Annotated in this window: 160 protein-coding genes, 1 tRNA gene and 5 pseudogenes; 80 read left to right on the top strand and 86 right to left on the bottom strand. The window is 68.7% G+C overall.

Going from position 1 to position 175,978, the window contains the following annotated elements; genetic code table 11:
- Positions 1-154 (bottom strand): annotated as a pseudogene (locus tag LDL49_RS59815) (IS256 family transposase); the annotation flags it as partial.
- 172 nt (positions 155-326) lie between these two features.
- On the opposite strand from LDL49_RS59815, the gene LDL49_RS42565 reads away from it, so the two are divergent.
- Positions 327-491: a hypothetical protein gene (locus LDL49_RS42565; protein WP_225300518.1), complete on the top strand. Its 165-nt coding sequence runs from the start codon at positions 327-329 to the stop codon at positions 489-491.
- A gap of 154 nt (positions 492-645) precedes the next feature.
- Here LDL49_RS42565 and LDL49_RS42560 read toward each other — a convergent pair whose 3' ends face one another.
- Positions 646-1,017 (bottom strand): hypothetical protein, encoded by a 372-nt coding sequence (locus LDL49_RS42560; RefSeq protein ID WP_225300517.1) that lies wholly within the window; start codon positions 1,015-1,017, stop codon positions 646-648.
- A gap of 550 nt (positions 1,018-1,567) precedes the next feature.
- Here LDL49_RS42560 and LDL49_RS42555 point away from each other — a divergent pair.
- On the top strand, positions 1,568-2,047 hold the full coding sequence (locus LDL49_RS42555; RefSeq protein ID WP_225300515.1) for a ribbon-helix-helix domain-containing protein: 480 nt from the start codon (positions 1,568-1,570) through the stop codon (positions 2,045-2,047).
- Positions 2,048-3,205: 1,158 nt separating this feature from the next.
- On the opposite strand, the gene LDL49_RS42550 is transcribed toward LDL49_RS42555, so the two are convergent.
- Positions 3,206-3,562, bottom strand: coding sequence for a hypothetical protein (locus LDL49_RS42550; RefSeq protein WP_225300513.1), 357 nt, complete (start codon positions 3,560-3,562; stop codon positions 3,206-3,208).
- Positions 3,563-4,190: 628 nt separating this feature from the next.
- On the opposite strand from LDL49_RS42550, the gene LDL49_RS42545 reads away from it, so the two are divergent.
- Entirely contained in the window at positions 4,191-4,469 is a 279-nt protein-coding gene (locus LDL49_RS42545) for a ribbon-helix-helix domain-containing protein (protein WP_225300511.1), read from the top strand.
- Between the two features lie 146 nt (positions 4,470-4,615).
- On the opposite strand, the pseudogene LDL49_RS42540 reads toward LDL49_RS42545, so the two are convergent.
- Positions 4,616-4,940, bottom strand: a pseudogene (locus LDL49_RS42540) (integrase core domain-containing protein); the annotation flags it as partial.
- Positions 4,941-5,699: 759 nt separating this feature from the next.
- On the opposite strand from LDL49_RS42540, the gene LDL49_RS42535 reads away from it, so the two are divergent.
- The 3 genes and pseudogenes from LDL49_RS42535 to LDL49_RS42525 all read left to right on the top strand — a co-directional run bounded on the left by LDL49_RS42535 (position 5,700) and on the right by LDL49_RS42525 (position 8,935).
- Positions 5,700-6,653, top strand: a complete 954-nt coding sequence (locus LDL49_RS42535) for a sensor histidine kinase (RefSeq protein WP_225300509.1) — start codon at positions 5,700-5,702, stop codon at positions 6,651-6,653.
- A pseudogene (locus tag LDL49_RS42530) lies at positions 6,650-6,922 on the top strand (response regulator); the annotation flags it as partial. The gene LDL49_RS42535 and the pseudogene LDL49_RS42530, both read left to right, overlap by 4 nt.
- Positions 6,923-7,060: 138 nt before the next feature.
- The gene (locus LDL49_RS42525; RefSeq protein WP_225300529.1) at positions 7,061-8,935 is read left to right on the top strand and encodes a glycosyltransferase family 39 protein; all 1,875 of its coding nucleotides are present in this window, start codon (positions 7,061-7,063) and stop codon (positions 8,933-8,935) included.
- Between the two features lie 75 nt (positions 8,936-9,010).
- On the opposite strand, the gene LDL49_RS42520 is transcribed toward LDL49_RS42525, so the two are convergent.
- Together LDL49_RS42520 and LDL49_RS42515 are read right to left on the bottom strand one after the other, a co-directional pair.
- On the bottom strand, positions 9,011-9,610 hold the full coding sequence (locus LDL49_RS42520) for a TMEM175 family protein (protein ID WP_225300507.1): 600 nt from the start codon (positions 9,608-9,610) through the stop codon (positions 9,011-9,013).
- A 133-nt stretch (positions 9,611-9,743) separates the two neighbouring features.
- Positions 9,744-10,691, bottom strand: a complete 948-nt coding sequence (locus LDL49_RS42515; protein ID WP_225300504.1) for a helix-turn-helix domain-containing protein — start codon at positions 10,689-10,691, stop codon at positions 9,744-9,746.
- Between the two features lie 101 nt (positions 10,692-10,792).
- On the opposite strand from LDL49_RS42515, the gene LDL49_RS42510 reads away from it, so the two are divergent.
- Positions 10,793-11,836, top strand: a complete 1,044-nt coding sequence (locus tag LDL49_RS42510; protein ID WP_225300502.1) for a saccharopine dehydrogenase family protein — start codon at positions 10,793-10,795, stop codon at positions 11,834-11,836.
- A 29-nt stretch (positions 11,837-11,865) separates the two neighbouring features.
- On the opposite strand, the gene LDL49_RS42505 is transcribed toward LDL49_RS42510, so the two are convergent.
- Positions 11,866-12,189: a hypothetical protein gene (locus tag LDL49_RS42505; protein ID WP_225300500.1), complete on the bottom strand. Its 324-nt coding sequence runs from the start codon at positions 12,187-12,189 to the stop codon at positions 11,866-11,868.
- 92 nt (positions 12,190-12,281) lie between these two features.
- Entirely contained in the window at positions 12,282-13,067 is a 786-nt protein-coding gene (locus LDL49_RS42500) for a S1C family serine protease (RefSeq protein ID WP_225300526.1), read from the bottom strand.
- 261 nt (positions 13,068-13,328) lie between these two features.
- Here LDL49_RS42500 and LDL49_RS42495 point away from each other — a divergent pair, with 261 nt between their 5' ends.
- Positions 13,329-13,757, top strand: a complete 429-nt coding sequence (locus tag LDL49_RS42495; protein WP_225300498.1) for a hypothetical protein — start codon at positions 13,329-13,331, stop codon at positions 13,755-13,757.
- On the opposite strand, the gene LDL49_RS42490 is transcribed toward LDL49_RS42495, so the two are convergent.
- Positions 13,735-14,922 carry an MFS transporter gene (locus tag LDL49_RS42490; RefSeq protein ID WP_225300496.1) on the bottom strand — a complete coding sequence of 396 codons (1,188 nt, stop codon included), beginning with the start codon at positions 14,920-14,922 and terminating at the stop codon, positions 13,735-13,737. The two genes, LDL49_RS42495 and LDL49_RS42490, sit on opposite strands and share 23 nt — an antisense overlap.
- An 87-nt stretch (positions 14,923-15,009) precedes the next feature.
- On the opposite strand from LDL49_RS42490, the gene LDL49_RS42485 reads away from it, so the two are divergent.
- Positions 15,010-15,456: a winged helix-turn-helix transcriptional regulator gene (locus tag LDL49_RS42485; RefSeq protein WP_225300495.1), complete on the top strand. Its 447-nt coding sequence runs from the start codon at positions 15,010-15,012 to the stop codon at positions 15,454-15,456.
- Between the two features lie 28 nt (positions 15,457-15,484).
- On the opposite strand, the gene LDL49_RS42480 is transcribed toward LDL49_RS42485, so the two are convergent.
- A complete protein-coding gene (locus LDL49_RS42480; protein WP_225300493.1) occupies positions 15,485-17,071 on the bottom strand; it encodes a serine/threonine-protein kinase in 1,587 nt (528 codons plus the stop codon).
- Positions 17,068-18,855 (bottom strand): serine/threonine-protein kinase, encoded by a 1,788-nt coding sequence (locus LDL49_RS42475; protein ID WP_225300492.1) that lies wholly within the window; start codon positions 18,853-18,855, stop codon positions 17,068-17,070. The genes LDL49_RS42480 and LDL49_RS42475 overlap by 4 nt, the downstream gene beginning before the upstream one ends.
- Before the next feature lie 226 nt (positions 18,856-19,081).
- Between LDL49_RS42475 and LDL49_RS42470 the strand changes: the two genes are divergently transcribed.
- Positions 19,082-20,548, top strand: coding sequence for an MDR family MFS transporter (locus LDL49_RS42470; protein WP_225300489.1), 1,467 nt, complete (start codon positions 19,082-19,084; stop codon positions 20,546-20,548).
- Positions 20,549-20,585: 37 nt separating this feature from the next.
- Here LDL49_RS42470 and LDL49_RS42465 read toward each other — a convergent pair whose 3' ends face one another.
- Complete coding sequence (locus tag LDL49_RS42465; protein ID WP_225300488.1) at positions 20,586-20,873, bottom strand: phosphopantetheine-binding protein; 288 nt, start codon at positions 20,871-20,873, stop codon at positions 20,586-20,588.
- A 167-nt stretch (positions 20,874-21,040) separates the two neighbouring features.
- On the opposite strand from LDL49_RS42465, the gene LDL49_RS42460 reads away from it, so the two are divergent.
- The gene (locus LDL49_RS42460) at positions 21,041-23,257 is read left to right on the top strand and encodes a lantibiotic dehydratase (RefSeq protein WP_225300486.1); all 2,217 of its coding nucleotides are present in this window, start codon (positions 21,041-21,043) and stop codon (positions 23,255-23,257) included.
- 44 nt (positions 23,258-23,301) lie between these two features.
- Here the strand turns inward: LDL49_RS42460 and LDL49_RS42455 are convergent, their stop codons facing one another.
- The 8 genes from LDL49_RS42455 to LDL49_RS42420 are packed head-to-tail and all read right to left on the bottom strand — an operon-like array spanning position 23,302 to position 40,832.
- Entirely contained in the window at positions 23,302-25,599 is a 2,298-nt protein-coding gene (locus tag LDL49_RS42455; protein WP_225300484.1) for a lantibiotic dehydratase, read from the bottom strand.
- A 19-nt stretch (positions 25,600-25,618) separates the two neighbouring features.
- Positions 25,619-30,532, bottom strand: coding sequence for a non-ribosomal peptide synthetase (locus LDL49_RS42450; RefSeq protein ID WP_225300482.1), 4,914 nt, complete (start codon positions 30,530-30,532; stop codon positions 25,619-25,621).
- A 2-nt stretch (positions 30,533-30,534) separates the two neighbouring features.
- Positions 30,535-31,860, bottom strand: a complete 1,326-nt coding sequence (locus tag LDL49_RS42445) for a condensation domain-containing protein (RefSeq protein ID WP_225300480.1) — start codon at positions 31,858-31,860, stop codon at positions 30,535-30,537.
- A 47-nt stretch (positions 31,861-31,907) separates the two neighbouring features.
- Positions 31,908-32,726, bottom strand: a complete 819-nt coding sequence (locus tag LDL49_RS42440) for an ABC transporter permease (protein ID WP_225300478.1) — start codon at positions 32,724-32,726, stop codon at positions 31,908-31,910.
- Positions 32,726-33,565 (bottom strand): ABC transporter permease, encoded by an 840-nt coding sequence (locus LDL49_RS42435; RefSeq protein ID WP_225300476.1) that lies wholly within the window; start codon positions 33,563-33,565, stop codon positions 32,726-32,728. The genes LDL49_RS42440 and LDL49_RS42435 overlap by 1 nt, the downstream gene beginning before the upstream one ends.
- The gene (locus tag LDL49_RS42430) at positions 33,546-34,604 is read right to left on the bottom strand and encodes an ABC transporter ATP-binding protein (protein ID WP_225300474.1); all 1,059 of its coding nucleotides are present in this window, start codon (positions 34,602-34,604) and stop codon (positions 33,546-33,548) included. The genes LDL49_RS42435 and LDL49_RS42430 overlap by 20 nt, the downstream gene beginning before the upstream one ends.
- Positions 34,591-35,358 (bottom strand): thioesterase II family protein, encoded by a 768-nt coding sequence (locus LDL49_RS42425; RefSeq protein WP_225300472.1) that lies wholly within the window; start codon positions 35,356-35,358, stop codon positions 34,591-34,593. Before LDL49_RS42425 ends, LDL49_RS42430 begins: the two co-directional genes overlap by 14 nt.
- Positions 35,355-40,832, bottom strand: coding sequence for a type I polyketide synthase (locus tag LDL49_RS42420; protein ID WP_225300470.1), 5,478 nt, complete (start codon positions 40,830-40,832; stop codon positions 35,355-35,357). Before LDL49_RS42420 ends, LDL49_RS42425 begins: the two co-directional genes overlap by 4 nt.
- 219 nt (positions 40,833-41,051) lie before the next feature.
- Between LDL49_RS42420 and LDL49_RS42415 the strand changes: the two genes are divergently transcribed.
- Positions 41,052-46,472 (top strand): type I polyketide synthase, encoded by a 5,421-nt coding sequence (locus LDL49_RS42415; RefSeq protein ID WP_225300468.1) that lies wholly within the window; start codon positions 41,052-41,054, stop codon positions 46,470-46,472.
- A gap of 14 nt (positions 46,473-46,486) precedes the next feature.
- A complete protein-coding gene (locus tag LDL49_RS42410; protein WP_225300467.1) occupies positions 46,487-47,476 on the top strand; it encodes a helix-turn-helix transcriptional regulator in 990 nt (329 codons plus the stop codon).
- Positions 47,477-47,497: 21 nt separating this feature from the next.
- Here the strand turns inward: LDL49_RS42410 and LDL49_RS42405 are convergent, their stop codons facing one another.
- Positions 47,498-51,304 carry an SDR family NAD(P)-dependent oxidoreductase gene (locus LDL49_RS42405; RefSeq protein WP_225300465.1) on the bottom strand — a complete coding sequence of 1,269 codons (3,807 nt, stop codon included), beginning with the start codon at positions 51,302-51,304 and terminating at the stop codon, positions 47,498-47,500.
- Positions 51,297-56,039: a type I polyketide synthase gene (locus tag LDL49_RS42400; protein WP_225300463.1), complete on the bottom strand. Its 4,743-nt coding sequence runs from the start codon at positions 56,037-56,039 to the stop codon at positions 51,297-51,299. Before LDL49_RS42400 ends, LDL49_RS42405 begins: the two co-directional genes overlap by 8 nt.
- A 250-nt stretch (positions 56,040-56,289) precedes the next feature.
- On the opposite strand from LDL49_RS42400, the gene LDL49_RS42395 reads away from it, so the two are divergent.
- Genes LDL49_RS42395 through LDL49_RS42375 form a run of 5 tightly spaced genes read left to right on the top strand, consistent with a single transcriptional unit; the run spans position 56,290 to position 60,540 of the window.
- Positions 56,290-57,150, top strand: coding sequence for a 3-hydroxyacyl-CoA dehydrogenase family protein (locus LDL49_RS42395; protein WP_225300460.1), 861 nt, complete (start codon positions 56,290-56,292; stop codon positions 57,148-57,150).
- A 2-nt stretch (positions 57,151-57,152) separates the two neighbouring features.
- Positions 57,153-57,407 (top strand): acyl carrier protein, encoded by a 255-nt coding sequence (locus tag LDL49_RS42390; protein WP_225300458.1) that lies wholly within the window; start codon positions 57,153-57,155, stop codon positions 57,405-57,407.
- Between the two features lie 32 nt (positions 57,408-57,439).
- Entirely contained in the window at positions 57,440-58,552 is a 1,113-nt protein-coding gene (locus tag LDL49_RS42385) for an acyl-CoA dehydrogenase family protein (protein ID WP_225300456.1), read from the top strand.
- Positions 58,549-59,622: an HAD-IIIC family phosphatase gene (locus tag LDL49_RS42380; protein WP_225300454.1), complete on the top strand. Its 1,074-nt coding sequence runs from the start codon at positions 58,549-58,551 to the stop codon at positions 59,620-59,622. The genes LDL49_RS42385 and LDL49_RS42380 overlap by 4 nt, the downstream gene beginning before the upstream one ends.
- A 30-nt stretch (positions 59,623-59,652) precedes the next feature.
- Positions 59,653-60,540 (top strand): LLM class flavin-dependent oxidoreductase, encoded by an 888-nt coding sequence (locus LDL49_RS42375; protein WP_263656197.1) that lies wholly within the window; start codon positions 59,653-59,655, stop codon positions 60,538-60,540.
- A 1-nt stretch (position 60,541) separates the two neighbouring features.
- On the opposite strand, the gene LDL49_RS42370 is transcribed toward LDL49_RS42375, so the two are convergent.
- The gene (locus LDL49_RS42370) at positions 60,542-61,246 is read right to left on the bottom strand and encodes a response regulator transcription factor (protein ID WP_225300450.1); all 705 of its coding nucleotides are present in this window, start codon (positions 61,244-61,246) and stop codon (positions 60,542-60,544) included.
- 301 nt (positions 61,247-61,547) lie between these two features.
- On the opposite strand from LDL49_RS42370, the gene LDL49_RS42365 reads away from it, so the two are divergent.
- Positions 61,548-64,412 carry an AfsR/SARP family transcriptional regulator gene (locus LDL49_RS42365; protein WP_225300448.1) on the top strand — a complete coding sequence of 955 codons (2,865 nt, stop codon included), beginning with the start codon at positions 61,548-61,550 and terminating at the stop codon, positions 64,410-64,412.
- Here the strand turns inward: LDL49_RS42365 and LDL49_RS42360 are convergent.
- A complete protein-coding gene (locus tag LDL49_RS42360) occupies positions 64,399-64,626 on the bottom strand; it encodes a hypothetical protein (RefSeq protein ID WP_225300446.1) in 228 nt (75 codons plus the stop codon). The genes LDL49_RS42365 and LDL49_RS42360 overlap by 14 nt on opposite strands.
- A gap of 204 nt (positions 64,627-64,830) precedes the next feature.
- Complete coding sequence (locus LDL49_RS42355) at positions 64,831-66,828, bottom strand: GxGYxYP domain-containing protein (protein WP_225300444.1); 1,998 nt, start codon at positions 66,826-66,828, stop codon at positions 64,831-64,833.
- Positions 66,829-66,964: 136 nt separating this feature from the next.
- On the opposite strand from LDL49_RS42355, the gene LDL49_RS42350 reads away from it, so the two are divergent.
- The gene (locus tag LDL49_RS42350; protein ID WP_225300442.1) at positions 66,965-67,741 is read left to right on the top strand and encodes an SDR family oxidoreductase; all 777 of its coding nucleotides are present in this window, start codon (positions 66,965-66,967) and stop codon (positions 67,739-67,741) included.
- An 81-nt stretch (positions 67,742-67,822) separates the two neighbouring features.
- The gene (locus LDL49_RS42345; RefSeq protein WP_225300441.1) at positions 67,823-68,491 is read left to right on the top strand and encodes an expansin EXLX1 family cellulose-binding protein; all 669 of its coding nucleotides are present in this window, start codon (positions 67,823-67,825) and stop codon (positions 68,489-68,491) included.
- A 25-nt stretch (positions 68,492-68,516) separates the two neighbouring features.
- On the opposite strand, the gene LDL49_RS42340 is transcribed toward LDL49_RS42345, so the two are convergent.
- Both LDL49_RS42340 and LDL49_RS42335 read right to left on the bottom strand, forming a co-directional pair.
- Positions 68,517-69,473, bottom strand: coding sequence for an LLM class F420-dependent oxidoreductase (locus LDL49_RS42340; RefSeq protein ID WP_225300439.1), 957 nt, complete (start codon positions 69,471-69,473; stop codon positions 68,517-68,519).
- Positions 69,470-70,909 (bottom strand): carotenoid oxygenase family protein, encoded by a 1,440-nt coding sequence (locus LDL49_RS42335; protein WP_225300437.1) that lies wholly within the window; start codon positions 70,907-70,909, stop codon positions 69,470-69,472. The genes LDL49_RS42340 and LDL49_RS42335 overlap by 4 nt, the downstream gene beginning before the upstream one ends.
- A gap of 101 nt (positions 70,910-71,010) precedes the next feature.
- Between LDL49_RS42335 and LDL49_RS42330 the strand changes: the two genes are divergently transcribed.
- On the top strand, positions 71,011-72,576 hold the full coding sequence (locus LDL49_RS42330; protein WP_225300434.1) for a class I adenylate-forming enzyme family protein: 1,566 nt from the start codon (positions 71,011-71,013) through the stop codon (positions 72,574-72,576).
- A gap of 63 nt (positions 72,577-72,639) precedes the next feature.
- Here LDL49_RS42330 and LDL49_RS42325 read toward each other — a convergent pair whose 3' ends face one another.
- The 5 genes from LDL49_RS42325 to LDL49_RS42305 all read right to left on the bottom strand — a co-directional run bounded on the left by LDL49_RS42325 (position 72,640) and on the right by LDL49_RS42305 (position 77,791).
- Entirely contained in the window at positions 72,640-72,996 is a 357-nt protein-coding gene (locus LDL49_RS42325; RefSeq protein WP_225300432.1) for a hypothetical protein, read from the bottom strand.
- Positions 72,997-73,035: 39 nt separating this feature from the next.
- Positions 73,036-73,599: a TetR/AcrR family transcriptional regulator gene (locus LDL49_RS42320; RefSeq protein ID WP_225300430.1), complete on the bottom strand. Its 564-nt coding sequence runs from the start codon at positions 73,597-73,599 to the stop codon at positions 73,036-73,038.
- A 74-nt stretch (positions 73,600-73,673) separates the two neighbouring features.
- Entirely contained in the window at positions 73,674-76,169 is a 2,496-nt protein-coding gene (locus LDL49_RS42315) for a polysaccharide lyase family 8 super-sandwich domain-containing protein (protein WP_225300428.1), read from the bottom strand.
- Positions 76,170-76,296: 127 nt separating this feature from the next.
- Positions 76,297-77,517 (bottom strand): cytochrome P450 family protein, encoded by a 1,221-nt coding sequence (locus LDL49_RS42310; protein ID WP_225300426.1) that lies wholly within the window; start codon positions 77,515-77,517, stop codon positions 76,297-76,299.
- A gap of 103 nt (positions 77,518-77,620) precedes the next feature.
- The gene (locus LDL49_RS42305; protein WP_225300424.1) at positions 77,621-77,791 is read right to left on the bottom strand and encodes a hypothetical protein; all 171 of its coding nucleotides are present in this window, start codon (positions 77,789-77,791) and stop codon (positions 77,621-77,623) included.
- A 168-nt stretch (positions 77,792-77,959) separates the two neighbouring features.
- Between LDL49_RS42305 and LDL49_RS58755 the strand changes: the two genes are divergently transcribed.
- On the top strand, positions 77,960-79,063 hold the full coding sequence (locus LDL49_RS58755; RefSeq protein WP_225300422.1) for a glycosyltransferase family 4 protein: 1,104 nt from the start codon (positions 77,960-77,962) through the stop codon (positions 79,061-79,063).
- Positions 79,064-79,163: 100 nt separating this feature from the next.
- Positions 79,164-79,718, top strand: a complete 555-nt coding sequence (locus LDL49_RS42295; protein ID WP_225300420.1) for an isochorismatase family protein — start codon at positions 79,164-79,166, stop codon at positions 79,716-79,718.
- 32 nt (positions 79,719-79,750) lie between these two features.
- Here LDL49_RS42295 and LDL49_RS42290 read toward each other — a convergent pair whose 3' ends face one another.
- The 3 genes from LDL49_RS42290 to LDL49_RS42280 form a co-directional block, all read right to left on the bottom strand.
- On the bottom strand, positions 79,751-80,281 hold the full coding sequence (locus tag LDL49_RS42290; protein ID WP_225300418.1) for a phospholipase: 531 nt from the start codon (positions 80,279-80,281) through the stop codon (positions 79,751-79,753).
- Positions 80,282-80,426: 145 nt separating this feature from the next.
- Positions 80,427-81,518 carry a Gfo/Idh/MocA family protein gene (locus LDL49_RS42285; protein ID WP_225300416.1) on the bottom strand — a complete coding sequence of 364 codons (1,092 nt, stop codon included), beginning with the start codon at positions 81,516-81,518 and terminating at the stop codon, positions 80,427-80,429.
- Complete coding sequence (locus tag LDL49_RS42280) at positions 81,503-82,207, bottom strand: ThuA domain-containing protein (RefSeq protein WP_225300414.1); 705 nt, start codon at positions 82,205-82,207, stop codon at positions 81,503-81,505. Before LDL49_RS42280 ends, LDL49_RS42285 begins: the two co-directional genes overlap by 16 nt.
- A gap of 357 nt (positions 82,208-82,564) precedes the next feature.
- Here LDL49_RS42280 and LDL49_RS42275 point away from each other — a divergent pair, with 357 nt between their 5' ends.
- The gene (locus tag LDL49_RS42275; protein WP_225300413.1) at positions 82,565-83,941 is read left to right on the top strand and encodes a serine hydrolase domain-containing protein; all 1,377 of its coding nucleotides are present in this window, start codon (positions 82,565-82,567) and stop codon (positions 83,939-83,941) included.
- A 109-nt stretch (positions 83,942-84,050) separates the two neighbouring features.
- On the opposite strand, the gene fdhA is transcribed toward LDL49_RS42275, so the two are convergent.
- The 5 genes from fdhA to LDL49_RS42245 form a co-directional block, all read right to left on the bottom strand.
- The gene (fdhA, locus tag LDL49_RS42270) at positions 84,051-85,277 is read right to left on the bottom strand and encodes a formaldehyde dehydrogenase, glutathione-independent (RefSeq protein WP_225300411.1); all 1,227 of its coding nucleotides are present in this window, start codon (positions 85,275-85,277) and stop codon (positions 84,051-84,053) included.
- 54 nt (positions 85,278-85,331) lie between these two features.
- Positions 85,332-86,240 carry an MIP/aquaporin family protein gene (locus LDL49_RS42265; protein WP_225300409.1) on the bottom strand — a complete coding sequence of 303 codons (909 nt, stop codon included), beginning with the start codon at positions 86,238-86,240 and terminating at the stop codon, positions 85,332-85,334.
- Between the two features lie 107 nt (positions 86,241-86,347).
- Entirely contained in the window at positions 86,348-88,210 is a 1,863-nt protein-coding gene (gene selB, locus LDL49_RS57580) for a selenocysteine-specific translation elongation factor (RefSeq protein ID WP_263656196.1), read from the bottom strand.
- A 96-nt stretch (positions 88,211-88,306) separates the two neighbouring features.
- Complete coding sequence (selA, locus tag LDL49_RS42250) at positions 88,307-89,632, bottom strand: L-seryl-tRNA(Sec) selenium transferase (RefSeq protein ID WP_225300407.1); 1,326 nt, start codon at positions 89,630-89,632, stop codon at positions 88,307-88,309.
- A gap of 15 nt (positions 89,633-89,647) precedes the next feature.
- A tRNA-Sec gene (locus tag LDL49_RS42245) sits at positions 89,648-89,740 on the bottom strand.
- A gap of 72 nt (positions 89,741-89,812) precedes the next feature.
- Between LDL49_RS42245 and selD the strand changes: the two genes are divergently transcribed.
- Entirely contained in the window at positions 89,813-90,811 is a 999-nt protein-coding gene (selD, locus tag LDL49_RS42240) for a selenide, water dikinase SelD (RefSeq protein WP_225300405.1), read from the top strand.
- A gap of 82 nt (positions 90,812-90,893) precedes the next feature.
- Here selD and LDL49_RS42235 read toward each other — a convergent pair whose 3' ends face one another.
- Entirely contained in the window at positions 90,894-91,550 is a 657-nt protein-coding gene (locus LDL49_RS42235; RefSeq protein WP_225300403.1) for an SDR family NAD(P)-dependent oxidoreductase, read from the bottom strand.
- An 87-nt stretch (positions 91,551-91,637) separates the two neighbouring features.
- On the opposite strand from LDL49_RS42235, the gene LDL49_RS42230 reads away from it, so the two are divergent.
- On the top strand, positions 91,638-92,009 hold the full coding sequence (locus LDL49_RS42230) for a MerR family transcriptional regulator (RefSeq protein ID WP_225300401.1): 372 nt from the start codon (positions 91,638-91,640) through the stop codon (positions 92,007-92,009).
- On the opposite strand, the gene nrfD is transcribed toward LDL49_RS42230, so the two are convergent.
- From nrfD to fdh, 3 genes are read right to left on the bottom strand one after another with little or no spacing between them, the layout of a single operon-like run.
- Entirely contained in the window at positions 92,006-92,911 is a 906-nt protein-coding gene (gene nrfD / locus LDL49_RS42225; RefSeq protein WP_225300400.1) for an NrfD/PsrC family molybdoenzyme membrane anchor subunit, read from the bottom strand. The genes LDL49_RS42230 and nrfD overlap by 4 nt on opposite strands.
- Positions 92,908-93,708 carry a 4Fe-4S dicluster domain-containing protein gene (locus LDL49_RS42220; protein WP_225300398.1) on the bottom strand — a complete coding sequence of 267 codons (801 nt, stop codon included), beginning with the start codon at positions 93,706-93,708 and terminating at the stop codon, positions 92,908-92,910. The genes nrfD and LDL49_RS42220 overlap by 4 nt, the downstream gene beginning before the upstream one ends.
- Positions 93,701-96,910, bottom strand: coding sequence for a formate dehydrogenase (gene fdh, locus LDL49_RS42215; RefSeq protein WP_225300522.1), 3,210 nt, complete (start codon positions 96,908-96,910; stop codon positions 93,701-93,703). Before fdh ends, LDL49_RS42220 begins: the two co-directional genes overlap by 8 nt.
- A 392-nt stretch (positions 96,911-97,302) precedes the next feature.
- Here fdh and LDL49_RS42210 point away from each other — a divergent pair, with 392 nt between their 5' ends.
- Both LDL49_RS42210 and LDL49_RS42205 read left to right on the top strand, forming a co-directional pair.
- Positions 97,303-97,737, top strand: coding sequence for a hypothetical protein (locus tag LDL49_RS42210; RefSeq protein WP_225300397.1), 435 nt, complete (start codon positions 97,303-97,305; stop codon positions 97,735-97,737).
- Complete coding sequence (locus LDL49_RS42205; protein WP_225300395.1) at positions 97,737-98,096, top strand: cupin domain-containing protein; 360 nt, start codon at positions 97,737-97,739, stop codon at positions 98,094-98,096. Before LDL49_RS42210 ends, LDL49_RS42205 begins: the two co-directional genes overlap by 1 nt.
- A 20-nt stretch (positions 98,097-98,116) precedes the next feature.
- On the opposite strand, the gene LDL49_RS42200 is transcribed toward LDL49_RS42205, so the two are convergent.
- The gene (locus LDL49_RS42200) at positions 98,117-99,664 is read right to left on the bottom strand and encodes a WD40 repeat domain-containing protein (protein ID WP_225300393.1); all 1,548 of its coding nucleotides are present in this window, start codon (positions 99,662-99,664) and stop codon (positions 98,117-98,119) included.
- Positions 99,665-99,760: 96 nt separating this feature from the next.
- Between LDL49_RS42200 and LDL49_RS42195 the strand changes: the two genes are divergently transcribed.
- From LDL49_RS42195 to LDL49_RS42185, 3 genes are read left to right on the top strand one after another with little or no spacing between them, the layout of a single operon-like run.
- Complete coding sequence (locus LDL49_RS42195) at positions 99,761-100,321, top strand: TetR/AcrR family transcriptional regulator (RefSeq protein ID WP_308016261.1); 561 nt, start codon at positions 99,761-99,763, stop codon at positions 100,319-100,321.
- Between the two features lie 56 nt (positions 100,322-100,377).
- Entirely contained in the window at positions 100,378-101,619 is a 1,242-nt protein-coding gene (locus LDL49_RS42190) for an AAA family ATPase (protein ID WP_225300389.1), read from the top strand.
- On the top strand, positions 101,619-102,527 hold the full coding sequence (locus LDL49_RS42185; RefSeq protein WP_225300387.1) for a hypothetical protein: 909 nt from the start codon (positions 101,619-101,621) through the stop codon (positions 102,525-102,527). Before LDL49_RS42190 ends, LDL49_RS42185 begins: the two co-directional genes overlap by 1 nt.
- Positions 102,528-102,540: 13 nt before the next feature.
- Here LDL49_RS42185 and LDL49_RS58750 read toward each other — a convergent pair whose 3' ends face one another.
- From LDL49_RS58750 to LDL49_RS42170, 3 genes are all read right to left on the bottom strand, one after another.
- A complete protein-coding gene (locus LDL49_RS58750; protein ID WP_225300385.1) occupies positions 102,541-102,750 on the bottom strand; it encodes a DUF1737 domain-containing protein in 210 nt (69 codons plus the stop codon).
- Between the two features lie 149 nt (positions 102,751-102,899).
- Positions 102,900-103,247 carry an HAD family hydrolase gene (locus tag LDL49_RS42175; protein WP_225300383.1) on the bottom strand — a complete coding sequence of 116 codons (348 nt, stop codon included), beginning with the start codon at positions 103,245-103,247 and terminating at the stop codon, positions 102,900-102,902.
- A gap of 81 nt (positions 103,248-103,328) precedes the next feature.
- Positions 103,329-103,874 (bottom strand): RBBP9/YdeN family alpha/beta hydrolase, encoded by a 546-nt coding sequence (locus LDL49_RS42170; RefSeq protein WP_225300381.1) that lies wholly within the window; start codon positions 103,872-103,874, stop codon positions 103,329-103,331.
- 104 nt (positions 103,875-103,978) lie between these two features.
- Here LDL49_RS42170 and LDL49_RS42165 point away from each other — a divergent pair, with 104 nt between their 5' ends.
- A complete protein-coding gene (locus LDL49_RS42165) occupies positions 103,979-104,509 on the top strand; it encodes an Lrp/AsnC family transcriptional regulator (protein ID WP_225300379.1) in 531 nt (176 codons plus the stop codon).
- Positions 104,510-104,995: 486 nt separating this feature from the next.
- Positions 104,996-105,208 (top strand): hypothetical protein, encoded by a 213-nt coding sequence (locus LDL49_RS42160; protein WP_225300376.1) that lies wholly within the window; start codon positions 104,996-104,998, stop codon positions 105,206-105,208.
- Positions 105,209-105,430: 222 nt separating this feature from the next.
- Here the strand turns inward: LDL49_RS42160 and LDL49_RS42155 are convergent, their stop codons facing one another.
- Genes LDL49_RS42155 through LDL49_RS42145 form a run of 3 tightly spaced genes read right to left on the bottom strand, consistent with a single transcriptional unit; the run spans position 105,431 to position 109,262 of the window.
- Positions 105,431-106,495, bottom strand: a complete 1,065-nt coding sequence (locus LDL49_RS42155) for a Leu/Phe/Val dehydrogenase (protein WP_225300375.1) — start codon at positions 106,493-106,495, stop codon at positions 105,431-105,433.
- A gap of 29 nt (positions 106,496-106,524) precedes the next feature.
- Positions 106,525-108,150: an APC family permease gene (locus LDL49_RS42150; RefSeq protein WP_225300372.1), complete on the bottom strand. Its 1,626-nt coding sequence runs from the start codon at positions 108,148-108,150 to the stop codon at positions 106,525-106,527.
- Entirely contained in the window at positions 108,147-109,262 is a 1,116-nt protein-coding gene (locus LDL49_RS42145; protein ID WP_225300370.1) for an aminotransferase class V-fold PLP-dependent enzyme, read from the bottom strand. Before LDL49_RS42145 ends, LDL49_RS42150 begins: the two co-directional genes overlap by 4 nt.
- A gap of 77 nt (positions 109,263-109,339) precedes the next feature.
- On the opposite strand from LDL49_RS42145, the gene LDL49_RS42140 reads away from it, so the two are divergent.
- The 3 genes from LDL49_RS42140 to LDL49_RS42130 all read left to right on the top strand — a co-directional run bounded on the left by LDL49_RS42140 (position 109,340) and on the right by LDL49_RS42130 (position 111,304).
- Positions 109,340-110,242, top strand: a complete 903-nt coding sequence (locus LDL49_RS42140; RefSeq protein ID WP_225300368.1) for a LysR family transcriptional regulator — start codon at positions 109,340-109,342, stop codon at positions 110,240-110,242.
- A 412-nt stretch (positions 110,243-110,654) separates the two neighbouring features.
- The gene (locus LDL49_RS42135; protein ID WP_225300366.1) at positions 110,655-111,044 is read left to right on the top strand and encodes a PPOX class F420-dependent oxidoreductase; all 390 of its coding nucleotides are present in this window, start codon (positions 110,655-110,657) and stop codon (positions 111,042-111,044) included.
- Between the two features lie 119 nt (positions 111,045-111,163).
- The gene (locus LDL49_RS42130) at positions 111,164-111,304 is read left to right on the top strand and encodes a hypothetical protein (protein ID WP_225300364.1); all 141 of its coding nucleotides are present in this window, start codon (positions 111,164-111,166) and stop codon (positions 111,302-111,304) included.
- 46 nt (positions 111,305-111,350) lie between these two features.
- On the opposite strand, the gene LDL49_RS42125 is transcribed toward LDL49_RS42130, so the two are convergent.
- Positions 111,351-112,226, bottom strand: a complete 876-nt coding sequence (locus tag LDL49_RS42125) for a hypothetical protein (RefSeq protein WP_225300362.1) — start codon at positions 112,224-112,226, stop codon at positions 111,351-111,353.
- Positions 112,223-112,729 (bottom strand): SigE family RNA polymerase sigma factor, encoded by a 507-nt coding sequence (locus LDL49_RS42120; protein WP_225300360.1) that lies wholly within the window; start codon positions 112,727-112,729, stop codon positions 112,223-112,225. Before LDL49_RS42120 ends, LDL49_RS42125 begins: the two co-directional genes overlap by 4 nt.
- A gap of 264 nt (positions 112,730-112,993) precedes the next feature.
- On the opposite strand from LDL49_RS42120, the gene LDL49_RS42115 reads away from it, so the two are divergent.
- A complete protein-coding gene (locus LDL49_RS42115) occupies positions 112,994-113,212 on the top strand; it encodes a hypothetical protein (protein ID WP_225300358.1) in 219 nt (72 codons plus the stop codon).
- 313 nt (positions 113,213-113,525) lie between these two features.
- Here the strand turns inward: LDL49_RS42115 and LDL49_RS42110 are convergent, their stop codons facing one another.
- On the bottom strand, positions 113,526-113,849 hold the full coding sequence (locus LDL49_RS42110) for a hypothetical protein (protein ID WP_225300356.1): 324 nt from the start codon (positions 113,847-113,849) through the stop codon (positions 113,526-113,528).
- A gap of 99 nt (positions 113,850-113,948) precedes the next feature.
- Between LDL49_RS42110 and LDL49_RS58745 the strand changes: the two genes are divergently transcribed.
- The 4 genes and pseudogenes from LDL49_RS58745 to LDL49_RS42090 all read left to right on the top strand — a co-directional run bounded on the left by LDL49_RS58745 (position 113,949) and on the right by LDL49_RS42090 (position 116,105).
- On the top strand, positions 113,949-114,290 hold the full coding sequence (locus LDL49_RS58745) for an RNA-dependent RNA polymerase family protein (protein ID WP_225300531.1): 342 nt from the start codon (positions 113,949-113,951) through the stop codon (positions 114,288-114,290).
- A gap of 211 nt (positions 114,291-114,501) precedes the next feature.
- A pseudogene (locus tag LDL49_RS59440) lies at positions 114,502-114,558 on the top strand (hypothetical protein); the annotation flags it as partial.
- Between the two features lie 22 nt (positions 114,559-114,580).
- Positions 114,581-114,751, top strand: coding sequence for an SDR family oxidoreductase (locus tag LDL49_RS59435; RefSeq protein ID WP_372470618.1), 171 nt, complete (start codon positions 114,581-114,583; stop codon positions 114,749-114,751).
- 208 nt (positions 114,752-114,959) lie between these two features.
- Positions 114,960-116,105, top strand: a complete 1,146-nt coding sequence (locus LDL49_RS42090) for an RICIN domain-containing protein (protein WP_225300352.1) — start codon at positions 114,960-114,962, stop codon at positions 116,103-116,105.
- Between the two features lie 60 nt (positions 116,106-116,165).
- Here LDL49_RS42090 and LDL49_RS42085 read toward each other — a convergent pair whose 3' ends face one another.
- Together LDL49_RS42085 and LDL49_RS42080 are read right to left on the bottom strand one after the other, a co-directional pair.
- Positions 116,166-117,029 (bottom strand): WD40 repeat domain-containing protein, encoded by an 864-nt coding sequence (locus tag LDL49_RS42085; protein ID WP_225300350.1) that lies wholly within the window; start codon positions 117,027-117,029, stop codon positions 116,166-116,168.
- On the bottom strand, positions 117,007-118,875 hold the full coding sequence (locus LDL49_RS42080; protein ID WP_225300349.1) for a serine/threonine-protein kinase: 1,869 nt from the start codon (positions 118,873-118,875) through the stop codon (positions 117,007-117,009). Before LDL49_RS42080 ends, LDL49_RS42085 begins: the two co-directional genes overlap by 23 nt.
- Before the next feature lie 293 nt (positions 118,876-119,168).
- Between LDL49_RS42080 and LDL49_RS42075 the strand changes: the two genes are divergently transcribed.
- Both LDL49_RS42075 and LDL49_RS42070 read left to right on the top strand, forming a co-directional pair.
- Positions 119,169-120,386 carry an esterase/lipase family protein gene (locus LDL49_RS42075; RefSeq protein WP_225300347.1) on the top strand — a complete coding sequence of 406 codons (1,218 nt, stop codon included), beginning with the start codon at positions 119,169-119,171 and terminating at the stop codon, positions 120,384-120,386.
- A 151-nt stretch (positions 120,387-120,537) separates the two neighbouring features.
- The gene (locus tag LDL49_RS42070) at positions 120,538-121,515 is read left to right on the top strand and encodes an NAD(P)H-dependent flavin oxidoreductase (RefSeq protein WP_225300345.1); all 978 of its coding nucleotides are present in this window, start codon (positions 120,538-120,540) and stop codon (positions 121,513-121,515) included.
- A gap of 96 nt (positions 121,516-121,611) precedes the next feature.
- On the opposite strand, the gene LDL49_RS42065 is transcribed toward LDL49_RS42070, so the two are convergent.
- Positions 121,612-123,147, bottom strand: a complete 1,536-nt coding sequence (locus LDL49_RS42065) for an alpha/beta fold hydrolase (RefSeq protein WP_225300343.1) — start codon at positions 123,145-123,147, stop codon at positions 121,612-121,614.
- Between the two features lie 119 nt (positions 123,148-123,266).
- Entirely contained in the window at positions 123,267-123,896 is a 630-nt protein-coding gene (locus tag LDL49_RS42060) for a TetR/AcrR family transcriptional regulator (protein ID WP_225300342.1), read from the bottom strand.
- A 76-nt stretch (positions 123,897-123,972) separates the two neighbouring features.
- On the opposite strand from LDL49_RS42060, the gene LDL49_RS42055 reads away from it, so the two are divergent.
- On the top strand, positions 123,973-124,386 hold the full coding sequence (locus LDL49_RS42055; protein ID WP_225300340.1) for a DUF4345 domain-containing protein: 414 nt from the start codon (positions 123,973-123,975) through the stop codon (positions 124,384-124,386).
- Between the two features lie 33 nt (positions 124,387-124,419).
- Here the strand turns inward: LDL49_RS42055 and LDL49_RS42050 are convergent, their stop codons facing one another.
- Entirely contained in the window at positions 124,420-124,809 is a 390-nt protein-coding gene (locus LDL49_RS42050; protein ID WP_225300338.1) for a PPOX class F420-dependent oxidoreductase, read from the bottom strand.
- 142 nt (positions 124,810-124,951) lie between these two features.
- Here LDL49_RS42050 and LDL49_RS57570 point away from each other — a divergent pair, with 142 nt between their 5' ends.
- On the top strand, positions 124,952-125,077 hold the full coding sequence (locus tag LDL49_RS57570; RefSeq protein ID WP_263656194.1) for a hypothetical protein: 126 nt from the start codon (positions 124,952-124,954) through the stop codon (positions 125,075-125,077).
- An 84-nt stretch (positions 125,078-125,161) separates the two neighbouring features.
- Positions 125,162-126,616, top strand: a complete 1,455-nt coding sequence (locus tag LDL49_RS42045) for an aKG-HExxH-type peptide beta-hydroxylase (RefSeq protein WP_225300336.1) — start codon at positions 125,162-125,164, stop codon at positions 126,614-126,616.
- Here the strand turns inward: LDL49_RS42045 and LDL49_RS42040 are convergent.
- The gene (locus tag LDL49_RS42040) at positions 126,600-129,503 is read right to left on the bottom strand and encodes an AfsR/SARP family transcriptional regulator (RefSeq protein WP_225300334.1); all 2,904 of its coding nucleotides are present in this window, start codon (positions 129,501-129,503) and stop codon (positions 126,600-126,602) included. The two genes, LDL49_RS42045 and LDL49_RS42040, sit on opposite strands and share 17 nt — an antisense overlap.
- Before the next feature lie 147 nt (positions 129,504-129,650).
- On the opposite strand from LDL49_RS42040, the gene LDL49_RS42035 reads away from it, so the two are divergent.
- Positions 129,651-130,418, top strand: coding sequence for an AfsR/SARP family transcriptional regulator (locus LDL49_RS42035; protein WP_225300332.1), 768 nt, complete (start codon positions 129,651-129,653; stop codon positions 130,416-130,418).
- 53 nt (positions 130,419-130,471) lie between these two features.
- Here LDL49_RS42035 and LDL49_RS42030 read toward each other — a convergent pair whose 3' ends face one another.
- Together LDL49_RS42030 and LDL49_RS42025 are read right to left on the bottom strand one after the other, a co-directional pair.
- Positions 130,472-130,933: a DUF1772 domain-containing protein gene (locus LDL49_RS42030; RefSeq protein ID WP_225300330.1), complete on the bottom strand. Its 462-nt coding sequence runs from the start codon at positions 130,931-130,933 to the stop codon at positions 130,472-130,474.
- Positions 130,934-130,970: 37 nt separating this feature from the next.
- Positions 130,971-131,327, bottom strand: a complete 357-nt coding sequence (locus tag LDL49_RS42025; RefSeq protein WP_225300328.1) for an antibiotic biosynthesis monooxygenase family protein — start codon at positions 131,325-131,327, stop codon at positions 130,971-130,973.
- Between the two features lie 139 nt (positions 131,328-131,466).
- On the opposite strand from LDL49_RS42025, the gene LDL49_RS42020 reads away from it, so the two are divergent.
- A complete protein-coding gene (locus tag LDL49_RS42020; protein ID WP_225300326.1) occupies positions 131,467-132,171 on the top strand; it encodes a TetR/AcrR family transcriptional regulator in 705 nt (234 codons plus the stop codon).
- A gap of 38 nt (positions 132,172-132,209) precedes the next feature.
- On the opposite strand, the gene LDL49_RS42015 is transcribed toward LDL49_RS42020, so the two are convergent.
- From LDL49_RS42015 to LDL49_RS42005, 3 genes are all read right to left on the bottom strand, one after another.
- The gene (locus LDL49_RS42015; RefSeq protein ID WP_225300324.1) at positions 132,210-132,353 is read right to left on the bottom strand and encodes a hypothetical protein; all 144 of its coding nucleotides are present in this window, start codon (positions 132,351-132,353) and stop codon (positions 132,210-132,212) included.
- Complete coding sequence (locus tag LDL49_RS42010; RefSeq protein ID WP_225300322.1) at positions 132,350-132,613, bottom strand: protein kinase family protein; 264 nt, start codon at positions 132,611-132,613, stop codon at positions 132,350-132,352. The genes LDL49_RS42015 and LDL49_RS42010 overlap by 4 nt, the downstream gene beginning before the upstream one ends.
- 284 nt (positions 132,614-132,897) lie before the next feature.
- Complete coding sequence (locus tag LDL49_RS42005; protein ID WP_225300320.1) at positions 132,898-133,809, bottom strand: LysR family transcriptional regulator; 912 nt, start codon at positions 133,807-133,809, stop codon at positions 132,898-132,900.
- A gap of 119 nt (positions 133,810-133,928) precedes the next feature.
- Here LDL49_RS42005 and LDL49_RS42000 point away from each other — a divergent pair, with 119 nt between their 5' ends.
- The 3 genes from LDL49_RS42000 to LDL49_RS41990 all read left to right on the top strand — a co-directional run bounded on the left by LDL49_RS42000 (position 133,929) and on the right by LDL49_RS41990 (position 136,088).
- Entirely contained in the window at positions 133,929-134,576 is a 648-nt protein-coding gene (locus LDL49_RS42000; protein ID WP_225300318.1) for a dihydrofolate reductase family protein, read from the top strand.
- The gene (locus LDL49_RS41995) at positions 134,573-135,136 is read left to right on the top strand and encodes a cysteine dioxygenase family protein (RefSeq protein WP_225300316.1); all 564 of its coding nucleotides are present in this window, start codon (positions 134,573-134,575) and stop codon (positions 135,134-135,136) included. The genes LDL49_RS42000 and LDL49_RS41995 overlap by 4 nt, the downstream gene beginning before the upstream one ends.
- Before the next feature lie 295 nt (positions 135,137-135,431).
- A complete protein-coding gene (locus LDL49_RS41990) occupies positions 135,432-136,088 on the top strand; it encodes a transposase (RefSeq protein ID WP_225300314.1) in 657 nt (218 codons plus the stop codon).
- A gap of 15 nt (positions 136,089-136,103) precedes the next feature.
- Here LDL49_RS41990 and LDL49_RS41985 read toward each other — a convergent pair whose 3' ends face one another.
- Positions 136,104-136,607, bottom strand: coding sequence for a MerR family transcriptional regulator (locus LDL49_RS41985; protein WP_225300312.1), 504 nt, complete (start codon positions 136,605-136,607; stop codon positions 136,104-136,106).
- Positions 136,608-136,716: 109 nt separating this feature from the next.
- Here LDL49_RS41985 and LDL49_RS41980 point away from each other — a divergent pair, with 109 nt between their 5' ends.
- The 3 genes from LDL49_RS41980 (at position 136,717) to LDL49_RS41970 (ending at position 139,370) form a co-directional block, all read left to right on the top strand.
- On the top strand, positions 136,717-137,544 hold the full coding sequence (locus LDL49_RS41980) for an oxidoreductase (protein WP_225300310.1): 828 nt from the start codon (positions 136,717-136,719) through the stop codon (positions 137,542-137,544).
- 256 nt (positions 137,545-137,800) lie between these two features.
- Positions 137,801-138,436 carry a dihydrofolate reductase family protein gene (locus tag LDL49_RS41975; RefSeq protein ID WP_225300309.1) on the top strand — a complete coding sequence of 212 codons (636 nt, stop codon included), beginning with the start codon at positions 137,801-137,803 and terminating at the stop codon, positions 138,434-138,436.
- A gap of 202 nt (positions 138,437-138,638) precedes the next feature.
- Positions 138,639-139,370, top strand: a complete 732-nt coding sequence (locus tag LDL49_RS41970) for a hypothetical protein (RefSeq protein WP_225300308.1) — start codon at positions 138,639-138,641, stop codon at positions 139,368-139,370.
- Between the two features lie 669 nt (positions 139,371-140,039).
- Here the strand turns inward: LDL49_RS41970 and LDL49_RS41965 are convergent.
- Positions 140,040-140,753 (bottom strand): hypothetical protein, encoded by a 714-nt coding sequence (locus tag LDL49_RS41965; protein WP_225300306.1) that lies wholly within the window; start codon positions 140,751-140,753, stop codon positions 140,040-140,042.
- 166 nt (positions 140,754-140,919) lie between these two features.
- Here LDL49_RS41965 and LDL49_RS41960 point away from each other — a divergent pair, with 166 nt between their 5' ends.
- The 3 genes from LDL49_RS41960 (at position 140,920) to LDL49_RS41950 (ending at position 145,097) form a co-directional block, all read left to right on the top strand.
- A complete protein-coding gene (locus LDL49_RS41960; protein ID WP_225300304.1) occupies positions 140,920-142,905 on the top strand; it encodes a histidine kinase in 1,986 nt (661 codons plus the stop codon).
- Positions 142,902-143,540 carry a response regulator gene (locus LDL49_RS41955; protein ID WP_225300302.1) on the top strand — a complete coding sequence of 213 codons (639 nt, stop codon included), beginning with the start codon at positions 142,902-142,904 and terminating at the stop codon, positions 143,538-143,540. The genes LDL49_RS41960 and LDL49_RS41955 overlap by 4 nt, the downstream gene beginning before the upstream one ends.
- A gap of 531 nt (positions 143,541-144,071) precedes the next feature.
- A complete protein-coding gene (locus tag LDL49_RS41950) occupies positions 144,072-145,097 on the top strand; it encodes a hypothetical protein (protein WP_225300300.1) in 1,026 nt (341 codons plus the stop codon).
- A gap of 112 nt (positions 145,098-145,209) precedes the next feature.
- Here the strand turns inward: LDL49_RS41950 and LDL49_RS41945 are convergent, their stop codons facing one another.
- Positions 145,210-145,473 carry a hypothetical protein gene (locus LDL49_RS41945; RefSeq protein WP_225300297.1) on the bottom strand — a complete coding sequence of 88 codons (264 nt, stop codon included), beginning with the start codon at positions 145,471-145,473 and terminating at the stop codon, positions 145,210-145,212.
- A 599-nt stretch (positions 145,474-146,072) separates the two neighbouring features.
- Between LDL49_RS41945 and LDL49_RS41940 the strand changes: the two genes are divergently transcribed.
- Entirely contained in the window at positions 146,073-146,264 is a 192-nt protein-coding gene (locus tag LDL49_RS41940; protein WP_225300296.1) for a hypothetical protein, read from the top strand.
- On the top strand, positions 146,261-147,193 hold the full coding sequence (locus tag LDL49_RS41935; RefSeq protein WP_225300294.1) for a pyridoxamine 5'-phosphate oxidase family protein: 933 nt from the start codon (positions 146,261-146,263) through the stop codon (positions 147,191-147,193). Before LDL49_RS41940 ends, LDL49_RS41935 begins: the two co-directional genes overlap by 4 nt.
- Before the next feature lie 123 nt (positions 147,194-147,316).
- Here LDL49_RS41935 and LDL49_RS41930 read toward each other — a convergent pair whose 3' ends face one another.
- Entirely contained in the window at positions 147,317-148,480 is a 1,164-nt protein-coding gene (locus tag LDL49_RS41930; protein ID WP_225300292.1) for a CU044_5270 family protein, read from the bottom strand.
- Positions 148,477-149,031: an RNA polymerase sigma factor gene (locus LDL49_RS41925; RefSeq protein ID WP_225300290.1), complete on the bottom strand. Its 555-nt coding sequence runs from the start codon at positions 149,029-149,031 to the stop codon at positions 148,477-148,479. The genes LDL49_RS41930 and LDL49_RS41925 overlap by 4 nt, the downstream gene beginning before the upstream one ends.
- Positions 149,032-149,600: 569 nt before the next feature.
- On the opposite strand from LDL49_RS41925, the gene LDL49_RS41920 reads away from it, so the two are divergent.
- From LDL49_RS41920 to LDL49_RS41905, 4 genes are all read left to right on the top strand, one after another.
- Positions 149,601-149,942, top strand: coding sequence for a PadR family transcriptional regulator (locus LDL49_RS41920; RefSeq protein WP_225300288.1), 342 nt, complete (start codon positions 149,601-149,603; stop codon positions 149,940-149,942).
- A complete protein-coding gene (locus LDL49_RS41915) occupies positions 149,939-150,805 on the top strand; it encodes a hypothetical protein (protein WP_225300286.1) in 867 nt (288 codons plus the stop codon). Before LDL49_RS41920 ends, LDL49_RS41915 begins: the two co-directional genes overlap by 4 nt.
- Positions 150,806-150,859: 54 nt before the next feature.
- On the top strand, positions 150,860-151,528 hold the full coding sequence (locus LDL49_RS41910; RefSeq protein ID WP_225300285.1) for an LmeA family phospholipid-binding protein: 669 nt from the start codon (positions 150,860-150,862) through the stop codon (positions 151,526-151,528).
- A 372-nt stretch (positions 151,529-151,900) separates the two neighbouring features.
- Positions 151,901-152,332 (top strand): DUF3592 domain-containing protein, encoded by a 432-nt coding sequence (locus LDL49_RS41905; RefSeq protein ID WP_225300283.1) that lies wholly within the window; start codon positions 151,901-151,903, stop codon positions 152,330-152,332.
- 174 nt (positions 152,333-152,506) lie between these two features.
- Here the strand turns inward: LDL49_RS41905 and LDL49_RS41900 are convergent, their stop codons facing one another.
- The 5 genes from LDL49_RS41900 to LDL49_RS41880 all read right to left on the bottom strand — a co-directional run bounded on the left by LDL49_RS41900 (position 152,507) and on the right by LDL49_RS41880 (position 155,618).
- On the bottom strand, positions 152,507-153,100 hold the full coding sequence (locus LDL49_RS41900; protein ID WP_225300280.1) for a class I SAM-dependent methyltransferase: 594 nt from the start codon (positions 153,098-153,100) through the stop codon (positions 152,507-152,509).
- Positions 153,066-153,554, bottom strand: a complete 489-nt coding sequence (locus LDL49_RS41895) for a hypothetical protein (RefSeq protein WP_225300278.1) — start codon at positions 153,552-153,554, stop codon at positions 153,066-153,068. Before LDL49_RS41895 ends, LDL49_RS41900 begins: the two co-directional genes overlap by 35 nt.
- A gap of 225 nt (positions 153,555-153,779) precedes the next feature.
- Entirely contained in the window at positions 153,780-154,166 is a 387-nt protein-coding gene (locus LDL49_RS41890; RefSeq protein WP_225300276.1) for a VOC family protein, read from the bottom strand.
- Positions 154,167-154,529, bottom strand: a complete 363-nt coding sequence (locus tag LDL49_RS41885) for an MFS transporter (RefSeq protein ID WP_225300274.1) — start codon at positions 154,527-154,529, stop codon at positions 154,167-154,169.
- A 21-nt stretch (positions 154,530-154,550) separates the two neighbouring features.
- The gene (locus LDL49_RS41880) at positions 154,551-155,618 is read right to left on the bottom strand and encodes a glycerophosphodiester phosphodiesterase family protein (protein WP_225300272.1); all 1,068 of its coding nucleotides are present in this window, start codon (positions 155,616-155,618) and stop codon (positions 154,551-154,553) included.
- A 466-nt stretch (positions 155,619-156,084) separates the two neighbouring features.
- Here LDL49_RS41880 and LDL49_RS41875 point away from each other — a divergent pair, with 466 nt between their 5' ends.
- Genes LDL49_RS41875 through LDL49_RS41870 form a run of 3 tightly spaced genes read left to right on the top strand, consistent with a single transcriptional unit; the run spans position 156,085 to position 156,964 of the window.
- Entirely contained in the window at positions 156,085-156,330 is a 246-nt protein-coding gene (locus tag LDL49_RS41875; RefSeq protein ID WP_225300270.1) for an SRPBCC family protein, read from the top strand.
- Positions 156,327-156,458, top strand: coding sequence for a hypothetical protein (locus LDL49_RS57565; RefSeq protein ID WP_263656192.1), 132 nt, complete (start codon positions 156,327-156,329; stop codon positions 156,456-156,458). The genes LDL49_RS41875 and LDL49_RS57565 overlap by 4 nt, the downstream gene beginning before the upstream one ends.
- Positions 156,455-156,964: a DinB family protein gene (locus LDL49_RS41870; protein WP_225300268.1), complete on the top strand. Its 510-nt coding sequence runs from the start codon at positions 156,455-156,457 to the stop codon at positions 156,962-156,964. Before LDL49_RS57565 ends, LDL49_RS41870 begins: the two co-directional genes overlap by 4 nt.
- An 86-nt stretch (positions 156,965-157,050) precedes the next feature.
- On the opposite strand, the gene LDL49_RS41865 is transcribed toward LDL49_RS41870, so the two are convergent.
- Positions 157,051-157,608 (bottom strand): GNAT family N-acetyltransferase, encoded by a 558-nt coding sequence (locus LDL49_RS41865; protein WP_225300266.1) that lies wholly within the window; start codon positions 157,606-157,608, stop codon positions 157,051-157,053.
- Positions 157,609-157,850: 242 nt separating this feature from the next.
- Here LDL49_RS41865 and LDL49_RS41860 point away from each other — a divergent pair, with 242 nt between their 5' ends.
- Together LDL49_RS41860 and LDL49_RS59430 are read left to right on the top strand one after the other, a co-directional pair.
- Entirely contained in the window at positions 157,851-158,057 is a 207-nt protein-coding gene (locus tag LDL49_RS41860) for a hypothetical protein (protein WP_225300263.1), read from the top strand.
- A 22-nt stretch (positions 158,058-158,079) separates the two neighbouring features.
- Entirely contained in the window at positions 158,080-158,277 is a 198-nt protein-coding gene (locus tag LDL49_RS59430; protein ID WP_225300261.1) for a VOC family protein, read from the top strand.
- A gap of 32 nt (positions 158,278-158,309) precedes the next feature.
- Here LDL49_RS59430 and LDL49_RS41850 read toward each other — a convergent pair whose 3' ends face one another.
- Positions 158,310-158,483 (bottom strand): hypothetical protein, encoded by a 174-nt coding sequence (locus tag LDL49_RS41850; protein WP_225300259.1) that lies wholly within the window; start codon positions 158,481-158,483, stop codon positions 158,310-158,312.
- Positions 158,484-158,635: 152 nt separating this feature from the next.
- Entirely contained in the window at positions 158,636-159,004 is a 369-nt protein-coding gene (locus LDL49_RS41845; protein WP_225300257.1) for a VOC family protein, read from the bottom strand.
- Between the two features lie 63 nt (positions 159,005-159,067).
- Here LDL49_RS41845 and LDL49_RS41840 point away from each other — a divergent pair, with 63 nt between their 5' ends.
- Complete coding sequence (locus LDL49_RS41840; protein ID WP_138720978.1) at positions 159,068-159,526, top strand: MarR family winged helix-turn-helix transcriptional regulator; 459 nt, start codon at positions 159,068-159,070, stop codon at positions 159,524-159,526.
- Positions 159,527-159,777: 251 nt separating this feature from the next.
- Positions 159,778-160,188 (top strand): hypothetical protein, encoded by a 411-nt coding sequence (locus tag LDL49_RS41835; RefSeq protein ID WP_225300255.1) that lies wholly within the window; start codon positions 159,778-159,780, stop codon positions 160,186-160,188.
- A gap of 182 nt (positions 160,189-160,370) precedes the next feature.
- On the opposite strand, the gene LDL49_RS41830 is transcribed toward LDL49_RS41835, so the two are convergent.
- Positions 160,371-162,887, bottom strand: coding sequence for a DUF262 domain-containing protein (locus LDL49_RS41830; protein ID WP_225300253.1), 2,517 nt, complete (start codon positions 162,885-162,887; stop codon positions 160,371-160,373).
- A gap of 352 nt (positions 162,888-163,239) precedes the next feature.
- Here LDL49_RS41830 and LDL49_RS41825 point away from each other — a divergent pair, with 352 nt between their 5' ends.
- Complete coding sequence (locus LDL49_RS41825) at positions 163,240-163,659, top strand: DUF3592 domain-containing protein (RefSeq protein WP_225300251.1); 420 nt, start codon at positions 163,240-163,242, stop codon at positions 163,657-163,659.
- Between the two features lie 139 nt (positions 163,660-163,798).
- Here the strand turns inward: LDL49_RS41825 and LDL49_RS41820 are convergent.
- Together LDL49_RS41820 and LDL49_RS41815 are read right to left on the bottom strand one after the other, a co-directional pair.
- Positions 163,799-164,251 (bottom strand): annotated as a pseudogene (locus LDL49_RS41820) (YceI family protein).
- 84 nt (positions 164,252-164,335) lie between these two features.
- Positions 164,336-164,764: a VOC family protein gene (locus LDL49_RS41815; protein WP_225300248.1), complete on the bottom strand. Its 429-nt coding sequence runs from the start codon at positions 164,762-164,764 to the stop codon at positions 164,336-164,338.
- A gap of 323 nt (positions 164,765-165,087) precedes the next feature.
- On the opposite strand from LDL49_RS41815, the gene LDL49_RS41810 reads away from it, so the two are divergent.
- The 3 genes from LDL49_RS41810 to LDL49_RS41800 all read left to right on the top strand — a co-directional run bounded on the left by LDL49_RS41810 (position 165,088) and on the right by LDL49_RS41800 (position 166,946).
- Positions 165,088-165,636, top strand: coding sequence for a hypothetical protein (locus LDL49_RS41810; RefSeq protein WP_225300246.1), 549 nt, complete (start codon positions 165,088-165,090; stop codon positions 165,634-165,636).
- A complete protein-coding gene (locus LDL49_RS58735) occupies positions 165,633-165,893 on the top strand; it encodes a helix-turn-helix domain-containing protein (protein ID WP_225300244.1) in 261 nt (86 codons plus the stop codon). Before LDL49_RS41810 ends, LDL49_RS58735 begins: the two co-directional genes overlap by 4 nt.
- A gap of 237 nt (positions 165,894-166,130) precedes the next feature.
- The gene (locus tag LDL49_RS41800; RefSeq protein WP_225300242.1) at positions 166,131-166,946 is read left to right on the top strand and encodes a CPBP family intramembrane glutamic endopeptidase; all 816 of its coding nucleotides are present in this window, start codon (positions 166,131-166,133) and stop codon (positions 166,944-166,946) included.
- 141 nt (positions 166,947-167,087) lie between these two features.
- Here LDL49_RS41800 and LDL49_RS41795 read toward each other — a convergent pair whose 3' ends face one another.
- Positions 167,088-167,369 (bottom strand): hypothetical protein, encoded by a 282-nt coding sequence (locus tag LDL49_RS41795; protein WP_225300240.1) that lies wholly within the window; start codon positions 167,367-167,369, stop codon positions 167,088-167,090.
- Position 167,370: 1 nt separating this feature from the next.
- Entirely contained in the window at positions 167,371-167,553 is a 183-nt protein-coding gene (locus LDL49_RS41790) for a hypothetical protein (protein WP_225300238.1), read from the bottom strand.
- A 165-nt stretch (positions 167,554-167,718) separates the two neighbouring features.
- Here LDL49_RS41790 and LDL49_RS41785 point away from each other — a divergent pair, with 165 nt between their 5' ends.
- From LDL49_RS41785 to LDL49_RS41770, 4 genes are all read left to right on the top strand, one after another.
- Positions 167,719-167,973, top strand: a complete 255-nt coding sequence (locus LDL49_RS41785; protein ID WP_225300236.1) for a GntR family transcriptional regulator — start codon at positions 167,719-167,721, stop codon at positions 167,971-167,973.
- Positions 167,974-168,321: 348 nt separating this feature from the next.
- Positions 168,322-169,272, top strand: a complete 951-nt coding sequence (locus LDL49_RS41780; protein WP_225300234.1) for a YDG/SRA domain-containing protein — start codon at positions 168,322-168,324, stop codon at positions 169,270-169,272.
- A gap of 121 nt (positions 169,273-169,393) precedes the next feature.
- Positions 169,394-172,459, top strand: a complete 3,066-nt coding sequence (locus LDL49_RS41775; RefSeq protein WP_225300232.1) for a DEAD/DEAH box helicase — start codon at positions 169,394-169,396, stop codon at positions 172,457-172,459.
- Positions 172,460-173,024: 565 nt separating this feature from the next.
- A complete protein-coding gene (locus tag LDL49_RS41770; protein WP_225300231.1) occupies positions 173,025-173,294 on the top strand; it encodes a hypothetical protein in 270 nt (89 codons plus the stop codon).
- A gap of 60 nt (positions 173,295-173,354) precedes the next feature.
- Here LDL49_RS41770 and LDL49_RS41765 read toward each other — a convergent pair whose 3' ends face one another.
- From LDL49_RS41765 to LDL49_RS41755, 3 genes are all read right to left on the bottom strand, one after another.
- Complete coding sequence (locus LDL49_RS41765; RefSeq protein WP_372470617.1) at positions 173,355-173,882, bottom strand: transposase; 528 nt, start codon at positions 173,880-173,882, stop codon at positions 173,355-173,357.
- Positions 173,879-174,400, bottom strand: a complete 522-nt coding sequence (locus LDL49_RS41760; RefSeq protein WP_225300229.1) for a helix-turn-helix domain-containing protein — start codon at positions 174,398-174,400, stop codon at positions 173,879-173,881. The genes LDL49_RS41765 and LDL49_RS41760 overlap by 4 nt, the downstream gene beginning before the upstream one ends.
- Before the next feature lie 377 nt (positions 174,401-174,777).
- Positions 174,778-174,924: a hypothetical protein gene (locus LDL49_RS41755; RefSeq protein WP_225300227.1), complete on the bottom strand. Its 147-nt coding sequence runs from the start codon at positions 174,922-174,924 to the stop codon at positions 174,778-174,780.
- Positions 174,925-175,367: 443 nt separating this feature from the next.
- Between LDL49_RS41755 and LDL49_RS41750 the strand changes: the two genes are divergently transcribed.
- Positions 175,368-175,700, top strand: coding sequence for a hypothetical protein (locus LDL49_RS41750; protein ID WP_225300225.1), 333 nt, complete (start codon positions 175,368-175,370; stop codon positions 175,698-175,700).
- Positions 175,701-175,978: the final 278 nt, after the last annotated feature.

Genomic DNA, 175,978 nt, shown 5'->3' with positions numbered 1-175,978 from the left:
AGGCGTCCACCTCGGCCTCCACAGCGGTCTGGATGATCAGGCGGGCACCGAGACGGGCGACGTCTTCGATGACCTCCACCAGGTCACGGCCTTCGGTGAACAAGGCGTCGATCTCGGCGCGAATGGCCTGAACGGGCGGTAGTGTGCGTGCCACGAGCGTAGGTCCTTGCGTAGTGCGAACTTTGGTCGGTTCAGCACGGCAACCTACGCTCGTTCACTTTTACACCGCATCTCGGACGCGACCGTGCCGCCTGGCGTGGACGCCCTGCTCGAGCCCTTGCTGGATGAGTGGCCCCACCGACACTACGCTGTTCGACCGTTGGCGGATGGCCACTGCACTGCTGGATGCCGATGTGCCGCTGACTGATGTCCAGGAGTTGCTCGGGCACGCCGTCCCGATGCCCACGCACCGCTACCGCCGCGGCTCCAAAATGCTCGACGCGCACGCGGCGTACCGGATGATGGCCACCCTTCTCGCCGAACTGGCCTGACCACCACTCCCGACCCAGTCGAGACCCACCCTGCCCAAGCTGCCCGGGCTCGTGAGGCGGGCGACGTCGGCCCGGTGGTCGGTGGCCGGGCACGGTAAAGCCCGTCCTGGCCATCCGGGGCTGGGGGAGGCCGGATGACCAGGACGGGCTTCACTTAGCGAGTGGGCGTCCCTCCCGCTCCGCGCCCGTGATCGCACGATCGCTTCGCCGGCAGGTCGGCGAAGCGGTTGATGATCCACATCCCGCAACCGAGGACCATGCAGAACGTGATCACCGCAGCCATGACAGTGATCCAGCCAGGGGCCGAAACAGCGATCCCCAGGGCCGCGTAGGCCCCGGGGATCGTCAGGCCGGGGACAGTGATCATGACCATCGCCGGGGCGATCCCGCTCGGGGACCACGCTGGCGCGGACGCGTCGATCTGCTTACCGGCGAGGGTGACCTTGAAGTTGACCTTTTCCCGGCCCTCCAGGAGGTCGGCGTGGGAGCTGGGGTCGCCTTCGGTTTTCGTCAGGTCGGTGACCACGGGTTTCTTCACGTAGGTAGACGCTTTCTCGCTTCGAGCCATGAGGCGGGGAGTCTGGGGCGTGCATGCCCTCGGCGAGCCGGGGGTGGTGCGTGACCCGGGCGAAGAGCCGGGGTGTTCCAAGAGCGTCAGCTTGCTATGCGTCAACCTACCACCATGCTCACACCCCATCCAGTCAAGGTATGAGTGAAGCGCGTATAACACGCTGACGGCGGGCATATAGTAACAGGTAGATAGTCTATAAAGAGCTTGACTATGGCTGGTGAAGTGTCATACGGTCAACCCGCTGCACACGCCAACCAGCTGAGGGGGTGATCAGAATCTTGAGAGAGCCGATCGACTCGATGGTCTCGATGTGGAGACGCTTATCGCTCTTACGCCGGGGGCGTCCCTGCCCCCTCGAATGTGCGCGGCCGCTGCCACTTGTCCTGTGCGAGTCCGATCTCCATCAGGAGGGGGGCGGGGAACGACTACCCCGTCCCCCGCCAGTTGAGTCCCGGCATCGCTATCGGAAGGAGGTCAGGGTCGCCCCGCTTGACGCTGCCCCTGCGTGACCATTGGGGACTTCGCCAGTTCGGAGCGGATTCCTGAACACGAAGGATGTTTTGCCCAATCGCCGCCATGGCTGGCGCAGCCCCGCGACTGGCACGGGGCTTTGGAAGGGACATCGAAAAGCTCGGGTCGGGACAGCCATCCCAGGCCCGTTTTAGCCATGTCTCCCGTGTCTTCGACGTTGCGTGAGGAATCCCAAGATATGCCTGGTAAATCGCCTGGAATCGGCACCGCGAACATCAACCCCCCGGCCGCCATCCGGGGTAACGGTCCACTTGAGCGCGTCACCGTCAACCTCAACGAACGATCCTCGCGAGCCCTGGAAGAGGTTGTAACCCTACGCGGTGACACCAAGACCGACGCCATCAACCGGGCCCTGCAGATGTACAGCCTCATCGAGCACATCCTTCACGGCGGAGGGAAGATTTACGTGCAGGAGGCCGACCAGACTGAACTGGAACAAGTGAGGTTCTTCTAGGAGAAGGGTCTCAACAGAAACACCCATGCGCGTGGCTTACCCGTCTCCAGTCGTCTAGGCCCAGGTTGCCTAGCCTGGGGGCCACGTAAGTCGACATTGAGCACTTGGCCGGCCTGGCGGCCAGCTCAACTCGTGCAGCTGTTCTCCGCCGAGGTCGCTCAATCTGGAAGCGACATCGGCTTCCAGGCCGAGTGAGCGAGCGCGTGCCTCGTGTCTGCTGGGCCAGCGAGTTGTCCTCGAGTCCCGCACCCCGAAAGAGCGTCGACGCTGACACCCAACTCGAGGTCGTCAGACCGAACGCACCTATGCCGCTGGCGGGGACGCTGATCACCACCACCGTGGCTGGCGCGCCACCCACGCGACGACATCGCCGCCAGCCGCGTCGAAACCCTGCAACCCGGGTTATCACCTGCACCAACGCGACCTGCCGCAGGTGTTTGGGAACTCGCCGCGGACCCCGCTGCAGCCCACCAGGGCGTACGCAGAAACTCCATTGCTCTTGACCATGCCAGCCCCCGTGGACGCAACCATCCCCCATCATTGCGGCGTCCTGCTGGCGGACGAGCCTCCCCCTTTTCGTGAGCAAGAGCTTCGGGACATCGGGCCGTCTCTTCCTTAGCCAACAGCGCCACCAAGGCCGTGCACGTACCTAATGATCTTGGGCAGCCATTTGGCCCCCAACCATAGACTGCTGTAGACATCGGCAGCGGCTGTAGATAGTTACAACGCGCACACCGGGGGTCCACGCCGTACACCTACCATCCGGTAGCGAACAGTTTGCGGACCGACCACCCATCCCCCGACCTTCCTTTCGTCGACGATCAGCACGTCCCCTGTGACCCACGCCGCAGCGATCGAAAACATCGGCCGCCGCAAGGGCAAGGTTATGTGGGGATGCGAAGACCGCTGCCGACGACGGCGTCCCCCAAGCAACTGAGCGTGAAGCGCCCAGGCCAGGACGGGGAACCAGTCCGGATAGCGAAGAGGGACTGGCCCTCTTCGACAATTCGTGATGCCGGCCAGAAAGGGGTATGGAGGTGGCTGCGGACCTTTGGCTTGGTAAGTCTCCGACCATGGCTAAACCTCGTCCTGGCCAGCCGAGCTCAAGGGACCGGCTGGCCAGGACGAGGCTCACCCCGCGCGCGGATCTTCGGGACGTCATGAGTCGCGGGAATTCTTCTTGAGGGCGTCGGCGAGGCGGTTGATGATCCACATTCCCGACCCGACAATCACGCAGAATGAGATGAGGGCCGCAGTCACGGTGACCCATCCCGGCGCGAGCACAAGAACTCCCAGGCCGGCGAAGGCGCTGGGGATCATGACGCTGGACAGAACAATCCTGGTGATCACGGGGGCGATTCCGCTCGGCAACCAGGTCGGGGCGGTGGCGTTGATCCGCTTGCCGTCCGAGAGGATGACCTCAAAGGTGACGTCCTCCCGCTCCTCAAGCAGGTCAGCCTTAGAGGTGGGATTGCCTTCGATCTTGGTCAGGTCGGTAACCACTGGCTTCTTCACGTGGCTGAACACTTTCTCGCTCGGCCTAGATGTAGGAAACCCGCCGGGCCGGGCCCGGCGGGATGGTGCGTGCCCCAGCCTGATGTCCGGGGGTAGTCCAGTGGCCCCGGACGAGCCGGGGGTCTTACGGCGTTTGAGTGCTATGGGCCAAAGTATCACCCGCTACGGTTCAAGGACACACACCGTATGGTCGATACGCTGATTATGCGCGTATACTAACAGGTACATGTTCTGCAAGCAGCTTGACTCCAGGCAGCTCACTATCGTACGGTCAACCCTGCAGAACAGATATCCGCAGGTCACATGCATAGGGGGATGGAGATGGACAGGCATCGCCTACCAATCACCCTTCCCTGTGGTCCACTACCTGTCAGGCTTACCGTGCCGACGTTGCTCTTGCCGCAGCGCAGCAAAACCTGCCGACAGCAAAGGGGGCGATTAGCACGCCCTCCGCCGACATCGCTATGGCACCGCCGTCCCCCTCGACGCTGTGGACCGACCATAGCCGTCACCTCTGATAGTGCCTCGCTTGCTTGCGAGGCAAGGAAAGACATCGACGAGTACGGGCAGGGATTGCATCCCTTGGCCCGTTTTAGCCATGTCTCGTGCGGGAGGATCCCGGAAGACTATGTCCGCGAAAGTGCGTGGAATTGAAGCAGCCAGCCCCACGAAGAGCCCACCCACCGGTCGAGGCAGTGGGCCCCTTGAGCGCGTCACCGTCAACCTCAACGAACGGTCCTCGCGAGCCCTGGAAGAGGTTGTAAACCTACGCGGTGACACCAAGACCGACGCCATCAACCGGGCCCTGCAGATGTACAGCCTGATCGAACATATCCTCCAAAGCGGAGGAAAGGTATATGTGCAGGAAGCCGGTCAAACCGAACTCGAACGTGTGAGGTTCTTCTAAGGGGCATGCCCCTTAGAAGAACCATGCAGCACGTCCTGCTCCCCCAGAGCCAGGCTCCAGGTGGCCTGATCTGGAGGACTGCAGGATCTCCTTGAACGCCCTGGCCGACCTGGCGGCTATGTTCAAGATCTCCCCGCTGTACATCCTCAGCCCCGCATTGGGGCGTCGAACCCCGGTCTCCTTGCTCCCTGGCCGCAATTACCTGGCGGAACTGGTTGAGCTGGCGGGACTGTGAGGTTGGCTGGATGCCCTTCGGACAAGTGCCGTCTGACCATGTTGTATCGGGTGATCCAGCGGAACACGGCCTGGCTGGCAGTTCGGGCGTCGGGCCAGCGGTGCGCGCTCTGAAGCATCTCGCGTTTGAGGGCCGCATTAGACGGCTCGGCCGCTGCGTTGTCGGCGCTGGTGCCGACCGCGCGAGCGGGTAACTCCGAGGCGGCGGCACGCCCGTACGAAGTATCGCGAGCAGTACAGGTGTCGTTGTAACACTGCCTGTCAGGAGCATAGATACTCGTTGGAGTCCCTCGGCGGAGTTCGCCAGATGCGGCGCGGATGGACTCGATCAACTGACGGGCTAACTCGGCGTCGCGACGTCGCCGGTACGGCAGAAGAACAGCAGGCTGGGCGCGTGATCGGCGAAAGGGGAGGCCCACGCGGAGCGGCCCAGCTCGGCCAGCATCAGCCCCGTTGAACAGGCCGAAGCCGTCGACCGGACAATCCAGGACGGTAGCACCGGTCAGGTAACTCGGAAGGTGTAAGTACTCCTGCGGCCCGAAAGCGCCGCCGCGGTCACCGATCTGCGCCAGCACACCGCGCCGCCGGGCGGAGTCGACGTTCCGGGACCTTGGTCGCAGGCCAGCATCGTCTGCCCTCGTCGAACCCCGACCCGGCCGTACTGCGGTCGCAGTAGAGCCGATGGGTACCACGGGATGAGGGAATTCGCCCAGGTCAGACCTACTGTTTAGGGGTGCGTACCGTGACCTGGCTGCGACGGGAGCTCCTTTCCCTCCCCTATGTGGCCGACACGATCCTGGCCGTGTGCGTGTATGCGATAACGCTGCTGGCGCCCGGCCCGCCCCCGCCGTCTGGGGCGGAGTGGCGCGGCCAAATGCAGCCCCTCACTGCTTACGACATAGCGCTAGCTTCGGTCGTCTGTGCGCTCTGGTCTTCCGGCAGCGGTTGCCCCGGGCCGTTCTCGCCGTCACGGTCGCCGGGTTCGTCGTCTACGCCGTGATCGACGGCGGGCGGAGTCTGTTGAACCTGAGGTCGGCGATCGCGGTGTACACGGTGGCCTCGCGAGTCCCGCGCCGGCACGCGTGGGCCTACGGAGGGCTTGCCGCGCTCGTGGTTACCGTGGCCAGGGTGGTGTTCAGCGGAAGTGCGTGGCTGACGCCCGAAATGCTGGCGCCGATCGCGTCGATCGGTATGGCCACCGCCGTCGGGGATTCGCTGCGTAGCCGCCGGGCCTATGTGGCAGCCATCGAGGAGCGGGCGCGCAGGGCCGAGGAGACGCGTGAGGAGGAGGCCGAGCGGCGGGTGATGGAGGAACGGCTGTACATCGCTCGCGAATTGCATGACGTTCTCGCTCACCACATCGCGCTGATCAACGTACAGGCGCAGGTTGCCGCGCATTTGCTGGCGACCGAACCTGAGCAGGCCCGTACGGCGCTGGGCCATGTCCGTGAAGCGGGCAAGGAGGCGCTGGACGAGTTGCGGACGACAGTGGGGCTGCTGCGGCGGCCGGGTAGCCGCGAGGAGCTGCTGACCGAGCCCGCGCCGGGGCTGGATCGGCTGCCGGAGCTGGTCGACTCCTTCACTGCGGCCGGGCTGGAGCTGGGTTGGCTCATCTACGGAGATCCGAGGCCGTTGCCCGCTCCTGTGGACCTTGCCGCGTTTCGGATCGTTCAGGAGGCGCTGACCAACGTGAGCAAGCACGCGCCGCGGGCGACCGCGACCGTGCGGATCGACTATGCCGCCGACGGTGTGATCGTCGATGTGGCCGACGACGGTCGGAGTGAAGCGGGTGGGGTCTCGTCCGGGAACGGGACCGGGACCGGTCACGGGCTGATTGGTATGCGGGAGCGGGCCCTGTCGGTCGATGGGACCTTCCTCGCTGGACCCGTGGACGGCGGTGGGTTTCGGGTGCACGCCGTGCTCCCCGTCTCAAGGAAGAACAGGCCATGACCGTCAAAGTGCTGTTGGCCGACGACCAGGCGCTGGTCCGTGCCGGGTTTCGGGTGCTGATCGACTCGGCTCCCGACCTGACGGTGGTCGGCGAGGCCGCCAACGGTCATGACGCCGTACGGCTGGCGCGGGAGACCTTGGCCGACGTGGTGCTGATGGACGTTCGCATGCCTGGAATGGATGGTCTGGCTGCTACGAGGGAGATCACCTGTGATGAGGCCACGGCAGGGGTCCGGGTGCTGGTCCTGACTACGTTCGAGATCGACGAGACTCCGCCATCCACCCCCCGCGCGCTCCCCAGACGGGCGGCGCTCGCGGTGATCCTGCTCCTGGCCGCCGGACTGTACGGCTGGGCGCTGGGTTCCCTCGGCTGGGGCAACAGCTATTACTCCGCCGCCGTGAAGTCGATGGGCCAGAGCTGGACGAACTTCCTGTTCGGCGCGTACGACCCGGCGGGTGTGATCACCGTCGACAAGCCGCCGGCGGCGCTGTGGCCGCAGGTGCTCAGCACCAAGATGTTCGGCCTGCACGGCTGGGCGATGATTCTGCCCCAGGTGCTGGAGGGCGTCGCCACGGTGTTCCTCCTGCACCGGACCGTACGCCTGTGGGCAGGTGAGGCGGCGGGGCTGCTGGCCGCGCTGGTTCTGACGTTGACGCCGATCACCGTGGCGATCAACCGCGACAACAACCCTGACACCCTGCTGGTGCTGACGCTGGTGGCGGCTGCGTACGCGCTGACCCGCGCCATGCGGACAACCTCCGGACTGAGGTGGTTCGGTGGGGCCGGGTTCCTGATCGGCCTCGGCTTCATGACCAAGATGCTGGCCGCCTGGATGGTGATCCCGGCGTTCGCGGCGGCCTGGCTGGTCGGCGCGCGCGGCCCGTGGCTCGGGCGGCTTGGCAAGCTGCTGATCGGCGGCGTCGTTCTCGTGGTGTCCTCTCTGTGGTGGGTCGCGATGGTCGCGCTCTGGCCGGGGAGCCGTCCGTACATCGGCGGCAGCGCCGACGGTAGCGCCTGGGACCTGGTGATCGGCTACAACGGCCTCGGCCGGATCTTCGGTGGTGAGGGCGGGTTCAGCATCTCCTTCGGTGGAGCGGCCGGCCTGGGACGGCTCTTCAACGATCAGGTCGGCGGGCAGGTCAGCTGGCTGCTGCCGTTGTGCGGGGTGGCGCTGGTGCTGGTCCTGGCCGTCGCCGTACTGCGCTGGCGCGGCATCACAATGCCCGGTGAGCCGCTCGCCGCGGCCGGGTGGGTGCTGTGGGGAACCTGGCTGGTGCTCTGCGGTCTGGTGTTCGCCACTCAGAAGGGGATTTTCCACCCGTACTACACGACTCAGCTGGCCCCTGCGGTCGCCGCCGTCACCGCCGGCTTCGCCACGACGCTGGCCCGCGCCCACCGGGCGGGGGCTCGCTGGGCACTCCCGCTGGGAGCCGGGGCCGTCGCGGTGACCACGGCCTGGGCCTATGTCGTGATCGCGCGGGTCCCGTCCTGGAACGGTTGGGTGGCGTGGCTTGTAGGCGCGGCCGGAATGGCGGCGATCGTCCTGCTGCTGCCCGCAGGTCGGCGACGACGGCTGCCCGCCGCCTTCGGTGTCGCGGTCCTGGCGGTGCTTTCGGCGCCTGCGGCCTGGGCGATCAGCGTCCCCGGCTCCACGTCGATGATGGGCGGCGCCAACCCCACCGCGGGGCCCCCGACCATGCCCTTCGGGCGCGGGGCAGGCGGAGGCGGCCCGGCTCCGGGCGGCTTCGAACTCCCAGAAGGAATGCAACTCCCACCAGGCATGAAGCTCCCGGAAGGCATGGAACTCCCCGAAGGATTTCCTGGGGGACTTCCCGGCGGGAACAGTGGCATGCCACCCGGGCTCTTCGGAGGCGGCGCCGAGCTCGCCCCCGACCAGCGCAAGATCCTGGACTATGCCGTCAAGCAGTCCGGCTCCGCCCGGATCAAACTCGCCGCCGAGGGCGGCGCCATGTTCGCCTCCTCGTTCATCCTTAACAGTGACGCCACCGTCATCGGCATGGGCGGCTTCATCGGCATCGACGACGCCCCGACCCTCCAGCAGCTGAAGGAGTGGACGAGTTCGGGACAACTACGCTTCGTCCTGGGCTCCGGTCGGGGCGGCTTTGGCGCCATGATGGGCGGGGCGAGCACGCAGCGCTCGCAATGGCTGAAAGAGAATTGCACCGAAGTCCCCGGCGCCGCGTATGGGGGAAGTCTCACCGCGAGCAGTCCAATGACGGGAGGCGGCACTACCCTCTACGACTGCGCCGCGAAGCACTGACGCCCGGCGCCGCCCGTACAGCAAGGGCTCAGGGGGGCGGGCTGGCGCAGCGCGGCGACCAGGCGAAACGTGGTGCTACACGGCCTTTCGCCTGGGACGCATGTCGAACATGTAGATGACGAGCAGCAACACGTAGAACACGAGCGCGCCTATCGCGCTGAACGCGCCGATGACGGTCGCGACGAGATAGAGCACCGGCCCCATGCCCCAGCGAAATCGCAACGAGCGAGCCTCCGCCGGGGTGATGTGCCCGCCGAGGTGGCGGTGTCCTAACGAGGCGTACCACCACAGGGCGTTGTAGAAAATGCCGCCGATCACCAGCACGATTCCATAGAAGACGGCGGCCGTCTGAGTGCCGTGTTCGCTGCGCAACGCCTCGGCCATCACGTGCGTGGGGAACGGCAGAAAGGCGACATCCATCAGGAGGAGCACATTGAGGGCCAGCAGCATGCCGTCAGTCCTGTGGATGAAGTGGAACATCCGATGGTGGTTCATCCAGATCATCCCCACCAGCAGGAACGTCACCACGTAGGCGAGGTAGGACGGCCACAGGCCTAGCAGCGCGCCGCCGAGGTCCTCTTCCCAGCCTTCGGGCAGCCGGATCTCGAGCACCAGCAGGGTGATCGCGATGGCGAACACGCCGTCGCTGAACGCCTCCAGGCGCCCGGTGCTCATCACAGAAGAGTCATCACTCACGCCGGGCATAGTAGCGAGGGGACCGAGTTCACGCTGATGAGGATGCTGCCGCCGGCGGCGAAGGCGGCTGCGTCGACTCGTTGGGCGGATGGTCTTGGCAATCTGCTTCGCCTCACGCCCGGAACGTTCGGCGGTAGGCATCCGGCGGTACGCCGATCGCGCGGTGGAAGTGGCGGCGCAGTGTCGTCGCCGTGCCCATGCCCGCCGCCGAGGCGATGGTGTCGACGCTGTCGTCCGTAATCTCCAGCAGCTCCTGCGCGCGGCGGATCCGCTGCGTCAGCAGCCACTGCAGCGGAGTGGTTCCGGTTACCGAGCGGAAGTGGCGGGCCAGGTGGCGCGAGCTCATGTTCGCCTGGCGAGCCAGGTCCTCCACAGTAAGCGGCTGGTCCAGCCGCTGCATCACCCAGGTGAGCAGCTCGGCCAGGGGATGGCCGTCCTGGGCGGGCACCGGTGTGGTGACGAACTGGGCCTGGCCACCGGCCCGGTGGGGCGGCACGACCAGGCGGCGGGCTACCACGTTGGCGATCACCGAGCCGTGGTCGCGGCGGACCAGATGCAGGCACAGGTCCATCGCCGCGGCCTTGCCCGCGGACGTGAGCACGCTGCCGTTGTCGACGTAGAGCACGTCGGGGTCGACCTCCACTCGGGGATAGCGGGCCGCCAGTACGTCGGTGTGGGCCCAGTGGGTGGTCGCGCGCAGCCCGTCCAGCAGGCCGGCGGCGGCGAGCACGAACACGCCCGTACACAGGGAGACCACCCGCGCGCCCGCCTCGTGGGCCGCGCGTACCGCCTCGACCAGATCGGCCGGCGGGTCCTCGTCGACGTTCGCCAAAGCGGGGACGATCACGGTGTCGGCGTGCGCCAGCCGGTCGAGCCCGCAGTCCGGCTCCACCGAGAATCGGCCGACCCGGACGGCGTGCGTGCCGCACACCCGGACGTCGTACCAGGGACCTGGCACGGCGTCCGGGGCGGAGCCGAAGACCTCGTAGGCCAGGGCCAGCTCGAAGTGCAGCATCCCGTCGGTAGCGGCGACCGCGACGGAGCGCGGGAAAGGACTCATGTCGGGAATTGTACGGGTCATGTCGTTTCGGACGCTGGCACCGATGGGGCGATCGAGACAGGATTTCCGCAGCGGATCACTTCGAGTACGAGGGAGCAGACATGGGATCGGGTCGGAACGTGGCGGTGTTCGGCGCTTACGGACACACCGGGCGGTTCGTGGTCGCGGAGTTGCGCGAGCGCGGATACGTACCCCTGCTCCTCGGTCGCGACCAGGACAAGCTGCTGGCGCTGGTGGAGACCCACCCCGGGCTTGAGACGCGGCAGGCGTCGGTCGACGATCCGGCCTCGCTCGACCGCGCGCTGCACGGCGCGGCCGCCGTGATCAACTGCGCCGGGCCGTTCGCCACGACCGCCGCCCCGCTGGTCGAAGCGGCGCTGCGCGCCGGCATCCCGTATGTCGACGTGGCGGCCGAGATCGAGGCGAACGTCGACACGTTCGCGCACTTCGCGGACCGCGCCCGTGAGGCGGGCGCCGTGGTGGTCCCGGCGATGGCCTTCTACGGCGGCCTCGGCGACCTGTTGGTCACCACCGCGATGGGCGACTGGACGGCGGCGGACGAGGCGCACGTCGCCTACGGGCTGAGCAGTTGGCACCCCACAGCCGGAACGCTCGCCGCGGGCGTGGTCTCGGGGCAGCGACGGAGTGGGCGCCGTGTCCGCTACACCGGCGGACAGCTCGAGTACCACGATGACGCTCTGCCGACCCTGGAGTGGCCCTTCCCGGCTCCGCTCGGCCCCCAGAGCGTCATCGGAGAGTTCACCATGGCCGACGTCGTCACCGTTCCCAGCCACCTGGCCGTCCCGGAGGTGCGTACCTACATGACCGCCAAGGCGGCCGCGGACCTGTCCGCTCCCGACGCCTCGGCACCGACCGCCGTCGACGAGCGCGGTCGCTCCGCGCAGACCTTCATTGTCGACGTTCTCGTCTGCTCCGGCGGCGCGGAACGCCGCGTGGTCGCCTCCGGTCAGGACATCTACGCCATCACCGCGCCACTCGCGGTGGAGGCCGTCGAACGCATCCTCACCGGCCGGACGAGGACCACCGGCGTCGTCTCCGCGGGCGCGGTCTTCGACGCCCCGGACTTCCTCCGCGCCCTGTCGGCGCATCTCTCGCTCCATGTCCCGCTCGACGTACGCGGCTGACCCTGCTGGGATCCGGGCCCAGGGTGCCGTCAGCGGGTCGGGGTACGGGGGCGGTTCCACCAGAGGGAGAGAGACAGGGCCGCCGTGATGAAAATGGCGCCGCCAGCGGCGAAGGCGGCGGCTGTGTCGACTCGTTGGTGGATGACGGTGAAGTTACCGGGGAGGGCGTCGAGGGCGTTCTGGAGCTGGTCGGCGTTCTCGGCGCGGTGGTAGGAGCCGCCGGTGGTCTGGGCTATCTGTTTGAGTGCGGGCTCGTCGATGGTGCGGGGGTTGCGGCCCCTGTCGAATCCGCCGCGGCCACCGAAGCCGCTGCCCCAGCCGCCGCCGTCGAACTGGGTGTTGTCGCAGACCATCGGGGTCGGGTTCGTGGTGCCGAAGCCGATGGTGAAGACGCGGACGCGGCGCAGGGCCGCTTCCCGGGCGGCGGTCTGCGGTCGTCTTCCTTCTAGATTTGCGGCCCGTCGCCCGGCGGGCCGTCGCCTTCGGTGCCCAGGGCCAGGCCGATCGGCACCGCGAACGCGATACCGGCGAACGCCTCGTCGCCTCCCGGGTCGGCCATCGAGACGACGATCCCGATGACCAGGCCGCGAGCGTCGAGGAGTGGGCCGCCGGAGCTGCCCGGGTTCACGGAGGCGTCGAACTGGATGAGCCCGCTCAGATCGCCTTTTTCAGCGCTCCGGTTCAGGCCCGACACCACACCGGTGGAGACGCTGTAGGTCAGGCCCAGCGGATTGCCGATCGCCGTGACGGGCGCGCCCACGGCCACGGCGCCGCCGAGTGTCGCCGGGACGACGATCTCCGGCAGTTTCGCGGGTTTGAGGGTCGCGACGTCGCGCTTGGGGTTCGACGAGACGACAGCGGCCTTCGTCTTGGTGCCGTCAGCGAAGGTCACGGTGACGTCCTTATTACTGCCTTTGACGACGTGGTACGCCGTCACAATCGTCCCGTCCTCGGCCGCGATCACCCCGGTTCCGAGCGACTTCCCGGTCTCGATGGCCGCCACCGACGGCCCGACCCTCTTGAAGACCTCGGATGCCGCGAGCGTCGCAGTGGGCGTCGGCGTCGGGCTCGGCACGGGCCTTTCGCTGTTGTTCCCACCGCTGCTTCCCAGCCAGTACGCGAGCAGCGCCACGACGACAAGCGCGCCACCCGCGACGACGAACCGCCGAGCCCTCCCGGCCCCGGCTCCCCGAGTTTCGACCGCATCAGCCTCCTGCGGCGCGCGCTCCATCACCCCATATTCATAAAAATAAGTCGAAAGAGCTATAAAGCCCGCCTTAGAACTCCCTGAGAAACGGTCCTGGTTGGACACCCGGCGATCTTGGATACTTGGCGCATGTCGATGATTTCCAGAGCCTTATTAGGGGTGACGCTCCTCGGTGGCCTGCTCACAGGGTGCGGTGGTAACAGCCCTGCCGCTCCCTCAGAGTCCTCCACACCGACCGGACCGGCCACACCGAGCGCACCGACCACACCGAGCGCACCGACCACATTGACCGCGACGACCGCACTGGCGCGGCCGTTCGCGCTGCCGAAGAGCTGTGACGATCCCCGGATGGTCGCCGCCATGGGCGCGTTGATCAAAGGGAAGAAGTTCAGCAAGCGGTACGACGCCAGCGGCGCGCTGACCTGCTCGTGGGGAAAGAAGATTCCCACGGCCTCGGTGACGGTCGCCCTTCCGTCGGCGCCGCCCAAGTACAAGGACTTCCCTCAGGTCGAGGTCCCCGAACTGACCACTCTCGGGGTCGAAGCGCAATCCGGTGGCACCGAGATCGCCCTTGGCGGCCGGTCCCTGTACAACCAGGCGTTCGTGGTCACGGCCCCGCAGTTCCGGCTCACGGTCGACCAGCTGAGCGAGAAGCGCCGCGACGACGACCTACGCGAGGCCGCCGTCGCCCTCACCACGTGGTTGATGTCGTAGCTACTGTTCGTTTGAGGCGTGCCCGCCTGCTGGTCGCCCAGACGGCCAGCGCGCAGGCCGCGAATCCGGCCCCGAGGAGACTGGAGCCTGCCCAGCCGTGGGCGGTGAAGACGGCGGTGGTCGCGGCCGCACCGAGGGCGGAGCCGAGCGAGTAGAAGACCATGTAGCCGCCGATGACGCTGCTGGTGCGATCCGGATGCGCGGCGGTGAGCAGGTGCTGGTTGCTCACATGCACGGCCTGGACCGCGAAGTCGAGAACCACGATCCCGACGATGAGGAGCCACAGTGACCACGGCAGCTGCGCGATCGCTGCCCACGAGAGAATGAGCAGGGTGAGCGCGAGTCCGGCGACCGGGACCGCCCGTCCTGCGTCCGCCCACCGTCCCGCGCGTGCCGCGCCGAGTGCGCCGGCGAGTCCGGCGATGCCGAACAGTCCGATCTGGCTCTCGCTCAGCCGCCACGGCGTGTCCGCCAGCGGCAGGGCCACCCCGCTCCACAGGGTTCCGAACGATGCGAACAAGAAGAACGCGATGAGCCCGCGTGCCAGGAAGATGCGCTGCCCGAACAGTCCGCCGAGTGAGACGACGGCCCGCCCGTACCCCGTAGGTCGGTTGGGACGCTCCTCTGACGGCAGTACGACGAGGACGAGGGCCGCGAGCCCGAGCGACAGCGCCGCGAGCACGGCATAGACACTCCGCCAGCCCCACACCTCGGCGAGCGTGCCGGTGACGACCCGCGCGCCCAGGATGCCGACCACAACGCCCGAGGTCACGACGCCGATGTTCCGTCCGCGTTCGGCGGGCACCGAGATCGACGCGGCGTAGGCCACCGTGATCTGCACCACGACCGCGAACACCCCAGCCACCGCGAGCCCCACGAACGCCACCCACGCGGCTGACGCCGAGGCCGTCAGGATCATGCCCGCTGCGGTGAGCGCCAGGTGTACGGCGATGAGTCGGCGCCTGTCGACCACATCGCCAAGCGGCACCAGCAGCACCAGCCCCGCCAGATAGCCCAACTGGCTGATGGCGACGATCCACCCCGTGAGCTCTGCCGACAAACCGAGATCGCGTCCCATCGGCTCCAGAACCGGCTGCGCGGCATAGATGCTCGCCACCGCGACACCACACACCACCGCGAGCAGCGACCGCCGCCACACGTCCATCGCACTCCAAACCCAATCAGTAGCAGATTGCAACCAATTTGACCGTACGGCATAATGGTTTCAATCCGCAACCGATCGGGAGGTGTCATGCCGAGCATCACCGACCCCGACTGGACCGACCCCGAGTGCCCCGTCGCCCGCACGCTCGACCTCGTCGGCGACAAGTGGAGCCTGCTCGTCATCCGCGACGCGATGGACGGGGCACGATCGTTCACCGAGTTCCAGCGACGGACCGGCATCGCCCGCAACATCCTCACCGACCGCCTACGGAAGCTCACCGCTCACGGGCTCCTGGCCCAGCGCACCGCGCCATCGGGGCGCCGCCAGGAATACGTGCTCACCGACGTCGGCCGCGACCTCTTCCCGGTCATCCTCACCCTGCGGCAGTGGGGAGAACGCCACGCCTTCGCCCCCGGCGAGACCCACTCCACCCTTGTCGACCAGCACGGCGCCCCTGTGCCGGAAATCGCGCCGACCAGCGCCGACGGCACCCTCCTCGGCACCGACACCACCCACGTGCGGAAGTCCCGATAAAGGCAGACCCTCGGCGTAACATCCCGGCTCAGGATGCGCCAAGCTCCCGGCTGCTCTCGACCCGGAAGGAGCTGCCGTCAGGAACCACGTTGAGCCTGCTCACCGTCCCGTCCGCGTCGAGGCGGAACACCCGGGCGCCCGTCGAGGTGAGCGCTTCCAAAGCGATGGCGCGCGTACCGTTGCCCGACGCCGCCGACAGCAGCGTCGTCGTCCGGCCGGACGGCCACTCCCCTGTCGTCATCTCGGCCGAGTTCGGTTGCGGGTTCTGCGGCCAGACGTGGTCCAGCTTCCACACGGTTCCGACACTGCGCATCTCCATGACCACGCCGCCGAGATGGTAGTCGGAGGTGGAACCCTTGGTCGTGTTGATCTGGCCCCAGACCAGTACGACGACCCGATCAGCCCGTGCGGCGACGATTCCGCTCTCGGATGCCACCGCACGCTGCACGATCTTCTCGTCGCGGATGTGCCGTGCCTGGTCCTGGAGGTGGCCGGTGTACTCCACGCCCGCACGGCCGGTGGTCGCGTCATCCACTGCCCGGAGGTCCTTTGCGAGCGTCTTGTAGCCGTAGCTGTTGATGGTCGCGTAGGCGGTCCGGGCCGTTGCCCCGGCCTCCAGGGCATAGAGCGGCGGCGGCGCAAGGACACCACTACTACCCTTCCCAGGGCTCGCCGGTCTGCCTCCATCGCTGGGCCAGCCTCTCCACATCGCCGTACCGAGTCCGCCCGCGATCAGTACGACCGCCGCCACCGCGACGATCCAGCCCCGCCGCCAGCCACGCGCCGGCGTCGGCGCCTCGGCAGGCTGCAGCGGGGTGCGGTCCACAAGGTGATAGAGGAGGTCCTGGGCGGACGGGCGGAGGGCTGGGTCCTTGGCCAGGCAGGTCTTGAGGATCGCGCGCAGGAAGCCGCCCAGTTCGGTGTCCGTGCCCAGGTCGGGTTCCTGATGGAGGACGCGGTAGACGACGGTCGGCACCGCGTCGTCACCGAAAGGAGGACGGCCTGTCGCGGCGTAGGCGAGCGTCGCGGCCCACGAGAAGACGTCGGCGCTGGGAGCCGGTGGATGTCCGGCCAGCTGCTCGGGCGCGATGAACGCGGGAGTGCCGGTGATGAGGGGATCCGTGGTGGGGCCGCCGACGGCGCGGGCAAGGCCGAAGTCGACGACGCGGGGGCCGTCCGAGCCGATGATCACATTGCGGGGGGACAGGTCGAGGTGGGCGATGCCCGCGCGATGGATCGCGGTCAGCGCGGTGGCGGTGGCGACGGCCAGCCGTTCCAGTGCCCCACCGCGCAGGGGACCCTCGTGCCGGACAAGCTCGGCCAGAGATGGACCGGCGACGTACTCGGTGACGATGTGGGGCGGGTCGGCGGTCAGATCGGCGTCGAGCACCTGCGCCGTACAGAAGCCGGAGACCCTGCGTAGCAGGTCCAGCTCGGCCGCCATGCGATGCCGCGCAGCCTCGTCGGAGATCCGGGGGAGCGCTTTCACGGCGACCTGCCGTCCGTCGTGCCTCGTGGCGAGAAAGACGACGCCCTGGCCGCCCGCGCCGAGCCGGCCGAGCACCCGGTAGCGTCCGATCCTTTCCGGATCGCCCGGGCGGAGGGGCAGGCTCATTTGGTACGCCGCTCGAACATGGATCGATTGTCCTTCGGCGAAGTGACGTCCTCCAGCTTCCATCGCCCGTCGACCCGGCGCAGGTGCAGCCGGTACGCCACGACCTCGTGGTCAGGGGCCTTGGCCGAGTCGCCGAGGTGGATCAAGGTCGCGACATCGGGGCCGTCGAACCGTTCGAAGGCCGTACCGATCTCCCGGTATTGCCAGGTCCACCAGGCGGGAACCTGAGCATCGGGGACCGCGGCCAGCTCTCGCCACCACTGCTCGGCCCGCCCCGTGGTGCAACGATCGAAGAAGTCCGGACGCTCTTCCAGGCGGGGCCCGTTGATGAAGGCCTCGGTCTGGCAGTGGGCGGCATCGGTGACCATCCGCCGTACCTCCGGGGTGGGCCAAGCGGCGCCGGCCGGAGCCGCGGGGCCGGACGGTGTGGTTCGCGCGTAGTCCATCTTCCAGCCCGCGCCTGAGGGGACCATCTCGGCGAACAGCAGGGGATCGTCCGACTGCGCCGTGGTTCCGTTGCGGGTGATGGCGCTGAGTCCGGTGACGATGACCGACACCCGCTCCGGCGACGCCCACATGATTCCCACGGCGGTCGCGCGCGCGGTCTGCTTCGCCTTCGCGGCTACCACCGCGCTCTTGGAATTGGCGGCCAGATGCTGGTAGTCCTGCGCCGCCACCCCGGAGAGGAGTGCCAGCGTACGCCGTTCTGCGGCGTCGTAGTCGGTGTAGTCGAGGGAGTACCACGCCTCGAAGGCCGTCCGTGCCGCCCCCGCCGCCACCTGGGCGTATCCCGGCGGCTCGTTGGTCGTCGCGGACTCTGTGACCCTCGTTGCGGGGGCCTCGACGTTTCCTCTCGCCCACCACAGCGCGCCGCCCGCCAGGACGAGGGCCGTGACGATCGCGCTCGACACTAATATCGTCCGGCGCGCCCATCTCGTTGTTTTTCGTACGGCAGGACGCGGCTCGGTTCGGGTTTGGGGGCCGATGCCGAGATCCATGATGGACAGCGGGAGCTCGGCCGCCGTGGGCCGGTCGGTGGGGTTTTTGGAGAGGCAACGTCCTACCAGGGAGCGGAGATGACCTGGCAGGAAGCCGAGGTCAGGCGGCTCGTTGAGCACGCGATACAGGACAGCGGGGAGCGAGTTGGCCTCGAACGGGGAGCGGCCGGTGGCGGCGTACACCATGGTGGCGCCCCAGGCGAAGATGTCGGCGGCGGGGCCGAACTCCTCGCCCCGGATCTGCTCGGGAGCCATGTAGCGGGGAGTGCCCACTTGGGCGCTGGCGACGGCGGCACCGTCTTGGAGTACGCGGGCGATGCCGAAGTCGATGACGCGTGGACCGTCGCGCCCCAGGAGGACGTTCTGCGGTTTGAAGTCGCGATGGACGATACCCGCCCGGTGAATCGCGATGAGGGCCGTAGCCGTCGCCACCGCGAGCCGGTCGAGCTCGGCTCCGGCGAGAGGCCCGTGTTCGGCGACAAAGGCGTGGAGGGATTGTCCGGCGACGTACTCGCTGACGATGTAAGGCGGGTCGGCCGTCACATCGGCATCGAGGACCTGCGCCGTACAGAAGCTGGAGACGCGCCGCAGAATGGCGAACTCACGCTCGAACAGGCGGCGGGCATCGGAGCCGACCTCGGCGTTGATCACCTTCAACGCCACCTGGGCGCCGTCCGGCGCGTTGGCCAGATAGACGATGCCTTGGCCGCCGGCCCCGAGCCGCCCCGTCAGCGCATAACGTCCGACGTGCTTCGGGTCGCCTGCGAGCAGCCCTTCAACGCTCATCACCGCACAGGGTAATGGCCGTTCAACTCACCGGCCAGAGTGCCGCCGTCATTCCGGGGCGTCGCAGCCATCAGCGGGGAAAACCGGGTGACATTTCGCCTCACTCACCGGAATGCTAGGGCAGGGGCGATGAATTTTGTCGGTGGTGCCGGTCAGTCTTTGCATGACCACAACATCGTGTGAGCCCGATGACCACATCATGTCCGACAACCCTGATAGAGGTGCCGTGTTCAGCCCAGAGCTCGACTCACCCGCCAAACCCGCGACCGCCGCCCCGGGTCGCACCCCGGCCGTGATCCGGCTGCTGGTGCTCGCCACCTTCGTGGTGATCCTCAACGAGACGATCATGATCAATGCGATCCCTCGGCTGATCGACGCGCTGCACATCACCGAGCAGACCGCGCAGTGGCTCTCGACCGCCTTCATGCTGACCATGGCCGCGGTGATCCCGATCACCGGATGGTTCCTGCAGCGGGTGTCCACACGCAGCGTGTACACCACCGCCATGGGCCTGTTCCTCCTTGGCACGGCGTTGGCCGCCGTCGCGCCGTCGTTCGAGGTGCTGCTCGGCGCCCGCATCGTCCAGGCGTCCGGGACGGCGGTGATGATGCCGCTGCTGATGACCACGCTGATGCAGGTGGTGCCCGAGGAGGAGCGTGGCCGGGTGATGGGCAACGTCACCCTGGCCATCTCGGTCGCGCCGGCGATGGGTCCGGCGGTCTCGGGAGTGATCCTGCAATTCGGGTCCTGGCGGCTGCTGTTCGCCGTGGTGCTGCCCATCGCCGCCTTGATCACCTGGGGCGGCCTGAAGCAGCTCAAGAACGTCGGAGAGACCGAGTACAGCACCATCGACTGGTTGAGCGTGGTGACCGCGGCGGCCGGTTTCGGCGGTCTGGTCTACGGGCTCAGCCGGTTCGAGGGCGGTGACGTACGCGTCGCCGCCGCGATCGTGGCGGCCGGTCTGGTCGCCATCGCCGTCTTCGTCGTCCGCCAGCTGTCGTTGCAGAAGCGCGGCACGCCGCTGCTGGACCTGCGTACCCTGCTCCACCGCACCTACACGGTCGCGCTGATCATGATGTCGGTGGCCTTCATGGCGATGCTCGGCTCGATGATCCTGCTGCCGCTGTACCTGCAGAACATCCGCCACCTCACTCCCCTGGAGACCGGACTCCTCGTGATGCCGGGCGGCCTCGCGATGGGGCTGCTCGGTCCGATCGTCGGCCGCCTGTTCGACAAGTACGGCGGCCGGGTGCTGATCGTCCCCGGCGCGATCGGCATCACGCTCGCGCTCACCGGCTTCACCCAGATCACGATGACCATGCCGTTCTGGCAGCTCCTCGGTCTGCACGCGCTGCTGATGGTGGGTCTGGCCGCGACCTTCACCCCGGTGTTCACCATCGGGCTCGGCGCGGTTCCCCCGCCGCTCTACTCCCACGCCAGCTCGATCCTGAGCACGCTGCAGCAGGTCTCCGCGGCCATCGGCACCGCGCTCGTGATCACCGTGATGAGCGCGCGAGCCGACGCCCTGAGGGCCGAGGGCGTCACGGCGGCGCTCGCCAGCCTCGACGGCATGCGGCTGGCCTTCATCATCGGCGCGGTTCTGTCCGTGGCCGTGATCATCACCGCCCTGCTCCTCCCGGCCCGCGCGAACGGTGCCGGCGAGCACGAGGACCGGCCGATGCACCCGGCGTGACGGGCGCGGTGGTGCCCCGCTCTGAGGTCGGTCGCGGCTAGGAGCGGGTGGCGCCGTCCATGGCCTGTTCCACGAGTTCGGCGAGTTGGGTGAGCGTCGGAGCCTCGAAGAGCGGGTCGAGCGGGAGGGAAACACCGAAGGACTCAAGGATCCCGTGGTGAACTCGGGTGATCAGTACAGGATCGCGGTCAAGGGCGAGGAGGTCGTCGTCGAATCCGGCGGCGGCACCGAGCACCTCCCTCAGGATCTCCGTGAGCCGGAAGACGGTCGAGGCGCGGGGGCGAGGTGCCCGGCCTCGGGTCTGACGCGGCCGGCGATCGGTCATGGAGCCCCTTTCTCGGACGGCAGGCTCCTCCCTATTCCAGTCCATCCTTCGTGGTCATCGGGAGTCCGATTTCGGAGAGGTCCACTTTTGGACTACTAGCTCCGAAGGGATGTCCCGTGGCTGAATGACCGTGTCCAACCAACCATCGAACCGACGATAGGCAGGGCATGGCTGAACCCGCCTGGCGGCTGTGGCCGGACATCGTGTTGCGTGGCGCGGGACTGCCGGTCCGGGAACTCCTGCGACTCGCCGACCCGGAGACCGCGGCCCTGGCCCTCGATCCCGACAGCACCGCCGAGCAGATCGAGCTCTCCTGGCAGGCGGGCGCCGAACGCGCCAGCGCGGACCTCCTTGAGATCGCGCGGGGCGACTCCTTCACTGCCGCGCTGCTCTGGCAGAACCCCGAGATGATCGGCCAGTTGATCGGCTGGCTGCTCCGGCATGAGCACCCTTACCTGCACAACCGGGACAGGCGCCGTAAGGAGGCCACGCTCGCCAGGTACGCCCAGCGCTACCACGTCCGCAACGAGACCATCGGCTCGTTCGGGCCCTACGTCTGGTTCCGGTTCGACAGCGGCGGCACATTCGTCCGCGCCGGAGCGCGTCTGGTCTCGAGAAGGTCGGTCCGTTTCGAGGACTGGGCGATCGACGCGCTGGCGGGAGCCCTTTCGGCGGACGCTGCCACGCGCAGCGGGATACCGGCGGCCCGACGCCACGGCGTCGTGGTCAGGGGGCGGCAGGCGCTCCGTCCCGGCGCCCCTCCCCACAGGTTGCCCGCGGCGGACGCGGCCGTTCTCGCCCGCCTCGATGGCATCAAGCTGGCCGTCGACCTGGCCGACGACCTGCGTCGGCGCAACCTGACCGAGATCCGCGGCGAGCACGATGTGCTCGCCGTACTCGAACGGCTGAACGACGCCGGCCTGATCATCTGGAAGTACGACGTACCGCAGGACGCGTGGCCGGAGCGGGCCCTCCAGAATGTCCCCGCGGCGGCGGAGGCTCTGGGCAGGCTCGAAGAGGGCCGCCGTCGGCTCGAACTCGCGGGTGACCGGCCTGAGTCTCTGGCGGCCGCCTTCCAAGCTCTCGACGCCGACCTGGTCGAACTCACCGGCGGACCCGCCGTGCACAGCCGAGACCAACGGCCCATGGGTAGACGCGCGGTGTACGAGGAGTGCGAGCGGGATCTGGAGCTGCGGCTGGGAGCCGACGTCAAGGCCGCGTTGCTGCCCCCCATGCACCTGATGCTGGCCGGCGCGCAGTGGCTGACCTGGCGGTTCGGCTCATGCCTCGAAGCGCTGTTGAGTGAGATCTTCGACCGGACGGCGGCCGGGGCACCCGTGCCGCTCGGGTTGCTGGTCGGTCAGTTCTTCGAGCGTATGGGGGACCACTCCTGGTTCGCGGCGGCGACGGAGGAGTTTCAGGACATCTGGCATGATCTCCTCGCTTTCCAGCCGGGCACCCGGCGCGTCACCAGGCAGTCGTCCGACCTCGCCGACCTCGTCCGCACCCGGTTCGCCGCGCCCCCTCCGACCTGGTACGGCGCGTGTCACCACAGCCCCGACGTGATGATCGCCGCTCGCGGTCCCGAGGACCTGTGCGCGGGCAGGTACGAGTTCGTCCTGGGCGAGCTCCATCCCGCGATGGTCACGGTGGACTCGGTGTCGTTCGCCGAGTTCCATCCCGATCCCCCACGGCTGATGCGGTACGCGGAGCGGGCCCTGGCCAGACACCCGCGGCTCGTACCCGTCTATCCCCGGACGGGAGAGCTGACCGGGCGCGACTACCCCACCCCCGAGCTCTACTCCGATCGCTACTGGTATCTCTCCTTCTCCCCGGGCAACGGCGAGCGGCCGACGCCTCGGGGCCGCCTGCTGGAGCTGTCGAAGCTCATCGCGGAGCGTGATCCCGACCTCGTCGTACGCACGCCCGACGGCGGGCGCCTCACGATGCTCGATGTCTTCGGTGAGCTCGCCCAGGACGCGCTCGGCGGCCTGTTCCGCCCGTTGCGTCCGCTGCCGCACACGCCGCGCGTGACCATCGACCGACTGGTCATGGCGCGGGAGACCTGGCGGGTGCCCGCCGCCGAGATTCCGCACCGCGGATCCGGGGGCGCCGCCTATGCCGCCCTGCGACACTGGGCCGACGCGCACGGGATGCCGCGGTTCGTGTTCTGGCGGGCCGCACCCAGGACGAAGCCGAGATACCTCGACTTCGACAGCCCGCTGTTCGTCAACGACTTCCTCACAGAGGTCCGCAAGGGACGCAAGTCCGGCGGGGTCATCTCCATCACCGAGATGCATCCGGATCCCGCGCACACCTGGCTGCCCGACGCGCAGGGACGTACCCACACCAGCGAACTGCGCCTGGTCTTCAGCCAGAGCTGAGCGCCGCCCATGACCAGTCAGGACTGCGCGCCGCCCACGACCAGTCAGGACTGCGCGTCGGCCACGACCAGGCGGAACTCGCTGGTGTATCGCCGTCCTTCGGCATCGCGCAGCCACAGCCGGCCGGGATCGGGAAGCATCTCGGTGAGCGTCACCACCTGGTCGGGCCGCTCCCCGCGGGCCCGCCTGACGATCCCGGCGAACAGGTTGACCAGGGCGGGACTCGCCAGATCGAGGTAGATCGGCTTGGGCTCCCCCGGAGTACGCCAGAACAGGTGTCGTGGCAGGCCGAGCCGCCGCGCCCACGCCCGGACGGCGGCGAACGCCTCCGCCTCGCCGGTGCCCGGTCCCACCGGAACCTCGGTGACCGGACGCCGCCACGACTCGCGGGCGATCACCATCCGGTCGACGGTGACGCGTGGCGTATGGCCGAGCGGCTGCATGAGCTGGAAGGCGTCGACGACCAGGTGGCTCAGGTATTCGCCCAGGACGTCCAGCAGCGGGGATGCGAACCCGCCGGACCGTCCGGTGACGACGAGACCCGTGTCGTTCTCCGCGACCACGAGCCGGTCGACGGGCCAGACCCGGTGCGGTGGGACGGGCCGGGCTCCGGTCCGCGCACCGAAGGACAAGTACAGGTACTGATCCGAGACCAGGTCGGGAGTCGGGTAGGAGCGGCCGGTGATGCCCGGCGTGCCGCGCGGATACAGGGGGACGAACCTCGGCTGGTCGTGATCGTGTTCTTCGGACGCGGCGACGAGCCTTTCCGGCCGCGGATGCCACCGCGAGAAGGTCAGGGAGTCGAGCGTCTCTCTGGCGATGTGCATCTCCCCCATGACGAGGAAGAAGCGGCCGGCCGCGAACTCCGCCGGGCTCTCCGCGGCCACCATCACGTCGGGGCTGTGGCGCGCCGCGCCGTACCAGGGCGCGCGGCTGGGCGCGGGGAACGTCCTCTCGACAGCCTGGGCCAGTGCTCCCGAGGTCCGTTCGACCCGAGAGGTGGTTTCGTCATAGTCCAGGATCTCCCGCCAGCGCTCCCGCAGGCCGGCGATGACCGGATCGAACGCCGGGCCGCCTTCCAACACCGAATAACCCCGCGCGAGCACGAGCCCGAGCGGTACGCGGCCATCGTGGGAGGCGAGGTCGGCACCGAGCTGCCTGACGACATCACGCAGCGTCGACTCGATCACCGCCGCCAGTTCGCCGAGCAGCCATCGAACGCTGGTGAGGAGCAGCGACATCGGCGCCTCGAAGGCATCGAGGAAGGTACGGCCCAGCGTGACTTCGACGTCTCGACGGCACTCCTCGTGCGCCAGCCTCCTACCGGCGCGGTATTGGCCGTGCCCACGCCTCGCCAGGCTCCCCGTCAGCGCCTCGAACTCCTCGTCGAGCGCGGCGAGCCCCTTCGCCAGCGGCTCGGGGCGGCCGTGCGCCTCTTCCAGATCCGCACGCAGCCGCTCGAACCGGTCGACGACCGCCGGCAACGTGCCCCGCGAGGCCGGTGGCAGCGTCTCTATCTGCGCGCGTAGCTCGTCCATCGCCGTGGGCCCCTGAGAGACGTCGAACCCCCATCCGATGATCCCGCGCTCGGTGAGCTCGGCCAGCCATGCGGCGACGCGGACCTCGTCGTACACGCCGGCCCCGTGCTTCCAGGCCAGCTCGGTGGTGATCATGCGGAGGTCCCGCGAACCGTCGCAGCACCCGGCGACCCGCGCCAGATCGGCGGAGAGGACCTCGGTGGACAGGTCGGGACGTGCGACGATCCGACCGTGCAGCCGGACACCCAGGGCGAGCGCCGGCGGGAGATGGCGACGCACCTCCGGATCGGCCGCGAGCGCCCGTGCCAGGCCGTCCACCGCCCAGTCCTCGAAGTCGACCTGGCGGGCGCGGATCACGCTGGGGCCGATGTGCACGTCAACGGACGGTCCGTCCAGCTCGGCCCAGGCCGCGGGGCCGAATGCGCCGATGGTCTCGTTCTTCGCGTGATAGCGCTGGAGATAGTTGGCGAGCGCTACTTCCTTGCGGCGCCGCCGTTTGTTGCGCTCGGGCGTGTCGCCATGGCGTTTTAGCCAGTCCACGACATGTTCCAGGATGTCTGGATTTTGCCAGACAAGGGCGGAGCGGATCGCGTCCGTCTCAGCGATCTGGATCATGCGCTGTACACCGCGGGATGTGCCGGTCTCCCAGGCGCGCAGGAACTCGCCGTGGTCGCCCGGATCATCCGCGAGGGCGGCAAGAGGCTCGTCGGCCAGGTCCTCCAGCGCGGAGAAGGGGAAGCCCGCACTGCGCAACCCCACGTCGCGCCAGATCCACCACTGTCCCTCCGACATGGGCACCCGCATCTTGACATGTCCTCTCAGATCACACGCGTCGCCGGGCCGCGATCCGGCGCGAACGCTCGGACGTGGACCGGCCCCGCAGCCGGCGCTCGGAGCCGATCGGGTCTTCGCGCTCTTGCGCCAGCCCGCGGGCCAGCGCCTGGATGGTGGGATTCTCATAGAGCGTGATCAGCGAGATGGCGGCGCCCAGCTCCCGGCAGACCGCCGTGTGCAGGCGGATCATCTTCAGGGACGTACCGCCGAGATCGAAGAAGTTATCGGTGACGCCCAGATCGGTGACGCCGAGGACGGATGACCAGATCTCCGCCAGGTGCCGTTCGAGTGGGCTCTCCGGCGGCTCACGATGAGCCGACGCCGTCGGCTGCGCCCGGTCGGGCAGCGAGGACAGATCAATCTTCCCGTTCGCGGTGACCGAGAGCCGCGCGACCTCGATGATCTCCACTGGTACCGAGGGGGACGGCAACACGGCCGCGAGCCGCGAGCGCAGCGAGGCGATGGCCGGGCGGTGAGCCGCTGACGGTACGACATAGCTCACGAGCTCGTTTCCGTCCGCCCCGGGCCGGACCACGGTCACCGACGCCGCGACCGCGCGATCGCGGGCCAGCACCTCGTCGACCTCGATCGGGTTGACCAGGAAGCCGCGGATCTTGACGAGGTCGTCGGCCCGCCCGAGATAGGCGACCGTCCCGTCCACGCGGTACCGGCCGAGATCCCCCGTGACGAACCTGGCGATCCCCGGCACGGGATCCGGCAGCAGCCCGGGAGCCCCACCGAGCAGCGCCTCGGCCAGCCGGCCGCCGCGGACGACGATCCGACCGGGCTCACCGATCCCGCAGAGCCGGTCGTGCCGGTCGAGTACGAGCAGGCTGCTCCCGGGCGCGCCGGAGCCGAGCGACGGCAATCCCTCTCCCACCACCTGCCGCGAGGCGAGCTGCGGCGTCTCCGTCGTCCCGTAGCCGTTGACGAGCGTCGCGTCCGGCGTCAACGCGGCGAGTCCGGTGAGGTCGGCCGTGGTGAGCGTGTCGCCCGCCAGCACCACCAGCCGGACCGCCGGCAGCGACGTGGCGGTCCGCGCCGCGGCCTCGATCAGCAGGCGGGCGAGCGGCGGAGTCAGGTGCAGCACGGTCACGCGCTCTCGCGACAGCCAGGACAGCAGCAGCGCGGGCGTCGCGTGCACGTCGGGTGGCGGTACGCACAGTGTGGCGCCCGTCCAGAGCGGGACCAGGACATCGCGGTAGAGCGGATCATGCGACAGGCCGGCGAGCAGGGCGAACCGATCACTCGCGCCCAGCCCGAACTCCACGCTGTACCAGCGCAGGAAATGAATGACCGGACCCAGACCGCCGAGCACGCCCACCGGGCCGCCGGTCGTGCCCGAGGTGAAGGCCAGATACCCCACTCCCCCGAAGGCCGACGGTTCGTGGTCCGCCACAGCCTGCCGCGACACGCCGAAATCGCCGCTCGGCGCCCGTGTGACCAGGGCGAATCCACCGGGCGCCGGCGCGGCCCGGCCCAGCACGATCACGCAGCGCGGCCGGGCCACGTTCAGGTAGTGCTCCAGCCGCCCGGACGGATAGCGCGGATCGAGCATCAGCAGCCGGCCGCCGGCGGCGAACACGCCGAGCATGGCCGCGACCAGTGCCGCGTCGCGCTCGGCGTAGACGGCGACCGCCTCTCCCGTACGCACGCCCGCCGCGCGTAATGCCCGCACCACGCTCAAGACGGCGTGACGTACGCTCCGGCGGGTATGCGCTCCGTCCTGGTCGCGGATCGCCACCTCATCCGGGCTCCGGCGAACGGAGCGCATCAGTGTGCGGGCGAGCGCGGATGGCTGGATCGGCTCGTGGTCGAGCGGGTCATCGGGCCGCCGCAGTACCGCGAGCGAGCGCGAGGTGGCCAGCCGATGCCCGCGAACCGGCAGTTCGGGACGCTCCAGGACGGCGCCGAGCAGCGCGACGTACTGGTCGCAGATCTCCTCGGCCACCTCGCGCGAACACACCGCGACGTCGTGCACGAGGTCGATCCGGATGTCGTCGCCGACCTCGGTCACGTAGACGTTGAGATCGAAGATGGCGGGCACCACCGGCGCGTCGATCAGAGCGGTGCGCAGCCCGGTCATGGCGGGCGCGCGGCGATCCGTCCCCAGATGGTTGAACCAGACCCGGAAGAGGGGGCCGCGGTGCTCGCTCTGCTCCGCGATGAGGTCGAAGGGGATGTCCAGGGCGGCCATGCCGTCGGCCACCTCGTCACGTACGCGATCCACCACGCTGAGGTAGTCGGGGTCGTCCTCCAGGTCGAGACGGAGCACCGAGGTTTCGACGAAGAAGCCGACCAGGTCCTCCATCCCGGCCAGCTCCCGCCTGGACACCGGATAGCCGATGCACACGTCCCGTCTGCCGCACCAGCGGCTGATGATCTCGGCGAAAGCCGCGAGCAGCGTGACGAAGGGGGTGGTCCCGCGACCGCGCGCGACCTTGCGGACCCGTTCGGCCGTGGCGGCGTCCAGCCACCGCGTCCGGCTCTCGCCCACACCTCCCGGTCGATCCGGGGTGGGGCCCTCCAGGGGCAGTGCGTGATCCTCGGCCCCTCGCAGCTTGCGCCGCCAAGCTTCGAGCCGCCGGGCTTCCACGGCGGCGGTCGAACGCCACAGCGCGATGTCCCCATAGCCGATCGCCGGTCGCACCATCGGAGCGGCCCGGTGGAAGAGTGCCGCGTCGTAGCACCGGCCGAGCTCCTCCAGGAGGGTGCGCTCGGAGTCCTGGTCCGTGGCGATGTGATGGATGCTCAGGACCAGCCAGTGACGGGCCGGTCCGACAGCGATGAGCTGGGCCCTGAACGGCGGCTCGGCGTCGAGCGTGAAGGGCCGTTCGAGGAACCGCCTGACCAGGATCCTGGCGTCGTTCTCATCGGCCGCCTCCTGCCTGGTCAGCTCCGTCGGAGCCGGATCGAGCACCCGGCACATCGGCTCGCCGTCCCGCTCGACGACGATCGTCCGTAGGGGTTCGTGCCTGGCCACGATGTCGCCGAGTGCCGTGGCCAGCGCCGCGTGATCGAGGTCGCCGGCCAGCTCGACCAGGGTCGGCACGACATAGGTCGCCTGGCCGGGGTGGAGCTTGCTGATCAACCACAGCCGCCGCTGGCCGGGACTGAGCGGATGCGCGGCCGGGTCGGCACGAGCCGTGATGGCGGGCGCGTGCGTCTCGGCCGTCATCGAGAAGTCGACGAAGTCCGCGAACGTCGGGTGCTCATGGAGGGCGGTCGCGGGCACATGCCGGCCAAGCTCACTGCCCACACGCATCGCCACCCGCACGGCCGTCACCGAGTCGCCGCCGATGGCGAAGAAATGGTCGTCAGGGGCGAAGGCGTCACGTCCGAAGATCTGGCTCCAGACCCGGGTCACCACGTCCTCGACGCCGCCGCCCCGCGCCACCGTGGGTACGTCGGCGTGGGCTTCACGGGTGAGGCGGTTCCGGTCGATCTTGCCGTTCGGGTTGATCGGCAGGTCAACCCGGCGAACGATCCGCGCCGGGACGGCCTCGGGGACGATGGCGTGACGTACCAGCGCACAGAGTTCGTCAACGGGCGGGTCGGCGTCGGCCGTGACGTACGCGACGAGCTCGCGGCCGCTCGGGGCGATGACGGCGGCCTCGCGCACGGCCGGGTGAGCGGTCAGCACGGACTCGATCTCGCCCAGCATCACCCGCACGCCGCGTATCTTGACCTGGTCATCGCTCCGGCCCAGGTAAGAGATGCCGCCGTCCGCATCGAGGCGGACCAGGTCGCCGGTACGCAGCGCGGTCCCCGTTCCACCACGCGGGTCGGAGACGAAGCGTTGCGCGGTCAGCTCCGGCTGACCCAGGTAGCCCGTGCTGACGCACTCTCCCGCGAGCCACAGCTCCCCGACGCCCACGGTCACGGGACGCCCGTCGGCCACCACGAGGATCTCGGTGCCGGGATGCGGGCGGCCCAAGGGCATGGGCTGATCGGGCGCCGCGCCCGGGGGCGGCGGTCCGAAGTGCGCGAGGTTGTCGATGGTGCTTTCGGCTAGGCCGTACGTGTTGACGATGACGGCATTGGGCACGAGCGGGACCAGCCGGTGATACGCCTCCACCCGCCACGGCTCCCCGCCGACGGCCAGCGTCTCCAGGGTGGTCAACCGGCGGCCGCTCAGGTGCAGATACTCGGTCAGCAGGCTCAACAGGGAAGGGGTGAATTCGGCGAAGGTGACGCGGTGCGCCTGGATGAAGTCGGCAAGCGCGGGCGGGTCCAGCCGGACCGCCGAGGGGCAGATGATCAGCTCGCCGCCGGACAGGAGGCAGCGCGCCAGGTCCTGAATGAAAACGTCGAAGCCGAACCCGGCATACTGCAGATGCCGCCCGGGACGCTCACGAAGGCGGTAGCTGTCCAGCCACCCGTCGGCGGCGATGGCGATGCTTCGGTGGCTGACGCCGACGGCTTTGGGATGGTGTGTCGACCCGGAGGTATGGTTCACAAAGGCAAGATCACCCTGCTCCGGAGTCTTCCTGGAGGTCGCTCCCGAGAGCGCGGCGAGCCCACCAAGGGTGAGGACGCGGCGATCGACGTGGCCGCGGTGCTCCTCCGTGACCAACACCGCGGCCCCTGCCGCCTCCATCATGCGGTTGACCTGGGCATCCGGATAGGCCGGATCCATTGCCAGCACCGCACCCCCCGCCTTGAGCACCGCGAGCACCAGGACGACCGCGTCGGCCGTGCGCTCCATCAGCAGCCCCACGACGATCCCCGGACCGACCCCGGCGCCGGTGAGCGTGTCGGCGAGCCGCTCCGCCGCGTCGTCGAGCTCCCCGTAGGTGAGGCTCCGCGCGTGATCGGTCACTGCCACGCCGTCTCGGCCGACCCGCGCCACCTGCGCGAAGACCTCATGGATGTACGGCGGGCGCCACCCGTCCCGTGCCATGATCAACGCCCGCCCGGCACGGAAGCCAAGGCCGAGGCGATCTCCCGCATCGGCGTCGTGGACCAGTCGTGGCCCGCCAGCACGGAGAGAGCGTCGCCCCACCGGCTGAGCAGCCGCTCAGTCTCCAGGGTTCCCGCCCGCCCGCGGGTGCTTGTCGCGCCGAGCCGCAGCAGCGGCCGGACGCCGTCCGCCCGGGGCGGCGGATCCTCCACCATGAACAGATCCACATCCGCGCCGGTCGGGCAGATCGACACCGCGGCGCGGGCCGCCTCGGCCGCGCCCAGCTTCATCGCGACCTGACCGCCACCGCTCAGCTGCGCGGGAAGGTACAGCAAGGCGAACGAGAGTCCCGCCTCGCCTGGCTGAGGGTGCAGGGCGGATGCCAGGCGCTCGCCGGGCACGCGCTGGTCGCGCAGCGCGGCGAAGATCTCGCCACGGATCGCCGTCAGGTAGTCGAGAACCGTCCCCCGCTGAGGTGGCAGCACGAGCAGGGCGTCGTTGGACAGCCAGCCCACGACGTTCGCCTCCGCCTCGGTCTCGCGGGCCGCGAACATCGTGGTCAACGCCAGCGATTGCGTGACATGCCCGACCGCGCCGAGTGCGAGGGCGGCGGCGCCGACGGCCAGCAGCGAGCCCTTCGCCTGCCGTACCCGCCGGCGAAGCTCAAGGGTCGTCTCGTCGTCGATCTCGAGCAGCCGCTCGACGAGTTCGTCCGGATCGCCGTCGTCGGGGCGACCCGAGACCGGCCATACTCGATGGGCGCCCGTCACGGCCTGCCGTCGCCGTCCGACCGCCGCCAGCCCGTCGGGGCCGTCCAGCCACTCCTGGCGCCTGCGCCAGACGTCCGGGTAGGCGTCGGGTGCCTGGTCGAGGTCGGCCGTGAGGAGGTCCTCCACCAGCAGGTTGGCCGACCAGGCATCACACACCAGCTGGTCGGCGCTCACCACGAGCAGGTGCCGGTCGGCCTCGGCCGTGAAGAGGGCGGCGCGGACCAGGGGCGACGCGCCTGCCGCGAACGGCCGGGTCGCCTCCTGGCGGGCCAGCTCGTACGCGAGCGCCCATCGAGCCTCCCGGCCGGCACCGTCGACCCGATGGCGGGTGAAGGCCGACGTCCCGCCGTCCAGCACCCGGTGACCGGTGGCGGAGCCGAACACGCTGCGCAGGGCGGGCCTGCGCGCGACGAGCCGGGCGAGCCGCGCGCGCAGCAGATCCTCGTCGGCGGGTCCGCTGATCTCGATGGCCGCGGTCAGACAGGAACCCTCGCCCGACATCCGGGTCCGCTGCGCGTCGCTGTTCGGGAGCGTCGCCCCTTCAGATGGCTCGCTCACGCGGCTCATCCTTTCTGTCATGTCGTGGCATTCAAAACGAGTGGCTTTCAGAACTGGGTGAGGGTTCCGGCGGTCGTGACCTGCCGCTCGGCGCGTACGAACGCCCACCGGCCCACCAGCAGGAACGCCGTCGACGTGACGGCCAGGCCCACCACCTCGTACGGCAGCGGCAGGAGCGGCGTGGTGCCCAGCGACAGATGCCGGATGATGTCCAGACCCCACGTCGTCGGCAGCACATACGTGAGCGGCCGGATCAGCGGTGGCAGGACCGTCAGCGGAAAGGTGATCCCGGAGAACACCGAGGCGAGTGTCGTGAGGGGGTCGACGAGCGAGTCGGGCCGGCGCAGCCTCAAGGTGGCGGCCCCCGTCAGGTAACCGAAACCGCAGTTGCCCAGCAGCATGACGAGGACCACGGGAACGCTGAGCAGCACACCCGTAAGCCGGTATGAGGCGCCCAGGAAGCCGATCGCGAAGGCGAGCAGCACACCACTGGCGACCAGCGTGAACAGCGTGCCGGTCAGCACCGCCCCGACGACGAAGGACTCGCGCGGGACGGGGGTGGCGAAGGAGTGCTCCAGGACACCGGTGTCGCGGTCGGACTTCAGGGTGCCGGAAACCCCCCAGACGGCACCCACCAGGAGCGAGGCGGCCAGCAGGCCGAGGCCGAGCCAGCCGGCCAGGTCGTCGGTGCCGGCCATCGTGGCCAGACCCACCGCCGAACCGTTGACCAGGAAGGCCGAGCCGAGCAGCAGCGCCGGCAGCGCCATCTCGTACAAGGGCGTGAGCAGTACCAGGTTGATCATGCTCAGCGGATAGCGGCGCTGCACCTGGAACTCTCGCCGCACGATCGCCGCGACAACCAGCATCAATACTGCCCCAATCGTCCGGTCCGGTGGGCGCTGCGCAGCGCCCAGCTCAGGGAGATCGTGGCCAGCACGCTCATGGCGACTCCGACACCCAGCAGGTAGACCAGCCGGGTTCCGGTACCGGCGGCCCAGGCCGGTCGCAGCACCTGGTCACGGAGCACCTCAAGGATCTGCGTCGGCGGCAGGGCCCGGCTGATCGGCTGGATCCAGTCAGGGAGCACCGCGATCGGGTAGGTGACGCCGCACACCAGTCCGAGCGCGCCACGTACGGCCTCGACGACGCCCTCGGCGTCCCGGAAGCGCAGGGTGATGACCGACATGAGGGCACCGAGGGCGAACAGCGCCGGAATGGAGGCGAGCACGACCACCAGACCTGCCAGGAGCTGCTGCGGGCCGATCGGAACGCCGAAGGCGAACCGCAGCATCAGGCCCACGACGGTGAAGAGCAGGCCGGCCGGAATCAGCTGTGCGGTGGCCGGCCCAAAAAGGATCGTGAAGCGCGAGACCGGGCTCAGATAGACCATCTCGAGCGAGCCCTGCATGCGCTCGGTCCGCAGCGCGCTGCCCGGTCCCCACATCATCTGGGAGATCCACAGGTAGATCGCCCATCCGAGGTAGATGAACCCGGCTATCTGAGTGGTCCCCGAGCGGCTCGCGAATACGTCCAGCGCCTGCCTGCTGGCACCGGAGTAGCCGACGGCCTGCGCGTAGTAACCGGCCGGCACGACGACCGCCGCGCCGGCCAGGGTGACGAGGTTGCTCTTGTAGCGAGCCATCACCTGCCACTCCTTGCGTACGGCCGCACGGAAGGCGGCCGACTCAGCGCCGAGCCGGGTCATCGTCCGAGGCCGATCCGGTCACCGCGAGAAAGACGTTCTTGAGACTCACCGGCTCGCTTTCGATTCTCAGGACCGCGGTCCGGTACCGGCTGGACGCCGCGATGATCCAGGGGACCAGGTCGTCGGGGTACTGGCTCAGCAGGGTGAGCACCACGGCTTCACCGTCGCGATCGATCGTGATCCGCGCGACCCTGGACAGCTCGGCCACGAACGCCCGCAACACGTCGTCGCCGGGGTGGCGCAGCCGGGCGTGGATGACCTGGGCCGCGCCGATCGACTGCTTCAGCTCGGCAGGGGTGCCCTCGGCGACCAGGCGGCCGCTCTCGATGATTGCCACCCGATCGGAGAGCGCGTCGGCCTCGGCCATGTCGTGCGTGGTCAGGATGATGGTCTGGCCAGCGCGCCGCAGCTCGCGTACGTGCTCGTGGAGGTTCTCCGCGGCGTGCACGTCGAGACCGCTGGTCGGCTCGTCGAGCAGGATCACCGCCGGCCGGTTGAGCAGCGCCCGGGCGATCACCAGGCGCTGCCGCATACCGGTGGAGTACTGCTCCACGTGATCGTCGGCCCGGTCGCTCAGGTTCAGTTCCTCGAGCACCTGCTGGATACGGGCTCGGGACCGGCGTCGCGAGCGGCCGTGCAGGGCGGCGAAATACTCCAGGTTCTGGCGCGCGGTGAGCTTCCAGTAGACGCTTCGCTCCCCGCCCAGCGCCACGCCGAGCAGTTTGCGCACTTCCCGCTGCCGATCCCGGGTGTCGTGGCCGCATACGCTGATCCGGCCCGCGGTCGGCGTCATCAACGTAGCGATCATGCGGATGATGGTGGACTTACCGGCGCCGTTACGGCCGAGCAGCCCGAACACCTTCCCGGGCGGCACCCGCAGGTGAACCCCGTCGACGGCCGCCACGGGGTCCCCATCGGCGCTCTTGCGGCCGGGATAGATTTTGGTCAGGCCCACCAGCTCCACCGCGGGAGCGACGCTCGATGTTCGGCTCGGCGCGCTGACCCCGGTGGGCGGGCTGGTGTAGTCAGCCCAGGGCATCGCGGATCACCTCGATCAGCAGTTCCTCCGACCGTGGAGTCAGGAAGTGCCCTCCAGGCAGCGGCCGGTGGGCGAAAGGGCCGGTGGTGATGTCCCGCCAGCGGGGTAACACCGCCGGCGGGACGGTGCCGTCGTCGACGCCGCCCACCGCGGTGACCGGGCAGGCCAGCCATGGCTCCGCCGGCCAGCTCGCCGTCTCGATCAGGCGCAGGTCACCGCGCGTGATGTCGAGCGCCATCTCGATCATCTCGGGAAAGGCGGACAGCTCCTCAGGCAGGCCACCGTACGACCTGAGCTTGTGCAGCAGGCGCTCGCGCGGCAGGAGATGGATCGGCGAGTCCGGATCCGGACGGCTCGGTGGCCGGGACGCCCCGACGAACACGTGGGCCGGTGCGTGCGACCTCGACGCGATCATCCGCAGCGCGAACGCGCAGGCGACGTAGGCGCCGGCGCTGTGACCGTAGACAGCGTATGGACGCCCGGCGAGCTCGGCACCGACGACGTCGGCGAGCGTGGCGGTCAGCGCCGCCAGATCGCTCTCCAGCGGCTCCAGGAATCGGCTCTCCCTGCCGGGCAGCTGAACCGGCCAGACATCTATCCCGGCCTTTCCCAGCGGTCCGGGCCACTGCCGGTAGGTGGACGCCCCACCGCCGGCGTGATGGAAGCACAGCAGGATCAGGTTCGCGGTGTCCGCGCGCTTGGCGAACCGCACCCAGGGCGCGAGTGGATCTTCGATCGCCGCGGGCCGGGTCACGACCGCGCCTCCGCGGCCTTCTGCTCGAGAATGTGCTCGGCGAGCCCGGACACGGTCGGATAGGCGAAGAGACTGGCGATCGGCAGCGTGATCGACAGCCCGTCGCGGATGCGGGTCGACAGCTGCACGGCGACCAGCGAATTCCCTCCCAGGTCGAAGAAGTCGTCGTCGAGACCGATCTGGCTCATCCCGAGCGTTCCCGCCCAGTAGCCGGCCAGGACCCGTTGCAGCTCGGTCTGCGGTGCCACATACGGGGTGTCGATCAGGCGTTCCTGCGTGGGCGGCCCTTTCGACAGCCGGGCGTCGCCGAGCTGCTCCTCCAGTACGTCGAGGGTGAGCGACTCGGTTCTGCGCAGGCTCCTGTGCAGGCCCTCCGGGCAGATGACCAGGTGCGGGGCCGGGCGCCAGCGCTGGATGCGGCGCAGCACCTCCAGACCGAGCTCCGCGGTGATGCCGGCCGCGGACATGGATTCGGCGTAGCCGCCGTCATGGCTGACCGGCGCGTCGTCCTCGCCGCTGAATTGGGCGCGTACGCGGGCCGGGTCGACCAGGCGTTCGGTGTAACCGAATATCTCGGCGATCGCCCGGCCGTCGTCGTGCAGCAGCGTGATGTCAAAGGCGTCGATCTCGGCGCCGTCCTCGGACAGATGCCGGATATGGGCCCAGAACACCGGTGGAAGGGGTTCGTGCACGATGATGCGGTCATATCCCAGCGGGAGATGAGTGTCGCCCCGGGCGACCCGCAGCGCGTCGTACTTGGCGTTGCCGATGGCCGTGTCGAGAAGCGCGGGATGGATCCGGAACTGGCCGCACTCGGGCCAGAACTCCTCGCCGAGCTCGATGCGCGAGAGCTCCTCGCGGTTGCCGACGGTGATGCTCTTGACGTTGCCCGTCCAGCGCGCCCCCAACTGGATCAGCCGGCCGGGCGCGGCGAGTTCGTGCTCCCCGACCTGGAAGGCGGAGCACCGATCGGCGATGGCCGCGAGGTCGTAGGTGGGCACCTTCTGGTCGTCGAGGGGCACGATCCGGCCGTGCATGCGCTCGGTCCACGCGCGCGGCTCGGGACCGACCGCCGCGGCCGACACCGTCACGGCGTGGCCGTCGCCGTCGGGCCGCAGGGTGATCCGCACTTCGGTCGGCCGGCTCACGCCGATCGGGCTGAGGAAGATGACATCGGTGATCGCGGCCGGCCCGGTGACCGCCTCGGCGTAGGCGCCGTCGATCATCTCCAGCAAGGCCGCGCCCACCAGCACCTCCTGACCGCCGACCCGGTGCTCGCTGGTGACCCAGTGCTTGCCCGGCTCCCACACGGTGGCGAAGACGATGTCGTCGCCGCCGACGGTCTGCCGGTCGAGCAGGGGGTGCCTGGCCGCTTCGAACCGGACACCGGTCTGCAACGCCCTGAACGCCGCGGGGGCGGCGTGGTCGGTGTCGGTGGCCATGCCGAACTCGCTCCATCTGTCCCAGCCGACCGAGTAGACGGGCAGGTCCCGCTGGACCGCCCAGCGGGCGAAAGCGTCCTCCACGTTGTTGGCCGCGCAGTAGTCGACCTGACCGAAGGTGGCCCCGACAGCGGTGATGGACGAGAAGAGGATCATGAACTCGATCTCGGCGCCGAGCAGGCGGTGCAGGGCGATGGTGCCTGCCACCTTCGGCGCGAGCACACCGGCCGCGTCCTGGTCCGTACGGACCGCCATCATGCCGCCGCCGGCGACTCCCGCTGAGTGATAGACGCCGTCGATCCGCCCGCATCGGCTCCGGACGTCGGCGAGGACCGCCGCGAGAGCCTGCTCGTCGGCCACGTCGCAGCGCACCGGCACCACTGTCGAGCCCCGCTCCTCGATCGCGAGCAGGCGGGACAGCTTGTGCCGTACGGGCTCGGCCGTGTCGTCCGCCGTGACCAGAGCGTCCCAGTCGGCACGGGGCGGCAGCGCGGAGCGGCCCATCAGCACGAGGGTCACGGGTGCGGCCTTGGCCAGATCCTCCGCGACGGCGAGCCCGATGCCGCCCAGGCCGCCGGTAATCAGGTAGGTGCCGCCGGGGCGGACGGCCGGATCGGGCTGGTCCACCTCGTCGAGGTCGATGCTCCGGAAGGCCAGGCACCAGCGTTTACGGCCGCGCCAGGCGATCTGGCGGTGTTCGGAGGGGCTGGCGAACTCGGCGACGAGCTGCCGGGCGACCGTGTCGGGAGCCAGGCTGGTGGGCATGGCCAGGTCGATGGCGCGCACCTGGGCGCGGGGTATCTCGCGGGGCATCAGCAGGACCGGGCCGAGCAGCGCCGCCTTGACCGGCTCCAGCCGCTCGGTGCCGGCCACCTCTTGCAGGTTGCTCGACACGACGTGCACGCGGATGCCCTCCTCCCTGGCCTCCCCGGCGAGGAACTGTCCGAGGTGGAGGAGGCTGTAGAAGGCGTCGTCGAGGGTCCGCTCCACCACGTCGGCGGCGAGCGCGTCCGGCGCCGGATCGGTGAGCGCCCAGGCATGCACGATGTCGGTCGGCGGCTCGTCCGCCAGGGCGTCCATAAGCCGGCCGAGGTCGTCGGCGCTGCCGGGACGCATGGTGAACCGGTCGTCTCCCAGGGCGGCGAAGTCCGGGCCGGGTCTCACCAGGGTGACTCTCGTGCGGGGTTCGAGCTCCCGTACGAGCGCGTCCACGACGAGATGGCCGGCGCCGAGCACGAGCCAGTGCCCACCGGAAACGGGCGGCGCCGGGACCGGCAGCGGGTCCTCTCTCCAGTGCGGGACATAGGCGCACTTCTCCGCCGGGAGCGGCCCTTCCATCTCGATGGGGGCGTCGTCGGCCGTCGAGGCGGGCGGATCGGGCTCCACCCAATACCGCCGGCGTTCGAACGGATAGGTCGGCAGCGGCACGCGGGCGCGGTGTCCGGACCAGGCGGTCCAGTCGAGGTCGACACCGTTGACCCACAGCGAGCCGAGCGCCTCCGCCAGGATCGCGCCCTCCTCGGCGGTTCGCCGCGGATGTCCCATCGTCGTCACGATCGGCACGACGCGGTGCCCCACGCACTGCCGGGCCAGCTTCGACAGCGTGTCGCCGGGACCGACCTCGGCGAGCACGACGTCCTCGTCGGCCGTCAACGTCGCGACGCAGTCGGCGAAGCGGACCGGCGCCCGCAGATGCGCCGCCCAGTACGCCGGGTCCGTGGCCTGCTCGTCAGTGATCCACGTGCCGCTGACGTTGGACACGAACGGGATCGCCGGCGCGGCCAGGGCGACGGCGGCCACGGCGGCGGTGAAGTCGGCCAGGCACGGCTCCATCAGCACCGAGTGGAAGGCGTGCGAGGTGTGCAGGCGGGTGGAGGCCAGACCGTTCGCCGCGAACACCTCGGCGGCCTCGTCCAGGCGCTCCGGCGGACCGGCCACCACGGTGGACAGCGGCCCGTTGACTGCCGCGATCTCGACCCCGCCGGGCATCAGGCCCGCGACGTGCGGCTCCGATCCGGCCACCGCGAGCATCGCGCCGGGGGCCATCGCGTACATCAACCGGCCGCGCGCGGCGACCACGGCCAGCACGTCGGGCAGGCTGAAGACCCCGGCGAGATGCGCCGCGACATACTCGCCGATCGAGTGCCCGATCATCGCGGCCGGCGACAGGCCTGCCGACATCAGCAGCCGGGCCTGCGCGTACTCGACGCAGAACAGCGCCGGCTGACTGTAGCGGGTCTGGCCCAGCAGGTCCCCCGCCTCAGTGGCGTCCGTGTACAGCAGGTCTCGCAGGTCGAGACCGTCGAGGTGGTCCCGCAGGAGCTCCGCGCACTCGTCCAGCGCCTCGCGGAACACCGGCTCGGTCAGATACAGATCGCGGCCCATGTTCACGTGCTGGGTGCCCTGACCGGGGAACATCATCGCCGGCCGGGTGCGTCTGAGGGCGCCGGGCGAGGTGATCTGCCGTCTGGGGTCGGTCGCGCTCAAGGCCGCGACGGCCTCCCCGATGCTCGACGCGACAACGGCCCGCCGGTACGGCAGCGCCGTCCGACCCACCTGCAGGGTGTAGGCGACATCGGCCAGCTCGGGCAGCTCGGCCGGTTCGCTCTCGGCGAGGGCCGCGCCGAGCCGGCGGCCGGCGCTCTCCGCCGCGGTCGCGGTCTTCCCTGAGAGGGGCAGGACATGGTGCCGGCGCGGTGGCGGGGGCAGCGGATCCGATGGGGGCGCCTCTTCGACGATGACGTGCGCGTTGGTACCGCCGATGCCGAAGGAGCTGACCCCCGCACGGCGCGGCGTGCTCCCCTCGGGCCAGGGGACGATCTCGGTGGGCACGTAGAAGGGACTGGTGTCCAGGTCGAGGCTGGGGTTCGGGACCGAGAAGTTGATGTTCGGCGGGATCTCCCGGTGGTGCAGCGCCAGTACGGCCTTGATGAGCCCCGCGACTCCGGCCGCCGGACCGAGGTGCCCGATATTGGCCTTGACCGAGCCGATAGGGCACTCGCCCACCCGGGTGTCCCCGGCCGCGCGGTAGGCGCGGGTCAGCCCGGCGACCTCGATCGGATCGCCGACCAGCGTGCCCGTCGCATGGGCCTCGACGAAGCCGATGCTCTGCGGGGTGACCTCCGCCACCGCGAGCGCCTCGACGATGAGTTGCGCCTGACCCTCGACTCCCGGCGCGGTGAAGCCCACCCGGTCGCCGCCGTCGTTGTTGACCGCCGATCCCCTGATCACCGCGTAGATGTGATCACCCGCGGCGCGCGCGTCATCGAGCCGTTTGAGTGCCACGACACCGACACCGGTGCCGAACAGCGTCCCGCAGGCGTCGGTGTCGAAGGGCCGGATATGGCCGGTCCGCGAGTAGATTCCGCCCTCGACCCAGGTGTATCCCTCGCGGTAGGGCAGCTCGACCTCGACCGCCCCGGCCAGCGCGTAGTCGCATTCGCCGGAGCGTAGTGCCTGGCCGGCGAGGTGCACGGCGACGAGCGCGGTGGAACAGGCGGTCTGCACGTTGATGCTCGGGCCACGGAAGCCCAGCCGGTAGGAGACGGTCGTGGCCAGGTAATCGGGGCTGTTGCTGACCTCGATGGTCATACCGCCGACGGCGGCCTTGATCTCCGCGTTGCGGGCGACGTTCCGCTCGCCGTAGAAGTTGTTGGCCATGCCGCCGAACACGCCGACGAGCCCGCCGATCGCGCTCACGTCATATCCGCTGTCCTCGACGGCGGCGTAGCAGCTCTCCAGGAACAACCGGCCCTGCGGGTCGCGCACCTCGGCCTCACGTGGCGTGTAGCCGAAGAAGCGGGCGTCGAACCCCTCCATGTCGTCGATCAGCGCGGCGGCATTCACATAATGGGGGTGTTTGAAGGCTCGGGGTTCGACGCCGGCCGCGGCGAGTTCCGCCTCGCTGAGGCGGCTGATGGCCTCCACTCCGCCGGCCAGGTTCCGCCAATACTCGTCGGGGGTGGTGGCGCCGGGAAATCGACAGGCCATTCCGACGATCGCGATGTGGTCGTCGCGCAGTTGGTCCGCCATCAGCCCTCCGCACATCGTTTGAGATAACGCGGCCAACGGTAGCCATGGGGGTGGGATCGGCCAATGTCATATTTATGGGACCGGGGGCGTCGCTTTTAACAGGGCCACTTCTCTCGACGGGAATTGCGTCAGCTAAATCGGACGTGTCCATCGCCTGCGGCTGTTCAGTATCTTCCTGACCCCATAAGCATTGCGCGACCGATGGGAAGGACCTCTGCGGTGAGCGTGGACCAGGCGGCGGGAAATCGAATCGCAATCATCGGCATGGCCGGCCGCTTTCCCGGCGCCGCCGACGTCGAGCAGCTCTGGGGCAATCTGGTCGGCGGTGTGGAGTCCCTCACCGAACTCACCGACGAGCAGTTGCGGGCGAACGGCGCACCGCGGGCCCAGATGAACGACCCGAACTACGTCCGGCTGCGGCCGATGCTCGCGGACATGGAGTATTTCGACGCCAAGTACTTCGGCTACAGCACCCGTGAGGCCGAGGTCGTCGACCCGCAGCAACGGATCTTCCTCGAGGTCTGCCACACCGCCCTGCAGCAGGCCGGCTACGATCCCGCCCGCTACCAGGGCAGCATCGGCGTGTACGGCGGAAGCGGGCCCAACCGCTACAACTACGAGAACATCTACTCCAACGCCAAGGTCCGCCGCGCCGTCGGCGACATGGCGGTCGAGATCAACAACAACCAGGACTACCTCGCGGCTCGCGTCGCCTACGCGCTCGGCCTCACCGGCCCCGCCGTGTCGATCGCCACGGCCTGCTCGACGTCGCTGGTCGCCATCCACCTCGCCTATCGAGCCCTGGCCACCGGCGAGTGCGCCATGGCCATAGCCGGCGGCGTGAACGTGATGCTCCCCTACTACCGCGGACAGCGCTGGGCCGAGAACAGCATCTACACGCGGGACGGCCACGTCCGGGCGTTCGACGCGGCCGCCAGCGGCACCAACTTCGGCCACGGCGCGGGCGCCGTCGTGCTCAAGCGGTACGAGGACGCGGTCAAGGACGGCGACCACATCCTGGCCGTCATCATCGGCTCGGCGGTGAACAACGACGGGGCCAGGCCCACCTTCACCGCCCCCGCGCAGGACGGTCAGCAGGCCGTCATCTCCGAGGCGCTCGAGGTGGCGGGGGTGCACCCGGACAGCATCGGCTACGTCGAGGCGCACGGGACCGCCACCGCGGTGGGCGATCCCATCGAGGTCTCCGCTCTCTCCGCCGCCTACCGGGCGGCGGGCGCGACCGGCCGCCAGGTGTGCCCCATCGGGTCGATCAAGACCAATGTCGGCCATCTCGGACCGGCCGCGGGTGTCGCCGGCCTGATCAAGGCCGTGCTCGCCATGAGGAACACCCTGATCCCCGCGTCGCTGAACTTCACCACCCCCAACCCGAAGATCCCTTTCGAGGAGACGCCCTTCTACGTCAACCGGGAGCTCTCCCCGTGGGCCGAGGGCGAAACGCCCAGACGGGCGGGCGTCAGCTCCTTCGGAATCGGCGGTACCAATGCGCACGTCATCATCGAGGAAGCGCCCGAGGTCCCGCCGGGCCCGTCCAGCCGGCCCTGGCGGGTCCTGCCCCTTTCGGCCAAGACCGAGACCTCCCTGGCCACCATGCGGGCGGAGCTCGCCGAGCACCTGCGGACCCACCCCGAGCTGCCGGTCGAGGACGTCTCCCACACACTCACCGTGGGCCGGCCGGCACTCGAACACCGGAGCTTCGTGGTCGCCAGGGACGGCGCGGAGGCCGCCGCCGAGCTGGCGGCCACCGGGCCGGCCGGAGCCGTCCGCACCGGCGCCCCTACGCCGGTGGCCCTCATGTTCCCCGGTCAGGGCACGCAGCACGTGGACATGGCCGCCGAGCTGTACGCCACCGAACCGCTCTTCGCCGCGACCGTCGACCACTGCGCGACGCTCCTGCGACCACACCTCGGCTGCGACATTCGCGACGTCATCTTCAGCGCGCGCGGTGAGGGCGATCACGAGCGGATGGCGGAGAGCCTGCGGGCCACCCGCCTGGCCCAGCCCGCGCTGTTCGTCATCGAGTACGCCCTGGCCACCCTCTGGCTGGCCAGGGGACTGCGGCCGACGGCGATGGTGGGCCACAGCATCGGCGAATACGTCGCCGCGTGCCTGGCCGAGGTGTTCACCCTCCCGGAGGCCCTCGAACTGGTGGCGATCCGCGGCGCGCTCGTCCAGTCGATGCCACCCGGCGACATGCTCGCGGTCCCCATGCGCGAAGCCGATCTCGCCCCGCTGCTCACCGACAGCTTGAGCCTGGCCGCGGTGAACAGCCCCTCGACCAGCGTGGTGGCCGGTCCGGCCGATGAGGTGGAGCTGCTCCTCGGCTGGCTCGACGCGCGCGGGGTGACGAGCCGGCGCCTGCGCACCTCGCACGCCTTCCACTCGGCGATGATGGACCCCGCCATGGAGCCCCTGCGTGCGGCCGTGGCCAGGATCGGTCCCAAGAAGCCGACCCGGGCGTTCGTGTCCACCCTCACCGGCACGTGGATCACCCCGGAGCAGGCCACCGATCCCGGCTACTGGGCCGACCAGTTGCGCGGCACCGTACGCTTCGCGCAGGCCTGCCAGGTCATCGGCGAATCCGGGGCGATCCTGCTCGAGGTGGGGCCGGCGCAGACGCTCACCACGCTCGCCCGGCAGACGCTGGGCAAGGCGGCCACGGTCGTGCCGTCCCTGAGCCGCGCCGGGTCGGCTGAATCCGATCTGCGGTGGCTCGCCGTGGCGGCCGGAACCCTCTGGACGCACGGCGCGGAAATCGACTGGAGCATCGTCCAGGATCCGCGCGGGCGGCGGCGCGTTCCGCTGCCCGCCTATCCCTTCGAACGGCAGAGATTCTGGGTGGAGCCGGACGACCTGCACGAGGATGCGGCGCTGGAGGAGGAGTCTCAGGCACTGGCCATCGAGGACGCGACATTCGTCCCTGTATGGCGTCCCCGCCGGCGAGGCGCGGCGGCCGAGACCACTGGCTCCTGGCTGGTCTTCACCACCGGCGATGAGCTGGTGGAGTCCCTGGCCGACCAGCTCGCCGCGCGGGGCGCCTCGGTCGTCCGGGTCGGGCTCGGCGACGGCTTCGCCGACCTCGGTGACGGGCGCTACGAGGTGAGCCCCGCCGGCCGAGCCGACTACCGGGCGCTGCTGGCGGCGCTGGACGCGGCGGCATGGCGGCCTACTAGCGTCCTGCACGGGTGGACGGCGGTGCCCGGCCAGTCCGATGTCGACGCGGTCAAGGACGCCGGGTTCTACAGCCTGCTCTTCCTCACCCAGTCCCTTGAGGAGGCCTGGCCCGATCACCGGGTCGGGATCAGGGTGCTGACCAGCGAATGCTGCAACGTCTCCGGCGCGGACCCCATCGAGCCGGTCAAGGCCCTGCTGATCGGGCCGTGCCGCGTCGTGCCGACCGAGTCATCGACTCTGTCCTGCCAGCTGATCGATGTGTCGGCGAGCAGCGCGGAGCACCTGCTGGCCGAGCTGGCCACGCCCATTGAGGACGACACGGTCGCCTACCGGGCCGGGCGGCGCTGGGTGCAGGAGTACGACCAGGTCTCCCTCCCTTCCAGAACCGAGCTTCCCTGGGTGTTGCGCCGCCGCGGCGTCTACCTGATCACCGGCGGCACCGGCGGCATCGCCCTGGAGGTCGCCAAGGAGCTGGCCCGTACGGTGGCCGCCCGGCTCGTGCTGGTGAACCGCACGCCGATGCCACCACGCGACCAGTGGGACGAGCGGCTGTCCGCCGACGACGACGACCAGCTGAGCGCCCGGATCCTCGGCGTGCGGCAGGTGGAGGAGCTGGGCGGGGAGGTCCTCGTCACCGCCGCCGACGTCGCGGACGAGGCGGCCATGCGCGAGGTGCTGCTGGCGGCACGGGAGCGATTCGGCCGGATCGACGGGGTCTTCCACGCGGCGGGGGTGGCCGGTGGCGGCCTGGCGGCGATGCGCTCAAGGGAGAACGCCGACGCGGTCCTCACGCCGAAGGTGGACGGCACCCTGGTGCTCGATCGGCTGCTCGGCCAGGAGGTCGACCTCTTCGTGATGTTCTCCTCGATCGTCGCGGTCACCGGTGACTACGGCATGGTGGACTACTGCTCGGCCAACGCGTTCATGGACGCCTTCGCCCAGGCTCGTGCCGCCGGCCGCCGCCAGACGGTCTCCGTCAACTGGTGCGGCTGGACCGAGGTGGGCATGCTCGAGAAGACTCTGGCGAGCGCCCCCAGCGGCTTCCGCGATCTGGAGCGGGGCATCGGCTATTCCACGGCGGGACATCCGCTGCTCGGCCGGCGGGTGCTCGGGACCGGCGACGACATCGTGTTCTCCGCCCGGATAGACGGAGACTTCCACTGGGTGCTGACCGACCACCAGATGGCCGGCCGGCCCGTCTTCCCCGGCACCGCGTACGCGGAGATCGTCTGCGCCGCTTACCGCGAGGCCGTTCAGGACGGTCCCGTCGAGATCCGCGACCTGTTCTTCACCCGCCCGCTGGCCATCGACGGCCCCCGTGAGCTGCGCGTCACCGGGCGGCGCAACTCCTCGAAGGTTTTCGAGTTCACCGTGTCCTCGCGGCCCTGCGACCAGGGTGACGCGCCATGGGAGCAGCACGCGCTCGCCTACGCCTCGGCGGGCACCGAAGCCGGCCCGGACCGGCACGACGTGGCGGCCATCTCGGCCCGCTGCGACCTGGTGACCTGGGACCCGGATCTCGACTCGCCCTTGTCCCCGGTCGTGTTCGGCCCGCACTGGCGGGTGGTGGACTCGGTGCGGAGCGGACACGGGGAACACCTGGTCTCGCTCACCCTCCCGGAGGAGCTGACGGCGGACGTCGGTGCCTTCTGCGTGCATCCGTCGTTGCTCGACGGCGCGACCTCGCTCGGTCTGTTCCTGCCGGAACTGGCGGCCGCGGGCCGTACCTTCCTGCCGCTGGCCTACGACCGGCTGACCGTGCACGCGCCGCTGCCGCCGCGGGTGTTCAGCCACGTCCGCGAGGTGGGGGTCAGGGGCACCGAACGGGACGTGGCCTCGTACGACATCACGATCCTGGACGAGAGTGGCGCCGAGCTGGTCACCATCTCCGGCTTCTCCGTCCGCTACCTCGACACCGCGGCCGCGCGGCAGGACCGGCCGGCCGCGGGCGGCGCCATCACCACCGGCGGCTCGGCGGGCGGCGGATCCGACCAGATACTGGAAACGCTGATCACGCCGGGCCAGGGCGTCGACCTCATGTGGCGTGTCCTCAGCGGTCCCGCCGAACCGCAGTACGTGGTCACCCGGGAGCGCCCGACGGACCGCGCCCGGCGCATCGCGCGGATCGCCGCCGGCATCGCGGAGGCGGCCGGCGGCCAGCTGGCGGGGACTGCGGTCCGCGACCCGCGTACCCCGCTGGTCTCGCCCGGGACGGCGACCAAGACGGAAGAGCAGCTGATCGAGCTCTGGCAGGACGCCTTCGGCCTCAGCCGGCTCGGGCTGGACGAGGACTTCTTCGACCTCGGCGGCAACTCGCTGGTCTCGGTGCAACTGGCGGTCCGGATCCGCGAGCGCTTCGGCATCAACCTGTCAGGGATCGTGATCCTCGAATATCCGACGGTCAGGGAGCTCGCCATCCAGGTCGACGAGGCCCTGGCCGACCGTTGATGGAGGACAGCACCATGGCGGCGCCGGGATCCGAGTCCGTCCTGACGACCCTGTACGCGCACGCGCTGCGCTGGGGCGAGCTGTCGACCGACGATGACCTGGTCTCCGGAGAGCTGGGGTTACCGGCGACGGCCGTCACGGCGGCCGTCGCCGAGCTGAAGCGGCTGCACCTGCTCCGCCTCCGGTCCGGACCCGGCCACGGGCACGACAAGCTGGTTCCCGTCGATCCCGAAGTGGCGACGGCGACGCTGGTCTCCCCAATCGACGAGGAGGTGCACCGGCGGCGGCTGGCCATCAGCCAGATCCACGACCAGCTCGACATGTTCAGAGGGCATTACGCCGAGCACCAGCGCAGCAGGTCCGATCACCCCGCCCTGGAGGAACTGCACGACCGCGACGAGCTCGCCGGCCACCTCTACATCGCGGGTAAACGCTGCGAGAAGGAGTTCGTCTCCTTCCGGCCGAACCAGACGACGGTCGAGCATCTCCCGCCGGGTGGGCGGGCGATGCTCGACCGTGGCGTCCGCGTGCGTCTGCTCCTGCAGCACGCGGCGCGCACCGACATCCGGGCCCGGTCGGAGCTGGACACCCTCATCGAGGGCGGGGCCCAGGTACGCACGGCGAGCCAGTTGTCCAGGCATCTGATGGTGTTCGACGCCGACGTGGCGTTTCTGCTGCATGACGCCGCCGGGGCGAAGCCGATCGCCGTGGTGATCCGCAACGCCTCGGCGGTCCGTCTCCTGCTGGACCTGGTCGAGACGACCTGGAGCTCTGCCCATCCCTACCTGGCCAAGTCGATCGGCTACCACGAAGTCGCCGATCACCTGCATCGGACGATCATCCAGCTGCTCGCCCAGGGGCTGACCGACGAGGCGGTCGCCCGGCGGCTCGGGGTCTCCGTACGCACCTGCCGGCGGCACATCGCCACAGTGCTGCGCGACCTCGACGCCGTGAGCCGGTTCCAGGCCGGTGTCCGGGTCGGGGCCGCGCATCACGACCTGTAGTGACTCAGTGCCGCGGTCCCGTCATTCGACCAGGCCGCTGAGCTGCCCGGCGAGTCCGCGTACGGTCGGGTAGCCGAGCATCGCCGTCACGGGAACCGCGATCCCCAGCTCCTTGCGGACCCGGGCGATCAGTGAGATCGCCAGCACCGAGTTCCCGCCGAGCTGGTAGAAGTCGTCCTCGGCGCCGATCGAGTCCAGGCGCAGGATGCCCGCCCAGATGTCGGCCAGCCTCCGCTCCATCCCCTCAGCCGGCTCCACGTAGGGGGTCGACAGCTCGGGACGGGGGTCTCGGATCTCCTCCTCCTCGGGCGCCTCGTCCTTCGTCGACCCCACGACCCACTGCTCGTAGCGGGCGTCCAGGGAACCGGTCGAGATGACCAGGTGGTCGACCTCGTCGATGGCGGCCACCGCCCGCTCGAAGATCTCGACGGCTTCCTCCGCCCTCATGTCGAAGGCGCCCGTGTGACCGACGGACTGCCGCTGCCCGGCCTCCAGCCCCCAAGTGTCCCAGTCGACCGTGATCCACCGAGCCCTCGTCGATCCGCGTTCCGCGAGCACCCGCGTGTCGAGGGCGGCATTGGCCGCCCCGTACGCGCCCAGCGCCAAGCCGCCCAGAACGGCCGACAGCGAGGACAGGGTGATGCCGCGGACGTCGCCGCACCCGTCAAGGACGTTCCGCAGCGTGCGGAAACCCTCGACCTTCGTGATGAAGTGGGCGTCGCAGGCGGCCCGGGTCAGCATGGTGGCAGGGCCGAAACCCGCCGGGTCGGTGCTGCCCGCCGCATGGACGACCAGATCGATGCGCCCGAAGCGCGACAAAGTTCGCTCCACCACCGCGCGCATCTGCCGCTCCTCGGCGGTGTCAGCGGACTCCACCACCACCTCGGCACCGCCCTCGACCAACTCGACCAGCGTGGCGAGAGTCCTGGCCGACCGTGAGCCGGGATCGGCCGCAGCAAGCTGCTCACGCCAGCGTTCCGGTTCGGGGAGCGCGGTCCGCGCGGTGAGGACGACCCGGCAGCCGCGTCGCGCCGCCAGGTGGCGGGCCAGGATCAGCCCCACGTGCCCGAGACCTCCGGTGATCAGAACCACGGAGCCGGGCGCGAGCGGCCCGTCGGTCGTCGCGGGCAACGGCAGGTGTTCGTACTCCCGCACCCACCGCCCCGTCCCGCGCAGCGCGACCGGGCCCTCATGCTCGATCACCGCCTCCGCCAGCACCGACGAGGCGAGCACATTGTCATCGACGTCGACGTGCCTGCATTGCCAGCCCGGATTCTCCTGTGCCAGTACGGGCAGGAGGCCGCCCACGGCGGCCTGTTCCGGGTTCCGTGGCACCGACCCGGCGATGCCCACCGCCTGCCGGGTCACGGTCAGCAGGCTCACCGGCTCGGTCGGCACATGGGTGGCCAGAGCCCCGGCCAGCGTGAGCACCGAGTGGAACCCCGCCGTCATCCCCGTCTCGACCTCGTCGGAGCGGCCGGCGGCATGGACGACCGTCCTCGGCGGCCGGCCCATGCCGCGCAGCAGCAGGTCCAGGTCGCCTGGATCGTCGGGGCGGACGGTGAACCCTGTTCTGGCGTCACCGCCGAAACCTGACCCCGGTCGCGCGGCCACCACGTCAGCGCCCGCCCGGCGGAGCCGTTCGACGAGGTCCGCGCCGAACCGCTGCCCGGCGAGGACCAGCCACGGACCGGCGGCCCGCAGGTCGGCGTCGCGGTCCGCGATCGCCGCGGGCGCTTGCCGCCACCCCGGAACGTACGTCCAGCGAGACAGGTCGTCCACGCGACCGTCGACGGCCGCGGGCGCGGGGGGCGCGGCCTCGATCCAGTAGCGGCGCCGCTGGAAGGGGTAGGTGGGAAGTGGGACGCGCCGGCCGCCCCCGGGGTGCAACGCGGCCCAGTCCACGGAGGAGCCCGCGAGCCACAGCCGGGCGAGGGTGGCCAGCTGCCAGCGCGCCGCGCTCTCTCCTGTCGCCGGCGCGATGCTCAGCCGAACCTGTCCCTCCTCCTGCTCCGGCGCCTTGAGCCGCTCGGTCACCCGCGTGACGAGCCGGGCGGCACCCTCGCCGCCGCTCACCCGCCCGAGCCGGCCGCCCAGCCGCGTCAACGCGGTCAGAAAGGCCACCACCGCCTCGACCGGCACGGACTCCGTGTCGACCGGCTCGATCAGCTCTCCGGTGATCTCTCCCGCCGCCAGCCGCAGCTCCTGCCACCATTCCTCGGGTACGGAGGAGGGCTCGGGCAGGTCGACGTCGATGAGCGGATCGCGGCTGCGGGTCTCCCCCGCCAGCCGGCGCGCGGGATCGGGCAGCGCGGACACCGCCTCGGCGACGTCGGCGCACACCACGGCGCGCCGTACCGGGAAATGCGCACGCGATTGCTGCAGCGTGAACGCGACGTCGTCGAGACGGAGGCCGGGGTGCGCGGCGAGGTGATCGGCCAGATCGCGCGTGGCCATGTCGAGCGCCGTCTCGTCCCGGGCCGACAGGAGGAGGAGCTGCGGACCGGAGCGCCGCGGCGACTCCGGGCGCGCGGGCGGCTCCTCGATCACCACATGCGCGTTGGTGCCGCCGAGCCCGAAGGAGCTGACACCGGCACGGCGAGGATGGGCCGACGCGGGCCACGGCTGGTCTTCGGTGAGCACCGTGAACCGGTCGCGGACGCTGGCCAGGGCCGGGTTGGGGCTGGTGTAGTTGGGGGTGGCCGGGAGTATCGCCCGGTTCATCGCCATCATGGCCCGGATGAGGCTGCTGGTGCCCGAGGCGCGGTCCAGGTGGCCGATGCTGGGTTTGACCGAGCCGAGCACGATCGGCCGCTCCCGCGCGGCAGGGAACGCCCTGGCCATGGCCGCGAGCTCGATGGAGTCTCCGAGCATCGTGCCTGTTCCGTGACACTCGATATAGCTGATCGTCTCCGGACGAACCCCGGCGAACGAGACAGCCTGCCGCATCACCTCCGCCTGACCGTCCACGCCGGGCGCGGTGTATCCGGCGCAGGCCCGGCCGTCGTTGTTGACGGCCGAGCCGAGGATCACCGCTTCGATGTGGTCGTTGTCGGCCAGCGCGTCGGAGAAGCGTTTCAGCACGACCACGGCCACCCCGCTGCCCACGACGCTGCCGCGGGCGTCGGCGTCGAACGCGCGCACCACGCCGTCGGGGGCGAGGATGTCCCCCTCCTGGTAGGTGTAGCCGACGCCCTGCCCCAGAGGGATGAAGCTGCCTCCCGCCAGCGCGAACTCGCACTCGTAGTTCAGCAGGCTCTGCACGGCCAGGTGGACCGAGACCAGCGACGTCGAGCAGAAGGTCTGCACGGTCACGCTGGGACCACGCAGGTCGAGCTTGTAGGAGAGCAGCGACGACAGGGAGTCCCGTTCGGTGCCGATCGCCATCAGCAGCGTTCCGCCCGGCTCCGCCATCAACCGGCCGGCCGCCTGCAGCGCGTAGAGGGAATACCCGCTGCCCGCGAAGACGCCGCCGCGACCGGGGACGGCCATCGGCGAGTAGCCCGCGCGTTCCAGCGCCTCCCACGAGACCTCCAGGAACAGCCGATGCTGCGGATCCATCGCCTCGGCCTCGATCCTGGAGAAGCCGAAGACACCCGCGTCGAACAGCTCGACATCGTCGAGGCCGCCGGCGACCCGGACGTAGGACGGGTCGGCGAGCTGGGCCGGACCGACGCCGGCCTTGAGAAGCTCCTCCTCACTCAGCTCGCGGAGTCCCGGCCGGCCGGCCGCGAGATTGGCCCACAGCTCGTCCACGGTCCCGGCCCCGGGGAAACGGCCCGACATGCCTATCACGGCGACCGCCGCGTCGTAGTCGACCTCACTCACCGTCTGTTCCCTTCCGTACGCTGGCGCGTCGTCTGGCCAGCCGCTGCTGCCGCTGCGCGGCGTGGTCGTCGGCGACCCGGCCACCGGTGCCGTCAGGGTCCGGCGCGGCGCTCGCCGCGACGGCGGCCGCCAGTGTGCCGACCGTCGGGGACTGATAGATCACGTGGGCGGGCAGGCGGTCGAGTTCGAGCACCCGCCGGATCGCCGCGATGATCCCGACCCCGATGAGCGAGTTCCCGCCCAGGTCGAAGAAGCTGTCGTGGACGCCGACCTGGTCCACGCCGAGCGCTTCTCCCCAGATCTCGGCGATGACGATCTCCGTCTTGGTCTGCGGCGCCAGGTACGGGGTGGACAGGTCGGGCCGGGCGTGCCGGGCCTCACCCCTGCCCCGCGTCGCCGCGGTCTGGACGTCCTCGATCGTGTAGTTACGACTGCCCGCAACCTGCGCGGAGAAGTCCTGGGTCGACACCACCACGTACGGGTCCGGCCGTTCGAGTGCCCGCAGCAGGCAGCGCCAGCCCTGATCGAAGTCGATGCCGAAGCGCTCCCTGTGCTGCCGGTAGAACTCACGCAGCACCGGTTCGTAACCGTCGAGACCCGCCTCCCAGCCGTTCCACTGCCACTCGCCCCAGCCGATCGACACCACCCGGGTCCTGGCCAGCGGCTCGCTCTGAGCGAAGGCGTCGAGGAAGGCGTTGGCCGCGGAATAGTCCGCCTGGCCGAGCGCGCCGGTGACGGAGGCCACCGAGGAGAACAGCGCCAGGAAGTCGACGGGGATGTCCGCCAGGGCCTTGGTCAGCGCCAGCGTCCCCGCCACCTTGGGGGCCAGCACGCGGTCGATGTCCTGCGCGGTCTTGAACTGCATCATGCCGACGCCCGGCACCCCCGCCGCGTGCAGCACGCCGTTGAGCTCCCCGTACTCCCGCCTGGCAGCGGTGACCGCACGGTCCACATCCTCCTGGATCGCGACGTCTCCGGCGACCACGGTGAACTCCCCGCCCAGCGCCGCGAGATCGGTGAGGCCCTGGATGCGCCGCCGTACCTCTTCGGTGGCCTGGGGGTCGGCCAGGATCGCGGGCCACTGCTCCCTTGACGGCACCCTGGTACGACCCAGCAGCACAAGCCGGGCCTGGTAGTCCTTGATCAGCCGTTCGGCCAGGGCCAGGCCGATACCGCCGAGGCCACCGGTGACAAGGTAGACGCCGCCCTGCCTGATCGTGCTGACCGGCTCCCGCTCCTGGTGGTGTTCGGGGATCTCGACGATCTCGTAGTCGGGGACCCAGCGGCGGCCGTGGCGCAGGGCGATGGTCTGGTTGCCGGGCTCCGAGCGCAGCTCCGTCATCAGCGGGAGCATCGGCGGCGGCTCACCCTCGACGAGGTCGATCATCCGCAGCGTGACGCCGGGGCACTCCACCGGGATGATCGTGCACGGCCCGAACAGGGTCGCCCGCTCGGGGCGAAGCCGCTCGACGCCGGTGACGGGATAGACGCCCGAGGTGACGACGTCGAGCTTCCACCCCCCGGCGCCGGCGTCCAGCGCCGCCCTGGCCAGCGCGATCAGCGTGTGGGTGCCGCGCAGCAGGGTGTCCCGCACACCGTCGGCGCCGAGCGTCCACAGGTGCAGCACCCGGGTGGGCAGCCGGTCCTGTTTGCGCAGGGCGGCGAACAGCTCCAGGGTGTCGTCGGAGTCTCCCGGCCTGATGCGATACCCGTCGGGCCCCTCGGCGAACGCGGGCCCCGGCCGGACCAGGGTCACGTTCCCGGACAGGCGGTCGGCGATCAGCTGGGCATCGCCGTCGTCGGTGAACACCAGCCAGGTCTCGTCGGCGTCCGCCAGCGGGAGCGGGGGCGTCCGCTGGCGCCACACGGGCAGGTTCATCCATTGGGACTCGGGCAGCAGGGGCAGGGTCTCGTACTCGCTGATCAGTTCCTCGGCGCTGAGCTCGTCCGCGTGCTCGTTCTGCGCGCGCGGGCCGTGTCCCGCGTTGAACCAGTACTTCTCGCGCTGGAACGGGTAGGTGGGCAAGGGCACCCGTCCGGGCGCCCGCTCCTGGTCGGCGTGGTGGTAGGCGTACCAGTCGATGGTCACGCCGTTCAGCCACAGCTCGCCCAGAGCCTCCGCCACGGTCCTGTCGTCGCTCTTGTCCTCGTGCGCGGAGGGAAGCGTGGAGATGATCAGCGGCCACCGCGAGCGATCGCAGTCGGCGTGGGCGCGGGCCATCGCGCCCAGTGACCGTCCGGGACCGATCTCCAGCACGGTAATGTCCTGGCGCCGCAGCAGCTGCGCGAGCCCATCGGCGAACAGGACGGGCCGACACATGTGCTGGGCCCAGTAGCCGGGGTCGGTGACGAGGTCCTCGTCCGCCATGCCACCGGTCACGTTGGACACGTAGTCCATGGTCGGCGCGTTGAGCGTGATGTTCTCGGTGACCCATGCGGTCAGCTCGTCCATCACCGGGGTGAGCATCCGAGAGTGGAAGGCGTGCGTGGTGTCCAGCTCACGGCAGCCGATCTGGGCGGCCCTGAGCTCCACCGCCAGAGCCTTGACCGCCGTAACGGGTCCGGCGACCACGACCTGTCCCGGGTTGACCGCGGACAGGTCGATGCCCCGCTCGTCCAGGTCCGGCACTCGCGCCGACAACTTCTCCCAGGTGAGGCCGACGGCCAGCATCCCGCCGCCGGGCAGGCCGGCGATGAGCTCGGCCCGGCGGGCGACCAGCTTGACGGCGTCCGGGAGCGACAGCACACCGGCCAGGCAGGCGGCGACGTACTCGCCCACGCTGTATCCCAGCACGGCGGTCGGCTGGATCCCCCAGTCCATCAGCGTTCTGGCCAGGGCGTACTCGGCGGCGAACATCGCGGGCTGGGCGGCTCGCGTGTCGCTCAGCGAAGACGGCGCGCCCGTTTCGGCGCGGCCGAGCATCGCGGCGAGATCGAGACCCGCGTCGGCGCGATCGCCGGTGAGCCCTTCGAGCACGTCGACGGTGGAATGCTGGGCGAGCAGGTCGAGCACGTGGCGCAGGTGCCAGCGGAACACCGGCTCGGTCCGGTACAACCCAGCCACCATGCCCGCATAGTGCTCGCCGACGCCGGCGAACATGAAGGCGACCCGGCGACCTCGCGACGGATCGTGGCGGGCCAGGAGCGTGGCCTCGCCGGCCGCGCTCCCGGCGAACGCCGCCGCCGCACCGGCCGCGTCGTTGGCGACGCACACCCGGCGGTGGCCGAACAGGGCCCGTCCTTCCTGCAGGGTGAAGGCGATGTCGGCCAGGTCCTGGTCGGTGGTGCGGGTCAGATGATCGGCCAGCAGCGCGCGATACTCCTCGGCCGCCCGCTCCGACCTCGCCGACAGGGGCAGGACATTCCAGGAGCGTTGCGCGGACGGCCGTTCTCGCGGTTCCGGTGCCTCCTGCAGGACGACGTGCACGTTGGTGCCGCCCATCCCCAGCCCGTTCAGCCCCGCCAGCCGCTGCCGGCCGAATTGCCGCGGCCACGGGACCGCCTTGCCCGCCACGTAGAAGGGACTGCGCACGAAGTCGATCTCCGGGTTCGGCGTCTCATAGTTCAGCGACTGCGGGATCAGCTCGTGTCTGAACGCCTCCACCACCTTGATCAGACCAGCGACGGACGCCGCCCTGTCCAGGTGCCCGATGTTGGTCTTGACCGAGCCGATCGCGCAGTACTGGCGGTCCAGCAGAGCCTGGCCGGACCGCTCCTGCTCGGTCTCCCGGAACGCCCGGGTCAGCGCGGCGACCTCGATCGGGTCGCCCAGCTCCGTAGCCGTGCCGTGCGCCTCCACGTAGGAGATGTCACGCGGCGAGACCTCGGCGTCGGCGAGCGCGGCCGACACGGCGGCCGCCTGCCCGACCACGCTCGGGGCCGCGTAGCTGAACTTCGCGGCGCCGTCATTGTTCATGGCCGAGCCGCGGATCACCGCGAGCACGGTGTCACGGTCGGCGAGGGCGCGGCGCAGCGGTTTGAGCACGATCACCGCGGCGCCGTCACCGAAGATGCCGCCCCGGGCCCGCTCGTCGAAAGTTCTGACGTGCCCGTCTGGTGAGGCCATCCCGCCCTGGACATAGAGATGGCCGACGCGGTCGGGTACGCGCACACAGACGCCACCGGCCACGGCCAGCTCGCACTCGTCCTGGCGCAGGCTCTGGCAGGCGAGGTGGATGGCCGCCGCCGAGGTCGAGCAGAACGTCTGCACCGACACCGCCGGCCCGGTGAGGTTGAGGCGGTAAGCGGCCATGGTCGCGAGGGCGTCCTTGTCGTTACCGGTGATCAGCTCGTAGGGATCTATCCTCCCCAGCACCTCGGGGTCGGCGAACCGGTCGATCATGTACATGCTGATGTTCATGCCGGCCCACAGGCCCACGCGGTCGCGGTTGTCGGCCCTGCCGTACCCCGCCTGCTCCAGCGCCTCCCACACGACTTCGAGGAAGACACGTTGCTGGGGGTCGGCTATCTCCGCCTCCCTGGGGCTGAAGCCGAAGAACCCGGCGTCGAATCCCCTGATGTCGTCGAGAACGGGCCGCACCTTCACATAATCGGGGTCGGCGATCAGCCGCGGGTCCACGTTCGACGCGCGTAGGTCTTCGTCAGTGAAATGTGCGAATGACTCCACGCCATTCTTGATGTTCTCCCAGAATTGCGCCACGTTTGCCGCGCCGGGAAAGCGACCGGACATGGCGATGATGGCGATGTCGTGGTCACGAATCGATTGTTCGAACATCAGGCTCCCTCTGCCCGTCACGGTCAGACCACATCGGCCATATCACCCCGTGCGAAGCGCCTTTTACCCTTCGTCGGCCATGGCCCACGCTCGGGCAATGGTGTCCCGCGGCGTCTCGGGCGGTCCAGCCGATACGCGCTGTCAGCATGCTGCCAACCGTGAACTGCCAGCAGCGCAGGCCGTTTTCGCCCGTTGACACGAGCGTGCGCGCCGACCAAGAATTCCTCGACATCAGCAGGATGGAGGGGCCATGGCTTTGATGGGCGTTGTCGGCATGGGTGTCATGGGCGTCGGTGTGGCACAGAATCTGGCGCAGGCGGGGCACCGGGTCGTGGTCATGGATCGAAGCGCCGACACTCTGGAGAAAGGCCGCGGTCTGCTCGCCCGGAATTTCCGGATGAGCCAAATGTTCGGCGGCCCCCGGCTCGACGTCTCCGCCATGATGAATGCCATCACCCTGACCGCCGACCTGGGCGAGCTGGCCACGGCGGAAATCGTGGTGGAGAACATCACCGAGAATTTCGAGCTCAAGCGCGACGTCTACCGGCGGCTCGACGAGATCTGTGCGCCGGACACTCTTTTCGTGGCGAACACCTCGGCGATTCCGATCACGAAGCTGGCGAGTGTCACGCGACGGCCGGCCCAGATGGCCGGTGTGCACTTCATGAACCCGGTGCCGCTGAAGTCGGTGGTCGAGCTCATCCCCGGCTACCACACCTCGCCGGAGACCCTCGATCGCGTCCGGACACTGCTGAAGGAGATGGGCAAGCAGCCCATTCAGGTGAAGGACGCGTGCGGGTTCGTCTCCAATCGCGTCCTGATGCTGACCGTCAACGAGGCCGCCTATCTCGTGTACGAGGGCACCGCCACGGCCGATCAGGTCGACGAGGTCTTCCGCGGCTGCTTCGGCCATCCGATGGGACCGCTCGAGACCGCCGACCTCATCGGTGTCGACACCATCCTGTACAGCATCCAGACGTTGTACGAGAACTTCGCGGACAGCAAATACCGTCCCTGCCCGCTGCTGGCCCAGATGACGGACGCCGGACTGCACGGACGCAAGTCGGGACGGGGCTTCTACACCTACAACCGGTTGACAGCGGAGGCTTGACCATGGGCGACTACACCGCCGAGACCATCAACGACTTCATACACGGACGCTTCCCGGACGCCGCGTTCACCAACGACGACGACATCTTCTCGCTCGGGTTCATCAACTCGCTGTTCGCGATGGAGCTGGTGATGTACATCGAGCAGAAGTTCAGCGTGACCATTCCCAACGACGAGCTCAAGTTCGACAACTTCCGCACCGTGAACTGCATGGCGGAGCTGGTTCACCGGCAGGCGTTGCCCGCCGTAGGGCAATGACGGCTTCGACGCCCCCTCGCACGCTCGACCAGGTGCGAGATCGCGCGTCGGCGCGGCGCTTCGTGCGGGACCACATCGCGGCGACCGCGGACGAGTACGACCGCCTGGGCCGGGTTCCCGAGCCGCTGCTCGACGCGATCGGGGCGGCCGGTCTGTGGGCGCCGTTCCTGCCCGTCGATGTCGGCGGCGACGGTGTCTCCTACACCGCTCTCGGCGCCATCCACGAGGAGATCGGGCGCGGCTGCTCCTCGGTGCGCAGCCTGCTCACCGTCCACACGATGGTCGCGTTCGCGGTCGATCGCTGGGGCACGGAGGATCAGCGCCGGCAATGGCTGCCGTCGCTGGCGTCGGGCCGGATTCCCGCCTCGTTGTGCGTCTCCGAGCCTGAGGTCGGCAGCGATGCCACCCGGATGACCACCAGCGCGCGGCGGGCCGGCGGTGGCTGGGTCCTGAACGGCACGAAGACCTGGATCACCGGAGGCCGGCGCGCGGGGTTGTTCCTGGTCTTCGCCCGCAACGGCCCCGGGGTCACCGCGTTCCTCGTCCCCCGCGAGACGCCCGGAGTCGAGATCACCCCGATCGACGACATGCTGGGGACACGGGCGAGCATGCTCGCGACGGTCACCCTGCGCGACGTCCTGGTAGGGACCGACGCGCTGCTCGGCCCGGAGAGCTTCGCGGCGGGCATGGTCCTCACCGGCACGCTCGACCTGGGGCGTTTCAGCGTGGCCGCGGGCTCGGTCGGCATCACGCAGGCCTGCCTGGACGCCTGTGCGGGCTACACCTCGCAGCGCCGGATACGCGATGTGCCGCTGCGTGAGCTGCAGCTCATCCGCGCGAAGATCACCGACATGGTCACGGACGTCACCGCGGCCCGGCTTCTGTACGAGCGAGCCGGCCGGCTCAAGGACGCCGGCGACGCACAGACGATCATGGCGACCTGGATCGCGAAGTACTTCGCGTCCACCGCCGCCGCCCGGCACGCGTCGGCGGCGGTGCAGATCCATGGCGCGAACGGGGTCAGCGCTCGCCATCCGGTGGCGCGCTATTTCCGCGACGCGAAGGTCATGGAGATCATCGAGGGCAGCTCCGAGATCCAGCAGATCACCATCGCCGATGCCGCCTACCAGAAAGCGATGCCATGACGGTTGACAGCGACGCCGCACGCCGGGGCCGGATCAAGTGTGTGGTGTGGGACCTCGACGACACCCTGTGGGACGGCGTACTGCTGGAGGACGGGAACGTCTCGCTCCGGGACGACCTGGTCCAGCTGATCCACGAGCTTGACCGCCGAGGCGTACTCCACTCCGTGGCCAGCAAGAACGACGAGCGGACCGTACTCGCCAAGCTGGGTGAGCTGGGGCTGGAAGAGATGTTCGTCTATCCCCAGATCGGCTGGAGCGCCAAGTCCACCTCGATCGCGAGCATCGCGAAGAGCCTGAACATCGCCACGGGCGCGCTCGCCTTCATCGACGACCAGGAGTTCGAACGGGCCGAGGTGGCGCACGTTCATCCCGGCGTCCTGTGCCTGGCACCGGCGGAGGTGATGGCCGCGGCCGCCACCCCGGAGTTCACGCCGCGCTTCGTCACCGTGGAATCTCGGCACCGGCGGGAGATGTTCCGCGGCCAGATCGCGCGGGAGGAGTCCGAGCGGACCTTCCACGGGACTCCCGAGGATTTCCTGGCCCATCTGGGCATGCGGTTCGTGATCCGCCGCGCCACCCGGGACGATCTCCAGCGGGCGGAGGAACTCACTGTCCGGACCAACCAGCTGAACTCGACCGGCCGCACCTACTCCTACGAGGAGCTCGACGAACTGCGCGGCAGCGCCGACCATCTGCTGCTGGTCGCCGACCTCAAAGACATGTTCGGTGATTACGGAACCATCGGGCTCGCCCTGGTCGAACGCGGCCCGCGGCACTGGCATCTGCGCCTGCTGCTCATGTCCTGCCGAACGATGTCCCGCGGGGTGGGAACGATCCTGCTCAATCACGTGATGAGCGAGGCACGCGCGGCGGGTGCGCGGCTACGCGCGGATTTCGTGGAGACCGGCCGCAATCGCGTCATGCAGATCACCTACGCCTTCGCGGGCTTCACCGAAGTCGGCCGCGACGGCGCGAACGTGGTCCTCGAATCCGATCTCGAACATGTCCAGCAACCCGCGCCCTACGTCGATGTCATCGTCGACGGTACGCCCGAGCAGACGAGGATGTGAGGCCACATGACCTCTGCCCAGCGCCCACTGATGATCTCTCCGAGGTTCCTCGACCCCACGGAGCTGACAACGCGCGTCCAGCTCGCCGAGCGGCTGGGCGTGGACCAGCTCTGGCTCGAGCAGCAACCCGATCAGCGGGACGCGACCCTCATGGCCGCGACCTATCTGAACGCGGCGCCGGCCATGACCGTGGGCACGGCGGTGCTGCCGATCTATGCCCGGCACCCGGTCTCCATGGCCCAGTCGGCGGCGACGCTGGCCGAGCTCTCGCGGGGGCGGTTCATCCTCGGTCTGGGCTACAGCCACCAGTTCATCAACGAGTACGTCCTCGGCTACAAGCAGGGGCCGCCGATCGCCGTGATGCGGGAATACCTGTCCATCGTCCGGGATCTGACGAATGCCGGCGCGGCCAGCGTGGAGGGACGCTACTTCACAGCGCGTTCCCAGTACGCCGACCCGTACCAGCCGGTTCCGATCTACCTGGCCGCCTTGCGTCCCCAGATGATCCGCCTCGCGGTCGAGTTCGGTCAGGGCATCGTGATCTGGCTGTGCTCGGCCCGCTATGTGCGCGAGCAGGTCATGCCGGTGGTCCGCGAAGCGTGCACGGCTTTGGGCAAGCGCGAGGAGGACTTCACCGTGCTGACCATTCTCCCCGCCTACACCGGCGACGACCTGGTGGAGCAGACCAACCGGTGGGAGAAGACGACCGCCTCGTACCGCATGCTGCCTTACTACCGGCATGTGCTGGACGCCTACGGCAAGCCGGAGCCCGGGGAACTGTCGCTGATCGGGACACGGGAGCAGGTCCAGGAGCGGCTGGCCGAATTCCGTGACGCGGGGTGCGTTCCCGCTCCTTCGCCCATGCCCGGCACGGAGCAGGAATTCATCCAGACGGTCGAGGCCGCGTACCAGCCTTAGGTCAGGATCGTCCCCCCACGACCAGCCCCCGGCCCATGTGGTCGGAAGGGGTGTCCTGGCCGTGGTCGAGACCGGAGGGCACGTCCTCGCGGAGAATGAGCCCGAGCGCGTAGGCCGCCAGTGTCAGCTGGGCCTTGTTCCCAACATCGAGTTTGCGGCGGATTCGCTGAACATAGGTGTCGACCGTGGCCTTGGACAGGTCCAGCTGCCTGGCTATCTCTTTGTGGGTCATGCCGTGAGCCAGTGCCTTGAGCACTTCGAGCTCACGGGAGGTGAGTCCTTGGACGTCGGTCTGAAGCGGCGTCACGGTTGGTCCGCCGGGGAGTGCGGTCGTCGCCACCGGAAGGCCCTGTGACATGTAGAGCCCTCCTTTGGCCACGCTGTCGACCGCATCGCGCAACGCCTTCGCCGGTGACGACCAGTCGATGAGGCCACGCACGCCGAGTTCGATCAGGAGAATCAGCTCGGCATTGTCCAGCGTCGGGCAGAAGGCGAGAACGCGTTGCGTTCTGCAGAGCCATTCAATCTTTTCCAGCGGATGATTCATCTGTAAATGGAGGGGATTGACGATGACCACGCCAGGGGAGCCGCTCTCCGTCGCGGCCGCCAACTCCTCGAACGTCGGGAAGATGTCGAAGCCGGCCGGGCCGATCAGCTTCGCCGCGACCGCTACCGCGCCTTGCATGGCAATAGTGCCGTCGGTCAATGCGAATACGCTTACCAATTCAGCCGGCGCTCGGGCAGTAATATGCATCGCACCCCTTGTCGTGTCGGCGTAGCTCGGCCTGAGATTACCTCAGCACGGTTTTGATTCGCTTTCGCCGGTATATAAACGCTGCCGCGCGCACTCCGGCGGGCGGCTGGGGCGATACCGGGGAGCGGCCGGACCCGGCTCTGGCTGGGCACCTCCGAGGCCGAGGGGATCGTTCTTGGCTAGGATCGCCGAAAATGGGCGGTATTGTGCGATCTGCAATCTTGCCCAGGAATGATCCTCGGCGGAGGAGATCATGCGTTTCAGGATTCTCGGACCGCTGGAGGCCGAACGGGGCGGGGAGCAGCTTCACCTCGGAGGCGGCCTCCAACGCGTCGCCATGGCGATCATGCTGCTCGACGCCAACCGGGTCGTGCCCGTCACAAGGATGATCGAGGCCGTATGGGGTGAGGCGCCCCCAGAAACCGCCCGCAACCAGATCCAGATCCGGATCTCCCACCTGCGCCGGCTGCTCGGCGACACCGCCCAGCCGCACAACCTCCTCATCACCATGCCTCCCGGCTACCTGCTGAGAGTCGGACGGGGACAGCTCGACCTCATCGACTTCGACGAGCTGACCGAGCAGGCGCAACTGGAGAAGCCCGCCCAGGCGGCCAGGACCCTGCGCTCGGCGCTGGCCCTCTGGCGTGGGCCCGTGCTGTCCAACGTCAGCAGCGACCTGATCCAGACGATCGCGCACGGCGTACAGGAACGCCGTCTGCTCGCCCACGAGCAGTGCATCGACCTCGAGCTCAAAGAGGGCCGCCATCAGCAGCTGGTCGCCGAGCTGCGCGGCCTCGTCCAGGACAATCCCCTGCGCGAGCAGTTGCACGGCCTCCTCATGCTCGCGCTCTATCGTTCGGGACGACAGGCCGAGGCACTCGACGTCTTCCACGCCTATCGCGTGATGCTGCAGGACACGCTCGGCCTGGTGCCCGGGGACGAGCTGCGCCGGCTTGAACTGGCCATACTCAACCAGGACGCGGAGCTCGACAGCGGGCCCGCGGTGGTGCGCCAGACGCCGGTCCCGAGGCAGCTCCCGCCGATGATCTCGCGGCTGTCCGGACGCGACGCCGAGACGCGCCGGATCAGCTCGCTCCTCGACGCGAACGGCGCGGGCACCGGGTTACCCATCGCCGCCATCGTCGGCAGGGCGGGCGTGGGCAAGACCGAGCTGGCGCTCCAGACGGCGCACCGGCTGTCTCCCGGCTATCCGGACGGGCAGCTCTACATCGACCTGCGCGGCGGTGAACTGCAACCGACCGACGTGCTGAGCCAGTTCCTCCGCGCTCTGGGGGTCTCGTCGATACCCCGGTTGCTGGAGGAGCGAGGCGCCCTGTTCCGCTCCACCGTGGCCGGCAGCCGCATGCTCCTGCTGCTGGACAACGCGGGCTCCTTCGAGCAGATCTGGCACCTGCTCCCCGGCGGTGCGCCCTGCGCCGTCCTGATCACCGGTCGTCACCACCTGACCGGGTTGCCGGAGCACCGGGTGGTCCGCCTCGACGTTCTCGACGGAGAAGGCGCCGTCGAACTGCTCACCCACGACATCGGCGCTCATCGCGCCGCTCTTGAGCCCGCCTCGGTCAGGACGCTGGCCGAGCAGTGCGGCGGGTTGCCGCTCGCGTTGCGCATCGCCGGCGCGCGGCTCGCCGTACGCCCGCAGTGGAGCGTCCAGACGCTGGTGGACATGCTCAGCGACTCCCGCACCATGCTGGACGTTCTCAGCCATGGTGATCTGGAGGTACGGGCCAGCCTCGACGTCAGCTATCGAGGGCTGTCGAGCAAGGCCCAGACGTTGTTCCGGCGGCTCGGGCTGCTCGACAGCCCGCAGAGCACCCACTGGCTCGGCGAGGCGCTGCTCGGCGACAACGCCGCCGAGGGCGCGTTCGACGAGCTGGTCGACGCCTCACTGCTGGTCCGCAGGGGCCGGCGGTACATCATGCACGACCTGGTACGTGCGTACGCGGGCGAAAGCGCCCTGGCCAGCGACAGCCAGGAGCAGCGCCAGGCCGCGGTGGAGCGTGCCTGCAAGCGCTTCCTCTTCCTGGCCGACCGGGCACACCAGCGTTACTACGGCGGGCATTTCACCCTGCTGCGCGGCAAGAACACCGGCGACTCCCGGGACGACGCCCTGGCCGACGCGCTGTTCGGGAACGATCCGCTCGGCTGGTTGGACGAGGAGCGCACGACGCTCCTGGCGACCGTACGGCAGGCGGCGGCGCACAACCTCGACGAGCTGTGCTGGAACATCGCGATGACCGCCATCACCCTCTTCGAGATCCACGGCTACTACGACGAGTGGCGCGACGTCTCCGAGATCGCCCTCGAGTCCTGCCGGAGCGCCGCCAACACGCGCGGCGAGGGGGCGATGCTGTACTCACTGAGCACGCTGGCCAACTTCCAGCAGCGGTACGGCGAGGCGCAACCCCTGCTGATCCAGGCGATCGACATCTTCGAGCAGATCGGCGAGGTGCACGGCATGGCTCTGGCGCTGCGCAACCTGGCCCTCTCGGAGCGGGTCAGGGGCGAGCTCGACGCGGCGCTCGACCGGTACCGGCAGGCGCTCCCGCTGCTCGAAGCCGTGGGAGACAGGGCCGCCGAAGGCCATGTCCTGGTGAGCATCGCGGCCATCCATCTCGAAGAGGACCGCCTGGATGAGGCGGAGCCGCTGCTCGACCGCGCCCTGGTGATCTTCAGAGGCGACGCGGTCCAACGCGGCGAGGCCCAGGCGCTGAACCGCATCGCCGAGCTCTCCTTGCTGCGCGGCGACGCCCAGCGCGCGCTGGAGGCGTTCGAAGGGGCCCTGGCCATCGTCCGCAGTGTCCGCGACCGGATCGGTGAGACGTACGTCCTGCACGGGACAGGCGAGGCACAAGCGGCCCTCGGCCGACCCGAACAGGCCGAACGCGCTTTGTCCCGTGCCCTGGACATGGCACAGGAACTGGGAGAACGTCACATCGAGGGACGAACGAGGCTGTCGCTCGGCCTGCTGCTCAGCCGGCAAGGGGATCCCCGCGGGCTGAGCCATCTGCGGCAGGCGCACGCGTTGTTCGCCGACATGGGGGCGGAACGCTGGCGGGCCAAGGCGGCGGAGGCCCTCGCCATCGTCAGCCCCGGTTGAGCGGCATCCCCGTCCCCATCCCCATCCCCGTCCCCGTCGTCGGTGTGGGACTCGGTGTCGGATTGACCCTGACCACATCGGTCCAGGACATGTCACAGATGCCGTTCTCGTAAACCCCTATGCAATCCGGGTCCATGTCGTCCGCCTGCGCCGCGGCGATGGAGCCCGACACGATCGCCACCGCGATGCCCAGGCTGATCAAGATCTTCCGCACGTTGTCTGTCCCTTCAGTCGCGGGGCGACTCTAGTGAAGGCGGCTTTAGTTCCGCTTTCGATCGCCGCCGGAGGGTCCCTGACCCGCTGCCCACACCGTCAGAGTTCGGGCGGGTCCGCCGATGCGGCGCCAAGTGCCCGTGTCGCGGGACCAGCGGAGGACGCCGGCTCAGGCGGATCAGGCGGATCAGGCGGATCAGGCGGATCAGTGGTCATCGTTCAGCAGTTTGAAGAAGGTGTCGCCGCGGACGATCTCAAAGGGGTCGGTGAGCAGGGTGCCGAGCTCGGCGACGTCGGCCGGTGTCCAGTTCCAGGCGTTGATCGCGCCGGCGATGAACAGCGGTGATCTCCCGTCCCAGCCCTCGATGTGCTTCAGCAGCGAGTCGCGATATTCCTGGGCCTTTCCCTGCGGGGAGAAGTTGCCGATCAGCGGGATGCCGGCCGGGCGGGTCTGGAGGTCGCCGCTTTCCCAGGATTGGATGATGCCGCGTACCGGGGTGTTCTTTCGGTACGAGCCGGCAACACGCTCGTCGAACGCCACCCAGCCGGTGTTCTCCGGGTTGCGATAGTTGTAGGCGTAGACCAGGTCCATGCCAGTGCGGCGCAGGAAGCGGCCGCTGAGTTCGGTGTAGGCGTCCAGGTCCTTCGCGGGCCAGGAGCCCGGATAGGTGTAGCCGGCGCCTGAGGGGCCCGAGATCAGCAGGTCGTCGGCGGTGGCCGTGCGCTGGTAGTACGCCAGGAGCGCGGGGCCGATGTCGGCCAGCAGGGGGCTGACGGTCCAGTTCACCGGCACGGCGCCGCGTTTCGGGTCGTCCCAGAGTTCGCGCATTCTGCGCTGGCAGTACTGGATGTTGTCGCCCTCGCCGAAAGTGAGCGTGAGGTAGACGCGGTTGCGTAATGTGGCCGCCGGTCTTGGTCGTACGCGATTGGCGACCTTCGCGGCGACGCCCGCGTGCACGGTGGCGTTCATGTAGTAGTCGGCGGGGACCACTTCGACGGCGTGCTGCGAGGCGCGGTCCACGCCGCCCCATTCACCCGCCACGTCATTGGAGAACCAGCCCGCATAAGGGGTGGTGGGCTGCACCTTGCTGAGAATCTCGTCGAGTAACTTGCCGGTCTCCCCCGAGGGTGGCAGCCAGAACACCATCGCGCGCATCGCCGTCGCGTAGTCGCGGAAATACGGGAAGGGCTCCACCCGGGTGGGCGCGGTGGTGGTGGCGGTGACCAGGTATTGGTTCCACAGGTCTACCTCGATCAGGAGTTGCCGGGTTCCGGCCGGCGCGGTGAATCGGTAGATGAAGTAGCCGCCGCCGTCGGAGAAACGGTTGGCGTCCCCGCCGATGGCGGAATTGAGGCCGTCGAACAGGTACGGGGTCTCGGCCTCCGTACCCGGGACGAAGGACGCGATCTCCTTGCCGTCGGCCTTCACCTTCACCGAGCCGACCGAGGCGCCCCAGCCGTCGTCGCCGAGGGAATCCTGGAACCGCAGATACACGCCTTCCTGGCCGGAGAGCTCCTGGCTCAGGTCGAAGGTGCGGACCGCCCTGTTGGAGGCGTCACGGATCCGCTCGCTCTCGCGGGCGATCTCGCGCCACTGAACGCCGTCCACGCGGGCCGTCCTGGTCGGCGGGAGGCCGGTGAGCAGCGCGTGCGTGCAGCGGGGGAAGAGGTGGTCGAGCTGCCACCGGTAGGTCCCCAGAACGTCGTCGGCTGTGAAACGGCCACGCAGGTCGGTGATGATTCTGAGGCCGTACCGGCTCGCCTGTTCGGCGGTGGCCGCGACGGCGTTCTCCAGCCCGGCCAGCGTGGTGGCGACGTTCACGGAGTCGGGCACCGCGGGGTCGTGCACGATCGCTCCGCGTACCTCGTTCTTGTAGCGGGTGACGAGGTCGAGCGGCCGGTCATGGCGCGTGACGGCGGCGCCGGTGCTGGACAGCCAGCGCAGATCGTAACCGGAGCTGTCGTAGTTGAAGTAGAGGCGCGGCTGCCGCCGGTTGACGATTCCCTGGAGGGTGGTCAGCAGCAGCTGGTCGTTTCCATGAAGCGTGCTGACGTCGGCGACATCGAGCCGGGTGGGACGGCCGAAGTTCGGCAGAAGGGGGGCTCGAGTCGTGGCGGCGGCCGGGCCGGGGAGCGTGATTCCGAGCCCGCCGGCCGCCAGGACCACGCCATTCGCCCACAGGAAGGTACGTCGTGACACCATCAGCGATCGCTACTCCTTGCTGGAGGGACCGGGACTGACATCGTTGTCATCTCGCAGCGAACCTAACCGGCTGACGAATTGTTGTCCATGGTGTAAATCCGACGGTTAGCGAGCAAACGCTTGGTAGAGTCGACGCGTGCTGCTGGAGGGCAAGGTCGCGGTCGTCACTGGGGCGGGTCCCGGGCTGGGCCGGACGCTGGCGGGGCTGTTGAGCGAGGAGGGCGCCAGGGTCGTCGTGGCCGCCCGTACCGCGGCGACCGTGGCGAAGACGGCCGACGAGGTGCCGGGCGCGCTGGCCGTACCCGCCGACGTGACCCGGATCGACGACGTACGGCGGCTGGCCGACACCGTGATCGACCGGTTCGGTCGAGTGGATGTGCTGGTCAACGCCGCCTTCCCCGGCTCCCACCGCAGGAACGTACTCGACATGTCCATTGACGACCTGGAGACCTGGCGCGGGGCCGTCGAGACCGGCGGTTACGGCACGCTGCTGGCCTGCAGGTTCATCGCGCCGCACATGGTGGGCCAGGGCTCCGGCTCGATCGTCAACATCACCTCCATGTCGTCCCGTACGGGCTACGCGGGGCGCAGCGACTACGCCGCGGGCAAGGCCGCCGCGCACCTGTTGTCACACTGCCTCGCCGACGAGCTCGGGCCGCATGGCGTACGGGTGAACTGCGTCGCGCCCGGCTGGATCGCCAGCGAGGTGCTCGATGAGTGGATGCGCACCCGGGCGGCGGCGGAAGGCGTCACGGTCGAGGAGATCCGCGCGCTCGACGTCTCGGCGATGGCGCTGCGCCGCATCGCCACGGAGGAGGACGTGGCCCGCGCCGTCATCTACCTCGCCTCCGACCACGCCAAGGCCATCACGGGCGCGACCATCGACGTCAACGGCGGCCAGCTGTTCACCTGACCCGACATATGGCGCTTTACCGTACTGAGATCCACTCTTTTCGCTACTGTCACATCCGTCCCTTACGAGAGGAACCCCCGGATGCGACGCATACCCGCCGTTCTCGCCACCGCGCTCGCCGCGACCTCGCTCCTCTCCGCCCCCGCCCTGGCACAACCTGCCCGGAGCGGGCAGGCGACCTTATACGAGCTCCAATCAGGAGGCGGCAACTGCTCGTATCCGGCGCCTCCCGCCGGCAACCTTTATGTCGCGCTCTCCCCCGGCGAGTACGCCGCCGCCGCTGCCTGTGGCGGCTACCTGGACGTCACCGGCCCGAAGGGGACCGTCCGGGTCAAGGTCGTCGACCAGTGCCCGGAGTGCAAGGCGGGGCACATCGACCTGAGCCGTACGGCCTTCGCCCGCGTCGCGGACCCCGGCAAGGGCCTGGTGGGCGTCACCTACCGCCCGGTCGCCGACCCGCGAGTCGGCCGGCCGCTCTCCTTCCGCGTCAAGGAGGGGTCGTCGCAGTGGTGGCTGGCTCTGCTGGTCATCGACCACGGCAACCCGCTCACCTCGGTCGAGGTGAAGTCCACCGGCGGGGCCTGGCGCAAGCTGGCCCGCGCCGACTTCAACTACTGGATCGCCGAGTCCGGCGCGGGCCAGGGCCCCTTCTCCGTACGGGTCACCGACACCCGCGGCCACCGGGTCACGGCCAACCGCATCCGCCTGTCCCCCGGCACCATCCAGCGCAGCACCACAAGGATGTACTGACCCGCGAACCTCCTTGCCCTGACCCTCAATAGGCGGTGACCAGGGCCTTGAGCGTGGCCGTGCCGCCGGGGTCGCGGTCCGTGCTCACCGGCACCAGCGCGACCTCCTCCACCCCGGCCGCCGCATAAGCGGCCAGCCGTGCACCGATCGCATCCACGTCGCCGAGCAGCGAGACCGAGGCGACCAGCTCGTCAGGCACCGCGGCGAACAACTCCCGAGGATGAGGCCGGGTACGGGCGAAGGCGACGACGTCGGCGAAGCCCGCCTCGGCGAACATCTCGCCGTACCCGGGAGCGGGCAGGTACCCGACCACAGCCCGCCGGATGCGATTGATGGCCTCACGGTCGGGGTCCACGGCGGCGGTGACCCAGGCGACCACCGACGTGGCCGGATTGACGGCGCGCAACTGGGCGATCAGCCGCCCGGCCGAGGCAGGCGTGATCAGGTTGAGCACCATGCGGTCGGCCAGGGCGGCGGTCCGGACGGCTGACGGCCCGAAGGCCGCGACCGACAGCCGCGAGCGCGGCGCGGGCAGCCGGAGGCGGTAGCCGCTGCTCGCCACGCACGTGCCCGCGAAGTCGGAGCGCTCGCCGGCCAGCAGCGGCCGAAGGGCCTCGACGGCCTCCCGCAGCGCGGTCGCGGAGCGGGCGCGCGAACGCCCGTGCCAGCCCTCCACGACGAGCGGGCTGGAAGTGCCCACCGCGACGTCCACCTGCCGCCCGGTCAGCGCGGCGACCGAGGCCGTCCCCATGGCGATCATCATCGGATCGCGTACGGACACCGCCAGCGGGCCGATGGTGAGACCGATCCGCGTGGTGGCCAGCCCGACGGCCGTGGCCAGGGCGAAGGCGTCATATGTCGCCATCTCGCCGATCCAGAGCGACGGATAGCCCAGCTCGTCAGCGGCGCGGGCCGTCAGCAAAGCCTCTTCCGCGGCCCGATCCTGCCACAGCCCGAGGGAGACCGTCAGCGAAGGATTCACGCCAGCTGCTCAGCCCGTACCCAGGTGGCGTGGAAGCCGAGCGGGACCCGCTGCGGCAGCAGCACGCGGGCGATCGGGCCCTCCGAGAGCCGGGCGGCGTGCAGGATCTGCACCTCGGTGCGGCCCTCCCGCTCGTCGGTGACGAAGCTGACCAGGTAGCCGTCGTCCTCGCCGGTCGAACCGTCGCGGGGGGCGAAGGGGGCCTCGCTGCCGTACCGGCCGGGGCCGTAGGAGTAGGTCTCCTTGGCGCCGGTGACGTTGTCGTAGCGGACCAGGCCGTCGAAGAGGTTGGTCTCGGCGTCGGCCACGGTGACGTTGTAGGCGTACCGCGTGGGGTGGCCGGTGGCGCGCGTGTCGATCGAGGGGAACTCGGTGTTGTGGTCGGGGTCCACGTACCCCTCCGAGGTGCGGCCGGTCCGCAGGTCGAAGCGGTAGCGGTACATCCGCGCGTCGAGCTTCAGATAGGAGATCATCCGCGCCAGCGGCGAGCCGTTCGTGGACGGCGTCGGGCGCGTGACCCGGCAGACGTCCAGGATGATCTCGTCGCCCTCTTCCCAGGCGTTGACGACGTGGTAGATGTAGCACGGCTTCGCCTCGAACCAGCGGATCTCGTCCGCCCGGCCGCGCCTCGGGAGCACGCCGAAGCGGGCGGGCAGCTCCCGGTCGAAGGTCAGCTTGTAGCGGCCCTGCCGGGCGGCGTCGAGGTCCTGGTAGAGCGGCAGGTCCATGAGGATCGCGTGGTCCCGCGTGATCGCCATGTCGTGCGGCAGCCGGGCCCCCGGCAGGTCCAGCTCCACGCAGTGCTCGACGCTGCCGCCGGGTCCGACCACGCCGTAGCGCAGGTACGGCGGGCGCGGCCCATAGTCGAACCAGAACAGTTCTCCGGTGCGCTCGTCCACCTTGGGATGCGCCATGAAGTCACCGTTGAGCGTGTCGAGGAAGGTGTCGACGCCGAGCGTCTCCAGCGAGAGCGGATCCAGACTGTACGGCGCGCCGCACAGATACCACGAGGCCAGCACCCTGCCCCGGTGGAAGATCACATCGGTGTTGGCCGTGTCCTTGAAGGGCAGGCCGCGCGCGTTGCCGAATGGGTTGCCCTTCGGGTTCTCCATCACGCCGGTCCAGAGCGAGCGGCCGGCGGCGGACTCGGCCTCGAAGGCCCTCGTACGCACCCAGCGGTTGCGGTAGCGGGCCCGGCCGTTCTCGAAGTGCACGGCGTGCACCATGCCGTCGCCGTCGAACCAGTGGTAGCGGCCCGTCACCGGAAAGCGGGCGTTGGGACCGTTGCGGAGATAGACGCCGTTGAGGTCCGTAGGGATCCGGCCGATCACCGTGAGCTCGTCCGCGGTGACCTCGTCCTGGACCGGGGCGTAGACGCCCAGCAGGTACGGGTTCGACTCGCCCGATTCATCCGTCATCACGGCAATGTCGGCCATGCCTGGAAGCTACGATTGGCGAAGTCAGGCGTCAATATCCCGGCGTTGACGGCCTCATTTCTGCTTTCTAGTGTTGCGGCCATCACGCCACGGGAGTCGCGATGACGCATTCCGCCGACCGGATCGCCCGCTACACCGCCAACGGCTGGTGGACCGGTGACACGATTGACCAGCTCCTCAGGACGCAGGTGGCGGCCCGGCCCGACAAGACGGCCATCGTGGACCCGCCCAACAAAGCGCTCGACGGTCCGGTGAAACGGCTGACCTGGGGACAGCTCGGCGCGGAGGTGGACCGGGTGGCCGGCGTGCTGCGCGCCCGGGGGGTCGGTCCCGGCGACGTGGTGGCCGTGCAGCTGCCCAACGGCGTCGAGCTGGCGGTGAGCTTCCTCGCGACGGTCCGGCTCGGCGCGACCGTCACGCCGTTCCCGGTGCAGTACCGCGCGTACGAGCTGGCTCAGCTGCTGCCCCTGTCCGGCGCCGGGCTGCTGGTCACCGGCCGGGAGTCCAGAGCGCCGGCGGGCACCCCGACGCTGTCGTGGCCGGGCGACCTGGAGGGCGTGACCGGCGCCGAGGCACCGGGGCGGGCGGCCGACCCCGCCGAGCTGGTGACGATCTGCTGGACCTCCGGCACCGAAGCCACGCCCAAAGGCGTGCCGAGGTGCCACTACGACTGGCTCGCGGTCGAGGCCATCTGTACGGCCGCGCCCGCGCTCACCGGCCAGGACGTGATCCTGAACCCCTTCCCGATGGTGAACATGGCCGGCATCGGCGGCGTCTTCCTGCCGTGGCTGCGGGTCGGTGCCGTGCTCGTCCAGCACCACCCCTTCGACCTGCCCACCTACCTCGCCCAGATCGCGGCCGAGCGGGTCACCTACACCCTGGCCCCGCCCGCGCTGCTCACCCTGCTGCTGCGCGAGAAGGCGATCCTGGCCAGGGCCGACATCTCCTCGCTCACCCGGATCGGCTCGGGCTCCGCCCCGTTGCCGCCGCCGATGGTGCGCGGCTGGCAGGAGGAGCACGGCATCGCGATCATCAACTTCTTCGGCTCGAACGAGGGCATCGCCCTGCTGTCGGACCCCGCCCACATGCCCGACCCGGAGGTCCGCGCCCGCTTCTTCCCGCGCCCGGGAGCGCCGGGGGCGCCGGAGCTGCTCGACCGCGTGCGTACCAAGCTGGTCGCGCCGGACGGGAAGGAGATCACCGAACCGGGAGTCCCCGGCGAGCTGTACCTGAGTGGTCCCACGGTCTTCGCGGGCTACCTGCCGGGCACGGCCTCGGTGGACCCGTTCGACGAGGACGGCTACCTCAGGACCGGAGACCTCTTCGAGATCGCCGGCGACCGGGGTCAATACCTGCGCTACGTCGACCGCGCCAAGGACATCATCATCCGCGGCGGCATGAACATCGCCCCCGCCGAGCTGGAAGCCCTGCTCGCCGGACACCCCTCGGTCGCCGAGGCGGCGGTCGCCGGCTACCCCGACGACGTGCTCGGCGAGAAGGTCTGCGCGGTCGTGGTGCCCAAGGGAGAGATCGACCTCCAGTCGGTCGTCGCCTTCCTCAGGGACCAGGGCATCGCCTCCTACAAGCTCCCGGAGCGACTGGAGATCGTGGAGGCGCTGCCGAGGAACCCCGTCGGCAAGATCCTCAAGAGGGAGCTGCGGCTGTGACCCGCGTCCTGGGCGACGGCGACCGCCGGGCCGCTCCGCTTCCATCACCCGCAGGGGGGCTGGTCATGTGCGGGTGATGAGGCTCTCCACCAGGTCGACGGTGCTGCGGGGGTCGTCGACCTGGATGACCAGACGGGCGTAGCGTTCGTCGGCCAGCTCGATGACGACCGCTTTGGCCGGGTCGCGGACGTCCCAGAAGACGCGTTCGCCGTCGATGTGGAAGGTGCCCGCGGTGATCACTCCGGGGAGGTGCGAGCCGGGTGCGCGGATGCCCTTGGGGGTTCTGATCATGCCGGGGTCGGCGGTGGCGCCGCGGATGTTGGCCAGCGGGATCGTCAGGCGGCTCTTCAGCGCCCAGAGTTTGTCCAGTCCTTCGATCTCCACGACGAGCGTGTCGCCGTCGGCGTGCAGGTGTGCCATGTCGTACTCCTTGTTTCCGCAAGTGGGTGAGATATCAGGTCATGCGGGGCCGAGGTGTCGCGCCAGAGCCGCTCCCGCCAGGTCGGATTCGGTAGGGCTGGCGGTGGCTCTGGCGCGTAGCCGCAACCCGATCAACGCCGAGGTCAGCGCCTCGGCCAGCGCCGGTGCGGGCTGGTCGCCGTTGTCGGAGGTGGTGCCGGTCAGCACGGTGCTCACGGCCCGGTCGAGGGCGTGCAGAGCGGCGCTGACCTCGGTGCGGACTTCCTCGTCGACGGGCGCGCGCTCGGTCGCCGCCATCAGCAGCAGGTCCAGGGCGCCCACGTCGTCGTTGTGCGCGGCCAGCGTGCCGCGCACCGCCTCGTCGATGTCGCGCGCCGCGCCGACCTCGGAGATCAGCGGTTGGACCTGGTGCTTCACGTGCCATCGCAAGGCCGCCAGGTACAGGCCCCGCTTGCTGCCGAAGGTCTTGTACAGGCTGTTGCGATGCACGCCGAGGTGGGTGACCAGGTCGTCGACGGAGACCCCGTCGTAGGCCCGGTTCGCGAACAGCGCTGCCGCCGCCGCGATCACCTCGGTTTCGTCGAATCCTCTCGGTCGTCCCATGCGGCAAACGTACGCGTTAAGGAATGATTAGTCAAGAACAATCGTTCCTTAACGGTTTGTGCAGGTCAACAGGCTCAGCGCAGGGTGGCGGTGAAGGTGCGGCCGTGGGCGTGGCGGGTCGCCGCCTGGATCAGGGTGCCGCCCGGCACCCGCCGTACCATCACCCCTTCGTCGGCCGTGTCCAGCCGGAGGGGCGCGCCGGCCAGGACGACGGTGACGCGGTCGCGTTTCATCGTGGGGTCCGACAGGGCGACGACCGTGCGCTGGCCGGAGCGGACGATGACCGAGGCGGGACCGTCGATGAGCAGGCGCTCGGCGTGCCGCGGCCCGTCGGTGAAGACGTTGGCGGCGACGATGCCCAGGGTCCTGTGCTTGATCGCCTGCACGTGCCGGTCGTTGGCCAGGACGGTCAGCGGGCCGTTCGCGTAGCCGTGCAGGCGGGCCTCCGTCGCGTTCGGGACCAGGGCGTAGGCGAGGGCGGTGACGCCGCCGGTGGCGGGGTGGGTGACCGTGGCGGTGAAGACGTTCTTGGTCACGCTGGTGTCGGGGTTGGTCGCGCGCACGACCCTGCGGCTGCGGGTCACCGTCTCCAGCCCGGCCGCGACGGGCTGCCGGGTGAGGAAGGCGTAACCGACCGCCGTACGACGGGTGCCGTTGGCGTAGCGCAGCCAGCGTGGCGGCGTGGTGTCGCCCGCCTGCCAGGGGCGGCCGGTCCAGCCCTCGCCGGTGAGCGTGACCGCGTCGCCGGGAGCGGCGATGCGGCTGTCCACGGTGGTCACCGCCGCGCGGCCGCCCTGACCGGAGATGCCCGCGGCCAGCACCACGATCTCGTCGTCGAGCAGGAACCAGGACTTGGTCGCGCGGGCGTTCTGGTAGGCGACGAAGTCGTCGGGCAGGATGCCCGCCTGCTTGGCGGTATAGGCGGCGTCGTCGGACTGGACCATGCCGGACACGCCGTACGCGCCGAGCGTCGCGCCGCCGGAGAAGGCGTTCTCGGCGCGCGGGAAGTACACGTAGGTGTTCTGGGACTCCGAGGAGGAGGTGAAGTTCAGCGGGTGGCCCGGGTTCTCGTACCAGAGCCGGCCGTACAGCTCGGGCACCGTCCGCCGATCCTCCACCGGCGCGGTGATCCCGGCCAGCCGGTACGGCGAGACGGCCGTGTAGTAGTCGACGCCGAACGCCTCGCGCTGGTCCTCGCCGGCGAGGTAGAGGTAGTGCGCGCCGTCGCCCTGGAACCAGGGCATGAGGTTCTCGCCGCTCATGTACTCGTACTTGCTGATCCGGTCGGAGCTGCGCGCCAGCGCGAAGGCGTAGCCGGGGCGCCGGTGGACGGTCCTGTCCATGGCGTTGAACGCCACGCAGCGCTCGGGCGCGTTCAAGTCGGCGGCCGGGATGGCGGCGTCGGCGCGGATGGCCGCGTAGCGGGCGATGCTGACCGGGGAGGCGAAGGCGGTCGTGTCGGCGGCCGGCAGGAACTTGACGTACTTCTTCAGCGCGAGCGCCTCGGCGGCTCCGACGTGGTCGGCCAGGTCGGCGATGGCCTCCACGATCACCCCGACGTCGGCGTAGCCGGTGCCGGTGCGCGAGACCGCCCGCCCCTTGACGATCTCCATCAGCCACCCCTCGAAGATCAGCGGGGCGAAGCCGTCGTTGATCCACCGGTACACCACGCCGGGCAGGTCGGGGACGCCGCCGCTCGCCGCGCCCTCGAGCGTCTTGAGGGTCTGGACGACCCGGGTCAGCAGGCTGCGCCCGTAGGAGCCGGTGTAGGCGACCGAGTCGTGCTGGATGAAGGAGCCGTCGCGGTAGTAGCCGTCGGTGACCCCGTGCTGGAGGTTGTACGGGTCGACCGTGGCGAAGACGGTGGCCAGGTCGGTGATGGCCTTGTCGACCCGGGCGTCGTCGCCGGTGAGCGCGCCCTGCAGAATCCGGTTCGCGGTGATGTCGGCCAGGTTCGCCCCGGTATGGAAGCGGGAGTCGAGGTCGACGTCGCCGTTCTTGCCGTTGCGCAGGTAGGCGTCCATCGAGGCGATGTAGGTGGCCGTCAGGTCGGGCCGCTCCTCCCGCACCCGGTCGGCCAGCAGGGCCAGCGTCCTGCTCACCTGGATGGAGATCCCGATCTCCCAGTTGAACCAGTTGCCGTAGTAGCCCTTCGACTGGTCGCCGTAGTAGCGCTCGTGCAGCCACCGCAGACCGTCGATGACCCGCCGCTGGGCGGCGGCGTCCTCGTTGAGCCCGCCGCCGGGCGTGCGGGTCGCCAGCGCGATCTCGTACAGGTACTGGAAGGCCAGTCGCAGGTTGGCGTCGTCGGTGCCGAGACTCAGACCGGCGAACAACTCACCGTCGGCCGCCTTGTCCATGGCCGTCAGCCGCTGCCTGGCGGTGTTGAGGATCGACGTGAGCTTGGCGGCCACCTCGGGCCGGGCGTTGACGTCCGGGGTCCCCGCGAACATCGCCACGGTGTTGGCGAGCAGCCGCGCGTGATCGATCCCCGCGGTCGCGTACGAAGGGGAGGCTACGGCGAGTAGACCGGCGGCGGGGAACAGGGAGAGAACCTGGCGACGAGACATGTGCGGCACAGCGGGCTCCAGGCCGTCGGAGGATACGCCGGGCTCACCCTACATGATCTACGTTTGCCCGCCCAGGCCCCGAGATCCGGCCCGGCAACCGTCGGCTGCCAGGCCGGACAGCGGTACGTCAGGGCTGGGCCACACCGAGGTTGACCGGCAGGAACAGCGGGCCGATCGTGAAGAACGACGGGGAGTAGGGGATGTCGTCGGGGTCGATCGCGAGGCTGAGGTCCGGGAATCTCCGGTACAGCGTCTCGAGCGCCAGCCGGCTCTCCAGCCTGGCCAGCCCCGCCCCGATGCAGTAGCGCGGGCCGTGGCCGAAACCGAGGCTTCCGGTCTGCTCACGGGTGATGTCGAACTGGTTCGCGCTCGGGCCGTGCTCCGCCGGGTCGATGCCGGTGGCCTGGTAGACCACGCCCACCGCACTGCCCTTGGGGATGGGCACCCCAGCGATGATCACGTCCTCCGCCGTGAAGCGGAAGCTGGTCATCATCACCGAGTGGCGGTAGCGCACGGTCTCCTCGACCACGTCGGCCCACCGGTTCTCAGCCTTGGCCAAGGCGAGCTGGCCGGGGTTCTGGGCCAGCGCCACGATGGCGGACCCGAGCAGGTGCACGGTGGTCTCGTGACCGGCGACGAGCATGATCCACAGCACGCCGACCAGTTCGTCGGTGGTGAGCTTGTCATCCGCGTCGTGGACCTGGACCAGGCCGGAGGTGAGGTCGTCACCTGGTTCGCGCCGCTTGCGCTCCACCAGCGCGTGCAGGAAGGTCATAAGGTCGTTCTGCGCCGCGAACGCCACCTCCGGCGGAGTGGTGTGCGCCAGCAGGGTGGAGGTCCAGTTCCGCAGCCGCAGCCGGTCCTCGGGCGCCACGCCGAACAGCTCGCAGATCACCCACATCGGCAGCGCCTCGGTGAAGGCGGGGACCAGGTCCACACCGTCACCGGCGGCCGCCACCTCATCCAGTAACTCATCGACCATCTGCTGGATCCGCGCCTCCATGGCCTGCACCCGGGCCGGCGTGAACGCGCTCATGATCAGACCGCGCAGCCGCCGATGGTCGCCACCGTCCACGGTGGACAGGTGACCGCCCTGGACGATGGCGCGCAGCGGCCAGTCCTCGGGGATCGATCCGTCGTGCAGGGCGGGCCAGTGCTTGGGGTCCTTGAGGAAGGTCTTGTTGTCCCCGGCGAGGATCTCCCGTACGGCCTTGTGGGTCAGGGCCAGGTAGGCGGGCACGCCCCCTGGGAATTCCACCTGCACCACGGGAGCGATCTCCCGAAACCGGATACAGGTGTCGAGCGGGTTCTCGTCCACGACAGGGAAGGAGGGGAGGTTCGTTGCCATTTGACCCCTTGGGTGAGGAGATCGTTAAGTGCGCAGTGATCTCATCACATATCGCTGGCGACGCCAAACAACACAAGTCAGCCAGCGGTGACACGAAGGTTACCTACCGTTCGCGCACGGCCGTCTGACGGCCTCCCGGGATCAGGAGATCGCCGGCGAGGACCAGGTCGAGACCCGGCAGCGCGTGCCGGAGCCGGCCGAGCAGGATCCGGACGGCGGCGCCGACGACGAGCTGGACCGAGGACTCGTGGCCCAGTTGCCGCGTCCGTTGCATCAGGATATTTCACCAGAAAAGCCCAACAGGTGTCATTGATTTCCCGTCAGGCTTCGTATCTAGTGAAGAAGGTGCTCCAGCGACAGGGGCAGGGCTGCAGTCGAGGTTCCCGAATACCCGCCCGCGCAAGAAACTGTCTATGGAATCGCTTACTGGGAGGCGATGACCGTGCGCGTGGCATTCATCATGGCCAGGGCCTCATCCGCGCCTATCGGCGCGCTCAAGACGGTCTACTCCTATGCCTCCCGCCTGGGGGAAAGGGGCCATGACATTCTGCTCGTCCATCCTCGGCGGCCCGTACGCCATCCTCTCGGGCCGCCGACCAGGGCGGTCGTGCCGATAATGCCGCCGGACGCCCATCCGCACCCGTGGTTCTCCGCCGGGCCGCGGACCCGCAGCGTTTTGGTATCCGACCCGGCCGACTTTCTCCATACGCTTTCCGGACGGCACGATCCCTTCGACGTCGTACTGGCGACGACCTGGCAGGTCGTGCCGCTTGTGGCCGCCCTTCCCGCGTATCTGGGCCTTAAGGCATTGTTCCTGCAGGACTACGAAAGCTATTTGCGTCCCGACGGAGCGGCGCGGGAGGCGATGGAATCGGCCATGCGTACCGGCTGGCCCATCGCCGTGGGCGCGCGGCGGCTGCGGTCCATCGTCGAGAGCGTTTCCGGGGCGCCGTGCGCTCTGGTGGAATGCGCCGTCGACAGCTCGACCTTCTTCCTGCGGACCCCGATCGACTCGGCGGAGCGGGTCCTGGTCGGCTTTCCCGCTCGCCGCGAATGGTCGAAACGGACCGGCGACGCGATCACCGCGTTGGAGCTGGCGCGGGAGGCGCGCCCCGGGGTCGTGCGGGCGTGGTCCTTCGGCGCGTACGACGCCGACCGGCTGCCCTTCTGGATCGAGCACCATCCGGGGCCGAGCGACGCCCGGCTGCGCGGCCTCTACAACCGGTCGGCCGTGTTCGCCGTGCCGTCGGAGTACGAGGGGTTCGGGTTTCCCGGCGCCGAGGCCATGGCCTGCGGTGCCGCGCTGGTCTCGACGCGGAACCACGGCATGGACAGCTACGCGGAGCACGACCGCACGGCCCTGCTCTGCCCGCCGCGAGATCCAGACGCGCTGGCCGAGGGCATCGTCCGGCTGCTCGACGACGCCGCGCTACGTCACCGGCTGGCCAGGACCGCGGTCAAAGAGGTGGTTCAGCGGACGATGGACGACGCCGTCTCGGACTTCGAGACCTGGCTCCTGACCATCCGGGAAGCCTCACCACGCTGAGGGTCGGCGGATTGTCGGTGGGGCCGCCTAGTCTGACCCACGTGGCATGTCCGGCCGGCAGAGGAGATCATCGTGAGGAGATCGTCGTGAGGAGATCATCGTGACCACGCTGTCAGATCGCCCCAACACCGCCTTGCTGGTGATCGACGTCCAGATGGGCGTCGTGGCGGATACGCACCAGCGTGACGTGGTCGTCGCCAACATCGGCACGCTCGTCGACCGGGCTCGCGAAGAGGGTGTCCCGATCGTCTGGATCCAGCACTCCAGCGAGCAGCTGCCGAAGGGGAGCGACGCCTGGCAATACGTCCCGGAGCTGACCCGCCGGGAGGCGGAGCCGCTGGTGCACAAGACGTTCGCCGACTCCTTCGAGGACACCGATCTGGAGGAGGTGCTGGCCGGGGCCGGAGTCGGACGCCTGGTCGCGACCGGCGCGCAGACGGACGAATGCATCCGGTCCACGATCCATGGCGCCTTCGTCCGTGGCTACGACGTGACGCTCGTCGGTGACGCACACACGACCGAGGACCAGAGCGCGTGGGGCGCTCCGCCGCCGGACAAGGTCATCGCGCACACCAACCTCTATTGGCGCTACCACACGGCGCCCGGCCGCACCGCCGCCGTGGTGGAGACGAAGGATGTGACGTTCGGCGACTGAGCCGACGGCGGCATCCTCCGTCTCCGCCGGTCTTAGGCGTCGGAGTTCTGGGCGTTCCGTTCGGCGTCCCGCTTGACCTGCTGGATCTGGTCGTCGGTGACGACGAGGTCGCCCAGCTGCCGGACTGCCTGGTAATACGTCCAGGCGAGGCCGTCACAGGTGGACTTGGAGATTCCCGAGTATCCGGCGCACACCTGCTTCATATCGAAATAGAAGGCGCTGTCGATACGGTCCTTGTTGGCCGGGAACTGGCTTACGGCCTTGTAGTTTCGGTAACCGAAATCGTGTCGCCGGCACGGCATCCGGAAATCGAAACCGAGCGGCTGGTCGGGGCTGCTGGAGCACAGGTCGGTGGACCAGTCGAAGGCGTACTCGGCCCATGCCGCCTGGTTCTGCCAGGCGGCGCGCCAGGAGGCGGCGCTGGCGGCGGTGGGCTGGGTGAATCCGGAGAGCGCGGCGAGTTTCTGCTCCAGAGTCACCGCATGGGCCGGTAGCGCGAACGCGAGGACGGCGATCAGGGAGGTGACGGCGGCGGCTAACGTGGCGAGGGATCGTCTGACCATGAGGACCTGCTTCTCTTGCCCGGGGGGTAAAGGGTCATGGCAAGGTTCACCTGACGGTCTAACGATGAAGCGAAATCCCGGGCAATGCAGAAGCAGATCTTGCTTAAGTTCCTCCAAAAAGTTCGAGCAAAACGGACATTTACCTCTAGTCGGCGGGCTGAGTCAGATTCACCGGCGAAGGGCGTTCGCAGGTGCTCGTGATGGTGACCGCCGCGCCGGAGTGCGCCGAGGCCAGCAGCGACTCCATGACGTCGAGCACGTGGAAGGCCAGCGATCCACTCGTCCGAGGCTCCTCGCCCGCCGGGGTCGAAGCGAAGTCGGCCAGGCCCACCCCGCGCCCGCCCTCGACGTAGCCGGCCGCCACGGGGAGAGTCCGCCAGCCGTCCTCACCGACCTCCGACACCAGGACGGATCCGTCGAAGTAGTTCGGGTCGGGCACGACGAGTGAGCCCGTCTCGCCGTGCACTTCGATGTTGGGCGCCTTGGTCGCCGCCCCGTCGAAGCTCATCACCAGCGTGGACAGCGCTCCCGAGGTGTGGACGAGCACTCCGGTGACGTGCGTGTCGACCGTCACCGGGATCTCCTCGCCCTTGCGGGGTCCCGAGCCGATCGTGCGCTTGGCCCGCGTACGGCTGGCCGCGCCGACGACCGACGCCACCGGGCCGAGCAGCGTCACCAGGCTGGTCACGTAGTAGGGGCCCATGTCCAGGAGCGGGCCGCCGCCGGGGACGTAGTAGAAGTCGGGGTTCGGGTGCCAGCGTTCGTGACCGGGCGTCATCATCGTCGCGGTCGCCGCGATGGGCCGGCCGATCAGGCCGTCGTCGATCGCCTTGCGCGCCGTCTGCGTACCCGTGCCTAACACGGTGTCCGGCGCGCACCCCACGCGCACCTGAGCGGCGCCGGCCGCCCGCAGCATCCCGGCGGCCTCCTCGGCGGTCGCGGCAAGGGGCTTCTCGCAATAGACGTCCTTGCAGGCCGCTATGGCCTGGAGCGCGATCTCGGCGTGGGCGGCCGGAATGGTGAGGTTGAGCACGATGTCGATGCGGGAGTCCGCCAGCAGCTCCGCCACGCTCAGCACATCGACGCCCGTATAGGGCCGTACCGCCTCCCGCGCCCGGTCAAGGTCCAGATCGGCCACCGCGACGAGCCGTAACGCCGGCAGCCGGTCGATGGTCTGGAAATACTGCGCCGAGATGGCGCCGCATCCGACGACGCCCACGTTCACCGGCTGGCCCACAGCAAGCCCCTCTCAATGATGGTGCGTACGTTCTCGTCCTCCAGGACGTCGAGGCTGTGCCCCGGGGTCGCGACGAAGATCCGCCCGCTCCCCCACTGCCGGGTCCAGATCGCCGGCGAGGTGACCTCCCTATGCCAGGGGTCCCACGGACGGACCTGCTGCGTCGTCGTGGCCAGCACGTCGATGTAGTCGTCCGTCAGCACCCAGTACTGCTCGGTCACGAGGCCGAAGTCCGCGATGCCCTCCGTGATGGGGTGGCCGGCCGCCTCGGGCAGCATGTTCACGGTGTACGGCACGAAGTTGTCCGCCGCCGAGCCCTGCCGCTCGGCCGGCTCCTTACCCGGATGGCAGGCGAACTGCCCGCCGATCAGGTGCAGATAGTCGGAGGAGTTGCGGTAGGAGTCGGCGATGCCGCCGTGCCAGCCCGCCATCCCCGTGCCTGACTCGATCGCGGCCCGCAGGCCGTCGAGCTCGGCCTGCTCGATCGTGCCCATCGTGTAGCACTGCACGATGAGATCGATCCCGGCCATGAACGCGGAGTCCGCGTACGGCGCCGGGGAGTCCGCCCGGCTCACCTCGAACCCCTGCTTCTCCAGGTAGGGGACGAAGAGCTCGGTGGCCGCGACCGGCGCGTGCCCTTCCCAGCCGCCCCGTACCACCAACGCCTTCCGACGATGATCATCCGTCATGCTTCCACCCATCCGCTCGGCAGTCGACGCCTCCGATCATCGCATTACATACCAAAGCGACCAAAAGGTTATATGCCGCCCGATCTACCCGAGGTCACGCCCTTCGGCGGCGGCGTCGATGGACCGGTAGAGATCATCCTCGATCGTGGTGATCTGCCCTTCGGTGAGGGACGGCTCGATGTGGCGGCGGTCGTGCGCGGACTCCGGAGCGTCCCGCTGGTGTGCGGCTCATTTGGGACTGAGAGCGCGTATCACGGCGCTGTCAGGCCCGTATCAGCGATGGCGGCCATCGTCCTACCTGCACGCCGAAACGTACGAGATCTCGACGCGAACGGTCGGGAGAAGAGGGGACACACGATGTCGCAGGAGAAGCTGGCCGAGTTCGTCGCGGTGACGGCCAAGGAGTTCGACATTCCCGGTGTTGCCGTGGGAGTGCTGGCCGGCGGCCAGGAGTTCGTCGCCTCTCATGGGGTGACGAGCCTCGAGAACCCGCTGCCGGTCGATGACAAGACGCTGTTCCCCTTGGCCTCGGTGACCAAGTCCTTCACCGCGACCGCGATGATGCGCCTGGTCGCGGAGGGCAAGGTGGACTTGGACGCGCCGGTGCGCCGCTACGTACCCGAGCTCAGGCTCGCGGACGAGGCCGCCGCCGCGCGGATCACCGTGCTGAACCTGCTCAACCACACCGCCGGGCTCGACTGGAACCTGATCGACACCGATGGGAGCGACGGTTCCCTGGCCGCGTTCGTGGCGAAGCTGAACGAGCTGACGTTGATCGCGCCGCCCGGCGCCCGGGCCTCCTACAGCCAGGCCGGCTACAACCTGGCCGGGCGGGTCATCGAGAAGGTCACCGGCCTGCCCTTCGAGAAGGCCGTGGCCGCGCTGGTCCTGGAGCCGGCCGGACTGTCGAACACCTTCTTCGATCATGACGACGTCATGATCCGGCGGTTCGCCGTGGGCTACAACCGCGGCGAGGACGGCTCGATGCGCGCCGCGCGGCCGTGGACGTCGTGGCGGGCCGGCGCGCAGGCCAACTACCCCGGCGGGGGCAGCGTGTCGTCAGTGAGCGACCTGCTGCGCTGGGCCCGGTTCCACCTCGGCACCGGTGACGGTGTGCTGCCCGCCGAGGCGCTGCGCCGCATGCAGGAGCCGACGGTCGAACTGCGGGCCAGCACGCTCGGCGACGCCTTCGGCATCTGCTGGTTCCTGCGTGAGGTGGACGGGGTCCACACCATCGGGCACGGCGGATCGGGCAACGGGCAGTTCGCCGAGCTGCTCATCGTGCCCGAACGCGACTTCGCCGTCGTCTCCCTGGCCAACGGCGGCCCTGACGGCTACCCCTTCAACCAGGCTGTCGTCCGCTGGGCACTGGAGAACCACCTCGGCGTGGTCGACCGGGACCCCGAGCCGATCCCCTACGACCAGGCGCGGGCTCGGCAGGTCGTCGGCCGCTACGAGATCGACGCCATGAACCTCGACATCGCCACGGACGGGCACCGGCTCACCCTTGAGGTCGGGATCAAGCCGGAGATCCGCCAGGCATCGGATGCCGACATGCCCCCGGACTACGCGCCGGCCGCCTTCGGTTTCCTGCCCGGTGACGGCGACGAGTACATCATCACCGAGGGCGGGCTGAAGGGGCAGCGCGGCTACTTCAGCCGCGACGACAACGGCACGGTCGTGGGCGTCGACCTCGCCGGCCGGTTGTTCGGCCGCGCCACGACCTCATCGTGATCGATCGGGCAGGCTGCGAGCGGCGCGTCGCGCGCCGCGCCGCTCGCAGTCGAGACCGGCCGTGCTGCGAGCGGCGGGTTTCGCGCCGCTCGCAGTGGAGACCGCGTCGTCAGGACGCCGTCTTGGCGAGCATGCCGTGCGGGTCGAGCACGTACTTGCGCGCGGCCCCCTCGTCGAACTCGTGGTAGCCCCGCGGCGCGTCGTCCAGCGAGATCGGCGTCGCGTTGACGTTCTTCGCGATCTGCACCCGGTCGTTGAGGATCGCCATCATGAGCTGGCGGTTGTACCTCATGACCGGGCACTGGCCGGTGACGAAGGAGTGCGACTTGGCCCAGCCGAGGCCGAACCGGATGGACAGCGAACCGTGCTTGGCCGCCTCGTCCTGCGCCCCGGGGTCACCGGTGACGTACAGGCCGGGGATGCCGAGCGCGCCACCCGCCCGGGTGATGTCCATCAGCGTGTTGAGCACGGTGGCGGGACGCTCTACGTCGGACTCCGCGCCGTGGCCGCGGGCCTCGAAGCCGACGGCGTCGACGGCGCAGTCCACGACCGGCTCGCCCAGGATGTGCTCGATCTGGTCCTTCGGCTCGCCCAGGGCCACGTTGATGGTCTCGCAGCCGAAGGTGTGGGCCTGGTCCAGCCGCTCCTTGTTCAGGTCGGCGACGATGACCACGGCGGCTCCGAGCAGGAACGCCGAGGTCGCCGCGGCCAGGCCGACCGGGCCGGCACCGGCGATGTAGACGGTCGATCCTGGCTTCACCCCCGCGCTCACGCAGCCGTGGAACCCGGTCGGGAAGATGTCCGCGAGCATGGCCAGGTCGAGGATCTTCTCCATGGCCCGTTCCTTGTCGGGGAACTTGAGCAGGTTCCAGTCCGCGTACGGCACCAGGACGTACTCGGCCTGCCCGCCTACCCAGCCGCCCATGTCGACGTAGCCGTACGCCGAGCCGGGCCGGTCGGGGTTGACGTTCTCGCAGACGCCTGTCTTGCCCTCCTTGCAGTTGCGGCAGCGGCCGCAGGCGATGTTGAACGGTACGGACACGAGGTCGCCGACCTTGGTGAACTCCACGTCGGAACCGGTTTCGATCACCTCACCGGTGATCTCGTGACCGAGGATGAGGCCCGGCGGGGCCGTGGTGCGGCCGCGGACCATGTGCTGGTCGCTGCCGCAGATGTTCGTCGCCACCGTTCTGAGGATGGCGGCGTGCGGTAGTTTGCGCCCTACGTTGGCCGGGTTCACTCCCGGGCCGTCCTTGAGCTCGAATTCGGGATAGTCGGTCTCGCGTACCTGGACGTTGCCTGGCCCCTCGTACGAAACTCCCCTATTGCCGGGCATGTCTCCCCCTTGCCCGATAGGTGGCGGATGTTCGTTCGCTCACGTGATCACGGATCACCCCCCATGGCCGGGGCGCCAGCGGCGGCGGCCGATGTGCCCCACTCGGTCACGAATCCGGTCGTCGTGCGGGCGCCGGGCCGACGGGATGTCTCCCGCGGCGCCGTGAGCGGCCTCAGGCAGCTCCTGTTCCCGCGCATCCTGTCCTCGCGCACCGATGATCTCTCCGGCAGCGCCCTGCTCGGCCGTTGCGGGCACCTCGCGCATTGGGCGCGCCACCAGGTCGTACACCACGACTGCCAGCACCGCGCCGATGATCGGGCCGGCGATGTAGACGCCGTACTGCAACCATGGCGCGCTCCCACCGAACACCGTGGTCGTCAGGTACGGCCCGAACGTACGGGCCGGGTTGACGGAGCCACCTGTCAGCGGGCCGAGCACGAAGATCTCGCACGCCACGGCCAGCCCGATCATCCAACCGGCCCAGCCGCTCGGCGCCCGCCGATCGACCGCCAGCGCCATGATCGTGAGCAGCAACAGGAACGTCCCCAGCGCCTCCAACAGGATGCCCTGCCCATAGTTCACGCCCTGGCCGAGCGCGGTGAGCCCGACGCCGTTGTCCACCGCCCGCCGGCCGAACCCGCCCACGATCAACAGCCCGCCGGCGAACGCGCCGACGAGCTGAGCGACGATGTAGAACGGCACCTCCGACCACGGGAACCTGCGTCCTGCGGCGAGGGCGATGGTGACCGCCGGGTTGATGTGCGCGCCGGACGTACTGCCGAAGGCGTAGATGACGAGCGCGACCACCAGGGCGAACGAGAGCGAGATGATGCCTAGCGCGGCGTAGTCCAACCGGCCGTTCTGCATGACCAGCGCGGCGACTACGGAGCCGGCACCGAAGAGAACCAGCAGCATCGTTCCGATGGCTTCCGCGACGAGACGTCGCGGCAGGTCTCCAACCATCGCAACCCCCCGATGACGATGGTTTATCCCCAAACACGAATATATAACGCCCTCCAGAAGAATCCCAGGTCAGAGTGATTGTGGGGGTGGTGGGGCGGGGGTGGTGGTTAGAGGCAGCGGCGATGGACGTCGTCCACCCGCTGCGTCAGCCCGCTCCGGTCGAGGTGTTCGAGCAGCGGCACCGCGACCCGCCGGCTGGTGTCGAGGGCACGCCTGGCCTGGCTGACCGTGAAGGGCTGCGGCAGACGACGCAGCAGCTCCGCCGCCCGTACGTCCGCGCCGGGCAGCAGCACGATCCCCTCGGTCACGCGCAACAGACGCCCGCCCCGTACGGCCGCCGCCAGCTCCCGGGAACCCAGCCCCAGCTCGGCCAACCGCCCGGCCTCCGGCGCCTGGAAGGGGTGTGCCGACAACTCCGCCCTCAGCCGCTCGACCGCCCGCGCCACCGGCTCGGGCAGCCCGGCAGGCCGGGTCACGATCCGCCCTTCGGCCAGCGTGAACGGCGACCGCACCAGCGCCGCGACCAACTGCCGATCAGGCAGCCCGAGCACGTGGCGGGCCGCCTCGATCGGCATGCCAGGCTCCAGGGGGTGCTCGACGGCGTACCGCCGCGCCGTGGCGGCCAGCCGCTCACCCAACTCGGCCCAGTACTCGGGATCGGCGTACCAATCCCCGCAGACCGTGGAGTCGGCCGAGTATGGGCCGGGCGTACCGATCATGGCGGTCAGGTCGGCCGCGCGCAGCAGCCGGTGGATGCGCAGGGCGGAGGCGGCATCCGGGGCGGCCGACTCCAGCAGGGCGGCGTGCGCCCGGGCCGCGCCGCGGCGGCCGAGCGCGGGCGGGCGCACGTCGAGCACGCTCGCCCCCGCCAGCACCCGCACCTCGGCCCGATCGCGGCCGGGGTCGCGCAGCAGCAACACGTCTCCGAGGTGGAGCGGGAGCGGGCGGGCCAGGCGCAACCGTACGATACGCCCGCCAAGCGTCCGCACCTCGCACGTCACCGCCGCCGACCCGATGTGCGCGGTCAGCAGCCGAGGCAGCCGCCACTCCTCCCCACCCGCCGAAACGACACCCCTTTCCGGCCCCACAGGGGAGGTCCGGACGTCGACCAGGTCCGTCCACGTCCATCGGCCGGGTGTGGCCAGGGTCCGGCCGCGCTCCGGCAGGCCATGGCCGCGCAGGTTGACCGCCACCCTGGCGACGCCGGTCACCGAGGACAGCGGCTCCTTCAAAGACTCCAGCGCCCGCACCCGTACGGGCTCGCCATCCAGCGCCAGCTCGTCACCCACCGAAATGCCGCCCTCGGGCAGGGTCCCGGTCACGACCGTGCCACTGCCCGTCACGCTGAACGCCCGGTCGATCCACAGCCGGACCGGCGCCTCCGGATCGGGCGCGGGCAGCGCGGCGACCAGCCGGTCCAGCGCCTCCCGCAACTCATCGAGCCCCTGCCCGGTCCGCCCGCTCACCACCACCGCCTCGACCGCACCACGGCCACCACCACCGCCCACCCCGCCCGCATCCGGGCGCACTCCCGATCCGGCCGCATCCGAGCGAGCGTCACCCAACCCCGCCGAGGCCAGGCGAGCGCGCGCCTGTTCGAGGGCCGGGGCTGGGTCGGCGAGGTCGGCTCGGGTCACCGCGAGCAGGCAGTGCCGTACGCCCAGCGCCTCCAGCGCCACCAGGTGCTCCTCGGACTGCGGCATCCAGCCCTCATCCGCCGCCACCACGAACAGCACCGCCGGCACCGGACCGACCCCCGCCAGCATCGTGCTGAGAAACCGCTCATGCCCCGGTACGTCCACAAAGGCGAGGCGCCGCCCCGAAGGCAGCGTGGTCCACGCGTACCCCAGCTCGATCGTCAGCCCCCGCCGCCGCTCCTCCTCCAGCCGATCGGGCTCCATCCCGGTGAGAGCCCGCACCAGCGTGGACTTGCCGTGATCGACGTGCCCCGCCGTGGCCACGACGTACATCAGCCGCTCACCCCGAAGCCGCCAGGCCCGAGACCGCTCGCCTTGAAGCCACCCCCTCGAAGTAGCTCACCCCGAAGCCACTCACCCCGAAGCCACTCACCCCGAAGCCACCCCCTCGGCGTCACTCACCCCAAGGCCGCTCGTCCCGAGGATCGCGCGGGCCACGTCATCGTCACGGTCGCCGGGAACAGTGCGCAGGTCCAGCAGCAGCCGCCCGCCCTCGATCCGCCCCACCACCGGCGGATCACCGACGCGCAGCGGTGCCGCGAGCCGTTCGGGCAGGCTGACGGCGGCGCTCGGCAGCCGCACCCCGGGCGCCCCGCCACCCCCGACGGCGGCCTCGCTCGGCACCGCCCGCGCGTCGATTCCCGCCGTGGCGAGCCGCCCGGCGAGGGCCGCGGCGCGGTCGCCGAGCGCCGCCGGGTCGGCGTGCAGCGCCAGGCGGACGGGCACAACAGGACCGCGGAGCGTGGCCTCCAGCGCGGCCAGCGTCAGCTTGTCAACCCGCAATGCGCGGGCGAGCGGGTGCCGCCTGCAGCGTTCGACCAGGTCACGGCGGCCGAGGAGGAGGCCCGCCTGGGGTCCGCCGAGCAGCTTGTCCCCGCTGGCCGTCACCAGGTCCGCCCCGGCCGCGAGTACGGTCGCCGCGTCCGGCTCCTCAGGCAGCAGCGGCTCGCGCGCCAGCAGACCCGAGCCGATGTCGGCGACGACGGGCACGCCGAGCCCGGTCAGCTCGCGTACCTCGGCGGAGCCGGTGAAGCCTTCGATCCGGAAGTTCGAGGGGTGCACCTTGAGCACGCATCCGGTCTCCGGCCCTACGGCCGCCGCGTAGTCGCGGTAGGAGGTGCGGTTGGTCGTACCGACCTCGCGCAGCCGCGCCCCAGTGGAGACGAGCAGGTCGGGGATGCGGAACCCGTCGCCGATCTCCACGAGCTCACCCCGGCTGATCACGATCTCCCGACCGGCGGCGAGTACGGTCGCCACCAGGACGAGCGCGGCGGCGTTGTTGTTGACGACGTGCACATCCTCGGCGGCCGGCACGGCACGGGCGAGCGCGTCCAGCGCGCCCCGCCCGCGCCGCGCCCGGGCGCCGGTCTCCAGATCGAACTCCACGTCGGCGGCACCGGCCGCGGCGGCCATCGCCTCGATCGCGGCGGGCGACAGGGGCGCCCGCCCCAGGTTGGTGTGGACCAGCACGCCGGTCGCGTTGATCACCGCACGCAGGCTCGCGGCCCGCGGCGGGAGTGCCGCCACCGCCGCGTCGGCGACCTCCTCGGGACCGATCTCACCGCTCCGCGCCCGCTGCTGCGCCCGCGCCACCGCGTCCTTGACGACCGACCGGCCCAGCCGCCCGCCCGCCGCGACCAGCCGTGGATCGGCGAGTACGGCGTCAGTACGGGGTACGTGCCTGCGTGGGTCCACCCTTCGAAAATAGAGCGGAGGCGGACGGGAATCGAACCCGCCAGGCCGAGGACCTCGGCCTCGTCGGTTTTGAAGACCGCGGGGGCCACCAGGCGCCCAGACGCCTCCACCGCAGAACCTACCCGCCACAGCGGGTATGACCTCGAACGCCACACCCGTCGCGAGCCACCCGAGGGCGCCATGACACGCACCACCGAGACGGTCAGGCTGACGCAGTACGCGCACGGAGGCGGCTGCGCCTGCAAGATCCCACCCGGCGAACTGGAGGCCGTGGTGGCGGAACTCCGCACACATGACGACGTCGGCGAGCTGATCATCGGGTTGGACGACGGGGACGACGCCGCCGTGGTCCGCATCGACGGCGGCCGGGCGATCGTGGCCACCGCCGACTTCTTCACCCCGGTGGTGGACGACCCCCACGACTGGGGCCGCATCGCGGCGGCCAACGCCCTGTCGGACGTCTACGCGGTCGGCGGGGAGCCGCTGGTGGCGGTCAACCTGCTCGGCTGGCCAAGGGAGAAGCTGCCCATGGAGCTGGCCAAGGAGGTCCTGCGCGGCGGCCTGGACGTGGCCAACGCGGCGGCCTGTCACGTCGCGGGCGGCCACAGCGTCGACGACCCGGAGCCGAAGTACGGCATGGCCGTCACCGGCCTGGCCGACCCCGCCCGGCTGCTGCGCATAGACGGCGGCCGGCCCGGACTCCCGATCTCCCTCACCAAGCCGCTCGGCATCGGCGTCCTCAACACCCGGCACAAGGCGACCGGCGAGGTGTTCCCCCAGGCGGTCGCGGCCATGACCACCCTGAATCGCGACGCCTCCCGGGCCGCGCTGGCCGCTGGAGCGAAGTGCGCGACGGACGTGACCGGGTTCGGCCTGCTGGGCCACCTCTACAAGCTGGCCCGGGCGAGCGGCGTCACGGCCGTGGTGGACGCTGCGGCCGTACCGTACTTGGAAGGGGCCCGGGAGGCGGTACGCGACGGCTACGTCAGCGGCGGAACCCGCCGCAATCTCGACTGGGTCCGCCCCTGGCTCGATCCCGGCGGCTACGGCGAGGACGACCTTCTGCTCCTCGCCGACGCCCAGACCTCCGGCGGCCTGCTGGTGGCCGGCGAGATCCCCGGAGCCCCGATCATCGGCGAGCTGGTCCCTCTGGACGGCCCTCAGCTGCGCCTCCGCTGACCGTATCCCGTGGTGTCAGCCCGATGGTGGCCCACGGTCGCGAGTCGCGCTTCAGATGATCAACAAGTGAGGGGACCGGTCATCACGAGCGGCCGGCGTGCAGTACTTCCCGCTGCCACCGGTGTCGCGGCTGCGTGTGCAGTTGCCAGTAGCGCTCGGCGATGTCGTCCGGGTCGAAGTCCGTGCCGGGGGCGACCTGGCCGGCCACGGTGACGCTCGCCACGTGCACGCCGGAGGGTCCGTACTCCTCGTCGAGCAGCGCAACCAGCGCTCGGACTCCTGCCTTGCCCAGGGAGAGGCTCACGTACTGCGGCTTGGGGTCGGGCATGCCGCCCGTGATCAGGAACGTTCCGCTGCCACGTTCCGCCATGGCGGGCGCGACGTGCGCCGCGGCGTTGATCGCGCCGACCACGTTCACCGCCCACGCCTCCATGTGACCGCGTACGGACAGCTCGCCCGGCGCGTCCGCCTGGATGATCGCGGCGTTGTACACGACGACGTCCGGCACGCCATGCTCGCTGACCGCCTGGTCGAGCGCGGCGTTCAGCCCGGCCTGGTCGGTGCTGTCGGCTTCCGAGGTGAGAACCGGGACGCCGCTGGGAGCGAGCGCCTCGGCCGCGGCGCGCAGCGTACGCTCGCTGCGGGCGATCAGCGTGATCGGCAGTCCCTCCCTGGCGAACCGACGGGCCACCGCCTGCCCGATCCCCGGACCCGCGCCAATGATCACTGCGCCTGACATCGGCATCTCCTCGCTTTTCTTGGTCGGCAATACTTGGGACGGTAAGGGGTCTCATCTATGTGAAGGTCAAGGCGGAGGAAGCGGCGGATGCGGATCGGCGACCTGGCCCACGAGACCGGGGTGAACAAGCGGCTGTTGCGCTACTACGAGGAGCAGGGTCTCCTCAAACCGGTCCGGCTGGGCAACGGCTACCGCGAGTACACCGAGGCGGACATCCCGACGGTCCGCCACATCCGGTCCCTGCTCGCCGCCGGGCTTTCCACCACGGTCATCGCCCGGGTCCTGCACTGCGTGCACGACGATGGCGAAGTGATGGTGCCTTCCGGCTGCCCGACCTTCATCGAGGACCTGCGGCGCGAACGCGCCCACATCGCCGAGATGATCGCTCAGCTCCAAAGTTCACAGGAAGTGCTGGACACGATTCTCGACGCGGCCCTACAAGAGGCTGACTCGCGTTAAACCGCCTGCCGCTGCCGCTGGGGGACGATCGTGTACTTCGGGTCGGCGGTCGAGGTTCTGCCCGCCTCCAGGACGCCGAACCGGGTGCACAAAGCGCCCGCCGTAAGGGCGAGACCGGACAGGGCGGTGAGGGTACGGCTGCGCCCGGCGATCGACGCGAGCAGCCCGCCACCGGCCGTCAGTACGCGGGCCGCGCGCATCCGGCCCCCCGCCTTCCCCAGCCGGTACGGCTCGCCCACCAGGCCGAGCCGCCGTTCCATCACCACGCCCGCGACGCTTTCCACGACGGCACCCATCACCGCCACCACGCGGGCCGGCCCAGCCTGCGCCCGCGGGGTCGCCAGCATGCCCACCGCCCCGGCGCTGGCCAGCGCGCTCCCGGCGAACAGGAACGGCAGCTCCCGGTAGGCCTCGTGCCAGGCCGGTACGGCGGTGTCGGCGAGCAGGACGGCGGTGTAGGTGGCGGTCAGCGGGCCGGTCAGGCCGGTGGCGAGGACCGCCGCGTCGCCCACGGCGGGCAGGATCCCGGTCAGCTCGGTCGAGGCCGCGACCCCCGACAGCGCCCCCTGGGCGGCCAGGATCCAGGAGCCCATGCTCATGGGCGAGGTGGGCTTGAACACGCGGAGCATGTTGAGGAACCGGGCGGGCCGGCCCAGCTCGGCGACGAGGAGGCCGGCGCCGGCGGCGGCACCGATCGCCGCCGCGACCCGGGCGGTGCGTGCCAGCCGGTCGTGTCCGGTGAATTCGGCCATGACCGCCATCACCGACGAAACACCCGACAGACCTCCCAGGTACAGATATGCCGGTCCGTAGGGTTCTTTCCAGACCGGGGGCTTGAGCACCGGCCGCCCGTAGTACGACTGGAACTCCGCCTCCGGCACCATGGACCGCTCCCGCGTCACCGCCGCGCCCCCTTCCGCGAACTCGCGAAGGCCACCGCCACCGCCCCGGCCACGGACAGCGCCGCCGCCCCCGCCCAGCGCCACATGGCCGGCAGGTCGCGGGTGGTCACCACGGGATCCGGCGGCAGCCCGTACACCTCGGGCTCGTCCAGCAGCAGGAAGAACGCCCCCGCGCCGCCCACCCCGTCGTCCGGGCTCTCGCCGTACAGGCGGGCCTCGGCCTGCCCGTCGGCGTGCAGCCGCTCCACCCGCTCCTCGGCCCGCTCGCGGAGCTCGTCCAGTGGGCCGAACTGGATCGAATCGGTCGGGCACGCCTTGGCGCACGCCGGTTCGAGACCGCCGCGTTGCCGGTCGTAGCACATCGTGCACTTCCAGGCCCGCCCGTCGTCCTCACGCCGCTCGATCACGCCGTACGGGCAGGCGGACACGCAGTAGCCGCAGCCGTTGCAGATGTCCTCCTGGATCACGACCGTGCCGAACTCGGTACGGAACAGCGCGCCGGTCGGGCAGACGTCCAGGCAGGCGGCATGCGTGCAGTGCTTGCACACGTCCGACGACATCAGCCACCGCTCCACACCATCATCAGCGGAGTCGTCCACAGGCACCGGACGGGACTGCTCGATGAAGGCCACGTGCCGCCAGGTGTTCGCCCCCAGGGCCCCGGTGTTGTCGTAGGAGTTCGCCTCGAACACGAAGCCGTCGTCGGGCAGCAGGTTCCACTCCTTGCACGCCACCTGGCAGGCCTTGCAGCCGATGCAGACGCTCGTGTCGGTGAAGAAGCCCATCCGCTCAGCCATGGCGGTACACCTCCAGCAGGTCCAGCATCGCCTGCCCCCTCGGCCGTCTTCCGGGCCGTACGTCGCAGGTCACGGCCTTGCTCTCCTGAATGTAGACATTCGGGTCGAGCACCAGCGGGAGCAGGTCGTTGGCGACGTCGCCGGTCACCAGGCCGCCGCCGCCCCACCCCCAGTGGTATGGCAGGCCGATCTGATGGATCACCCTGCCCTGGATCCGCAGCGGCCGGACCCGGCCGGTGACCAGCACTCGAGCCTCGATCACGGTACGGCTGGTCACGATCGTCGCCCAGCCGCCGTTGTCCAGCCCCACCTCGGCGGCCAGCTGCGGCGACACCTCGCAGAACAGCTCCGGCTGCAGCTCGGCGAGGTAGGCCAGCGGCCGGCTCATGCCACCCGCCGTGTGGTGCTCGGTGAGCCGGTACGTGGTCAGCACGTACGGGAAACGCGGCGACTCCGGCGGGTTGTACGGGCTCTCCGGTCGCGGGTAGACCTTGCGGGCGGGGTTGGCCTGCTGGGCGTACAACGGGTTGCCGACCGGCGACTCATGCGGCTCGTAGTGCGCGGGCAGCGGGCCGTCGGCCAGGCCGGTGGGCACGTACAGCCAGCCCTTCCCGTCGGACTGCATGATGAACGGGTCGGTCCCGGCGAGCGCGTCCTCGGCCCGGGCGCCTTCGGGCGGTACGTAGTCCGGCGGCTTGTTCGGTTCGAAGTCGGGCACGTCCTGCCCGGTCCACCGGCCGCGCTCCGCGTCCCACCAGACGTACGCCTTGCGCTCGCTCCACGGACGGCCCTCGGGGTCGGCGGAGGCCCGGTTGTAGAGGATGCGCCTGTTGGCCGGCCAGGCCCAGCCCCATTCGGGCGCCACGGGCGACTGCTCCCGCCCCGGCCTGCGCCGGGCGGCCTGGTTGACCTCGTCGGCGTAGACACCGCAGTAGATCCAGCAGCCGCAGCGGGTGGACCCGTCCGGTTTGAGCTGGGTGTAGGCCGACAGCGCCCGCCCGTCCGGGCCGACCCCGTTGATCTCGCGGAGCACGGCCGACGCCGAGGGGTCCCGGTGCGCTCCTTCCTCGGGGTAGTCCCAGGTCAGCTCGCGCAGCGGCCGGTCGATCTCGTCGTCGGTCAGCCGTCGCCTGACCAGCTTGCCCAGGTGGTAGTAGAACCACAGGTCGCTGCGGCAGTCGCCCGGCGGGTCGAGCGCCTTCTCCCGCCACTGCAGCAGCCGCTGGGTGTTGGTGAACGTCCCTTCCTTCTCCACGTGGCTCGCGGCGGGCAGGAAGAACACCTCGGTGGCGATGTCCTCGGTGCGCATCTCCCCGGTCTCGAGCTCCGGGCCGTCCTTCCAGAACGTGGCCGTCTCCACCAGCGTCAGGTCGCGTACCACCAGCCAGTCGAGGTTGGCCAGGCCGAGGCGCTGCGCCCGGCCGCCGGAGGAGCCGACCGCGGGGTTCTCCCCCGCCACGAAGTAGCCCTTGACCGTCCCGTCGATCTGGCCCATCACGGTGGTGTAGTGGCCGTGGTCGCCGGTCAGGCGTGGCAGGTGGTCGAAGCAGAAGTCGTTCTCCTCGGTGGCCGCGTCCCCCCACCACGCCTTGAGCAGGCTCACCAGGTAGGCGCGCCGGTGGCCCCAGAAGCCGACGTCGCCGCCCTCCCGGGCGAGGTAGTCGTCCAGACCCTCGTGCCGGTGGGCGTGGGGCATGGACAGATAGCCGGGCAGGAGGCTGAACAGCGTCGGGATGTCCGTGGAGCCCTGGATGCTCGCGTGCCCGCGCAGCGCCATGATGCCGCCGCCGGGCCGGCCCATGTTGCCCAGCAGCAGCTGGAGGATCGAGGCGGTGCGGATGTACTGGGCGCCGACGGTGTGCTGGGTCCAGCCGACGGAGTACACCCAGGCGGTGGTGCGCTCCCGGCCGGAGTTGGCGGTGATCGCCTCGGCGAGCTCGGCGAAGGCCGCCCGCGAGATGCCGCACAGCTGCTCGACCAGCTCCGGGGTGTAGCGGGCGAAGTGCCGCCGGAGGATCTGGTAGACGCAGCGCGGGTGGCTCAGCGTCGGATCCGTCGCCGGGGTGGGATGCGCGGCCGCGCCTCCGGAGCCGTAGGTGTCCGCCCCCGCGGCCGCGGCGTGATGCCGGCCGCCCTCCAGGTGCTCGCCCGGAGTCTGCGCGCCAGGCGCACGCGCGCTCGGCGTCTCCTCGTCCATCCCCTCGTACGCCCAGCTCCGCGGGTCGTACGAGCCCGTCTCCGGGTCGAAGCCGGAGAACAGCCCGTCGAGATCCTCGGTGTCCCGGAAGTCGGCCGACACGATCACGGCGGCGTTGGTGTAGGCCAGCACGTACTCACGGAAGTCCAGCTCGTTGGCGAGCACGTGGTTGATCAGCGCCCCGAGCAGCACGATGTCGCTGCCCGCGCGGATCGGCAGGTGGCGGTCGGCCAGCGCGCTGGTCCGGGTGAAGCGCGGATCCACGTGGAACACCTTCGCGCCCCGCGCCTTGGCCTCGACCACCCACTGGAAGCCCACCGGGTGGCATTCGGCCATGTTCGAGCCCTGGATGACGATGCAGTCCGCACCCGCCAGATCCTGCTGGAAGGTGGTCGCGCCACCGCGTCCGAAGCTGGTCCCCAGACCGGGGACGGTGGAGGAGTGTCAAATACGCGCCTGGTTCTCCACCTGGATCGCGCCGAGGGCGGTGTAGAGCTTCTTCATCAGGTAGTTCTCTTCGTCGTCGAGCGTCGCCCCGCCCAGTCCGGCGATGCCCATGGTGCGGCGCACGACCTTGCCCTCGTGGGTCTGCTGCCAGGTCTCCCGCCGGGTCCGTACGACCCGGTCGGCGATCATCTCCATCGCCACGTCGAGGTCGAGCGGCTCCCAATCGGTGCCGTGCGGTCTCCGGTACAGCACCCGGGTCTGGCGGCCGGGATGGGTGACGAGCTGCTTGCTCGCCGAGCCCTTGGGACACAGCCGCCCGCGCGAGATGGGCGAGTCGGGGTCACCCTCGATCTGCGTGACCCGGCCGTCCTTGACGTAGACGAGCTGGCCGCAGCCGACCGCGCAGTAGGGGCAGATCGACCGGGCGACCGTGTCGGCCTCCTCGGTGCGCGGGGTGAGCGCGTCCGTACGGGCGGAGCGCGCGGCGTCGCTCCTGCCGTCCTCTCCCTTGAACTGCCGGATCACCGGCCACCGGGAGAACCATCCCTCACCGGACACAATGCGGGTCCTGCCCCAATCGATCCGGCCTAACCACGTCAGCGGCGGTCGAAGGTCAGGTACAGCTCGGAAGGGCTGCCGAAAGGCTCGCCCACCTAGAAGTATGCGCCGGGTGTGCACCACCGGGCATTCCCGGCGCGCGATGGCCAGCGCGTCGAGCAGGTGCGCGCGCTGGTCGTCGGCGAACAAGTCAACGTTCGCCAGGATGTCCGCGGCCGGTGTGTCCATCTGTCCTCCATCCCGAGAAGACCTCACACTCGTCATTTGACCCCGCCGCAACCGTTTGACCAAGGGACAGAGGGCGCACGTCACCTGCCTTTCACCATCGGCACCGCGAAACGATTCCCTGCGGGGAATCGCAAAGTCGCAGGGCCCGCTGGACACTGCTATGCATGAGCAACCCACTCGATGTGCAGCAATGGGCCGACCGCTATATCGCCCAGTGGAACGAGCCCGATCCGGCGACGCGGAGTGCCCTGATCCGCGAGCTGTGGACGCCCGACGGTGTCCAGGTCCTGGTCGACCCGCCCGAGGAGATCCGTAACGCCGCCACCGCGCTCGCCTTTCCCGTGCCGCCCCTGGAGGTCCGGGGTCACGTCGCCTTGGACGCCAGGGTGACCCGTGCCTACGAGATGTTCGTCGAGCCGGGCGAGCACGTCTTCGAGGCCGCCGAGGAGGCGTATCCCCTCATGCCCAACGTGCTCGCCATCCGGTGGTCGATGGTGTCGACCCGAACGGGCGAGGCCGTCGGCGGCGGCCTGGACATCCTGGCGCTGGACGACGACGGCCGGCTGCGTACCGACCACCAGTTCATCGGAGCGAGCTGATGCGCTACACCAGGATCGCCCGCACCGAGGACGGCGGATCGGCGTTCGAGGACGGCGAGATCACGCTCGCCCACCGGCAGGTCGCCGACGGGGTGCCGGCCATGGCGGTCGGCGCGCTGCCGTCGAAGGGCGGCGTACAGTTCGTCCGCAGCGCCGCGTTCGACAGCACCGCGCACCCGGCGCCGCGCGAGCAGTGGGTGATGATGCTGCGCGGCACGATCGAGGTGACCGTCACCGACGGCAGCCGGCGCCGCTTCGGCGCGGGCGACCTGGTGCTGGCCGCCGACACGACGGGGCTGGGACACGTCACCACCGGCGTCGGCGAACCGCCGTTCGAGGCGCTGTTCATCCCGCTCTGACCGCAGAAGTGCTCGGGGATCTACGGGCAGGTCTCTCGGTACGCCACATCACCCAGGTACCGGCTCCACTCGGCCTCGGTGAGCCGGCGGCCCGCCCACCCGCACACCAGCGCGGCGACCCGTTCGGGTCCCACGGGAATCTCCAGGATGTCGCCGCCGGCCGAGAAGTACAGCGTGCCGCCGTCGGCACTGAAGGTCAGCGAGTCGACGTCCTCGATCGTCCGGGCGTCGAAGGAGCCCCCGAGCCGTCGCCTGTTGACGGGGTCCCAGAGCTGAACGAGGCCGCCGCCGGCCGTCGCGAGCACGTCCCCGCGCGGTGAGAACGTCAGGGCTTCCACGGTGCCCGCCGCTTTCGGCATCATGGGACGCAGTGCCGTCGGCCCGGACGGGTCCCAGAGCGAGACGCGTCCCGTCTCGTCGTAGGCGATGGCCATGAGTCCGCGGCTGCTCAGGGCGACGCCCGCCCCGCCGTCGTAGGACGTGTCGTAGCCCTCTCCGACCGGTTTGCCGGTGGCGACGTCCATGAACCTGCCCGAGCCGGTGGCGAGTCTCTTGCCGTCGGGCAGGTACGGGCCGCCGTCGCTGGTGGTGAAGCTGTCATGAAGGATCCGGCCGGTGGCCGCGTCGATCACGGTCAGCCAGTACTCCAGGGTCTGCCCGTACGGGCCGAGGACGAGCGCGATCGTCCTGCCGTCCGGGCTGAAGGAGGCCTGTGACGCCGGGAAGCCATCGACGGCGTGCCGGGACCGGATCGACCAGATCCGTTTGCGGGTGCCGACGTCGACCAGCTCGATCGGCCCGGCATCCGAGGCGATGAGCAGCCGTCTGGCCGACTGGTCGAACGCCGACAGAGCCGACATACCCGGTTCGACGGGGAAGCGGGCGACGTCCTTACGTTCGCGCACGTTCCAGAGCCGGACGTACTTGCTGTCAAAGGCGTGGACCGCGGCCCACCGGATGTCGGGGCTGAGGATGGCGTCGCCCCCCGCCTTGATCGAGGTGGCGCGCGGGGACAGGTCCACGCTGATCACCGAGTCGTCCATCAGGTAGCGCAGCGTGGAGCCGTCGAAGCCGACGCCGGACAGGTCGCCCTCGGCCTGGTACGTGAGCGGCTCGATGTCGTGGTCGGCGACCTCCCACACCCGGATCTTCCGCCCGTTGAACGCGGCGAGGTAGCGGCCGTCGGGACTCCAGCGCAGCCGGGGGAAGAAGCCGCCGCAGACGTCACAGCTCCAGCGGTGCTCGGGGGTCCAGCCGGGCAGGGCTCGCTCGGCGAAGCTGTCGCCGGTGAGCAGCAGGTGCCTGCCTGTCGGGTCCATCACCGGCCCCCACCCGTGCGAGGCGGCCTTCTTGCCGAACCTCCTGCCGGTACGCAGGTCCACCAGGTGGTCGAGGTCGTTGTCGAAGCTGACGGCGAGGGTGGCCTCGTCCTCGCCGATGTCGACCTGGATCGACATGTCGCCCGGCGGGAAGGTCTCCTTGAACAGCCGCTTGCCGTCGGCGAGGTTCCAGACGCCGAGCTCGTCATGGGTGAACGCCGCGAGCAGCCGTCCGGTCCGGCTCAGCACCGGATCGTAGAGCTCCTGGCCCTTCAGCCCCAGCCCCTTCCAACCACCCGTCCGCTTGTGCGTCGGTGGGAACCAGGGGCGCGCGAACGCCTCGTCGTGGCTGCCGTCGACCTGTTCGCCGAGCAGGGGTACGACGCCACGACGGTCGCGCAGATCGCCGAGCGCGCCGGGGTTACCAAAAGCACTTTCTTCCGGCACTTCCCCGATAAACGCGAGCTGCTGGTGGCCGGACAGGAGACGCTGAGCCGGCTGCTGGCCGAGGGGATCGCCGAGGCGCCCGGTGACGCCAGCCCGCTCGAGGCGGTCGCCGCCGGCCTCGAGCGCGCATCGAGCGCGATGGGCCCCATGAATCGCGAGCTCGCCCCTCGCTTGAAGGCGGCCGTCGCCGCCAGCGCCGAACTTCAAGAGCGTGACGCCCTCAAAAGCGTCAGCCTCGCGACCGCGATGACAACCGCTCTCGTCGCCCGCGGCGTACCCGATCCGGCCGCGGCTCTCGCGGGCGAGCTCGGCGTCCTCGCCTTCAAACGGGGGTACGCCCAATGGTCGGAGGGCGACCGTGACGCCAAGGACGAGCTCGCCGGCTACACCCCTGGCGGCCCTGAACGAGCTGCGCGCGGCGAGCGCAGCACTGGGCTGACCGGCGGGCACGCTGCGTAGATAATCTGCATGGATTGACCTAGAATCGATCCTGAGCATGGATTAGAGGGTGTTCAGTGCTGCTTAGATTCAGAGGTGCCAACCATAGATCGTTCCGTGACGAGTTCGAGGTCTGGCTGGCGGCAAGCAAGTTCAACCAGGGCGCAAGCCGCCCGGCCGGTCTCGCCGACGACCCCGACTTGGCTTATCTACCGGCGACCGCGATCTACGGCTCGAACGCGTCCGGCAAGTCGAACGTCCTGCACGCCATCCGCTGGATGCGGCAGGCGGTCCTCAACTCCGTCCACGGCTGGTCCACCCTTGACGGCATTCCGCGCGAGCCGTACGAACTCGACCCGGCCGCCCGTGCGGACGCTTCCCTTTTCGAGGTCGACATCGTCCTCGGCGGCGACCGGTACGTCTATGGCTTCGAGGTCTCCGACCAACGAGTCGAGACCGAATGGCTGCATACATACCCCGGCGGGCAGGCCCGTCGGCAGGTCTGGTTCGAACGCGACGCCGACGCCGACGATTCCTTCACCTTTCCCGGCGAAGGGCTGAAGGGGCCGAAGGAAAGCCTCGTCTCCCAGACCCGGCCCGACGCGCTGTTCCTGACCGTCGCCGCAGCCTTCAACCAGCCCTATCTCAAGCCGATCCACGACTGGTTCCGGCACAACCTCTGGTGGACCAGCCCAGGTCGCGACTTCGAAGATCGGCAGAGCTTCACCCGCAAAATGCTCGACGACCCACGGCAGCGGGAGCGCATCATCGCGCTCCTCAAGGTCGCGGACCTGGGGGTTGTGGGCACCGAGATCGACAGCCTGACCGGCGAACTCCGACTCGTGCACCAAGGGCCCCACAATCCTGTAGCGCTGAGCTACGAACGCCAGGAATCGATGGGCACCCGATCCTGGTTCGCCTTCCTCGGCCCCCTCCTCACCACCCTGGACCACGGGGCGGCCCTCCTCGTCGACGAACTCGACACCAGCCTGCATCCCCTCTTCGCCGCCGAAGTCCTCCGACTCTTCCAGGATCCCGCGGCCAACCCCAACAACGCGCAATTGCTGTGCACGGTCCACGACGCGACCCTCTTGGGCCGCACGCACCTCTTCCAGCCGTTGGAGCGGGACCAGGTACGCATCACCGTCAAGAACCGGGACGGCGCCTCCGAGATCTACCCCCTGACCGACGCCCGTCCCCGCAAGTCCGAGGCCCTCGACCGCAACTACCTGGCCGGTACGTACGGCGGCGTACCAAGACTGACCGTCGGCGAGATCGCGGAGACGCTCGCCGGCCCGCTCACGGAGGTACCTACCTGATGGCCAAACGCGGGGCACCCGGGGGAACCACGCTTCCGCGTCCAGGTCTGGGCAGCCGCAGAAAGAACAATGTCCTTTTCCTCGTCTGCGAAGGGCAGACCGAGCGGAGCTACTTCCACCATCTCAACCACCGTTATGGAGCGGAGCACAACTTCCAGATCCAGCTCACCCCGCGCAAGGTCTCCGAGGGGCAGCAGTTCAACGGCTACAAGCCCGTCCCAGCGGTACGAGAGGCGATCCGGCTCAAGAAGTCCACGAACGTCACCGGCCCCGGCCCTGTGATCGCCAAGGTGTTCGACCATGCCGAGGCCCGTGATCCCGCGCATGCCCGTCCCTGGGTCGTGCTCGTCGACGGGGCCCGCCACCAGCTCGACCTGATCACAGCCGAAGCCGCCCGGCGCCGCATCCGCGTCCACATCGTGATCGATTTCGTGCACGTGCTGGAGAAGTTATGGGCTGCTGCGTGGAGTTTGCACCCGCCCGCGGCGCCGGCCGCGGAGGACTGGGTCGCCGGGCACGCCCTGGCCCTGCTGGCCGGGCACACCGGCCAGGTCATCACCACGCTGACCGCGCAGGCCGCCACAGCCGGCGCGCAGCACCGTGACGGCATCGACGCGCGCATCCGCTATCTGTCCAACAACGCCGGGCATCTGCGGTATGACCAGGCGCTGGAGGCGGGATGGCCGATCGCGACCGGGGTGATCGAGGGCGCGTGCCGTCATCTGATCGCCGACAGGTTCGACCTGGCCGGGGCGCGGTGGGGCCTGGCCGGGGCCGAGGCGGTGCTGAAGCTCCGCGCGCTGGGCGCCAACGGTCATCTGGAGGAGTACTGGACTTTCCATCTCGCCGGGCAACACGAGCGCGTCCATCAGACCGGCTACCAGGACGGATACGCCCTTACGGCTTGATCGCTTCAGTCACTCAGGAGGAGCCGCACCCATCAGGGATCGTCGTGGCTTCGGATCGGACGAGCGCCTGACCCACGATCACGTGTGCACCGTCGAACGCCAGGGAAGGTGGGCCGTGCAGCTCGTAGCCGAGATCAAGCATGTCGCTGACTCTTCGGCAGAAAGCAGCGTCGTCTGGGCCGGTGAGGACACGGTATCTCGGGAGATCTTCGGCGTGGGTCATGCGGTGATCCTAGGAGCTAGGCGGCCGGGTGGCCGATGTGTGCTTGGTGGTTTGCGACGGTTTGACCGGCTGGCTTCGTGGGTGAGAACGGGATCGAGGGCGGACGGGGGTTGGTGCCACCGATGCCGGGAAACCCCGGCCAGGCGTTGCTAGCAGTTGAGAGCGTCGGCCAGGTGGTCGAAGCTGGCGTGGACGAGTTGCCGTCGCGCGGTGTCGTCGAACGCGCTCGTGACGCCGTGGTGGTCGAGTAGTTCGTCCAGTGATTCCCGGTGCAGGGTGTCGAGGTAGACCCAGTCACGCTCGCCACGGTTCACGCGCTGCGGGGACGGCAGGTAGCGGTCGTGCCAGGCATCGGCGAACGCACCGGCGTCCTGACTCAGGCCGTGGTCAGTGGCGATCCGAGCAACCTGCTCGGCGACCCCGGTGCGCCCTTCAACGGTCGTAGCGAAGATGTCACAGGCCACTACGCGAATCGAAGCCGAGTCGAACTTCTGCATGGGCATCTCACCTCTTCCCGTGCGTGGTGTCGAACACATCTGACCGGCTGCGGGCGTTACCGGGGATCGGCGGGATGCCGGTCAGGGCCGACGCGTGCCGGCGGTGAAGGCTGTGAGCAATGCGCGCCCGAAATCCCATCGGCCGAGTCGGCTGGCGGAGTTGATGTGTCCGGCCGAACCGACGCTGACGTGGTCGAGCTGCCAGCCGGCGGTCAGGCGCAGCGCGACGTCTGGGGAGCAGTAGGGGTCGTCGTCGCTGAAAACGACCAAGCCTGGCACGTGAAGCGGGGTCGCCTTCACCGCGGTGAAGGTGGAGGCCTCGGCCGGGAAGTTCGCTCCGGCATTGTCCGGTGGAGCCACCAGGAACACTCCGCCGATGTCCGGCCGACGCCGGGCGACCCAGCTGGTGGCGGCATGACAGCCCAGGCTGTGGGCGACAAGCACCATATCGGTCGATAGGTCCTCCCCAACGGCCTTGTCGATTGCTTGGCACCAGTCGTCTAGATCCGGTACGTCCCACGAGAAGGGGGAGATCCGTGAAGCGTAGGCTCCCCACTCGTCCTGCCAGATGGACTGCCAATGGCCCTCACCCGACCCGTTGATGCCCGGGATGATCACATAGCGCATTGGCTTCTCGTTCCGTCGTCATTAGTGGTGCTGGCTTGTGCTCTGGGCGTCATTATGTGCGAACGATCGAGTAGAGTCGCTTGCTGCTGATGAATGGAAGGTCGATGATGGACGAGACGTCGCTTTCATTGGATGCAGTCGACCAGGCGATCCTGGCCATCCTGCAAACCGAGGGGCGCCTTGGCGTCACCGAGATCGGCCGGCGGATCAACCTCTCGCAGCCGGCCGTGTCGGCACGCATCAAGCGCCTTGAACAATCCGGGATCATCACCGGATACCGCGCCGTGGTCGACCCCGCCCGGCTCGGTCTGAGCATCCATGCCGTGATCCGGCTGCGTGCCACCCATGCCCGCATCTCCGCGTCCCTTGACCACTTCGCGCGACTGCCCGAGGTCACCAACGTCTACCGGCTCACCGGCGAGGACTGCTTCCTCATCGACGTTCACGCCCCCAGCGCAGAACGCCTCGAAACCATCGTCGACAGCGTCGCCCGCTTCGGGCCCGTCATCACCTCACTGGTACTCCGAACCTACGAAACCAAGCCGATCACACCGCACCGCCCCGCTGCGGAGACGGTGTTTCGGCGGCAGGCGGGGCCGACCCGCCCAGAATCTCCTCCGCCGTTTCCCGGGTGATCTCCAGCCGGGACAGCCGATCTTCCTCGGCCTCATGCTTAGTGGTCCTGCCCGTAAGTTCTTCGGAGTCAGTGGCTGAGGTAGAGATCGCAGGCGCAGTCGAGGGCTTCTTGGGGCGTGCCGGCGGACATGCCGGTGGGCAGGATCTGGTTCTCGTACTTGCCGCTGCTGGCGAGGTAGAGCCCGAACCCCCAGATGGAGGCCGATCCACCGTAGCGGAGCCTGATGAGGGGCTGGTGGTGGCTGTCGGCCAGTTCGCCTTCGACGTAGGCGAACTGGATGTGGTAGCGGACGTGCAGGCCTGCCAGTTGAGGCCAGCGATCGCGGGCGTGCTGGCGCAGTCGCTGGGCCAGGGAGGTCTTGGTCTACTCCGGGATGGCGGGCATGAGCCCTATCTTGCCGTCCGGCGTGTCGATCACGCCCTGGACGGTGGAGATCGGGGCGAAGTAGCAGCGCACCCCCGAAAGATCACCGAGAGTGTTCCGCGTGTCCGTCCCCCGCGCTCGCCAGATTGTCCTGACCGCCTCCGAGCGAGGGCGGTTCAAGGAGCTGGCCCATTCTCATACGACCCCCTTCCAGCAGGTCGTCCGCGTCCGGATCGTGCTGGACGCCGCGCATGGCTACTTCAACGCCCGTATCGCCCTGCGACAGCGGGTCCACCTCGATACCGTCCGCCGGTGGCGTGGCCGATACTGGTGACGCCCTTGCCAAGACAGTGCAGCCGTCACGACTTGGAGTTCCACCGGGGACAGCCGTGTAACGGCCGCGTTCGCGCTGTCGTACGAGCGCCTGGAGCCCGACGCCCAGCATCTGTTCCGGCTGGCCGGGCCTGCTGGCCGGCAGGAGCCACCATGACAGAGGCGTCGCGGCTGGAAGCGATCGGGCGGCTGCGCGAGTACTGCCGCCACGCCGTCGACTGACCTAACCCATTCCGCGTAGGCCGCAGCCGAGGTAGGGCGGGTGGCTGCGGCGGGCCGCGAGCCGGGCCAGTGCCAGGGCCGTGGCCGCCTCGACCGTTGTGATCTCCTCGTGTCCGGCCCGTTCGAAGACCTCCGCGACAGTGTTCCCCACGCGCCGGACCCTGGCCGTCGCCCGCTGGTCATCGTGACCGAGAAGTTGTTCCTCCAGGTAGACCAGCCCACCGGCGCTGGCGAGGAAGTCCGGGACGTACCGGATGCCGTCACGGGCCAGGGCGCCGGCCAGGGCGGGAGCGGCGAGAACGTTGTTGGCGCCCCCGGCGATAACTCGGCACCGCAGCCGCGGGAGCGTCTTCTCCGTCACCACCTCTCCCAGCGCGCACGGCGCCAGCACGTCGCAGTCGGAGGAGAGGATCTCTCCCGCGGGCACCACCTTCGCGCCGTACTGGTCGGCGACCTCGTGCGCCCGCTCGGCGACCAGGTCCGCGACGATCGTCTCGGCCGACTCGGCGCGCAGCAGGCGGACCAGGTGGGAGCCGACGTTTCCCGTCCCCTGGATCGCGACCTTCACGCCGGCCAGGTCGCCGGAGCCGTGCGTGGCCCGCAGCCCGGCGCGGATGGATTCGAGCACCCCCAGCGCGGTGTATGGGGAAGGGTCGCCCCTGTCGCAGACGGGAGCGGTCTCACAGCCGATGACCTCGATGTCGGCCTGGGTGGTGCCGACGTCGTTGACCGGGATGAACCGTCCGCCGAGCGTGGCGATGTACCGGCCATGGGCGCGCAGCAGGGCCTCGCTCTTGTCGTGCGCGGGGTCCGCGATGATGAGGCTCGCGCCGCCGCCTAGGTTGAGCCCGGCGGCCGCGGCCTTGAGCGTCATGGCCTGCGCCAGGCGCAGGCCGTCGGCGATGGCCTGATCTTCGTCGGCGTACGGCCACATACGTACTCCGCCCAGGGCCGGGCCGAGGGTGGTGTCGTCGATGACGATGATCGAGCGGAGCCCGCTGGCGGGGTCGGCGCCGATGGCGACCTGCTCGGTGGCGTGCTGTTCGATGCGGTCGAACAGATCCATGTCGATGATCTCCCTTTGGAGGCGGTGTGTCAGTGCTGGGTGGTCGCGGCGGGCACGGGCTCCATGGTCTCCTCCTCTCCGATGAATCCTGAGTCGAGCAGTTCGGACACCTTGCCGTCGGAGAGTCTGGTCCGGACGGCCCATCCGTAGATGACCAGACTCCAGACCCCGATGGCCACGGCTCCCCACGCGTAGCCGAGGCTCTCTTCCATGAAGCTGATCAGGGCCAGGCCGCCGAGCCAGGGGAGGAACCACGACGACGCGCGCAGTTCCATGGCGGGACCGTCCTTGATGAAGGGCTGGGTGGCGAAGAAGACGACGTAGCCGAGGAGGACCGCGACGCAGAGCTTCCAGTACGTCTCCCAGCCGGTCCAGAAAATGATCAGGTTCGAGGAGAAGAAGGCGAGGAAGGGGATGACGTCCTTGCCCGGGAGCTTGAAGGGCCGGGGGTGCTCGGGCAGGGAGCGCCGCAGGGCGGCCAGAGCCAGCGCGCCGGAGCCCAGGGACAGGACCGTCGCGGCCGTGACGAACCCGACGAGCGACTGCCAGCCGGGGAACGGCAGGAAGAAGACGACCCCGACGAAGAAGGTCAGGATGAGGCTGATGTACGGGGTGCCGCGCTTGTCGAGACGGGCGAGCCCGGAAGGCGCGTTCTTGTTGCGCCCCATCGCGTACATGACGCGAGATGTGCTGACCGTGTAGATCAGGCCGCTGTCGGCGGGTGAGACGACGGCGTCGACGTAGAGGACCACGGCGAGCCAGTTGAGCCCGAGGATGGTGGCCAGGGCGGCCAGAGGGCCGAAGATGCCGGTGGCGGAGCCGGAGGCGAGCGCGATGTCTCCCCAGCCGCCTGCGAGGGACTTCGGGGAGAGAGCGCCGATGAAGACGATCTGCAGCAGGATGTACAGGGCTCCGGTCAGGAGCACCGATCCGACGACGGCGATGGGGACGTTGCGGCGGGGGTTGTCGGTCTCCCCGGCGAGTTCGATGCCCTGCCTGAAGCCGAGATAGGAGAAGACGACACCTGAGGTGGCGATGGCGGACAGAATGCCCTCGATCCCGAAGGGAGCAAAGCCCCCGGCCGCCGGCAGAGTGAAGTTGGAGCTGTGGAAGGCGGTGAAGGCGAACGCCACGATGACGGCCACGATGACGGCGATCTTCCACCAGACGAGCAGGTTGTTGGCGCGGGCGAACCATTTGACGCCGTAGAGGTTGACGACGGTGAGCAGGGCCATGAGCACGACGGCGACCGCGAACCCGGTGGGGAAGGTGAGGACCGCCACACCGTCCACCTCGTGCATGAGGAAGGTGAAGTGTACGGAGCTGTACTGAATGGCCGCTTCGACTTCGATGGCGGCCGCCGATCCACACGTGATCCAGAGAATCCAGCCGAAGCCGTAGCTGGCGAAGGATCCGAACGCGTAGTGCGGAAAGCGGGTCACTCCTCCGGAGAGAGGAAGCATGGTGCCCAGTTCCGCGTAGACCAGGGCGATGGTCATGATCATGAAACCGCCGATGATCCAGGACAGGATGGAGGCGGGGCCGGCGGTGTTGGCGGCGCTCTGGGCGCCGAAGAGCCATCCTGAGCCGATGATGGCACCGACTGAGGTGAACAGGAGTCCGACGAGCCGGACGTCGCGGCGTAGTTTCATCATGCTTTCCCGGGGGATGCGAAGATCGTGGTCAGGGCTCGGACAAGGCGCTCGATGTCGTGCAGGTCGTTGTAGGGCGCGACTGACACCCGGATCAACGGCTGCTTCTTCCACATGCGGACAGGTGCATCGATGGCGAATTCGGCGCGCAACCGGGCCGTGGTGGCCGCCGCGTCGCATGCGGGCACGCGGAAATACGCCATCTGGAGGGGTTGCGGCTCGGCGAACGGCTCGAACCCGGCCGCGGCCATGAGGCCGCGGGCGGTGACGAGCAGGTCCCGGCATTCGGGGTTGCGGGCGTGGACGCTTACGAACGAGATGGCGGCGGGGATGGAGAGGTACGCGGACGGGTCGCGGGCGCTGCGCCAGTCCTGGCTCGGCTCGTAGGGCGGATCGCCCTCGCCGGTTCCCCAGCCCGGGGCGAGCGGCTCCAGGGTGGGCTGGATCTCGGGACGCACCTGCATAAAGGCCGCGGCCTTGGGGGCGCACAGCCACTTGTGGCAGTTGCCGATGTAGACGTCGGCGCCGACGGCGTCCAGGTCGAGAGCGAGATGGCCGGGCGCGTGGGCGCCGTCGACGACGGACAGGACGCCGGCCTGGCGGGCCAGGCGGCACAGCTCTTCGACCGGCATCAGCAGCGCCGTAGGCGAGGTGATGTGACTCACGACGAGAGCCTTGGTGCGTTCGGAGGCGTGAGACCAGACCTCGGACGCGCAGGTGCCTGGGGCCCGCACGATCCGCGCGCCGGTTCGGGCGGCGATGAAGTCCAGGGCCTTGTCCACGGCTCCGTACTCGTGTTCGGTCGTGAGGATGTCGTCGCCGGGTGACAGGCGCAGGGATCGCAGCACCGTGCTCATCGCCACGGTGGCGTTGAGCACCAGGGCGAGATCGTCGGCCTGGGCGCCAAGGTAGGCGCCGAGCAGGATACGGACGTGGGCGAGGCTGTCGGCCAGCCGCGTGTCGAACATCATGCTGGGCGAGCGTTCGAGTTCGCGTTGCCAGGCCTGATAGACCTCGAAAACCGGTCGGGGGCAGGCGCCGAAGGCTCCGTGGTTCAGATGGGTGATCGCGGGATCCAGGAGGAACAGATCGCGAATGCTGAGTATCTCCGGCACACGGTCAACATAGGAAGAGCAGGCAATATGTGTCCAATGCATCTATTTAAGGCATATCATCAGTTAAATTGATGTGTATGGAAGTGGAGCAAATAGCGGCATTCCTGGCCATCGCCCGGCAGGGCGGATTCACCCGGGCCTCTGAGGCGCTGCACGTCTCCCAGCCCGCGATCAGCCGCCGGATCCGCCTGCTCGAACAGGAGCTGGGCGCCCCGCTCTTCGAGCGGGTCGGCCGGGGCGTGATGCTCAGCGAGGGAGGGCGGGCGTTCCTGCCGTACGCCGAGATGCTCGTCACCGTGATGCGCGACGGCCTCGACGCGGTCCGCGATCTGCACCACGGACACACCGGAGAACTGGCGCTCGCCTTCGTCGGCACGCTCGCCGGAACGGGCATGACCAGGCGCCTGCGTGATTACCGGCGCGCGCACCCGGGCGTGCGGCTGCGGATCCGCACAGCGACCAGCGACGGCGTCAGCGAACTGGTCCGCCGCGGCGAGGTCGCACTGGGGCTGCGGTACGACGACGACAGCCATCCCGAACTGCTCTCCACGCGGACCTACGACGAGGAATTGGTGCCTATCTCCGCACCCGAGCACCCACTGGCCGCCGCACGGCACCTGACCCGCGGCGAACTGGCGGCACATCCCTGGATCACCTTTCCGCCACGCACCGGTGAGACGCGCGAACCCTATGCCAACGCCCTTCGCGCACTACTGGGACAGGAAGCGGCCGACACGACCGAGATCGTGCCGATCGACAGCCTGACCGCTCAGATCAGCCTGGTGGAAGCGGGGTTCGGGCTGGCCATGGTGCCGCGCAGCGCCGTCGAACGGGAACTGAACGCGGGCCGGCTACGCGTCCTGGACGTCGCCGCCGCCTCCTCCTCAATTCCCGTGGTGCTGGTCGAGCGGCGTCAGGGCTTTCAGAGCGGAGCGGTCAAAGCCATGCGGCTCGCCCTGCTGGCCCGTGACGGCGGATGAGCTCCCGCTCGAAGTGGCCGATTGCCGGTCGTCGATCCCGAGAGAGGATCACTGGTGTGCCCCGTTCGTGCCCGGGTTGCGGCTCTCACCCCAGCCAGCGACGGGGTGAACACCTCCGCCAACTCCCGAGCAGACAGCGTCCTCGCGAACCTCGGGTAGGCCGTCCGATCGATCGACGCCACCCGAACCCCGGAAACCATCACCAATCAGCGCGAACCATCAGATCCTAACGGCCGATGATCAAGCTCGCGGCCCGTTTCCGCCAGGTTGGCACCCGGTTGACGTCCTGTTCCTGTCCATGCGCCGGGAGGCCTGTATTGACCTGGTTCTGAGAGACCGAGGACCGGGCCGCGTCGATCGCCACCGTTGGCCGGTTTGATTACGCTAGTGTCAGGGTTGCATAGTTTGCCACATGGTCTTCACGCAGGCAGAACTCGATTATCTGGCCGGACAGCGTCTTGGTCGCCTGGCCACCGTTTCTCCCGCCGGGCATGTCCAGAACAACCCCGTGGGGTTCTTCGTGGACGCCGCCTCGGGCACGATCACGATCGGCGGGCATGCCCTGGGGGCGTCCAAGAAGTTCAGGAACGTCCAGCAGGGAAGCACCGTGTCGTTCGTCGTAGACGACCTGGCCTCGGTGGATCCGTGGGTGGTGCGCGGCATCGAGATCCGAGGCTCGGCGGTGGCCTTGACCGACCACGAGCCGCCGGTGCCGTACTTCTCGCGGGAGATCATCACGATCGCTCCCAGCAGGATCATCTCTTGGGGGGTGGAGGGGGCTCGGTCGAGCCGCAAGGTGTGAAGACTTACCAGGGACAAGGGCTACACGAGCCAGCGGCTTGCTCGAGGCGCCGTCTGGGGATCACTCACCGCTCTACCATGGCGGATCGGCTAGGGCGTGCTCACCGTGCCCGACGATGGATGACCAAGCTACGGCGATACAGGTATGCCAACCACCGGTTGCTGGTCTTCGGGTTCGCCGGTGTCTCGATCCTCCGGATGCCCGGCGCGGAGTGGTCCGGCGAGCCCAAGACGGCGGTGGCGAGCGTCGTACGGGCCTGAGGTCGGCAGCCGCCGCCCTCGCGGCTTCAGCGGCTGCCTGATGCCGTCAGTCGCTGCCGCGCCCCAGCGGCCCGAAGGCGACGTCCTTCTCCTGCCGCAGTACCTTCCCGTCGGTCCCGTAGGCCGTCACCGTGACGGGTGGCGAGTCCAGGATCGTGGCCTCCTTATTCTCAGGGTCTTGGGGGTCGCGCACCAGCTTCCCGGTGATTCGTACGATGAAGAACCCGTTGGCGATCCGCGCCGACGTACGCCGCCCGTCCGCCCAGTCGACCTCCACCCGCCGCACGCCGTCGCTGACCCGCCCGGTGACGACCCGGTACACATCGTCCTTCTGGATCCGCTGCGTGCCGACGGTGTAGGAATGCGTGTGGCTGGTGTATGCGTCCACCTGCAGATCCCCGGAGAGCCCGGCTAGATTCCCGGGCGGCTTGAACCCCCAGTAGGTGAAGACCGCACGCTCGGCCATGTCCTTCTGATCGGTCGGCGTGCAGAGCACGAAACCGGCGTCACTGCCCACCAGGGCAGTACTCCCGCCCTGGTCTGGGTAGTCCACCAGCACCCGGAAGTCGTCAGCCGCCCCCTGCTCGGCGATCCGCCGGTTCCCGTCCATGTTGTGCACCGGCCCGCCCTGGGGCATGCACTCGCGTACGAGCCGCAACTGCTCGGGGGTGTTGTCCGGCAGGGCCGCCACACCGGCAGCGGTGGCCGGGCCGGGGGTGTCCCGGGGGGGCAGGGCCAGCGCCGCGATCACCGTGGCGGCCACCGTGGCGGTCACGGCCACCGTCGTGAGGCCGGCGACCGACCACGCCCGGCGCCGGCGCCGGGCGAGAGCCCGCGTGGCATGAGCCAGCGGGTCCACAGGGGTGGCTTCGCCGGCCATCAGGCGCAGCTCTTCGGCGATCCGCCGTTCGTCGATGGTCACTGCAGGCCCTCCAGGATGACGCTCTCGCCGACCAGCTTGCGCAGGCGGGCGACGGCTTGATGGGTTTGGCTGCGTACGGTGCCCACCGAGCAGCCCATGATCTTGGCGACCTCGGACTCCGGGAGATCTTCGTAGTAGCGCAGCACCAGCACCGCTCGTTTGCGCGCGGGCAGGACCCGTAACGCCTTGGCCAGCGTGATGCGGGTCTCCACCTCGGAGGTGCGGTCGGCCACGCCGTGATCGGGAGGCGCTTCGAGCACGCGTTCGCGGCCCCAGCGCGGGCTGCGCCACCGCCCGACCTGTTCGTGGTACATGACCCGGCGCACGTACGCCTCCGGGTTGTCTCGGATCCGCCGCCAGCGGGTGGCTGTCTTGGCCAGCGCCGTCTGCAGCAGGTCCTCGGCGGCGTGCTGGTCGTTGGTCAGGACGTAGGCGAGCCTGATCAAGCTGTCGGATCTGCTGGCGACGAACTCGGTGAAGTCGCGCTGATGGTCAGGGTGCAAGGGCTCTCCTCGTGTCTCGCACCCTTAGACGTAGGAGAGCTGGCGCATCTATGGCGCGCGTCAGCCGGCACCGCAGGGCACTGCCGAAGTCCTGGAGGCAGCGGACGGGGCCACGCTAAACGATCTTCAGTGAGTGCACAAACGGGGGTGAACGGCAGTTGTCGCCACGCCGCACCCTCAGCACGCTGCGTCACCGTTTTGAGGATGCGAAGCTCTCCTGCGCCTCCTTCGTCCTGCCGGGTGGTGACGCCTGATGGAGAAAGCATGACCCCGCGTCTCACCCCGCGCCGGCTGGAATTCCTGGGCAAGCTGGCCGAGCACGGGAGCCTAGTCCTGTACGGCTCGTCCGAGGACATCCCGGAGTACGGTCTCAACCAGTCCGACGTGGACGCGCTGGTCAACCTGGGGCTCATCACCGTGGGGGAGCCGGGCGAGTTAGAGCGGCGTGAGGCGGCAACGACTGGTGATCTTCACAAGCCGTAATGATCTTCGCGTGCTGGCAGAATGCGGACCTGCCAGCACGCGCGGAATGCTCATTATGGTGGCCGCTCGCGGCCTTGCTGAGATGGCCTGACGGTCGGTGATGCGCAGAAGGTGCGGCGGATTCGATCTCAGCGCCGCACCTGTCTCGCGACAAGATGGTTTTGAGCAACAGACATGTCACCAACCGCCGAATGCCGGCGCTACGCAGCGCGGGCAGTTCGCCACGGCGCACAGCGGGGGGCCCAGCCGATGCCGAGAAATACGATCACTCGATCGCTGGATTCTGCCAGTGCCCGCCCCTTGCGAAGATCCGTTAGTACTTCTTGATGTCAAAGCCGTGGGCGAGGGCCTTGCGGTTGTGGTTCGGGCAGGTGGCAACCGACTGCCCGTCGATGCCCGGCTGGACCACGACCCACGGGCCGAGTACCTTCGTGGAGCCTGAGCTGGTGGGACACGTAGCTATGGCCCGCACGTACCCCGCGCCTCTGTCGCAGCTGGCCCACGTCCTGTAGTTCTGGTAGTAGAAACCGCTGTGACACCCCTCGGGGATCGGTTCGGCCAGGGCCGTGCCTGGTGCGACGGGGATGAGCGCCGCAACGGTCGCGGCCATCACCACAGCCATGATTCCATTCTTCATGGAGACGATCTTAGTGAAGGCGCTCGGAACTTATCCGGCTTTTCGGACGGCGATAAGCGGACGATGTCGCGATCATGGTATGCGGTTCCAAGGGCTCACGTGGACGCGCTCTGGGAGGAGGTCTCCGACGTGCTCGCCCTTTTGGGCTTACGGTGGTCGGGGACCAAGACCCGCGTGGTCCATCTGGACGAGGGGTTCGACTTCCTGGGCTTCCACATCCAGCGACGCACCAAGAAGGGAACCACGAGGAAGAGCGTCTACACCTACCCGTCGAAGAAGGCGTTGCTTTCGATCATGGAGAAGGTGCGGACGCTCATCACCCGCGTTCAGTTGGATGCCGTCGCTGCTGAGCGCAGCCGGGCGGCGGCGGTGTCGGCGTTCCGGCGCAGCCGTTCGGCCTCGACCAACAGCCGGGCTGCGCCCTCGGCGGTGAGCCGGTAGTAGCGCCTGGCCCGGCCGTCCACGACCTCCTCGTGGTCGGTCTCAATCAACTGCTCGCCCGCCGCTGTTCCTGTGCGAACGCCGCCCGGTCCCCGCCCGCCGCCCGGCCGCCGGCGACATCTGCCCGCACACCGGCCGCGCCCGCCTCGGCTACGACCGCGCCCGAGCGCTGGCCATCGAGCTCGCACCCCGCGGCATCCGGGTCAACACCGTGAGCCCCGGCCCCATCGACACACCCGCCCTGAACAAACAGGGTCTGCCCGCCACCGCACTCGCCGGCTTCCGGGCGGATATGGCGTCCCGCGTACCTTTGGGCCGCATCGGATCGGACGCACGACATCGCCCGTACGGTCGCGTTCCTCGCCTCCTCCGGCGCCGGCTACATCACCGGAGCGGAGATCGTCGTCGATGGCGGCATGTTCGCCGGTCTCGCCGCCAGACAGACCGCCGACGACCACTGAGCCGGCAGCGGCAACCGGCCGGATCATCCCGGCCTTGGCCGAAAAGCATTTCGTACGACTCGCCGAGATACGTACTGCTGCCACCCCTATGGCCTGCTGTCCTCGTCGCTCTCCCTGTAACGTTCACAAGATCTTGCCGAAAACCTTTTCGCGCGTCATCGTATGCACAGGCCTGCCCTCGCTCCCAGGACTCGGAGGACGCGCATCGATGAAACGATTAGCCGCTGCCCTTACCTCGCTGACCACCGCCCTGGTCTTTGTGATCACGATGGTCGGCGCCTCACCGGCCAACGCCGCAACGGCATTCACCTCGACAGCCGTCAACCAGAACGGCGCCAACTGCCTGACCCTCCCCAACAGCTCCACCACCAACGGCGTCCAGCTCACGCAGGCGTCCTGCAACGGTGGCGGCAACCAGAACTTCACCTTCACCCCGGTGAGCGGCACCACCGACCAGTACACCGTCGGCACGTCGACCAGCGGCAGATGCGTGGACGTCTACGGCGCGTCCACCGCCGACAACGCCACGGTCATCCAGTGGAACTGCTCCAACGCCAACAACCAGAAGTTCCGCCTGGTCCCGGTGACGGTCAGCGGCCCCGACAAGACCTTCAGGCTCCAAGCCGTGCACTCCAGCAAGTGCGTCGTCCCCGCGGGCGGCTCGTCGGCCGCCAACACCGGGCTCGTACAGCTGGCCTGCGACGCGGTGTCCTCACGGACCTGGCGGTTGCCGAACTACACCAGCGGTGGCGGCACCCCCACCACACCCCCGGAGAAGACAATCCGGGTGTACTGGCTGAAGCCCTCCGACGTGGCCTTCGACCAGCGGTGGCCGGACGGCATCGCCAACGTCCTGCGGGAGGCGCAGCGCTACTACAAGCAGGAGCTGGGCAAGACCTTCACCCTCAACAACCCCGTGGTGGAGGTCGTCAACGGCGACCACGTGAAGAACTGGTACGAGACCACCCCCAACGGGAGCGACCCGTACTGGTGGACCGTGTTCAACATGCAGCAGGAACTGCTCAGAAAGCTGAACCTGAGAGCACCCGACCCGCGCTGGATCAACGTGGGTGAGATCAGCGCGGAGGGCAACGGCGCGGGCGGCGGTGGCGGAGGTGGCTGGGTGATCCTGAACCAGCACGACGCCGATGGCGCCGCGGGCGTGAACGGCCCGATGAACCGCTGGTACGGCGGGATGGTCCACGAGCTGGGCCATGCCTTCGGCCTGCCCGACTCGTCGTCCACCGACGGGACACCGATGTCCGCCTCGTTCTACGACTACCCGAACACGCACTTCAGCCAGAGCCAGAAGAACCAGATCTTGAGCGGTCCGTACGGCAGCTTCCTGAGCTGACCCCGGACAGACGTATGGCCGGCCCGTCCCCGCTCGACCGGGAACGGGCCGGTCCGACGATCACCGGCAGACCTCCCGGTACGGCACGCCGGGCAGATACCGCTGCCAGTCGGCCCGCGTCAGCCCCCGCCCGGCGCGGGCGCAGATCGTGGCGGCCGTCGCCTCGGGCCCGACGGACATGTCGCGCAGCACACCCGTCTCATCAAGGGTGTGCAGGACCGCGCCACCTGATCCGAACGCGGCCAACAAGGAGTCCACGTCCGCCGCCATCGACGGCCCGAGCTTGCGCGGCGTGGCGACGTCCCACAGCTGGACCGCTCCCCCGCCGATGGACGCCGCCACGTCCCCCTTCGGCGAGAAGACGATCTGGGTGATCCCGGCGCCGTCGTTGGGGTTCGCCCGGAATGTCGGGCCGCGCTTGGCGCCCGTGGCCACGTCCCAGAACGCGAGCCTGCCCGACTCGTCGCCGGTGGCGAGGACTGCTCCGTCAGGGCTGAAGGCCATCGTCCGTGCTCCGCCGTTCAGACCTCCCGAACCGAACCCGGAACCCACCGGCCGGCCGGTGGAGAGGTCGATCATGTGGTTCCCCAAGCTGGTTACCGGCACCATCATCGGGCTACCCGGCCGGAACACGACCTCCCACAGGTTCCCGGTCTCGACGGACCGCATCCACGTGTGCCGCGGCACGTTCCAGATGAACACGCGACTGTGCCCCGTACCCTCAAGGTCGTCGTTGCCGTCGCTGGCGCCGACCGCGACGAGCGTCCCGTCCCCGTTCACCGCAAGGGTGGACGCCGTCCAGTGGCCCGGCAGCCGGGCCGCGGACACGCGTGACGGCTGCGAGGTGTCCCGCATCTCCAGCCGCTGTCCCAGTCCGCCGATGGACGCCAGCAGCCGCCCGTCAGCACTGAAGGCGAGGGCCATGTCGCCGTCTGCGATCGACCCTCTTCCCCGTACGTACGTCGTACATCCGCACGCCTTGCGGGGACACGCTGACGAACGTACGCCCGTCCGCGGTCATCTGCCGTACGGTCTCGGCGCCGGTGTCAGGGTCGGTGAACGCAGCGCGCTCACGCTGTGCCCACGCGTTCTCCAGCGTCGCCCGCGTCGCGGGGACGGGGGCCAGCCGCCAGGCGGCGACGCTGAGCAGCATCGCCCGAACCGGGTCGGTAGCGCGCATCGTGTCGGCCTGCGCCGCGACCTTGCTCGCGACCGCCTCGTCCCGCTGTGCCGCGACGATCCTGCTCTGCTCCGAGACCAGGCGGCTCTGCCGCAGAGCGAGGCCGCCGCCCGCCAGGGCGAGGACGAGCAGGGCGGCCAGGGCGACGGTGAGGAGGCGGCGGCGCCGGACACGGTGGCGGGTGGCGGCGTTGCAGGCGTCGAGGAAGTCGCGTTCGAGCTTGCTCAGGGTGAGGTGGCGGCGGCCGGTGGCGGCCCAGCGCAGTGCCGTCTCGAGGCGGCTGCCCTGGAAGACGTCGCCCTCCCGACGTCCATGGGCGTTCCAGTGGCGCGCGCCGGTACGGATCATGTCGTGCGTGGGCAGTCCGTCGCGCTCGTCGCCGACCCAGGTTCGCAGCCGCGGCCAGGCCCGTACCAGCGCCGGCCGGGCCAGGGTGATGTCATCGCCCCGCGTGGTCACCAGGTAGGCGAAGACCTCCAGGATCCGCTCCAATGCGGCCTGCTCCTGCGGCGTCCTGGCCTCCGATAACTCCTCCCGCGACGCCGCCCGTACGGTCACCTCGCCTGTTTCGGTGACGTTCACCAGGCGCAGGAACAGATCAGGGACCAGATCACGCTCGGCGGGGTCGAGGAATTCGTAGGCGTCGTCAGCCAGGGTGCCGAGAGTGGGGTCGGCCGGGGCCCCACGGTCGAGCAGCCCGGCCTCGACGCTGCCGACGGTGAGCAGGTCGGCCTGACTGCCCTGACCGCCACTGACCAGGCCGCCACTGACCAGGCCGCCGCTGACCAGGCCGAGCAGCAGGTCGCGCGCGGCCGGCCTGGCGAGGGGCTCTTTGGCCAGGGCCGCCGAGACCAGGGACCGCACCGACCGCGGCAGCACCGTCAGATCCGGCTCGGCCGACAGGACCCGGTGCATGACCGCGCCCAGACTCTCCGCCCGGAAAGGATCGTCACCGGTCGCCGCGTAGACCATGATGGCGCCCCAGGCGAACACGTCGGCGGGAGCGCCGGCGCGCTGGCCGGTGTACACCTCCGGAGCCATGTACGTCGGGGTGCCGGTGACCCGGCCGGTGGCGGTGAGCGACATCTCCGGGGTCCGCGCCACACCGAAGTCGATGACGCGCGGGCCGTCGGGCCCCAGCAGCACGTTGTCGGGTTTGAGATCGCGGTGAATGACGCCGGCGTCGTGGATGGCGGTCAGCGCCGTGGCCACCGCGGTAGCCAGGCGGTGCAGCTCGTCGCCGCTGAAACGCCGGCCGCCCTCGACCGCCTGGCGCAGGCTGGGCCCCTCGACGTACTCGCTGACCAGGTACGGCTTGGGCGCGTCCAGATCAACCGCCAGCACCCGGGCGGTACAGAACGAGGCCACCCGCTGAGCGGCGGCAGCCTCCTTGCCGAACCGGGCCCGCAAACCCTGGTCACCGGCGGCGTCCCCGTGCAGCACCTTGATCGCCACCCGGGCGCCCTGGGAGTCGTACGCCTCGTACACCACCCCCTGCCCGCCGGCCCCGAGCCGCCCGGCCAGCCAGAACTCCCCCCAGCCGAAGAGGGTCACCAGGAAGCAGGGCCGACGCCGACGCCATCTCACCACCCCGTCATCCCTGATCGACTACGTCGTTTAGATGCCGTCCCCCTTCCTGGAGTTGCCATCCTCGCGAGGTCGGCCCGATGACTTTCACCGCCCGGTCGGGCTCTTGACCGCAGTCGCACCCGCATGTGGGCCGACCTCCAGGAACGCGAATCATGTAATTGATCTGTGACGGATGGTCAATCCTTACCCTTCTCCGCCATGTCGATCAGCGTTCGCCCTATTGCGGTCCGTAATCATCGCAGTAATCCGGCAAGGCCGCCGGATCCCCTGTGCGCACCGGAGAGGGAAATGAGATGAGCGAAGAGCAGGCAGTACGGGCAGAGCAGGCCATCGGGCCGATCAGGCTGATCGCGCCGCTGGAGGTCTCCGCACCGGCACCCACACCGGACAGGATGTGGGAGCTTCCCGGTGGCACCGCTTGGGTGTACTACGGAGAAGGCCACCAGAGCCTCGTCAATCCGGTCATCCTCGCCGACGGCTTCAACACAGGTCCGTCCAACCTGCACGAGTCCTGGCATTTCCTGGAGCGGGGTGACTACCCCCTCATCAGCGAACTGCGCCGCCGTGGCCGCGACCTTGTCATTCTCGGCTTCGCCGAGCGCAGCGCGTCGATCCTGGACAACGCGCAGACCGCGATCGCCGCCATCACCCAGACGCTCGCCGAACGGTATGGGAACACGCCGCTCACCGTCGGCGGCTTCAGTATGGGTGGACTGGTCACCCGCTACGCCCTGGCCAAGATGGAGCATGACGGCCTCGACCATCAGACGGCTCTCTACGTCTCCTACGACAGTCCGCATCGGGGTGCGTGGATCCCGATCTCCCTGCAGGCGTTCGCGCACTTCCTCAGGCCGGCCAACCCCGTCTTCTCCCGCCAGATCAACAGCCCGGCCGCGCGCCAGCTGCTGTTCCGTCACATCTCCGAGGTCGGCAGCGAACCCCAGCAGGACACGCTGCGTACCGAATTCCTCGACCACCTCCGCGCGGTCGGCTCGTGGCCCAGCATCCCGAGAAAGATAGGGGTGGCCAACGGTATGGGAAACGGCACCGGCAACGGGGTTCCGGCCGGCGTCGAAGCGCTCAAGTGCACCGGCCTGGTGTTCAACGGCACCGTGCTCTACACCCAGTCCGCCGGAGATGACCAGCAGGTGGCCGTGCTCAGAAGCATCCTCGGCGCCCATAAGGACATCCGTACCAGCGGGCTGCCCGAGCTGGACGGCGCACCGGGCGGGACGCTGGAGTCCTTCGGCATTCTGGCCGACGCCCTGAACAAGCACGGTCAGGCCGAGGTGTACTACCGCTCCATCTGTTTTGTTCCCGCGGTCAGCGCCGTGGCGATCCGCGACCTCGACGACCAGGACGATGTGTACGCCAACATCGGCAGCCTGCGCCCGTCGCAAAGCGAGCTGGACGAGTTCCTGTGCGCGTCCGACAACGAGGCGCACACCCAGATCACCGAAGAACTCTGCACCTGGATCCTCGGTCGGCTCCCGGAGCCGGCGTCACTGTGAGCGGTGCGGCCCACATAAGCCCTTTCTCCTGGCCGAGCATGTACTTGGTCAGGTGAATCAACCCTTCACCGGCGCTGGCACCGCGGCGACCGTCTCCTCGTCCTGCGCGGCATGCGCAGGACGAGCGCCGCGTACAAGCCGGTAAGAAGTGATGATTGCGGTTATGACGTTTTCGACAGCGTTCACGAAGTTGTTCGGCGTGCAGCACCCCATTGCCCTGGCGCCGATGGGCGGGTCGGCCGGTGGTGCGCTGACGGCGGCCGTCTCTCGCGGTGGCGGGCTCGGACTGCTGGGCAGCGGCAACGGCGATCCGGACTGGCTGGCCCGCGAGGTGCCGATCGTTGCCGAGGGCTCCGGCGGAAGGCCGTGGGGCATCGGTTTCCTGACCTGGCGGATCGATGTCGGGGCGGTCGAGCGTGCGCTGGAGTACGCCCCCCGGGCGGTGATGTTGTCCTTCGGAGACCCGAGCCCGTTCGCCGAACGCATCCGCCGGGCGGGCACGGCGCTGATCATTCAGGTCACCGACCTGGAGGAGGCCAGGCGGGCGGTGGACCTGGGCGCCGATGTCATCGTGGCGCAGGGGGTCGAAAGCGGTGGGCATGGCGCTCGGCACGGGCGCTCCACGTTGCCCTTCGTGCCGGTTGTGGTGGACCTGGCGGCACCGGTGCCGGTGCTGGCGGCCGGCGGGATCGCCGATGGCCGCGGGCTGGCCGCCGTGCTGGCCCTGGGGGCCGCCGGGGCACTCATCGGCACCCGCTTCCAGGCCACGACCGAGGCCCTGGTGGCCCCCTCGACAGCCAAGGCGATCGTCGAGGGGCGCGGGGAGGACACCGAGCGCAGCAGCGTGCTTGACATCGCCCGAGGCTCCGGGTGGCCGTCGAAATACACCGCCCGCACCCTCGGCCACCCTTTCCTGGATCAGTGGCGGGGCCGAGAAGCCGAACTCGCCACCAATGTCCAGGCCCAGCAGGCATACCAGGATGGCGTGGCACGAGGCGAGATCCCCGCACTGCCGATGTGGGCCGGGGAGGCCATCGATCTCATCAACGACCTGCCCTCCGCAGCCGACCTTGTCGGAGCCATCGCCGCGCAGGCTGAGGACGCACTGGCCCGAGCGGTAAAGCGCTGACCGAAACGGTGCCGGACCACGGCGGGTGCCGTGGTCCGGCAACTCTGCTTACCTACCGGACCGTGGCGGGTGCCGTGGTCCGGCAGCTCTGGTTACCTACCAGTGCTGTTTGTCCGTTGGCCACGTCTTCTGCGGCAGTTGCTGCTGCTTGCGCATGCTCTCCTCAGGCGTGCCCACGGCGCAGCGGGTGCCGCGCGGAGGCACCGTCAGAGCGATCAGATACTGGTCGATGATGTCCGTCTGGCACTTGTCCTTGCCGTAGATGCGGTGCCCCCAGCCCTCATAGGTGAGCAGCACAGCCTTCGGACCGAGTTGCCGCGCCGCGTTGGCGGACCACATGTACGGCGTGGCCGGATCATGCAGCGAGTTACCCAGCAGGATCGGCGCGTCGCCCGTGTACTTCAGCCGGTGCGGCGGGTTGGTCGTCGTGGAGTTCAGGCAGATGGGCATGTCGTCGATCGGGTACGGGTGGTACCGCACGTCGGGCGCCAGGCGCTTGGAAACGCCCATGTAGAAGGCATATTCGGCGTAGTTCCGCACCCGGAGGTTGTAGTCCTGGCAGAGGATCCGGGTGGGCAGTTCGGCGGTGTCGCCCTCCACGGGGCCCCGGCCCGGCAGCGGCGGCACCCATGACGGCTCGGGCCCGCCGCTCAGCCAGTTGATGACCTCGCTCAGCAAGCGCCAGTCGGGGCCCTCGGTGCCGAGCGCCGCGTTGTAGATGACCTGCAGCTCGGTCATCGGGCGGTCCGGGGCGGTGGGGTAGTACAGCTCGCCGCGCCGGGCCTTGGCCCGCAGATCACTCCACATCTTCCGGACGTCACGCCCGTGCAGGATGCAGCTGGTGTCGGCCTCGCACCAGCCCACGAACTGGTCGAAGGCGTCCTCGATGGCGATCGCCTCGGTGCTGAGGAAGCCCGCGACGCCGAGACTGTGGTCCATGTTGCTGTCGAGCGCGAGAGCCCGGATCCGGTTCGGGAACATCTCGGCGTACATCTGGCCGATCAGCGTCCCGTACGAGATGCCGTAGTACGTCAGCTTCTCCTCGCCGAGGGCGGCGCGGAGGGCGTCCATGTCGCGCGCGACGTTGCGCGAGTCGACGTGGTCGTACAGGGGGCCGGTGCGTGCCCGGCAGTCCTGGTGCAGCTTCTTGGTGAAGGCGTCCCAGGCGTTGTAGTCGGCCTGGCTCGACATGACGGTGTGCGGCATCTGGTTGTACACCGAGGCCGAGCAGATGACCGGGTGGCTGCGGCCCACGCCCCGGGGGTCGAAGCCGACGATGTCGAAGCGCTTCTGCAGCTCCTCGGTGTAGGAGTCGGGAGCGCCGTACACGGCCTCGACACCCGACCCGCCCGGCCCGCCGGGATTGATCACCAGGGAGCCGACCCGAGCCGTCGGGTCGGTGGCCTTGCGCCGGGCGATGGCCAGGTCGATGGTCTCGCCGCTCGGCTTGGACCAGTCGATGGGGACGGTCAGCTTGCCGCACTCGGCACTGGGCTCCTCCTCACAGGGCGCCCAGGTGATGCTGCTCTGTCCTACCGCTTCCGGCTCAGTCGCCGCGCCGGCCGCAGGAACAGGGAGAACCGCGGCCAGTGCTAAAAGCGCGGTAGCGAGCAGAGTCGTCTTTCTTCGCACGTTGCTCCAATCGTGGTCGGCCTGCACGCCCCCCGTTTACGAGCGTGCCGCCAGTCTCGATCATGGCGTGTGCGGGACTTTGATGGGACTTGCACTCATAAATTCGCGCAAAGTCCGCCCTAGGCACCCGCGGTGGGCCCTTGTCGCGGCCAGTCGGGGGCGGGGTCCTCGGCGAGCAGCGGCCGGAGGGCGCCGAGAACCGCGCCGACGCAGACATCGCGCAGCTGGGTGCGCGTACAGGTCGCGTGGGTGAGCCAGTCGACGCAGAGGACCTGGACGAAAACCAGCCAGCTCTTCAGGACACCGGACACGGCCTCGCGGGCGCTCTCGTCCGCGAGTGGGAGTACGGCCAGCAGCCGCGCACGGAGCTCGTCCAGCTCGTTCGTCATGATCGTCTGGATCACCGGGTCGCCCGCGAGGACCCGGTTCGCGGCGAGGACGGCGTTGCGGTTCGCCACGAAGTAGTCGAGATGGACGTCCATGCCCTGGATGAGCTGCTCCACCAGGGAGTCGGCGGGGTCGAGCCGCGTCTCGGCAAGCAATTGATCCGCCGCCCGCTGGTAGATGGCCGCGAAGAGGGCGTGCTTGCTGGGGAAGTGACGGTAGAGCAGGGCCCGGGAGACACCGGCCTCTTCGGCGACCTCCTCCATCAGCACGTCGGCGTACGGGTGTGCGGCGAAGAGCCGTGCGCCGACGGCGAGGAGTTGGGCGCGGCGGTCGGCTGGGGTGAGTCGCTGGCGGGGAGGCACGCAAGAAGTTTAGTTGACACGGGTCTACTAGCGCGCTCAATCTAGTAGACGTATGTCAACTAAGCTTGGAGGGATCATGGCCAGGGTTCTCCGCATACTCACACAGCTGATGGGCTGGGCCTGCGTCGCGATCGGCCTGTTCCACGTGGTACTCGGCAACGCGGCGATCCCCGGCGCCGGTTCCGCCGGCCCGACGGTCGACAGCTGGGGCCGCTTCATGGGGGCCGGCTTCGCCGGCTACGGGCTGGCCTGGCTCTGGGCCGCGCGGCAGCGTCCGATCCCGGCTCGGGCGGTGCGGTGGCTGGCCGGCGTTTTCCTGCTGGGCGGCGTAGGGCGGCTGCTCTCGCTCGCCGTGTACGGCTGGCCGCAGTGGTTCCAGATCGCGCTGGCGGTGATCGAACTCAGCCTGCCGCCGGTCTTCTTCTGGCTGGCCGACGCAGAGGAGCGGGCCCTGCGCGGCGACGTGGCGTCCGTGCCCGCAAGGCAATGAACGCGGTCGTACACCCTTCGTACCTGGCGGTCTTCACACTTTGCGGCTCGACCGTGCCCCGTCAAGCCCCCAAGAGATGATCTGATGGGGGGTGATCGTGATGATCTCCCGTGAGAAGTACGGCACCGGCGGCTCGTGATCGGTCAGGGCCACCGCCGAGCCCCGGATCTCAATGCCGCGCACTACCCACGGGTCAACCGAGGCCAGGTCATCCACGACGAAGGACACGGTGCTGCCCTGCTGGACGTTCCTGAACTTCTTCGACGCCCCCAGCGCGTGCCCGCCGATGGTGATCGTGCCCGAGGCGGCGTCCAGGAAGAACCCCACGGGATTGTTCTGAACGTGACCGGCGGGAGAGACGGTGGCCAGGCGGCCAAGGTGCTGTCCGGCCAGGTAGTCGAGTTCTGCCTGCGTGAAGATCATGCGGCAAGTATGCAACCTTGACGTTGACGTCAATCAATACGAACAGCCGATGCATGGCCGCTGCCGCCCGCCACACCGGGCCCACACCCTCGCTTCGTAGGTTCAAGAGCGCCAAGCGATCCAACGCACGAAAGGCAGCAGCATGCCGACTCAGACCGTGGAATTGCCGCAGTTCCCGCTGGCAGGGAACACCGCCCCCAGCGTGACGACCGACGCCGTGCACGAGCGCGCGTGGGTCCCGCCGTTCTCGTCACCCCGCGTCCAGTAACGGAGCCTCCAGCAATAGAGAACGAGCCGACCGGCGGCGGGACATCCCGCCGCCGGTCCCCCACCAGCGAATGGAGGCGACGTCTTGGACACCGATTCACCTGCCGATCTGACGGCCGGCATCGACCTGACACTCGGCTCGGATCCCCGGTTCGGCAGCGCCGAGGCGATCGAGGTCAGGAACCTGGCTCGCTACCGCCTGGGCCTCGGCGTGCTGGCCCGGCACCACCCGCACGCCGCCGGCCGGCTGGAGCGGTTGTGCCAGGCTGATGACGCCGAGCTCCGCCCGGTGATGTACGACCCGGTGCTGCGCAACGCGTTCGAGAACGACCTGGCCGCCCTGGAGCGGCAGGCCGGTGAGAACGGCACTCTGGTCGGCTACCTGGAAGGCGGCGCGGCGGACGTGCTCGACGGCCTCGGGCCATGCGAGCGCCTGTCTCACCCCAGGGTGCGTCCATGGCCCGGTCATGCCGTCTCGTGGGTGTGGACCGACCTCGAACCACGCTCCGAGCCGGAAAAGGTGCTGGCCGCCCGCCTGGAAGAACTGCTGGCCGGGACGCTCTCGGAAGGCGGTTCCGGCAGTCGGGTGCGTCCCGACGCCGGCATGCTGGCCGGCCTCAGCCGAGGCGCCGAACTGCTCGCCGAGCTGCTGCCCAACGCGGGCGCCGGCGTGCTGCCGCACATCTCCCTGACCGGGTTGGCCCGTGACGAGCTGCCCGACGGGGTCCTCAACTCGATCTCCGGCGGCGATCCGCTTCCTTCGGCGGTGCTCCTGGCCCCCGAGCGGCTGGCCAACCCCTGGATGGCAGCGGAGACGCTGTTCCACGAGGGCCTGCACCTGAAGTTGTTCGACATACTGCGTACTGGGTCCATGGCCGCCGATCCGGACCAGCTGATCCCGATCCCCTGGCGCGTGAAGTCGTGGACGTTGACGCGGGTGCTGTTCGCCATGCACGTCTACGCTCACCTGCTGCTGTTCCGTGCGGCCGCGGTCGCCGCCGGCCCGGACCTGCGCGCCAAGTACGGAGAGCCGCCTACCACCGACTTCGTCGACCAGGCCACGCCCGGCAGTCAGGCGGCCGGGAGCGGCGAGTACACCACCACTGTCGAACGGGTGACCTATCTCGCCCGGCAGGCCTCGCAGGTGTACGGCGGGATGCTGACGGCCGGCGGAAGGCGGTTCGTCGACTGGCTGATCGGCGCCGTGGCCCCCCTCGCACCGGGAATCCTGCCCGAACCGCTATCCGTCGAGCCCCGCCCACGCACGGAGGTGGAGTTGGAGGTACGGGGCTACCGCCAGGCACAGCCGGTCCAGGTGTGCCCGATCCCCGAACAGCGTGAGCTGGTGGCCGTCACACCCGGCGCGCCGAGCTTCCAATGGCTGAACGAACACGCATGGCTGATCTACGCCCTGTGCGACGGCAGCGACCTGTCGTCGCTGCGCGACCGGTACCGCCAGGCGGCCGGACCGGGCACGGACGACCAGTTGGGGCTCGGTGTGGCCGATCTCCTCTCGGTCGGGCTCATCGTCCCGGTGTGATCACGCCCAGCTCCTTGAAGATCTGGTCCGCGGCGGCCAGATGGTGATGGGCGGTGGCGTCACCCTGGTCGGCAAGGGCCTCACCGAGATCCCTGTGGGTTTCGGCGAGGCCCCTGCGGTCGCCGATTCCGGAGCGGATGCGCAGCGCCGCGGTGAAATGCGCGAGCGCCTCCTCCTCCCGCCCGAGACGGTGGTAGAGACCGGCCAGGTCGTTGGTCACCTGCCCCTCGCCCTTGAGGTCGCCGCTCTCGCGATGGCTGGTCAGCGCGGCCAGGAGGTGCTCGCGCGCGGGTTCGAGCCGGCCGAGCTTGGCCTCCACCAGGCCGATGTTGTTCAGCGCGCGGGCCTCTCCCTTGTGGCTGCCCGCCGCCCGGCGCAGCGCGAGCGCCTTCTGGTACAGGTCCAGCGCCTCGGCGTGGCGGTCTTGGGCCTCGCGGGCCACGCCGAGATTGTTGAGGGTGTTCGCCTCTCCTTGGCGGTCGTCCGTGCGCTGGTGGATGGCAAGCGCGCGTTCATAGTGGGTGACGGCCTCCTCCAGGCGGCCCAGGTTCCGCAGCACGATGCCGAGCATGTTGAGCGTCTGGGCCACGGCGCCGTCGGCGCCGGTGCCTTCCAGGAGGCGCCGTGCCTCCTGGAGCTCGGTGAGGGCTTCGCCGTACAGGCCCAGCAGCCAGGAGACGGTGCCGATGCTCCGCAGCGCGGTGCCCATCCCGTGCTGGTCCCGCAGTTGCCGGTAGATCTCCAGCGTCCTGCGGTGCTCGGTCAGGGCTTCGGGGTAGCGGCCCAGGTGCTCCAGGACGGCGCCGAGGTTGTGGTGGGCGACGGCGGCCTCCGGGTGCCGGCCGGCCCGCTCGGCGGCGGTGGCGGCGAGGGCGTGCAGCTCAGCGGTGTCGGTCAGGCAGTGGCGCAGTCGCAGCGGCTGGGCGAGCGCCGCGGGCAGCCGCCAGGCGGCGTCCATGCCATGCTCGGCGGCGTGGCGGGTGCCCGCCATCATGTTCTCGTGCTCGTCCCGCAGTACGAGCGGGTCGTCGATGGTGAGATACCACTCCAGCAACCGGCGTACGGACTCCTCGCGGATCGGCGGAGCGTCCTCGACCTGGGCTCGGTGACGGGCGTAGTCGAGAAGGAGATCGTGCAACTGGTAGCGCTCTTGGAGCGGTCGGCCGCGGTGGGGGTGGATCAGGCTGGCCGCCCGTAACGCGTCCAGGTGCGTACGCGCCTGGGCTGCGGAGACGTCGAGCATCGCGGCCAGCGACTGGGCGGTGAAGCCGGAACCGGGTATCAGGCCCAGGCGGCGGAAGGCGACCTGGTCGGCCTCGGCCAGCGCCTGGTAGGACAGGTCGAAGGTGGCGCGTACGGCGGTGGCCGGGACGTCGCCGAGGCGCAGTGCGTTGAGCCGGCCGCGCTCGGTGAGGTCCGCCAGGTAGGTGGCGACCCGGCGATGGGGGTGACCGGCCAGGTGGGCGGCGGCGATCCGCAGGGCCAGGGGCAGCTGCCCGCACTGATCCGCGAGCTCGGCGACCGCCTCCGGCTCGGCGCCGGCGCGTGGGCCGATGACGGCGGCCAGCAGGGCGACGGCCTCGGGCTCGGCCAGGGTGTCGAGGTCGATGGTGCGCGTCACGTGGCGCAGGGCCAGACCGGAAAGCCGGTTCCTGCTGGTGACCAGCGCCAGGCAGCCGTCGGTGGCGGGCAGCAGCGGTTCGACCTGGGCGGGGTCGGCCGCGTTGTCGAGCACCACCAGCACCCGCCGTCCGGCGAGCAGTGTTCGGTAAGCGGTGGCGAGCTCGTCTTCCCCCGCCGGGACCTGCTCCGGAGGCATGCCCAGGGCGCGGACGAACCGGTCCAGCGCCTTTCGTGGAGTGATCGCCTCCTGCGGCCGGTGCCCGCGCAGGTCGATGAAGATCTGCCCGTCGGGAAAGCGCTCGGCCATCCGATGTGCCCAGTGGACCGCGAAGGCCGACTTCCCGACGCCGGGCATGCCGCTGATGACGGCCACCGTCCCCGGCGCGGTCCGCATCAGCGCGGTCAGCTCACGGAGTGCGGCGCCGCGCCCGGTGAACTGGGCCAGGTCGGGCGGGAGCTGCGAGGAGACCGGCCCGCGAGCCTCCCATCCGTTCACCCGCCCGTTCACGCGCCCGTTCTCCGGCTCGTTCACCCGCTCGTTCTCCCGCCGCAGGATCCCGGCCTGCAGACGGCGCAGCTCCGATCCGGGGTCCAGGCCGAGCTCCTCGGCGAGCACCCGGCGCGCTTCGCCGTACGCGGCGAGCGCCTCTCCGGTCTGCCCTGAGCGGTCGAGGGCGGCGATCATCCTGGCCCACAGGGATTCGCGCAGCGGGTGTTCCGCCAGCAGCGCACGCAGCTCACCGGCGACCTGGGCGTGCCGGCCGAGCCCCGCCAGCGTGTCGGCGTACTCCTCGAAGACCGCCAGCCGCAGCCCGTCGAGCCGGGCCCGCTCCGCCTCGATCATCGGCGACTCGGGCGCGTCCGCCAGCGCCGGCGCCCGCCACAGATCCAGGGCCTCCCGGAAACGCCGCGCGGCGTGCTCCAGCCGCCCCGCCTCCGCCAGCTCCCTCGCCTCTACGGCGAGCCGCTCGAAGACACGGGCGTCCAGGGTCGCGCCCGCCAACCCCAGCCGGTAGCCGCCCGGCTCCCTGACCAGCGTGACCACGCCTATTCGACGCAGACGGGAGAGCAGGGAGTGCAGCGTGCTCTCCACGCTCCGCGGTGGTGTCGCGCCCCACAGCTCGTCGACCAGGCGCTCGACGGGGACGGGCCGTCCGGCGTTGATCAGCAGGACCGCGAGCAGCGCCCGCTGCTTCGGCGCGGTCAGCGGGACCGGCGAGCCGCCGTTCCAGAGCTCCAGGGTCCCGAGGATCCGGAAATCCACGCCGCCCCCTTCACCGCGCACGTCCCGCTTTTGTGCACAGGTCTCACTTCACCGCGCAAGTCCCGCGCAAGCCCGGCGTGGCAGTCTAGATCGCAATTCATCCCGTCCGGTAGTACGGATCCGGCCTGTCCGGTTCAGGAGGTGATCGTGCCCTTGACATTCCGCGGCGCCCGGCTCAGTCTGCTCGGCCCGCTGCAGGTCGTACGCGGCGACGGAGTGGTCCCCATCACCGCACCCAAGCATCGCGCCGTCCTCGCCATCCTGGCGATCAACGCGGGCCGTCCGGTCTCGGCGGACCGGATCATCGAGGAGCTCTGGCAGGGCTCCGAGCCCAAGTTCGCCCGTAAGACGCTGCAGGGGTACGTCTGGCGGTTGCGCCGGGTGCTGGGCGAGGACCTACGTACCCGAGGGCAGTTCTACGAGCTGGGCGGCGCCGCGCTGGAGACCGACGCGGCCCGCTTCCAGGGACTGCTCGCCGAAGCGCAGCAGGCCGTTCGAGCACGTCAGCTGGAGCCGGCCCGCGGGCTGCTGGGCGCGGCGCTGGATCTCTGGCGCGGACCCGCGCTGGCCGACGTACCCGCCAGCCCGATGATCCAGGCGCACGCCGACCGGCTGGAGGAGGCGCGACTCCTGGCCGTCGAGGTCAGGCTGAAGGCCGACGTCGAACTCGGACACCAGGCGACGGTGATCCCCGAACTGCGCGAGCTCACCGCCACCCACCCGCTGCACGAACCGCTGCACGCGCTGCTCATGCTGGCCCTGTACCGGTCGGGACGGCAGGCCGAAGCCCTGTCGGTGTACACCGGGTTGCGCGCGGCACTGATCTCCGAACAGGGACTGGAGCCGGGGACGACCATCCGAGAACTCCACCAGCGAATCCTCACAACCGACCCCGCCCTCGATCCCGCGGCCTAGGCGACGCTTCACCGGATACGAACAGGCACGGCCCGCGAGCGGACCCCGGCGGGTCAGCTCGCCGTACCGTACGCGACGGCGAGTACCGCGAACAGGAACGCGGCGGTCGCCGTGGTCGATCGAAGCACGTCGATCCGCGCCCAGCGGTGGACCACGGCCTTCCAGTCGGCCGGTGGAGCATCCACCCGCCAGTCGTTGACCTTGATGTTGATCGGCACCGTACCCAGGAACGACAACAGCAGGAACGCCACCATCGCGATCAGGGTCGCCCACCGCAGGGCCAGACCGGGACCGGTGACGGTGGCCAGCCCGACCAGGGCGAGCGCCGCTGCCGGGAGCATCACGATCGGCACCACCACCCGCAGGCGGCGTATGAGGGCTTGCCGCGCAAGCAGATGCGCACGGTCGTCCAGGCTGGACAGTACGGGATGGACTCCGTAGCGGACGATCAGCTCCTCGCCCGCGAGAACGCCGAGCAGGAACAGGCCGACGTACTGCACCACGTCACCGCTCATGCCGCACCGTCCTCCGCGAACACCGCGCCCGACGGCGTCATGAGTGCGCATCCGAAGAGGCCGTCGGATCCGGCGTCACATGCACGACCGAATACAGCGTCGGATGCGCGGACACCGCGCCCCAGCCGCCGTCCACCTGCCCGGCGTCGTCGCGCCGGCCGGGGCCGGAGAAGTACTTGTCGAATGCGGCCTGCCAGTCCTCGACGCTGTCCCACCGGGCGACGTTGACCACGGGATATGGGGCGTCGGGGTCAAGGGACCGGTGCAGGCGGGTGCCGCGGAAGCCTGGGGCGTTCTTCGCCGCGGCGATGCCGGCCTCCCATTGACCGATGAAGTCGTCGACCATCGCGGCGGGCATCGAGAAGAGGTTGATCAGGACGAGAGGTTCACTCACGAGACAACTCCGAAAGTCTTCGGCGGCAATATCTACTGACACTGAAAGATTACGGCCACTGAACTTATCGCCGCAAGGGCGCCGCCGGCACTACTTTCGGCGACTGGAAGATTGCAGTCGCAGTAACTAAAGTTCAGGCATGAGCTCGACCACCGTGGACTGGCAGGCGCCCGACAGGTCCGGCGTGGTGGAGGGGCTGCGGGAGCGCAAGAAGCGGCTCATGCGCCAGCAGTTGACCGACACCGCCACCGCGATGTTCCTGGAGCGCGGATTCGACGCGGTGCGCGTCGCCGAGATCGCCGCGGCGTGCGGGGTGTCCGAGAAGACCGTCTTCAACTACTTCCCCAGCAAGGAGGCGTTGATCCTCGACCTTCCGGAAGCGACGATGGCCGCGCTGCGCACCGGGCTGGCACGAGCCGACCGAACCCCCACCGACGCGGTGCTGGACATCCTGGCCGGCGAACTGGACGCCCTGGTGTCCTGGTTGGGCGGACAACCAGACCTGGCTCAGGCCAGCGCGAGAATCCAGGACTTCAACGCGCTGATCCTTTCCACGCCTTCACTGCGCGCGTACCACCGGGACATGACCGAGCAACTCGTCACGGTCGCGGCCGAGGCGCTCGCCACCCGAACCGGGCGCGGCAGTGACGATCCGCTGTGCCAGATCGCGGCCACCGCCCTGCTCGGGCTCTGGCGGGTCCAGTTCAGCGCGCTGCGCCGGAGCCTCGACGGCGAACGCACGCCCGAACAGGTCCGCCACGCCGTCATCGCCGACGTGCACAGCGCGGCCCGGCTCATCAACACCGGACTGGCAGGACTAGGCAACGCGACAAATCCCCCATGACGCAGCGCGGCCCCGCTGTTCGTTCCAGGGCGCGTCGGTCAGCAGACCTTGATCGATATGGTCCTGGAACGACGCGTGCCCGGCCTGAGCAGCCAGAAGGTGGCCGTATGGGTGCCGGGTTCGGAGAAACCCACCCGGGTGACGACCTCGAATGGCCCCTTGGGGCTGTAGCTGGTGGTCACGCCGCTCTCACGGCCGTCGAGCACCCAGCGGTGCCCGTGGCGACGCAGAACGGCTCGACCCGCCGGGCGGCGGCCACCTCCTTGGCGAACCGCTCGAGCACCTGGTCGGAGACCGCGTCATGCAGCACCTTGACCGCCACGTACCGCCCGTCCCTGGCCTGGCCCAGGTAAACGACGCCCTGCCCGCCGACTCCCAGTCGGCCAATCACCCGGTATTGGCCGATTTCGGGTGGATCATCCGGATGAAGAGGCTCCGGCATGATCCAGGACCTTATTACAGGCTTTGTCAGACCGACGGTCGTTCAGAGGGTGTCTTCGATCCCTTTCCGTCGCAGTATGTGATCTTGAGCGGGTGTCCAGCGAGCCGAACACCGGGGAAAGCGTGACGAGCAGGGCGCCGTCGTTGGACCATGGGTGGGGATACTCCTGACGATCACCGCTGGGCGATGATCTGTAACGGTGGGACTGCTGAATGAAGGACGCTCAGGAGCAACGGCCGGAAGATCCGGATTGGCGCGATCGGGCCGCTCAGCGGCGTGATCGTTCAGCCGGGGAACGGGATCAGGCGGCCAGGTGGGCTCTGGTTTGACCGGGCGGAGTCCTGGAGGGCCTGGATCAGGGCGACGGTGGCGGGCGGATCGGGTGGGTCGCCATAGGTGACGGCGTAGAGGCGGCGGGTGAAGCCCGTCAGTTCGGTGGCGTGGACGTCGGGTCGGCGGTGTGCCTGGAGCGCGAGTCCCGGCAGGGTGGTGACGCCTTTGCCGGCGGCGACGAGGGCCTGGACGACGACCATGTCGTCGCTGAGTGAGGCGATGCGGGGGGTGAAGCCTTCCCGGCGGCACACGTTGATCAGTTCGTTCTGGCATCGTTCACAGCCGCCGATCCAGGAGGAGTGGCGGTGGTTGGCGAGGCTGTCGTCGGGTTGGCGGCTGATGAGGTAGATCGGGTCGTCGCCGACGTGGACGAGGCGGAAGCCCTCGTCCTCCTCCTCGACGGGGGCGTTGGCGTACCGGAATATGAGAGCGACGTCGATCTCGCCCTGGCGCAGCATTTGCAGGGCTTCGACCGGGTGGCGGTCGATGAGGATCAGCTCGAGTCCCGGGTACGCCTGCTCCAAGGCCACGGCCGCCTTCGGCACGATCGTGCTCAGCGGTGAGGCGTTAGCGGCCAGGCGCACCCGTCCCGCCCGCAGACCGGCCTGTGCCGCCAGTTCGTTGGTCGCGGCGTCGACGCGGCCGAGGATCTCGGTGGCGCGGCCGGCCAGCAGGCGGCCTTCTGGAGTCAGGCGGATGCCGCGGCCGACGCGCTGGATGAGCCTGACGCCGGTGGCGGCTTCCAAGCGTGCCAGGTGGTGACTCACCGACGATTGCGAGTAGTGCAGTTCCTTGGCCGCCTCGGTCACGGACCCGAGTTTCGCCACCGCGGTCAGAACCCTGAGATGGACCAGGCTGAGCATGTATCGATTATATCGATGGAAGTCCCGAAAAATTGCCATTAGACGTCATCTGTTTGTCGCGCCATGCTCATGGGTGAAGGCGCTGAACACACGCGCCGAGCCGACTGAGGAGCAGGTCAATGAGCAAGCTCAGGTGTCACATCTCGATCTCGCTGGACGGATACGTCGCCGGTCCCGATCAGAGCGTGGAGAACCCGCTCGGCGTGGGCGGCGAAGGGCTGCACGACTGGGTGGCCGCGCTGGCCGCCTTCCGCGAGGCCCACGGCGGGCAGGGCGGCGAGGTGAACGCCAGCACGCCGGTGTTCCAGGAGGCGATCCACAACATCGGCGCCGCGGTGATGGGCAGAGGCATGTTCGGCCCCATCGGCGGCGGTCCCTGGGGCGACGGGCAGTGGAAGGGCTGGTGGGGTGACAACCCGCCGTACCACTACGACGTGTTCGTCCTCACCCACCACCCGCGTGAGCCGGTGGAGATGGCGGGCGGCACCACGTACCACTTCGTCACCGACGGCATCGAGTCGGCGCTGGAGCAGGCGAAGAAGGCCGCCGACGGCAAGGACGTCATGCTGTGGGGCGGCGGCCAGGTCATCCAGCAGTACCTGGCGGCGGGGCTGCTGGACGTGCTCGAACTGCACGTCGTCCCGATCCTGCTCGGCGGCGGCTCCCGCCCCCTGGACGACCTCGGGGGCGCGGACGTACGGCTTGAGCAGGTACGTGCCGTCGAGGCGCCCGGCGTCACCCACCTGAAGTACCGGATCTCGTCATGACCGGCGACGACCGCCTGCGGGCCTTCATCGACGACGTCGCCCTCGTGGTCAAGAGCACCGACGACGAGCACGAGATCACGGCATGGGTCGGCGAACTGCTGTCGGCGCTCCTGGCCGAGGGATACCGGCTCCCGCCTGAGGTCACCCGGGCATCCTCCTCGCGTCACCTCACGTACCCGATGTACATCGCTCCCGACGACAGTTGGTCGATGGCGTCCGTAGTCTGGGACGTGGGGCAGCGGACCAACGTGCACTCACATGAGACGTGGGGCGTCGTCGGCATCTACGCCGGAGTCGAACACGAGATCCGCTACCTCAAGCCCGCCGCGTCCGCCCCGAGCGTGCCACTGACGCCGATCGGTGACGCGCGGTGGGTGCCGGGGCAGGTGACCGTCTGCTGCACCACCGATGACGACGTCCACGCCGTCGCGGCCGTCGGCACCGAGCCCACCATCGGGATCCACGTGTACGGCGGCAACATCGGCGCGACCAAGCGGCGGGAGTACGATCCCGCCACCGGCGAGGTCCGCTGGTTCGTCTCCGGCTGGGACAAGCCTTAGAGCCTGCTGACGAAGGGATTTGGTGCTGGGCGCGGGTCAGAAGATCGTCGAGGTGTGGTCATCGTTGGGCTGTCGCCCGGTGAACGGGAGCGGGCTCCCGGTAGCTGAGGTGGTGTCTAAGCAGCTCAGCGGCCAGGAGCCCGTGCTTGTCTGTCTACACACCTGCGGCCGTGAACACCAGCGGTTGCGCCTCACCGGGGTGCGCATGTCGGGGTCGCAAACCGGCATACCCTTCCGATCTGGCCGATGCTGAGTGGTCGGTGTGGAGGGTGAGGCGCGGGCGGTGATGGCCGAGTTGGTCGCGGTCGCGGGCCGGCCGATGGTGCATGACCTGCGCGCGGTGCTGGACGCGATCGGTTATGTGACCCGGTACGGGATCGAGTGGCGGGCCCTGCCGATCGACTACCCACCCCATGAGGCGGTGTATGCGTTCTTCGTGCACTGGTCGCGGCGTGGTCTGCCGGAACGACTGGCCGGGAGGTTGCGCGGCCGACTGCGCATCCTGGCCGGACGGGCAGAGCTTCCGACCGCCGGCTGTATGGACTCCCAGACGATGTGGGTGGTGGAGCGGACGTTTGCCTGGCTGGTCCGCTACCGCCGCCTGACGCGCATCTATGAACGTAAGCCCGCCCATCATGAGGCCCTGATCTGGTGGGCCACCGTGCACCAGATGACCCGCCGCTTGACCCGCGAGCTGGCAGCCCAGCCACCCTCACGCCGCTGGAGCGACCCGCCACCGCTGCCGGTCCTGTCCAGCCCCGATCGGCGCGGCAAGGTCCTGCAACTCCTGACCGCTCAGCCCTGGAAAGCATGGAAAGCAAGCGAGCTGGCCGCCATCCTCGGCATCGAGAATGTCAACAGCTTCCGCGTCCAGCTGTCCCAATGGTCTCACCAGGGCTACATCAACAAGATCGGACCAGCCCTCTACGGCCCCATGCCGACGAGCACTTAAGCTTTCTTCAGCGGGTTATTGCCTTTGCTCCCGCCGGGTCGGCAGGCAGTCGGTGATTGCGATCTCAGCTGCTGCGCAAGGCGCATCACTCATGGTTCGGTCACGGTCCGTTCCGGCGTCTCGATGGGATGGATTCCAGAGCTCGTCGGATTGGCCTCGGGCGACATGCTCCGCGTAAACCCTGACCTTGTATCTGATCACGTCCAAGCATTCCTGAAGCTCACGCATCTGCGCCTCGATCTGCTTCTCATGATCGTGCAGCAACGCCAGGCGCTCGTGTGCGTTGCCAGGTCCCTGCCGGGTCAGCTCGACGTACCGCCGGATAGCCGCCAGTGACATCCCCGAGGAGCGCAGTTTGGTGCAGCTTGCCAGCCACTCGAGGTCTTCCTCGTGGTAGATCCGTTGCCCGTTGTGCGTGCGGCGTACGGGGTTGGCGAACAGCCCTTCCTTTTCGTAGAAGCGCAGCGTGTGGACGCTCAGCCCACTGCGCTTGGACACCTCACCGATGCTCAAATCCACGAACGACTCCCCGTCACGCTGCCGCCGACACTGCTTGACCTAGAGGCGACTCTAGCTAATAGCTTCCAGACGTAGAGCTCGTAGCCGATCAAACTGATGGGGAAAGATCATGGGTGTTTGGTTTGTCACCGGAGCGTCGCGGGGTCTGGGCGCGGAAATCGTGCGCGAAGCACTGTCTCGGGGGCATGGTGTCATTGCCACGGCTCGAGATGCGGAGGCGGTGCTCAAGGCGTACCCGGAGAAGCCTGCCGGACTGCTGGCGGTGACTGCGGATGTCACTTCTCAGGAGCAACTGCAAGCCGCAGTTGAAGCGGGACTGGCTGAGTTCGGCCGGATCGACGTTGTGGTCAACAACGCCGGGTATGGGCTGGTGGGCGCGGTTGAGGAGGTGCCCGACAAGGCGGTACGCGACCTGTTCGACGTCAACGTCTTCGGCGTGCTGAACACGTTGCGCGCGACGCTACCCACACTGCGTGCCCAGAGATCAGGGTGCGTCCTGAACATCGGTTCGGTGGCCGGGTTCGCGACGATTCCGGGCACAGGCCTGTACGGCGCGACGAAGTTCGCCCTCGAGGGCATTTCCGAAGCGCTGCATGGCGAACTGGCGCCCCTCGGTGTGCGGGTCATCATTGTCGAGCCGGGCGGCTTTCGCACAGATTTCCTCGATGGCGCAAGCCTTCAAGTCCAGCCCGCATCCATTTCGGACTATGACGCCGGTACGGGCCCGACCCGCGGGGCCCTGGCCGCCAACAACGGCCGCCAACCAGGCGATCCGACGAAGGCCGCCACCGCGATCGTAGACGTCGCGGAGGCTGGCGAGCCCCCGCTGCGCCTGCAACTCGGCGCAGACGCAATCGAACGGGTGGAGGCCAAGCTTGACCTCGTCCGCCGTGAGCTGGACCAATGGCGACTCATCGCCCTCTCGACCAGCTTCTGAACGCCCTTTCACCATGGAGCCGACACATGCTCTCTGGGGCGCTCAGCCGCGGCAGAACGCCGCAGAGAGCGGCGTCACAGGCAAGGGCTCCTGTCTGCGGGCCTATCACTTGAAGATGGCCTTGACCAAGGCATCCCTGGTCTCGGACTCAGCGGCCAAATCCTTTGTCAGCAGGCTCTTAGTGGCTCAGCCCGGAAGTCTCTCGGGGGTTGACGGACTGAGCTGTCCATTTATGAAACCCGAAGGAGTACCAACCATGTCCCGCGTACGAGTACAGAATTTCGCGATCTCGCTCGACGGATTCGGCACCGGCGAAGGCCAGGACCGCGACGCGCATTTCGGGCACGCCGGCGACCGGCTCCACCAGTGGATGTTCGCGACCAACTGGTGGCAGCCCGGCGGCAGCACCGGAATCGACGACGCCTTCGTCCGCCAGCACGACGACGCGAAAATCGGCGCCGAGATCATGGGCGCAGGAAAGTTCGGACACCCCGGGTGGCACGAGGACCCGGAGTGGAAGGGCGCCTGGGGCCCCAACCCGCCGTTCCACACGCCGGTCTTCATCCTCACGCATCACACGCGCCCGTCGATCACGATGGAAGGCGGCACAACCTACCACTTCATCAACGCCTCACCTGCTGAGGCGTTGGAGGCGGCTCGCAAGGCCGCCGGCGACGGAGATGTCCGCATCGGCGGCGGTGCGACGGTCATTCGCGAGTTCCTTGCCGCCGGCCTCATCGACCACATGCACGTCGTGATAGTCCCGATCCTGCTCGGCCGTGGAGTGCGGCTCTGGGACGGGCTCGAAGGTATCGAGAAGGCTTATCGGATCGAGAGCGTCTCTTCGCCCAGTGGCGTCACGCACGTGACGTTCAACCGTGCGGGTGTCTAGACTGCCACGGTCCGACTGCGGCCGCGGCGCACGGACCTTCACCGGTGTTGACCGAGCTCCCGGTCACATCGGCTGGCCGCAGCTCCCCTGGCGTCGTTCCCTCTGGGCGGCGCGACACGGCGATACGAAGATGCCCGGGACTTCCCCGGCCCAGGGCATCTTTAATGCGTCAGGCGTACCTCACGTTGATGGAGAACCCGTCATGACCTCTGCCGTCCCTCGCGCCTTCCACTGCGAGCTCACCCGCGCCAAGAGCAGGGTGTACGCCCTCGTCGAGCGCTCCGGCCAGCCCGCGACCCTGCATGCCGTACTGACCTGCACCGATCCCGCCCTCGCTCAGCACACCGCCTACCTTCTCTCCTCGGTGCTGGAGAACGGCCTGGGCCCCGCCGCCCGCGCTGAGTCGGAGCGGATCGCAGCGGCTCTGCCCGACGCGCCCGCCGCCTCCTTCCGCCGTACGCTGGCCGATGTCGTGAACGGGACCTGGGCCGACGCCCCCGAGCTGGCCGCCACGTGGGAGTCCCTGCGGCGGGGCCGGGGCGACTCGGCCGGCCTCGGTGGCGACCTTGAGAGCCGCACGCCGGGCGACGCCCGCCTCGACGCCTTCCCGGGGCCGGTCGTACGCACGATCAGCCTGCTAGAGGTGCACGTCCACGACCCGGCTCGCCTTCTCGCGGCGGCCACCGCGACGGGCTGGAGGCCGTTCGACGCCGAGGACCTCGACGAGGACGACAGCCAGGACGTCGTCGGAGCCGTCATGCACTTCGTCAACGGCCCGGAGTTCCTGCCCGGCGCCGACCAGCTGACGGACGTGGTGCAGGCGCGGCTGCTGTGCGTCGACAGGGGTGATGAGGTGAGCGACTGGAGCACCGCGCCCGTAACGGCGAGGTTCGACACGGGAACAAGGTCCGACCCCGACGGCCGGGCCGACTGATCGCTACCTCACAGGCACGTCGGCGCGGCCGAGCACGAGATCGCCTCGGCTGCGCCGGGATGTTCACACGCCTAACTTGTTCTTCATCGTCCGGTTTGTTGGAGTGCTGCGAGGGTGCGGCCGCGTTTGACGGTCTTGCCGACGTCGTAGCGGGGCGCGGGCCGGCGGTTGGGATGCCGGGTGGGCGCCCCGGGCCGAGTCTGGAGGGTTTGGGTGCGCTGGCCGGTTGGGCGAGGAGCGGGCGGAGGTTCCGAAACCCACGCCGGACGCGGGCAGGTGTGAGCTGGCCGCGCGGGACGGGTCTCTCCCAGGGGTGGCGCAGGTCCTCGATCAGGTGGCGGCCGAGGCGTAGCTGAGTGTGGGCAATGACGAGCAGCCAGCTCCAGCGGTCGGCTGCCTGGGTGGCGCGAAGCTTGGGCCGGGTCCAGCCGAGGGTTTGCTTCCAGAATCGGTAGGTGTGTTCCAGGTCGAATCTGCGCAGGAACGCCTGCCAGCATCGATCCACATTCGTGCTGGTGGCTCCGGTCTTGGAGGACCAGAGCCAGACTGGCGGAGCGTCACGGTCGCCGGGCAGGTGCTCAACCTTCAGCCGCATGAGGGTGCCCCCGAGGATGGGCAGCTCGCCTTCGTGGTCGAGCCAGGCGATCAAGAGCGGGCGTGACGAGCGGATCATCGGACGCTGCCGTCCTCGCGCCTGTCCTGTGGGCGGATGGACCCACCCGGGTGGCGGGCGAAGGCGAACGCCGCGGCCGCGAAGCCCATCGCGGTCAGCCCCCAGGCCAGCCCGTCGAGCGCGGCGTTCGGCACGACGGCGGCGAACACGGCGTGCAAGGGCTGGGAGACGATCAAGGCCATCCCGGCCCAGGCGGGAACGATTCCGCCTCGCCACAGCGCGGCCCCGAGCAGAACCACGCCGAGGATGTGGCCGAGGACGAACAGCATGGTGGCCGCCGAGACGGCGGGCAGACCTTGCACGTCGTCGAGGAGCCGTGCGGCCGAACCGAGGTCGAGACCATCGCGGACCGCCGACAGCGCGACGTGGTCGCTGACCCCTACGGCGTACAGCGAGGAGAAGCCGGCGACGGTCAGCACCATCCCGGCCGTCCCCAGCCGGGGGGCGTGCCGGACCGCGAGCAGGCCGATCGCGATCGTCCCCGGCACCAGCGTCAGGGTGGCGGCGAAGGCGAGCCACAGCACCATGTTCTGAGCGTCCTGGTGGGCGGCGACCTTGCCGACGAGCCCGGCTGAGTCGTCGGTCGTAGAGTACGGCAGGATGGCCCGCAGGATCGCGACGGCCAGCGGGCCGACCGGGATGAGCAGCGCGAGCGCGGCACGCAGGGGCGGGACGGCCTCGCGCGTGGTCGTGGGCATGGCGGTGGTCATGCGAAAGCCTCCGAGATCGTAGGGGTGGAGGTCAGATGCCAGAAGCGTCCGCCTTCGCCGTTCCCAGGCGCATGGGCCAGGGCCGCCGAGAGGCCCGAAGGATTTCCCGGCCGTCCCAGGAGCGCACACCCACGACAGACGGGCCTGGGCACCTCATCATGTGCTCATGACACCGGGTGATTCCGCCACCTCGTCGGCGCAGGCACGGTGGCCGGTCCTACTGGCCGCCGGGCTCTTCGGCATCGCCGTTGCCGAAGTCGCCGTCGCCGTGATCGGCAGTGCGGTGGCCGGGATGACCTGGAACGAGGCGTGGGACCACTTCGTCGTGACCAACGCGGCGATGGGCCTGTCGTTTCCGATCGGCGGTGTCCTGGTGGCCTGGCACCGGCCTCGCAACCCGGTCGGCTGGCTGTTGCTGGCCGCCGGGATCGGGCACGCGACGACGGCCGCGATCGTCCCTTTGGCCGAGGCCGGTGTCCGCGACGGTTGGCCCGGCGGACTGATTCGCACGCTCGTCACCGTCGCGTCGTGGGCGTGGCCGTGGTCGATCGGGTTGTGCCTGCCGCTGATCCTGCAGCTCTTCCCCGATGGCCGTCCCGTCTTTCGGCGGCTGATGTGGGCCACCGTGGTGACCTCACCGCTGTTCGCGCTGGAGATGGGCACCAGCCCGGATCCCGTCGTCGCCGGAATTTCCGGTTACCTGATCATCCACGCCGACCTTGACCCGCTGTGGACGGCAGTGGAGGTGCGCGGCCTGGCCGCCATAGCGGTAGGCCTGGTGGCGCTGGTGGTGCGCTACCAGCGCGGAGACGAGCGGCGGCGCCGTCAGCTGCTGTGGCTGATGCAGGCGGTGCTGCTCGTCCTGATCGTGCTGGTGCCGTGGGGGGTTCTGCAGAACGCGCCGGTCTACGTCCTGCTCGCGATCCCGCTCATTCCCGCCGCGATGACCGTGGCGATCCTGCGCCACCAGCTGCTCGACATCCGGCTGGTGCTCTCGAGAACAGTGCTGTACGCGCTGCTCACGGCCGTCGTCGTCGCCTCGTACGTCGGCCTGGTGGCTCTGCTCGACAACGTGATGCGGCGTGAGGCCGGGCTGGGCAGCTCGGCGGCGGTCACCGTGCTGATCGCCGTGGGGTTCAACCCGGTGCGCGTACGCCTCCAGCGCATCGTGGACCGGATCGTGTATGGGGACCGCGCCGATCCCGTACGGGCGGTGTCACGGGTCGGGGCGCGGCTGGACACCGGTCTTCCCGGAGTGCTGGAGGCCGTACGGGAGGCGCTGCGCCTGCCGTTCGCCGCCCTCCGCACCGATGACACCGAGGTGGCGGCCTGCGGCGCACCGCCTGAACTGCTGCACACGATCCCGCTCACCTACGGCGGGGTACGGGTGGGTGAGGTGGTCATCGGCCTGCGTGCCGGTGAGAAACGCCTCGGCGGCCCGGACCGGGCGGTCCTGGAGCTGCTGGCGGCGCCGCTGTCGGTGGCGGTGCACGCGGTCGCCCTCTCCGAGCAGCTGCAGCGTTCCCGCGAGGCACTGGTGGTGGCCCGCGAGGAGGAACGGCGGCGCCTGCGCCGCGATCTGCACGACGGCCTGGGCCCGGTGCTGACCGGCGTGACGTTCAAGGCCGATGCCGCAGGCAACCTCCTGGCCACCGACCCCGGCAACGCCCGGGCGCTCCTGACCGAACTTCGCACCGAAACCGCTCAGGCCATTGACGACATCCGGCGGCTCGTCTACGACCTCCGGCCGCCGGCCCTGGACGACCTCGGCCTGGCCGGCGCGATCCGGCAACGCGCCGCCCAGCTCGAACGCCCCGGTTTGACGGTACGCGTCGAGGCCGCCGGCCTTCCCGCCCTGCCCGCGGCTGTGGAGGCGGCTGCGTACCGGATCGCGGTGGAGGCCCTCACCAACGCGGTCCGGCACTCCAGCGCCGGCCGAGTGCGTATCCGGATCCACGCTGACGGACACCCGGCCGCCCACCACCTGCGCGTTGAGGTGGCCGACGACGGAGGTGGATCCGGCGCGTGGCGGCCGGGAGTCGGCATGCGATCGATGCGCGAGCGCGCCGCCGAACTGGGCGGCACCTGCATCGCGGGCCCCGAGCCCACCGGCGGCCGGGTGACGGCCACGCTACCCTTGGCGGCAACATGATCAGAATTGTGCTGGCCGACGACCACCCAGTGGTGCGGAGCGGCCTGCGCGCGCTACTGGACTCCATCAGCGGCCTGACCGTCGTGGCGGAGGCGGCCGACGGCCACGCCGCCGTACGCGAGGCAGTGACGCACAAGCCCGACGTCCTGGTCATGGACATCCAGATGCCGCGTCTGGACGGCATCGAGGCCACCCGCCGAATCACCCACGCGGCGCCCGAGGTCGCGGTGCTCATGCTCACCATGTACGAGGACGACGACTCGGTGTTCTCCGCGATGCGTGCCGGTGCCCGCGGCTATCTGCTCAAGGGCGCCCAGCAGGACGAGATCGCCCGCGCCATCCACGCCGTCGCCGCCGGCCAGGCCATCTTCGGCCCCGGCGTGGCCCGCCGGGTACTGGGCTTCTTCGCCGCCCCGCCAGCCGTCCAGGACCCCTTTCCCGAGCTCACCGGCCGCGAGCGGGAGATCCTCGATCTCATCGCCGCCGGCCGTCCCAATGGCGAGATCGCCCGCCACCTGGTCATCGCTCCGAAAACGGTCGCCAACCACATCTCCAGCATCTTCACCAAGCTCCAGGTGGCCGACCGCGCCGAAGCCATCATCCGCGCCCGCGACGCCGGCCTCGGCCGCCCCTGACGGACGTCTTCTCCCGAACGTGCTTTTCAGCTGGCCGCCCCATCGCCCACCCCGAAGACAAGATCGAATACACCCGCCCCGAGCGTACAGAGGCCAGCACACCGGCGCCCGCGACGGCGGTCACTCCCAGCCACGTCACCGTCCACCGCACCCGGCGGCCACCGCGCAAGCCAGTTCCCATGCACCCACCCCTGCGGCACTGTAGGCAGGAACGTGCGATTACGTACAGAGTTCGAGCAGATACCATCCGCTATATCCGCCGATCACACTGATCCTCTTCGCGGACTTCGCCGAACTGCTCGTCCAGGCGCGCACGCAACCGCTCCAGCTCGGAGCCGGGTGGACGTTCGTCACGCTCAGGTAGGCCAGGCGAAGGAAGCCAAGACGGGGCACGAACCAAGAGGAGCATGACTGCGCGAATGACGTTGCCGCCGAGCCCTAGCAGCTTAATAAGGGTCATGACCGAAAGCACAGAAGAGGCTATTCTTTCTTCTCAGAGAGCATTCCGGACCTGGCCGAAATCTGGAGCCCATGATGCGATTCCTCGCCTTCGTCCTGCTGCTGTTACCGCTGCTCCCGGCCCCCGTCCTTGCCACCGACCTCCCCGGCGGCAAGGCCAACTACGTCGTCACCCTGGGTCGGCTGCGCGCCGACGTCCGGGACAACTGGGTGCGTCTGGGCACGTACCAGTTCGCGACCGACGGCACCATCACGGCGCGCACGTACCTGTGGTGGCAGACCGCGCCCGCCGCCCGCGAGGGCACTGGCACCACACCCGACCTCGACAGCTGCTCGACCGTCAGCGGCGCGGTCGGCCACCCCCGTGCCCGCCACTGCGAGGTGCTGACGGCGGGCGGGTTCATGGACTCCCCGCCCGAATCGCGCACCGGGACCTTCAACGTCGCCGGCGACGTCCTGAACATCACGTGGAACTTCGCCCAGGCCTGGTCCGAACAGTGGTACCTACGACCCAACAGCGACGGCACGCTCGTCCGGCTGGAAAGCAAGTACAACACCTTCGCCACCCACGCCTACGGCTACGGCAGCAACGCGGCACTGTCCACGCGCCGGGCGATGAGCACCGTGCAAGCCTTCCCCGGGACGCTCAAGCAGGATCTCGCGTCCTGGACGAAGGAGAACGTCACCACCTCGACCGGGCAGGTGTTCACCAACACGGCCTATCACACATGCACAACGACGACCTGGTGCCTCACCTACGCCCAGCCATCGTCGGCGAGCGCGTGCCAGGCCAGCGGCGGCTGCCCCAACTACGGCGGCGGCACGCCCACCAATGACAGCTCGATCCAGTACTACCTGGCCAAGGTCTCCAGCAACGACCGGCGCGACACGCTCTGGCACTGGTGCACGTGCCTGGCCAGGGAGCACGGCGAGTTCTGCTACACCGGCAACTCCCACGTCAAACCGCTGCTGCAGATCCTCGACGACGACGGCGGCTTCCACGGCTGGGTGGGCGCCGAAGCGTCCTTCTACCCTTTGGGCAGCGATCCGCGCTACTCCGACATGCTGGGCGTCTTCCGCCTCACCGACACCCGGTAGCTGGGCCCTGCGGCACTGTAGGCGGTGGCGGCGATTACGTACAGAGGGCGTATGCCCGCTATGGCCAACTGCAGGGCCGATCCTCGCTCTCCCGGCCTGGACGAGAGCCCGCCTACACCCCGTCACGCAGCGCTCGGATCGCGGCGAGCACCTCAGCCCGGTTACCGGCCGCCTTCATCCACCCGGGCAGCCGCTCCAGCAACGTCTGCGACCCCGCCGGCCTGGGCCGCTCCCGCTGCAACGAAGCCACATACCCCTCCAGCAACTCCAAATGCGACACGTTGTACGCCCACAACACCCGCCCGCAGCAAGCCCGCCGCAACCACAACGGCAACCCGAAGTAGGGGTCCTCCGGCCCGCCGAACGTCGGCACCACAAGCGCACCCCGACCGCTGAAGTACGCATCCCCAGCACCACTACTCCACCGCCGCGACACCCACTCGGCAACGTGCCCACACCCGAGACAGGTCAGCCGATGCGGCGCCGTCAACCAACCCACCGCGTACGCATGGCCCTCACGGTGATCAGGATGCACGGCCACCAACGCACGCCCATCACACCGCGGACACCGAACCAGAATCTCCCTGGCGAAATGCCACAGACGCACACCGGGATCCCGAAACCGACCCGCACCGGCTCCCTCGACTTCCACAGCACACATCCTGCCCCGCTCCGGCCCGGCTTTGAGTTTGCCGGCCAGCCCCGCTAGGTTCCTCGGCGGAACGATATTCCGGAGGGAGTCCGGCGGTGTGCGGCGGTGCCAATGGCCGGCGTCCGACAGGCCGACGAGCGATCGTCGCCCTGCGACGCCCACCGGCTCTCGTCGCGGCCCGTTCTCGGAGATCCCTGCCCGGCGGTCGCGCCGACCACCCCGTACGCGACGCCGCTGCTCATTCAGCCGTGCCAGACGATCCCGATCATCCGCGCCGTCGCCACCCGGGAACAGCTCACACCCCCCCACCACGGAGAGACCAGTTGCCCAGCGCCGATAACACCCCGTCGGTCGCGGTCGACCGTCCCTACACCCACGAGATGGTCATCGTCCATCGGGTGTTCCGCCGGGAGGCCGCCCTCATGCCGCGGCTTGTCCACGCCGTGCCGACAGGCGGCTCCGCGCCCATGCCCACGCCCATGCGCCACCGCTTCCTGTTAGGAACTGCCCTGTGACCACGAAACCGATCGACCTCGAGGTCGGCGCCATCATCGATGCCTACCGGACCTGCGAGTTCGTCACTCTCGGGGCTGACGGCACTCCGCTGACCTGGCCCACTGCGGCTTGGCGCCGGGCAGATGGCACGCTGCTCGTCACCACCAGCCTGGCCTTCGCGCAGAAGGCGCTCAACGTCCGCCGGGACGGACGCGTCGCACTGCTCTTCTCCGACCCCACCGGCAGCGGCCGCATCGACACGCCACAGGTCTTCATCAGCGGGACCGCTACCTGCCCCGATGAGATCCGCACCGGGCCGGACGAAGCGGAAGATTACTGGCGCATGCTCTTCGAACGGCAGCCACACAGCCGAAACTACCTCCGCGCCCCCGGCCGGTGGCTCATGGACTGGTACTACCTGCGGCTCTTCATCACCGTGACGCCCACCCAGGTCGAGGTGCGGCCACCGCTCGCCCAGTTGACCGCCGCCGAACAGCCCGCACCCGCGACCAACCTGCCCGGCGCTGACCTGATCGCCCGCTTCCCGAGCGCGGTCCTCGGCGCCCGGGACGCCTCCGGAGCCCCGCTGCTGGTACGCACCCGGCCACGGGCCACCACCGACGGCTTCACCATCGCGATGGACGCCACCGACGGCATCGTGCCGGGCCAGGCCAGCCTGCTCGTGCACCGGCACGATGACCAGCTCAACGCCATGCACAACGCACTGATCCGCGGCGGACTTCGCACCGACGATGACGGTGACGGCTGGACGCTGGTTCCACGGAAAGTGGTCGAGCCGACCGGATCCGGCCGCATCAGCGACGCGTTCCGCACCCTGCGCGCCGCCCGCCGTTCCACGGCCCGCTACCTGAAGCGCCGCGGCCTGGCCCATCCTCGGGTTCAGTGGGACCAGTTCCAGGCACTCACCACACCCAAAAACGACGCATAACGCCAGCTTGGGGTCGGAGGAGCGCAAGCCGCCAGCCCTGGCAAGCGTCGGCGGCGGTGATCACTAAGAACACGATGCGCCGCCGACCCTCTGCCGACCCTCACACGCGGATTGGTGAGCCGCTCAGTTCCGATGCGTGGGCAGTTCTGGACGTTCGTCGGTCCAGCCGATCGCACGGAACGAGGTGGAGAGACGCAGCTCCGCCTGCCGCCCGTTCGCGAGCTTGGTGGTGTTCGTCCTCACCTCGGCGAGAAGCAGGCCGGTGCCGGGATCGACCACGAGCTGAACCTGGGTGAACAGGTTCGGCTCTATCTCCTCCTGATAGCTGAGCGTCTGCCCGCGCCGGCCCAGCGGATCGGTCATCTCCCCCTCGGCCCGTATGCCGGGCAGAGACGCAAGGATCCGATACGCGGATGCCCGAACCTCGGGCGAGGCCGGCAGGCCACTGATAATGCCCACACAGTCCCGCAGAAGGATGTACGCCCTCGCCTCCTCCACGTCCATACCGGATCCGGCCAGCTCCAGCCGGCCGATGCGCTCTTCCAGGTAGCTCCGGAGCTTGTCGGGCTCGCTCGGAATCGCGCGCACCTCCTTCCAGGACATGTCCTCCCCTGCCAGGTCACCGGCCGAGCCCTTCCACTTGCCGTAAAGCCGTTCGGCGGTTCGCTCGCCTGCCGCCGCCTCCAGCGGCCTGGATGGGACGGAGAACAGGTTCTCCGTCTTCATGTTCTTGGGGTACCGCCAGCTGGTGGGCGCCCCCGCGGCCCGCCAGGCGGCCTCGTCCAGCGGGGTCGCGGGCTTGATGCCGAGATCCTGCCGGATGCGCCAGTACTGCAGATCCGGCCGCTTCGCCAGCCAGGTCTCAAGGGACCGGCTGCCCTCGAGCACATAGCTGCGGGTGGGGTCGGTCAACATCCACTGGTTGACGGTCGCGGTGCGCCAGTAGTCGCCGCTCGCAGGGGCCTTCGCCACGGCGACGGCAGCAGCGAGCAGGATCTGCCGGGCGGTCGGTTCGGCCGTCGCGGATACCGACGTGCTGGGCTGAGGCGCGACAGAGATCGTACGGTCAGACAGCATCACTGGAGCGATGACCGCTACCGCGGCGGCGACCGCGGCCAGGCCGAGCAGGGCACGACCAGGGGAGGGCAGGAGCCGTCGCCGGGCCGGAACGCGTTCCAGCGAGACGATCTCCGCCAGCAGCGCGTCCGCCCCCGCGGTGGACGCCCGGCCGGCCAAGTCCTCATCCAGCACTCGCGCCCGGTCCTTGAAGATCTGGTCGTTGTTCACCCTGACTCCTTCTCGATGAGCGGCCGTGACGCGAAACCGGCGGCCGATGGGCGGCGGGTCTTCTCCAGGGCCTTGGCGAAGCGCTTGCGGGCCCGGTGCAGGCGGATACGGGCGGCGTTGCGGGAGCAGTCCAGCACTGTGGCGATCTCGCCGGGATCGAGCCCCTCCCAGAGAGTCAGGGCCAGCAGTTCACGATCGCTGTCGGCGAGCAGGTCCATGGCTTCATCCACGCCGTGTTGCTCACTGTGGTGGGAGGGAGCGGCGTAGAGGTGTTCGATCTCGTCGGTGAGTTCGGCGTGCCGGGTGAGCCTGCGCCGCTCGCTACGGTGGTGGTTGGCCAGGACCCGCCGGGCCACGCCGTACAGCCAGAGCTTGCCGGCCTCGCCGTCCGGGAGCTCGGTCATCCGCCGCCAGGCGATCACATAGGTCTCGGCCACAACATCGGCGGCGTCCTCGGGAGAGGAACACCGCCGCACGGCGTAGCCGAGGATCTGCTCATAGGTTCGCCGGTACACCGCCTCAAACCGGGACCGATCATCTTGTTCACTCACGCGTCATCCTCGTAAGACCTTCCGAACGCTGCGGGCTTTCAACTCCTACGTGTCCGCGGCCGACCGCAGAATTTCAGGCCAGGCAGGAACGACTGAACCGATTGGAGCGGCCCCACGACCCACGGCATGCGAAAACCCGGGCAAGGTGGTCTCTGCACCACCTCCGCCACAGTGCGTTGCAGCATCTCGCGCACGCCGGCCGCATCGCGCCCGAATTACAGCCAAGAGCCACCACCAGCACCTGGCCAGCCTCGGCCGCTACGTCCGCCTGGGCGAGAAGACCTACGCCCGCATCACCGCCGAAGCCGATCCCACCCACCGCCGCCGGACTCGCTGATCTTCAGGGGTACTGGGTAGGGAGGCCTCCCACACCCGCAGCACCTCATCATCACCAGGATCAGGCTCGACGTGGTATCCCGCTTTGAGCAGGTCTGCCTCGTGGCGCGCGAGCTACGGCTTTGCGCGTGCTGGCCGGCGGGATGGAGGCGTCAGTACGCCGCTTCGCCGAGGACATCGGAATCGACTTCTAGATCCTTCCAATATGCCGACTATCGGTATATAAAGATCATGTGTCCAAGTTACGCCCTTTGCAGGAGCCTTCGTTCCTCATACTCACCGCGCTGGCCACCGAGCCCCAGCACGGCTACGGCATCATCACCGATGTGGAGCGCATCTCCGAGAGTGAGGTCCGGTTGCGGGCCGGGACTCTGTACGCCGCCCTGGACCGGCTCCAGTCCGAAGGCCTGATCGCGGAGGACCGGGAGGAGATCGTCGGCGGGCGGTTGCGGCGCTACTACCGGCTCACCGACGAGGGCGGCGCCCGTCTGGCCGCCGAAGTCGAACGGCTGCGGCGCAACGCCAGGACCGCCGCCGCCCGGCTGCACACGCGCCCCGCCGGAGGTGTCGCGTGAGCAACCTCGAACGGCGTTACCGCAGTCTTCTCCGCTGGTACCCGCGCGAGCACCGCGAGCGGCACGAGGAGGAGATGCTCAATGTGTTGATGGAGTCGGCACGTCCAGGGCAGAGTCGTCCGGAGCCGCGTGACACCCTCGACCTCGTCAAGGGGGCCGCCGCGATCCGCGCGCGCTGGGCGTTCGGGCCGGAGTCCATGGCGCAGTGGCGGGATGCGATGCGTGTCGTGGCGGTGGTCGGTCCCATAGTGTTGCTCATCTACCAGATTCAGTTGCACATCAGCGGTGAGGTGCTTCTGATGGGCATCCTGATCGTCTTCCTGGCCTGGACCAATCGCCGCTGGCCTGCTGCGGCGGTCGCGTGGATCTGGACACTCCTGTTCAGCGCGGGCATGTCCGCCGCGGCGATGTTGTCGGCCACAGGCTTCTCCTTGGATATGGGGGTGGCCCTCGGCGGGATCGTTGGCTCTTTCGCGCTTGTGGCGGCGGTGCTGACGGGGGTGGCGCAGCCGCGTCAAGGGCTGTCGCTGGTGGGGCGCGGGCGGATCCTAGCGTGGTCCGGGGCGGCTCTGGCGGTGGTCGTCGTGACATGGCAGCTGGAGGCTGCCCTGCGGGAGGTCGGAGTGCCGCCCGAACTGCTCCTGCTCGGGCTGTGTGCGGTGGTCTGCGGAGTGGCCGCACAGTCTCCGGTAGGGCGCAGGAGCGTGGTGGTGCTCTCGCCGGTCATGCTGGCGATGTTCCCCCAGCTCATGATGGTTGGGTTGTGGGGGGTCGCGCTGTTGGGGCTGGGGTCGGCCGGCTTTCTGGTCGCCGCCTTCCGTTCTAGGACGCCGGCGTTAAGCGGGTCATCGACGGATGAGTGATGTTGGAACGGCAGCCAAGACCTTCCGCGGCCGCCGACGCATGCCGAGTCCCCCATGCGCAAGGTGATCGTTTTCCTGATCGCGCTCGTCGTCTTCCTCATCATCGACCGAGTCGCCGTAACGAACGTCGAGCGCGACCTGGCGAACAGAATCGCCGCCACTGCCGGCCTTTCCGGCACGCCGACTGTGTCAATCGAGGGCATCCCGTTTCTCACGCAGGCCGTCTCGGGGCGCTATCCAGAGGTGCGGTTCAATCTCGGCACTTTCAGCTACGGCGGCGTGCCGGTCAGGAACCTGCGGGGCGCCGCGTACGACGTGACAGCGCCCCTGACCGATGTCCTGCAGAACCAAGCCCGTGTCCAGGCAGGTCGCGTGAGCATCAGCGGCACCCTCACCAGGGCGACGATCGACGAATACGCGCCGAGTGGCGTGAAGATCGGCGGCAACGGGCGACGGCTCACGGCCTCGGGGGAGGTAACGATCGGCGCGGACAAGGTGAAGTTCAACGCCGAGATGCGCGTCGAGGTCGCCGACGGGAGGATCAAGCTCCAGGCCGACAAGATCCAGGGCGTGCCCGTGCCTGACCAGATCGCACAGCTGATCTCCTACCCGATCCCGTTCAAGGGGGATCTGCCCTTCGACGTGAAGCTGACCAGGGTCAAAAGTGTGCCGGAAGGACTGGAGTTTTCCGCCGAGGCCTTTGACGTGCCGATTCGTGGATGAGATGACACCATTTCGCCCTGTCGTCCGTGAAGAGGGCGGGCACAGCAGGCGCCGAGGCTGAGCTCCACTACTTCCTCGAAGCCGTCCGGGCCCAGGTGTCGTGCCGCAGGTCAGCGCCTGCCCCTTCCGACAACTTCATCTGGAAGGGACACCAACTGTTGCGCAGGTTAGGCTCGCGACCACCTCTGGCCGGTTCGGCGGCACGGAATCCTGCGCAAGGCAGCCAACACATGACCGTGCTGGGCGCCGACCTTGTCAGTGCGGGTGACCGCACCACCTAGAGCCACCGCTACGCGTTCCTCATCGGCTGACGGCGGGAACCTACGGTCCTCTAGGACGTTCTACGATGCAGGCGACCCAAGGAGATCCACGTTGGAAGATCTGTTCCCGTACTTCCCGCTGCTGTTCGTGGCGTTTGGGGCATTGATCATTCTAAAGTCGATCAAGGGAATCATCGACGGCAAGCAGTTCGCCCGACAGGCGCAGCGGGTGCCAGGCGTGGTCAGCGACGTCCGGACCACGTTCGTGGGGCAGGGGGACAGCTTAAGGGCGACACATTGGCCGGTTCTGACCTTCACGACCGTGGAGGGGCGGGAAATCACCACCGAGGCAGCGACCACCTCCGGACTTGGCATCGGCCACGAGACCGAAGTGCTCTACGACCCGCAGGACCCGACCAGCGCCATGCCCGCGGACGACGTCGGCGTCGGCTACAGCGGAATCGTCATCGGACTCATCGCGGTCGCCATTGGCCTGGCCTTCTTCTCTGTCTTCTCCGGTTCCTCTGGATTCTTCGGCCTCTGAGAGGGCGACCGAAAGGCCCAGTGCGAGGCTCGGCAGCGCCAGCGCGGCGACCGCGACGCCGAGGGGTTGGGCGGTCGGCGGATGCCCATGGCCAGGCCGCGTTCGGCGGCGGCGAACCAGCCCATGATCACCGCCCAGCAGATCATCGCGCCGCCACACGGCGGGCTGATCCCCCTACGGTCGGATCTCGTAGACGAGGTTGAACGGGGTCTCCGGGGCCCTTCGGAACCGGGTGAAGCCCGCCTCGCGACTCAGCTCGCGGATCCTCGCCTCGCCCGCCTGCGCGCCCAGCGCGTAGCCGCCCGGCTGGGACAGCGCGTTGGGCACGCAGAGGAACGTGGACCCGCTGTAGTACAGCCGCCCCACGGGGGTGAAGTTCTCCTCCACCGCGTCGGCGGCGTACGGCTCGACCAGCAGCCACGCGCCCTCCGGAGCCAGCGCTCCCCGCACCCGCCGGGCGACCCCCAGCGGGTTGCCCATGTCGTGCAGGCAGTCGAACATCGTCACCAGGTCGTAGTCGGTGCCGGTGAAGGTGTGCGCGGTGGCCACCTCGAAGTCGACCCGGTCGGCCACCCCGGCCTCGGCGGCATGCTCGCGGGCCAGCTCGATGGACTCGGCGTGGTAGTCCGAGCCGACGACCGTGGTACGCGGGTACGACTGCGCGAGGAGGATCGAGGACGAGCCGAGGCCGCAGCCGACGTCCGCGACCACGGTCCCCGCCTCCAGCTTCTCCTCAATCCCATCGAGTGCCGGGATCCAGCTCGACACCAGCGCGGTCAACGTAGGCCGGCCGATAGAACGCGTCGCACCCGACGAAGACGTCCTCCACGTGCTCGTGCCAGCCAAAGCCGGCGCCCGTGCGGAACACCTCGGTGATGCGCGGCTCGGCGCGCAGCATGCCCAGCGCGATGAGGTACGCCGCCGGTATGTTCGGACCGGCCGGGTCGGCCAGGCAGTACGCCTGCTCCTTCGAGAGCGAGGACCGGCCCGTCGCCGCGTCGTAGCCGACGTACCCGCCGGCGGCCTGCCCACGCAGCCATTCGGTGAGGTAGCGCGGATGGCACCTGGTGCGCTCGGCGAACTCCTCGGGAGTCGCGGGCACCTCGGCGAGGGCGCGATACAGGCCGAGCCGGTGACCGATCACGACGGAGCCCGCCGCCTCGGTCGCCCCCAGGTCGCTCACGGCCCTGCCCAGGAACTCCGTCACCTTGTTTTGGTCCATCTGTGGTCTCCTCCCCGCAAGAGGACCCGACAGGGGTGAGTCTGCCCTGCTCACAGGCTTGTTATCCGTGCGGGGCGGCTGGCAGCCCAGGAGGTTCGGGCGGGCTCCCGCCGGGAGCACACACGGTCCATCTGGACGTGGCTGAGGTCGTGCGCCCGGAGCTCGCCGCCAGCTGACTCATTCGAAGCTGGACCAGTTGCCTGTCCAAGGTTGCGTGACAGGCCACTAGATCGCCCGGCCGGTCAGGTCGCGGGTGAGTAATTCCATAAGGTGGCCGTCGGGGTCAGGGAAATAGACGCCGCGGCCGCCGGTGCGGGAACGGTAGATCTCGCCCTCCTGTCGGCGATGGGGATCGGCCCAAAAAGTGAGGCTGGCCGCACGAATCCGCTCGAACGTCGCGTCAAAGGTGTCCTCGGAGACCAGGAACGCGTAGTGCTGTATGGGGTTGTCGGCGAGATTCATGTAGTCGAGGGTGACGCCGTTGCTCGCGGTGAGCGGGGTGAACCGGGCGACGTCAGGGCTGATAGGTATGCCGAGGATGCCGGCGAGGAAACCGGCGGAAGCATGCCTGTCACGGGCAGGGACGATGGTGTGATTGAGCTGGATGGACATTTAACTTTCCTCTTTCGCTGTCTGTGCGTGGGTCGTCTGCTTGTGCTCGATGGGTTGTCGTCGTCCGGGGATGAGGAGGTAGATGAGCACGGCCATGGCCGCGAGTAGGCCGGTGGCCCAGGCGGTCGCGGTCGAGTACCCGTGGACGAGCGCTGCTCGATGCAGGCTCGGGGCGGTGCGGTGCGTGGCGAGGTAGGTGGCGGTGGCGGTGACCGCGAGCGTGTTCAGGATGGCTGTGCCGATGGAGCTGCCGACCTGGGTGGCGGCGTTGATCACGGCGGAGGCGACGCCCGCGTCTTGTTGGGTGACGCCGTGGATGGCGAGCTGGAAGGCTGACGGGAACAGTCTCGGTAGGCGGAACAATGCCGCGTGCCCGAGAGGGAGTCAGCGGGGCTGGTAGGCCTTCGGCAGTCGCATGTCGCGGTCGGCCATGATCTGCCGGACGTGGTTGGGGTAGTTCGTGATGATGCCGTCAACGCCCATGTCCATGAGGGCCTCTATGGTGGCGGGGTCGTCACAGGTCCACGGGATGACCTTCAGGCCCCGGGCGTGCGCCTCCGACACCATCGCCTGATCGGGGTAGAAGCGGAAGCCTGGGTCACCGACCTTCCCACTCTGCGGGAAGCCGTAGTTCGGAGAGAGGGCCGTGACGCCAGGGACGGCGGCAGCCGCCTTCACGAAATCGCCTTCGTAGTCGTCGACGTCAATGCCGCCGAGCCACGGGGAGGCGCCGGGCTTGCCGATCTGAAGGAAGTCGTAGTTCGTCAGCGCCACCAGCGGCCACGTCGGTGCAAGCCGGTGCATTTCCAGCAACGCACCCCAGTCGAAGGACTGGATGGTGACCTGGCGCTCGATCCCCGAGGTGTGGATCTCTTCGAAAACCCGGCGGACGAACAACTCGCGAGGCGCGGTCTGCTCGGGCGCGCCCGCCTCGACCTTGGTCTCGATGTTGAGCGTGACCTGCTTGGCGCGGTAGCTCTTGACGAGGTTCAAGACGTCCTTGAGCTCGATCATCCGGAAGCCCTTGATCTGCTCCTGCTCAGGGAAACCGGGCAACTGCTGATACCCGCAGTCCATGGTCTTGATCTGAGCCAGGGCCAGGTCCTTGATGTACTTTCCGACGTACGGGTACAGCGGATCGCCGGGCGTGACCGGTGCGGTGTCGCGGCACTTCTGGGCGCTGATCTGCCGGTCGTGGTTGACGACGACCTTCTCGTCCTTGGTGACATGGGTGTCCAGCTCCAGTGTGCTGACACCGAGCCGCATCGCCTTACCGAACCCCTCCAGCGACTCCTCGGTCGTCATGCCGATGCCACCGCGGTGGGCCTGAAGGTCGAAGTGAGTCTTCTGGGGCAGCACGCCGGGACCGTCGGCCGTTGACGCGTGGGCAGCTACTGGCGCGGCGAGCGCGGGCACAAAGGCCAGGCTCACCAGGACATGACGAAGGTGCATGAGGAGGCTCCGCTGCATCAGGTCTATCGGGCCTCACGACGCTAGATCGCTGGCCAACCCCCCGTAACGACCATGGCGTGATGGGGGCGTGAACCTTCGCGAAACGCGCAGAAGGCGGCACCCAGGCGCGCCCGATATCGGAATCGACGCAGCGACACCCTCCAGCATCGGCAACGAGACCGAGATGCTCTGCGATCCGCAGGACCCGACCAGCGGCGGAGTCCGCGGACGATCTGGAAGTGGATGAGGGGTCTGCGGTGGTGGCGGCAACGGCCATCGTTGCGGCGGTTCGCCGGGTAGCTGGGTCAGTCCTTGATCGCCGTCCAACCGACGGCATGGGGTACTGGTTCAGCGGGAGTCTGCGCGGGGCGGGGCCCGTACGTCCTCGGCGAAGCGTTGTCGTACCCCCGGTGTAGCGTCCCGATCGGAGTCGGGTTCATGCTCTGCGGTTGACGGAGGCGCGCGGATGACAACTACGACAGGCGAGGCCGTGGTGGTGGCGTTCCGGCGCATCGAGGCCCCTGCGGAGGAGATCTTCCGGATCCTGGCCGACCCCGGACAGCATCCGGACCTCGACGGCTCGGGGATGCTACGCGGTGGCGTCTCCGACGCCGTGGTCTCGTGCACCCGGACACACCCGTGCCCGGGGCCGCGTGGGGCCACCGGTGGATCTTCGATCTGCTCCCGGACAGAGCCGGGGCGACGGTCGTGATCGAGACCTTCGACGGTTCGCGCATGCCGGAGGACAAACGCGCGGAAGTGGACAGCGGGGGCGCCTGGTGGCAGACGCAGATGGCGAGCACCCTGGAACGCCTCGCCGAACTGTGCGCCGCCCGGTGAACGCCGAACTCGACGCCCTCAAGGGCGCCCTGGACCATCAGCGCGAGCACGTCCTCGGGATCCTCGAAGGACTCTCGGAGCAGGATCTGCGACGGCCGGTGCTGCCCAGCGGCTGGAGCTGCCTGGCATTGCTGCGCCACCTCACCCTGGATGTCGAACGCTTCTGGTTTCCCGGGGTGATCGCGGGCGAACCGGATGTGGCCGGACAGCTCGCGGCAGGCGGGGAGGCGCACTGGTACGTACCCGATTGGATGAGCACCGAGAAGGTCTTCGCCGACTACCGGGCGGCCATCGCGCGTGCGGACATCGTCCTCACCGCCGCCGAGCCCGAGCAGGAGCCCGCCGCCTGGCCTGTGGAGATCTGGCCGACCTGGCGGCTGCCCGACGTGCGACACATCATGATCCATGTGCTCGCCGAAGTCGCCTGCCACAGCGGCCACCTGGACGCGGTGCGCGAACTGATTGACGGCACCACCTGGCTCGGTGGCAACCCCTACGTCGGCTAATTTAGGTCAGGCGTCCCGTCGTACCTGACGCAGTCCCAGGCACCTGACGTATGCGGTGATGTCGCGTCGCACCCATCACGTGATCGCTACAGTGATGACCTTCTGTCGGCGTCTTCAGCCGTGGGGTGGTTGTCGGCGGTCGCCCCCATGGCGATCATCGAGAAGACGGCCAGGTCATGAGCCTCGCACCCCTCCCGCTCGGCGATCCGCAGTGTGCCCTCCCGCTGGTATCCGGCCTTTTCGGCCACCCGCAGGGAAGCGGCGTTGTCGAGGCGGGAGTGCAACTGCACGCGCCGCATCCCGCCGTCGATAAGCGCCCACTGTCCAACCGCGCGCGCTGCCTCGGTCGCATAGCCGCGATCTCGCTGACTGGCGTGTATTCCGTAACCGATCTCGGTGCAACCAGCTTCCCAGTCGGTGTCCCGCAACCCGATACTGCCGACGATCTTGCCGGTGGTCTGCTCCACTATCGCCAGGTGTACGCCCTCGCCGTCCAGTCGCCGCTGGTGCACTTTGTCAGTCAGCCACCCGTCCACGTCAGCGACCGCCCCAGGGGAGCCCGGCGGCAGCGCCGTTCGATCCCCGGCCGCCACGAATGCCGCCACAGGTACAGCATCCTGCGGCCCGAACTCACGAATCTCCAACCCACCGGAGATGATCTTTACTGGAGGAAACATGGTGTGCAGCGTAAGTCCTCACCCAGTGCGCGGTGTAGGGGATAGCGCCCGTTCGGGGCCCCGCCGAGCTGAGAGGATCCACTCGCGCTACCGCCGAGCTCGTAGGCGGCTGGCTGAGCGCGTGTTCGGCCGAGCGCTCACGATTCTGCGAGCCGGAAGTGCGGAATCGGCCCGCGCACCCGATCGGCTTGTGAGACAGGATGGGAAGGGTGACGATCATGCCTCCCGGCCGCCCTCCACGGCCGCCCGCGCCGCCCCTTTTCTGGAAGGTCTCCCTGACGGGCGCGGCGGTCTCCCTCGTGCTGGCGGTCTATGCGGCGCTCATGGACAACGTGCAGGCCATGACCGCCCTGGCCACGGCCGCCGCCGGGTTCGCCGTTTTCTTTATCCGGGCCTACGTCCGGGCGCGGCGCTGAGAGGCTAGCTCCAGATCGAGACGTGCACCGGCGGGCGGAAGCGGCTGCGCGGGATGCCGTCGTCCGGGGTGCGCATGAGCTGGGGTTCACTGACCTGGGAGAACCCCGCTACGCCGGATTCCGTGACGCGCCCCGCTTCCACGTGGACATCGAGACCGACGACGTCGAAGCGGAGACCCGGCGCCTGCTCGCCCTGGGCGCGAGTGAGGTGGCGCAGTAGCAGGAGTGCCGCACCCTGCGCGTCCCCGGCGGTCATCTCATGTGCGTGCTGCCCGTGGAGAGCGACCGCGCGGTGTTCGAGTCCGAGGCCAAGACCTGGCCCTGAGCCTCCCGCTGGTAGACCAGGCGAGTGGGGGCCCGGGTGGTGGCGTAGAGGACCTCGCGGGTCAGGGCGTTCGCGAACTCGTACGCGCTGCCGCACACCACCAGCAGCCCCTGACTCGCCGGGTAGGCGTGTCGCCCTCCGCAAGAGCCGGAAAAGTGATCACCCTTGGTAAACAAACGTCGCCTGGATTCTCGAGCCTCGGGCGCAACCGCGGTCTCGGGGGGCCGGTGATCGTCCGGTGGCCTTTGGCCTGTCAGGCGCGGTCGTGGAGAGTGATCTGGTAGCCGTCGGGGTCGGCGAAGGTGAATGTCCGGCCGAAGGGGCCGTCGATCGGTGCGGAGACGATGGTGTGACCGTCGGCGACCAGGGCATCGTGAATGGCTTGGACGTCTGTGGCGTGGAGCCAGATCGCGGCACCGATGCCGGGCTGAGCAGCGGATGCGAGATCGGTGCCGGGAACGATGTCGCGGAGTGCGAACGCGATCGGCTTCGTCTCGAAGACGACGGCGTGCGGAGGTCCGGTCTGCGAGCGGACGAGGCCGAGGTACCGCTCGTAGAACGCCTGCGAAGCGTCCAGGTCGCGCGCTTGGAGCGAGATGAAGTCGGGGCCGGTGGCGGGCATGATGATGCTCCTTCTCTTCGTGTCAGATTTCTGACACAGGAGAATCTATGTCAGAATACTGACATGAGTCAAAACGGTGTCGGCGTCGACCTGGAGACGTCACTGGGCTACCTGCTGAAGGAGGCGTCGAGCGCCCTCCGCGCAGCCATGGAGGAGGTGCTGCGGCCGCTCGGGATGAGCGTGACGCACTACTCCTGCCTCGAGCTGCTGGCTCAACGACCGGGCTTGTCGAACTCCGAGCTCGCGCGGGGCGCGTTCGTGACCCGGCAGACGATGAACGTGCTGCTCCAGGCCCTGGAACGAGACGGCTACGTGACCAGGCCCGCGGAGGCACCCGTCGGGAAGGTTCTTCCCACGCGGCTCACGCCTCGCGGCCGACGGAGCCTCGAGAAGGCGACCGTAGCCGTCCGGTCCGTCGAGGTCAGAATGCTGGCCGGCATGACCGAGACCGAGCAGTCAGACGCGTTCCGGATCCTGCGGAGCATGATCCATTCCTTGCGCGATGGCAACGACGGTGCATAGCTCGTTCCCCGGCGCACGTCTCGTCGCGCTCGGACAGGAGTGCGGCCGAGCGTGAAAATCCGTGCGGGCGACCTCGAAAACCGACGGACCCCGACTGCCGCTCGAGACTGCGCGTGCGGGAGACGGCGGGCATCGTCACCGGGGCGGCTGGTTCCACAGAGTCTGGACATACAGGGCGATCCACCCCGATGATCAACTTTGTGGCGGCCGGGAAGGCTGCAGCGCACAAACGCACAACCTAAGGAGAGATCGTGAAGTACAGACTGATTCTCGCTCTCGCAACACCGGTCCTTGCTCTCGGCTTGGCCGTTCCTCCCGCTCAGGCAGCAGCCCCACAGGAATTGTCGAAGATCATGGCCGACGTCGTCGCGGCCACCAAGGGCGGCGGAAGCACCTACGGCGAGGCTCACTACGGCGATAGCGGAGGTCCGTACCTGAAGGTCGTGGACTTCACCGACCGCGGTGGCTGGCGGATCAGGGGCAGCATTGAGAAGTTCTACCGGGGTGAGTGGGTCCAGGTCTTCCAGTGCACGGCGGCCGATGGGGACTTCACGACCTGCCGGCACAGCATTCCCGGCGGGACTCTGATCAGGGCTCACGTGTGGGCGTACACCGGGAGCAGCATCGCGTACCACGGCTACAGCGCCCAAACCCGCGTCTGAGATTCTGACGCATCCTGCGGCGGACCGGCGCGCCCGCTGTGACGTTCAGCCAAGATCAGATCGACTGCAGTTATCCGTCTTGGGCGCGCCGACAAGAACCAGCGCACGGCGACGCCCAGCACGACGGGAACGAGCCTGCAATCGCGGCCGCTCCTACGATCCAGAGCGGGGCCGAAGACGACTCAGTCAGCTACCCGCGCGGTGAACCAGTCGAGAACAGCGACGATGACGTCGAAGACCGCCATGTTGGCCAGCTGGGTGTTCTTGATCGAGGGGTAGAGCTCCAGCTTGGCCACAGGGATGTCCACACCCGGCGCGTCATTGAGCCGCTGCCGAAGCTCCTCACGCAATGCCGGGTCGTCGAAGGGTGGCCGTTTCTTGAGTGTCCCGAAGGGGATCTCGAAGGTCTTGGCGTAGAAACGAATGACGTTGGCCGGCTTTCCATCGATCTTGACGATCGGCGCGCAGGAGGCACCAGCGGCAGTGCCGTACTGCACCTCGCCGCCGCGTGTTCGCCAGTGCTCCAACACCCGCTGGACCGCGCCGGCAGCCTGCGGGCCGCTCTGCTCGTTGAGCTGGCGCACGAAGCGCTGCTCATGTTCACCGACGACCTCCAGGTCCGTGTCATGCTCCCCCGCCAGTTCGGACTCGGCCAGGTCCTCGGCGGCGGGCAGACCGAGCAATTCGGCGAGCTCGCGCACGCTGACGTGCTGATCGGCGACCGCACGGCCGGACTCGTCGAGCGTGATGCCCTCGGCGCGCAGGACGTCACGGATATCGCGTTCGTCGTCCGGGTCGCTCCAGCGGAAGCCCTCAGACACCTGCCCGGACTTGGTGAGCACCCGGTGGGCATTGAGGACCTGGACCGTAGCCAGATGCACCCCCACGGGAACCGCGTGTGAGCCGATCAGCTCGGCCAGATCCGAGTAGGAGGTCCAGGTGGCGGGGGGCAGGGCTGCCAGGGCGTTATGCAACAGGGTCCAGTCGCGGGAGGCGGCGCTGCCCCGGTCGGTCTCCTCGGGGCCGGGCCAGAGGACGATCGCCCGCTCAGCCAGCCGATCAGCGCGGGCCAGGATTTCGGCTTTGCCCCAGCGCTCGCAGGTGGCGATCTCCTGGTTCATCACCAGCCCGCTCTGTCCGAGCTGCGTACGCTTGGTGGCGAACGAATTGTTGCTCAGCTCGGAGTTGTAGCCGCTCAGGGTGAGGTTGCCCAGGGTGTGTACCAGCTGCCGGTGCAGTAGATCGGCGGCATCGCCTTCACCGGACAGCTCGTTCAGCCAGTCGGCGGTCATCGACTGCGGCAGGACATGCTCGATGGTGATCCGCTTGTCGGCCAGGTCCACCCGTTCCTTGCTCCCCAGCGACTCCTCGATGCGGCGCAGGACCAGCTTCTGCTGTGCCGTACGGCCCTGCCAGTAGAAGGCACGGCTGCGGATCTCCTCGCGTAGCTGCGCATCGGACGGCCAGTACAGGCGGGCCGGTGACAACGCGGCCCGCACCGTCTGCGGCACGTCCTCCTCGGCGGTCAGTTGTACGGCCAGCCGCTGGAAGATGCGGTTCAGATTGCTGGTGGTCACCCCGGCGATCAGGCGGCGGACCAGGAAGCTCTCGACGTACAACAGCGCTTGGGCTGCCTCCTCGTCGGTGATGAGATCGTCCTCACGGAACTCCAGCAGTCGCATCGCCAGCGGGTAGGCGGTGGAAGCCTGCCATTCCTTGAGGAAGCGCAACCGCGCCGCGACCAGCGAATCGCCCTCCGGGTTGAGGATCTGCTTCAGATGACGGGCACGGCGGTGCAGATCCTTGACGTACTGCTCGACCTTCGCCTCGTCGCCCGCCAGCTCCAGCAGGAGCTGCTGGTGGCCCCGGTAGACGGCGTTGTACTGGGCCTCATCACCCTCCTTGAGGACCAGCACCAGGTACATCAGCTGTTCCAGCGCCTTGGGATCGAGTAGGTCCTGGGTCGGCTTCCAGTAGTCGTCGTAGACATGCTGTCCGAGCGTGGGAAGGCACATGAACACGTAGTTGCGGATCAGGTCGACCTGGCTGAGTCGCATCCCCGTGTTATTGATCGACTCGAAGATGCGAAAGGCGTTGTCGTCCTTCTCCACCAGGATCTGCACCAGATTGAGCCGGTCCAGGAGCACTGTCTCCACCCGGTCGATGTCATGGGGATCGGCCGGGTCGTCGAACTCCACCAGCATGGTCTTGAAGAACTGGTACGCGTTGCCGACCAGGCTGTCGGTCTTACCCTCCGGCACCCCATCGACACAGGCCTTGAAGGCCGCCCGGTCCCCCTGCGTGGGCAGCAACCGATAACGCATCTCACCACGCTGGAACTTGTTGATCAGGTGCAACTCGTCGATTCGCTCCCGGTGTCCCGGGTCCTCGGCCACCAGGTGGTCGCGAATCGCGCAGAGTGCCAACATCAGCGTGGTCAGTCGTTGCTGGCCGTCCACCACGATCCATTGAGACCGGCTCGGCGCCAGCTCCGGCCCTGGGGCCAGCACCACAGATCCCAGGAAGTGACTGGGGGCGTCCTGCTGCCCCTCGGCCAGGACGTCAACCTGGGTCTTGAGGTCGGCCCACAGCTGGACGAGTTGTGGGCGTTCCCACGTGTATTGGCGCTGGTAGAGCGGGACCAGCAACTGCTGGTCTCCCTGGATGAGCTTGCGAAGCGTGGTCTCGGTGGCCTTCACGTCGTCTCCCCTAGCTCCCGGGTACTTCGCGATCAGCCGAGAAGCACGATGGCCACGCCTCGATCGGTCAACTCGATGACGCAGCTGTCAACAAACCAGCTGTTAGGCGCGCTCTTCTCGGCTGCACCTGCAACATCAACCGAAAGTAGCTATCGCCGAGCCATCCGCATCCGTTACGCGTGCGCAAGGCAGCCAACACATGACCGTGCTGGGTGCCGACCTTGTCGGAACGTGTGACCGCATCGCGCCCAGAGCCACCGCTACGCCGACGCCGAGTTCCTCATCGACTGACAGCGGGAACCTACGGTCTTCTAGGACGTTCTAAGATGCAGGCGACCCAAGGAGATCCGCGTTGAGAGATCTGTTCCCATATCTTCCGCTGCTGTTCGTGGCGTTTGGAGCAGTGATCATTCTAAAGTCGATCAAGGGAATCATCGACGGCAAGCAGTTCGTCCGGCAGGCGCAGCGGGTGCCAGGCGTGGTCAGCGACGTCCGGACCACGTTCGTGGGGCAGGGGGAGAACTTAAGGGCGACGCAGTGGCCGGTTCTGACCTTCACGACCGTGGAGGGGCAGGAAATCACCACCGAGGCAGCGACCCCCTCTGGCCTTGGCATCGGCAACGAGACCGAGGTGCTCTACGACCCGCAGGACCCGACCAGCGCCATGCCCGCGGGCAACGCCGACGTCGGCTACAGCGGAATCGTCATCGGCCTGTTCTTCTTCTCTGCCTTCTCTCGTATCCCTGGTTCCTCTAGTTTCTCTGGCTTTTGACGGCTGCCCAGATCAAAGCCGTGGCGCGGGTGGCAGGGCGCTTGCCACCGCCGACGCCCGTGCCCAGCCAAGCTGCCGCCGCGGCCGCTTGTGATCAGGACTGTAGAGTTGAACTGCGGATCCAAAGCCCTGGTCAACGTCAGACTGTGGGTTCGAGTACGGCTTGGATGTCGAGCTGGACGGTGACCTTGTCGCCGACGACGACCTTCTGGCCAGCCCCGGCAGCGCCTACGCCGAAGTCAGACCGGCGGATCGTCGTCGTTGCCGAGAACCCGATCCGCTGCTCGCCCTGCAGTCCGGTCTCATCAAGGCCGAGGAACTCGACTTCCATGGCGATGTCGCGCGTGATGTCGCGGATCGTTAGCTTGCCGCAGAGTTAGGGCAGTCCGTCGTTCACGGCCAGGCCGGTACTTTCGAAGATCATATCGGGATGCCGGTCGACGTCGAAGAAGTTGGCGGAACGGAGGTCGTCGTCACGCATCCGGACTCCGGTGTTCACTGAGCTCATTGCGATCGTGGCGGTCGCGGAGCAGTCGCTTGACCGTTCGGCGGCCGTCACGAAACCGGTGAACTCCTCGAAGGTCCCGCGCACCTTGCCCATCAGATGGCGAACCGAGAACCCGATGGTGCTGTGTGCTGGGCTTCCCCTCGTAACGTGTACAGACGGATCGGCGCGTCACCCATCGGAGTCGCCCCCGTCGTCCGGCCAATCGGCTGCGGTCATGCCGTCGGCGTGGCCGGGAGGCCACTGGACGAGTTCGATCCGGCGGCCGTCCGGGTCGGCGGCAAACGCCGTCTCCAGGCCGTCCTCACTTTTCTGACCTGGGCCGACGGGCTCGATCCCACGTGAGGCAAGGGCATCCAGAATGTCCGCCATCGACTCGACCTTCACGACGAGGTGGCTCAGATCGGTGCCGCTTTCGACCGGCTTGCCGTCGTGAACGAGTTCGAGGGTGACGAACTCGTCGTCCGGCAGCTTGAGCATGGTGAGATGCCCGATCGGCGTCTCGGGCACGCTCCCGACGACCCCGTAGCCGATGGCCTCATAGAACGCCAGCGACCGTGCGAGGTCGGCCACTCGCAGCCCGACGTGCAATGTTCTCATCGCGACTCCTCCGTCTTGTGCAATCAGCGTCCCGCGACTGCGGTTCTCACGGGTATCCCATATTTCTGGGGTCCGGCAACGCTTGACCATGGTCTACGCCCAGGCGATGCGCGAACGGGTCCGCGACGACCTCGTGCGACTGGTTCACCGCGGGATGCCCGTGGAGCACTACTGGCGCGCGGTGAGCGATGCCCTGAATGCCGCGGTGCCGTCGGAGGGTTCCTGCCTGATGACCATGGACCCGGCCACCATGCTGCCCGACTGCGGAGTTCGTCGAGAACGGGCTGCCCGCGGATTCGATCAGTCGGCTCGTCGAGATCGAATTGCGCGAACCGGACTACACCAAGTGGGTCGACATGGCGCGCGCGGGCACAACCGCGGCGAGCCTGAGCGACGCTACCGCAGGCGATCTCGACCTCAGCCGCCGTCAGCGAGAGGTCCGACGTCCCGCGGGCTATTCCGACGAGCTTCGGGTCGTCCTCTCCAGCAGCACCGGCACGTGGGGCGCGCTAACCATCTTCCGCGAGACGGACGGCCCATACTTCTCGTTGTCCGAGGTTCGGCTCCTTTCATCGCTCACCGGGTTGATCTCGGACGGACTGCGCCGGGCGCTCCTGCTGGATGATGCGTGTGCCGACCGCCTTGACACCGGAATGCTCGTACTGGATCCCCAGGACGGTGTCGACCTCGCCGATCGGGAGGCCGAGCACTGGGTCGACGAACTCGGAATCGGGGAACGAGCCGGCACCAGGCTGCCGCTCGTGATCCGCTCCGTCGCCGGCCGGGCTCGTGCTATCGCCGGCAGGGGGAGCGGGTTGCCGACGTCGGGCTGGCCCGAGCGCGCGTCCGAACTCGGACGGACCGTTGGGTGATCGTCCGTGCGTCCCTGTTGGGCGAGGGCCCGCTGGCGCCAGTCGCAGTGCTGCTCGCAGTGGCCCGGCCGGCCGAGATGGCACCTTTGCTGGCCGACATGTACGGGCTGACTCAGCGAGAGAGGCGGGTCACCGAACTCGTCGCGCAAGGGCTGCCGACCAGACAGATCGCCAACCGGCTTCACATGGCGGCTTACACCGTTCAGGACCATTTGAAGTCGATCTTCGCCAAGTCCGGCACCGGTTTCCCGGGGTGACTTGGTCGCCCGCCTGTTCTTCGACCAGCGCGCCACGTCCCTGACCGCTCCGTCGGCGGCTCCGGACGACGACGCTCCTGGAGACAATTCCGATCCCCGTCGAACCCTCGACGCGGGAGCGGCCCGATAGCTCCCGCCCGGTCCGCACCCACCGTAACCTGCACCTTTCACGGCGACTCGAAGCCGTATCAGGTCCATGTCAGCTCCGTGTTTGGTCGCGGGCCCACGATTCTCGGCATGGACACATCAATGCAGCCCCCGGCCGGCACCCAAGGCGCCCAGCCGAAAGGCTTCGTCGCGAAGCTCCTCGCCGACCGTCACTCCGTCCCGCTCTCCATCGCACTGCACCTAGTGCCCGGCGCGGTCATCGTCGCCGTGTACGCGTTCATCGCCGCCCCCCTGGTCCGGACGATGAACTTCCCGATCTTCATGGCCTGGGCCATCGCCCTCGCGGTTGTGCTCTTCCCGCTCCAGCTATTCCTGCTGTGGCTGGGCAAGAAGCAGAACGGCCGCTTCACGATGAAGGGCGTCGTCCACTACCGCGACAAGCCGCTCTCGCGCGGCAAGGTCTTCTGGCTCGGGGCCGCGTGCCTCGTGTGGATGACCGTGGTCTCGCTCTCGCTGACCCCGCTGGACAACATCGTCTACGACTGGTTCTTCACCTGGGTGAACTACCAGGGCGCCGGCCCCGACGGCACCGCCTACCTCCAGGGCTACTCGCAGGAGCTCGTGCTCACCACGCTGCTCATCTGCGCGCCGTTCACCGGCTTCACCCTGCCCCTGCTCGAGGAGTACTACTTCCGCGGCTTCCTGCTGCCCCGCCTCCCGCAGCTCGGCAAGTGGGCCCCGTTCTTCAACACCTTCTTCTTCTCGGTGTACCACTTCTGGGCCCCCTGGACGGTCCTGTCGAAGCTCGTCTTCCTCTACCCGGGCGTCTGGCTCGCCTGGAAGAAGCAGGACATCCGCATCTCGATCACCATGCACCCCGGCTCGACGCTGCTGATGACCGTGGGCGGCATCATCGCCCTCGCCTCCGGCGCCTACTCGATGTAAGACCGCCCGAAACGAGGCCCACCGAGAGGACTCGTGGCCGTGTACCGCGATCGTGATGGCCGACTACCAGGAGAAACTCGTCTCCGTCCACAGGGCGGTCTTGCCCCGACGCGCATTAGGACACCGTCCGCCGTGCCAGTCTCATCGCGCCTCGCCGCGCAGGATCCGTTCGTACAGACTCCTCGCCGCCGCGGTCAACATCCACGCGGTTTCGTAGGTGGTGCCCTCGGCGCGGTCCGTTCGGCGTACGAACCCTTGGCCACCGGCGGCGCACAGCTCGTACAACGTCCTGCCGCACTCGCAAGAATGCGAGACCACGCGGATCCACCGTGCCCGATCGGTTGGTGCGTACCAGGTCAGCTTTACGTGGTTGGCCTGCGGAGGCCCGAAGTGCGGGCCATGGAAGTCAGGGATCTCCGTCATGTCACGCGGTTCTCCCCTCGAAGACCTCGACGAGGTTCCTGAGCGCGACGTCGACACGGGCCATGACGAGTTCGTGGATGTAGTTGCTTCCTGGGGGCAGCTGATAGCCGTGTTTCTCCAGCACGGCCTGGACCTCCGACATCAGGTGAGGTGCGAATCGCTCATCCGTGGTTGGGTTACCCATGGGTCGGACCTCCCGTGTCCGATCAAGAGCCCGCCTCGGCGCTTCCATCGCTGGGGCGGGCTCGTCGTTTCTCTGCAGCGTACGTGCAACTCGTTCATAACGTCTAGTACGTCTAGCCCGTACCAGGCGTAAGTCCCATGACTACTCGTCTCTAACGTGTTGTCTGTGACAGTCGACCAGCTTGACCCGACGCCGATCTATGAGCAGTTGGCGGGGATCATCAGAGAGAAAATCAAGGCCGGCGACTTGGCGGAGCGGCAGCTGGTGCCTTCCGAGAGTTCGCTGCAGCAGAAGCACGGCATTGCTCGTGGTTCAGTCCGGCGTGCCATGGAGCTCCTGCGAGAGGAAGGCTGGGTCGTCACGATCCAGGGGCGGGGGACCTTCGTTGCACCCCGGGAGAACTGGCCCGGCAAGCCGTAGATCCACATCGACACGCTTCCAGGCCGATCCCATGGAGCGTCCAGTCGCTTGACGAGCAGTGAGGACACGGCTTCTTCTTCGCCAGGCTCTCCATCATCGACATCCTTCCGGGGGCGAACCCCTGATCTCAGATGCCCGTCAAACCGGATCAAGCACATCCGGTCGCCTCCCGATCGGGCTGAAGACAGGTGAGCAAGGAACCGAATCTGGATCAACGTTCGTCCCGGCAAACGAACAGGACACCTTCCCTCGACCGTGTCACATCACGGAGGTGAGCGGCCACCAGAGATGTCAGCCACGTAGGCTTTTGGGAAATCCTGATTGCCAACACGAGATGACCCTGTCTGCTTGGAACCATTTGACGCCCATGTTAGTTATGTCGACATGGCGAGGATCTTTGGGCACATTAAGGGCCAACCCGCAGGGACGAAGTACGTGAATCGGCGGGCGCTGCACGATGCGGGCGTCCACGCTCCGCTCCAGGCAGGCATCTCGGGAACAGGAAAAGACGGCGCCGACTCCATCGTGGTCTCCGGCGGGTACGTGGACGACAAGGACTACGGCGACACCATCGTCTACACGGGCCACGGCGGTCGCGACGCAGACACACGCCGGCAGGTCAGCGATCAGGAGTTATCCGATCCGGGTAACGCCGGATTGGTCCGCAGTGAACTCGAGGGGCTGCCCGTCCGTGTGGTCCGGGGCCGTAACCCTGACTCGCCTCATGCTCCTGCCTCGGGCCTCCGGTACGACGGCCTGTTTCGCGTGGAGTCCCACGGGGCGAAGGTCGGCATCGATGGATTCCGGATCTGGCAATTCACCCTAGTCAAGCTCCCAGACGAGGCATCTACGACGGCAACGCCCCCTCCTCTTCAGAGCACGCTTGATGGGGTCACGAACACCCCAGGCCCTGCCCCGGTGATCGAGACCGTGGTCCAGCGAATCGTCCGCAGCACCAAGGTTGTCCAGCAGGTTAAAGCCTGGTACGACCACGAGTGCCAAATCTGTGGGCTGGCAGTAGAAGTGGCCGGCGGCCGCTACAGCGAGGGAGCCCACATTCAGGCCATCGGCAGTCCTCACTATGGCCCCGATATTGTCGAGAACATCCTCTGCCTCTGTCCGAACGATCATGTGCGGTTCGACAACGGAGCTATTTACCTGTCCGATGATCTCAAGGTGATCGAAGCCCGCACTGCTCAGGTCAAGGGGACCCTCATCGTGAACCGGTCGCATCGGATCAATCCGCAGTATGTAGCTAACCACCGTGCACGATGGACAACAGGTACAGCGCGCGGATAAAGCTGCGTCAGCCTCGATCTCTCGTGATCCTTGGATGGTCGCCTGAGGTGTTCGACTGCTGAGCTAGGCGGCAAGCCGTTTACACCTTCACGTCGCCACGCCACGCCTTATAGTCGCGGGCGTGAGTGATCTCGAGCCGGGCGTCTACGAACACCTAATCACCCGTCAAGTGGGCGCCCTGCTACGCGCAGTCCCTGACCGCGAGCTCATCGACCGACGATCATTGAATATCGCCGATTCCCACGAGACGCTGGCACGGCATCTGGCCGCGCTAACGCGCCGGGCGCTGCGCGCTGTCCGAGGAGAAACCGACGCAGCACGACTGGCCCGACAGGTCGAGATCGTCAACCGTATCGCCGATCTAATCGGCTACCTCGTGCCCGAGGCCGCCGCACCTGAAGAACTCGTGGAGGCCGCCGAGGAACTACTGGCCTTCGCGAGAAGCCGGAACGCAGCAGGGCAGGTACGATTTCCGGCGCGTCCGGTGATTCCTCTTACAGGCAGTGCGTTGCTGGTAAACGGCAGGGGCCAACCAGAGATCGGCCATGAGCTCAAGCACGAGCTGGCCTCTGCAGATCGCGTGGACCTGCTGTGCGCCTTCGTGAAATGGAACGGCGTACGGGTGCTGGCAGAGGCGATCGAGGAATTCTTGGCGCGCGGCGGACAACTAAGGTTGGTGACCACCACCTACATCGGCGCCACCGACCGCCTCGCAGTGGACCGGCTGGCCGCCATGGGCGCCGACATCCGCGTCTCCTACGACACCCGGATGACTCGCCTACACGCTAAGGCGTGGCTGTTCCGCCGGAAGTCAGGCTTGTCCACGGCCTACGTGGGCTCCTCGAACCTGTCCAAGACGGCTCTCAGTCATGGCCTGGAATGGAACGTACGGCTCGCCCAAGCAGAGCAGCCACATCTGATCGACACCTTCGCGGCTACCTTCGACGACTACTGGGGCGACCCCTCGTTCGAGCCGTATGACCCGGCGCAGGATGCCGAGCGGCTCGAACGTGCCTTGTTGGCTGAGCGCTCTGGCAGCGGACAGGTCGTTATCGACTTCGCCCACGTCGATGTCCGCCCTTACCCTTACCAGCGCGAGATCCTTGACGAGCTCGCCGCCGAACGCCAGATCCACAACCGATGGCAGAACCTGGTGGTCATGGCCACGGGTACCGGCAAGACCGTGGTCGCTGCCCTGGACTATCGCCGGCTACGTGACGCCGGGCAGGCTGACTCCCTGCTGTTCGTCGCCCACCGTGAGGAGATCTTGCGGCAGAGCCTGCTTACCTTCCGCCAGGTGCTGCGCGACGAGACATTTGGCGAACTGTACGTCGGCGGCGCGCGCCCCGAGCAATGGCGGCACGTGTTCGCCTCGATCCAATCTCTGCACGCCAACCCGGTGCCAGAGACGGATGCCTTCGGCGTATTAATCGTGGACGAATTCCACCATGCCGAGGCTTCGACCTACCGGCGCTTGCTGTCCACCGTGCACCCAAGGGTGCTGCTTGGTCTGACCGCGACGCCAGAACGCGCCGACGGGCATGACATCAAGCACTGGTTCGGCGGTCGGATCGCGGCCGAGCTGCGGTTGTGGGAGGCACTCGAGCGAGGTCTACTCGCGCCGTTCCAGTACTTCGGAATCCACGACGGCACCGATCTGCGTCAGGTCGACTGGCGTCGGGGACAGGGTTACGACACAGGCCAGTTGTCCGGCGTCTACACAGGCAACGACCGTCGGGTGGCCGTTGTGTTGGAGACGCTCAATCGTAAGATCGGCGACGTCGGGCGAATGCGAGCCCTCGGGTTCTGCGTGAGCATCGATCACGCCCGCTTTATGGCCGACCGCTTCACCCGAGCTGGGCTCCCGTCGGTTGCAGTCACGGCGCAGAGCTCGCCGAGCGATCGTTCCCAAGCGTTGCGCGACCTGAGAGCACGCCGGATCAACGCAGTGTTCACCGTTGACCTCTTCAACGAGGGCGTCGATGTTCCAGAGATCGACACCGTACTCTTCTTGCGCCCCACCGACAGTGCCACTGTCTTCCTGCAGCAGCTCGGCCGTGGCCTGCGGCTGTCCGATGACAAGCCGTGCCTGACGGTGCTCGACTTCGTTGGCAACCAGCACAAACAGTTTCGCTTCGATCGGCGCTACCGGGCGCTCACCGGTGCCAGTCGTACCGGAATCGCCCGCGAGATCGAGCAGGGCTTTCCCACCTTGCCTGCCGGTTGCGTTATTGACCTGGACCGCGACGTACGCCGCCTTGTCCTTGAGAACGTACGGCAAGCACTCAGCCTCAATTGGAAGGACCTGTCTCGCGAGCTGCGCGATCTCGGCGATGTCACTCTGGCGCGGTTCTTGGACGAGACCGGACTGGATGTGGAGGACCTCTACCGACGGCGGCAGGGATGGGCCTCCCTCCGGTACGCCGCGGGCCTTGGAGCAGATACCCCAGATGAGCAGTTGGGCCGTGCCTTCAGCCGGATGCTGCATATCGACGACGTCGAGCGCCTCGCCTTCCTGACCGAAGTGCTGAACGGCCGAACTCCGCGCTCACCCCGCGAGCTGCGTCTCCTGGCCATGCTGGACGTCATGTTGTGGGGCGGTACCCAACCTGCCTCCGGCATGGAGGCCAGACTCGCGCAGCTCACCGGTGCTCGGGCTATGGAGCTTCGAGAACTAGCCGGCGTGCTGCACTCAGGGATTCGTCACGTTGCCCCGCAGCTGGACCCGATCGTGCCGTTGCACGTCCATGCCCGCTACAGCAAGAACGAAGTCCTGGCCGCATTCGGCGTCGACAAGCCCGCCCATATGCGCGAGGGCGTCAAATACGTTGAGGAGCACAAGGCGGACCTGTTTTTCGTCACCATCGACAAAGCTGAAGACCACTACTCCCCGACCACGCTGTACCACGATCGGGCGATCAGCGAGGAGCTGTTCCAGTGGGAATCGCAGAGCACCCTGCGCTCCTCCGCCGCAACCTCTCGCCGCTACCTAGCTGGCGAGTCCACAGTTCACCTGCTGATCCGCCAGTCCAAGCGTGACGAAGGGCTGGGCGCGCCGCCGTACACCTACGCCGGTCCCATGCGCTACGTCAGCCACGAAGGCGAACGACCAATCCGTTTCGTCTGGCGTCTGGACCACCCGCTCCCGCCCGACGTGTTCCACTATGCGAAGGCCACTGCCGGTTGAGTCGGACGGCGCGCAGAGCTTGGCTGATTACTGCGGGCGGGTGCTATAAAGCCGGGCATGGGCGACGCGGGCCAGGACATACCCTCGCGGCTCGATGCACCGACAGAATGATCCGCCGCCTGCCTGGCATCACCACCCTCACCTGGCGCAGTGGCCCGGCGCTGGGACTGTCGGCGTAGCCTGAGGGTTGGGATGCGCGGAGTGCTGGCACGGCTGGAGCACGCCAGGCGGCCGCGCACGCGCGGTCGAACGCTTACCCAGCCCAGCCACCGAGCTCGCCAGACAGCTGAACGCGGCCGAGAAGGTCTTGTCATGCCAAGATCACCCGCGAGACACTGCTGGAGATAACGACTGAGGATAACGCCCCAGGACGAACCCAAGGATGATCCTGGGGCCGGTCGAGCCGGTCCTGGCTGCTACCAGCAGATTCTGGCCGTTTTCGAACATGCACACGACGGTCTGCGCGCCAAGGACGCATGCCGCTCCCTAAACATCGGGCAGGAATCAGATTATCGAAGCCTGCGAATCGATATGGCCATCCGATCTACCAGACGACAAGAGGCGCATGGCTATCACATTGGAGGAATATTTTAAGAGCGCTAAAATTAGCGTAAACGATTTTCGCGAGATGGCACTTCGCCACCACGATCTAGTGAATGCACTCTCTCTTGGAGTAGTAGACAAAGCCCTTGGGATGATATTGCGCGAGCAAGGACAAGCCTTTATCAATGCATCAAGGAAACGTTCATTTGTCTTCTCGCCCGAGCTCGAGAGCTTCCTTCCTCCGTCGGCGACGGTCCCAGCCGAGCGGCAGATAAAACTAACACTTAGCTGACTGTTCGACATCGTCTTCATTGCTCCTGAGTCGGCGGCTAGAGAGGTTTAAAGGCTGAGGTTATGGCGGCTTGAGGTCGAGGCCGGTCTTGGCGATGAAGCCGCTGATCAGCTGGGGGCGGTACTGCATCTTCTTCAGCCGTGTCTTGATCAGACGGGCGAGTTCGTTCAAGGTCTTCTTGGCCAGGTTGGCCAGGGACCGTTTCAGATGGGCCCAAACCGCCTCGACCGGGTTGAGCTCGGGGGCGTAGGAGGGTAAACGGATGACCGTCAGCCAGGCGCGACGCTCGACCAGCTCCCGCATCCGCGCGCTGATATGGGTGTTCAAGTTGTCCCACACGAGCACGATCGGGCCGCCCAGTTGCTGGTGGGCGGCATCGAGCAGGGCTGCGTAGTCGGTCTCGGAGAAGGACTTGCGCTCGCCCTTGCGGCCCCGCCGCAGTCGGATCCGGTAGATCAGCCGGGGTAGCTGGCCGGGCTTGGTGGCGATCAACCCAGCGATCATCACCGTGCCCGACCCGCTGCCCGATACCGTGACCACCGGCGTCACCCCACGCCGCCCCCAGCTGCGGCCTTTCGGGGGTCTCAGGCCTTGACCGGCCTCGTCTTGGAAACAGAGCCAGGCGTCCAGGTCCGCCGCGGCTCTTTTCCCTCCGGCCAGACGTCGTTACGCCAGGCGGCGATCGCTGCATCGTCGCGCTCGACCGCCCGCCGGGTCGGCACCTGCCAGCTCCAACCCAGCCGATGCAGCAGATAGTCCAGCCCGCTCAGGGTGTAGGGCACCCGGAACAACTCCCAGACCAGCCCGGCGATCCGGGCCAAGGTCCAGCACTGATCCTCATCCCAGCCGTAGGCGGCCGGCCCTTCGTCCAACGCCGTCTGCAGCCTGTCCAACTGCGCCTCGGTCAGCTTGCACTTCTCGCCACCCGGCCCCTTGGACAGCAGCGCCTCCCGGCCCCCGGCGTCAAAGGCGCGACGCCAGCGATTGGCCGACATCCGGCTGATGCGAAACTCGACCGCCACCTGTGCATCCGTGGCACCCTCAGCGAAGCGGTCCACCGCCCGCATCCGCACCTGCTCCCGGCGAGCCCGCGCCTGCGCGGTCAACCCACCACCATCGGGATACCTCATCCCTCCGGCATAAACCCACCACGAACACTCGTCACGCAACCGGCCGGAGACATCTACATAACGTAACCCCGACGGTCAAAGCTCTCTAAGCGCCAACCGCTTCTTCCTCTGGACACGGGCTAGCCTAAGCTCGTCCGTTACCACCGCTCACTTCATCCTTACCTCGCTTCGTCGGGACGTTTGGGCCAAGCTCCTCCTGCCTCGGATCTTGCCACTGAATCACCATGGCGCGCGGCCGCCAAGAGTAGCTGTCCGCTACGCCTGGACTCTCGTCGCTACTGACGCTCTATCTGGACCTGCGGCGTTGCCGACGCCAGAATAATTCAGTGCCGCAACCACCTCTCCAGGCGGAATCAATGGGCGGCGACCACGGTCTTGAGGGCGACGATGGCCAGGCCGGGGAGGAGGTTGGCGATTCCGGAAACGACGACGACACCTCGGGAAGAGCCGATCTTGGCCGCGGCCGTGACGGCCCAGCCGACCATTCGCCACCGCGACACATAGCGCCGCCCAAGCCGCGACCGTGTTGGACATGCCCAGCCCAGACGCCAGAGCAGCGGCTATGGAGGGTGGGAACGACGCCTGGGCCAGCGACCATTCACGCCTGGCCACCGCCCGCAGATTCACCCAGGTGAGGGGCCTGGCGGGATACCCGGAACCCACCACCTGAACGTAGACATGGGTGATCCAGAACACCACCCCCGTACAGATCAGCAGAATCACCAGCTCCGCCGGGGACGACGGCCCGCCCTCCGCAGCAGAGCCGGCGACCACGGAAGCCGCCAGCAGCGACCCGTACACGGCACCCCGGAATGCACCCACGCCGATGCGCCAGGTGGTGCCCGGAGGGTGACGGGCCTGCCCACTCACTCGCGGTGATGGCCGCGCTGGCCGCTCCTGAGCCGACGGTCGAGATCGAAGGCATGGCCGCGGTGCCGCAGCGGTGATCTCTCGCCCGATCACCTCGGTATGGTTCCGAGAGCTCTTCCCCACGCTCCGTTCGACAGTCCGGCTCGACACCCTCGGCGCCTCGCCCGGCTCAAGGGGGCGACTGACCGACCAGGCGCGGGCGATCAGCCTATGGCGGGTAACCGACGGACCGGAATCTCACATCGTCGCGCTCCACACCGCCCAGGCCGACCACCTCGCCCTACGGCTGCGCGAGCACGGCGTGCGAGCCACCCTCCTGAGTGACCGGATCCGCTTCGGCTTCCACTACTTCAACGAAGAGCCGGACGTGGTCGCGACCGTGCGAGTCCTGCGTGGAGTCGGCTAGGACACCACTTGGCGGCCACGCTGCCAGACGGCGGAGATGAGCGGTACGCCGGATCGATAAGCCAGGTGGATGTGGAGGGAGGTCCAGCAGCATCGGGTCGGCATTCGGAAGACGATGACGCGCCGTGGGACCTCTGCCTTGTTGAGGCACTTGTCAACGACGGCCGAATTCTGACCCCCTGGCGTCGCCTGAATTTTGACCCCCTGATGTGCTTGATTGTTACTGGTCGTTGGTGTGGCCGGCTGTGGGAACGCGGCCAAGGTCGCGGTTTTTGAGGC

It is taken from the genome of Nonomuraea aurantiaca, from assembly GCF_020215705.1.
Taxonomy (GTDB): domain Bacteria; phylum Actinomycetota; class Actinomycetes; order Streptosporangiales; family Streptosporangiaceae; genus Nonomuraea; species Nonomuraea aurantiaca.
The sequence above is the reverse complement of the archived record's forward strand: the minus strand, read 5'-3'. Positions and strand labels throughout refer to the sequence as shown.

Bases quoted from the DNA above. Each gene is read 5' to 3' on its own strand.
- LDL49_RS42440 (WP_225300478.1), bottom strand. From the start codon at position 32,726: ATGCTGGTTGTCGCGGCGATCGTGCGGCGAGAGTTCCAGGTGCAGCGC.
- LDL49_RS42265 (WP_225300409.1), bottom strand. From the start codon at position 86,240: ATGGTTGGAGACCTGCCGCGACGTCTCGTCGCGGAAGCCATCGGAACG.
- LDL49_RS42210 (WP_225300397.1), top strand. From the start codon at position 97,303: ATGAGCAACCCACTCGATGTGCAGCAATGGGCCGACCGCTATATCGCC.
- LDL49_RS41975 (WP_225300309.1), top strand. From the start codon at position 137,801: ATGTCCCGCGTACGAGTACAGAATTTCGCGATCTCGCTCGACGGATTC.
- LDL49_RS42400 (WP_225300463.1), bottom strand. From the start codon at position 56,039: ATGTTCGAACAATCGATTCGTGACCACGACATCGCCATCATCGCCATG.
- LDL49_RS42465 (WP_225300488.1), bottom strand. From the start codon at position 20,873: ATGACCGATCGCCGGCCGCGTCAGACCCGAGGCCGGGCACCTCGCCCC.
- LDL49_RS42175 (WP_225300383.1), bottom strand. From the start codon at position 103,247: ATGCAGAAGTTCGACTCGGCTTCGATTCGCGTAGTGGCCTGTGACATC.
- LDL49_RS42085 (WP_225300350.1), bottom strand. From the start codon at position 117,029: ATGGCCCTCGCCTTCAGTGCTGACGGGCGGCTGCTGGCGTCCATCGGC.
- LDL49_RS41815 (WP_225300248.1), bottom strand. From the start codon at position 164,764: ATGAGAACATTGCACGTCGGGCTGCGAGTGGCCGACCTCGCACGGTCG.
- LDL49_RS42335 (WP_225300437.1), bottom strand. From the start codon at position 70,909: ATGGCCGACATTGCCGTGATGACGGATGAATCGGGCGAGTCGAACCCG.
- LDL49_RS42230 (WP_225300401.1), top strand. From the start codon at position 91,638: ATGCGGATCGGCGACCTGGCCCACGAGACCGGGGTGAACAAGCGGCTG.
- LDL49_RS41955 (WP_225300302.1), top strand. From the start codon at position 142,902: ATGATCAGAATTGTGCTGGCCGACGACCACCCAGTGGTGCGGAGCGGC.
- LDL49_RS42505 (WP_225300500.1), bottom strand. From the start codon at position 12,189: ATGGTCTGCGACAACACCCAGTTCGACGGCGGCGGCTGGGGCAGCGGC.
- LDL49_RS42165 (WP_225300379.1), top strand. From the start codon at position 103,979: ATGATGGACGAGACGTCGCTTTCATTGGATGCAGTCGACCAGGCGATC.
- LDL49_RS42395 (WP_225300460.1), top strand. From the start codon at position 56,290: ATGGCTTTGATGGGCGTTGTCGGCATGGGTGTCATGGGCGTCGGTGTG.
- LDL49_RS42480 (WP_225300493.1), bottom strand. From the start codon at position 17,071: ATGAGCCTGCCCCTCCGCCCGGGCGATCCGGAAAGGATCGGACGCTAC.
- LDL49_RS41840 (WP_138720978.1), top strand. From the start codon at position 159,068: ATGAGTCAAAACGGTGTCGGCGTCGACCTGGAGACGTCACTGGGCTAC.
- LDL49_RS41950 (WP_225300300.1), top strand. From the start codon at position 144,072: ATGATGCGATTCCTCGCCTTCGTCCTGCTGCTGTTACCGCTGCTCCCG.
- LDL49_RS42435 (WP_225300476.1), bottom strand. From the start codon at position 33,565: ATGACCCGGCTCGGCGCTGAGTCGGCCGCCTTCCGTGCGGCCGTACGC.
- LDL49_RS41770 (WP_225300231.1), top strand. From the start codon at position 173,025: ATGGCTATCACATTGGAGGAATATTTTAAGAGCGCTAAAATTAGCGTA.
- LDL49_RS42475 (WP_225300492.1), bottom strand. From the start codon at position 18,855: ATGAGCGTTGAAGGGCTGCTCGCAGGCGACCCGAAGCACGTCGGACGT.
- LDL49_RS41795 (WP_225300240.1), bottom strand. From the start codon at position 167,369: ATGACGGAGATCCCTGACTTCCATGGCCCGCACTTCGGGCCTCCGCAG.
- LDL49_RS42305 (WP_225300424.1), bottom strand. From the start codon at position 77,791: ATGCAACGGACGCGGCAACTGGGCCACGAGTCCTCGGTCCAGCTCGTC.
- LDL49_RS42055 (WP_225300340.1), top strand. From the start codon at position 123,973: ATGGCCAGGGTTCTCCGCATACTCACACAGCTGATGGGCTGGGCCTGC.
- LDL49_RS57570 (WP_263656194.1), top strand. From the start codon at position 124,952: ATGCCGACTCAGACCGTGGAATTGCCGCAGTTCCCGCTGGCAGGGAAC.
- LDL49_RS41965 (WP_225300306.1), bottom strand. From the start codon at position 140,753: ATGACCACCGCCATGCCCACGACCACGCGCGAGGCCGTCCCGCCCCTG.
- LDL49_RS42235 (WP_225300403.1), bottom strand. From the start codon at position 91,550: ATGTCAGGCGCAGTGATCATTGGCGCGGGTCCGGGGATCGGGCAGGCG.
- LDL49_RS41960 (WP_225300304.1), top strand. From the start codon at position 140,920: ATGACACCGGGTGATTCCGCCACCTCGTCGGCGCAGGCACGGTGGCCG.
- LDL49_RS42115 (WP_225300358.1), top strand. From the start codon at position 112,994: ATGACCCCGCGTCTCACCCCGCGCCGGCTGGAATTCCTGGGCAAGCTG.
- LDL49_RS42510 (WP_225300502.1), top strand. From the start codon at position 10,793: ATGGGATCGGGTCGGAACGTGGCGGTGTTCGGCGCTTACGGACACACC.
- LDL49_RS42430 (WP_225300474.1), bottom strand. From the start codon at position 34,604: ATGCCCTGGGCTGACTACACCAGCCCGCCCACCGGGGTCAGCGCGCCG.
- LDL49_RS42020 (WP_225300326.1), top strand. From the start codon at position 131,467: ATGAGCTCGACCACCGTGGACTGGCAGGCGCCCGACAGGTCCGGCGTG.
- LDL49_RS42320 (WP_225300430.1), bottom strand. From the start codon at position 73,599: ATGGGACGACCGAGAGGATTCGACGAAACCGAGGTGATCGCGGCGGCG.
- LDL49_RS42075 (WP_225300347.1), top strand. From the start codon at position 119,169: ATGAGCGAAGAGCAGGCAGTACGGGCAGAGCAGGCCATCGGGCCGATC.
- LDL49_RS42365 (WP_225300448.1), top strand. From the start codon at position 61,548: ATGCGTTTCAGGATTCTCGGACCGCTGGAGGCCGAACGGGGCGGGGAG.
- LDL49_RS42310 (WP_225300426.1), bottom strand. From the start codon at position 77,517: ATGGCAACGAACCTCCCCTCCTTCCCTGTCGTGGACGAGAACCCGCTC.
- LDL49_RS42390 (WP_225300458.1), top strand. From the start codon at position 57,153: ATGGGCGACTACACCGCCGAGACCATCAACGACTTCATACACGGACGC.
- selB (WP_263656196.1), bottom strand. From the start codon at position 88,210: ATGTACGTCGTGGCCACGGCGGGGCACGTCGATCACGGCAAGTCCACG.
- LDL49_RS42070 (WP_225300345.1), top strand. From the start codon at position 120,538: ATGATTGCGGTTATGACGTTTTCGACAGCGTTCACGAAGTTGTTCGGC.
- LDL49_RS42485 (WP_225300495.1), top strand. From the start codon at position 15,010: ATGCCGAGCATCACCGACCCCGACTGGACCGACCCCGAGTGCCCCGTC.
- fdhA (WP_225300411.1), bottom strand. From the start codon at position 85,277: ATGCCCGGCAATAGGGGAGTTTCGTACGAGGGGCCAGGCAACGTCCAG.
- LDL49_RS42000 (WP_225300318.1), top strand. From the start codon at position 133,929: ATGAGCAAGCTCAGGTGTCACATCTCGATCTCGCTGGACGGATACGTC.
- LDL49_RS41790 (WP_225300238.1), bottom strand. From the start codon at position 167,553: ATGGGTAACCCAACCACGGATGAGCGATTCGCACCTCACCTGATGTCG.
- LDL49_RS42565 (WP_225300518.1), top strand. From the start codon at position 327: ATGGCCACTGCACTGCTGGATGCCGATGTGCCGCTGACTGATGTCCAG.
- LDL49_RS42410 (WP_225300467.1), top strand. From the start codon at position 46,487: ATGGCGGCGCCGGGATCCGAGTCCGTCCTGACGACCCTGTACGCGCAC.
- LDL49_RS42030 (WP_225300330.1), bottom strand. From the start codon at position 130,933: ATGAGCGGTGACGTGGTGCAGTACGTCGGCCTGTTCCTGCTCGGCGTT.
- LDL49_RS42520 (WP_225300507.1), bottom strand. From the start codon at position 9,610: ATGAGCACCGGGCGCCTGGAGGCGTTCAGCGACGGCGTGTTCGCCATC.
- LDL49_RS42155 (WP_225300375.1), bottom strand. From the start codon at position 106,495: ATGGATCTGTTCGACCGCATCGAACAGCACGCCACCGAGCAGGTCGCC.
- LDL49_RS42275 (WP_225300413.1), top strand. From the start codon at position 82,565: ATGTCGCAGGAGAAGCTGGCCGAGTTCGTCGCGGTGACGGCCAAGGAG.
- LDL49_RS42375 (WP_263656197.1), top strand. From the start codon at position 59,653: ATGATCTCTCCGAGGTTCCTCGACCCCACGGAGCTGACAACGCGCGTC.
- LDL49_RS42355 (WP_225300444.1), bottom strand. From the start codon at position 66,828: ATGGTGTCACGACGTACCTTCCTGTGGGCGAATGGCGTGGTCCTGGCG.
- LDL49_RS42090 (WP_225300352.1), top strand. From the start codon at position 114,960: ATGAAACGATTAGCCGCTGCCCTTACCTCGCTGACCACCGCCCTGGTC.
- LDL49_RS42110 (WP_225300356.1), bottom strand. From the start codon at position 113,849: ATGAAGAATGGAATCATGGCTGTGGTGATGGCCGCGACCGTTGCGGCG.
- LDL49_RS42005 (WP_225300320.1), bottom strand. From the start codon at position 133,809: ATGCTCAGCCTGGTCCATCTCAGGGTTCTGACCGCGGTGGCGAAACTC.
- LDL49_RS42515 (WP_225300504.1), bottom strand. From the start codon at position 10,691: ATGAGTCCTTTCCCGCGCTCCGTCGCGGTCGCCGCTACCGACGGGATG.
- LDL49_RS41995 (WP_225300316.1), top strand. From the start codon at position 134,573: ATGACCGGCGACGACCGCCTGCGGGCCTTCATCGACGACGTCGCCCTC.
- LDL49_RS42460 (WP_225300486.1), top strand. From the start codon at position 21,041: ATGGCTGAACCCGCCTGGCGGCTGTGGCCGGACATCGTGTTGCGTGGC.
- LDL49_RS41980 (WP_225300310.1), top strand. From the start codon at position 136,717: ATGGGTGTTTGGTTTGTCACCGGAGCGTCGCGGGGTCTGGGCGCGGAA.
- LDL49_RS42205 (WP_225300395.1), top strand. From the start codon at position 97,737: ATGCGCTACACCAGGATCGCCCGCACCGAGGACGGCGGATCGGCGTTC.
- LDL49_RS42315 (WP_225300428.1), bottom strand. From the start codon at position 76,169: ATGTCTCGTCGCCAGGTTCTCTCCCTGTTCCCCGCCGCCGGTCTACTC.
- LDL49_RS42135 (WP_225300366.1), top strand. From the start codon at position 110,655: ATGGTCTTCACGCAGGCAGAACTCGATTATCTGGCCGGACAGCGTCTT.
- LDL49_RS42170 (WP_225300381.1), bottom strand. From the start codon at position 103,874: ATGCGCTATGTGATCATCCCGGGCATCAACGGGTCGGGTGAGGGCCAT.
- LDL49_RS42290 (WP_225300418.1), bottom strand. From the start codon at position 80,281: ATGGTCAGACGATCCCTCGCCACGTTAGCCGCCGCCGTCACCTCCCTG.
- LDL49_RS41970 (WP_225300308.1), top strand. From the start codon at position 138,639: ATGACCTCTGCCGTCCCTCGCGCCTTCCACTGCGAGCTCACCCGCGCC.
- LDL49_RS41890 (WP_225300276.1), bottom strand. From the start codon at position 154,166: ATGTCCATCCAGCTCAATCACACCATCGTCCCTGCCCGTGACAGGCAT.
- LDL49_RS42330 (WP_225300434.1), top strand. From the start codon at position 71,011: ATGACGCATTCCGCCGACCGGATCGCCCGCTACACCGCCAACGGCTGG.
- LDL49_RS41875 (WP_225300270.1), top strand. From the start codon at position 156,085: ATGACAACTACGACAGGCGAGGCCGTGGTGGTGGCGTTCCGGCGCATC.
- LDL49_RS42010 (WP_225300322.1), bottom strand. From the start codon at position 132,613: ATGCCGGAGCCTCTTCATCCGGATGATCCACCCGAAATCGGCCAATAC.
- LDL49_RS42420 (WP_225300470.1), bottom strand. From the start codon at position 40,832: ATGGCGGACCAACTGCGCGACGACCACATCGCGATCGTCGGAATGGCC.
- LDL49_RS42050 (WP_225300338.1), bottom strand. From the start codon at position 124,809: ATGATCTTCACGCAGGCAGAACTCGACTACCTGGCCGGACAGCACCTT.
- LDL49_RS58750 (WP_225300385.1), bottom strand. From the start codon at position 102,750: ATGACCCACGCCGAAGATCTCCCGAGATACCGTGTCCTCACCGGCCCA.
- LDL49_RS42220 (WP_225300398.1), bottom strand. From the start codon at position 93,708: ATGGCTGAGCGGATGGGCTTCTTCACCGACACGAGCGTCTGCATCGGC.
- LDL49_RS42280 (WP_225300414.1), bottom strand. From the start codon at position 82,207: ATGACGGATGATCATCGTCGGAAGGCGTTGGTGGTACGGGGCGGCTGG.
- LDL49_RS41895 (WP_225300278.1), bottom strand. From the start codon at position 153,554: ATGGACCAAAACAAGGTGACGGAGTTCCTGGGCAGGGCCGTGAGCGAC.
- LDL49_RS42525 (WP_225300529.1), top strand. From the start codon at position 7,061: ATGGGCCAGAGCTGGACGAACTTCCTGTTCGGCGCGTACGACCCGGCG.
- LDL49_RS41845 (WP_225300257.1), bottom strand. From the start codon at position 159,004: ATGCCCGCCACCGGCCCCGACTTCATCTCGCTCCAAGCGCGCGACCTG.
- selD (WP_225300405.1), top strand. From the start codon at position 89,813: ATGACACGCACCACCGAGACGGTCAGGCTGACGCAGTACGCGCACGGA.
- LDL49_RS41910 (WP_225300285.1), top strand. From the start codon at position 150,860: ATGCGCAAGGTGATCGTTTTCCTGATCGCGCTCGTCGTCTTCCTCATC.
- LDL49_RS42455 (WP_225300484.1), bottom strand. From the start codon at position 25,599: ATGCGGGTGCCCATGTCGGAGGGACAGTGGTGGATCTGGCGCGACGTG.
- LDL49_RS42130 (WP_225300364.1), top strand. From the start codon at position 111,164: ATGACCAAGCTACGGCGATACAGGTATGCCAACCACCGGTTGCTGGTC.
- LDL49_RS42325 (WP_225300432.1), bottom strand. From the start codon at position 72,996: ATGGCACACCTGCACGCCGACGGCGACACGCTCGTCGTGGAGATCGAA.
- LDL49_RS42450 (WP_225300482.1), bottom strand. From the start codon at position 30,532: ATGGCACGGGACGGGTGGCGCCCGCCGTACATCCATGAGGTCTTCGCG.
- LDL49_RS42545 (WP_225300511.1), top strand. From the start codon at position 4,191: ATGTCCGCGAAAGTGCGTGGAATTGAAGCAGCCAGCCCCACGAAGAGC.
- LDL49_RS42140 (WP_225300368.1), top strand. From the start codon at position 109,340: ATGGAAGTGGAGCAAATAGCGGCATTCCTGGCCATCGCCCGGCAGGGC.
- LDL49_RS42185 (WP_225300387.1), top strand. From the start codon at position 101,619: ATGGCCAAACGCGGGGCACCCGGGGGAACCACGCTTCCGCGTCCAGGT.
- LDL49_RS41880 (WP_225300272.1), bottom strand. From the start codon at position 155,618: ATGCACCTTCGTCATGTCCTGGTGAGCCTGGCCTTTGTGCCCGCGCTC.
- LDL49_RS42500 (WP_225300526.1), bottom strand. From the start codon at position 13,067: ATGGAGCGCGCGCCGCAGGAGGCTGATGCGGTCGAAACTCGGGGAGCC.
- LDL49_RS42150 (WP_225300372.1), bottom strand. From the start codon at position 108,150: ATGATGAAACTACGCCGCGACGTCCGGCTCGTCGGACTCCTGTTCACC.
- LDL49_RS42345 (WP_225300441.1), top strand. From the start codon at position 67,823: ATGCGACGCATACCCGCCGTTCTCGCCACCGCGCTCGCCGCGACCTCG.
- LDL49_RS42380 (WP_225300454.1), top strand. From the start codon at position 58,549: ATGACGGTTGACAGCGACGCCGCACGCCGGGGCCGGATCAAGTGTGTG.
- LDL49_RS42490 (WP_225300496.1), bottom strand. From the start codon at position 14,922: ATGGACGTGTGGCGGCGGTCGCTGCTCGCGGTGGTGTGTGGTGTCGCG.
- LDL49_RS41800 (WP_225300242.1), top strand. From the start codon at position 166,131: ATGGACACATCAATGCAGCCCCCGGCCGGCACCCAAGGCGCCCAGCCG.